Annotated in this window: 198 protein-coding genes, 4 tRNA genes, 3 pseudogenes and 1 riboswitch (2 of these 206 cut by a window edge); of the genes and pseudogenes, 128 read left to right on the top strand and 77 right to left on the bottom strand. The window is 71.9% G+C overall.

The window, feature by feature from the left end; translation table 11 throughout:
• On the bottom strand, positions 1-1,108 hold the 5' portion of the coding sequence (locus IPT68_RS15870) for a transposase domain-containing protein (protein WP_194074099.1). It extends 197 nt beyond the left edge of the window; 1,108 of the gene's 1,305 nt are visible here — the first part of the coding sequence; its start codon is at positions 1,106-1,108; its stop codon lies beyond the left edge, outside the window.
• 505 nt (positions 1,109-1,613) lie between these two features.
• Here IPT68_RS15870 and IPT68_RS15865 point away from each other — a divergent pair.
• The 3 genes from IPT68_RS15865 to IPT68_RS15855 all read left to right on the top strand — a co-directional run bounded on the left by IPT68_RS15865 (position 1,614) and on the right by IPT68_RS15855 (position 3,689).
• The gene (locus IPT68_RS15865) at positions 1,614-2,372 is read left to right on the top strand and encodes a hypothetical protein (RefSeq protein ID WP_189700187.1); all 759 of its coding nucleotides are present in this window, start codon (positions 1,614-1,616) and stop codon (positions 2,370-2,372) included.
• A 192-nt stretch (positions 2,373-2,564) separates the two neighbouring features.
• A complete protein-coding gene (locus IPT68_RS15860) occupies positions 2,565-2,960 on the top strand; it encodes a hypothetical protein (RefSeq protein WP_189700186.1) in 396 nt (131 codons plus the stop codon).
• Between the two features lie 510 nt (positions 2,961-3,470).
• On the top strand, positions 3,471-3,689 hold the full coding sequence (locus IPT68_RS15855; protein ID WP_228040491.1) for a hypothetical protein: 219 nt from the start codon (positions 3,471-3,473) through the stop codon (positions 3,687-3,689).
• 672 nt (positions 3,690-4,361) lie between these two features.
• On the opposite strand, the gene IPT68_RS15850 is transcribed toward IPT68_RS15855, so the two are convergent.
• Positions 4,362-4,901 (bottom strand): CGNR zinc finger domain-containing protein, encoded by a 540-nt coding sequence (locus tag IPT68_RS15850; RefSeq protein ID WP_189702453.1) that lies wholly within the window; start codon positions 4,899-4,901, stop codon positions 4,362-4,364.
• A 124-nt stretch (positions 4,902-5,025) separates the two neighbouring features.
• Here IPT68_RS15850 and IPT68_RS15845 point away from each other — a divergent pair.
• Together IPT68_RS15845 and IPT68_RS15840 are read left to right on the top strand one after the other, a co-directional pair.
• Positions 5,026-6,308: pseudogene (locus IPT68_RS15845) on the top strand (MFS transporter).
• A 201-nt stretch (positions 6,309-6,509) separates the two neighbouring features.
• A complete protein-coding gene (locus IPT68_RS15840; RefSeq protein WP_189701690.1) occupies positions 6,510-6,881 on the top strand; it encodes a hypothetical protein in 372 nt (123 codons plus the stop codon).
• A 185-nt stretch (positions 6,882-7,066) separates the two neighbouring features.
• Here IPT68_RS15840 and IPT68_RS15835 read toward each other — a convergent pair.
• From IPT68_RS15835 to IPT68_RS15825, 3 genes are all read right to left on the bottom strand, one after another.
• Positions 7,067-7,139 (bottom strand) — tRNA-Arg (locus IPT68_RS15835).
• Positions 7,140-7,391: 252 nt separating this feature from the next.
• The gene (locus IPT68_RS15830; protein WP_189701689.1) at positions 7,392-9,056 is read right to left on the bottom strand and encodes an IclR family transcriptional regulator domain-containing protein; all 1,665 of its coding nucleotides are present in this window, start codon (positions 9,054-9,056) and stop codon (positions 7,392-7,394) included.
• Between the two features lie 154 nt (positions 9,057-9,210).
• Positions 9,211-10,494 carry a M6 family metalloprotease domain-containing protein gene (locus tag IPT68_RS15825; protein WP_189701688.1) on the bottom strand — a complete coding sequence of 428 codons (1,284 nt, stop codon included), beginning with the start codon at positions 10,492-10,494 and terminating at the stop codon, positions 9,211-9,213.
• Positions 10,495-10,866: 372 nt separating this feature from the next.
• Here IPT68_RS15825 and IPT68_RS15820 point away from each other — a divergent pair, with 372 nt between their 5' ends.
• Both IPT68_RS15820 and IPT68_RS15815 read left to right on the top strand, forming a co-directional pair.
• Positions 10,867-11,511, top strand: a complete 645-nt coding sequence (locus IPT68_RS15820; protein WP_189701687.1) for a TetR/AcrR family transcriptional regulator — start codon at positions 10,867-10,869, stop codon at positions 11,509-11,511.
• Positions 11,512-11,750: 239 nt separating this feature from the next.
• A complete protein-coding gene (locus IPT68_RS15815; RefSeq protein ID WP_189701686.1) occupies positions 11,751-13,280 on the top strand; it encodes an MFS transporter in 1,530 nt (509 codons plus the stop codon).
• Between the two features lie 57 nt (positions 13,281-13,337).
• On the opposite strand, the gene IPT68_RS15810 is transcribed toward IPT68_RS15815, so the two are convergent.
• Entirely contained in the window at positions 13,338-13,865 is a 528-nt protein-coding gene (locus tag IPT68_RS15810; RefSeq protein ID WP_189701685.1) for a MarR family winged helix-turn-helix transcriptional regulator, read from the bottom strand.
• Between the two features lie 110 nt (positions 13,866-13,975).
• Between IPT68_RS15810 and IPT68_RS15805 the strand changes: the two genes are divergently transcribed.
• Positions 13,976-14,767 carry a dioxygenase family protein gene (locus tag IPT68_RS15805; protein ID WP_189701684.1) on the top strand — a complete coding sequence of 264 codons (792 nt, stop codon included), beginning with the start codon at positions 13,976-13,978 and terminating at the stop codon, positions 14,765-14,767.
• Positions 14,768-14,835: 68 nt separating this feature from the next.
• On the opposite strand, the gene IPT68_RS15800 is transcribed toward IPT68_RS15805, so the two are convergent.
• Entirely contained in the window at positions 14,836-15,354 is a 519-nt protein-coding gene (locus IPT68_RS15800; RefSeq protein WP_189701683.1) for a GNAT family N-acetyltransferase, read from the bottom strand.
• Positions 15,355-15,538: 184 nt separating this feature from the next.
• Between IPT68_RS15800 and IPT68_RS15795 the strand changes: the two genes are divergently transcribed.
• Positions 15,539-16,537 (top strand): sigma-70 family RNA polymerase sigma factor, encoded by a 999-nt coding sequence (locus IPT68_RS15795; protein ID WP_189701682.1) that lies wholly within the window; start codon positions 15,539-15,541, stop codon positions 16,535-16,537.
• Between the two features lie 436 nt (positions 16,538-16,973).
• The gene (locus IPT68_RS15790) at positions 16,974-17,669 is read left to right on the top strand and encodes a TetR/AcrR family transcriptional regulator (RefSeq protein WP_373300745.1); all 696 of its coding nucleotides are present in this window, start codon (positions 16,974-16,976) and stop codon (positions 17,667-17,669) included.
• Between the two features lie 511 nt (positions 17,670-18,180).
• On the opposite strand, the gene IPT68_RS15785 is transcribed toward IPT68_RS15790, so the two are convergent.
• Positions 18,181-19,143, bottom strand: a complete 963-nt coding sequence (locus IPT68_RS15785; RefSeq protein ID WP_189701681.1) for a helix-turn-helix transcriptional regulator — start codon at positions 19,141-19,143, stop codon at positions 18,181-18,183.
• Positions 19,144-19,205: 62 nt separating this feature from the next.
• Here IPT68_RS15785 and IPT68_RS15780 point away from each other — a divergent pair, with 62 nt between their 5' ends.
• Both IPT68_RS15780 and IPT68_RS15775 read left to right on the top strand, forming a co-directional pair.
• Positions 19,206-20,720, top strand: coding sequence for an MFS transporter (locus IPT68_RS15780; RefSeq protein WP_189701680.1), 1,515 nt, complete (start codon positions 19,206-19,208; stop codon positions 20,718-20,720).
• A gap of 450 nt (positions 20,721-21,170) precedes the next feature.
• Complete coding sequence (locus tag IPT68_RS15775) at positions 21,171-22,925, top strand: HEXXH motif domain-containing protein (protein ID WP_194074097.1); 1,755 nt, start codon at positions 21,171-21,173, stop codon at positions 22,923-22,925.
• A 30-nt stretch (positions 22,926-22,955) separates the two neighbouring features.
• Here the strand turns inward: IPT68_RS15775 and fxsT are convergent, their stop codons facing one another.
• From fxsT to IPT68_RS15755, 4 genes are all read right to left on the bottom strand, one after another.
• Positions 22,956-26,681, bottom strand: a complete 3,726-nt coding sequence (gene fxsT, locus IPT68_RS15770; RefSeq protein WP_228040489.1) for an FxSxx-COOH system tetratricopeptide repeat protein — start codon at positions 26,679-26,681, stop codon at positions 22,956-22,958.
• A gap of 152 nt (positions 26,682-26,833) precedes the next feature.
• Positions 26,834-27,778 (bottom strand): AAA family ATPase, encoded by a 945-nt coding sequence (locus IPT68_RS15765; protein ID WP_189701678.1) that lies wholly within the window; start codon positions 27,776-27,778, stop codon positions 26,834-26,836.
• A gap of 82 nt (positions 27,779-27,860) precedes the next feature.
• Positions 27,861-29,369 (bottom strand): VMAP-C domain-containing protein, encoded by a 1,509-nt coding sequence (locus tag IPT68_RS15760; RefSeq protein ID WP_189701677.1) that lies wholly within the window; start codon positions 29,367-29,369, stop codon positions 27,861-27,863.
• 11 nt (positions 29,370-29,380) lie between these two features.
• The gene (locus tag IPT68_RS15755) at positions 29,381-30,145 is read right to left on the bottom strand and encodes a toll/interleukin-1 receptor domain-containing protein (protein ID WP_189701676.1); all 765 of its coding nucleotides are present in this window, start codon (positions 30,143-30,145) and stop codon (positions 29,381-29,383) included.
• A gap of 282 nt (positions 30,146-30,427) precedes the next feature.
• On the opposite strand from IPT68_RS15755, the gene IPT68_RS15750 reads away from it, so the two are divergent.
• From IPT68_RS15750 to IPT68_RS15740, 3 genes are all read left to right on the top strand, one after another.
• Positions 30,428-31,189: a DeoR/GlpR family DNA-binding transcription regulator gene (locus IPT68_RS15750; RefSeq protein WP_189701675.1), complete on the top strand. Its 762-nt coding sequence runs from the start codon at positions 30,428-30,430 to the stop codon at positions 31,187-31,189.
• Positions 31,186-32,133: a 1-phosphofructokinase gene (pfkB, locus tag IPT68_RS15745; RefSeq protein WP_189701674.1), complete on the top strand. Its 948-nt coding sequence runs from the start codon at positions 31,186-31,188 to the stop codon at positions 32,131-32,133. Before IPT68_RS15750 ends, pfkB begins: the two co-directional genes overlap by 4 nt.
• Before the next feature lie 157 nt (positions 32,134-32,290).
• Positions 32,291-34,549 carry a PTS fructose transporter subunit IIABC gene (locus IPT68_RS15740; protein WP_189701673.1) on the top strand — a complete coding sequence of 753 codons (2,259 nt, stop codon included), beginning with the start codon at positions 32,291-32,293 and terminating at the stop codon, positions 34,547-34,549.
• A gap of 185 nt (positions 34,550-34,734) precedes the next feature.
• Here IPT68_RS15740 and IPT68_RS15735 read toward each other — a convergent pair whose 3' ends face one another.
• The 4 genes from IPT68_RS15735 to IPT68_RS15720 form a co-directional block, all read right to left on the bottom strand.
• Positions 34,735-35,481, bottom strand: a complete 747-nt coding sequence (locus IPT68_RS15735) for a DUF6227 family protein (protein WP_189701672.1) — start codon at positions 35,479-35,481, stop codon at positions 34,735-34,737.
• 199 nt (positions 35,482-35,680) lie between these two features.
• Complete coding sequence (locus IPT68_RS15730; protein ID WP_189701671.1) at positions 35,681-36,916, bottom strand: L,D-transpeptidase; 1,236 nt, start codon at positions 36,914-36,916, stop codon at positions 35,681-35,683.
• A 165-nt stretch (positions 36,917-37,081) separates the two neighbouring features.
• Complete coding sequence (locus IPT68_RS15725; RefSeq protein WP_189701670.1) at positions 37,082-38,122, bottom strand: P1 family peptidase; 1,041 nt, start codon at positions 38,120-38,122, stop codon at positions 37,082-37,084.
• Between the two features lie 94 nt (positions 38,123-38,216).
• Complete coding sequence (locus IPT68_RS15720) at positions 38,217-39,455, bottom strand: low temperature requirement protein A (protein ID WP_189701669.1); 1,239 nt, start codon at positions 39,453-39,455, stop codon at positions 38,217-38,219.
• 269 nt (positions 39,456-39,724) lie between these two features.
• Here IPT68_RS15720 and IPT68_RS15715 point away from each other — a divergent pair, with 269 nt between their 5' ends.
• Positions 39,725-39,937 (top strand): hypothetical protein, encoded by a 213-nt coding sequence (locus tag IPT68_RS15715; RefSeq protein ID WP_189701668.1) that lies wholly within the window; start codon positions 39,725-39,727, stop codon positions 39,935-39,937.
• Between the two features lie 13 nt (positions 39,938-39,950).
• On the opposite strand, the gene IPT68_RS15710 is transcribed toward IPT68_RS15715, so the two are convergent.
• The 6 genes from IPT68_RS15710 to IPT68_RS15685 form a co-directional block, all read right to left on the bottom strand.
• Positions 39,951-40,436 carry a large conductance mechanosensitive channel protein MscL gene (locus IPT68_RS15710; protein ID WP_189701667.1) on the bottom strand — a complete coding sequence of 162 codons (486 nt, stop codon included), beginning with the start codon at positions 40,434-40,436 and terminating at the stop codon, positions 39,951-39,953.
• A gap of 141 nt (positions 40,437-40,577) precedes the next feature.
• A complete protein-coding gene (locus tag IPT68_RS15705) occupies positions 40,578-41,174 on the bottom strand; it encodes a CpaB family protein (protein ID WP_373300744.1) in 597 nt (198 codons plus the stop codon).
• A gap of 264 nt (positions 41,175-41,438) precedes the next feature.
• Positions 41,439-42,272, bottom strand: coding sequence for an S-methyl-5'-thioadenosine phosphorylase (locus IPT68_RS15700; RefSeq protein WP_189701665.1), 834 nt, complete (start codon positions 42,270-42,272; stop codon positions 41,439-41,441).
• A 141-nt stretch (positions 42,273-42,413) separates the two neighbouring features.
• Positions 42,414-42,725, bottom strand: coding sequence for an FmdB family zinc ribbon protein (locus IPT68_RS15695; protein ID WP_189701664.1), 312 nt, complete (start codon positions 42,723-42,725; stop codon positions 42,414-42,416).
• Between the two features lie 67 nt (positions 42,726-42,792).
• The gene (locus tag IPT68_RS15690; protein WP_189701663.1) at positions 42,793-44,067 is read right to left on the bottom strand and encodes an MFS transporter; all 1,275 of its coding nucleotides are present in this window, start codon (positions 44,065-44,067) and stop codon (positions 42,793-42,795) included.
• 248 nt (positions 44,068-44,315) lie between these two features.
• Positions 44,316-45,812 (bottom strand): potassium/proton antiporter, encoded by a 1,497-nt coding sequence (locus IPT68_RS15685; protein ID WP_189701696.1) that lies wholly within the window; start codon positions 45,810-45,812, stop codon positions 44,316-44,318.
• A 199-nt stretch (positions 45,813-46,011) separates the two neighbouring features.
• Here IPT68_RS15685 and IPT68_RS15680 point away from each other — a divergent pair, with 199 nt between their 5' ends.
• Positions 46,012-48,816 (top strand): penicillin acylase family protein, encoded by a 2,805-nt coding sequence (locus IPT68_RS15680; protein ID WP_189701662.1) that lies wholly within the window; start codon positions 46,012-46,014, stop codon positions 48,814-48,816.
• Positions 48,817-48,875: 59 nt separating this feature from the next.
• On the opposite strand, the gene IPT68_RS15675 is transcribed toward IPT68_RS15680, so the two are convergent.
• On the bottom strand, positions 48,876-49,511 hold the full coding sequence (locus IPT68_RS15675; RefSeq protein ID WP_189701695.1) for a 5-formyltetrahydrofolate cyclo-ligase: 636 nt from the start codon (positions 49,509-49,511) through the stop codon (positions 48,876-48,878).
• A gap of 94 nt (positions 49,512-49,605) precedes the next feature.
• Here IPT68_RS15675 and galU point away from each other — a divergent pair, with 94 nt between their 5' ends.
• From galU to IPT68_RS15640, 7 genes are all read left to right on the top strand, one after another.
• Entirely contained in the window at positions 49,606-50,508 is a 903-nt protein-coding gene (gene galU / locus IPT68_RS15670) for a UTP--glucose-1-phosphate uridylyltransferase GalU (RefSeq protein WP_189701661.1), read from the top strand.
• A gap of 4 nt (positions 50,509-50,512) precedes the next feature.
• On the top strand, positions 50,513-51,835 hold the full coding sequence (glp, locus tag IPT68_RS15665) for a molybdotransferase-like divisome protein Glp (protein WP_189701660.1): 1,323 nt from the start codon (positions 50,513-50,515) through the stop codon (positions 51,833-51,835).
• An 83-nt stretch (positions 51,836-51,918) separates the two neighbouring features.
• On the top strand, positions 51,919-52,431 hold the full coding sequence (gene moaC, locus IPT68_RS15660) for a cyclic pyranopterin monophosphate synthase MoaC (protein ID WP_189701659.1): 513 nt from the start codon (positions 51,919-51,921) through the stop codon (positions 52,429-52,431).
• The gene (locus IPT68_RS15655; RefSeq protein WP_189701658.1) at positions 52,428-52,964 is read left to right on the top strand and encodes a MogA/MoaB family molybdenum cofactor biosynthesis protein; all 537 of its coding nucleotides are present in this window, start codon (positions 52,428-52,430) and stop codon (positions 52,962-52,964) included. The genes moaC and IPT68_RS15655 overlap by 4 nt, the downstream gene beginning before the upstream one ends.
• 26 nt (positions 52,965-52,990) lie before the next feature.
• Entirely contained in the window at positions 52,991-53,641 is a 651-nt protein-coding gene (locus IPT68_RS15650; RefSeq protein WP_228040487.1) for a GNAT family N-acetyltransferase, read from the top strand.
• A 172-nt stretch (positions 53,642-53,813) separates the two neighbouring features.
• On the top strand, positions 53,814-55,067 hold the full coding sequence (gene sepX, locus IPT68_RS15645; RefSeq protein WP_189701657.1) for a divisome protein SepX/GlpR: 1,254 nt from the start codon (positions 53,814-53,816) through the stop codon (positions 55,065-55,067).
• 70 nt (positions 55,068-55,137) lie between these two features.
• Positions 55,138-55,211, top strand: a tRNA-Ala gene (locus tag IPT68_RS15640).
• An 80-nt stretch (positions 55,212-55,291) separates the two neighbouring features.
• Here IPT68_RS15640 and IPT68_RS15635 read toward each other — a convergent pair.
• Positions 55,292-55,768: a GNAT family N-acetyltransferase gene (locus tag IPT68_RS15635; RefSeq protein ID WP_189701656.1), complete on the bottom strand. Its 477-nt coding sequence runs from the start codon at positions 55,766-55,768 to the stop codon at positions 55,292-55,294.
• 68 nt (positions 55,769-55,836) lie between these two features.
• On the opposite strand from IPT68_RS15635, the gene IPT68_RS15630 reads away from it, so the two are divergent.
• Positions 55,837-56,640 carry an exodeoxyribonuclease III gene (locus IPT68_RS15630; protein WP_189701655.1) on the top strand — a complete coding sequence of 268 codons (804 nt, stop codon included), beginning with the start codon at positions 55,837-55,839 and terminating at the stop codon, positions 56,638-56,640.
• 43 nt (positions 56,641-56,683) lie between these two features.
• Here IPT68_RS15630 and IPT68_RS15625 read toward each other — a convergent pair whose 3' ends face one another.
• The gene (locus tag IPT68_RS15625) at positions 56,684-57,328 is read right to left on the bottom strand and encodes a MerR family transcriptional regulator (RefSeq protein WP_189701654.1); all 645 of its coding nucleotides are present in this window, start codon (positions 57,326-57,328) and stop codon (positions 56,684-56,686) included.
• A gap of 140 nt (positions 57,329-57,468) precedes the next feature.
• Here IPT68_RS15625 and IPT68_RS15620 point away from each other — a divergent pair, with 140 nt between their 5' ends.
• The 4 genes from IPT68_RS15620 to IPT68_RS15605 all read left to right on the top strand — a co-directional run bounded on the left by IPT68_RS15620 (position 57,469) and on the right by IPT68_RS15605 (position 61,063).
• Positions 57,469-58,980 carry a flavin-containing monooxygenase gene (locus IPT68_RS15620; protein WP_189701653.1) on the top strand — a complete coding sequence of 504 codons (1,512 nt, stop codon included), beginning with the start codon at positions 57,469-57,471 and terminating at the stop codon, positions 58,978-58,980.
• Positions 58,977-59,903 carry an alpha/beta fold hydrolase gene (locus IPT68_RS15615; RefSeq protein ID WP_189701652.1) on the top strand — a complete coding sequence of 309 codons (927 nt, stop codon included), beginning with the start codon at positions 58,977-58,979 and terminating at the stop codon, positions 59,901-59,903. Before IPT68_RS15620 ends, IPT68_RS15615 begins: the two co-directional genes overlap by 4 nt.
• Positions 59,900-60,784 (top strand): SDR family oxidoreductase, encoded by an 885-nt coding sequence (locus IPT68_RS15610; RefSeq protein ID WP_189701651.1) that lies wholly within the window; start codon positions 59,900-59,902, stop codon positions 60,782-60,784. The genes IPT68_RS15615 and IPT68_RS15610 overlap by 4 nt, the downstream gene beginning before the upstream one ends.
• Before the next feature lie 81 nt (positions 60,785-60,865).
• Entirely contained in the window at positions 60,866-61,063 is a 198-nt protein-coding gene (locus IPT68_RS15605; protein WP_308438834.1) for a hypothetical protein, read from the top strand.
• Between the two features lie 82 nt (positions 61,064-61,145).
• Here IPT68_RS15605 and IPT68_RS15600 read toward each other — a convergent pair whose 3' ends face one another.
• On the bottom strand, positions 61,146-64,619 hold the full coding sequence (locus IPT68_RS15600) for a S41 family peptidase (protein WP_189701649.1): 3,474 nt from the start codon (positions 64,617-64,619) through the stop codon (positions 61,146-61,148).
• A 189-nt stretch (positions 64,620-64,808) separates the two neighbouring features.
• Here IPT68_RS15600 and IPT68_RS15595 point away from each other — a divergent pair, with 189 nt between their 5' ends.
• On the top strand, positions 64,809-65,408 hold the full coding sequence (locus IPT68_RS15595) for a TetR/AcrR family transcriptional regulator (protein WP_189701648.1): 600 nt from the start codon (positions 64,809-64,811) through the stop codon (positions 65,406-65,408).
• Positions 65,409-65,520: 112 nt separating this feature from the next.
• On the top strand, positions 65,521-67,725 hold the full coding sequence (locus IPT68_RS15590) for an MMPL family transporter (RefSeq protein ID WP_189701647.1): 2,205 nt from the start codon (positions 65,521-65,523) through the stop codon (positions 67,723-67,725).
• A 95-nt stretch (positions 67,726-67,820) separates the two neighbouring features.
• Here IPT68_RS15590 and IPT68_RS15585 read toward each other — a convergent pair whose 3' ends face one another.
• Complete coding sequence (locus IPT68_RS15585; protein ID WP_189701646.1) at positions 67,821-68,300, bottom strand: ATP-binding protein; 480 nt, start codon at positions 68,298-68,300, stop codon at positions 67,821-67,823.
• A 137-nt stretch (positions 68,301-68,437) separates the two neighbouring features.
• Here IPT68_RS15585 and IPT68_RS15580 point away from each other — a divergent pair, with 137 nt between their 5' ends.
• The 8 genes from IPT68_RS15580 (at position 68,438) to IPT68_RS15545 (ending at position 75,581) form a co-directional block, all read left to right on the top strand.
• Complete coding sequence (locus tag IPT68_RS15580) at positions 68,438-69,283, top strand: helix-turn-helix domain-containing protein (protein WP_189701645.1); 846 nt, start codon at positions 68,438-68,440, stop codon at positions 69,281-69,283.
• Positions 69,280-69,468: a DUF397 domain-containing protein gene (locus tag IPT68_RS15575; RefSeq protein ID WP_189701644.1), complete on the top strand. Its 189-nt coding sequence runs from the start codon at positions 69,280-69,282 to the stop codon at positions 69,466-69,468. Before IPT68_RS15580 ends, IPT68_RS15575 begins: the two co-directional genes overlap by 4 nt.
• A gap of 42 nt (positions 69,469-69,510) precedes the next feature.
• The gene (locus IPT68_RS15570) at positions 69,511-70,026 is read left to right on the top strand and encodes a YbaK/EbsC family protein (RefSeq protein ID WP_189701643.1); all 516 of its coding nucleotides are present in this window, start codon (positions 69,511-69,513) and stop codon (positions 70,024-70,026) included.
• A complete protein-coding gene (locus IPT68_RS15565; protein ID WP_189701642.1) occupies positions 70,023-70,862 on the top strand; it encodes an EamA family transporter in 840 nt (279 codons plus the stop codon). The genes IPT68_RS15570 and IPT68_RS15565 overlap by 4 nt, the downstream gene beginning before the upstream one ends.
• A gap of 991 nt (positions 70,863-71,853) precedes the next feature.
• The gene (locus IPT68_RS15560; RefSeq protein ID WP_189701641.1) at positions 71,854-72,132 is read left to right on the top strand and encodes a DUF1876 domain-containing protein; all 279 of its coding nucleotides are present in this window, start codon (positions 71,854-71,856) and stop codon (positions 72,130-72,132) included.
• Positions 72,133-72,541: 409 nt separating this feature from the next.
• Positions 72,542-73,741: an acyltransferase family protein gene (locus IPT68_RS15555; protein ID WP_228040485.1), complete on the top strand. Its 1,200-nt coding sequence runs from the start codon at positions 72,542-72,544 to the stop codon at positions 73,739-73,741.
• Between the two features lie 178 nt (positions 73,742-73,919).
• Positions 73,920-74,726, top strand: coding sequence for an SAM-dependent methyltransferase (locus tag IPT68_RS15550; RefSeq protein WP_189701640.1), 807 nt, complete (start codon positions 73,920-73,922; stop codon positions 74,724-74,726).
• 183 nt (positions 74,727-74,909) lie between these two features.
• Positions 74,910-75,581 (top strand): ScbR family autoregulator-binding transcription factor, encoded by a 672-nt coding sequence (locus IPT68_RS15545; RefSeq protein WP_189701639.1) that lies wholly within the window; start codon positions 74,910-74,912, stop codon positions 75,579-75,581.
• A gap of 209 nt (positions 75,582-75,790) precedes the next feature.
• Here IPT68_RS15545 and IPT68_RS15540 read toward each other — a convergent pair whose 3' ends face one another.
• The gene (locus tag IPT68_RS15540) at positions 75,791-76,471 is read right to left on the bottom strand and encodes a ScbR family autoregulator-binding transcription factor (RefSeq protein ID WP_228040483.1); all 681 of its coding nucleotides are present in this window, start codon (positions 76,469-76,471) and stop codon (positions 75,791-75,793) included.
• Positions 76,472-76,729: 258 nt separating this feature from the next.
• Between IPT68_RS15540 and IPT68_RS15535 the strand changes: the two genes are divergently transcribed.
• Positions 76,730-77,671, top strand: a complete 942-nt coding sequence (locus IPT68_RS15535; RefSeq protein ID WP_228040481.1) for a ScbA/BarX family gamma-butyrolactone biosynthesis protein — start codon at positions 76,730-76,732, stop codon at positions 77,669-77,671.
• 544 nt (positions 77,672-78,215) lie between these two features.
• On the opposite strand, the gene IPT68_RS15530 is transcribed toward IPT68_RS15535, so the two are convergent.
• A complete protein-coding gene (locus IPT68_RS15530) occupies positions 78,216-79,016 on the bottom strand; it encodes a response regulator transcription factor (protein ID WP_189701636.1) in 801 nt (266 codons plus the stop codon).
• Between the two features lie 482 nt (positions 79,017-79,498).
• Here IPT68_RS15530 and IPT68_RS15525 point away from each other — a divergent pair, with 482 nt between their 5' ends.
• The 31 genes and pseudogenes from IPT68_RS15525 to IPT68_RS15375 all read left to right on the top strand — a co-directional run bounded on the left by IPT68_RS15525 (position 79,499) and on the right by IPT68_RS15375 (position 111,170).
• The gene (locus tag IPT68_RS15525) at positions 79,499-80,017 is read left to right on the top strand and encodes a hypothetical protein (RefSeq protein WP_228040479.1); all 519 of its coding nucleotides are present in this window, start codon (positions 79,499-79,501) and stop codon (positions 80,015-80,017) included.
• Positions 80,014-80,205, top strand: coding sequence for a hypothetical protein (locus IPT68_RS15520; protein WP_189701699.1), 192 nt, complete (start codon positions 80,014-80,016; stop codon positions 80,203-80,205). The genes IPT68_RS15525 and IPT68_RS15520 overlap by 4 nt, the downstream gene beginning before the upstream one ends.
• 329 nt (positions 80,206-80,534) lie before the next feature.
• Positions 80,535-80,906 (top strand): dehydrogenase, encoded by a 372-nt coding sequence (locus tag IPT68_RS15515; protein WP_228040477.1) that lies wholly within the window; start codon positions 80,535-80,537, stop codon positions 80,904-80,906.
• Entirely contained in the window at positions 80,903-81,463 is a 561-nt protein-coding gene (locus IPT68_RS15510; protein WP_189701634.1) for a nuclear transport factor 2 family protein, read from the top strand. The genes IPT68_RS15515 and IPT68_RS15510 overlap by 4 nt, the downstream gene beginning before the upstream one ends.
• Positions 81,464-81,466: 3 nt before the next feature.
• Positions 81,467-81,958: an ester cyclase gene (locus IPT68_RS15505; protein ID WP_189701633.1), complete on the top strand. Its 492-nt coding sequence runs from the start codon at positions 81,467-81,469 to the stop codon at positions 81,956-81,958.
• 101 nt (positions 81,959-82,059) lie between these two features.
• Positions 82,060-82,464, top strand: coding sequence for a nitroreductase family deazaflavin-dependent oxidoreductase (locus IPT68_RS15500; RefSeq protein WP_189701632.1), 405 nt, complete (start codon positions 82,060-82,062; stop codon positions 82,462-82,464).
• Complete coding sequence (locus IPT68_RS15495; protein ID WP_189701631.1) at positions 82,461-83,051, top strand: NADPH-dependent FMN reductase; 591 nt, start codon at positions 82,461-82,463, stop codon at positions 83,049-83,051. Before IPT68_RS15500 ends, IPT68_RS15495 begins: the two co-directional genes overlap by 4 nt.
• A 102-nt stretch (positions 83,052-83,153) precedes the next feature.
• Positions 83,154-84,458, top strand: coding sequence for a cation:proton antiporter (locus IPT68_RS15490; protein WP_189701630.1), 1,305 nt, complete (start codon positions 83,154-83,156; stop codon positions 84,456-84,458).
• A gap of 174 nt (positions 84,459-84,632) precedes the next feature.
• On the top strand, positions 84,633-85,292 hold the full coding sequence (locus tag IPT68_RS15485; protein WP_189701629.1) for a hemerythrin domain-containing protein: 660 nt from the start codon (positions 84,633-84,635) through the stop codon (positions 85,290-85,292).
• 95 nt (positions 85,293-85,387) lie between these two features.
• The gene (locus IPT68_RS15480; RefSeq protein WP_189701628.1) at positions 85,388-86,860 is read left to right on the top strand and encodes an MFS transporter; all 1,473 of its coding nucleotides are present in this window, start codon (positions 85,388-85,390) and stop codon (positions 86,858-86,860) included.
• 87 nt (positions 86,861-86,947) lie between these two features.
• Positions 86,948-88,033 carry a methyltransferase gene (locus tag IPT68_RS15475; protein ID WP_228040475.1) on the top strand — a complete coding sequence of 362 codons (1,086 nt, stop codon included), beginning with the start codon at positions 86,948-86,950 and terminating at the stop codon, positions 88,031-88,033.
• Positions 88,034-88,138: 105 nt separating this feature from the next.
• Positions 88,139-89,101 carry a MarR family winged helix-turn-helix transcriptional regulator gene (locus tag IPT68_RS15470; RefSeq protein WP_189701627.1) on the top strand — a complete coding sequence of 321 codons (963 nt, stop codon included), beginning with the start codon at positions 88,139-88,141 and terminating at the stop codon, positions 89,099-89,101.
• A gap of 125 nt (positions 89,102-89,226) precedes the next feature.
• Positions 89,227-90,939, top strand: a complete 1,713-nt coding sequence (locus IPT68_RS15465; RefSeq protein WP_189701626.1) for an NAD(P)/FAD-dependent oxidoreductase — start codon at positions 89,227-89,229, stop codon at positions 90,937-90,939.
• 42 nt (positions 90,940-90,981) lie between these two features.
• The gene (locus IPT68_RS15460; RefSeq protein ID WP_189701625.1) at positions 90,982-91,557 is read left to right on the top strand and encodes a flavin reductase family protein; all 576 of its coding nucleotides are present in this window, start codon (positions 90,982-90,984) and stop codon (positions 91,555-91,557) included.
• 1 nt (position 91,558) lies between these two features.
• Positions 91,559-93,343, top strand: coding sequence for an acetyl/propionyl/methylcrotonyl-CoA carboxylase subunit alpha (locus IPT68_RS15455; protein ID WP_194074095.1), 1,785 nt, complete (start codon positions 91,559-91,561; stop codon positions 93,341-93,343).
• Between the two features lie 4 nt (positions 93,344-93,347).
• A complete protein-coding gene (locus tag IPT68_RS15450) occupies positions 93,348-94,307 on the top strand; it encodes a questin oxidase family protein (RefSeq protein WP_189700484.1) in 960 nt (319 codons plus the stop codon).
• Between the two features lie 88 nt (positions 94,308-94,395).
• Positions 94,396-95,865: an FAD-dependent monooxygenase gene (locus IPT68_RS15445; RefSeq protein WP_189700483.1), complete on the top strand. Its 1,470-nt coding sequence runs from the start codon at positions 94,396-94,398 to the stop codon at positions 95,863-95,865.
• A 343-nt stretch (positions 95,866-96,208) separates the two neighbouring features.
• Positions 96,209-96,538 carry a TcmI family type II polyketide cyclase gene (locus tag IPT68_RS15440; RefSeq protein ID WP_189700482.1) on the top strand — a complete coding sequence of 110 codons (330 nt, stop codon included), beginning with the start codon at positions 96,209-96,211 and terminating at the stop codon, positions 96,536-96,538.
• A complete protein-coding gene (locus tag IPT68_RS15435) occupies positions 96,535-97,806 on the top strand; it encodes a beta-ketoacyl-[acyl-carrier-protein] synthase family protein (protein ID WP_189700481.1) in 1,272 nt (423 codons plus the stop codon). The genes IPT68_RS15440 and IPT68_RS15435 overlap by 4 nt, the downstream gene beginning before the upstream one ends.
• Positions 97,803-99,023, top strand: coding sequence for a ketosynthase chain-length factor (locus IPT68_RS15430; protein ID WP_189700480.1), 1,221 nt, complete (start codon positions 97,803-97,805; stop codon positions 99,021-99,023). Before IPT68_RS15435 ends, IPT68_RS15430 begins: the two co-directional genes overlap by 4 nt.
• 617 nt (positions 99,024-99,640) lie before the next feature.
• Positions 99,641-99,913, top strand: a complete 273-nt coding sequence (locus IPT68_RS15425; protein WP_189700479.1) for an acyl carrier protein — start codon at positions 99,641-99,643, stop codon at positions 99,911-99,913.
• Between the two features lie 130 nt (positions 99,914-100,043).
• On the top strand, positions 100,044-100,829 hold the full coding sequence (fabG, locus tag IPT68_RS15420; RefSeq protein WP_189700478.1) for a 3-oxoacyl-ACP reductase FabG: 786 nt from the start codon (positions 100,044-100,046) through the stop codon (positions 100,827-100,829).
• Positions 100,830-100,869: 40 nt separating this feature from the next.
• Positions 100,870-101,814 (top strand): aromatase/cyclase, encoded by a 945-nt coding sequence (locus IPT68_RS15415; RefSeq protein ID WP_189700477.1) that lies wholly within the window; start codon positions 100,870-100,872, stop codon positions 101,812-101,814.
• A pseudogene (locus IPT68_RS15410) lies at positions 101,802-104,198 on the top strand (SDR family oxidoreductase); the annotation flags it as partial. The gene IPT68_RS15415 and the pseudogene IPT68_RS15410, both read left to right, overlap by 13 nt.
• Before the next feature lie 4 nt (positions 104,199-104,202).
• Positions 104,203-105,618, top strand: coding sequence for an MFS transporter (locus tag IPT68_RS15405; protein WP_189700475.1), 1,416 nt, complete (start codon positions 104,203-104,205; stop codon positions 105,616-105,618).
• Positions 105,619-105,682: 64 nt separating this feature from the next.
• On the top strand, positions 105,683-106,132 hold the full coding sequence (locus tag IPT68_RS15400) for an acyl carrier protein (protein ID WP_189700474.1): 450 nt from the start codon (positions 105,683-105,685) through the stop codon (positions 106,130-106,132).
• A complete protein-coding gene (locus IPT68_RS15395) occupies positions 106,129-106,938 on the top strand; it encodes a 4'-phosphopantetheinyl transferase family protein (protein ID WP_228040473.1) in 810 nt (269 codons plus the stop codon). The genes IPT68_RS15400 and IPT68_RS15395 overlap by 4 nt, the downstream gene beginning before the upstream one ends.
• 10 nt (positions 106,939-106,948) lie before the next feature.
• Positions 106,949-108,694 (top strand): acyl-CoA carboxylase subunit beta, encoded by a 1,746-nt coding sequence (locus tag IPT68_RS15390; RefSeq protein WP_228040472.1) that lies wholly within the window; start codon positions 106,949-106,951, stop codon positions 108,692-108,694.
• Positions 108,691-108,921, top strand: a complete 231-nt coding sequence (locus IPT68_RS15385; RefSeq protein WP_228040471.1) for an acyl-CoA carboxylase epsilon subunit — start codon at positions 108,691-108,693, stop codon at positions 108,919-108,921. Before IPT68_RS15390 ends, IPT68_RS15385 begins: the two co-directional genes overlap by 4 nt.
• Positions 108,922-109,091: 170 nt before the next feature.
• On the top strand, positions 109,092-110,054 hold the full coding sequence (locus tag IPT68_RS15380; RefSeq protein WP_189700472.1) for a nuclear transport factor 2 family protein: 963 nt from the start codon (positions 109,092-109,094) through the stop codon (positions 110,052-110,054).
• 150 nt (positions 110,055-110,204) lie between these two features.
• The gene (locus IPT68_RS15375; RefSeq protein ID WP_228040469.1) at positions 110,205-111,170 is read left to right on the top strand and encodes an NAD-dependent epimerase/dehydratase family protein; all 966 of its coding nucleotides are present in this window, start codon (positions 110,205-110,207) and stop codon (positions 111,168-111,170) included.
• 3 nt (positions 111,171-111,173) lie between these two features.
• On the opposite strand, the gene IPT68_RS15370 is transcribed toward IPT68_RS15375, so the two are convergent.
• The 5 genes from IPT68_RS15370 to IPT68_RS15350 form a co-directional block, all read right to left on the bottom strand.
• A complete protein-coding gene (locus IPT68_RS15370) occupies positions 111,174-112,337 on the bottom strand; it encodes a serine hydrolase domain-containing protein (RefSeq protein WP_189700471.1) in 1,164 nt (387 codons plus the stop codon).
• Between the two features lie 88 nt (positions 112,338-112,425).
• A complete protein-coding gene (locus IPT68_RS15365) occupies positions 112,426-112,872 on the bottom strand; it encodes an organic hydroperoxide resistance protein (protein WP_189700470.1) in 447 nt (148 codons plus the stop codon).
• A 117-nt stretch (positions 112,873-112,989) separates the two neighbouring features.
• Positions 112,990-113,751, bottom strand: a complete 762-nt coding sequence (locus IPT68_RS15360) for an energy-coupling factor ABC transporter ATP-binding protein (protein WP_189700469.1) — start codon at positions 113,749-113,751, stop codon at positions 112,990-112,992.
• Positions 113,739-114,500 carry a cobalt ECF transporter T component CbiQ gene (gene cbiQ, locus IPT68_RS15355; RefSeq protein ID WP_189700468.1) on the bottom strand — a complete coding sequence of 254 codons (762 nt, stop codon included), beginning with the start codon at positions 114,498-114,500 and terminating at the stop codon, positions 113,739-113,741. Before cbiQ ends, IPT68_RS15360 begins: the two co-directional genes overlap by 13 nt.
• A 1-nt stretch (position 114,501) precedes the next feature.
• A complete protein-coding gene (locus tag IPT68_RS15350) occupies positions 114,502-115,557 on the bottom strand; it encodes an energy-coupling factor ABC transporter permease (RefSeq protein ID WP_189700467.1) in 1,056 nt (351 codons plus the stop codon).
• Between the two features lie 168 nt (positions 115,558-115,725).
• Here IPT68_RS15350 and IPT68_RS15345 point away from each other — a divergent pair, with 168 nt between their 5' ends.
• Positions 115,726-116,085 carry an SsgA family sporulation/cell division regulator gene (locus IPT68_RS15345; RefSeq protein WP_189700466.1) on the top strand — a complete coding sequence of 120 codons (360 nt, stop codon included), beginning with the start codon at positions 115,726-115,728 and terminating at the stop codon, positions 116,083-116,085.
• Between the two features lie 33 nt (positions 116,086-116,118).
• Here IPT68_RS15345 and IPT68_RS15340 read toward each other — a convergent pair whose 3' ends face one another.
• A complete protein-coding gene (locus IPT68_RS15340) occupies positions 116,119-117,789 on the bottom strand; it encodes a penicillin-binding transpeptidase domain-containing protein (protein WP_189700465.1) in 1,671 nt (556 codons plus the stop codon).
• Between the two features lie 133 nt (positions 117,790-117,922).
• Complete coding sequence (locus tag IPT68_RS15335; RefSeq protein ID WP_189700464.1) at positions 117,923-119,554, bottom strand: penicillin-binding transpeptidase domain-containing protein; 1,632 nt, start codon at positions 119,552-119,554, stop codon at positions 117,923-117,925.
• Positions 119,555-119,778: 224 nt separating this feature from the next.
• Between IPT68_RS15335 and IPT68_RS15330 the strand changes: the two genes are divergently transcribed.
• Positions 119,779-120,147, top strand: a complete 369-nt coding sequence (locus IPT68_RS15330) for a hypothetical protein (protein WP_189700463.1) — start codon at positions 119,779-119,781, stop codon at positions 120,145-120,147.
• Positions 120,148-120,329: 182 nt separating this feature from the next.
• Here the strand turns inward: IPT68_RS15330 and IPT68_RS15325 are convergent, their stop codons facing one another.
• Positions 120,330-122,075: a dolichyl-phosphate-mannose--protein mannosyltransferase gene (locus IPT68_RS15325; RefSeq protein WP_189700462.1), complete on the bottom strand. Its 1,746-nt coding sequence runs from the start codon at positions 122,073-122,075 to the stop codon at positions 120,330-120,332.
• 62 nt (positions 122,076-122,137) lie between these two features.
• On the opposite strand from IPT68_RS15325, the gene rsmI reads away from it, so the two are divergent.
• The 10 genes from rsmI (at position 122,138) to IPT68_RS15275 (ending at position 134,575) form a co-directional block, all read left to right on the top strand.
• Complete coding sequence (gene rsmI / locus IPT68_RS15320) at positions 122,138-122,983, top strand: 16S rRNA (cytidine(1402)-2'-O)-methyltransferase (RefSeq protein ID WP_189700461.1); 846 nt, start codon at positions 122,138-122,140, stop codon at positions 122,981-122,983.
• Between the two features lie 163 nt (positions 122,984-123,146).
• The gene (locus IPT68_RS15315; protein ID WP_189700460.1) at positions 123,147-123,530 is read left to right on the top strand and encodes a hypothetical protein; all 384 of its coding nucleotides are present in this window, start codon (positions 123,147-123,149) and stop codon (positions 123,528-123,530) included.
• Between the two features lie 37 nt (positions 123,531-123,567).
• The gene (locus tag IPT68_RS15310; RefSeq protein ID WP_189700459.1) at positions 123,568-124,476 is read left to right on the top strand and encodes a TatD family hydrolase; all 909 of its coding nucleotides are present in this window, start codon (positions 123,568-123,570) and stop codon (positions 124,474-124,476) included.
• A 121-nt stretch (positions 124,477-124,597) separates the two neighbouring features.
• The gene (locus IPT68_RS15305) at positions 124,598-126,022 is read left to right on the top strand and encodes a resuscitation-promoting factor (RefSeq protein WP_189700458.1); all 1,425 of its coding nucleotides are present in this window, start codon (positions 124,598-124,600) and stop codon (positions 126,020-126,022) included.
• Between the two features lie 21 nt (positions 126,023-126,043).
• The gene (rsmA, locus tag IPT68_RS15300) at positions 126,044-126,943 is read left to right on the top strand and encodes a 16S rRNA (adenine(1518)-N(6)/adenine(1519)-N(6))-dimethyltransferase RsmA (protein WP_189700457.1); all 900 of its coding nucleotides are present in this window, start codon (positions 126,044-126,046) and stop codon (positions 126,941-126,943) included.
• A complete protein-coding gene (locus IPT68_RS15295) occupies positions 126,940-127,839 on the top strand; it encodes a 4-(cytidine 5'-diphospho)-2-C-methyl-D-erythritol kinase (RefSeq protein ID WP_189700456.1) in 900 nt (299 codons plus the stop codon). The genes rsmA and IPT68_RS15295 overlap by 4 nt, the downstream gene beginning before the upstream one ends.
• Positions 127,840-128,022: 183 nt before the next feature.
• Positions 128,023-129,828: an ABC-F family ATP-binding cassette domain-containing protein gene (locus IPT68_RS15290; protein ID WP_189700494.1), complete on the top strand. Its 1,806-nt coding sequence runs from the start codon at positions 128,023-128,025 to the stop codon at positions 129,826-129,828.
• A gap of 194 nt (positions 129,829-130,022) precedes the next feature.
• Positions 130,023-131,795 (top strand): outer membrane protein assembly factor BamB family protein, encoded by a 1,773-nt coding sequence (locus tag IPT68_RS15285; protein ID WP_189700455.1) that lies wholly within the window; start codon positions 130,023-130,025, stop codon positions 131,793-131,795.
• A 49-nt stretch (positions 131,796-131,844) separates the two neighbouring features.
• The gene (locus tag IPT68_RS15280; RefSeq protein ID WP_189700454.1) at positions 131,845-133,581 is read left to right on the top strand and encodes an outer membrane protein assembly factor BamB family protein; all 1,737 of its coding nucleotides are present in this window, start codon (positions 131,845-131,847) and stop codon (positions 133,579-133,581) included.
• Positions 133,582-133,885: 304 nt separating this feature from the next.
• On the top strand, positions 133,886-134,575 hold the full coding sequence (locus IPT68_RS15275) for a helix-turn-helix transcriptional regulator (protein WP_189700453.1): 690 nt from the start codon (positions 133,886-133,888) through the stop codon (positions 134,573-134,575).
• Positions 134,576-134,645: 70 nt separating this feature from the next.
• Here IPT68_RS15275 and IPT68_RS15270 read toward each other — a convergent pair whose 3' ends face one another.
• Both IPT68_RS15270 and IPT68_RS15265 read right to left on the bottom strand, forming a co-directional pair.
• Entirely contained in the window at positions 134,646-134,993 is a 348-nt protein-coding gene (locus IPT68_RS15270; protein WP_189700452.1) for a hypothetical protein, read from the bottom strand.
• Between the two features lie 21 nt (positions 134,994-135,014).
• Positions 135,015-136,694 (bottom strand): sodium:solute symporter family protein, encoded by a 1,680-nt coding sequence (locus IPT68_RS15265; RefSeq protein WP_189700451.1) that lies wholly within the window; start codon positions 136,692-136,694, stop codon positions 135,015-135,017.
• A 178-nt stretch (positions 136,695-136,872) separates the two neighbouring features.
• Between IPT68_RS15265 and galT the strand changes: the two genes are divergently transcribed.
• Genes galT through galK form a run of 3 tightly spaced genes read left to right on the top strand, consistent with a single transcriptional unit; the run spans position 136,873 to position 140,094 of the window.
• Positions 136,873-137,934 carry a galactose-1-phosphate uridylyltransferase gene (gene galT, locus IPT68_RS15260; RefSeq protein WP_189700450.1) on the top strand — a complete coding sequence of 354 codons (1,062 nt, stop codon included), beginning with the start codon at positions 136,873-136,875 and terminating at the stop codon, positions 137,932-137,934.
• Complete coding sequence (galE, locus tag IPT68_RS15255; protein ID WP_189700449.1) at positions 137,931-138,893, top strand: UDP-glucose 4-epimerase GalE; 963 nt, start codon at positions 137,931-137,933, stop codon at positions 138,891-138,893. The genes galT and galE overlap by 4 nt, the downstream gene beginning before the upstream one ends.
• A gap of 28 nt (positions 138,894-138,921) precedes the next feature.
• A complete protein-coding gene (gene galK, locus IPT68_RS15250) occupies positions 138,922-140,094 on the top strand; it encodes a galactokinase (RefSeq protein ID WP_189700448.1) in 1,173 nt (390 codons plus the stop codon).
• 241 nt (positions 140,095-140,335) lie between these two features.
• Here galK and IPT68_RS15245 read toward each other — a convergent pair whose 3' ends face one another.
• Complete coding sequence (locus IPT68_RS15245; protein WP_189700493.1) at positions 140,336-140,797, bottom strand: GNAT family N-acetyltransferase; 462 nt, start codon at positions 140,795-140,797, stop codon at positions 140,336-140,338.
• Positions 140,798-141,092: 295 nt separating this feature from the next.
• Here IPT68_RS15245 and IPT68_RS15240 point away from each other — a divergent pair, with 295 nt between their 5' ends.
• Positions 141,093-141,866, top strand: a complete 774-nt coding sequence (locus IPT68_RS15240; protein ID WP_189700447.1) for a response regulator transcription factor — start codon at positions 141,093-141,095, stop codon at positions 141,864-141,866.
• A 96-nt stretch (positions 141,867-141,962) separates the two neighbouring features.
• On the opposite strand, the gene tamR is transcribed toward IPT68_RS15240, so the two are convergent.
• The gene (gene tamR / locus IPT68_RS15235) at positions 141,963-142,460 is read right to left on the bottom strand and encodes a MarR family transcriptional regulator TamR (protein ID WP_189700446.1); all 498 of its coding nucleotides are present in this window, start codon (positions 142,458-142,460) and stop codon (positions 141,963-141,965) included.
• Between the two features lie 72 nt (positions 142,461-142,532).
• Between tamR and IPT68_RS15230 the strand changes: the two genes are divergently transcribed.
• On the top strand, positions 142,533-143,336 hold the full coding sequence (locus tag IPT68_RS15230) for a trans-aconitate 2-methyltransferase (protein ID WP_189700445.1): 804 nt from the start codon (positions 142,533-142,535) through the stop codon (positions 143,334-143,336).
• The gene (locus tag IPT68_RS15225) at positions 143,333-143,692 is read left to right on the top strand and encodes a VOC family protein (protein ID WP_189700444.1); all 360 of its coding nucleotides are present in this window, start codon (positions 143,333-143,335) and stop codon (positions 143,690-143,692) included. Before IPT68_RS15230 ends, IPT68_RS15225 begins: the two co-directional genes overlap by 4 nt.
• 80 nt (positions 143,693-143,772) lie before the next feature.
• Here the strand turns inward: IPT68_RS15225 and IPT68_RS15220 are convergent, their stop codons facing one another.
• Positions 143,773-144,447: a TetR/AcrR family transcriptional regulator gene (locus IPT68_RS15220; protein ID WP_189700443.1), complete on the bottom strand. Its 675-nt coding sequence runs from the start codon at positions 144,445-144,447 to the stop codon at positions 143,773-143,775.
• A complete protein-coding gene (locus IPT68_RS15215) occupies positions 144,444-145,463 on the bottom strand; it encodes an acyl-CoA desaturase (protein WP_189700442.1) in 1,020 nt (339 codons plus the stop codon). Before IPT68_RS15215 ends, IPT68_RS15220 begins: the two co-directional genes overlap by 4 nt.
• Positions 145,464-145,781: 318 nt before the next feature.
• Here IPT68_RS15215 and ppc point away from each other — a divergent pair, with 318 nt between their 5' ends.
• Complete coding sequence (gene ppc, locus IPT68_RS15210; RefSeq protein ID WP_189700441.1) at positions 145,782-148,514, top strand: phosphoenolpyruvate carboxylase; 2,733 nt, start codon at positions 145,782-145,784, stop codon at positions 148,512-148,514.
• 86 nt (positions 148,515-148,600) lie between these two features.
• Here ppc and IPT68_RS15205 read toward each other — a convergent pair whose 3' ends face one another.
• From IPT68_RS15205 to IPT68_RS15170, 8 genes are all read right to left on the bottom strand, one after another.
• The gene (locus IPT68_RS15205; protein WP_189700440.1) at positions 148,601-149,287 is read right to left on the bottom strand and encodes an LPXTG cell wall anchor domain-containing protein; all 687 of its coding nucleotides are present in this window, start codon (positions 149,285-149,287) and stop codon (positions 148,601-148,603) included.
• A gap of 137 nt (positions 149,288-149,424) precedes the next feature.
• Complete coding sequence (locus IPT68_RS15200) at positions 149,425-149,913, bottom strand: hypothetical protein (RefSeq protein WP_189700439.1); 489 nt, start codon at positions 149,911-149,913, stop codon at positions 149,425-149,427.
• Positions 149,914-149,967: 54 nt separating this feature from the next.
• Entirely contained in the window at positions 149,968-150,570 is a 603-nt protein-coding gene (pth, locus tag IPT68_RS15195; RefSeq protein WP_189700438.1) for an aminoacyl-tRNA hydrolase, read from the bottom strand.
• Positions 150,571-150,640: 70 nt separating this feature from the next.
• On the bottom strand, positions 150,641-151,249 hold the full coding sequence (locus tag IPT68_RS15190) for a 50S ribosomal protein L25/general stress protein Ctc (RefSeq protein ID WP_189700437.1): 609 nt from the start codon (positions 151,247-151,249) through the stop codon (positions 150,641-150,643).
• Positions 151,250-151,636: 387 nt separating this feature from the next.
• A complete protein-coding gene (locus IPT68_RS15185; protein WP_189700436.1) occupies positions 151,637-152,617 on the bottom strand; it encodes a ribose-phosphate diphosphokinase in 981 nt (326 codons plus the stop codon).
• A 134-nt stretch (positions 152,618-152,751) separates the two neighbouring features.
• Entirely contained in the window at positions 152,752-154,200 is a 1,449-nt protein-coding gene (gene glmU / locus IPT68_RS15180) for a bifunctional UDP-N-acetylglucosamine diphosphorylase/glucosamine-1-phosphate N-acetyltransferase GlmU (protein ID WP_189700435.1), read from the bottom strand.
• Between the two features lie 115 nt (positions 154,201-154,315).
• A tRNA-Gln gene (locus tag IPT68_RS15175) sits at positions 154,316-154,386 on the bottom strand.
• 6 nt (positions 154,387-154,392) lie between these two features.
• A complete protein-coding gene (locus tag IPT68_RS15170) occupies positions 154,393-155,268 on the bottom strand; it encodes a hypothetical protein (protein WP_189700434.1) in 876 nt (291 codons plus the stop codon).
• Between the two features lie 166 nt (positions 155,269-155,434).
• On the opposite strand from IPT68_RS15170, the gene IPT68_RS15165 reads away from it, so the two are divergent.
• On the top strand, positions 155,435-156,760 hold the full coding sequence (locus IPT68_RS15165) for a sensor histidine kinase (protein WP_189700433.1): 1,326 nt from the start codon (positions 155,435-155,437) through the stop codon (positions 156,758-156,760).
• A 107-nt stretch (positions 156,761-156,867) separates the two neighbouring features.
• On the opposite strand, the gene IPT68_RS15160 is transcribed toward IPT68_RS15165, so the two are convergent.
• Both IPT68_RS15160 and IPT68_RS15155 read right to left on the bottom strand, forming a co-directional pair.
• Positions 156,868-157,362 carry an SUKH-3 domain-containing protein gene (locus IPT68_RS15160; protein WP_189700432.1) on the bottom strand — a complete coding sequence of 165 codons (495 nt, stop codon included), beginning with the start codon at positions 157,360-157,362 and terminating at the stop codon, positions 156,868-156,870.
• Positions 157,363-157,499: 137 nt separating this feature from the next.
• Positions 157,500-158,015 (bottom strand): YwqJ-related putative deaminase, encoded by a 516-nt coding sequence (locus IPT68_RS15155; protein WP_189700431.1) that lies wholly within the window; start codon positions 158,013-158,015, stop codon positions 157,500-157,502.
• Positions 158,016-158,337: 322 nt separating this feature from the next.
• On the opposite strand from IPT68_RS15155, the gene IPT68_RS15150 reads away from it, so the two are divergent.
• The 3 genes from IPT68_RS15150 to IPT68_RS15140 all read left to right on the top strand — a co-directional run bounded on the left by IPT68_RS15150 (position 158,338) and on the right by IPT68_RS15140 (position 163,255).
• Complete coding sequence (locus IPT68_RS15150) at positions 158,338-159,366, top strand: SMI1/KNR4 family protein (protein ID WP_189700430.1); 1,029 nt, start codon at positions 158,338-158,340, stop codon at positions 159,364-159,366.
• 7 nt (positions 159,367-159,373) lie between these two features.
• Positions 159,374-162,133 (top strand): SUKH-4 family immunity protein, encoded by a 2,760-nt coding sequence (locus tag IPT68_RS15145; RefSeq protein ID WP_189700429.1) that lies wholly within the window; start codon positions 159,374-159,376, stop codon positions 162,131-162,133.
• Between the two features lie 231 nt (positions 162,134-162,364).
• The gene (locus IPT68_RS15140; RefSeq protein ID WP_189700428.1) at positions 162,365-163,255 is read left to right on the top strand and encodes a cellulose-binding protein; all 891 of its coding nucleotides are present in this window, start codon (positions 162,365-162,367) and stop codon (positions 163,253-163,255) included.
• A gap of 430 nt (positions 163,256-163,685) precedes the next feature.
• Here the strand turns inward: IPT68_RS15140 and IPT68_RS15135 are convergent, their stop codons facing one another.
• The 3 genes from IPT68_RS15135 to IPT68_RS15125 all read right to left on the bottom strand — a co-directional run bounded on the left by IPT68_RS15135 (position 163,686) and on the right by IPT68_RS15125 (position 167,559).
• Positions 163,686-165,266 (bottom strand): sodium/solute symporter, encoded by a 1,581-nt coding sequence (locus IPT68_RS15135; protein WP_189700492.1) that lies wholly within the window; start codon positions 165,264-165,266, stop codon positions 163,686-163,688.
• Positions 165,267-165,292: 26 nt separating this feature from the next.
• On the bottom strand, positions 165,293-165,856 hold the full coding sequence (locus IPT68_RS15130; protein ID WP_189700427.1) for a DUF485 domain-containing protein: 564 nt from the start codon (positions 165,854-165,856) through the stop codon (positions 165,293-165,295).
• 209 nt (positions 165,857-166,065) lie between these two features.
• A complete protein-coding gene (locus tag IPT68_RS15125) occupies positions 166,066-167,559 on the bottom strand; it encodes an MFS transporter (RefSeq protein ID WP_189700426.1) in 1,494 nt (497 codons plus the stop codon).
• A gap of 493 nt (positions 167,560-168,052) precedes the next feature.
• Between IPT68_RS15125 and IPT68_RS15120 the strand changes: the two genes are divergently transcribed.
• From IPT68_RS15120 to IPT68_RS15105, 4 genes are all read left to right on the top strand, one after another.
• Positions 168,053-168,841: an ABC transporter ATP-binding protein gene (locus IPT68_RS15120; protein ID WP_189700425.1), complete on the top strand. Its 789-nt coding sequence runs from the start codon at positions 168,053-168,055 to the stop codon at positions 168,839-168,841.
• Positions 168,838-171,417, top strand: a complete 2,580-nt coding sequence (locus IPT68_RS15115; RefSeq protein WP_189700424.1) for an ABC transporter permease — start codon at positions 168,838-168,840, stop codon at positions 171,415-171,417. The genes IPT68_RS15120 and IPT68_RS15115 overlap by 4 nt, the downstream gene beginning before the upstream one ends.
• 443 nt (positions 171,418-171,860) lie before the next feature.
• Positions 171,861-175,394 carry a transcription-repair coupling factor gene (mfd, locus tag IPT68_RS15110; RefSeq protein WP_189700423.1) on the top strand — a complete coding sequence of 1,178 codons (3,534 nt, stop codon included), beginning with the start codon at positions 171,861-171,863 and terminating at the stop codon, positions 175,392-175,394.
• Positions 175,395-175,488: 94 nt separating this feature from the next.
• A complete protein-coding gene (locus IPT68_RS15105; RefSeq protein ID WP_189700422.1) occupies positions 175,489-175,746 on the top strand; it encodes a hypothetical protein in 258 nt (85 codons plus the stop codon).
• A 45-nt stretch (positions 175,747-175,791) separates the two neighbouring features.
• Here the strand turns inward: IPT68_RS15105 and IPT68_RS15100 are convergent, their stop codons facing one another.
• Positions 175,792-175,974 (bottom strand): antitoxin, encoded by a 183-nt coding sequence (locus tag IPT68_RS15100; RefSeq protein WP_189700421.1) that lies wholly within the window; start codon positions 175,972-175,974, stop codon positions 175,792-175,794.
• Between the two features lie 176 nt (positions 175,975-176,150).
• Here IPT68_RS15100 and IPT68_RS15095 point away from each other — a divergent pair, with 176 nt between their 5' ends.
• The 4 genes and pseudogenes from IPT68_RS15095 (at position 176,151) to IPT68_RS15080 (ending at position 179,492) form a co-directional block, all read left to right on the top strand.
• Positions 176,151-176,726: an HNH endonuclease family protein gene (locus tag IPT68_RS15095; RefSeq protein ID WP_189700420.1), complete on the top strand. Its 576-nt coding sequence runs from the start codon at positions 176,151-176,153 to the stop codon at positions 176,724-176,726.
• 4 nt (positions 176,727-176,730) lie between these two features.
• Positions 176,731-177,510 (top strand): HNH endonuclease family protein, encoded by a 780-nt coding sequence (locus tag IPT68_RS15090; RefSeq protein ID WP_373300690.1) that lies wholly within the window; start codon positions 176,731-176,733, stop codon positions 177,508-177,510.
• Between the two features lie 38 nt (positions 177,511-177,548).
• Positions 177,549-178,025: pseudogene (locus tag IPT68_RS34990) on the top strand (NUDIX hydrolase); the annotation flags it as partial.
• Positions 178,026-178,748: 723 nt separating this feature from the next.
• Complete coding sequence (locus IPT68_RS15080; protein ID WP_189700418.1) at positions 178,749-179,492, top strand: N-acetyltransferase; 744 nt, start codon at positions 178,749-178,751, stop codon at positions 179,490-179,492.
• A 46-nt stretch (positions 179,493-179,538) separates the two neighbouring features.
• On the opposite strand, the gene IPT68_RS15075 is transcribed toward IPT68_RS15080, so the two are convergent.
• Both IPT68_RS15075 and IPT68_RS15070 read right to left on the bottom strand, forming a co-directional pair.
• Entirely contained in the window at positions 179,539-180,327 is a 789-nt protein-coding gene (locus tag IPT68_RS15075) for a hypothetical protein (RefSeq protein ID WP_189700417.1), read from the bottom strand.
• A gap of 282 nt (positions 180,328-180,609) precedes the next feature.
• Complete coding sequence (locus IPT68_RS15070; protein WP_189700416.1) at positions 180,610-181,293, bottom strand: hypothetical protein; 684 nt, start codon at positions 181,291-181,293, stop codon at positions 180,610-180,612.
• 193 nt (positions 181,294-181,486) lie between these two features.
• On the opposite strand from IPT68_RS15070, the gene IPT68_RS15065 reads away from it, so the two are divergent.
• The 12 genes from IPT68_RS15065 (at position 181,487) to IPT68_RS15010 (ending at position 196,762) form a co-directional block, all read left to right on the top strand.
• Positions 181,487-183,865, top strand: coding sequence for an N-6 DNA methylase (locus tag IPT68_RS15065; RefSeq protein WP_189700415.1), 2,379 nt, complete (start codon positions 181,487-181,489; stop codon positions 183,863-183,865).
• 274 nt (positions 183,866-184,139) lie between these two features.
• Positions 184,140-184,805, top strand: coding sequence for a hypothetical protein (locus IPT68_RS15060; RefSeq protein ID WP_189700414.1), 666 nt, complete (start codon positions 184,140-184,142; stop codon positions 184,803-184,805).
• A 65-nt stretch (positions 184,806-184,870) separates the two neighbouring features.
• Complete coding sequence (locus IPT68_RS15055) at positions 184,871-186,328, top strand: serine/threonine-protein kinase (protein ID WP_229818469.1); 1,458 nt, start codon at positions 184,871-184,873, stop codon at positions 186,326-186,328.
• Between the two features lie 143 nt (positions 186,329-186,471).
• Entirely contained in the window at positions 186,472-187,113 is a 642-nt protein-coding gene (locus IPT68_RS15050) for a SurA N-terminal domain-containing protein (RefSeq protein ID WP_189700412.1), read from the top strand.
• Positions 187,114-187,365: 252 nt separating this feature from the next.
• A complete protein-coding gene (locus IPT68_RS15045; protein ID WP_228040467.1) occupies positions 187,366-188,400 on the top strand; it encodes a nucleoside triphosphate pyrophosphohydrolase in 1,035 nt (344 codons plus the stop codon).
• A 333-nt stretch (positions 188,401-188,733) separates the two neighbouring features.
• Positions 188,734-190,092: a cytochrome P450 family protein gene (locus IPT68_RS15040; protein ID WP_189700410.1), complete on the top strand. Its 1,359-nt coding sequence runs from the start codon at positions 188,734-188,736 to the stop codon at positions 190,090-190,092.
• Between the two features lie 221 nt (positions 190,093-190,313).
• Positions 190,314-191,414 (top strand): LysM peptidoglycan-binding domain-containing protein, encoded by a 1,101-nt coding sequence (locus IPT68_RS15035; protein ID WP_189700490.1) that lies wholly within the window; start codon positions 190,314-190,316, stop codon positions 191,412-191,414.
• 228 nt (positions 191,415-191,642) lie between these two features.
• A riboswitch (cyclic di-AMP (ydaO/yuaA leader) is annotated at positions 191,643-191,822 on the top strand.
• Positions 191,823-191,826: 4 nt separating this feature from the next.
• Entirely contained in the window at positions 191,827-192,525 is a 699-nt protein-coding gene (locus IPT68_RS15030; RefSeq protein ID WP_189700409.1) for a LysM peptidoglycan-binding domain-containing protein, read from the top strand.
• Positions 192,526-193,276: 751 nt separating this feature from the next.
• Positions 193,277-194,557: a phosphopyruvate hydratase gene (gene eno / locus IPT68_RS15025; protein ID WP_189700408.1), complete on the top strand. Its 1,281-nt coding sequence runs from the start codon at positions 193,277-193,279 to the stop codon at positions 194,555-194,557.
• 162 nt (positions 194,558-194,719) lie between these two features.
• A complete protein-coding gene (locus tag IPT68_RS15020; RefSeq protein ID WP_189700407.1) occupies positions 194,720-195,196 on the top strand; it encodes an FtsB family cell division protein in 477 nt (158 codons plus the stop codon).
• An 85-nt stretch (positions 195,197-195,281) separates the two neighbouring features.
• Positions 195,282-195,815: a DUF501 domain-containing protein gene (locus IPT68_RS15015; RefSeq protein WP_189700406.1), complete on the top strand. Its 534-nt coding sequence runs from the start codon at positions 195,282-195,284 to the stop codon at positions 195,813-195,815.
• Entirely contained in the window at positions 195,812-196,762 is a 951-nt protein-coding gene (locus tag IPT68_RS15010) for a Ppx/GppA phosphatase family protein (protein ID WP_189700405.1), read from the top strand. The genes IPT68_RS15015 and IPT68_RS15010 overlap by 4 nt, the downstream gene beginning before the upstream one ends.
• 163 nt (positions 196,763-196,925) lie before the next feature.
• On the opposite strand, the gene IPT68_RS15005 is transcribed toward IPT68_RS15010, so the two are convergent.
• Positions 196,926-197,159 carry a hypothetical protein gene (locus IPT68_RS15005; RefSeq protein WP_189700404.1) on the bottom strand — a complete coding sequence of 78 codons (234 nt, stop codon included), beginning with the start codon at positions 197,157-197,159 and terminating at the stop codon, positions 196,926-196,928.
• 557 nt (positions 197,160-197,716) lie between these two features.
• On the opposite strand from IPT68_RS15005, the gene IPT68_RS15000 reads away from it, so the two are divergent.
• Complete coding sequence (locus tag IPT68_RS15000) at positions 197,717-199,099, top strand: NAD(P)/FAD-dependent oxidoreductase (RefSeq protein WP_189700403.1); 1,383 nt, start codon at positions 197,717-197,719, stop codon at positions 199,097-199,099.
• A 235-nt stretch (positions 199,100-199,334) separates the two neighbouring features.
• Entirely contained in the window at positions 199,335-200,630 is a 1,296-nt protein-coding gene (locus IPT68_RS14995; protein WP_194074093.1) for an SAM-dependent methyltransferase, read from the top strand.
• 61 nt (positions 200,631-200,691) lie between these two features.
• Here the strand turns inward: IPT68_RS14995 and IPT68_RS14990 are convergent, their stop codons facing one another.
• A complete protein-coding gene (locus IPT68_RS14990) occupies positions 200,692-203,220 on the bottom strand; it encodes an ABC transporter permease (RefSeq protein WP_189700402.1) in 2,529 nt (842 codons plus the stop codon).
• A gap of 239 nt (positions 203,221-203,459) precedes the next feature.
• Positions 203,460-204,230 (bottom strand): ABC transporter ATP-binding protein, encoded by a 771-nt coding sequence (locus tag IPT68_RS14985; RefSeq protein WP_189700401.1) that lies wholly within the window; start codon positions 204,228-204,230, stop codon positions 203,460-203,462.
• A gap of 405 nt (positions 204,231-204,635) precedes the next feature.
• On the opposite strand from IPT68_RS14985, the gene IPT68_RS14980 reads away from it, so the two are divergent.
• The 3 genes from IPT68_RS14980 (at position 204,636) to IPT68_RS14970 (ending at position 207,353) form a co-directional block, all read left to right on the top strand.
• Positions 204,636-204,719 (top strand) — tRNA-Leu (locus IPT68_RS14980).
• Positions 204,720-205,051: 332 nt separating this feature from the next.
• A complete protein-coding gene (locus IPT68_RS14975) occupies positions 205,052-206,227 on the top strand; it encodes a 4-hydroxybenzoate 3-monooxygenase (protein WP_189700400.1) in 1,176 nt (391 codons plus the stop codon).
• 226 nt (positions 206,228-206,453) lie between these two features.
• The gene (locus tag IPT68_RS14970; RefSeq protein ID WP_189700399.1) at positions 206,454-207,353 is read left to right on the top strand and encodes a Bax inhibitor-1/YccA family protein; all 900 of its coding nucleotides are present in this window, start codon (positions 206,454-206,456) and stop codon (positions 207,351-207,353) included.
• A 182-nt stretch (positions 207,354-207,535) separates the two neighbouring features.
• Here the strand turns inward: IPT68_RS14970 and IPT68_RS14965 are convergent, their stop codons facing one another.
• Complete coding sequence (locus IPT68_RS14965; RefSeq protein ID WP_129799881.1) at positions 207,536-207,763, bottom strand: DUF4287 domain-containing protein; 228 nt, start codon at positions 207,761-207,763, stop codon at positions 207,536-207,538.
• A 94-nt stretch (positions 207,764-207,857) separates the two neighbouring features.
• Between IPT68_RS14965 and IPT68_RS14960 the strand changes: the two genes are divergently transcribed.
• Positions 207,858-208,169 (top strand): hypothetical protein, encoded by a 312-nt coding sequence (locus IPT68_RS14960; protein WP_189700398.1) that lies wholly within the window; start codon positions 207,858-207,860, stop codon positions 208,167-208,169.
• A gap of 407 nt (positions 208,170-208,576) precedes the next feature.
• On the opposite strand, the gene IPT68_RS14955 is transcribed toward IPT68_RS14960, so the two are convergent.
• From IPT68_RS14955 to IPT68_RS14940, 4 genes are all read right to left on the bottom strand, one after another.
• Positions 208,577-209,356 (bottom strand): hypothetical protein, encoded by a 780-nt coding sequence (locus tag IPT68_RS14955; RefSeq protein WP_189700489.1) that lies wholly within the window; start codon positions 209,354-209,356, stop codon positions 208,577-208,579.
• Positions 209,357-209,644: 288 nt separating this feature from the next.
• Positions 209,645-210,865: an acetyl-CoA C-acetyltransferase gene (locus IPT68_RS14950; RefSeq protein ID WP_189700397.1), complete on the bottom strand. Its 1,221-nt coding sequence runs from the start codon at positions 210,863-210,865 to the stop codon at positions 209,645-209,647.
• 107 nt (positions 210,866-210,972) lie between these two features.
• Positions 210,973-211,173 carry a hypothetical protein gene (locus IPT68_RS14945; protein ID WP_189700396.1) on the bottom strand — a complete coding sequence of 67 codons (201 nt, stop codon included), beginning with the start codon at positions 211,171-211,173 and terminating at the stop codon, positions 210,973-210,975.
• 104 nt (positions 211,174-211,277) lie between these two features.
• Positions 211,278-212,309 carry an SGNH/GDSL hydrolase family protein gene (locus IPT68_RS14940; RefSeq protein WP_189700395.1) on the bottom strand — a complete coding sequence of 344 codons (1,032 nt, stop codon included), beginning with the start codon at positions 212,307-212,309 and terminating at the stop codon, positions 211,278-211,280.
• A 148-nt stretch (positions 212,310-212,457) separates the two neighbouring features.
• Between IPT68_RS14940 and IPT68_RS14935 the strand changes: the two genes are divergently transcribed.
• Positions 212,458-213,846: a cystathionine beta-synthase gene (locus IPT68_RS14935; protein ID WP_189700394.1), complete on the top strand. Its 1,389-nt coding sequence runs from the start codon at positions 212,458-212,460 to the stop codon at positions 213,844-213,846.
• A gap of 414 nt (positions 213,847-214,260) precedes the next feature.
• Here IPT68_RS14935 and IPT68_RS14930 read toward each other — a convergent pair whose 3' ends face one another.
• The 5 genes from IPT68_RS14930 to IPT68_RS14910 all read right to left on the bottom strand — a co-directional run bounded on the left by IPT68_RS14930 (position 214,261) and on the right by IPT68_RS14910 (position 218,050).
• Positions 214,261-214,689 (bottom strand): hypothetical protein, encoded by a 429-nt coding sequence (locus IPT68_RS14930; protein WP_189700488.1) that lies wholly within the window; start codon positions 214,687-214,689, stop codon positions 214,261-214,263.
• A 74-nt stretch (positions 214,690-214,763) separates the two neighbouring features.
• Positions 214,764-215,705: an ABC transporter substrate-binding protein gene (locus IPT68_RS14925; RefSeq protein WP_189700393.1), complete on the bottom strand. Its 942-nt coding sequence runs from the start codon at positions 215,703-215,705 to the stop codon at positions 214,764-214,766.
• 11 nt (positions 215,706-215,716) lie between these two features.
• A complete protein-coding gene (locus tag IPT68_RS14920; protein ID WP_189700392.1) occupies positions 215,717-216,379 on the bottom strand; it encodes an ABC transporter permease in 663 nt (220 codons plus the stop codon).
• Position 216,380: 1 nt separating this feature from the next.
• Entirely contained in the window at positions 216,381-217,022 is a 642-nt protein-coding gene (locus tag IPT68_RS14915; RefSeq protein WP_189700391.1) for an ABC transporter permease, read from the bottom strand.
• Complete coding sequence (locus IPT68_RS14910) at positions 217,019-218,050, bottom strand: ABC transporter ATP-binding protein (RefSeq protein WP_189700390.1); 1,032 nt, start codon at positions 218,048-218,050, stop codon at positions 217,019-217,021. Before IPT68_RS14910 ends, IPT68_RS14915 begins: the two co-directional genes overlap by 4 nt.
• A gap of 142 nt (positions 218,051-218,192) precedes the next feature.
• Here IPT68_RS14910 and IPT68_RS14905 point away from each other — a divergent pair, with 142 nt between their 5' ends.
• From IPT68_RS14905 to IPT68_RS14895, 3 genes are all read left to right on the top strand, one after another.
• Positions 218,193-219,701 (top strand): aromatic amino acid ammonia-lyase, encoded by a 1,509-nt coding sequence (locus IPT68_RS14905; RefSeq protein ID WP_189700487.1) that lies wholly within the window; start codon positions 218,193-218,195, stop codon positions 219,699-219,701.
• Complete coding sequence (locus IPT68_RS14900) at positions 219,698-220,558, top strand: MurR/RpiR family transcriptional regulator (protein ID WP_189700389.1); 861 nt, start codon at positions 219,698-219,700, stop codon at positions 220,556-220,558. The genes IPT68_RS14905 and IPT68_RS14900 overlap by 4 nt, the downstream gene beginning before the upstream one ends.
• A gap of 165 nt (positions 220,559-220,723) precedes the next feature.
• Entirely contained in the window at positions 220,724-221,311 is a 588-nt protein-coding gene (locus IPT68_RS14895; RefSeq protein WP_189700388.1) for a hypothetical protein, read from the top strand.
• Positions 221,312-221,319: 8 nt separating this feature from the next.
• On the opposite strand, the gene IPT68_RS14890 is transcribed toward IPT68_RS14895, so the two are convergent.
• The 5 genes from IPT68_RS14890 to IPT68_RS14870 form a co-directional block, all read right to left on the bottom strand.
• A complete protein-coding gene (locus IPT68_RS14890) occupies positions 221,320-221,694 on the bottom strand; it encodes a roadblock/LC7 domain-containing protein (protein WP_189700387.1) in 375 nt (124 codons plus the stop codon).
• Between the two features lie 16 nt (positions 221,695-221,710).
• A complete protein-coding gene (locus IPT68_RS14885; protein ID WP_189700386.1) occupies positions 221,711-222,196 on the bottom strand; it encodes a roadblock/LC7 domain-containing protein in 486 nt (161 codons plus the stop codon).
• A gap of 97 nt (positions 222,197-222,293) precedes the next feature.
• On the bottom strand, positions 222,294-223,334 hold the full coding sequence (locus IPT68_RS14880) for a transcriptional regulator (protein WP_189700385.1): 1,041 nt from the start codon (positions 223,332-223,334) through the stop codon (positions 222,294-222,296).
• Positions 223,331-223,741 (bottom strand): hypothetical protein, encoded by a 411-nt coding sequence (locus IPT68_RS14875; RefSeq protein WP_189700384.1) that lies wholly within the window; start codon positions 223,739-223,741, stop codon positions 223,331-223,333. The genes IPT68_RS14880 and IPT68_RS14875 overlap by 4 nt, the downstream gene beginning before the upstream one ends.
• A 147-nt stretch (positions 223,742-223,888) precedes the next feature.
• Positions 223,889-225,295 carry a type III PLP-dependent enzyme domain-containing protein gene (locus IPT68_RS14870; protein ID WP_189700383.1) on the bottom strand — a complete coding sequence of 469 codons (1,407 nt, stop codon included), beginning with the start codon at positions 225,293-225,295 and terminating at the stop codon, positions 223,889-223,891.
• A gap of 142 nt (positions 225,296-225,437) precedes the next feature.
• Here IPT68_RS14870 and hutU point away from each other — a divergent pair, with 142 nt between their 5' ends.
• From hutU to hutI, 4 genes are all read left to right on the top strand, one after another.
• Positions 225,438-227,102 carry a urocanate hydratase gene (hutU, locus tag IPT68_RS14865; RefSeq protein ID WP_189700382.1) on the top strand — a complete coding sequence of 555 codons (1,665 nt, stop codon included), beginning with the start codon at positions 225,438-225,440 and terminating at the stop codon, positions 227,100-227,102.
• Positions 227,103-227,185: 83 nt separating this feature from the next.
• Positions 227,186-228,388: an allantoate amidohydrolase gene (locus IPT68_RS14860; protein WP_189700486.1), complete on the top strand. Its 1,203-nt coding sequence runs from the start codon at positions 227,186-227,188 to the stop codon at positions 228,386-228,388.
• Positions 228,379-229,719: a formimidoylglutamate deiminase gene (locus IPT68_RS14855; RefSeq protein WP_373300700.1), complete on the top strand. Its 1,341-nt coding sequence runs from the start codon at positions 228,379-228,381 to the stop codon at positions 229,717-229,719. The genes IPT68_RS14860 and IPT68_RS14855 overlap by 10 nt, the downstream gene beginning before the upstream one ends.
• A gap of 32 nt (positions 229,720-229,751) precedes the next feature.
• Positions 229,752-230,686, top strand: partial view of an imidazolonepropionase gene (gene hutI / locus IPT68_RS14850; RefSeq protein ID WP_194074091.1) — the 5' portion only. Its footprint extends 280 nt past the window's final position; 935 of the gene's 1,215 nt are visible here — the first part of the coding sequence; it begins with the start codon at positions 229,752-229,754; its stop codon lies beyond the right edge, outside the window.

The raw sequence follows: 230,686 nt of genomic DNA, 5'->3' as shown, positions 1-230,686 counted from the left end.
ACCAGGTCACAGTGTGGCCGAGGCCGTGCTGCTGAACGAGGTGCGCCACGTGGTCGCGCTGCGGGGTGGACGGCTCCACCTGCTCACCGGCCGGACCGGCGAGCACGGCGCCCCACCGCCGTTCAGCCTGCACCACCTGATCCCCGATACCACCGAACGCGACGTGTTCGTCTGCGACCCGCCTGCCTGCCGTGACCAGGGCCGTGCTCGCCAGCCCGCGAGACCTATGAGTTCCATTGGGCAGGTACACGCCGAAAGATCGGCCCGGGCCTGAACGCGGGTTTCCTCCCTGGGGCCACAGGCCGTCGGTTCGCCGAGAGTCGGGACGAGCGCCGCCAAACGGCCGAAAGTGCGGCCGCAGCGTGGCCGGCGAGCTGCTAGACCGTGACAAGGAACGGGCTGTGTCGCACCTGAGTACGGCCTCCCCGGCGGGAACCCCGCACAGCCGAAGGACGCGAACACCGATGCCGACGGGACGCAGGCAGGGCGATGGCGACCACCGCAAGCGAGGGCCCGCCAGGACATCCCGCAAGCCAAGCCTGAATCCCCGGTCCAGCAGCACGACCATGCCCTGGCGCATCGAGCGCGTCAGACGACGTCCGAGGACCGGCTCGCCGGGCTTGCGGGGGCCGAAGACCGCGTCGATGACCGCGCGGGTGCCGCAGGCCACCAGGGCGATGAGCAGGACCTGCGGATAGCCGGAGGCGGCGGTGTACTGGTTGGCTCCCTCGCCCAGCCTGGCCCGCACGGCCGGGTCGTCGGCCACGTCCAGGTACGTGCCGTCGGCGGCGACCACCAGCAGCCCGGCCCAGCGGGCCCCGGCGGTGCGGACCGCCGACGCCGGGCCGCGCAGCAGGTCGAACAGGGCCCGCAGGGGACGCACCCCGAGCCGGCACCGGGCGTGCCACAGCCCGGTCGCGGTCACCGTCGGCAGGGGCAGCGCCCCAAGGGCGCCGGTCAGCTTGCGCCACACGGCCGGGTAGCCGCACTCCTCGAACAGCGCGGCGGCCAGCAGCAGGTAGACCACCACCCGGGCCGGCAGTTTCCGCAGCCGTTGCTCAGTGGTGCCGCAGCCGGCGAGGACGTCATCGACCATCTCGAACGGCACGATCTGCGTCAGCTCGCCCAGATGGCCCGGAGCGAAGATGTCTTCGGCTACCGCGATCTCACGGGTAATGCCAGACTGTCCGGACAGCGGAGCCTCCGGTCTTTGTGAACGGCTTGTCTTGGTCGACTGCCAGTTCTACCGGGGCTCCGCTTCTCGTATCCAGCGATCCCGCAGATCAGGGCCTATGGACACCGATCCAACAGTCATAACTTCATGGCCTTGGCCTTTTGGCTGGTGCCCCGGCAGGATCCGAACCTGCGACACCCGCTTAAGAGTTCGATCAGGGCCCCGTGTGCGCGCACGGGCGCCGCATACGGTTGTCGGCGGCCACCGCAGTCCGTGGCCGCTGATCTCAATGTGGGATGTCAGCGGAACAGTTCCGGCACTGGGCAGGCTTGCAACGGCTCTTCCGGTCGGTCGGCCCCGCCTCACCGGACATGCCGACCGGCACACATCCCCAGCGATCGACAGGTCGGCGAAAGTGTGCTTGCGGCAGTCTGCTTGGATGCCGGAGATGACGACGAGTTCTCCTGTTCCCCGCGCAGACGACGCCGATTCCGACCGCCTGAAGGCACTGCTGGAACGTGCTGCCACGGGCCGGGACAGTCAGGCCTGGAGCGACCTCTGGACGGAGCTGTACCACAACGGCTCTCTGGACGTCACCCATCCGCTGGTGCTGCACACGCTGGCCGACATGGCGGAGGCCGACAAAGCCGGCGTGGCGGCTTCGGCCCTCCACCTGGCCGGCGCCCTTCTCGTCCAGGCCGACCAGCGGTACGAGACCCGGTACCTGCGGCACCAGCACGCGCCGGAAGTCGCACGCCTCCTGGGCGCCGCAAACCGGTGGCGGCAGAACACCGCCGACCGGAACGACTACTGCTATCTGGTTGAGGCGGTCCTGAACCTGGAGGGCGACATCCACTGGGCAGAGGGCTTGGTCTGGGGCGTCGTCAGTGAGGAATACGAGCTCGAGTGCCCCGATCCCGACGGGTGCGCGTCGCTGTGGGTGATGATCGGAGAGCGAGGCTTCTTCAGCGCGGCGGAGGACTATGCCCTCTCCGACGACCACGTCGAGACCTTCCCTCTCCATCCGGCCGATCCTCGCGCCATGGAAGGTCTCGGCCGGCGCCTCTACGACCTTGCCCTGGCCGACGGCCATGAGGAAGTCGCGCGCGCCTTGACTTATGCCTTCGGTGAGGCGACCTGCCCGGAGTGTCAGCAGCGTTTCTCCGTCGTCGGGCAGGTCGTCGCCTCTTCCAGCTGAGAACCGCGTCGGGGTGGCGGGGTGTGAACCCACGACCTCTTCGTCCCGAAGCAACTTGGGCCAGGCCTCTGCCTTGTCCTCCCGCTCCGGCATTCACACCTGACGCCCGCTTGAGGATGCAGGCACTCTTCGTCAACATCCTGGCGCTCATCGTCAACGACTTCCTGGTCGGTCATCGGCAAGATCCTCGCTATGAAGACGACCAAGCGAATCGCCGTCATCGGCATGGCAACTGCTGGCCTCGCCGCCACCGCACTGGTTACGGCTCCCACCGCCTCGGCCACCTCATACAACGGGTGCGGATGGCCCCGCGTCTGCTTCTACATGACCGACAGCAACTGGTACAACGGCAGCCCCACAGCCGCGTACCAGGACGTCACAACCTCGTACCAGAACCTCGGCACCAGCAGCCGCGGCGCCAACTGGGTCTACAACAGCCGCAACGACGATCGGGCATACCTCCGTTACGTCTACGACAGCACCGGCGCAACCGGTTACAGGTGTCTTCCGCCGAATCACTACCAGCAATTCCCCTCGGGCTACACCGTGACCGGCATCAGGATCGACACCGCCTCCACCTGTCCCTGAGCCTGTCCGCACGTCCGGAGCCCGGATCCTTCTCACCCATCGTCTTGACACCGCGTGGCGCGAGTCACTGGGGTCGAATCCCACACCAGCCGCGCTTCCCGCGCACGCCACGCTCGGCCGGCACTCGCGAACGGCGCCCCCTCCGGCGGTGACTGCCGTCAATTGCTGCCGACAAAAGGCCCCGGACCGTGATGGTCCGGGGCCTTTTCCTGGTGCCCTCGGGCAGGATGCGAACCTGCGGCACCCGCTTCAGGAGTTCGATCGCTCCTCGGCGCTGGCGGGGAGTCACTCGGCTACGCCGGCCGTGCAGGACCGCCCAGGAGGGCAGGTGTCCGGGGTTGTTGATGTCACCTGTGGATGTCAGAACGGTGCAACCGCCCGCGTTCGCCGGCACGATGATCCTGTGGTTGACCTGGAGCGCATCAGAGCAGAGAGCGTGGCGTACTTCCGATCTCTTGATGAGGGGGCCACCCTGCGGCATCACTTTCGCCAGTCGACGAGGAGGGCGGCTTGTGGTACTTCGAGGCCGTACCCGACCGTGGTGAGTTGATCGCCATCAAGCAGGCCGAGCTGACTCCGGCCGGCCGACTCCACCGGTACAGCTGGGAGTACCTGGAGGACGAGCACGGGTTCCTGACGGACCAGGCGCTCCACCCCGAAGAGGACCCGCTGGAAGCCATCCCGGCCGAAGAGTTCCAGCGGGTGTGGACTCATGATGAGGATCTCTGAAAACGGCCAAGGACGCTCTTCCCTCCACTTCGTTGCAGCTTGAAGCGAGTGGGGAATCTGGGGAGCGAAGAGCACGTGCGAGGGCCCGGCGACCGAAGGTCGCCGGGCCCGGTTGATCAGTGACGGTCAGGCGAAGTCGTTGCCCGCGGTGCTCACGGAGTCCGCCGCAGGGAGGTGATTTCGGGAACCCTGCTGGCGATGGTGAGACGTGTAGCTTCCGGGGTGGCCAGCAGGGCGACGATGGTGACGGGCTGATCGCAGTGCGGGCAGTTCCGGACTGCGGTGGGGGTCAGGGCCTGCTCCTGCAGGGCGGAGCTGGCTGCGGCCGTCGGAGTCTGCCGGGGCTGCTGTTCGCCGAGTCGGATGGCCCGCTGTTCGTCGCGTTCCTGGTTGCGCTGTTTCTCCGCGTCGCGGCGGCAGTTGGGCGAGCAGTAGATCTGCCGCAGGCGGGGGTTGGTGGTGAAGATGCCCTGGCAGACGGGGCAGGTATGGGCCGCTGGCGGTGCGGGTGGGAGCCGGTGGGCTGCGGATTTGCAGCGGGGAGAACAGTCGATCTGCCGAGGGTGGGGAACGAACTCGCTCTGGTGTCGGCGTTCGCGTGAGAGTGCACAGCCCGGTACACGCGAATGTGCACCACGTGCCGTACTGCCCAGCGTTGCGGCTGGCTGACGGTCAGGTCGCCTGCCGCTTCCGGGACGCGTAGGACCGGGTCTTGTTACGGTTCCCGCACACCTTCATCGAGCACCAGCGGCGGCTGCGATTCTTCGATACGTCCCAGAAGGCCCAGCCGCAGGTGTGCTCCGCGCAGCGCTTGAGCCGCGCGGCATCCCCGGTCGTGACCAGCTCACTCCACGCGATCGCCAGCGCGGCCAGCGGCCTGCGCTGCGCGGACAGCCCCGCCGCAGGGGTCAAAAATCCACGCGAGGTGACCAGTACGGGATGTCCGGCCAGCACCCGGTCCGCCGCGGCAAGCAGTTCCGGGTCGGGGGTGTCGCCGACATGGCTGCCCAACTCCTCGCGGATGCCTGCCCGAAGGGCCACATAGCTGTCGTGGACGTCGGGGGGGATCTCTGCGGGCGCGTTGAGCAGGCCGCGGCCCGTCAGCCAGTTGGCCAGCCCGGCCGGGGTGGCGATCTCGTCGCTGGCCTCTTCCACGTCGACCGTGTTGGCGAACGCCTCCACCAGGACGGCTGCGGCCGGCGGCTCCAGCATTGCGGGTCACCTCCTGCAGGTTTCCGTCATTCTACCGGTCAAGCGTTTTACCGGTTGCGCGAATGCCGGGACGTGCACCACAGTGACCTAACCGGCTAAGACGTTAGACAGTTAGGGGATGAACATGGTCACGGCGGTGTCCCAGCGGGCTAAGACCGGCAAAAGCCTCGGCGCCCTGACGCGGGAGGGCTGTCCTCCAGCCGACCGCGGGCGGCGCAACACCGCGGTCCTGGTCGGCTTCACCGCCGCGACCAACCTCGCCGACGGCGTGATGAAGATGGCTCTGCCCCTGCTGGCCGCCCAGCTCACCGGCTCTCCCGCCCACGTCACCGCCGTCTCGCTGACCCTCACGCTGCCCTGGCTGCTCGTCGCCTTGCACATCGGCGTGCTCGTCGACCGTTTCGACCGGCGACGGCTGCTCTGGGGCGCAAACGGAATGCGGCTGGCGGCGATGGGCTGGCTCACCGTCTCCGCCGTGACCGGTGGCGTCACGCTCGGGCAGCTCCTCACCGCCGGGGCGGTCCTCGGTGTCGCCGATGTACTGGCCTCCACCTCCGCCTCCGCTCTGGTCCCAGCCGCGGTGCCGGCGGCCGGGCGAGAGCGCGCCAACGCCTGGATGGTGGGAGCCGAGACCGTGGGGCAGGAGTTCGCCGGGCCTTTCGTCGGAGGGCTGCTGCTGGCCGCCGGGACAGGCATCGCGCTGGGGCTGATAGGCGCCTCCTACGCGCTCGCCGCCCTCGCCCTGCTCCTGCTGGTGGGCCGCTTCCGGGCCGACGGGCCCGCTCCGGACGCGGCTGCAGTCTCGGTCAACAGCCGGATCGCCGAGGGGCTGCGCTTCCTCTGGCACGACGAGGTACTGCGCACGCTGGCACTGGTCGTCACCGTGCTCGCCGCCGTCTGGGGCGCCTGGCTGGCGCTCCTCCCTCTCTACGCCACGCAGGCCATGGAACTCGGACCGCAGCAGTACGGCCTTGTGCTCAGCGCCCTGGGGACCGGCGGACTGGCGGCGCAGCAGCGGTGACCTGGGTGAACCGGCTGCTCGGTGCCCGCTGGGCAATGTTCGCCGACCTGATCGGCACCACCGCGATGGTCGCGCTGCCCGCCCTGACCACCAGCATCTGGGCAGTGGCGGTGGGTGCCTTCCTCGGCGGCATGGGCGGCACGCTGTGGACGGTCAACGCCCGCACCATCACCCAGCGCAAGGTCCCCGACGAGATGCTCGGCCGCTACGGCGCGGCGGCCCGGCTCTTCAACTTCGGCGCCATGCCGCTGGGCGCGGCCCTGGGGGGCCTGCTGGCCGAACTGGGCGGCATCCGGCCGGCCTTCGCCGTGTTCGCGGTGGCCACCGCGGCCACGCCGGTGCTGTTCCTCAAGAACATCACCCGGTCGGCCGTGGAAGCCCGTTAGGAACCCGCCGTGGGAATCTTTGCGCGTTCTCCACGCGATGCCCAGGCAGGATGCACACGCCAGGCGGCGCGGGACCCGGATGGTGAGCGGCTTGACGCGGAGTGGGTCCGGTCCTGGCGGGAACAGGCCGACGCGGACCTGACGAAGCTGATGCAGTCCTTCCTCTCGACGCACGGCTTCCCGCCCGGCCACAACGCAGTGATGCTCGCAACCGACGACAGCCACCAGGCGACGGACGCGCTCGTGGACCTGACACCGATCCCCTCCGACCTGACCACGCTCTACTGGGTGATCAGCGAGGCTTCCCTGGCCGACGTCGACAACGGGTACTTCATCCACTCACCAGCAACGGTGGCGGAACACTTCCGCGAGTACGGCCCCGCTCCAATCGACGACGAATCGGTCGCACTGGTCTTCGCCAGCGACGGCGGGGGCCATCTGTTCGCGATCGGAGACAGCGGACAAGTCCGGAAGTCCACCACCGCCTCCTGGTTTGACGACTTCGAGGTCGCCGCGTCCAGCTTGCAGGAGTTCCTCGAACAGCTCGGCCGGCGGATCGCGAACCAGCCCTGATCACCGGCTGCGGCACCGTCCACGGAGACGATCTCGGTCTTCCGCAGCTGGGGAATCGTGAGCAGGTGTGGGGTGACCCCCGAGCAGCGGGTGGCCGTTTTCAAAGAGCGTCATCAGTCACGACCCCGGACACGCCGAAGGGCCAGCCTGGGAGGAAACGCCTCCTGAGCTGGCCCTTTGCTCTGTGCCCCCGGCAGGATTCGAACCTGCGACACCCGCTTTAGGAGAGCGGTGCTCTATCCCCTGAGCTACGAAGGCGTGGCTGGCCCTGAGGTGGATCAGGGTGCTCGGACCACAGGGTACCGGATCGGGGGTGAGCGGGGGTGCTCGCCGGGGTCGGGTGGTGGTGAGGGTGCGTGTCGAGGCGGTCCTTTCGGAGTGAGGGGGATGCGTGGGGTGCCTGGCGCGATGAGGGTGGCCGGGTGGCGGGGGCCCGCGGTGGCGCGTCAGTGCGGCGGAGTGGCCGGAGGCCCATCGTGGTGGCCGGGTAAGGGGTGGTTCGGGTGTGGGCTAGGTCAGGGGGACCTGGGTGAAGCGGGCCGAGACGTGCAGGTCCGCCTCGACGGCGTCGGCCGTTTCGCGGAGGGCCGGGACCAGGTCGACGCAGTTTTCGAGGGTGTGCCGGGAGGCGTGCATCGCGGTGTTGAGGGCGGCCACCGCGCGGCCCGAACGGTCGCGGACCGGGACCGCGAGCGAGCGCAGGCCCTCCTCCAGTTCCTCGTCGACCAGGGCGTAGCCCTGTGCCCGCACCTCGTCGAGCGTGCGGGCCAGCTCTCGTGGGTCGGTGATCGTACGGGGTGCCAGCGGGCGGAGCGGGCCGAGGGCGCGGTCGGCGGGCGGAAGGTCGGCCAGCAGGACGCGGCCCATGGACGTGGCGTATGCGGGCAGCCGGGTGCCCACGGTGATGTTCACGCTCATCACCCGGGCCGTCGCCACCCGCGCGGTGTACTGGATCTCGTTCCCGGCCGCCGTCAGCACCGCCAGGGACGTCGACTCGTGGATGCGCTCGGCGAGCGCGGCCAGGTGCGGGGCGGCGATGTGGGGGAGGGAGGCGCGGGACAGGGGCGGGTAGCCGAGGGAGAGGACCCTGGGCGTGAGGGTGAAGGTGCCGGGGCGGGGCTGGGTGATCAGCCCCAGGTGCTCGTAGGTGATCAGGGCCCGGCGTGCGGTGGCCCGGGCCAGGCCCGTCGCCCTTGCCACCTCCGTCAGGGTGAGTTCCGCCCGGCCCTTGCCGAAGGCGGTCAGCACGGTCAGGCCCCGGGCCAGTGACTCCACGAACTCCCGGCCCAGCTCCTGCTTCGACGCGCCCGTCCAGGTCGCCAGCCCTGACGGGGCCGGGGCGGGCTCCGGGCGGGGCGCCGTGCGCAGGTCCTCCTCCATCGTCGCCACCGCCGCGCGCAGCCGGGGCAGCAGCGTGTCGCGCAGCTCGGCCGCGGTGTGCCGGCTGGTGTGGCTGACGACGCTCGCCGCGCACGCGATCCGGCCGGTACGGGGGTCCCGTACCGGAACCGCCACCGCCACCAGCCCTGGCTCGATCAACTGGTCGTCCAGCGCCCACCCGTCCTGCCGGGCCCGGCTCGAGCGCCGTGCGAACTCCTCGGCGGACCGGGGGTGTTCGGCCGGGGGTACGGCGGGGAAGTCGCGATTCTCCGGGTTCGCCGCGCGGCGTGCCCGCCAGCGCTTCCAGTCCTGTGCCGTCCACTCCGTGGTGAACAGCGGGCCCGGCGCGGTGCGTTCGACGGGCAGCAGGTCGCCGATGCGGAAGCTCAGGGACATCGCGCGGCGCCGGGTGGCCTGGTGGATGAAGCGGATGCCGTCGTCGTCGGCGACCGCGAGGGACACCGACTCGTCCAGTTCGTCGGCGAGGGCGTCCGCGCGGGCGCCCAGCAGGGCGGGCAGGCGCAGGGCGTCCAGATAGGCGTTGCCGAGTTCCATCAGGCGGGGCGCGAGGACCGCGTCGCGGCCGTCCAGGCGGACGTACCCCATGTGCGCGAGGGTCGAGGTGATGCGGTCGACGGTGGAACGCGCGAGGCCGGTGGCGCGTTCCAGCGCGCTCAGGCTGAGCGTGCCGCCCGCCTCGGTCAGCTGCCGCAGCACGGCGATCCCGCGGATCAACGGCGTGACCGCCTCGTCCGGCACGGCCGGGGCGGCGGCCTCCTGCAGGGTGGGGTTCATCTTTTCTCCGGTACGGCGATCGCGGCAGGCCTACGGTAACCGCGGACCACCGGCCGGGTCCGGCCCACCTCGACCTCACCGTCCGTGCCGCCGGCGGTTCGCTCCGACTTCGTCTGCCTACGGCCCTGTCCACGCCCTCACCCCACCCGCCCCCCTACCGTCGCGTCACGCGCACCACGTGGTTCCCGTCCCCGTCCGTCCTCGTGACCGTGACCCGTATGCCGCGCAGTCGGTCCTCGAAGGACTGGCCAGGGGTGAAGGTGGCGTCCGAGAGTTCCGCGTGGACGTTGGGGCTCTGGGTGCAGCCGCCGCTGTCGCGGCGCGAGTCGTACACCCGCACCGGGCCGTGGCCGGTGTCCACGTCTGCGTCGACCTTGTAGATCAGCACGCCCGGCCGGCACACCGCCTCGTCGTTGCCGTCGCGGGTGCGCAGCTCCACCGCGTATCCGGTGCGCCGGTCCAGGGGGATGAAGACGAGCTTGGAGCCGCCGGTCCGGGCCAGCGGGGTCAGGGTGTGCTCGCTGGTGCCGGGTGCGGACGCGCAGTGCACCTGGGACGCGTCCAGCCAGCCCAGCTTCCACTTGTGCCAGCCGAGGAGGTCGTTGTTGGCGCCCCAGTCCTCGCTCATGATGTCCCAGTGCCCGACCGTGCCCCCGCCCTCCTGGGTGTAGAGGTCGGGCAGGCCGAAGACATGGCCGTTCTCGTGGGGGAGGACGCGGAAGCCGGTCCGGGCGTAGGTGCCGGAGCCGTCGTCCTGCTGGGAGTAGACGAACGAGGCGTTGGCGACGGGCACGCCGTCCGCCGTGGGCGCCTCGCCGTTGCCCGCGAACGTCACCGACAGGACGGTGTCCAACGCCGAGGGGCCCGCGTTCGGCGTCACCAGCACGTTCAGCATGTCGTACTCCCGGAAGTCGACCTCGGGGTCGGCCGCGGCCACGAGGTCCTGCACCAGCAGCCGGTAGCCGGGATCGAAGGGGGCCCCGCGTTCTATGCCGTACGCCTTGAAGGACTTCGGCATCCGCAGCCAGTCGGTGACGGGGGTCTGCGGACGGTAGTCCAGGCGGCCGTAGGAGCTGGTGCGGAACCATTCCTGGGTCTGCGGGAAGAACTCGTTGAAGCGGTCCAGAGCACGGCCCTTGCCGGGCGCGTCCGAGAAGTCGATCATCAGGGTGAGGGCGCGGACGGTGCCGGTGGAGCGGGAGTAGCCGTCGGGCGTGGGTATGCCCTCCGTCATCTGGACGTCCGCCTTGCCACTGATCATGCACGGTCCGTGCGTGGCGGACCGGGCCAGGGCGGTGACCGGCCCCGCCCCCGCCGGCGCTGAGCCCACCGTGTGGTGGCCCATGCCGGCCGAGGTGCTCACCGCGAGGGTCATGGCGGTCACGGCGCCGAGCGCGGCCGCGCGGCGCGGGCGTATCCGACGGCGGGACGGCTGCATGCATGGACCTTTCGCTCCAGGCAGCCACCGGTCACCGGCTGCACCCTCTCGATTCACCCTGAGCCGGGTGAGCTGCGGGCGCGCGTTGGAGCCGACCGATCGTGGGTTCGCGGTGAGTCAGCGCAGCTCAGCGAAGGTGTGGCCGAGACGGCAAGAAGGTGTGACGCGGGTCACAGGAATTCTTTCGGCGGAGGGGAAATAACCGGGGATCGATTCCCCGTTTAACCCGGCGTACGAGCGAAACGGGGGATCACTCCCCGGATCGCCCGGACGACCAGCACCAGCTGTCTCTCAGTAACTCAGCAGCACCAGTCGTACCTCAGCCACTCAGCAGCACCCAGCCAGTCGTCACCACACACCCAGGAGTACGCCGTGCAGACCGCGCCGCCCGTCACGCGCAAGGCGACCCGGCCGCGCGCCGACGCCCTGCGCAACCGGGAGCGGATCGTCACCGCCGCCCGCGAGATGTTCGTCGAGCACGGGCCGGACGTGCCGCTCGACGAGATCGCCCGCCGGGCCGGCGTCGGCAACGCCACGGTGTACCGCAACTTCCCGGACCGCGACGCCCTGGTCCGCGAGGTCGTCTGCTCGGTCATGGATCGTACGGCCCTGGCCGCCGAGCGGGCCCTCGCCGAGAACGGCGACGCCTTCGCCGCACTGGAACGCTTCGTGCACACCGCCGCCGACGAGCGGGTCAGCGCGCTGTGTCCGATGATCGCCAGCACCTTCGACGAGCACCACCCCGACCTGCTCGCCGCGCGCGGCCGGGTGGAGCGGCTGGTGGAGGAGGTCATGGCGCGCGCCAAGGCGGCCGGGCAGCTCCGTCCCGACGTGGGGGTCGGCGACCTGATGCTCGCCGCCGCCCAGCTCAGTCGGCCTCCGGCGGGTGCCGCGTGTCTCAGCGTCGACCGGTACGTGCACCGGCACCTGCAGTTGTTCCTGGACGGGTTGCGGGCACCGGCCCGCTCCCACCTGCCGGGCGCGACGGTGACCCTGGAGGACCTGCGCCAGGCCTGACTGAGACAACCGGTCGCAACCAGTAGTCGATCGGCCACCGACCGGCCACCGACCGGCCACCGGCCGACCGTCGACTGATCTTCACCTTCCCGACTCCCGCAATGTCCGCCCAGACGTTTCCACGCATTTCCGTTCTGTCCGTAGTTCAGCAGCTCTGCAATTTCTGTTGCGGTTCCTGAGCTCTTCCCTCTCGAAGTCCCGAAGTCCCGAAGTCCCGAAGTCCCGAAGTGGGTACCCCCATGTCAGAAACAGCCCTCAAGGCTCCCGGCGTCCCGGACACCAACCGCTGGAAAGCGCTCGTCTTCATCGCGCTCGCCCAGCTGATGGTCGTCCTCGACGCGACCATCGTGAACATCGCCCTGCCCTCGGCCCAGCAGGACCTGGGCATCTCGGACGGCAACCGGCAGTGGGTCGTCACGGCCTACGCGCTCGCCTTCGGCGGTCTGCTGCTGTTCGGCGGCCGGATAGCCGACCTGTGGGGCCGCAAGCGCACCTTCGTCCTCGGTCTGACCGGTTTCGCCCTCGCCTCCGCGCTGGGCGGCGCCGCCACCAACGAGGCGATGATGTTCGGCTCCCGCGCCCTCCAGGGCGTCTTCGGCGCCCTTCTCGCGCCCGCCGCGCTCTCCCTGCTCGCCGTGATGTTCACCGACGCGAAGGAGCGCGCCAAGGCGTTCGGCATCTACGGCGCCATCGCCGGTGGTGGCGGTGCCGTGGGTCTGATCCTCGGCGGTTTCCTCACCGAGTACCTGAACTGGCGCTGGACGTTCTTCGTCAACATCCCGTTCGCGGTGATCGCCGCGGCCGGCGCCTGGTTCGTCATCCGTGAGCCGGAGGGCGGCCGCAACCGCTCCCCGCTCGACATCCCCGGTGTCATCCTGTCCACGCTCGGCCTGGTCGCGCTGGTGTACGGCTTCACCCGCGCCGAGTCCGAGGGCTGGAGCGACGAGGTGACCATCACCATGTTCGTCGCGTCGGCCGTCCTGCTCGCCACGTTCGTGTTCGTCGAGTCGCGCGTCAAGGCGCCGCTGCTGCCGCTGCGCGTGCTCACCGAGCGCAACCGCGGTGGCGTCTACCTCTCGCTCGGCCTCGCGATCATCGCGATGTTCGGCCTGTTCCTCTTCCTGACCTACTACCTCCAGATCGTGAAGGGCTACTCGCCGGTCAAGACGGGCTTCGCGTTCCTGCCCATGATCGCGGGCATGATCACCGGCTCCACCCAGATCGGCACCCGCCTGATGACCCGGGTCGCCCCGCGCCTGCTGATGGGCCCCGGCTTCCTGGTGGCGGCGGTCGGCATGCTGCTGCTGACCCAGCTGGAGATCGGCTCCTCGTACGCCGCTCTGCTGCTGCCCGCGATGCTGCTGCTCGGCCTCGGCATGGGTACGGCGTTCATGCCGGCGATGTCGCTGTCCACGCAGGGCGTCGAGCCGCGGGACGCCGGTGTCGCCTCCGCGATGGTCAACACCTCGCAGCAGGTCGGCGGCGCGATCGGCACGGCCCTGCTGAACACCATCGCCGCCTCGGCGACCACCTCGTACATCGCCGACCACATCGGCTCGGCGGCCACCCGCTCGCAGCAGCAGCTCGTCCAGCTCCAGGGCCAGGTGCAGGGCTACACCAGCGCCATCTGGTTCGCCGTCGGCATCCTGGTCGTCGCCGCGGCGATCGCCGTGACCCTGATCAACGCCGGCCGCCCGGACATGGGCGCGGCCACCGGCGCGGGCGAGGGCGCCGAGGACGACATGCCGGTCCCGGTGGTCGCCCACTGACCGCCTGACGGCGACGGCGCCCGTCCCGTCGTACCGCTTCGGGCACTGTGCACGGACTCAGCGAAGCCAGGGCAGGTCCGCCCCGGCCTCGCTGGGCTGAAGTCCCTCGGCGACGATCCGCATGATCTCGCCGAGGGACTTCTGCTGTTCCGGGGTGAGCCGGTCGAACAGCGCCTGGCGCACGGCGGCCACATGACCCGGCGCCGAGCGCTTCAGCACGCGAACGCCCTCCTCCGTGAGCACCGCGAACTGGCCCCGCTTGTCGGAGGGGCAGTCCTCGCGGCGCACCCAGCCGTTCTTCTCCAGCCGGGCGACGGCGTGCGAGAGGCGGGAGCGGGTGATCTTCGCGTGCATCGCCAGCTCGGTCATCCGCAGCCGGCGGCCCGGGGACTCGGCGAGCGTGACCAGCAGGCCGTAGTAGACGTGCGGCATGCCGGCGTCCCGCTGGAGCTGGCGGTCGAGATGGTCCTCCAGGAGCGTGGTGGCCTCGATGTACGAGCGCCACACGCGCTGCTCCTCGTCGGTGAGCCACTTCGGCTCGTCGACGGACGCGGACGCGGGTACGGATGCGGATGCCGTCTTCATGCGATCCACTGTACGAGACACCTCCTTGAAAGTTAAACAAACAGGGCGTAGAGTCGGGCAGAGAACTTTAGAGTTAAAGCAACCGGGCCGTCCCGGAGGGAGCCGTCGCCATGTCCGCAGCCGCCCAGGAGCGCATGCCCGCCCTGTACCTCAGTCACGGTGCCCCGCCGCTGGCGGACGACCCGGTCTGGCCCGGACAGCTCGCCGCCTGGTCCGCCGGGCTGCCCCGTCCGCGGGCCGTGCTCGTCGTCTCCGCCCACTGGGAGGAGGCCCCGCTCGCCCTCGGCGCCACCCGTACCGTCCCCCTCGTCTACGACTTCTGGGGCTTCCCCGAGCGCTACTACCAGGTCCGGTACGAGGCCCCGGGCGCCCCCGAACTCGCCGAGTCCGTCCGCAAGTTGCTGCGTGCCCCCGGCATGCCCGTGCAGGACGTGCCGGACCGGGGACTGGACCACGGCGCGTATGTCCCGCTGGTCGAGATGTTCCCCGAGGCCGACATTCCCGTCCTGCAGGTCTCCATGCCGACGCTCGACCCGGTGCGGCTGATGGAGATCGGCCGGAAGCTGGCCCCCTTGCGCGACGAGGGCGTGCTCATCGTCGGCTCCGGGTTCTTCACCCACAACCTCGCCGCGTTGCGTCACCCCGGCGGGGGAGTGCCGGGCTGGTCCGCCGAGTTCGACGACTGGGGCCGTCAGGTGCTGGAGGCCGGGGACGTGGACGCGCTGCTCGACTTCACCCACGCCGCCCCGGCCGGGCAGCTGGCCCACCCGCGCACCGAGCACTTCGCCCCGCTGTTCGTGACCATGGGCGCGGCGGACGCCGTGGGGGAGCTCGGGGAACAGAAGTCCGTGATCGACGGGTTCTGGATGGGGCTGGCCAAGCGGTCGGTGCAGTTCGGCTGAGCCGCCCGCGGTCGGTGCAGTTCGGCTGAGCCGCCCCGGCCACAGGGCCCGCAGGCGGTCCCGTCGGTCTACAGCTCCTTCTCGTACCAGGCGACGTCCCAGTACCGCCCGAACTTCCGGCCGACCTCCCGGTACGTGCCGACGTACCGGAAGCCGAAACGCTCGTGCAGCCGCGTCGACGCCTCGTTCGGCTGCGCGATCCCCGCGTAGGCGCGGTGCAGGTCCTCGCCGGACAGGGCCTCGAAGAGGGCCCCGTACAGCAGCGTGCCGACACCGCGGCGGCCGGCGTCGGGGGCGACGTACACCGTCGTCTCCACGGAGGTGGAGTAGGCGGGCTTCACCCGGTAAGGGCTGGATGTGGCGTACCCCAGGATTTCCTGGGAGTCCGCGTCCGTGGCAACCATCAGCCGGTGCGGCCCGTCTTCCGGGTGGGAGAGCAGCCAGGGGCGGCGCTCCTTCGGAGTGAGGACCGCCGTGTCGAATGTGATGGGCGTCTCACGAACGTAGTGGTTGTAGAGGTCGGTGAGGGCCGCGAGATCATCCTCGACTCCCGGTCTGACCTGCACCTCTGTACGTCCTGACGGCATCGGCCCTCCTCACGTGGCCGGACAGGGTACTGCATGATCCGAAAAATCGAGGGGTGGGTTGGGAATTCTGTCCTGATTCCAGTCGTTGTTTCCATCGGATGCAGGGCACCCGAAGACTTACCCAAAGAGGGTGCTGAGCGTCCGAAGGACCACCCGCTGACCTCACCATCGCAAGGGAGCACGCATGGCAACCCGTGCCGTCGCCCGTCGTACGTCCGCCGCAGGCGAGACCGTCGACGCGACCAGCAGTGTCCGCGCCCATGGCGGCGAGATCGCGGACCGCGATCTGGTCGGTATGTACCTCGACGAGATAGCGCGGACGCCGCTCCTCGACGCCGCCAAGGAGGTCGAGCTGTCGCAGACCATCGAGGCGGGTGTGTTCGCGCGACAGGTCCTCGACGGGTACGAGGAGTCGAAGGCGGACGCCACCCGCGAGGAGCTGGAAGCGCTGGTCGCCGAGGGGGAGCGGGCCAAGGACGTCTTCATCCGCTCCAACCTCCGCCTGGTCGTCGCGGTCGCCCGTCGTTACCCGCGCAGCGGCCTGCCCCTGCTGGACCTGATCCAGGAGGGCAACGCCGGCCTGGTGCGCGCGGTCGAGAAGTTCGACTACCGCAAGGGCTTCAAGTTCTCCACGTACGCCACCTGGTGGATCCGTCAGGCGATCACCCGCTCCATAGCCGACCAGTCGCGCACCATCCGGCTGCCCGTCCACCTGGTGGAGGAGCTGGGCCGGATCCGCCGCGTGCAGCGCGAGTTCAACCGCGATCACGGCCGGGACCCGGAGCCCGTGGAGATCGCCGAGGAACTCGGCTCGACGCCGGAGCGCATCAGTGACGTCCTGGACTGGGCGCGCGACCCCGTCTCCCTGAACATGTCGGTGGACGACGAGGGCGAGACCCAGTTCGGCGACCTGCTGGAGGACACCTCGGCGGTCTCCCCCGAGCAGTCCGTGATGACCCTGCTGCGCAGCGAGGAGCTCGACGACCTCATCGGCCGCCTCGACCAGCGTACGGCGTCCATCATCAAGATGCGGTACGGCATCGAGGACGGCCGGGAGCGGACCCTCACCGAGGTCGGCAAGGAGCACGGCCTGACCCGGGAGCGCATCCGCCAGATCGAGAAGCACGCCCTGCTGGAACTGAAGAAGCTGGCACGTCAGACCGGCTTCGACGCGGCGGCGTGAGGCTCGGTCGAGGAGCCGCGGAGCGGTCGTCGCGGGGGCGTACGCCGGGGGGCGAAGGCCCGCGCGAACATGGCCGTGTAACGCCGCTTCAAAAGACGCGTCCCGGGAACAAGACTTCAGGGCGCGCGAGTTCGGGCCCGAGGAAGGCACCCCCGGGCACCGGCGGCGCCCACGTTCCCGGGCACGGCACCGTCCGCGACCCGTACCTGCCGCACGACACACCGAAAGCCACGTCCCGACGCACTCCCCCCGGCGCCGGGACCTCCCCGAGCCGGGCTTCGGCGCCTTCCCCCGGGCGCCGGGGCCCGGCTCTTTTTCGTCGCACGCGGCCTGTCGCCCGGCCGCGGACACGCCTGGAAGGCGGGGCACCCCGAACCTGAACCCCGGGGTGGCCCGCCGAATGGCAGATTGTGCCACATGGGCATAGCCTGCCGACGTGAGCAGCACCACCCCCGCCCAGCACCCCCGGCCTTCCTCGCCGTCGTCAGCGGCCTCTCCTTCGTCCCTGACCGAACGCCGCAAGGCGGAGACGCGCATGGAGATCGCCCGGGCGGCGGCGGGTCTGTTCGTACGGCACGGACTGCGCGCCACCCGCGCCGAGGACATCGCCCAGGCCGCGGGAATCGCGCCGCGCACCTTCTACCGCTACTTCGCCACCAAGGAGGAGGCCGTCGCGCCCCTCTACGCGGCCGGTGCCCACCGCTGGGTCGAAGCGGTCCGCCGGGCCCCGGCCGATCTGTCCGTTCCCCAGGCCCTGGAGCACGCGGTCACGCACATGCTGACGCCGGGGGCCGGCGTGTCCGCGGCGTCGTGGGAGTGGGTGCGGACGCTGATCCGGATGTCCGAGGCGAGCCCGGCCCTGCGGAAGGTGTGGGCCGAGGGGTGCCGGTCGTCCGAGGCCACGTTGGTGGAGGTGCTGGTGGAGCGGAGAGCCGGGGCGACGGAGGGTGACGACAACGTTGCCGAGGGCGGCTCCCCGGAGCTGCGGTTCACCGCCGCCGTCGCCAGTGCGGTCGTACGGGTGGCCGTCGAGTCCTGGGCGGCGGGAACCGCCCCGCCGACGGGCCCGGAGGGGCCTGCGGAACTCGCGCTGCGGAATCTGAGGGCGCTGCGGGGGTTTCACTGGCCGTGAGGGGAGCCGGCCCGGGGCCGGCGTCGCGGGTTCCGGTTGGCCGGCCTTGCCCGGCACCGGGTCGCAGCCTGCCGCTGTCTTCGGGGGCGTCCCGCTCGCGCCGGCTGAGCTTGCCCGCGGGCCAGGCGTTCTCCCCGCTTCTGCCTGGCTGATCAGCTTGCCCGCGCGGCTGAGGCGTCCTCCCGGCTCCCGTCCGGCCGGTCGAGCGCGGGTCTGAGTCCGCCGGGTGGCTGAGGCGTTCTCCCGGCTTCCGTCCGGCCGCGAGGGCGAGCCCGGGCCTCAGCCCGCCGCGCTCGTCCGGCCGGTCGAGCGCGGGTCTGAGTCCGCCGCGCGGCTGAGGCGTCCCCCCCCCGGCTCCCGTCCGGCCGGTCGAGCGCGGGTCTGAGTCCGCCGCGCGGCTGAGGCGTCCCCCCCCCGGCTCCCGTCCGGCCGGTCGAGCGCGGGTCTGAGTCCGCCGGGTGGCTGAGGCGTCCTCCCGGCTTCCGTCCGGCCGCGAGGGCGAGCCCGGGCCTCAGCCCGCCGCGCGGCTCAGGCGTCCTCCCAGGTCCCTCGCCCGGTCCGCGAGCGTCGGCGGCTCGTGTACCGAGAACTCGCACCCCACCATCGCCAGCCGCACCGCCACCCACTCCAGCGGGTCGGCCGTGCTGCCCCGCAGCCGGCACCGGCGGTCGTCGAGCGGCTCGGGCGCGCCCAGCCACCCTCGCAGCTGGGCCGCCACGACGTCGGCGGGCGCGTCGAAGGCGACGGCTACCTCGTACGTCTCCTGCCGGCGCCGGATCGACTGCCGCAGGTACTCCGCCGCGCTGCCCGTCGGCAACTCCCGGGGGGTGAACCGCGCGCCGGTCGCGAACGGCTCGCTCACCCGGTCGACACGGAACGTGCGCCAGTCCTCGCGCCCGAGGTCGTACGCGACGAGGTACCAGCGCCGCCCGGTGGACACCAGCCGGTACGGCTCGGTCAGGCGCCGCGACTCACTGCCGTCCCCGGCCCGGTACGCGAACCGCAGCCGCTCCCGGCCGGCCACCGTCGACGCCATCACGGTCAGCGTCTCGGGTGCGATGGTCGGCCCGTCGCCGCTGGTCAGCGCCGTGGTCGCGGTCTGGAGGGTCGCCACCCGGTGCCGTAGCCGGCTCGGCAGCACCTGCTCCAGCTTGGCCAGCGCCCGTACGGACGCCTCGTCCACGCCCTCCACCGCGTGCCCGGCGCCGGCGCGCAGGCCCACCGCGATCGCCACCGCCTCCTCGTCGTCGAGGACGAGCGGCGGCATCGCCTTGCCCGCGACGAGCCGGTAGCCGCCGTCCGCGCCCTTGGTCGCCTGCACGGGATAGCCCAGCTCACGCAGCCGGTCGATGTCGCGCCGCACCGTGCGCCGGGAGACCCCGAGCCGGTCGGCGAGCTCGCCGCCGGGCCATTCGCGGGGCGTCTGGAGGAGGGAGAGCAGCTGAAGGAGCCGAGCCGGAGTGTCCGTCGTCATGCGTTCGAGCATGCCGCAGCAATAGGACATGAACTGACCTAATGCGGTCCTAGCGTGCACGCATGACCTCCACCGAGACCTCTCCGTCCCCGGCCATACCGGACCGCCGTCGCTGGTTCGCGCTGGCTATCGTGATGACCGCCGCCTTCATGGACCTCGTCGACGTCACGATCGTGAACATCGCGATCCCGTCGATCCAGCGCGACGAGGGCGCCTCCTTCAGCCAGATCCAGTGGATCACCGCCGGTTACGCGCTCGCCTTCGCCGCGGGCCTGATCACCGGCGGCCGCCTCGGCGACATCCACGGCCGCAAGCGCGTCTTCCTCGTCGGCATCGGCGGATTCACGCTCGCGTCCGCGCTGTGCGGCCTCGCCGCGAACCCGGAGATGCTGGTGGCCTCCCGCATCCTGCAGGGCGCGATGGCGGCGCTGATGGTGCCGCAGGTCCTGGCGATCGTGCACGCGACCTTCCCGGCGCACGAACGCGGCAAGGTCTTCGGACTGTTCGGCGCGGTCGTCGGTCTCGGCGCGGTCTCCGGTCCGCTGCTCGGCGCCCTGCTGACCGAGTGGGACCTCTTCGGCCTCGCATGGCGCCCGATCTTCCTGATCAACCTCCCGGTCGGCGTCGCCGGCCTGATCCTGGGCCGCCGTTTCATCACCGAGTCCAGGGTGCCCTACGCCCTGAAGCTGGACCTCGTCGGCGTCGTCCTGGTGACGCTGGGTCTGCTCATGCTGCTGTACCCGCTGACCCGCGGCCGCGAGCTGGGCTGGCCGCTGTGGGGGTACGTCTCGATGGGCGGCGCGCTCGTCGTGTTCGCGGCGCTGGTGGCGTACGAGCGGCGCAAGGCGGCGCGTGACGGTTCCCCGCTGATCGAGCTGTCGCTGTTCAGGGTCAAGAGCTTCGCCGCGGGCATCGCCGTGCAGACGGTCTTCGGGATCGCGCTCGGCGTCTTCTTCCTGGTGTGGACGCTGTACATGCAGATGGGGCTGGGCTGGAGCGCGCTGCGGGCCGGCCTGACCGGGGTGCCGTTCTCGATCGCGGTGTCGGTGGCGGCCGGGGTGTCGGTGCAGAAGCTGGTGCCGCGCTTCGGGCGGGGCGTGCTGCAGGCGGGCGCGCTGGTGATGGCGGCGGGGCTGGCCCTCTACGTCGGGGAGTCCGAGCGGTACGGCCTCGGGATCGCCTCCTGGCAGATGGCGCTGCCGCTGGTCGTGACGGGCGCCGGCATGGGGCTGATCGTCGCCCCGCTGACCGACGCGATCCTCTCCGAGGTGCCGCGCGAGCACGCCGGTTCGGCGTCCGGGCTGATCAGCACCGTGCAGCAGATGGGCAACGCGCTCGGCCTCGGGCTGGTGTCCGTGGTGTTCTTCGGTGTGGTCGACGACCGTCTGGCGCAGTCCGGCCGGCCGGGACCGGCGTTCGTGGACGGCTTCCAGTACGCGGTGGGGTGGGTCGCCGCGGTGCTGGTGGTGATCTTCCTGCTGATGTTCGCGCTGCCGAGGCGGGCCGCGCAGCAGTTCGAAGGAGGCGGCGCGTCGGCTCACTCAGCGCCGGCCGACACCGAGCCGGCCCTGGTCTGACACGCGTGTCGAGGGCCCGCCGCCCGGGACGGGGCTGTGGGCCCGACCGAGCCGCTCCCGTCGCGGGGCTTTCCCTTGGTAGCGTGACGCCGCCGCGGGGCTTTCCCTTGTTAGCGTGACGCCGCCACGGGGCTTTCCCTTGATAGCGTGACGCCATGTCATCAGGCGGACACGACGACCAGCGTGCAGCGGCGGCCCTCGAGGCGGTGCGACCCTGGCTGCCCACGTTGTCGGGACTCTCGCTGACGGAGCTCGCGGCTCTCGATGACGCTGCCCTCGAGCCGTCCGCCGAGCGTCTGCGCCGCGGAGTCGACCGCCCCATCTCCACCATCGGGGGCAGTGACGGCAGTTAGGGCCGATACCGGTCATCCGCCACAGGTGCACCGCACGTAACCAACCTCGGAACGAGGAACCGCCGGCCCGATGCGCCTCCACCAACTCTCCGCCCCCGTGCTGCGAGCCTTGAACTCCGTCACCGAGGACGAACGCGCGGTGGCCTTCCTGTCGGATGCGGAGACGAGCCGGCGCCTGCTGCTGCTACGGATGATTCTGGGTGCCGGGACCGGGCACCCGGACGGCGACGCCCGGTTGGCCGAGTCCTGGCATCTGCTCGAAACCGCGGAGAAGACCGACCCGGCGGCGTTCCGCGCGGTGCTCCTCGACCCGCAGGTGGGTGTGTGGGCGGCGGCCTTGTTGCGCAGACTGTCCCGGACCGACTCCGGCAGCCGGGCGGGGGAGCCCCCCCTGCGGGTGGAACTGGGCTTCCTGGACCAGTTGGCGGCCGCGGTCCTCATCGTCGCGGGAGCCGACTTCGAGACCAGCGTGCCAGTGCGGGACGGACGGGTGTACCTGCCGGGCCTCGGCCGGGCGACCGTGGGCCGCGGCTGGAACGTCGCCCAGGTGCGCCGCCGTGACGGTGTCACTCGCATCGAGGCGGGCGGGACCGAAGTGCGGCTGCCCGCAAAGGCGGACACCGACGCGCCCGGCTGGGAGGGGCTGCGCACCCTGCGCGCCGAGCACGCGGGAGTCACTCTCGCGATCACGCTCGACGACCTGGGGCCCTACTCCCCGGTGGCCGCACTCCCGGTGGCCGACCGGCTCTCCGCGACCGGGTTCGCCGCCTGGCAGCGGTGGTTCACGAGCGCCTGGCGGATCCTCGTGGACGACCATCCCGCCGGCGCTCGGGCCCTGGCCACCGGTTTGCGGTCCGTGGTCCCGCTGCCGCGTGGCCAGCGGTTGCGCCCGCGGACGGCTTCGTCGAGTGAGGCATTCGGGTGCGTGGTGCTGTCCGAACCGGACGAGGACGAGGCGGTCCTGCCCGCTCAGCTCGGCGCGTCCGTCGTCCACGAGTTCCGTCACTCACTGTTGAACGGCCTGATCTTCCTCGCCCCGCTGTTCGAGGAGTGCGGTGAGCTCTTCCACGCTCCCTGGCGCGACGACCCACGCCCGCTCGGCGGACTCGTGCACGGCGCGTACGCGTTCTCAGGAGTCGCGCACTTCTGGCGTACACGCGGGACGGAGGGCCTCGCGGGGTTCGAGTTCGCGCTCTGGCGTGGTGCCGTGAGCGCCGCGCTGAAGACGCTGCACGACCACCCGGCGCTCACCCCCCTCGGGCACGCGCTGGTGCGAGCACTGCGGGAGCAGACGTCGGCCTGGCACGGCGAACCGGTCGGAACACGCGAACTGCGGCTTGCCCGCCTCGCCGCGCGGCACCACCGCGCCGCCTGGCGCGCCCACCACATGACCCCACCCCGGGAGCACGTGGCCGAGCTGATGGACGCCTGGTCCGCGGGGCGGCGATCCGACGCGGCGACGCGCCGGGAGCCGGTGCTGGGTCCCGACCCGCAGGCGTGCCGGCTCGACGTCGTGGCGCTGCTCGCGCGGCTCAGCCTCGTCGCACCCGGCGAGTTCGACGCCCTGCGTCGGCACGGGAACCCGGGGAGCCGGATCCCAGGGGCCGCTCCTGCCGAGGTCGCCCTGGTGGCCGGCGACCCACGGTCCGCCGTCGAGCTGTACACACGGGAGCTCACCGGCCTCACGGCCAGGCCCACCGCCTGGGCGGGGCTGGGACTGGCGCTGACCGATTGCGGTGAGCGTGCCGCGGGGGAGCTCCTGACGCACCGCCCCGAACTCGCCCTGGCCGTCAGCCGCTCGCTGCCCGCCCCGCCGGATCCGGTGGCGCTGGCCGCCTGGCTGGCAGGGTAGGACCGGCCGGCCGGAGGGGTGGGGAACCGGTCACAGCGGCATCGGATCGATGTCGCAGTCCACCCGCTGTTCCCCGTCGGCCACCTGGGCGACCACCGGATGGCTCTCGCCCAGCCTGCGGCGCAGTCGGTCGCAGGTGTCCGTGTGCAGGGCCTGTGCCTCCTCGACGCGGCCCACCGCGCGCAGGTCCATCGCCAGGTTCGCCGCGCCGGCGAGGGTGACGGGATGATCGGCGCCGAGCACCTCCCGGCACCGGGGCAGTGTCTCGGTGTCGAGATCGAGCGCGCGGGTCAGATCGCCCGCGGCGCAGTGATCCCCGGCGAGGTTGACGCGGCACCCCAGCGTCGACGGATGGTGCTCGCCGAGTGCCGCTGTGAACGCCTCCAGCGCCTCGCTGTTGATGTACTGCGCGTCGGCCGCGTTGCCGAGCAGCCGGTGGGTGATGGCAAGGCTCATGGCCGCGGAGAGGGCGTGCGGGTGGTACTTGCCGTAGGTGTCCTCGTACCGTCGGCAGATCCCGACGCCCAGCCGCAGGGCCTCCGCCAAATCGCCTCGGTGCCGCAGATTGGCGGTCAGTTCCAGGGTGGCGGCCATGGATTCGGGGTTCTGGTCGCCGTAGCGGCGCACCAGATCGGCCGCCGCCTGCTCGGCCGTGGCCGCGGCCTGCTCGTTCAGACCGGCCTTGCGCAGACCGACCGCGAGGTGGCGGCGGCAGGACATGGTGAACGGATTGCCGCCACCGAGCAGCGTCGTGGCCTGCTCGGTGATCTCCTGGTGGTACCTCAGCGCGGTGCGGTAGTCGCCGAGCCCGCGGATGTCGAGGATCACCCCGAGCCAGGTGCGCAGGGAGTCGACATGGTCCAGGCCGAACGTCTGGGTACGGTTGTGCCAGGTCTCCTGGTCCAACGTCAGAGCACGGTGGAAGTCGCCGACCAGCCGTAGGCTCACACCGAGGTTGTGGGCGGCCCGCAGGGTGTCCGGGTCCTCCGGGCCGATGAGCCGGCTGTACCTCTCGTGCACGGACTCGGACAGTTCGAGGGCTTCCGTGAAGGCGCCGCGCACCCGGTGGTCTATCGCGACGTTGCCGAGGGCGTCCAGAGTGTCCTGGTGATCGGGGCCCACCGACCTGCGGTAGGCCTCCAGCGTCGACGCGTTGAGTTCGGCGGCCTCCTTGTAGCGGCCCATGTTGAACAGCAGGAATCCCAGCCAGCGGGCCGCCGCCAGGGTCTGCAGGTGCTCCTCGCCCAGTCGGCGCGTCCAGGTCTCGTGGGCCGTGCGGGCGAGTTCGAGGCAGGAGTCGTAGTCGCCCCAGCGCTGCAGATAGATGATCTCGTTGATCACCAGTTGGCGCACCCAGTGCTCGTCGGACAGGACGGCTTCGGAGACGACCACGTGCGGATAGAGGGCGCCGTAGCGCTCCCAGCGCATCACGTCCTTGGGGTCGTTGGGGTCGCTCGCCGCCAGCAGCAGGTGGGCGCCGCGCCGCATGACGGTCCGGTCCTCCTCCGTCATCCGGAACTGCAGGGCGGTCTGCACCAGACGGTGCATCTGCAGCGAGTTGGTGCGGTGGTTGAACCGGGCCAGTGAGTAGCGCCCTATCTCGCGGATGACCTGTCCGAGCCGGATGGGGTCCTCCAGCGCGGCGTCGAGCTCCGGGGCGATGGAGCCACGCTGCATGCGCGCGAACAGGCCCCGCGAGATGGGCTCGGGGGCGCAGAAGGAGCACACCTGCAGCAGTTGGTAGGCGGCCGGACTTTTCGCCTCCAACTGGTCCAGGGAGATGTTCCAGGCCGCGATGACCGGATGCCGGGCGCCCAGGGGCGCGGTCCCGCGCAGCAGGTCGACGCGCTTCTCCTCGAGCAGCCGCAGGTACTCGTCCACCGGCATGCCGGTCTCGGCGTGCCAGGCCGCCGCCTGCTCGATGGCGAGCGGCAGGTCGCCGAGCGCCTCGGCGAGCCGGTCGGCGTCCTCGTCGCTGATCCCGGGCCCGCGCACCTGTAACAGCTGTTTGCTCTCCTCCCGCATGAAGACGTCGACTTCCAGCGGCCGCGCGATGGAGGCCCACTGAGGATTGCGGGAGGTGACGAGGACGTTGCCCGGTCCGCCGACCGGAAAGAAGGGCCGGACCGCTTCGGGGCTCTCGGCGTTGTCGAACACCAACAGCCAGTTGGCGTACGGCACTCCGATGCGCAGCGACTCCAGGACCGCGGCGACCGTCGAGGATGCGTCGGAGCCGGGCTGCAGGCCCAGCCGTGGGGCCAGTTCCACCAGTGACATGGAGATCTGGGCGGTGCGTTCGGCGGGTATCCACCAGATGACGTCGTACTCGGTCATCCGGCGGTAGAGGTATTCGACCGCCAGGAGGCTCTTTCCCACTCCGCCCATGCCGTGCAGCGCGTGGGGAAGCACGGCGGTGGCCTTCTCCAGCAGCAGTCGCTGGTGCAGCTCGTCGAGGAGCGCCTCCCGGCCGGTGAAGTTGGGGTTCCGGGGAGGTATGTTTCCCCAGACCGTGGGCGTGGGGTTCGCTCGTTCGCCGCCCACCGTGCTCGCCGGGGCCTGATGCGGCATCACCGGCCTCCTCTCCCCATGGGACATCGGGCTGTCGACGTCGTCGGACGCCCGGACGACGGTATGGCTGGGTGACGCGGGTGCGGTGGTGCTCTGTTGCTGGGTACGCAGCCTGTGATCCCGGAACTCCTCGACGGCCGCGTCCGTCTCCCTGGCCGGCCTCAGGAAGGGACCGGACAGGGCATGGAGCACGGCGCTCTCCGCCATGAGCCACGGCCCGGACTCCTCGTCGACGGGGGGAAGTTCGGGCATGGACGCTCCGTGCAGCAACCGGGGCAGTCGCCACAAGTGTTCCCCGTCGGCTCGCCTGCGATCCCCCACCAGCTCGACTACCCGGACCAGGTCGGTGCGCCGTCCGGCCGCCAGCAGCTCCTCGCGTACGCCGGTCGGGAAGTCGAAGGGGGCAGACGGGCCGTCCGCCGTCCGGATCACGTCGTGCACCAGTAGTTGGGCGAAGTCGGCGAGTGAACTGTCCGGAAGCAGACCGGCCTGGACCTGCCTGATCAGCGGTCCGCTGAGCGGGAGCACGGCGAGCATGGTGGCCAGCCGGAAGACGTTGGCCGGCGCCGCGGAACGAAAGCGCGCCACCAGCTCCGCGGCGTCCCCGGGCGGCGGGTCGGCCGGGGAGCCGGGGGGTGCCCACGCCCGGGGAAACATCACCGTGAGGGGCATCCAGGACGGTCGCGTTCCGCCCAGCAGGCCTGACCAGGCGTCCAGCCAGCGAGGCGCCAGCTCGAGCACCGGAATCGGTACGGCGGGGCCATTGCCGCGCGGCAGTCCGCCCGCGTCAGGGCCCAGCCCTCGCGCGCGCCACCGCAGCCGATGGCCGGCCGCCATGGGGGAGGGGGAACGCAGCAGCACCTGCCAGTGGCGCAGCCCCGTCGCGGGCCACACCGTGTGCGGCAGCAGGTGGATCAACGCCACCGGTCCGGCCTGACCCCACCGGCGCAGCATCGGTTCCACCCCGTGCGTGCGCCAGTGTGGCCCGGCCCCGTCGGTGAGGAGCAGTGTGAGTCGGCGGTCGGCGCCGCGCCGCGCCAGCGTGGCCGGGCCGGCGCCAGGGCCGTCCGGCAGCCGGTGGGTCGTGATCCGTCCGAACGTGCGGGACCGATGCAGCTCCGCGGCGAACGCCTGGACCGTCTCGTGCCAGATCTCCATGGTCGGCCCCGAGTCGGTCACCACCGCCACGTCGACGGCCCCTGTGACCCCCTTGCCCCGGCCAAGTCTGCGGCCGGTCCGTGCCACGGCGTCGGGTAGGCCGTCAGGAAGGGCGGCAGGGAACCGCCGCTCGCCACCTGGGTGCCCTTCTCCCGCGGACGACGCTGCCCGACGGCGCCGCGTCACGGTTCCTCCGCCGCGGTCCACTGCCACACGGTGTCGACGGCCTCCTGCCAGCTTCGCCCTTGAGCCGTGACGGCCTCCAGGGCTCCGCCGACGGCCAGGTGCAGAGCGTCCAGGAACCGTTCCACGAGGGATCCCTCGTCGCGGGCGGCCCGGTCGAGAAAAGCGTCGATCATGTCAGCGGCGGGCGCGCCGGGTCCGTCCGCCGGGAAGCGGGCCGCGGCGACGGCGCGGAGCAGCTCGGGCGAGGGCCGGGGCATCCGCAGGCCGACACAGCGACGTACGAGGGCGTACGGCAGGTCCCGGGCCCCCGAGGTCGTGATCACCACGACCGGAAAGGCGTGGCAGCGCACCACTGGGCCGGGCAGCGTGAGGGGGGTGGCCGGGTCGTCGTCCGCCGCCACCCGCATCTCACGGTCCGGCGGCGCACCGCGCAGGGAGAAGCCGCCGGCCGACAGCACCGAGCACAAGTCCTCCGGCAGCGCGATCTCCGCCTGGTCCAGGTGGTCGATCAGCAGCACCCGGGGTCTGCGGTGGGGCAGGAAGGCGGTGCCGAGCGGCCCGAGCCGGCCGTCACCGCCGTACAGCCCCTCCTGGAGGGTGCTCAGGCTGGTGATCTGCCAGCGCAGCACACGACCGAGGCCCAGTTCGCGGCTGATGCGGTACGCAAGCGACGACTTGCCGGTGCCGGGCTCGCCGCTGACGAGCAGCGGACGACGCAGACGCAGTGCCGCGTTGACCCGGTCCACCTCCTCCGGCACGGGTGGCAGCGGCCGCTCAGGGTCGCCGAGCAGGACGGAGGCGTCGAAGTCCTCGGACGGCGGAGCCGGCAGATCAGGACCGCCCCCGTACCTGCGCCATGCCGGTGGCTCGGGCCACTCCTCGCGGGTGCCGGGGCGGCCGGTGCCTCGGTAGATGTCCCACGGCTCGGTGCTCGCAGGCATGAAGCGTCCCCTCGGTCGTTGGTTCACGGATGCGGTGGGCGGACGGGGGCCCGGGGCGGTCGCGAAGGGGCGTGGGTCGTGGTCACCCCACCTCCGGATGCACGGGTTTCCGGTCGGGGTCGTCCCACAGGACCATGAGGTGCCGGCCCAGGTGCGTCGCGTCCCCGTCGTCGGCGTCGATGGCCGCCTGACGCCGGAACGCGGCGACCCTCGCGGGGAACCGCTGCAGCCCTTCGTCGAGCAGCGTGCTGAGCGCGGCCCGGAACTCCGCTGTGGAGTTGCCCGCGCCGTGCCAGATCACCACGGGCAGACCGCTGCGCAAGGCCGCCTGCAGCTCCCGCCGCCCGTCCTCCCGGTCACGCAGCGGCGGCTCGCTCAGCACCAGGGCCACGAGATGCTCGTTGTCGCTGAGCCTGGCCTCCAGGCCGCGCAGATGCCGGCCGTTGGTGCGGGGAACATTCATGAACACCGACTTGGACGCATGCTCGCCGACCCCCAACTGCTCCCAGCGGTGGCGCCAGAACCGGTGCCAGGCACTGTTCTGCAGCCTGTCAAGGCTGCGGACGACGATCGGGTAGTCCACCGTGAGCGGTACGTGCGGCACCTCACTGGTGTCTCTGGGCCACCAGTGCACGGGCAGGTTGAGCAACTCGAAGGGGAGGACGAACTCCAGCCACAGCTGCGCGGATCGGTCACCGCCGGTCCGCTCGATCTGCCGGATGATCGAGCCGACCGCAGGCTGCAATCCCTCCTCCGGCACCCTGACCGGTGCGTCGCCGTGCTCCCAGCCCAGGCCGCGCGCGTCGGACATGAAGGCGTGCGCCAGTGTGTAGAAGCCGCTCTCCAGCGGGTCGGGTGTGATGTGAATGGCCAGGTACTCCTGGTGGCGCCGGGCCGGGATCGGCGCCGGCAGGGGACGGGCCCGCTCCTGGTCCAGACGCACGGCCAGGTCGCACGTGCGGGCCCACTGCCTGTTGCGGGCCAGTACTTCGACGGCGGTGCGGGGATCCATGTGTGCCGTGCTCCGGTCGAGGTAGAGCATCCAGGGAGGCAGCCCGCCGGGGGCCGCGTTGTGGCCCGCCAGATGCAGGAAGTCGTGCCAGGGGGTCTCGGCGTGCGGTGGCGGCGCGGACAGCCTGGCGTCCGTGGCCGCCCGGACCAGCGCCACCCGCATCGCGGACGACACCGGCAACGTCCCGAGGGACTCGCAGAGGAACTGCCACGAGTCGGTGACCTCGGACAGCCCGGTGAGCGACTGCACGGCGGCCCATTCGTCGGCCAGCTGCCGCATGACCAGAGCCTCGGGGCAGTCCTGCTCCAGCATCGGCAGCGTGCGCGCCAGGCCCACCAGCCCGTCCTCCTGCGCCGCACAGAACCGGACCAGCTCCAGGAACTGCAGCTGTGCGGTGGTCTGCTCCCTCACCACCACCCGTCGGCCCACCGCCTCACCGACCAGCTCCACCAACAGCGCCCTGGCCTGACGGTCCTCAAGGGTGCGCATGGCCAGCAGCAGGGAAAGGGTGTCGGCACGGATCCGCTCGCGTATGGCCGACGCCGACCCGGCGCTCGCACCGCGGCTCCCAGTCGTCAACGCGGCCGCGCTCAGCCGGGGAACCGAGGAGGCGTGAGCGGCTCGGCCGGGGCGGTGCGGACACCCCCGATGCCGTCCAGCAGGCGTCTGCGAGCCTCCTCGGGGCCCGAGTCCACCAGGTCTATCCACACCGTTCCGGCCGGTGGGTCGTACCGCGTGAGCGGGGTCACCCTGACGGGTATCAGCCGGTGGGCCACGCCCAGCGAGCTTTCGTCCCGCGCTGTCGGCCGCTCCCGGCCCCCGCCCGGGGACGGCGTGTGAGCCGGGGACAGTACGGCGAGGATCCGATCGCACTCGCTCAGTCCCCTCTCCAGCGCGTCCCGCGCGATGCGGTCCGGCGAGGAAGCCCGCTCCTGGGCCAGCACGGTGAATCCGGCTGCCTCCAGGTGCCAGGAGATCCAGTTGGCCCAGTCGCGACCGACGGGGGAGTAGGAGAGGAGGAAATCCCGGCGTCGACCCGGGGGCGCGGCGTCGGGCAGCGCCGTCGCGGCCTGCTGATGCTCACCGCCCCGCAGGCTCGTCCACTCACGCACGAGGCGGGCGACGGTCGAGGCGGTGTGGCTGTCCCCCTCCAACAGGCGCACGGCGGACGACAGCGCCGACGGTCCACCCCGGGTGGCGAGGCAGTAGCGGACGATTTCCACCACCTGTACCTGGGCGGTGGGCTGTTCCCGCAGGACGGGGCGGCGCCCCAAGCCGTCGCCGATCAGTTCGACGAGAAGGGCTCGTGATCGCTGGTCGGCCACCAGGGGTGACCCGAGGAGCGCTTCGACCATGCGCGTCTGCAGATCGTGGTCCCACCGCGCGCGGCGCTTCCGGTCGTCCCTGTCCACAACACCCCCCCGAGAAGCTGTGTCCCGCTGTTCAGGATACGGACACCATGACAGTGCGTCAGGGGTTCGGCGGGCCCGGTGTGCGGGTTCGTGCAGGCAGAGGGCCGACAGACCACTGATGCCCGTTTGTGTCTGGCTGTGCCCGAGCGTGTTTACTTTATGGAAATGCGCGCGTAGTCTGCGAGGAGAAACCACACGTTCGGGCACAGTCGGAGGCGAGTGGGCATGTACGCACCGGAGCGGCAGCAGGAGATCCTCCGTATCGCCCGTGACGGCGGCCGGGTGGACGTGCTGTCGCTGGCCGAGGAGTTCCAGGTCACGGCCGAGACGATCCGCCGCGACCTGAAGGCCCTGGACCGGGCCGGTCTCGTCCGCCGGGTGCACGGCGGCGCCATCCCGGTCGGCCGCCTCGACTTCGAGCCGGACCTCGCCGAGCGCGAGTCCACGGCGGCCGACGAGAAGGACCGCATCGCCAAGGCGGCCCTCGCCGAGCTGCCCACCGAGGGCACGATGATCCTCGACGCCGGCACGACGGTGGCCCGGCTGGCCGCCGCCATCCCGCTGGAGGCCACGCTCACCGTCGTCACGCACAGCCTGCCCATCGCGGCCCGCCTCGCCGACCACCCGGGCATCCAGCTCCATCTCGTCGGGGGGCGCGTACGGCACCGCACGCGCGCCGCCGTGGACGCCTGGGCGCTGCGGGCCTACGGCGAGATCCGGGCGGACGTCCTCTTCGTGGCGGCCAACGGCTTCTCCGCCGACCACGGACTGACCACCCCCGACCTCGCCGAGGCCGCGGTCAAGCGCGCGGCGGTGGCCGCCGCCCGCCGCGTGGTGCTGCTCGCCGACTCCCTCAAGCACGGCCAGGAGCACTTCGCCCGCTTCGGCGATCTGAGCGACGTGGACCTGCTGATCACCGACAGCGGGCTGAGCCCCGACGACGCCGCCGCCATCGAGCGCGGCGGCACGGAAGTGGTACGCGCATGATCCTCACCGTCACCCCCAACCCGTCCCTCGACCGCACCTACGAGGTCCCCTCCCTGGAGCGCGGCGGGGTCATCCGCGCCGGCGGCGAGCGCATGGACCCCGGCGGCAAGGGCGTCAACGTCTCGCGCGCCGTCGCGGCCGCCGGCCGGCGCACGGTGGCCGTACTGCCTCTGGGAGGTGCGCCGGGGGCGCTCGTCGCCGACCTGCTCGACGCACAGGGCATCAAGGTCGCGCCGGTCCCGATCGCGGGCGCCACCCGTTCGAACATCGCGCTCGCGGAGGCGGACGGCGTCCTGACAAAGATCAACGCGCCGGGGCCGGAGCTGTCGGCCCAGGAGCAGGAGCTGCTCTTTCAGACGGTGCGCGCCGAGGCGCGGGACACCGACTGGATCGCGTGCTGCGGCAGCCTGCCGCGCGGGCTCGCCCCCTCCTGGTACGCCGAGCTGGTCGCGCGGGCGCACGCCGGGGGCGCAAGGATCGCGCTGGACACCTCGGGGCGTGCGCTGCTGGAGGCGTTGCGGGAGCGGCCCGACGTGGTGAAGCCCAACGCCGAGGAGCTCTCCGAGGCGGTCGGGCGGCCCCTGGCCACGGTGGGCGACGCGCTGAAGGCGGCCGAGGAGTTGCGCGAGCGGGGCGCACGCGCCGTGCTGGCGAGTCTGGGCGCCGACGGGCAGCTGCTCGTGGACAGCGCGGGCATCTGGTTCGGCACCGCGCGCGTGGACGTCGTGCGCTCCAACGTGGGCGCCGGTGACTCCTCCCTCGCCGGCTTCCTGATCGCCGGCGGCTACGGCCCCAAGGCCCTCGCCTCCGCCATCGCCCACGGCGCGGCCGCCGTCCGCCTGCCCGGCAGCGTGATGCCGACGCCGGACGACCTGGACCCGGCGGCGGTCACGGTCACCTCGGACGTGCCGGTCGACCGCGAGCTGAAGGAGCCGGTGTCATGAGCGGGCGTACGGCGCCACGTTCCGCATTTCCTGAATCGGCCGGTGCGCGGCGGGGCTCCCCGTTACTCGTCGCGGCTGCCACCACCCCCCACAGCACCCCCGTCCCCTTCCCCGCCCACCCCACCTCCCGGGCGATACGCGTGCTAAGGAGCCCGCGATGAGCGACATGATCACCGCGGACCTGGTCGATCTCGACCTGTCCGCCGACACCAAGGAAGCGGCGGCGCGGGCCCTCGCCGAGCGCATGGTGGCCCTGGGCCGGGTGACCGACCTGGAGGGTTTCCTCGCCGACGTGGCCGCCCGCGAGGCGCAGATGCCGACCGGCCTCGACGGCGGCATCGGCATCCCGCACTGCCGCAGCGAGCACGTCACCGAGCCGACGCTCGCCTTCGGGCGCAGCGCGGCCGGCATCGACTTCGGCGCGGCGGACGGCCCCGCCGACCTGGTCTTCCTGATCGCCGCGCCGGCCGGCGCCGACGACGCCCACCTGACGATCCTGTCGTCGCTGGCCCGGCATTTGATGAACGCCGAGTTCACCGACGCGCTCCGGGCGGTGGGGGACGCGGGGGCCGCGGCGGCGCTCATCCGCGGGGACGAGACTCCGGGGACGGTCGTCGCCGGTGAGGCGGGGGCGGCCGAGGCGGTCGGTGCCGCGGGTTCGGCGGGTGCCGCGGGCTCTGCAGGCTCCGTGGCGGCGTCGGGGGCGGCCTCCCCTGGCGTCGCCACGGGTGAAACCGGTGGTGGCGGTGGTGGCTCTGGCGGCACTGATGGTGTCTCGGCTTCTTCGGCGGCGCCGGACACTTCGGGCGCCTGGGCATCCGGCGAGGCCCCGGGATCCCCGGAAGCCTTCGAAGCCTCGGAGGTACGAGAGTCTGCCGAGGCGCCCGGCTCTTCCCAGGGCGCGCGTGGTGATGGTGCGCGCCCCTTCCGTGTCGTCGCCGTCACCTCCTGCCCCACCGGCATCGCTCACACCTACATGGCGGCCGAGTCCCTGGAGAACGCGGGCCGCGAGGCCGGTGTCGAGGTCGTCGTCGAGACGCAGGGCTCGGCCGGCTTCACCCGGCTCGACCCGGCGGTCATCGCCGCCGCGGACGGCGTGATCTTCGCCCACGACGTCGCCGTACGGGAGAAGGACCGCTTCGCCGGGAAGCCGACCGTCGACACGGGCGTGAAGGCGGCCATCAACCGGCCCGCCGAGCTGATCGCCGAGGTCCGGGGCAAGGCCGAGCGCGGCGAGGCCACCGCGGCCGCGAAGCCCGGCGGAACCCCCGTCGAACGCGCCGGTGAACCCGGCGAGGGCTACGGCACCAAGCTGCGCAAGTGGCTGATGTCCGGCGTGAGCTACATGGTCCCGTTCGTCGCCGCGGGCGGTCTGCTCATCGCCCTCGGCTTCGCGATCGGCGGCTACCAGATCAACGAGGCCAAGTCCGTCACCGAGCACTTCGACTGGGGCCAGATGGACAGCTGGGGCGCCCTGCTGTTCCAGATCGGCGCCGCGGCCTTCGGCTTCCTCGTCCCGGTCCTCGCCGGATACATCGCCTACGGCATGGCCGACCGTCCCGGCCTCGTGCCCGGCTTCGTCGGCGGCGCGATATCCGTGACGATCGGCGCGGGCTTCCTCGGCGGTCTGGTCGCCGGTCTGATCGCCGGCGGCGTCGTCCTCGGCATCCAGCGCGTCACCATCCCGGCCCCGCTGCGCGGCATCATGCCCGTGGTGGTGATCCCGCTGATCTCCTCCGCGGTCGTCGGCTTCCTGATGTTCGTGGTCATCGGCAAGCCCATCGCCGAGGCGCAGAACGCCCTCACCGACTGGCTGAACGGCCTGTCCGGCGCCAACGCCATCCTGCTGGGCGTGCTGCTCGGCCTGATGATGTGCTTCGACCTCGGCGGCCCGGTCAACAAGGTGGCCTACACCTTCGCCACCGCGGGCATCTCCGTCGCCGCGCCCAGCGACTCCGCGATGAAGATCATGGCCGCCGTGATGGCCGCCGGCATGGTCCCGCCGCTGGGCATGGCACTGGCGACCACCGTCCGCAGGAAGTTGTTCACCGACGCCGAGCGCGAGAACGGCAAGGCCGCCTGGGTCCTCGGCGCCTCCTTCATCTCCGAGGGCGCGATCCCCTTCGCCGCCGCCGACCCGCTGCGCGTCATCCCCGCGTCCATGGCGGGCGGCGCGGTCACCGGCGCCCTGACCATGGCATTCGGCTCGACCCTGCGCGCCCCGCACGGAGGCATCTGGGTCACCTTCCTGATCGGCAAGCCGCTGCTGTACCTGCTGGCCATCGCGGCCGGTACGGCGGTCACGGCGGGCCTGGTCATCCTCCTCAAGGGCCTGCGCACATCGGCCCCCGGGGCACAGGAGCCCGAGTCGGTGAGGGTGGCGACGGAGGCGAAGCAGCCGGTGGCGGCGGCCTGACCGGCCGCGGAACGGCAGTACGGTCCGGGACCGGTCGGGGTCCCGGACCGTACCGTGCGCGCATGGGCGGGGCGTGCCGTCTCGGCCCTCTCAGGACGACCGGCGCGGCTGTGCTGCACCCCTCGCGACACCCGGTGCGCTGCCCCGCACCCCTAGCGACAACCCACGCGGCTGCCCCGGACCCTTCAGGACAGGTGGGCCGCCCTGCGCTCCATCGCCTCCCGGGCCGCGTCCTCCGTCGTGTAGACCTCGCACATGTGCCGGCCGTCCGGTGTGGCCGTGTGCTCGACCTCCCACAGTGAGACCTCCTGCCCGTCGCACAGCAGGAACGCGTGCTCGTAGAGCGAGAAGCCCAGCGCGACACGGCCCGCGCGGCACGGCCGCCCGAAGGCCTGGGTGATCTGGTGGGCGCACGCCGTGGCGAGCAGCGAGGCCGTCTCCGCGCCCGGCCGGTCCCCGTTCTCCGCCCGGCGCAGCAGTCGGCGGGCGTGATCCGCCGAGTCGTCCGGAACGTACGTGTGCCGCGGCGTGAGGACCGACGGCAGCTCCACCGGCACCGGCAGTTCGAAGTCCGGCGCCTCCGGCGGCAGCGGGAGCCGGGCGCCCGCCGCGCGCAACTCCTCCGAGTCGACGTACACCTCGTGCTGCGGAGCCCCGCCCGGCGTGGTGTTGTGGACGAGTTCCCAGAGGGTGAGCGCCGAGCCGTCGGCGAGCAGCCAGGTGTGCCGGTGCGTCTCCTGGTGCAGGCCGGCGCTGTGGTGTGCGGAGTGCAGCGAACTGTCGTGCGCCAGCGCGCTGTCGAGCAGCCTTATGGTCTCGTCGGGCAGCTCGAACGAGTTCAGAGCGCGCCCGAGCAGTCGCGCGAGGTGCTCCTCCGGAGACTCGGGCGAATCGGGTGGTTCGTACGCTGCCGTCTCGTACGGAACGCTCAAGGTTTCTCCCGGCGTTGCTGCATGTCACCTTGTGGGTGCATACCGTAGCCCCTCGGTCGGACATCATGTCCGGGAACCGAGAAAACGTACGCCGGGAAAACGGCCGGGCCGCGCGAGAAGTTCCCAGGCGACCCGATGGTCCGTCAAAAATCGCTGGTCGGACGGCCGTCGTACGGATCTCTCTCCCGGCACGCCTCGGTCAGCCGGTGCTCCCCGAGCTCCCGGCCGTCCACTCGCTCCACGCCATGTTCCAGCCGTTGAGCCCGTTGTCCGGCGCCACCGTGGAGTCGGCGGAGTTCTTCACGATCACGACGTCCCCGACGAGGGAGTTGTCGTAGAACCACTTGGCCGGGGTGTCCCCCTGCCCGCCCTGCACGTCCTGCAGTCCGACGCAGCCGTGGCTGCTGCCGTAGCGGCCGAAGGGCGGATCGGCCCTCTTGTACCAGTAGTTGCCGTGGATGAACGTGCCGGACGTGGTCAGCCGCATCGCGTGCGGCACGTCGGGGATGTTGTACGCGTCGGCGAGGTCGACCGTGCGGCTGTCCATCCGCGTCTCCGCCAGCTTCTCGCTGATCACCATCCGCCCGTTGTACGTGGTGAACTCGGGGCTGCCCGCCGAGATCGGGATCGTCCGGACGGTCCGGCCGTCGCGCTCGACCGTCATCGTCTGCGTACCGGCGTCCACCGTGGAGACCTGCGAGCGGCCGATCGTGAAGGTGACCGTCTTCTTCTGCACCCCGTAGACGCCGTTCGCGCCCTCCACCCCGTCCAGGTCGATCTTCATCGTGACCTTGGAGCCGGCCTTCCAGTAGTCCTCGGGCCGGAAGTCGAGCCGCTGCGACCCGAACCAGTGCCCGACCACCTGCTGTCCGCTGCTCGACGTGACCGTGATGTGCGACTGCACGGCCTTCTTGTCGCTGATCGCCTTGTCGAACGTGAACGACACCGGCATGCCGACCCCGACCGTCGTCCCGTCGTCCGGCGTGTAGGTCCCGATGAAGCTGTCCTCGGGCGTGACGGTGGTGAACGTCGACTCGGCGGCGGTGGTCGTGCCGTTCGCGTCCTTCGCCCGCGCCGCTATCTCGTACTTCGTCCCCCGCTCCAGCTGCTCCTTCGGCTTCCAGCTCCGCCCGTCCGCGGAGACGGCGCCCGCCACGGCCTGCCCCGTCCCGGCCACCGTCATCCTCACCTCGGTCAGCTTCCCGCCGCTGACCTTCACACCGGTCGTGTTGATCGACGCGCCGGTCGAGCCGTCCCCGGCCGAGATGACGATCCGTGCCGCCGAGGTCCTCGCCCCGCCGCCGCTGCCGCGGCTTCCCTTGTCGTCGTTACCGGCCCGGGCGCTTCCCGTGCAGGCGGTCAGGGCCAACGCGCCGACCAGCAGGGCGGCGCAGGCCGCTGACGTGCGCCTCGTTGGTATGTCCGGCGTTGTCATGGGCTGCTCCCTGTTCGTGTGATGTGGGTGATCCGTTCCGGTGTGGGGAGAAAGAGGGAACCGGGCACCGGCCGGGTTCCCTCCGCTCGCCGGGAACGCCATCACGTGACAGAACCGCGACAATCACTGCGCTCGACGGAGCGGCGCCGGGGCGGCGCCGGGCTGTCAACTCCCGCCGTACAGCTCCGTGTAGGAGGGCCACCCCCCTCCCCCTCCCTCCCTGTTCCCCTCCACCGGTTCGGCCGCTCGTACCGCCCGCACGATCGCGCGGGTCACCACGTCCGCGCCGGCCGCCAGGATCTCGTTCAGCGCCAGCGGCTGCGTGGCGTCGAGCGCGCGTGCCCCGGTCGCCAGCGCGAAGACCGTGTCGCCGTCGTGCAGCAGATGCACCGGCCGCACCGCGCGCGCGATGCCGTCGTGCGCCGTCCCCGCCAGCTTCTGCGCCTGCGCCTTCGACAGGTCCGCGTCCGTCGCGACGACCGCGAGGGTGGTGTTCAGCGGAGGCGGCGCGTTCCTCGCCGCGCTCTCGGCGAGCCGCGTGCGCGCCGCCTCGTGCACGTGCGCATCCGGGTAGCTGACGCGCCCCTGGAACAACTCCCCGTACAGCACCCCCGTCTCCGGATCCGTCACCGACCCCGCGGCGTTGGCCACCACCAGCGCGGCCACCGTAATCCCCGAGTCGAGCACGACGCTCGCGGTGCCGACCCCGCCCTTCATCGGCCCGACCGTGGCCCCCGTACCGGCGCCGACGCAGCCCTCCCGCACCGGCGCGCCGATCCCGCTCGCCGCGGCCGCCTCGACAGCCGCCCGGCCGAGGGCCGCGTCCGGCCTGGCTCGGAAGTCGCCACCCCGGCCCAGGTCGAAGACGCACGCCGCGGGCACCACCGGCACGACGTGTGCCGGATCCGGCCCGACGCGCACCCCGCGCCGGCGCTCCTCCAACCAGGCCATCACACCGGACGCGGAGTCGAGTCCGTACGCGCTGCCCCCGGTCAGCACCACCGCCTCGGCCTTCTGCACCACGTTGCGTGGATCGAGGGCGTCGGTCTCCTTGGTGCCGGGGCCACCGCCGCGCACGTCCACCGCGGTGACGGCCCCGCCCTCGGGAGCGAGGACGACCGTCGTGCCGGTGAGCCAGCCGTCGCCGGTGCGCGTCGCGTGTCCCACCCGCAGGCCGGTCACATCCGTCAGAGCATCAACTGTCATGGGGACCAGTCTCCTGCCCCGCGGATCCTCACCCCGGCCCACGCTCCCGGAGTCAGGCGGCCGTTCCGCCCGCCCGTGCCTCACGCCCCTGGAGTCAGACGGCGGCCCCGCTCGCCCGTGCCTCATGTTCCTGGGCGGTCCGGCGTGCCGTCAGGGTCACCCCGGTCACCACCGCCAGCGCCGACACGACGCCGGCCGCGAGGACCGCCCAGTGGCCCAGGAAGGTGCAGCAGATCACCAGCAACGCCGCCGTCGGCAGGACGAGTTGGTCGGCGATGCCCACCTTGAAGTGACGCGCGTGCAGCGCCCACACCGTGAGCAGGAACAACGCCGTCGGCAGGGTCACCGCGGCGGACGCGGACAGCGTGGAGATGTGCGCCTTGCCGACCACCTGCTCGACCGTCACCTCCAGGCCCGCGCCGATCGCGGCCGCCGAGGAGAAGATCAGGTAGTGGCCGTAACCCCACACGAAGGACTCCCGGTTGGACCGCAGACGCCCGTGGATCGGCACCACGAAGTAGATCCACCAGGCGGAGAACACGATCAGTAGGCCACCCGCCGCGATGGGGAGCAGGTCGCCCCAGGCGGCGTTCTCGTCCGCGCCCGACTTCACGGCTACCGTGGCCGCGGCGATCGTCTCGCCGAGCACGATGATCGTGAACAGCCCGTACCGCTCGGCGATGTGATGCGGATGCCACGTGGTCGGCCGGTTCTTCTCCGCGTAGAGCGGCACGCACAGCTCGGCGACCACCATCACCAGATACACCCACAGGCGCGCGGGCCCGGGGAAGAGCACAAGACCCAGCCAGCCGATCTGACAGAGCAGCACACCGCCGACGTACCGCAGCGCCGTGGTGCGCTCCGCGCCCTCGGTCGCTCTCGCGGCCCGCAGCCACTGCACGGCCATCGCCAGCCGCATCACCACGTAGCCGAGGAAGACGAACAGGAAGTCGTTCTCCTCGAAGGCCTGCGGGATCCCGGCGGCGAGCACCAGGACGCCACCGATCTGCACCAGGGTGACCACGCGGTAGAGAACGTCGTCGTTGTCGTACGCCGAGGCGAACCAGGTGAAGTTCATCCACGCCCACCAGATGGCGAAGAACACCAGCGCGTAGTTCAGGATGCCCTCGGCGGCATGGGCCTCGGCGACGGCGTGCACCAGCTGGCGTCCCGCCTGTGCGACCGCCACCACGAAACACAGGTCGAAGAACAGCTCCAGCGGCGTGGCGACGCGGTGCGGCTCCTCGCGACCGCGGGCGGTGAGCCGGCGCACCGGCCTTCGTGAGGCCGGCGCGCTGGACGAGGCGGGCGACGGAGTCGAACGGGAGGTCATGATTCCAAGCACAGCAGATGCCGGCCGGAAAATCCCCGCAAGCGGGATCCAACCAGGGGTATCGACCTGCGGGCGCGGGCTTGTCCGGCGCGGGCTCGTCCGGCGCGGGTCCGTGGGGCGCGGGCCCGCCGTATGCCGGCTCGTCGCGCGCGGGCCCGCCGGTTGCGGGTTCCTCGGCTGCGGGCCGGCCGGGCGCCGCTCCGGCGCGGGCGGGCAGCGGCCCCGTGCGGTCCCGGTCCGCATCGGCACCCGCCCCGTACCCTGGGGGCATGAGCGCCTCCTCCACCCCCGACGAGCCCGGCGAGTCGCGCGAGCCACATGAGCCGCGTGAGCCCAAGGCCGCGCTGATCTTCGGCGACCCGCTGGACGAGCAGTCGTCGGACGACACGGACCGTGGGTGGGGCGAGCGACCGGGCGGCGGTGGCGGCGCCGCCGACGACCTGAGGCGTTTCCTCGACGAGAAGCCGCCCCACCACCTGTGAGCCGCCCGCTGGGCTACCGTTCGGCGTGGCCCGAGCCGCGTTGAGCGTTCTGCGCGAGCAGTGCGTCGCGGATCTCCTTGAGCACCTCCAGCTCGGTCACCTCGATGACCTCGCGCGTGCCCTCCCGCGCCTTGCGGCGGGCCTCCTGGCGGGCCAGGTACTTCGCCATCGGCAGCACCATCAGGAAGTAGACCACCGCCGCGGTGGTCACGAAGCTCAGCGTGGACCCCAGGACGGAGCCCCACAGGATCATCACCCCGCTGGTGACGGCCCCGTCCGCGCCCACCTCGCACGGTCCTTTGAGGCACGACGTGTAGCTGTCGAGGTTCTTCGTGCCGATCGCTCCGACCAGCGGGTTGATGACGCCTTTCACCACCGAGTTGACGATGTTGGTGAAGGCGGCGCCGATGACCACCGCGACTGCCAGATCGACGACGTTCCCGCGCATCAGGAAGGCCTTGAAGCCCTGCCAGACGCCCGGTTCCTTCTTCTCGCTCACCTCGTGGCCTCTCCTCATCACACCTGCATCCTGTGGAACAAACAGTTCCGCAACCTACGGCAGGGCGAGGCGCCCGTGTCCAGTTCGTTGGCTTCGGGGAGCCGCTCGAGAGCCAACCGCGCACCGCGCGCAAGACCCGGTTCAGCACAGCGTCACCGCCAGCCGGGCCGTGGCGCTCGCGCCCGCCAGACGCACCGCCGTGGCACGCGGAACCGACAGCACGACCAGCGCCCCGCTGTCGATCTCGCCGTCCAGCGGCTCGGGCACCTTGGTCACCAGCGCACCGCGCGCGACCACGTCGGCCGTACCGCCCGCCGCCGTCTCCCCGGCCGCGACGACGTCCACCCGGTCGCCGGGACGCAGCAGCCGAACCGTCGCCGCGTCGGCGATCCGCACGGGCGCGGACACCCGCTCCACGGCCCGGCGCTCCGGCGCCCGGTCCGCCACGGGATGCCCGCGGGCCCGGTCGCCCCGGTGAGCGTCGGCCGGTGCACGCGGGCCGGCGGCCACGAGCGCCGCGGCGGTGAGCGCGAGGCCGGCGGCCAGGGCCCGCCGCCGGTGTCGTACGAACCGACGCAGCGGATACCGTCCGCCGCGGACGCGAACGGGAGCGAAGTGCGGCACCTCGCACGTCGGCGGCGCGTCGGCGCCGAGCGGGAGCGGAGGGCAGGGCGCGGAGGGCGGAACAGCAGACCGAGAAGAGGACGGTTCGACGGGAGGACGGGAGGACGGACGCAAGGAAGGATCGAAGGACGGGCCGAGGGGCACGAGGACCACCACCTGTGACGACGGATCGGTTGCAGCCCACGATGAGGCTTCGCACCGCCGCCCGCCGGGGCTCGTGCACTACCGACGGGTTGTGGACAACTCCCTCACCCGAACGAGAAGTTCCACCTCCCCGCACCTCAACCCCGCACCCGTCCCCACACCTCGTCCCCGCATCTCATCACCACACTTCGCGCGCCCCTTCGCCCGCCCGCCCCTTCGCCCGCCGGCCCCTGGCTACGGCAACGCGAACCCCGGATTCATCCCGCCCAGCGCGTTCGCGCACAGGCAGTCCCGCTCCTCGGTCGCGGGCAGTGCCGCCACCGCGTCGAACAGCACGCCCCGCAGCCGTTCCATGTTCGCGGCGAACACCCGCAGCACCTCCTCGTGCGACACGCCCTCCCCGGTCTCGGCGCCCGCGTCCAGGTCGGTGACCAGGTTGAGGGAGGTGTAGCAGAGCTCCAGCTCCCGGGCGAGCGCCGCCTCGGGGTGGCCGGTCATGCCCACCACGGACCAGCCCAGCGCCTGGTGCCACAACGATTCGGCACGGGTCGAGAAGCGCGGCCCCTCGATCACGACGAGGGTTCCGCCGTCCACCGGCTCCCAGTTCCGCCCGCGGGCGGCCTTCAGGGCGGCCGACCGTCCGGTGGGGCAGTAGGGGTCGGCCAGCGACACGTGCACCACGTTCGGCACGGTGCCGTCGGGCAGCGGCAGCCCGTCGAAGTACGTCGCTACCCGGGACTTCGTGCGATCGACCAGCTGATCCGGGACGAGGAGCGTGCCCGGGCCGTACTCGGGGCGCAGTCCGCCCACCGCGCAGGGCCCGAGGACCTGGCGCACGCCGACTGACCGCAGCGCCCAGAGGTTGGCCCGGTAGTTGATCCGGTGCGGCGGGAGGTGGTGGCCGCGTCCGTGCCGGGGCAGGAACGCGACCCGCCGGCCGGCGACCTCGCCGAGGAAGAGGGAGTCGCTGGGCTGCCCGTACGGCGTGTCCACCTGGAGCTCGGTCACGTCGTCGAGAAACGAGTAGAAGCCTGAGCCGCCGATTACACCGATCTCTGCGTTCGCCATGACCAGCACAGTAGCCGCCGTCGCAGTGGCCGCAGGAGCCGGTGCGGAAAAGACCGAGGACCCCGCTGTCTCACGACGGCAGGGTCCCGACGACCGGTACCCGACCGGCTGCGCGCCGGCGGGGTGCGGTGAGTGCGTGTCTCAGGCGGCGGTGGTGCTGGACGACGTCCCGGTGCTCGACGCCTTCGAGTCCGAGGACGAGGACGAGGAGGAGGAGGACGAGGAGGAGGACGACGAGGTCGAGCTCGTGGACGCCGGCGAGCTGCTCGACGAGGAGCCGCGGCTGTCATTGCGGTAGAAACCGGAGCCCTTGAAGACAATGCCGACCGCGGAGAACACCTTCTTCAGGCGGCCCTGGCAGCTGGGGCACTCGGTCAGAGCGTCGTCGGTGAACTTCTGCACCGCCTCGAGGCCCTTGCCGCACTCGGTGCACTGGTACTGGTAGGTGGGCACTGTCTTCCTCCTGGCACTCTCACTCGATGAGTGCTAACGACGGTCCATAGTGACGTATTCCTCGGGATCAGTCCACTGCGACCGGCGCGCGGTGACCGACGCCACGTGCGACCGTCCGGCTCCGGGGCCGGACGGCCAGCCGCGACCTGAGCGCGACCAGGGTCGCCAGCGACAGCGCCGTGCCCCCGAGCGGAACCAGGAACCCGGCGCCGTCCCAGAGGCGGTCCTCCAGCTGTCCGGCGACCGTGACGGCAGCCGCCTGACCGAGGGCGACGGCGCCGGTCAGCCAGGTGAACGCCTCGGTGCGCGCCCCGGCGGGGACCAGGTTCTCGACCAGCGTGTAGCCGGTGATCAGGGTGGGCGCGATGCACATGCCGACGAGGAGCCCGAGCCCGGCGAGCAGCAGCACCGAGTGCGCGGCCCACAGGCCGGCCGCGGCCAGCGCGAGAGCGCCGTAGCCGACGACCAGGCGGCGCTGCGCGGCCGCCTTCCAGGCGATGGCGCCGCACGCGATGCCGGACAGCATGTTGCCCGCGGCGAAGGTCCCGTACAGGACGCCGTTGAGGCCCGGCTCGCCGATCGACTCGGTGAACGCGGCCAGCGAGACCTGCATGCCGCCGAAGACCGAACCGATGCCCAGGAACGCCACGGCCAGCACCCGCACCCCGGGGACGCTCAGCGCCGAGGCGTGCTCCACGCGCGCGTGCCCCCCGGTGGTGACCGCCGGCTGCGTGCTCTTCTGCGCGGCGAACAGCAGACCGCCGACCAGGGTCAGCGCCGCCTCGGTCACCAGGCCCGCCGCCGGGTCCACGGCGGTGCACAGGGCGGTGGCGAGCAACGGGCCGACGACGAAGGTCAGCTCGTCCGTGACGGACTCGAAGGCCGCGGCGGTGTTCATCAGGGGGGAGCCCTGCAGCCTGACGGCCCAGCGCGCGCGCACCATGGGGCCGATCTGCGGCACCGAGGCGCCCGTGGGGACGGCCGCCGCGAACAGTGCCCACAGGGGAGCGTCCGTCAGCGCCAGAGCCGTCAGGGTGAGGCCGGCGAGGGCGTGCACCAGGATGCCGGGGACGAGTACGGCCCGCTGCCCGAAGCGGTCCGCGAGACGGCCCGTCCAGGGCGCGAACAGCGCCATGGAGACGCCGGTGACGGCCGCGGCGGCGCCCGCGACGCCGTACGAGCCGGTGGTGTGCTGCACCAGCAGCACGATGGAGATCGTCAGCATCGCGAACGGCTGGCGTGCCGCGAAGCCGGGGAGCAGGAACGTCCAGGCGCCGCGCGTGCGCAGCAGCCGGCCGTATCCCGGGCGGGAGGTCTTCGACGAGGTGACCGTGGACGCCACGGCCCTTGCCTTTCTGCCGCCTGGTAGCGCGGCCCACTCGTGGTGGTCCGGGTGCCGAGAGCTGTCCTCTTGCGCGCACTGCGGTAGATACCGGGGCCCACTCGTCGAAGGGCGTCGCCGGCCGCCATACGGTCGCGCCAGCTCTGCGTCAGGCAGAGTTGGTTCGATCTGGGTGACGCCTGCAGCTTACAGGGGCGGGGTCCCGGCGAGCCTGTGAAAGGGAGCACGCTCGGAGCGCGGACCTGCGATTACGCCGATCCGCTCGTCCCCAGCCACCCGGCCAGCTTGCCGCCGCGGCCGACCGCCCGCAGCCGCCTCTCGGCCGCGTCCCGGACCGGGTCGGTGGCGACCACGAGCAGCTCGTCGCCCCGGCGCAGCACGGTCGTCGGCAGCGGCACGAACGACGTGCCCTCCCGGACCACGAGGGTCACCGCCGCCCCGGCCGGCAGCCGCAGCTCGTTGATCTCGACGCCGTGCATCCGCGACCCGGGCGGGATGCTGACGGACAGCAGATGCCCGCGCAGCTGCTCCAGGGGCGCCGACTCGATGCCCAGGTCGGCGGCCTCCGAGCCGTCGCCCAGGTGCAGGGTGCGGGCCAGCCAGGGCAGCGTCGGGCCCTGGACGAGGGTGTAGACGACGACCAGGACGAAGACGATGTTGAAGATGCCGCGGCTGCCGTCCACGCCGCTCACCATGGGAATCGTCGCCAGGATGATGGGCACGGCGCCGCGCAGCCCGGCCCAGGACATCAGCGTCTGCTCCTGCCACGGCACCCGGAACGGCAGCAGGCACAGCACGACGCTCACCGGGCGCGCCACCATGGTCAGCACCAGTCCGATGATCAGCGCGGGCACGATGTCGTCGCCCAGCTCGTGCGGGGTGACCAGCAGGCCGAGCAGGACGAACATGCCGATCTGGGCGATCCAGCCGAGCCCTTCGGCGAACCCGCGCGTGGCGGGCCAGTGCGGCAGGCGCGCGTTGCCCATCACCATCGCGGCGAGGTAGACGGCGAGGAAGCCGCTGCCGTGCGCCAGCGCGCCCGCGGCGTACGCGGCGACGGCGATCGCCATCACGGCGATCGGGTAGAGGCCGGAGGCGGGCAGGGCCACGTGCCGCAGTCCCCAGGAGCCCAGCCAGCCCACCGCGATGCCGAGCGCGGCTCCGATGGCGAGCTCCAGCAGTATCTGGCCGACCAGCACGTACCAGTGTTCGAACGGGCCGGCCGTGGAGAAGGAGACCACCAGGATCACCACGGGCGCGTCGTTGAAGCCGGACTCGGCCTCCAGCGTGCCCGTCACGCGCGGGGGCAGCGGGATCTTCCGCAGCACGGAGAAGACCGCCGCCGCGTCGGTGGAGGAGACGACCGCCCCGATGATGAGCGCCTGCCGCCACTCCAGCCCGACCAGGTAGTGCGCCGCCGACGCCGTGACCCCGACGCTCACCGCGACCCCGACCAGCGCCAGCGCGGTGGCGGCGGGCAGGGCGGGCTTGATCTCCTTCCACTTCGTGCCGAGACCGCCCTCGGCCAGGATCACGACCAGGGCGGCGTATCCGATGACCTGGGTCAGTTCGGCGTTGTCGAACTGGATGCCGCCGATCCCGTCCTGGCCCATGAGCATGCCGATGCCGAGGTAGACGAGCAGGCTGGGGAGCCCGCTGCGCGAGGAGATCCGTACCGCGGCCACGGCGACGAGCAGGACGAGCGAGCAGACGAGCAGGAGTTCGTTGAGGTCGTGGATACTCAGCGGCCGTTCCCTTTCCTGGTGCGCTTACTTCGTTACCTTACCTAACTCTTGACGATTCCTTGACGCTCGCCGGGGCAAGATCGAACGTCAGTCCGTGCTGGTTCCCCACTCCGCGTCAAGTCGCACCGGGCCCTGCGCCTATGGTTGCTCCAGCACTCCAGTACCGCCTGCCGCTCGCGTTAGGACAGCAAGGACAGCGATGCCCCCCAACACCACCGCCTCAACGGGTCAGCAGCCCGGCAAGTCCGGCAGGAAAAAGGGGCGCAAAGCCCGACTGATCGTGCTCGTGCTGGTGCTGGCCATCATCGGCGGCATCGCCTATGGCGCGTACTGGTCCATCAGCACGGTGCGCGCCTCCTTCCCGCAGACCAAGGGCTCGATCACGCTCGAGGGCCTCACCGCGCCCGTCGACGTGAAGCGGGACGGCTACGGCGTCCCGCAGATCTACGCCTCCTCCGACGAGGACCTGTTCATGGCGCAGGGCTACGTCCAGGCGCAGGACCGGTTCTACGAGATGGACGTCCGGCGGCACATGACATCCGGCCGCCTGTCGGAGATGTTCGGCAAGGGACAGATCGAGAACGACGAGTTCCTGCGCACGCTGGGCTGGCAGCGGACCGCGCAGAAGGAGTACGACACCGAGCTGTCCGCCGCGACGAAGAAGTACCTCCAGGCCTACGCCAAGGGAGTCAACGCCTACCTGGCGGGCAAGGACGCCGAGGACATCTCCCTGGAGTACGTGGCGCTCGGCTTCAGCAACGACTACAAGCCCGAGAAGTGGACCCCGGTCGACTCGGTGGCGTGGCTGAAGGCGATGGCGTGGGACCTGCGCGGCAACATGCAGGACGAGATCGACCGCGCCCTGATGACCAGCCGCCTCGGCCCGAAGCAGATCGCCGACCTGTACCCCCGCTACCCGTACGCCCGGAACCAGATCGTCGTCCAGCAGGGCCAGTACGACGACATCACCGGGACGTTCGGCGGTGAGGGCACGAGCGGCACCTCCACCGACGGCGCCTCTCCGGACGGCACCGGCGGCACCTCCACGGACGGCACGGGGGCGTCCACGGGCTCCTCGACGGACCCGTCGTCCTCCACCGAATCCTCCGCGCTCCAGAGCCAGCTCACGGGCCTCTACGACGAGCTGGAGGACCTGCCCGAGGCCGTCGGCGTGAACGGCAACGGCATCGGCTCCAACTCGTGGGTCGTGGGCGGCGCGCACACCATCACCGGCAAGCCGCTGCTCGCCAATGACCCCCACCTGTCGGCCTCGCTGCCCTCCGTCTGGTACCAGATGGGCCTGCACTGCCGCACGGTCTCCGACAAGTGCCAGTACGACGTCTCGGGCTACACCTTCGCGGGCATGCCCGGTGTGATAATCGGCCACAACCAGGACATTTCCTGGGGCATGACCAACTCCGGCGTCGACGTCACCGACCTGTACCTGGAGAAGCTCACCGGCGACGGCTACCTCTACGACGGCAAGGTCAAGCCGTTCACCACGTACGAGGAGACCATCAAGGTCGCCGGCGGCACGTCCAAGAAGATCGTGGTCCGGGAGACCAACAACGGCCCCCTGCTGTCCGACCGCGACGACTCGCTCGTCAAGGTCGGCAAGAAGGCCACCGTCGACACCGCCGCCCCCGACCGCGGCGACGGCTACGGCATCGCCCTGCGCTGGACCGCGCTGGAGCCCGGCACCACCATGGAGGCCGTCTTCGCGATGAACAAGGCGGCCGACTGGGACGACTTCCGCGCCGCGGCGGCCCTGTTCGACGTGCCCTCGCAGAACCTCGTCTACGCCGACACCGAGAACCACATCGGCTACACGCTGCCCGGAAAGATCCCCACGCGCGCCAAGGGCCACGACGGCTCCGTCCCGGCGCCGGGCTGGGATTCCGACTACCGCTGGACCGGTTACGTCGAGCAGGACGAGCTGCCCTACGAGTACGACCCGCAGCGCGGCTACATCGTCACCGCCAACCAGGCCGTCGTCGGCAAGGACTACCCGTACGCGCTGACCACGGACTGGGGCTACGGCGCCCGCAGCCAGCGGATCGCCGACCTGATCGAGTCGAAGATCAAGGGCGACGGCAAGATCTCCACCGAGGACATGCGGCAGATGCAGATGGACAGCAGCAGCGAGATCGCCAAGCTGCTCGTCCCGCAGCTGCTGAAGATCGACGTCGACGACAAGGACGTGCGCGACGCGCAGAAGCTCCTGGAGGGCTGGGACTACACCCAGGACGCCGACTCGGCGGCGGCGGCCTACTTCAACTCGGTCTGGCGCAACGTCCTCAAGCTCGCCTTCGGCAACAAGCTGCCCAAGGAGCTGCGCGTCAAGGGCCAGTGCCTGTGGGTCGAGCCGGTCGACACCACCGGCCCGGTGGACGACGACCGGCGGGTGCGCGAGTGCGGCGAGCGTGACGCCGACCAGGCCCAGCCGGACGGCGGCGACCGCTGGTTCGAGGTCGTGCGCACCCTGATGGACCACGAGAACAGCGACTGGTGGACGACCGGCAAGTCGGGCACCCGACCCGCCGCCGACAGCCGCGACGAGCTGCTCGAGCGCGCCATGATCGACGCGCGCTGGGAGCTGACCGCCAAGCTCGGCAAGGACATCGACACCTGGAGCTGGGGCCGGCTGCACCGCCTGTTCCTGAAGAACCAGACCCTCGGCACCAATGGTCCCGGCTTCCTCCAGTACGCGCTCAACCGTGGCCCGTGGGAGCTCGGCGGTGGCGAGGCGACGGTCAACGCGACCGGCTGGAACGCCGCCGGCGGCTACGGCGTCGTCTGGGTGCCGTCGATGCGGATGGTGGTCAACCTCGAAGACTTCGACAAGTCGAAGTGGATCAACCTCAGCGGCGCCTCCGGGCACGCCTACAGTTCCCACTACACCGACCAGACCTCCAAGTGGGCCAAGGGCGAGCTGCTGGACTGGCCGTTCGGCAAGGAGTCGGTGGACGAGAGCACGAGCGACACCCTCGTGCTGAAGCCGTGACCCGCTGACGGCGACCGGATCGCAGGGGCCCTCCACGCGCGCGTGGAGGGCCCTTGCGTTCACCTCCCCGGTTCCTGGGGCCGGCGGAACCGGCGCACGCCCGACGGGGTCACCACGGCGTGCACCGGCCGGTCGTGCGGCTCCGCGGGCACGCGCGCGACGACCTCCGCGTCGTACAGCAGCACCACCAGCGCGGGACGGGCACCGGCGCGCTCCAGACGCGCCAGCACGCGGTCGTAGGACCCTCCGCCGCGCCCCAGCCGCATCCCGCGCGCGTCGACCGCCAGGCCCGGCAGCAGCACGGCGTCGGCGCCGGTCACCGCGTCCGGGCCGAGCCGCTCGCCGGCGGGTTCCAAGAGGGCCGTCCGGCCCCCGTGTTGCACCTGCACGAGGGAGTCCGCCCCGGCGTACACGCCCCAGTCGAGGTCGTTGTCCGGCAGGAGCGCCGGAAGCAGGACCCGCACCCCCCGCGCGCGCAGCGCGTCCAGCAGCGCGAGCGTGCCGGGCTCGCTGCCCACGGAGACGTACGCCGCCACCGTGCGCGCGTGCGTCAGTTCACCGAGTTCGAGCGCGTGTTCGGTCAGTGCGGCCCCGGCCGCCTCCACGTCATCTTCGGGCAACCTGTTCCTCATCGCGAGGAGTTCTCGGCGCAATGTGCGCTTGTCAGGCTCGTCCGTGCGTCCGAGGTGACCCATCCGTCGCTCCCGTACCGTGATCAAAGTGCTCATATGAGCATGAACTAACCGGAGCAGCGGATTCCCCGCAAAGGCACCGGATATGGTTGCGGACATGACTCAGGCGCAACCACGGATCAGCAAGGCTGTCATTCCCGCAGCAGGCCTCGGCACCCGGTTCCTGCCGGCCACCAAGGCCACTCCCAAGGAGATGCTGCCGGTCGTGGACAAGCCCGCGATCCAGTACGTGGTCGAGGAGGCCGTCTCGGCCGGTCTCGACGACGTCCTCATGATCACGGGCCGCAACAAGCGCCCCCTCGAGGACCACTTCGACCGCAACTACGAGCTCGAGTCGGCTCTGGAGAAGAAGGGCGACGCCGAGCGGCTCGCCAAGGTCCAGGAGTCGAGCGACCTCGCGACCATGCACTACGTGCGCCAGGGCGACCCCAGGGGACTGGGCCACGCCGTGCTGTGCGCGGCCCCCCACGTCGGCGACGAGCCCTTCGCGGTCCTCCTCGGCGACGACCTCATCGACCCGCGCGACCCGCTTTTGAAGCGCATGATCGAGGTCCAGGAGCAGCACGGCGGCAGCGTGATCGCGCTCATGGAGGTGGCGCCCGAGCAGATCCACCTCTACGGCTGCGCCGCCGTCGAGGCCACCGAGGACGGCGACGTGGTCAAGGTGAGCGACCTGGTCGAGAAGCCGGAGGCGGCCGACGCCCCGTCCAACTACGCCATCATCGGCCGCTACGTCCTCGACCCGCGCATCTTCGACATACTGCGCAAGACCGAGCCCGGCCGCGGCGGCGAGATCCAGATCACCGACGCCCTGCAGCAGCTCGCCGCCGACGAGAAGGCCGGCGGCCCCGTGCACGGTGTCGTCTTCAAGGGCCGCCGTTATGACACCGGCGACCGTGGCGACTACCTGCGTGCCATTGTCAGACTCGCGTGCGAACGTGAAGACCTGGGCCCGGAGTTCCGGACCTGGCTTCGCAGTTACGTCACCGAGGAGATGTAGCCACTTGAGCACCGCCGCGCCCCGCGCCACCGGCCAGGACCACCTGTGGTCGGTGGACGAACACCTGGAGGACATCCTCGAGACCGTCCGCCCTCTCGAACCCATCGAGCTGCAACTGCTCGACGCCCAGGGCTGCGTCCTGGTCGACGACGTCATGGTGCCGGTGTCCCTGCCGCCCTTCGACAACAGCTCCATGGACGGGTACGCGGTGCGGGTCGCGGACGTCGCGGGCGCGAGTGAGGAGTTCCCGGCGGTCCTGGAGGTCGTCGGGGACGTCGCGGCGGGCCAGGCCGAGCCGCTGAGCGTGGGGCCCGGCCAGGCGGCCCGCATCATGACCGGCGCCCCGTTGCCGCCCGGCGCCGAGACGGTGGTCCCCGTGGAGTGGACCGACGGCGGCCTCGGCGAGGGCCCGGTCACCGGGATGCGGGCCCGCAGCCTGGGCCCCGAGGGTGCCTCGGGCCAGGTGCGCGTGCACCGGCCGGCCGAGGCACGCGCGCACGTGCGCGCCAGGGGCAGCGACGTCAAGGCCGGTGCCCGCGCCCTCGAGGCCGGCACCGTCCTCGGCCCGCCGCAGATCGCGCTGCTCGCCGCGATCGGCCGCGGCACGGTCCGCGTGCGCCCGCGCCCGCGGGTGGTGGTGCTGTCCACCGGCAGCGAACTGGTCCAGCCCGGCGAGGAACTGGGCAGCGGCCAGATCTTCGACTCCAACAGCTTCGCCCTCACCGCGGCCGCCCGCGACGCCGGTGCCATCGCCTACCGGGTGGGCGCGGTCGCCGACGACGCCGAGACCCTGCGCACCACCATCGAGGACCAGCTCGTGCGCGCCGACCTGATGGTCACCACGGGCGGTGTGAGCGTCGGGGCGTACGACGTCGTCAAGGAGGCCCTGTCGCACGTGGGCGACGAGGACGAGCCGGGCAGCGGCATCGAGTTCCGCCGGCTCGCCATGCAGCCCGGCAAGCCCCAGGGGTTCGGCTCCATCGGCCCCGACCACACCCCTCTGCTGGCCCTGCCCGGCAACCCGGTGTCGTCGTACGTCTCCTTCGAACTGTTCGTCCGTCCCGCGATCCGCACCCTCATGGGTCTCGCGGACGTGCACCGCCCCCGGACCCGGGCGACCCTGACGACGAAGGAGCCGCTGACCTCCCCCAAGGGACGCAGGCAGTTCCTGCGCGGCGCGTACGCCGACGGACGGGTGACGCCGGTCGGCGGGGCCGGGTCCCACCTCGTCGCCGCCCTCGCGCACGCCGACGCGCTGATCGTCGTCCCCGAGGACACGGAGTCCGTCGAACCCGGCGCCGAGGTCGAGGTGGTCCTGCTCGGCTGAGGTCCCCGGGTTGGGGGTACCGTGTCGCGCACAACAGGCCCGTGCGCCGCACCGCGACGGGCCCGGACCGGGAGCGCCACACCATGACCGTGCCTTCCCGGGGGCAGACCCCCGGACCCCTTGCGCAGGACCGACTGACGCACCTCGACGACGCGGGCGCCGCCCGCATGGTCGACGTGTCCGGCAAGGAGGTCACCGCCCGCACCGCCCGCGCGAGCGGACGCGTCCTGGTCTCGCCCCGCGTGATCGAGCTGCTGCGCGGCGCGGGGGTCCCCAAGGGCGACGCCCTCGCCACGGCGCGGATCGCGGGGATCATGGGCGCCAAACGGACGCCGGACCTGATCCCGCTGTGCCACCCGTTGTCGGTCTCGGGTGTGACACTGGATCTGTCGGTCGCGGACGACGCCGTGGAGATCGTGGCCACCGTGAAGACGACGGACCGCACGGGCGTCGAGATGGAGGCGCTCACCGCGGTCTCCGTCGCCGCGCTCACCGTGATCGACATGGTCAAGGCGGTCGACAAGGGAGCAGTCATCACGGACGTGCGGGTGGAGGAGAAGACGGGCGGCAAGTCGGGCGACTGGAGCCGGGCATGACTCTCGACGCGGCGCTCGGCGGCGCGCTGCTCGCGCCGTACAGCGCGCTGGTGATCACCGCCTCGAACCGGGCGGCGGCCGGGGTCTACGAGGACAGGGGCGGCCCGCTGGTCGTGGACGGCCTGAAGGGCTTCGGGTTCGCCGTCGACGGGCCGCAGGTCGTGCCGGACGGGGAGCCCGTCCAGGCCGCGCTGCGGGCGGGCGTGGAGGCCGGGTACGACGTGATCGTCACCACCGGCGGCACCGGCGTCTCACCCACCGACCGCACTCCCGAGGCCACCCGCGCGGTGCTCGACCGCGAGGTGCCCGGCATCGCGGAGGCCATCCGCGCGTACGGCCGGGACAAGGTGCCCACCGCCGTGCTCTCACGGGGTCTGGCCGGAGTGGCGGGCGGCAGTCTGATCGTCAACCTGCCCGGCTCGACCGGCGGCGTACGCGACGGACTGGCCGTGCTGGAACCCCTGCTGATCCACGCCGTCGACCAGATCCGCGGCGGTGACCATCCCAGACCGGGCCGTGGGGGTGCGAGCTGAACAGCGCATTCTGGCCCGTCGAACTGGTGGAGGGCGAGGTCGTCCTCCGGCCGATAAAGCTGCGTGACCAGCGGGCCTGGCGTGAGGTGAACCGCCGCAACCGCGACTGGCTGCGCCCCTGGGAGGCGACGATCCCGCCGCCCGCGCCCGGCGGTCCGATCGCGCACCGGCCGACGTACCGCCAGATGGTCCGCCATCTGCGGTCCGAGGCGAACGCGGGCCGGATGCTGCCGTTCGTCATCGAGTACCAGGGGCGCCTGGTGGGGCAGTTGACCGTCGCCGGGATCACCTGGGGCTCGATGTGCTCGGGCCACGTCGGCTACTGGGTGGACGAGGCGGTGGCCGGCCGGGGCGTGATGCCGACGGCCGTGGCCCTGGCCGCCGACCACTGTTTCCGGACCGTCGGCCTCCACCGCATCGAGGTCTGCATTCGCCCCGAGAACGGGCCCAGCCGCCGCGTGGTGGAGAAACTCGGATTCCGCGAGGAGGGCCTCAGGCCCCGTTATCTGCACATCGACGGCGCCTGGCGCGATCATCTCGTCTTCGCGCTCACGGCGGAGGAAGTCCCCGAGGGGCTGATGGCCCGCTGGCGCAGAACGCGGGAACGGAGCGCTCCGGGGAACGCGCAGGACATGCCGCAGAACGGCCGGGGAATCCCGCGCAACCTCAAGAATTGAATAAGTGTTCGAAATTGACCGGATCGTGACCGATCGGGGGCGCTGAATTCGCGGGCGCGTCAGCCTGCTGATCGCATCGGTCGCAAAAAAAGCTCGAAATATCAGCCAGATCGTGCGACACACCGGCTCAATTGGCAGATGGCCTCACGCAAACCCCTCTACCGTGTGAGGCGTGAGCAGCAGCGGCCTCATCTACGCAGTCATTGTCGGGGCCTGGGCCGCCTACTTGGTGCCGATGTGGCTCCGTAGGCAGGACGAGCTGAACGAGGCCCGTCCGACGGAACGCTTCAGCACAGCCATCCGGTTGTTGTCCGGACGGGCGGGCATGGAGCGCCGGTACGCCAAGGACCTGCAGGCGCGCTCCGCCGACGAGGGGGAGCCCGGCCACGAGGACCCGGACGCCGTCACCGACTCGGTGGACGTCCGGGCCTTCGCCGTGTCTCCGACACGTCCCCGGGCGGACGGCGTCATGGCGGCGGCCTCGGGAGCCGGGCCGGCGTCCGAGGCCCGCGTGCCGGGCGCCGCGTCCGCCCGGGACGACGCGCCCACGCCCGCGCCCTCGCGCAAGCCGGTCCCCCCGGCCCGTCGCGCCCCCGACGCGGAGGCGGCCGCAGCGCGCGCCCGGCGCTCGAAGGTGCTCGCGCGCCGGAGGCGCACCACGATCATGCTCTTCCTCGCCTTCACGCTCGGCGCGATCGTCGCCGCCGTCGGCGGGCTCGCGTTCCTCTGGGCGCCCGGGGTGCCCGCGGTGCTGCTCAGCGGGTACATCGTGTATCTGCGGGCGCAGGAGCGCCGCCGGTTCGCCTACCAGATGGACCGGCGCCGGGCCGAGGCGGCGGCGCTGCGGCTGCGGGAGCGGGCGCGGCAGCCGCGCCGGCACGCGGTGGCCGAGGCGACGGCCGACGAACCGGAGGAAGGACCCGAGCCGGAGACCGACCCCGGGCTGGCGGCGCTGGCCGCGGACCGGCGCGCGCTGGTGGAGCAGACCGATCACGCCGAGTGGGTCGATCAGCAGCGGGAGCGGCAGCGGCGGCCCGGACGAGGCGAGAGCTGGGAGCCCGTGCCGGTGCCGCTGCCGACCTATGTGACGGCGCCGGTCGCGCCGCGGGCGACGCCGGACGTCGATCTCGGCGCGCTGGACGCCTGGAGCTCGGCCCGGTCGGGTCCGGTGGCCCCGGAGCAGGAGGCGGTCGCCGTCGCGCACGAGCAGGTCTCCGGCGCGCCCGCCGTGCCCTCGTCCGAGGCGCAGGCGGGGGAGAGCGGTGGGACGCGGGAGACGGACGGCGCGGCGGACAGGGCGGACGGCGAGGGGCGCGGGGACGCGCGGCGCCGGGCGGCTTCGGCGCGGCGGGCGCGCGAGCGCGGGCGTACGCCGCTGTTCGACCAGTACGAGGACGGGGACCGGCCGCGGGCGGCCAACGAGTAGCCGCCCCGGTCCCGGCGGGAACGGATTTCCAAGCACGCCGATCGGGGTGCTAAAGTTTCACTCGTTGCAAGGGCCTGTGGCGCAGTCCGGTAGCGCACCTCGTTCGCATCGAGGGGGCCAGGGGTTCAAATCCCCTCAGGTCCACGCAGCATAGAGCCCCGCCGGGATTCCGGCGGGGCTCTGTGGCGTTCGGGGCCAGGTGACTGGCCCTCAAGTGGCTCCCGTCACAGGGCCTTCGCGTAGCAGCGGCTGGCCTCGTGGAAGCGGTAGTAGCCGAACTTGGCGCAGGGCTCGTAGCCGCTGGACGTGTAGAGCGCGATGGCCTCCGGCTGCTCGGTGCCGGTTTCCAGGACCATGCGGACGCGGCCGGCGGCGCGGGCGTCGTCCTCCAGGGCGGTGAGCATGCGCCGGGCGAGGCCGCGGCCGCGCAGCTCCCTGATCACGTACATCCGCTTGAGTTCCGCGTCGCCGTCCTCGTTGCCCTCGTCGTTCTTGTCCTGGCTGCGCCAGCCGCCGGTGGCGACGGGTCGGTCGGACTCGTCGTAGGCGATCAGGTACACGCCGTTCGGCGGGCGGAAGTCCGACGGGTCGAGGACGGTGGCGTCGCCGCCGTCGCCGTAGCGCTCGTGGTACTCGGCCTGGACCTCGTCGTTGAGCTTCACGGCGTCGGGGTGGTCGAAGGGGACGCGGCGCAAATCCATGCCGAGGATCGTACACCTGTGCGAAGTTGGAATCCTGACTCCGTCCAGTGTGCCGGTAGGGTGCCCCGGTGCTCACTGTGACCTCTGTGAATGTGAACGGGCTGCGGGCCGCCGCGAAGAAGGGCTTCGTGGAGTGGCTCGCCGGGACGCAAGCCGATGTGCTTTGCCTGCAGGAGGTGCGCGCCGAGCCGCAGCAGCTGCCCGAGCACGTGCGGGCGCCGGAGGGCTGGCACGTGGTGCACGCGCCCGCGAACGCCAAGGGGCGTGCGGGCGTCTCCCTCTACACCCGGCGTGAGCCGGACGCGGTCCGGGTCGGGTTCGGGTCCGCCGAGTTCGACGGCGGCGGGCGGTACGTCGAGGCCGACCTGCCCGGTGTGACGGTCGCCTCCCTCTATCTCCCGTCCGGCGAGGTCGGCACCGAGCGGCAGGAGGAGAAGGCCCGCTTCATGGGAGAGTTCCTCGCCCACCTCAAGGGGCTGCGGGAGCGGGCCGCCGCCGACGGGCGCGAGGTGGTGGTCTGCGGCGACTGGAACATCGCCCATCAGCAGGCCGACCTGAAGAACTGGCGCGGCAACACCAAGAACTCCGGCTTCCTGCCGGAGGAGCGGGAGTGGCTGACGACTGTGTTCGACCCGCAGGCGGGCGGCTACGTCGACGTCGTGCGCGCCCTGCACCCGGACGTCGAGGGGCCGTACACCTGGTGGTCGTACCGGGGGCGGGCCTTCGACAACGACAGCGGATGGCGCATCGACTACCAGGTCGCCACTCCCGGGCTCGCGGAGCGGGCGGTCAAGGCGTACGTGGAGCGCGCCGCCACCCATGGCGAGCGGTGGTCGGACCACGCGCCGGTGACGGTGGTCTACGACCGCTGAGGCCCCGCACCCACGGCCCGTGAGTCACCCCCGGCCCGACACGCTAAGGCGTCGCGCGCATCCTGCGGTCCAGGGCCAGGGACAGTTCCGCCTCCACCACGCTGCGGGCGAGGGGGCGCAGGCGGGGCAGGTCCTGCTCCGTGGCGTGGCGCAGGACCAGGTCGGCGAAGAGGCCGGCGAGGGCGTCGGCGTGCGAGCGGACCTCCTTGCCCGCCCGGAGCACCTCCGCGAGCGGGATGCCCTCCCGCACCAGCGCCGACGACACGTCGAGCAGCCGGCGGCTGATGTGGACTATCTCGTCGCCGTCGGTGCCGAGGTAGCCCAGTTCCATGGCGGCCGCCAGGTTCTCCGGGGTGACCTCGCCCTCGAAGCGGGCGGCGAGCTCCTCGGGGGTGAGGCGGACCGGTTCCTCCTCGGTCGGGGTGTCGGCGCCGATCAGGTCGGCGACGTCCCGGCCGTGGTCGAAGGCCTCGGCCAGTTCCGCGATGCCGTTCAGGGTGTGGCCGCGCTCCAGCAGGGCGCTGATGGTGCGCAGCCGAGCCAGATGGTGGTCGTCGTACCAGGCGATCCGGCCCTCGCGGCGAGGTGGCGGGAGCAGCTTGCGTTCGCGGTAGAAGCGCAGGGTGCGCACTGTGATGCCGGCCAGCCGGGCCAGTTCCTCCATGCGGTACTCACGCTTCTCCGTCACGTCCGCACCTTAAGTCGTACCGCCGGTAACTTTCCTCGTGCCGACCCCTACCCCTCAGTACGCCGCTCCTCTAGTCTCCCGATTGCGCCAGTGTTCACTGGCGTGGTCGTGGAGTCGCGAACGGCATGGAGGGCGTCGGTATGGCCGAGCACGAGCATGTACGGGTGGCGGTGGTCGGGTCGGGATTCGGTGGGCTCGGGGCGGCCGTGCGGCTGCGCCGCGAGGGGATCACCGACTTCGTCGTCCTGGAACGGGCCGGCAGTGTCGGCGGCACCTGGCGGGACAACAGTTACCCGGGGTGCGCGTGCGACGTACCGTCCCATCTCTACTCGTTCTCCTTCGCGCCCAACCCCGACTGGCCGCGCACCTTTTCCGGCCAGGAGCACATCCGCGCCTACCTGGAGCGCGTCACGGACGTCTTCCGGCTGCGCCCGCACATCCGCTTCGACTCGGAGGTGAAGCGGATGACCTGGGACGCCGCCGAGCTGAGGTGGGAGCTCGAGACCGCCTCCGGCACGCTCACCGCCGACCTCGTCGTCTCCGCCACCGGGCCGCTGTCCGACCCGAGGATCCCCGACATCCCGGGGCTCGACACCTTCCCCGGCAAGGTGTTCCACTCGGCCCGCTGGGACCACGACTACGACCTGCGCGGCCAGCGGGTCGCCATGGTCGGCACGGGCGCGTCCGCCATCCAGATCGTGCCCGCCGTCCAGCCCGAGGTCGCCCGGCTGACCCTCTTCCAGCGCACCCCGCCCTGGGTGATGCCCCGCGTCGACCGCGCCATCGGCGGCGCCGAACGCCGGCTGCACCGCGCGCTGCCGCTGACGACCCGGCTGCGCCGCGGACTGCTCTGGGGCATCCGGGAGTTGCAGGTCCAGGCCTTCACCAAGCACCCGGGCGAGCTGGGTTTCGTCGAGCAGCTGGCCAAGCGCAACATGGCCCGCGCCATCAAGGACCCGGCCCTGCGCGCCAAGCTCACCCCCGACTACCGCATCGGCTGCAAGCGGATCCTGCTGTCGAGCGAGTACTACCCGGCGCTCGCCCGGCCCAACGTGGAGGTGGTCGCGAGCGGGCTCGGCGAGATCCGCGGCTCCACGCTCGTCGCCGCCGACGGCACCGAGGCCGAGGTCGACGCGATCATCTTCGGCACCGGCTTCCACGTCACGGACATGCCGATCGCCGAGCGGGTCGTCGGGGCGGACGGCCGGACGCTCGCGGAGGTCTGGAAGGGCGGCATGGAGGCCCTGCGCGGCGCCAGTGCCGCCGGGTTCCCGAACTTCATGACGGTCATCGGGCCGAACACCGGCCTCGGCAACTCCTCCATGATCCTGATGATCGAGTCCCAGCTGAACTACCTGGCCGACTACGTCCGGCAGCTGGAGGTGCTCGGCGGGCGGGTCGCCCTCGACGCGCGGCCCTCCGCCGTCCGCGCCTGGAACGACAAGGTGCAGCAGCGGATGAGGCGCACGGTGTGGAACACCGGTGGCTGCACCAGCTGGTACCTGGACGCCAGCGGACGCAACTCGACCATCTGGCCCGGCACGACGGGGGAGTTCCGGCGCGCCACGCGGCGGGTGGACCTCACCGAGTACGAGGTGCTGCGCCCGTCCGCCGCACCGGCCGCCGCGGAGGCCGAGGAGGCCGGCGTATGAGCCGCCCGCGGCACGTCGCCTCAGGCCCCTACGCCCCGCCCGTCCCCGCCCGCGAACTGACCGTCACCTCCGCCGACGGCGCCCGCCTGCACGTCGAGGTGCACGGCCCCGACCGCGCGCCCGCCGTCGTCCTGGTCCACGGCTGGACCTGCTCCACCGCCTTCTGGGCCGCGCAGATCCGCGCCCTGGCCGCCGACCACCGTGTCATCGCCTACGACCAGCGCGGCCACGGACGCAGCCCGGCGAGCCGCCTGTGCAGTACGCAGACCCTCGCCGACGACCTGGACGCCGTCCTCGCCGCCACGCTCGCGCCCGCGGAGCGGGCGGTGATCGCCGGACACTCCATGGGCGGCATGACGGTGATGGCGGCGGCCGGACGGGAACGGTTCCGCGCGCACGCGGCGGCCGTCCTGCTGTGCAGCACGGGCAGTTCACGGCTGGTCGCCGAGTCGACCGTCGTGCCGCTGCGCGCCGGAACGCTGCGGACGTGGCTGACTCGGCACGTCCTCGGCTCCCGCGCGCCCCTCGGGCCGGTCACGCCCCTGGCGCGCAGGATCCTCAAGTACGCCACCATGGGCGCCGGTTCCGCCCCGCACATGGTGGAGGCGTGCGCGCGGATCGTGCACGCCTGCCCGCGCACCGTGCGGCACACCTGGTCGCAGGTGCTGCACCTGCTCGACCTCGACCACGGCGTACGGCAGTTGGACGTGCCCACGGCGGTCCTCGTCGGCACGCACGACCGGCTCACGCCCCCGGTGCACGCCCGAGCCCTGGTCGCTGCGCTGCCGCGGTGCGTCGGGATCAGCGAGCTGCCCGGGCTCGGACACATGACACCGGTGGAGGCTCCCGAGCAGGTCACCGGGAAGATACGCGAACTCGTCACCACGTACGCGCCGGAGGAACCGGTCAAGGAGGGCGCATGAGCAGGGTCAGCCTGGAGGGACAGGTCGCGGTCGTCACCGGGGCCGCGCGGGGCGTCGGGGAGTTGCTCGCCCGCAAGCTGTCGGCGCGCGGCGTGAAGGTGGCGCTGGTCGGCCTGGAGCCGGACGAGCTCAAGCAGGTCTCGCAGCGGCTGCACAGCGAGAGCGAGCACTGGTACGCCGACGTCACCGACCACGCGGCCATGACGAAGGTGGCTCAGGAGGTCAAGGCGCGCTTCGGCAAGGTCGACATCGTCGTCGCCAACGCGGGCGTCGCGGCCGGCGGGCCCTTCGCGGACTCCGACGCGGAGGCCTGGCGGCGGGTCATCGAGGTCAACCTCATCGGATCCGCGGTGACCGCCCGTGCCTTCCTGCCGGTGCTCACCGAGAGCCGGGGCTATCTGCTCCAGGTCGCCTCCCTCGCCGCGATCACGCCGGCGCCGATGATGACCGCGTACTGCGCGTCCAAGTCGGGCGTGGAGGCGTACGCGCACAGCCTGCGCGCCGAGGTCGGCCACCAGGGCGTCAAGGTGGGCGTCGCGTACCTGTCCTGGACCGACACCGACATGGTGCGCGGGGCCGACCAGGACGACGTCATGCGGGAGTTGAGGCAGCGGCTGCCGTGGCCGGCCAACAAGACGTACCCGCTGGGGCCGGCCGTGGACCGGATCGTGGCCGGGATCGAGCGTCGGTCGAGCCACGTCTACGGGCAGTGGTGGCTGCGCGGAATGCAGGGCGTGCGCGGCTATGTCCCCGCGCTCATCGGGGCCGTGGGGCAACGCGAGATGCGGCGGTTCGCGCCCCGGTTGCAAGGGATGCGGACGGGCCTGGTGGGCGCGGGCGGCGCGGCCGACGAACAGGCCCGTGCTACGCAGCGTAGTTGATCGACATGCGCAGCGTGTTCGTGCGTGCAAATCTGGTCGAGGCCCCATCCCTTACCCACAACGGGAGTGAATCTCATGGGCATGAAGGACCAGTTCCAGGACAAGGCCGAGCAGCTGCGCCAGCAGGCCAAGGAGCGCATCGGTCAGGAGCGGGACGAGCGGCGCGAGCGCCCCTCCGACCCCATGCGCGAGCCGCGTGAGCGTGGCCGCCGCGACCAGGAGTCCGACCGGGAGCGGCAGGAGGCCGAGGACCGGTTCGCCGAGGACTACGACGCCTGACCGGCGTGTAGTCGGCTTCGCCCCCTGACGCAGGGCGCCCTTCTCGAAAGGGCGCCCTGTGTTCACGTCTGCGTACGTCTCGTCACGGTCGTGGCGGGAGCTTCGGCCTCGACCGGTCCGGGACGTGGCTGTGGTCCGGAGGCGTCGCGGGCGGCTCGGTCTCCAGGAGGTTCAGTGCCAGTCGCACCGCGTCGTCCAGCTGCGCGTAGCGGCCCTCCGCCCAGTCGAGGGGGGTGCGCAGGGCCTCCACGTCGGGGGAGACGCCGTGGTTCTCGACGGACCAGCCGTACGCGTCGAACCAGGCCGCGTTCATCGGCACGGTGATGACCGTTCCGTCGCCCAGGCGGTGGCGGCCGGTCATGCCGACGACGCCGCCCCAGGTGCGCTGCCCGACCACGGGGCCCAGTTCGAGCAGTTTGAAGGCGGCCGTGATCATGTCGCCGTCGGAGGACGTGGCCTCGTCCGCCAGTGCCACCACCGGGCCGCGCGGCGCGTTCGAGGCGTACGACACCGGCTGGGCGTTGCGCGTGAGGTCCCAGCCCAGGATCGTGCGGGTGAGCTTCTCGACGACCAGTTCGCTGATGTGGCCGCCCGCGTTGCCGCGCACGTCCACGATCAGCGCGGGCCGGGACACCTCCTTGCGCAGGTCGCGGTTGAACTGGGCCCAGCCCGAGCCGCCCATGTCGGGGATGTGCAGATAGCCGCAGCGGCCTCCGCTCAAGTCCCGCACCACCGCCCGGCGTTTGGCCACCCAGTCCTGGTAGCGCAGCGGACGCTCGTCGACGAGCGGGACGACGGCGACCCGCCGGGAACGCCCTTCCCCTTCGGCCGCTGTGAACGTCAGCTCCACCGTCGTCCCGCCCGCGCCCGCGAGAAGGGGGTAGGGGCCGGTCACCGGGTCGACCGGGCGGCCGTCCACGTGGGTCAGGACCGCGCCCTCGCGGATGCCGGAACCGGCCAGCGGCGAGCGTGCCTTGGAGTCGGAGGAGTCGCCCGGCAGGATGCGCCGCACCGTCCAGCCGCCGTCCCGGCAGGCGAAGTTGGCGCCGAGCAGACCCTGGCGGCGCTGGTAGTGGGGCGGGCCCTCGTTGCGGCGGGCGGCGCTGACGTACGCGTGGGAGGTGCCCAGTTCGCCCAGCACCTCGCGGAGCAGGTCGGCGAACTCGTCCGGCGAGGCGACCCGGTCGACCAGCGGCCGGTACTGGTCGAGCACCGCGTCCCAGTCGATGCCGCACATCCCCGGCTCCCAGAAGTAGGCGCGGATCAGCCGGCCCGCCTCCTCGTACGCCTGCCGCCACTCGGCGCCCGGATCGACCTCGTGCATGATGCGGCGTACGTCGATCCAGGTCGTCGTGTCGCTGTCGCCCACCTCGCTGGACGGCACCGCGCGCAGGTCGCCCTCGTCGACCACGACGAGGCGGGTGCCGTCGCCGCTGACGGTGAACCAGTCGAGGTGCCCGACGAGTTCGGACTTCTTGGCCTTGGTGATGTTGAAGTACTCCAGCGTGGGGCGGCCGCTGGTGTCGTCCGGGTTGACGAACGTCTCGCCGAGCGCGCCGGAGATCGGCCAGCGCAGCCAGACCAGTCCGCAGCCCGCGACCGGGTGCAGCCCCGAATACTTGGACGCCGCGACCGGGAAGGGCGTGACCCGGCTCTCCAGGCCCTCGACCTCGACCGTCACCGCCCCGCCCTCCTCGGCGCCTGCCTCGTCCTCGACCGGGTCCAGGCCCCCGGCGGCGGGGCGCCCGTCCGGGCTCAACGCGAAGGGGGACGGGGTGGCCGACGACAGCGGGACCAGGTACGGGCGGCAGCCGAGCGGGAAGGAGAGGTCGCCGGTGTGCACGTCGTACACGGGGTCGAAGCCGCGCCAGGAGAGGAAGGCGAGGTAGCGGCCGTCGCGGGTGAAGACCGGGTTCTCGTCCTCGAAGCGGCCGTCGGTGACGTCGACGATGAAGCGGTCCTTGATCCGGGCCAGTTTGATCTGGCGCAGGGACCGGCCGATGCCCGGGTGCGACCAGGTCAGCCAGGAGCCGTCCGGCGAGAAGGCGAGGTCCCGCACCGGCCCGTTGATCGACCGGATCAGCTCGGTCACCACGCCACCCGGCTCCGCCGCGCCCGCCTCACCGGCTGTGACGCCTGTGACGCCGCCGGCCGCGCCGGCCGTGACGCCGCTCGCCTCACCGGCCGTGACGTCGGTCGCCGCGCCGGCCGTGACGCCGCTCGCCGCGCCGGCCGTGACGCCGCTCGCCTCACCGGCCGTGACGTCGGTCGCCTCACCGGCCGTGACGTCGGTCGCCGCGCCGGCCGTGGCGCCGCTCGCCTCGTCGGCCGTGACGTCGGAGGTCTCGTCGGACGCGTCGATCAACAGCAGCCGTCCGTCGTGGGCGGCGACGGCGAGTCGCTCGCCCTCCGGGTCCGACACCATCTCCAGCACCCGGCCGAGCCGCCCCTGGGCCAGCCGCCGCGGTGGGCGGTCACCGGTGGCGCGCGGCAGGTAGGCGATCTCGATGGCGTCCTCGCCCTCCGCGTCCGTCACATAGGCGACCTGGCCGCCCGAGCCGAGCATCTCCGGGAGCCGGACCCGTACGCCCGGCGTGTCGGTGATGGTGCGGGCGGGGCCGTCGCGGTGCGTGAGCCAGTAGAGGCTGCCGCGCACGACGACGGCGCTGGCGCGTCCCGTCTCGTCGACCGAGATGCCGTCCACGTGGTGCGCGGCGGGCACCTGGTAGGGACGACGACCCGCGCGCGCCCCGCTCAGGCGCACGTCGAGCCGGCGGGGCGCCGAGTCCGCGACGAGGTCCTCGACGATCCACAGGTCCCCGGCGCACTGGTACACCACGCGCGTGCCGTCGCTGGAGGCGTGCCGGGCGTAGAAGGCGTCGTGGTCGGTGTGCCGGCGCAGGTCGGAGCCGTCGTACGCGCACGAGTAGAGGTTGCCGACGCCCTCGTGGTCGGAGAGGAACGCGATCCGGCCGGCCACGAACATCGGAGAGTGCAGATGGCCCTCGAGGTCGGCGAGCAGGCGCTGTCCGTGCAGCCACAGGCGGCCCATGGCGCCGCCCCGGTAGCGCTTCCAAGAAGCCGGTTCATGGGGCGGGGTGCCGGTGAGGAGGAGGGTGCGGCGCTCGCCGTCGATGTCCGCGACCTGGATGTCCGCGACCGGTCCCCAGGGCAGTTTGCGGCCCGGGTCGCCGTCCGTGGAGACCTTGTAGGCCCACGTGTAGTGGGAGAACGGCTCCCCGTGCGAGGCGACCGCGAGGATGTCGCCGTCCGGGGTCCAGCCGCACACCTGGGAGTCCGAGCTGCCCCAGTAGGTGAGCCGGCGGCCGGAGCCGCCCTCCACCGCGACCAGGTGCAGCTCCGGGTCCAGGCTGCGCCAGCTCGTGTAGGCGATCCGGCGGCCGTCGGGGGAGAAGCGCGGGTGGCCGACCTTGGTGCGGTCGACAGTGAGCCGCCAGGCGCGGCCCGGGCCGTCGAGGGGGGCGAGCCAGAGGTCGTCCTCGGCGACGAAGCACAGCAGGTCACCGCTGAGGTGGGGCAGGCGCAGATACGTCACGTTCCCATGCTTCGCCTGCGGGACGGACCGGAGCAAGTCGTGCCAAACCTGACATCGATCGGCGTGCCGGGAGGCGCGTGAGGCAGACACGTACGAAACGGTTTCGTTTCTCAAAGGCCTGCGCTACATTCGTCGTGTACGAGACCGTGTCGTACGGGAAACCGTCACCGGGCAGGAAGGGTGAGCAGCATGGCTGAGGTCGCAACGGCGCGTCGCAGTCGGATCACACCCGAGCGTGAGGCCGAGCTGTACGAGGCCGTGCTCGAACTGCTCCGGGAAGTCGGCTACGACGCCCTCACCATGGACGCCGTCGCCGCCCGTACCAAGTCCAGCAAGGCGACGCTCTACCGCCAGTGGGGCGGCAAGGCCGAGCTGGCGGCCAAGGCGATCCGGCACAACAAGCGGGGCGGCATCGCCGACGTCGACACCGGGTCGCTGCGGGGCGACTTCCACGCCCTGATGGCCCACGAGGACGACTGCGTCATGGAGCAGAACGCCGCGCTGATGCGCGGGCTGGCCATGGCGGCGCACACCAATCCGGACCTGCTGCGGGCGTTGCGAGAACAGCTGCTGGAGCCGGAGACGCTGGAGTTCCGCAAACTGATCCAGCGGGCGGTCGACCGGGGCGAGGTCCGGGCGGACAACCCCGCGCTGAAGTACGTCGTGCACATGCTGATCGGCGCGTTCGCCACCCGTGCGCTGATCGACGACCTGCCGCCGACGAAGGCCTTCCTCACCTCGTACATCGACGCCGTGGTCCTCCCCGCCCTCGGCGCACCCTCCGCCTGAGCACTCTCTCAGCCAGTACCAGCACCTTCAGCACCTGACGCGAACCGCTCACGTCGTCGGGCCGATCTCCCCTGCCCTGAACACCCCACGACCTGACCGGGAGTACGCCCTCGTGGCCACGTTCCTCTACAAACTCGGCCGGCTCGCCTTCCGGCGACGCCACTTCGTTGCCCTGATGTGGGTGGCGCTGTTGACCCTCGCCGGTGTCGGCGCGGCCGGCGCGCCCGCGCCCGGCACCACGTCCTTCTCGATCCCCGGCACCGAGGCCCAGAAGGCCTTCGATCTGTTGGAGGAACGATTCCCCGGTATGAGCGCCGACGGAGCGACCGCCCGGGTCGTCTTCAAGGCGCCGGCCGGCGAGAAGATGACCGACGCCGCGAACAAGTCGACCGTCCAGAAGACCGTCCGGGAGCTGTCCGACGGCTCCGAGGTCGCCTCCGTCGCCGACCCGTACGCCGCCAAGGCCGTCAGCCGGGACGGCACGATCGCGTACGCGCGGGTCAGGTACGAGGTCTCCGGCATGGAACTGGCGGACACGTCGCGGCAGGCCCTTCAGGCGGCCGCGCAGGACGCGCGGGACACCGGGCTGACCGTGGAGGTCGGCGGTGACGCGCTGCAGACCACGCCCCACACCGGGACCACGGAGATCATCGGCATCGCGGTCGCCGCGGTGGTCCTCGTCATCACCTTCGGCTCGCTGCTCGCGGCCGGACTGCCGCTGCTGACGGCGCTCATCGGTGTCGGCATCGGCGTCGCGTCGATCACGGCCCTGGCGAGCACGCTGGATCTGGGCTCGACGACCTCGACGCTGGCCACCATGATCGGCCTCGCGGTCGGCATCGACTACGCGCTGTTCATCGTCTCCCGCTACCGGGCCGAGCTGGCCGAGGGCCGGGAGCGCGAGGAGGCGGCCGGCCGGGCGGTCGGCACGGCGGGCTCGGCGGTGGTCTTCGCCGGTCTCACGGTCGTGATCGCGCTGGTCGGTCTGTCGGTCGTCAACATCCCGATGCTGACGAAGATGGGCGTCGCGGCGGCGGGCACGGTGGCGATCGCGGTGCTGATCGCGCTGACGATGATTCCCGCGCTGCTCGGCTACGCGGGCCGGAGGGTGCGCCCGGCGGGCGAGAAGAGCAAGCTGCTGGGCGGGACGCGCGCCGCGCGGCGGGGGCGCCCGAACATGGGCACGCGCTGGGCGAGCTTCGTCGTGCGCCGTCCGGTCGCCGTCCTGCTGCTGGGCGTCCTCGGCCTCGGCGCCGCGGCCGTGCCGGCGGCCTCGCTCGAACTGGGCCTGCCCGACGACGGTTCCCAGCCGACGTCCACGACGCAGCGCCGGGCGTACGACCTGCTGTCCGAGGGCTTCGGCCCCGGTTTCAACGGTCCGCTGATGGTCGTCGTCGACGCCGAGCGCAGTGAGGACCCGCAGGCCGCCTTCGGTGACGTGGCCGACGAGATCCAGGGCCTGGAGAACGTGGTGACGGTGACCCCGCCGGCGCCCAACGAGGCCGGCGACACGGCGACGATCACCGTGATCCCCGACGCCAAGCCGTCGTCGGTGACGACGGAGGACCTGGTGCACTCCATCCGCGACACGGGCGCGCGGGCCGCGGCCGACACGGACGCGGAGGTACTGGTCACCGGCTCGACGGCGATGAACATCGACGTGTCGCAGAAGCTGAACGACGCGCTGATCCCGTACCTGGTCCTGGTGGTGGGCCTGGCGTTCCTGCTCCTCATCGTGGTCTTCCGCTCGATCCTGGTCCCGCTGAAGGCGGCGCTCGGCTTCCTGCTGAGCGTGATGGCGGCGCTGGGCGCGGTGGTCGCGGTCTTCCAGTGGGGCCGGCTGTCGGGGCTGCTGGGGGTCGAGGAGACCGGGCCGGTCATGTCGATGATGCCGATCTTCATGGTCGGCGTGGTCTTCGGCCTGGCGATGGACTACGAGGTGTTCCTCGTGACGCGGATGCGGGAGGCGTACGTCCACGGCGAGAAGCCCGGCCAGGCCGTGGTGACCGGCTTCCGGCACGGGGCGCGCGTGGTGACCGCCGCCGCGGTGATCATGATGGCGGTCTTCGCGGGCTTCATCGGCTCCAGCGAGTCCATGGTCAAGATGATCGGCTTCGGCCTGGCCGTCGCGGTGTTCTTCGACGCCTTCGTCGTCCGCATGGCGATCGTGCCCGCGGTCCTGGCGCTGCTCGGCGAGAAGGCCTGGTGGCTGCCGAAGTGGCTGGACCGGGCGCTGCCCAACGTGGACGTCGAGGGCGAGGGGCTGCGTTCCGCCGCGGACCGCGGCGACGAGGACCGGGATCTGGTCCGCGCCTGACGCGGCCGACGGCTCCCTGGGAGCGGACCGGTGGGGGCACCGTGGGGACGGCGCAGGCCCTCACCGGTCCTCCTTCTGCGGGGAAGACATCCGCGTCACAGCCCTCGGCCGCGGAGGGCGGCCGTTGCCACGCCGGGTGTCCGATTCCACCGGCCCACGGTCACCTCTGCCCAGACGGTCTTCCGCGGGTGCGGGCCCGGCGTCACGCCCCAGCGGTCCGCGAGCGCGTCGACGAGGAGGAGGCCGCGGCCGGAGTCGGCGCACGGGGCGGGTCGGGCCGGTTGGGGGAGCCGGTCAACTCTCGTGTCCGTGACCTCGATGCGGAGGGTGTCGGCGACGACGTAGAGCGTCAGGCGGAAGTCGCGGCCGGGGACCCGGCCGTGGGTCGCGGCGTTGGCGGCCAGCTCGGCGAGGACGTGCTCCGCCGGGTGCAACGGCAGTCCCCACGCCCGGAGTTGTTCCGTCCCGAGGAGGCGGGCGAGGCGGGCGCCGCGCGGGGTGGGGGACAGCAGCACGGTGAAGTTGCGGACGGGGCACGTGGGGTGGTTTTCAGGGGCAGCGATCTCGCGGTTCATGTCACCGAGCGTGGCGGAAGCTGCTTCCGTGGATCAGTGACAACGCCTGTGCGTACGGTGACTGTCCTGGCTCTGTCCTGCGCTGTCCCGGCTGTCTCGGGGGTTGTACGGGTACGGAAGCGCGGTGGAGGTGGGGCATGGACGAGGCCGTCGACGAGGCGGGTTGGGACGTCGAACCGGGCGACGAGATCGAGCCGGTGGTGCAGGCGGTGGGGCGCCTGGTCAAGATCTGCCGGGAGGCGGCGGGCCTGCGGGCGTCCGAGCTGGGCGAGACCATGGGGTACGGGGAGGACATGGTCCGCAAGATCGAACGCGGGGTGCGGATTCCCCGCCCGGAGTTCCTCGAGCGGGCCGACCGGTTACTGAACGCGCAGGGGCATCTCAGGGCGTTCATGGAGGACATGCGGAGGGCTCGGTATCCGCAGAAGGTGCGGCGGCTCGCGGAGATGGAGTCGCGGGCGGCGGAGATGCTGCTGTACAGCAACCACAACATCCACGGCCTGCTGCAGACGCCCGAATACGCCAAGGCGCTGTTCGAGACGTCCCTCCCGGCGCTCCCGCCCGACCAGGTGGAGCGAGAGACCGCCGCTCGCATGGCGCGCAAGTCCATCTTCGAGCGGCACCCTGCCCCGGTGCTCAGTTTTGTCCAGGAACAGGTGACGCTCGAACGCCCGATCGGGGGCAAGATGGTGTTGCGCCGACAACTCGAGCGCCTACTGGAGGTAGGGCAGTTGCGACACGTCTCGCTCCAAGTCATGCCGACCGACCGCGAGGATCATGCGGGGATGCTGGGCCTGATCGAGGTGCTGAAGTTCACCGACGGCACAGCGATCGGGCGCTCCGACGGCGCGTTCAACGGTCGCCCGGTATCAAACCCCAGGGATCTCCGAGTACTTGAGATGCGCTATGGGATGATCCGGGCGCAGGCTCTCACACCGAGAGAGTCGCTGGCCTTTGTCGAGCATGCGCTGGGGAGACTATGAGCACGCCGCAACTGCACTGGTGCAAGAGCAGCTACAGCAGCAGCAGTGAGCCCGGCGACTGCGTCGAGGTCGCCGCGACCTCCGCCACCGTCCACGTCCGCGACTCCAAGACCCCCGACGCCGCCCACCTCACCGTCACACCCACGGCCTGGGCGCGTTTCCTGACGCACCTCCCGGGCCGATAACCCGGTCGCATGTGCCGTACACCGGCCGCTAGCGTGCCGCCCATGACCACTTCGGACGCGGAGAACGCAAGCGCCTCGGCGGCCCACCCCCGTTTCGCCGCCGCCCTCGACGCCGTCGGGCTCGGTGCCCTGCACGGGCGGATCCGCCGGTTCCCGGAGGCCACCCGTACGGCCGCCGAGGCCGCCGCCGCCATCGGGTGCGAGCTCAGTCAGATCTGCAAGTCGCTCGTTTTCGCCGCCGATGGGGTGCCGGTGCTGGTGCTCATGGACGGGGCCTCCCGCGTCGACGTGGAGCTGGTGCGCCAGGAACTCGGGGTCGGCAAGGTGACGCGGTCCCGTGCCGACGTCGTACGGGAGAGGACCGGGTACGCCATCGGCGGGGTGCCGCCGTTCGGGCATGTGACCAGGACGCGGGTGCTCGCCGACCGTTCGCTGCTCGACCACGACGTGGTGTGGGCGGCGGCCGGGACGCCGTACACCGTCTTCCCGATGGCGCCCGAGGACCTGATCGCGCACGCCGGCGGCACCCTGGTGGACGTCCGCGAGCGCACCGCGTGACCCCTGGGGTCACCGCGGCAGTCCTGCTCGCCGCCGTGGCGCACGCGGGCTGGAACGCCATCGCCCACCGCATCACCGACAAGCTCGTCGGCTTCGCGCTCATATCGGGTGGTGGCCTGGTCATCGGGCTCGCGCTGCTGCCGTTCGTCGCCGTGCCGGCGGCGCGGGCCTGGCCGTATCTGCTGCTGTCGGCCGCGGTGCACATCGCGTACTACTCGCTGCTGATGAGGGCTTTCCGGCTGGGGGACTTCGGACAGGCCTATCCGATCGCGCGGGGCAGCGCGCCGCTCGTCGTCACCGTTCTCGCCGCCGTCTTCGCCCACGAGGTGCCCGACGGGTGGGTCGTGGCCGGAATCGCGCTGAGCTGCGCGGGACTGACCGGCGCCGCGTTGTGGGGGCTGCGCGGGCGGCGGCCCCACTGGCCGGCGATCGGGGCGGCGCTGGCGACGGGACTGTCCATCGCCGTGTACACGGTGGTGGACGGACTGGGCGTGCGGGCTTCGGGGTCGGCGCTCGGGTACGTGGCGTGGCTGATGGCCGTCCAGGGGGCGGTGATACCGGCGTACGCGGTGTGCGTCTGGCGCACGGAGACCGTCGCGCGCCTGCGGCCGTTCGTCGCGTCGGGGCTGTTGGGCGCCGTGATGTCCGTGGGCGCGTACGGACTGATCCTGTGGGCGCAGACCCGCGCCGAGCTCGCGCCCGTCGCGGCCCTGCGGGAGTCGTCGGTCATCGTGGGCGCGGCGATCGGCGCCGTGGTGTTCAAGGAGCGTTTCGGGATGGCGCGGATCGCCGCCGCGGGGCTGCTGTTGGTGGGGATCGGTCTCATGCTGGGGTGAACGGCACCGTCCGCCCCCGCCTCATGCCGCCTGATCAGGCCGTCAGCTGCCCCACGTCCGTGGACGCCGAAGCCGTCCAGGATGCGCCGCGCCGTCGCCGGGTCGCCCGGCGCGCCGCCCGCCGAGATGTCCCCGGCGGCCGGCAGCAGGTGTGCCCCGCGCTGCCTTGCCGCCGCCACCACCGCCCGGCTCATGATCTCCGGGTACGGGGCCCGGCCGGGCGTCCGGGAGACGCCGTGCAGCAGGGGGATTCCGGCCACGAGGCCCGCCGTCGTCTCGCCCAGGTGCAGGTCGTTGCAGAGGGCGATCGAGAGGAGGTGGCGGCCTGGTGGGGGCTGGGGGGTGGTGAAGGAGTAAGGGCCCGCGGGGGTGTCCAGGCCGTGCGGTGAGGTGCCCACCGCGTTGCCGCCCACCAGGTGCAGGGGGGTCGCAGTGGCGGGGACGCCCCGGGAACGGGTCCTGGTAGCAGTACGTCCGGCCGGGCTCCAGGCCGGTCGGCTCGACCTGGTGGTGAGCGGTCGGGCGGTCCTCTCCGGCGACCCGGTCCAGGCGGGCCGGGTGGGTGCCGTAGCGCACCTCGCCCTCCGTGATCGCCGGGATCACCTGGCCGTACCCGTCGTCGGTGCCGGGCACCCCGGTGAACCAGGTGATCACGGCGTGGTCCTCGGCCGGCGTGACCAGTTCCAGCTGGACGGCTGCGACGGGGCCGGAGTGCCGGGTGCGCAGGCCGTGCAGGACGACGGGGCGACGAGGGCGGCGGAGCGCAATGGGGAGCCGGGAGGGCCGAGCGGGCGGCTTGGGAAGCGGTCGGGCAACAGCGCATGCCGCCTTCGTGCCCCACGGCAGTGAACGGCGGCCGTGGGCGCGGCGGCGTACCCGAGTCCGTAACGGGACAACAGCGACGGGAACGCGACAAGTCGGGCACTCAGGGAGCACCCTGGAAGCATCCCGGAGACAGTGATCCTGGCCACAGGATCCGGAGGTGATCATCATGACGCACACCGTCGTGGGTTGGCATGTCGAGCTCGAATTCCAGGAGGACGACGACACCCACACGAAGGCAGCGGCGCTCGTGCGCCTGCCCGACGGGACCGAGGTGAGGGCCCACGGACACGCCAGCCGGCACCACACCGACCCTAATCAGCCGCGGGTCGGCGAGGAGATCGCCGGTGCGAGGGCGTTGAACGAACTCGCCATGCGTCTGCTGACCAAGGCGCACGACGAGATCGACTCGGCGTCGGGGCGCACGTCCCACCCGATCCACGTCTGACGGGCATCCCGCCGATCCCGTCCGACCGGCGTCCCGCGCGGCCGAACCGCCAGGCGCGTGGCGGCACCCGGAGCGGGTTGACTTCCGCGAAGGGGGGCTGTCACGCTCTTGGCGGCGGTTGATCTGTGCCTCCGAGCGCCTCCCGGTTCCTTTGGACAGGCCGGAGCGTCCCGCCGACGGATCGGTCGCCTTTCTTCCCGTACTGATCCACTGCGATCCACTCGATCCACTCCTTTCTGAACCGCTGATCGACCTCCTTTCCGATCAGTCTTCTCTCTGATCAGTCTCCTTTTTCCGTTCCGCCCATGCCGTCGACACCGCGCGGCAGGCCCTCCGGCCTGCCGCGCGGTGTTTTTCCGTGCCGCGACAAGCGGTGCCGAGTCGTTCGTGCCGCGCGAAGGAGAGATCCGTGACCATCCCCACCCACCGACCCCAGGAGGCGGTGCCCGCCCGGTCCGGGCGGGCACCGTCGTACGCCGGGCTGCCGTCGCTGACGGGACTCCGGTTCTACGCGGCGACGGCCGTGTTCCTGTACCACGTCACCAGCCCCCAACTCAGCCCCCTCAGCGGGCAGACCGCGCACGACGCGGCCCGGCTGTTCGGCATCGCGGGCGGCCTGGGGGTGTCGTTCTTCTTCATCCTCAGCGGCTTCATCCTGACCTGGTCCGCCCGCCCCGCGGACACGTCCGGCCTGTTCATGCGCCGCCGCCTGGTCAAGCTGTACCCCAACCACCTGGTCACCTTCGTGGTCTCGCTGCTGGTCTTCGCCGGCGCGACCACCACCGCCTGGCAGCACTGGCTGCCCAACCTGCTGCTGGTGCAGACCTGGTCCTGGGACCCGGCGGTGTCCTTCAGCGTCAACGCCCCGAGCTGGTCCCTCGGCTGCGAGCTGCTGTTCTACCTGTGCTTCCCGCTGCTGCACCGCGCGGTGAAGGCGATCTCCCCGGCGCGGCTGTGGGCGTGGGCGGTCGGCTTCGCGGCCGCCGTCGTCGCCGTACCGGCGTTCGCGTACGCGGTCCTGCCCGGGGAGGTGCGCATCCCCGGCTGGCAGGTCAGCGAGGTGCAGAACTGGTTCGTCTACCAGCTGCCGCCGGTGCGGATGCTGGAGTTCGTGCTCGGCATGCTGCTCGCCCGGATCGTGCTGACCGACCGGTGGGTGGGCGTGCGGCTGTGGCAGGCGGTGCTGCTGTGCGTCGCCGCGTACGCCGTGGCGCTCGAAGTGCCGTACCTGTACGCCCTCTCCGCGGTGTGGGTGCTTCCGCTCGGCCTGCTCGTCCCGGCCGCCGCGGTCGCCGACGTGCGCGGGCGGCGCTCGCCCTTCCGGGGACGGGTGATGAAGTGGCTCGGTGAGGTGTCCTTCGCGTTCTACCTGCTCCAGGCCACCGTGCTGATCGGCGGCACCAAGTACCTCGCCGGGCACGCCCCGTACGGCGTCGCCGAGGCGGTCGGGCTGTGCCTGCTCGCCTGGGTCGTCACCACGGTGCTCGCGTACCTGCTGTACGCGCTGGTCGAGCGGCCGGCGATGAAGCACCTCAGCCGGCCGCGCCGGAAGAACGCGGGGACGGAGCCGGGGGCGGGCGCCACTGAACGGACGGTCAGCGTCCGTTGACAGCGCACGCGTGCACATGTCACGCTTTTTCGCGGAACCCTTTTGCCCTGGAACGGCACGAGAAAGGCGATATCCACCGGTAGTAGCCGGTTCGGATGTCGCCTTTTTGTTTGCCCCGCTCCGTGCCGGCCGGCCGTGCGAGGGCTCCGACCCGACCCCTCACCAAGGATGTGTGGACATGCCCGAGAACAAGACCCCCGACCAGATCCCGCACGCCGCCCGCATCATGGACTACTTCCTGGGAGGCTCCGAGAACCTCCCGGTGGACCGTGCCGCGGCGGACGGCATCGTGAAGCTGCTGCCCGGCGGCCCGCTGGGGGCGCGCGCCAACCGGCGCTTCCTCAACCGGGCGGTGCGCACCGCCACCCGGCGGGGCATCGGCCAGTTCCTGGACATCGGCAGCGGCATCCCGGCCGCCGCGGCCACGCACGAGGTCGCGCCCGAGGCCAAGGTCGTCTACGTCGACAACGACCCGGTCGTCGGCGACATCGCCCGCCGCATCCTGGGCGAGACCTCGGACGGCCGCACGGCGTACGTCGACGCCGACTTCCGCGACCCCGAGGCGGTGCTGTCGGCGCCCGCGACCAAGGAACTGCTGGACTTCTCCCGGCCGGTGGCGGTGCTGTTCGGCGCCCTGCTGCACTTCGTCCTCGACGCCGACGACCCGTACGGCACCGTCGAGCGTTACAAGGACGCGCTGGCCCCCGGCAGCCTCGTCATCCTCACCCACTCCAGCCCCGACTACGTCTCGGCGCCGGTGCGGGCCGCGGTCGACGAGTTGTACACGAACCTGCGGGTCGACCTCGCCTCCCGCTCTCGCGCGGAGATCACGCGGTTCGTCGACACGGAGGGCTGGACCGTGCTGGAACCCGGCGTGGTGTCCGTCAACGAGTGGGAGACGCCGCAGGAGCGGGCCTCCGACGCGGACTACCAGACCAACCGGGAGGACACGGCCGGTTTCGCCGCCGTCGCCGTGAAGAACTGACCGCCCGGGCGTGGCCGGCCCGCCCTCCCCGCGGGCCGGCCCGCCGCGGGCTCCGCTCGGAGAAGTGTGAGGATGTGGAATCTTTTTGTTCATCTGACACTGGGCTTGCTTTCCCCTGCCGTGCCGGGGCGTATGAAGGACCCATGCAGGAGGTGTAACTGGGTTGCTTCGAGGAGCGGTCGGATGGCAGGCAAACAAAAACGCTCGGAGCGGACCGTCGAGCGGTTGGTGATCGCCGCCGCCGAGCAGTTCGCGCGGCACGGCTACGTGCGCGCCACACTCGCCGACATCAGCCGCCACGCCGGGGTGACCAAGGGGGCGCTGTTCTTCCACTTCTCCACCAAGGAGGAGGTCGCCATGGCCGTGCAGGACCGCGGCCGGGAGGCCATGGAGCGCGCGGTCCTCCAACTGGAGGCGGCCGGTGGGACGCATCTGCAGCTCGTGGTCGATCTGACCTACGTGCTCGGGCGGTTGCTGCGCGAGGACGTGTTCGTGCGCGCGTCGGTGCGGATCGCGCGCGAGCGGGAACCGGGGGACGCCGGTGACATCGTGACCGGCCGTGGCGTACCCGGCGACGACGACACCCCCGACTTCTACGGGCAGTGGCTGGGCCGGCTGGGCGGTCTGCTCGACGAGGCGCGGCGCGCCGGTGAACTCGGCTGCTCCGTGGCGGAGTCGTCCGTCCGCACGCCGGTGGCCGCGGCCGTGTCCGGGCTGGAGACGCTGACCTGGCTCGGCGTACCGGCGGACGAGTGCGAGACCTGGCTCGCCGACCTGTGGGAACTGACCCTGCCCGCGCTGGCGTCGAAGGACGGGCTGCGGACGGTACGGACCACGGCCCCGTCCGTGCCGTGAGGCGCCGGACCGCTCGAAGCTGACCCACCGTCACATTGCCGCCGAGCGGGGTGTCCTGGGCCGTGAGCACCACGGTGTCCCGCCCGCACGGCGCGGACGCCTCGCCCCCGGGCCCCTACCGCAGTGACACCGTTGTCGGCCCGCCCCGCGGAACACCCGGTCAGCCGTCGCCGGCAGGAGCCCGCACCGTCCTGGCCCACACCTCCCGGTCAGTCGGTCTGTTTCCTCGGCTTGCCGTCTCCGAGCGGCGGCAGTCCCAGCTCGGCACGGCACTTGGGGGAGCCGGCCGGTTCGAACGCGGCGAGCCGGTCCGGCGGGACGATGCCCGGGAGCAGGTAGCGGAACATGTCCGTGACCCGCTCGTGCAGGTCGTCGCGGCCGGTACGGACGTACGAGGTGAGCTGCAGACCGGTGAACGAGCCGCACACGAAGGTCGCCAGCTCGGTGACGTTGATCTCCGGGAACAGGTCGCCGCGGCCCTGGGCGGGTGCCAGGCAGTCCCGCACGATGCTGATCCACGAGTTGTACGGCGCGGGGTCGGGGTCGACGAACGAACCGAACTCCACCACCAGCCTTATCCCGGCGCGCAGCCGGACGTCGGTACGCAGCCCGTGCGCCAGCCGGTGCCCCATGTCGACCACCGTCTGCACCCCGGGCATCAACTCCCCGGCGATCAGGTCGGTGGACTGGAACTGCTCGTCCACCAGCGCTCGGGCAAGGGCCTCCTTGGAGGCGAAGTGAAAGTAGAGCGCACCCTTCGTGACGCCCGCCTGTTGTGCGACATCGCTCAGGCTCGTGCTGCCGAAACCGGTCGCGTCGAAGGCTGCCGCTGCCCCGTCGAGGATCGCCTGCCGGGTGATCTCGGCACGTTCCTGCCTGACCCTGGCCACTCGCCTACCTCCTGTCCTTCGGTGCGCCGGCGGCGGTCGCCCACCCCCGCCGGCCCCACCGCGAGTCTCTTGGCGAAAGACTGCCATGTCCCTGAGAAAAAAAACCAGTCAGCTAGTACGCTACCGGCAGCGGCGTTGCCATGCACGACGGCGGCCCATGTAAGCCCTGTCCTGTTCCGCTCGCGGAAGGCCGCGTTCCTTTCGCGCCTCAGGAGGCACACGATGAGTGCACTTGTGCAAGCCGACCGACTGGAATTTGTGACTCTCGAAAACGGGGAGGTCGACCTCTTCGAGCGCACGGTGCCGCGCTGGCTGGTGCACCGCGCGGCGGTCTCGGAGGTTCTCATCACGGGAGTCCGGCCCCACAGACGGGACGTGTACCGGGTGGGTGCCCAGTGGGCGCGCGGTCACAGCTACTACGGCCCGATCGGGGGGCGCTGGCACGACCCGATGCTGCTCGGAGAATCGATACGTCAGGCCGGGCTGCTCCTGGCCCACCAGGCGCTCGGCATCCCGCAGGGCCAGGCGTTCCTCACCAAGAGCACGTCGTTCGAGATCACCGAGGAGGGGGCCCGCCTGGCCGGGGCGCCGGCCAACGTGGTGCTCGAAGTGACGCTCAAGGACATCCGCTGCCGGCGGGAGCACGTCGCGTCCTTCGCCTGCGACGTCCTCGCCCACCGGGACGGCACGCTCATCGGCCACGGGTACGCAGCCACCGACTGCGTCGCCCCGGCGGTGTACCGCAGGCTGCGCGGGGAGCGGGCCGAGACCCGTCCGGCGGGCACGCCGGCCCCGGCGGTGGCGCCGGAACTGGTGGGCCGCACCCGGGAGTTCGACGTCGTGCTGGGCGTGCCGGGCGGGGAGGCCGGCAACGACCAGGGCGTGCACCTGCTGCGCGTCGACGCCACTCACCCGGTGCTGTTCGACCACCCGGTGGACCATGTGCCGGGCATGCTCGTCATGGAGGCCGCCCGGCAGGCGGCGCTGGCCCGCCTCGGGCTGCCGCACGGCCTGTTGGTCGGGTGCGACGCCTCGTTCCACCGGTACGTCGAACTGGACCTGCCCTGCGTGGTGTCGGCCTCCGAGCCGACGGTGGGCGAACTGGGCCGGCGCAGCCTGACCGTGGAGTTCCATCAGGGCGGCTCCGTGGCCGGCGTCTGCACGGTCACGGTCCTGGACACCGAGGCGCCGGACGCCTGAGCGACGGCGACCGTGCCCCCTTTCCGCGGAGGCGGTGAGGGGGCACTGCCATGTGTGTCGGGGCGGTGTCCGCCGGGGCGTGCGGGTGCCGTGGGGGCGTTGGAGGGCGATCGCCGTGACGCCGGGGGCGATCGGGGGTTCGAGGGCCGTGGCGCTGGGGGAGGTTGGGGGTTCGAGCGCCGTGGTGCCGGGACGTTCGCGGGGTTTGGCTGCCGTGTCGTAGGGGCGCCGTGGGCTCCACTGCCGTGCTGCCCGGGGAGTCGTGAGGTTCGACCACCGTGCTGCGGAGAGGCGTCCGCCGGACAGGGCCCCGTGCCGGGCGGCGTTGGCGTACGGACCCTGCCGTGCACGGCGGTGTCCCCGTGCCGCGCGCGGCGTCACCGGGGCCGCCGGGGGCTGATCCGCGCTGGTCCGCGGAGAGCGGTCGTGACGGTAGGGGCCCGTGCGGAGCCTCAGCGTTGCGGGGGACGGTGGTGGCCGGCGGAGCCCCCGCGCCTCGGCGGTCCGCGGCGAACCGTCGCGCCGGAGAAGCCCGCGCGCAGCCTCAGCCGCCCGTTCGCTCCGCCGTCTGCCGCACCGGCGTCAGTGCCTTCGGTGGCACCACCAGGCGGTAGCCGATGCCGCGCACCGTCTCGATCCACTCGCGGTTGCCCAACTTGCCGCGCAGGGAGCCGACGTGGACGTCGAGCGTGCGGGTGGAGCCGAACCAGTTCTCGTCCCAGACCTGGGCCATGATGTCCTGCCGCCGGTGCACCGTGCCGGGCTCCTCCATGAGCAGCGCCAGCAGGTCGAACTCCCGCCGGGTGACCGGGATCCTCTCGCCGTGCAGGGCGACCGTGCGGGTGCGCAGGTCGAGGTCCAGCGGACCGGCGCTGAGGGTGTCACGGGGCGCCGGTACGGCGGACTCGGCGGACGCGGCGGACGTGCCGGCGGGCACGCCCCGGTCCCGGGTCGCCGGCTCCGTGCGGTGCGCCTCGTGCCAGGGGCAGTTGCCGGTACGCCGGAACAGCGCCTGGATGCGGGCGATCAGTTCGTAGGAGCCCACCGGCTTGTACGCGAACGCGTCCGCGCCCATGTGGAACGCCATCACCCGGTCCAGTTCCTCGGCCCGGTCGCTCATCGCGAGGATCGGCACGCACGACCTCTCCCGGATGCGCCGGCACACCTCGTGCCCGGCCAGGTCCGGCAGGCTCAGTTCGAGCAGGACGAGCGAGACGTCGTCCAGCAGGTCCAGCGCGTCGGCCCCGGTCGCGGCCCGCTGCGGCACGAAGCCGTGCACGGTCAGGGCCTGCGCGAGCGATTCGGCCACGCCGTCATCGTCATCGACGATCAGAACGGTCCTCATCGGTGTCTCCCAGCGCCGTGGCCCGCCCGCGCCGGAGTGGTCCGCCGCGGGTCTGAAGGGGTCTAAAAAAACTGGTCGAACGGTATCTTCTGCTATGTTTATCAAAAGGCTCGGTCAGTGTTCAAGCCTTGCCGGGGGCTGCCGGCCCCGCCCCGACCGCGGAACCCACCCCTCCGGGGCCGCTGTTGGGCGGAACGGTGAACTCCGCCCCCTGCGCGTGGTGCGTTCAGGCCATCTCACACTGCCCTGACGGTCCGTTCACACAACTGCAGATGCTTGCCGAAACCCTGAACGGACCTGCGTTGAAGCGCGTCGGGGCGGCCGCGAGCATGGAGGAAGTCTCAGGAGAACCCAGAGATTCGGGGGATCGGATGCACGAGGTTCGGCAACTCGCCGACGATCACAGGAGCAGGGACTGCGTTCCCCTGTGCGGTCGGATCTGCGCCAAGTGCGTGGGCCGGCTGCACCGGGAGTTACGTACCTTGCTCGAACTCTACGAAGAGAGCGACCAGGCCCTCACCCCGGCCCCGCCGCGGCTGCGCGAGCGGGTCAGCGGCAGCCGGAGCACCGTGGGCATCGTGCTGGACGACAGCGCGGTGGCGCTGCGCGCTCAGGTCACTGACGTACTCGCCCAGTGGGCGCGGCTCGTGGTGGACGAGCGGCGGGACCGGGCTCCCCGGCCCCGCGAGCCCCGGGTGGACAGCCTGGTGCGGTTTCTGCAGAAGCAGCTGCCGTGGCTGGCCGGTCACCCCGCGGCCGTCGACTTCGACGAGGAGGTCGCCGAACTGCTCACCGCCTTCGGCAAGCTGTTCGGTCCGGGGCGGGTGCGCAGGTTCCCGCTCGGCTCCTGCCTGGAGCCGGGGTGCGACGGGACGCTGCACGGGGTGATGTCCGCGGGCGGCGGCCGGGTTCCCAGCCATGTCGCCTGCGACGCCGGGCACGCGCTGCCACCGCACCAGTGGATGCGCGTGGCGGACCGGCTGGAGGGTGAGGTCGCGTGACGGAGCAGGAGAACCGGAGGCGGCGGAGGGTCCCGACGGAACTGGCCGCCCTCGCGATGGGGGTGTCCGAGGCCACCATCCGCAAGTGGGCGAGCCGCCGGAAGATCACCCGGTACGGCGGCCCGCAGCGGGCGGAGTACGACCTGGACGAACTGTTCCGGGTGGCCCGACGCGACGAATTCCAGTAATTCCCGATCTTCGGCAACGGCGCCGTGGAATAGGGCTTCGCAATTACCGACCGGATCATTGAGGACCATCACCAGGAAAAACGCGGATCCGTGCGGGGATCCCGTTGAGCAGCTCCCACGGCCACCCCCCCAGGCCGTGGGAGCTGCTTCTTTCCCGTTCACCGGTGATTCACCAAGTTGCTGCGGAAAGGCTGGAGTTGACGAAGCTCGGGCCAAGGTGTCACACTCTTTCCGGCGGCTTCATGCCCTGATTCGAAATCCGTGTCCACGTCGGTGTTCCCGACCTGGATGCGGATTTTTTGTTTCCCCGACTAGAGGAAGTGTGGTCGATGCCTGTATCTACCTGGACGCCCGTCGGTCGCTGGACGGGTACGGTCACGCACGACGGCGAGGTGGACGACTACACGGTCACCTTCGAGCCGGACGGTTCGCTCTCGGTCACGACGAAGAAGAGCACCGGAACCGGCTCCTGGACCGTCACCGGCGACACCGAGCTGGAGTTCTCGCTGCGCGAGGACTTCAACCTCGACGTCACCCAGATCAGCCCCAACGGCCACCGCGCCGCCTACATCCGGATCGACATCACCGCACGCCACGACGGTGACACGCTCACCGGTGAGGGCAAGGCCGTCGTGCACGGTCCGGACGACGTCGTCATCTACGGCACGGACGCCACGACCGAAGCGCGCCGGGTGTCATGACCCGGCCGCAGGCGGCGGATCCGGCCGCCCTGGCCGCCGAGGTCGCCCGGCTGGCCGACCTCGCCGAGCTGCAGAAGCTCGCCGGCCGCTACCTGGCCAGCCTCGACGAGGGCGACTTCGGCGAGGCCTGGGCCAAGTCCCTGTTCACCGAGGACATCGAGATGACCTTCCCGGTGGGCAGCCACCGGGGCATCACCGGTGTCGGCGATTTCACCACCGAGATCATGGCGCGCTGGGGCCGGACGCACCACCACGGCTCCGACAGCTCGGTCGACCTCGACGGCGACCGGGCGGAGCTCGGCTGGAGCCTGATCGCGTCCCACGTGCACCACGGCTCGCCCGTGCCGCCGGACCCCTCCGAGTACTTCCAGCTCGGCGGCCGGTTCACCGGCAGGGCCCGGCGTACGCCGGACGGCTGGCGCTTCGACCGGCTGCGGCTGCGCATCGTGTGGACCACGGGAGCCGTGCCCAGGGGCGTGACCCAGGTCGACCGCACGACGCTCGACACGCGCGGGAACACCCCCGCGACCGCATCAGCAGTGACGAAGGAGAACTGACGCATGCCCACCACGCTCACCGCCGAGCAGCAGCGGGAAGTCATCGAGAAGGTCTTCCACGAGGGCCTGGACCTCGGCGACCTCTCGGCTGCCGACCGCTACCTGACCGCGGACTTCCGCAATCACGGCAGCCACGACGACTCCATGCGCGGTCCGGAGGCGTTCAAGCACACCATCAAGATCCAGCAGTCCGCCTTCAGCGACATCCGCTACGAGATCCTCGACTTCATCTCGATGGGCGACAAGGCCGCGATCCGCTGGGTGATGCACGGCAAGCACACCGGCCCGTTCATCGGCATCCCGCCGACCGGCCTGCAGGTGCAGCACCAGGCGATCATCTGGTTCCGCTTCGAGGGCGACCGGATCGCCGAGCGCTGGGGCATCGTCGACAACTTCAGCCTGGAGCGCTTCCTGAAGTCCGGCGGCAAGCCCGTCGGCCCGCTGACCCCGGCCGGCGCGAACGGCGGCCCCGGCGCGGGCAAGCCCGCCGCCTGACCCCCACGCCCGGATCCGGGACGGGCGCCGGCCGTCGACGAACGGACCGGCGCCCGCCCGGCGTTCGGCGGCGACCGACAGACCAGAGGGAGGGAAGATCCGTGCCGATCGACAGAAAAGTGGCCCGCTTCAACCGGAAGTTCGCCAACCACCTGGTGGGCCCACTGTTCAGCCGGCTGCCCGGGTTCGGGAAGGTGCACCACCGCGGCCGCAAGTCGGGGCGCGAGTTCGCCACGCCGGTGAAGCTGTTCCGGCGCGGCGAGGACATCGTCATCACACTGCCGTACGGACCCGGCTCCGACTGGGTCAAGAACGTGCTGGCGGCGGGCGGTTGCGAGATCACCACCCGGGGCCGGCGCATCCAGGTCGCCAACCCGGTCGTCTTCACCGACGACGGCACCACGAAGATGCCGGCCCTCACCCGCCGCATCCTGTCCCGGGTCGACGCCCAGGAGTTCCTGGCGCTGACGCCGGTGACCGCGCCGAGTTCGGCGGGACGGCGATGAGCACGCCCGGACTGGTGACCCGCCCGGTGCGGGTCACGCTGCTCGTCGGCTCGGCCCGGGACGGACGGCTCGCGCCGGACGTCGCGGGCTGGTTCGCGCGGACGGCCTCGCGCCGCGACGACCTGGTGCTGGACGTCGTCGACGTGGCCGAGCACCTGCTGCCCGCGAGCCTCGCCGAGGACGACCCGACGGCGGCGGCGCTGCGCCCCCGGCTGACCGGGGCCGAGGCGTACGTCGTGGTCGTACCGGAGTACAACCGCAGCGTCCCCGGCCCGCTGAAGACCCTCATCGACAGCTTCCAGCCCGAGTGGCAGGCCAAGCCGGTCGGCTTCGTCGGCTACGGGCTGGGCACGGCCGGCGGGGTGCGCGCGATCGAGCATCTGCGGCAGATCTTCGCCGAGTTCCACTGCGTGGGGATGAAGGACGTCGTCACCTTCCCCAGGATCCTCGAGCACTACGACGCCGAGGGCCGCTTCCCCGCCGATCCCGAGGGCGCGGAGTCCGCGGCCAAGCTCATGCTCGACCAGCTGCTGTGGTGGGCCCGCGCGCTGCGGGAGGCGAAGGCGGCACGGCCGTACGGCTCCTGAGGCAGCGCCGGCCGAGCGGCGAGGCGCCCCGCGTCGCCGTACCACCACCCCTCCAGGACATCCGCGCGCTTCCCCCTACCCACCCCCCAGGAGAGACGTGTGATGGCAGCTGTCCCCGATCCCCTTCCCGATCTGTTGGTCGCCCTCCCGGCGGTGATCCTCGCGTGCCGGGCCGGTGCCCAGCTCCTCGGGCGGCTCGGTCAGCCGCCGGTGGTCGGCGAGATCGTCGTCGGCATCCTGTTCGGCCCGTCGCTGCTCGGCTGGCTCTGGCCCGAGGCACAGGCGTGGCTCTTCCCGCAGTCCGTCCTGCCGTACATCGGCGTACTGGGCAACGTCGGGCTGCTCGCGTTCATGTTCCTCGTGGGCCTCGAACTCGACCTGAAGTCGCTGCGCGGGCACAGCAGAACGGCGGTCGTGGTCTCCCAGGCCAGCATCGCCGTCCCCCTGCTGCTCGGCACCCTGCTCGCGTTCGGCATGTACGGCGACTTCGCCCCCGAGGACACCGAGAAGGCGGCGTTCGTGCTGTTCATCGCCGTGTCGATGAGCATCACCGCGTTCCCCGTGCTGGCCCGCATCCTCACCGACCGCGGCCTGTACCGCACCCCGGTCGGCGCGCTCGCCATGGCCTGCGCGGCCGTCGACGACGTCACCGCGTGGTGCCTGCTGGCGGCCGTGGTGGCGGTGGCGAACAGCGGCGCCCCGATGGAGGCGGTCACGACGGCCCTGCTGGCCGTGGCCTTCACGCTGGTCATGTTCTCCGTCGTGCGCCCGCTGCTGCGCCGGTGGGCCGCGCGCGCCGACCGCCGCAGCGGTGACGCCGTGGTGCTGGTGGTGCTGTTCAGCGGGCTGTGCCTGGGCGCGTACGCCACCGACCGGATCGGTGTGCACGCGCTGTTCGGCGCGTTCCTGTTCGGCGTGGTCACCCCGCGCGGCAGCCGGCGGATCGAGGCGACCGCGGCCCGGGTGCACGCCTTCACCGTGCCCGTGCTGCTGCCGCTGTTCTTCGTCAGCACCGGCCTGAAGACGGACGTCTCGCTGCTCGCGGGGGAGTCGGCGCAGTGGCTGTGGGCCGGCGCCGTGCTCGCCGTGGCGGTGCTCGGCAAGTGGGGCGGCGGCTCGGTCGCGGCCCGGCTGTCGGGCCAGGGATGGCGGGACGCGTTGTCGGTCGGCGCGCTGATGAACTGCCGCGGCCTGACCGAACTGGTCGTGCTCAACATCGGCCTCGGCCTCGGGGTCATCGGACCCGACCTGTTCACGATCCTGGTGCTCATGGCCCTGCTCACCACGGCCATGACGGCACCCGCGCTGAACCTGATCCGCCGGGGCGTGGACGATCCCCGGCCCGTGGACACCACAACCGGCCAAGGTTCCGAGGAACCCGCCCTGGAGTCCGCAGGGACCCGCTGACCAGCGCTTTCTCATCGGCGTCTGCAATGAGCAGTTCATGCCACCCCATCGCTTGGACGGCTGATGGTTGGCTGATTGCTAGTTGGGTCATTGATAGATAAGCAAGTTGACGATACTCTCGCACTACGCCGACGCAGTACGGCACACGGCAGTGAGGCACTGAGGGAGACAGTGATGAGCCAGGAGTTCAAGAACCACGACATGACGATGATGTTCGCGATCCACGACGCCCTCCGGCGCGAGCTGGAGCGGATCGCGCGGATCACGGCGCGGGTCGACGAGGACCCCCGTCACGTCCTGAGCACCGCGGTCGGCTGGGAGCTGTTCAAGAAGTTCCTGACCATCCACCACACGTCGGAGGACGTGACGGTGTGGCCGGTGATGCAGAAGGCCCTGGCCGACAAGCCGGACGAGCTGGCCCTGCTGGACGCCATGGAGGCCGAGCACGCGGTGATCGACCCGCTGCTGGCCGACATCGACGCGGCCCTCGCCGACCGGGACTCCGGTCCGGAGCGCCTGGGCGGCCTGACCGACCAGCTGTACACCAGCCTCAGCGGCCACCTCGACCACGAGGAGCGGGACGCGCTGATCCTGATGGACATCACGATGACCAAGGACGAGTGGGCCGCCTTCAGCACCGAGCAGCGCACCCGCGTCGGCGACGACTCCCGCTACTACCTGCCCTGGCTGCTCGACGACATGGACGCCGTCAAGCTCGCCGGAATCCTGCACAAGATGCCCGAGCAGCTGAAGAACGCCTACGAGACCGAGTGGCGCGCCGCCTACGAGGCGCTGGACATCTGGGGCACCAAGGCCCGCTCCGCCGCCCGCTGACACAGGGCTTCCACGCCCGTGGGCGCTTCCGCTTTCCCGCATCCCGGGCCCCCGTCGCAACCCCCCCCTCACCCCAGAGACATCGGAGAGAGCTCATGTCGCTGCAAGACCGCACCCAGGCCGTCCCCAGGGCCGCGGCACCGCCGCAGAAGGACGGCAAGCTCGGCCTCGCGCTGCTGGTGATCGCCGCAGCGCAGCTGATGCTCGTCCTGGACAACACGATCGTGGCGGTGGCGCTGCCGAGCATGCAGAGCGCCCTCGGCCTCAGCGAGGCCGGCCTCGGCTGGGTCGTCACCGCCTACGCCCTGGCCTTCGGCGGACTGCTGCTGGCCGGTGGCCGCGCCGGTGACCTGTTCGGCCGTCGGCTGGTGTTCCGGATCGGCCTGATCATCTTCACCGCCGCCTCCCTGCTGGGCGGTCTGGCCACCACCGGCGAACTGCTGATCACCGCCCGGCTGCTGCAGGGTCTGGGCGCCGCCATCGCCGCGCCGACCGCGCTGTCCCTGCTGGCCACTACCTTCCCGGCGGGCCCGGCCCGCAACAAGGCGCTCGGTGTGTACGGCGCGATGGGCGGCCTCGGCTCGGTGGTCGGCCTGCTGCTCGGTGGGGCGCTGACCGAGTACCTGAACTGGCGCTGGGTCATGTTCGTCAACATCCCGATCGCCCTCGCCGTCCTGATCGGCACCGGTGTCCTCGTCGAGGGCGGCCGTGAGCGCGGCAAGGTCGACGTGCCGGGTGCCTTCACCGCCACCTTCGGCTTCGGCGCCCTGGTCTACGGCATCACGCGCGCCGGTGAGGAGGGCCTCGACGACACCAACACGCTGATCTCCCTCGGTGTCGCGCTGGTCCTGCTGATCACCTTCGTGGCCATCCAGCGCACCGCGCAGGCGCCGATGATCCCCGGCGGCGTGCTGGCCGACAAGGGCCGCGTGGGCGCCAACCTGGTGATGTTCCTGGTCGGCGCCGGCATGCTCGCCACCTTCTACTTCCTGACCCTCTACATGCAGGTCGTCAAGGGCTACGACCCGATGGTCACCGGCGTCGCCTACCTGCCGTACGCGGTGGGCATGCTGCTCGCGGCCGGCGGCCTCGGCCCGCAGCTGCTGGCTCGGCTGTCCGAGCGCACGGTGATCTCCGTCGGTCTGACCGTCGGCATCCTGGGCATGGTCTGGTTCAGCCTGCTGGCGCCGGGCCAGAACCCCTGGGTCGCGCTGCTGCCCGCACAGCTGGTCTCCGGCCTCGGCCTCGGCATGGTGTTCGTGGCCGTCACCATCATCAGCGTCCGCGGGGTCGCGCCGCAGGAGACCGGTGCCGCGTCCGGCCTGGTCAACACCGCCCAGCAGATCGGTGGGGCGATCGGCCTCGCGGCGCTGGCCGCGGCGGCGACCGTGATCACGCAGAACGAGTCCGAGCCCACCTCGTCCGACGCACTGACCACCGGCTACTCGTACGGCTTCCTGCTCGGTGGCGGTCTCTACCTGCTGGCCCTGCTGACGGCGCTGATCACCGCGCCGAAGTCGGCGCCCCAGCCGCAGCAGGACGGGGCTCAGCCCCCCGTGGCGCTGTGACGCACTCCGGCGGCCCCGCCCCTTCCCCCGCGGCGGGGCCGCCGGTTCCCCCCCCACACGCACCCAAGCCCGGAAAGAGGCGCCGAGATGCCCCACCTCTCGCGGAACGCACAGGCCGAGCAGACGAACGAGGGAGCGGAGATCCTCATGTCGAACAGCGATCCGGAGAACCGTTCCCTCGCGGTGTGGGAGCTCGCCGACCTCGTGACGCCCATGGCCGTGCGCGTCGCCGCCACCTACCGGGTCGCCGACCACATCGCCGCCGGCCGCGTCACCGCCGATGACATCGCCCGGGCCGAGCAACTGAACGCCGGAGCGCTGGAGCGGGTCCTGCGGCATCTCGTCACCGTCGGCGTCCTCACCCCGGGCGGCGGGACGTACGGGCTGACCGGCCTCGGGGAGCAATTGCGCAGCGACCACCCCGACGGCCAGCACCGGCTCGTCGACCTCGACGGAGCTCTGGGCCGCGGTGACCTCAGCCTCGTCGAACTGGCCCATGTGGTGCGCACCGGTGAACCCGCGTACCCCGTCCGCTACGGCATGCCCTACTGGGAGGACCTGGCCGCCGACCGGGCGCTGGCCGCGTCCTTCGACGCGATCATGGCCGACAACCTGGCCCGGGACGTGCCCTCGATCGCCGCCGCGTACGACTGGTCCGCACTGGGCCACGTCTACGACCTCGGCGGCGGCAGCGGCGTCCTGCTCGGCGGGCTGCTCACGGCCCATCCGGCACTGCGCGGCACGGTCGTCGACCTCAAGGCCACCGCCGCCCGCGCGGAAGACCACTTCCGGGCGCTCGGCCTTCAGGACCGGGCCGAGGTCGTCGACGGCAGCTTCTTCGACGAACTGCCCGCCGGTGGCGGCGGCTACATCCTCTCCTCCGTCCTGCACAACTGGTCCGACGAGGACGCCCTGCGCATCCTGGGCCGCTGCGCCGACGCCGTCGCGGACGGCGGCCGGATCCTGGTCGTCGAGGAGACCGGCGAGAACCCCGAGACGGCGATGGACCTGAGGATGCTCGCCTACTTCGCCGGAGTGGAACGCGGTGTCGAGGACCTCGCCCGCCTCGCCACCCGGGCGGGCCTCAGGCTCACCGGTGTCTTCCGGGCCGGCGGCCAGGCGGCCCGCGTCCGGTCGGTGCTGGAGCTGGTCCGGGAGGCCGACGCCCACTGAGGATTCCAGACCGCGGTCCACCCGAGGGGACGGCGGGTGGACCGCACCTATACTCGGGCAGGAGGTGCTGTTGTGCGGCGTGCACGCGAAGAGGTCCGGGAACCCGTGAGCCCGGTGGATCCGACGACTCCCCTCACCAGGGCCGAGGAGACCGCCGAGGTCCCGGGAGTGCTCCCGGAGTCGCTCACGGACTACGTCAGCTACCTCCTGCGCCGGGTCCACGCGCAGTTCTCCTCGACCCCCGACGGCACCGACACCGACTCCCGGGACTTCCTCGTCCTCGACGCCCTCACCGGCCAGGACTGGGCGTCCCAGCTCGACCTGGCCGAGCGTCTGGGCATCAACCGCACGATCATGGTGCAGGTCATCGACCGCCTGGAGGCCCGCGGCGAGGTCCGGCGCACCCGCAACCCCGACAACCGGCGCCAGTACGTGCTCTCCCTGACCGACCGGGGCCGTGACGCCCTCGGGGCCATGCGCCGGGCCGTGGCCGAGCGGGACGCGGGCCTGACCGCCGTCCTCACCCCCCAGGAGATCGCCCGGCTCGACGAGCTGCTCACCCGGCTGCTGCCCGAGTCGGCGCAGCCGCTGGTGCAGGGCACCGAGTACCTGGTGGCGCAGGTCCACTTCCGGCTGCGCCGGCACGGCGACGACAAGCTCGCCGGCACGGGGCTGCGCGTCCGCCACTACGGTCCCCTGTCCGCGCTCGTCGCCTCCGGCCCGTGTTCCCAGCAGCAGCTCGCGGAGCACCTCGCGATCACCGGGCCTGCCGTGTCCCAGCTCGTGGACGAACTCGTCGAGCAGGGGCTCGTACGCCGCGGCCGGGACCCGCACGACCGGCGCCGGTACGCGCTCGAGGTGACCGACGAGGGCCGGGAGAAACTCGTCGTCGTCACCGCGGCCGTACAGGAACTCGCCGACGACGTGGCCGCATTGCTCGGTCCCGGCGGCGAGGAGGAACTGCGGACACTGCTGCTGAAACTTCTGCAACCGGCCTCTGATTCCGGCGAGCATTCCGGAAGCGGCCTTTCCGAAAACGCCAAGTCCGCTGTTCCGGCCAGGGGTTGACCCTCTGGCCAAAACCTGTCACGCTTAATTCAGCGGTTACCTCACACCTTTTTCACGGCTCTTCATTCTTCGAATGGAGGGCCTTTTTTCATGCGGTATTCCGCCACCGGAGAAGGAGACAGCTCATGGTCACGAAGATGACCGAAGGCGCGACGGAATCGGCACACATACCCGAGGAGATGACGTTCGACGTCATCATCCTGGGGTCGGGCCTGGCCGGCTCCGTGACCGGCGCGATCCTGGCCAAGCACGGTGCGCGGGTTCTGCTGGTCGACGCGGCCGCCCACCCGCGCTTCGCCGTCGGCGAGTCCATGACCCCGCAGCTCGTGGAGTGGATCCACATCCTCTCCGAGCGGCACGACATCCCCGAGCTGAAGAGCCTGGCCAGCGTCCAGGCCTCCACCCGCGACATCGGCCCGACCTTCGGCACCAAGGCGCACTTCGGCTTCATCAAGCACGAGGTGGGCCAGGAGCCCGACCCGCGGGCGGCCACCCAGCTGGCGCTGCCGAAGATCTTCCACCAGAACAGCCACATGCACCGCCAGGACAGCGACTCGTTCATGTTCCACGTGGCGATCACGTACGGGTGCACGCCCCGGCAGAACTGGCGTGCGAGCGAGGTGGACTTCGACGACGACGGCGTGACCGTCACCGGCAAGAGCGCCGCCCCCGGCGCCCAGCCCGAGCAGTACCGGGCGAAGTACCTGGTCGACGCCTCCGGTTTCCGCTCGCCGCTCGCCGACAAGTTCGACCTGCGGGAGAAGCCGGCCCGCTTCAAGCACCACAGCCGTTCGATGTTCACGCACTACGTCGGCGTCAAGCGGTTCGACGACGTCAGCGGCCACCCCAAGGACCTGCGCCCGCCGGCCGACTGGCACACCGGCACCCTGCACCACATGATCGAGCGCGGCTGGTTCTGGATCATCCCGTTCGACAACCACGACAAGTCCCGCAACCCGCTGTGCAGCGTCGGCCTGACCGTCGACGAGCGCACCTACCCCAAGCCCAAGGACCTCACCCCGGAGCAGGAGTTCCAGCTCTGGCTCGACAAGTACCCGGCGGTCAAGCGCCAGTTCGACGGCGCGACGCGGGTGCGCGAGTGGGTCTCCACCGACCGGCTCCAGTACTCCTCGAAGCAGACCATCGGCGACCGCTGGTGCCTGATGTCGCACGCGGCCGGGTTCATCGACGCGCTGTACTCGCGCGGGCTGTCCAACACCTTCGAGGTGGTGGACGCGCTGACCTCCCGGCTGGTGGTGGCCCTGAAGGACGGCGACTTCTCCGCCGAGCGCTTCGAGTACGTCGAGCGGCTGGAGCAGGGACTGCTCCAGTACAACGACGAGCTGGTCAACAGCTCCTTCATCGCCTTCTCGCACTTCCGCCTGTGGAACGCGGTGTTCCGGGTGTGGGGCTCCTTCATCACTCCGGGCACCATGCGCCTGACCCGGGCCCGCCTGGCCCACGCCCGCGACGGCCGCAAGGAGCACTTCGAGGAGCTGGAGCAGGTCCCGTACCCGGGTCTGTGGTGGCCGCAGTCCGACTCCTTCAAGCGGATCCTGGAGACCACCGCGGAGGCCTGCGAGAAGTACGAGGCGGGCGCGCTCACCGGTGACGAGGCCGCCGACATCATCTTCGCGACCCTGCGCGACTCGCCCATCGTGAACCCGGTCTTCGGCTGGAAGGACGAGAAGCAGCGCTTCATCTACCCGTCGGTGCCGACGATGGCCCGCTTCCTGTTCTGGGCGTCGGTGCAGGCCCCGTCGGAGATGAACAGCGTCGGCCGGGAGTTCCTGCTCGGCATCGTCAAGGCCGGCTCCAAGGTTCGCAAGCTCCTCTGACCCGCGCGGCACACCCACGACACCCCCATGAAAGGGATGAGCATGTCCGCAGCAGCGCGGTCGCTGACCCGCACCCCTGAGCGACAGCCCATCGAGCCGTTGAGCCTGCGCCGCGTGTGCGGCTTGTTCACGACCGGCGTCACGGTGGTCTCCACCGGGCCGAGCGGCCGAGCCGAGGGCACCACCGTCAACTCCTTCACCTCGGTCTCGCTGGAACCCCCGCTCGTGCTGTTCTGCCTGCACAAGCGGTCCCGGCTGCACGGCCTGCTCCAGGAGAGCGGCGGCTTCACCGTGAACTTCCTGTCCGGGCGGCAGCAGCCGCTGGCCCGTCACTTCGCCGGCAAGCGGCCCGACGCGTTCGCGGACGTCCCGCACCACTTCACCGCGGACGGACTGCCGGCGCTCAGCGAGGCCCTGGCCTACATCGCCTGCACCACCGTCGACGTGCACGCGGCCGGCGACCACGACATCGTCATCGGCGAAGTGGTGGAGCTGGGCGTCCCCGGACACGGCCAGGACCCGCTGATCTTCTTCGACGGATCGCTGGGCCCGCTGCAGACCGCGGCCGGCCGGTTCAGCCAGGCCGGCGAGCCCTCGGCACCGGCCCGGGTGTCCTGACATGCGCCGGGTGCTCATCGCCAACCGTGGCGAAATCGCTGTCCGCGTGGCCCGGGCCTGCCGGGACGCCGGGATCGCGAGCGTGGCCGTCTACGCCGACCCGGACCGGGACGCTCTGCATGTCCGCGCCGCGGATGAGGCGTTCGCCCTGGGTGGTGACACCCCCGCGACCAGCTACCTCGACATCGAGAAGGTCTTGAAGGCCGCCCGTGAGTCGGGGGCGGACGCCGTCCATCCGGGCTACGGGTTCCTGTCGGAGAACGCGGAGTTCGCGCAGGCGGTCCTGGACGCGGGGCTGATCTGGATCGGGCCGCCGCCGCAGGCGATCCGTGACCTCGGTGACAAGGTGGCGGCGCGGCACATCGCCCAGCGTGCGGGCGCCCCGCTCGTCGCCGGTACGCCCGATCCGGTGAGCGGCGCGCAGGAGGTCGTGGCCTTCGCCGAGGAGCACGGGCTGCCGATCGCCATCAAGGCCGCCTTCGGCGGTGGCGGACGCGGTCTGAAGGTCGCCCGGACGCTGGAGGAGGTGCCCGAGCTGTACGACTCCGCGGTCCGCGAGGCCGTGGCCGCGTTCGGGCGCGGGGAGTGCTTCGTCGAGCGCTACCTGGACAGGCCCCGGCACGTGGAGACGCAGTGCCTGGCCGACCAGCACGGCAACGTCGTGGTGGTGTCCACGCGGGACTGCTCGTTGCAGCGGCGTCACCAGAAGCTGGTGGAGGAGGCGCCGGCGCCGTTTCTGTCGCAGGCGCAGCGGGACGAGCTGTACGCGGCGTCGAAGGCCATCCTGAAGGAGGCCGGGTACGTCGGTGCGGGCACGGTGGAGTTCCTCGTCGGCCTCGACGGCACGATCTCCTTCCTGGAGGTCAACACCCGTCTGCAGGTGGAGCACCCGGTCACCGAGGAGGTCGCCGGGATCGACCTGGTGCGGGAGATGTTCCGCATCGCCGACGGCGAGGAGCTCGGCTACGGCGACCCGGAGCTGCGCGGTCACTCGTTCGAGTTCCGTATCAACGGCGAGGACCCGGGGCGCAACTTCCTGCCCGCGCCGGGGACGGTGACGCTGTTCGCGCCGCCGTCGGGTCCGGGCGTCCGCCTGGACGCGGGTGTGGAGTCGGGCAGTGTGATCGGCCCGGCGTGGGACTCGCTGCTCGCGAAGCTGATCGTCACCGGCCGTACCCGCAAGGAGGCCCTGCAGCGGGCCGCGCGGGCGCTTGAGGAGTTCCAGGTCGAGGGCATGGCCACGGCCATCCCGTTCCACCGCGCGGTCGTCAGGGACCCGGCCTTCGCCCCCGAGCTGACCGGCTCCACCGACCCGTTCACGGTCCACACCCGCTGGATCGAGACCGAGTTCGTCAACGAGATCAAGCCCTTCACCGCCACCAGTGACCTGGAGGCCGAGGACGAGCCGGGCCGCGAGACCGTCGTCGTGGAGGTCGGCGGCAAGCGCCTGGAGGTGACCCTGCCCGCGTCGCTCGGGCGGCTGCCGGAGCGGCAGCCGATCCTCGTCGGGGCCGGCGCCGCCAGGCCGCGGCGCCGCAGCTCGGGCGGCGGCGCGGGCGCCGGCGTCTCCGGCGACACGCTCACCTCCCCGATGCAGGGGACCGTCGTCAAGGTCGCCGTGGAGGAGGGGCAGCGGGTCGAGCAGGGCGAGCTGGTCGTCGTCCTGGAGGCGATGAAGATGGAGCAGCCGCTCACCGCGCACAAGTCCGGCACCGTCACGGGGCTGGCCACCACGGCGGGGCAGGCCCTGTCCTCCGGTGCCGCCGTCTGCGACATCAAGGACTGATCACGTGGCACTCACCTACACCGACGCCGTGAGCGAGGCACTCCAGCGTCTGCGCGCAGTGGGCTTCGAACACGGCGGGTCCTTCGTCAACCACGCGCCGATGGCCGCGGAGGCACTGGCGCACATGGGATACGCCGACGAGGTGCCCGGCTGGGTCGACCACAACCTGCGCAACCGGGAGTACCACGACGTCCCCCGGCGCCGCTGGGACATCGACCCGGCCGACGAGGCGGACTGGCGTGGCGCGCTCGGGAACTTCTCCCGCGTCGCCGACTGGACCACGCTGTTCGAGCGGGAGCTGACCGGGGCGCCCTGGACCGAGGTGCTGGCCCGCTGGTGGCCCCGGCTGCTGCCCGGCATGTCGGGGATGCTGACGCACGGAGTGATCCGCACCGCGCACGCGGTGCGGGCCGTCGCCGCCGCGGGCGAGGAGAACACGCTCCAACTCGCCGAACTCGCCCAGGGACTCGGCTACTGGGCCGCGCGGCACTCCACCGGCGGCGTCACCGCGGACGGGGCGGCGGGAGACGTCCTGCCGGAGGGGGACGACGGACGCGAGCCGGTCGTCCGGGCGCTGGACGACCTGGTCGCGCAGTACTCCGGGATCTACGCCACCGTCGCCCAGCGGCACCCGATCCCGCTGATCCACGCGGTCACCGGGCCGGCCGCCGTACGGCTCGTCGTCGAGCACCTGCCCGACGAGCAGCGGCTGCCGTCGTACCGGGTCGCCCGGGCCGTCAGCCGCAGGATGCTCGACTGGTTCCACGCCACACCCCGGCCTGCGGCACCGCTGCCCGAGGCGCCGGGCGTGGCCGAGGTGTTCGCCCGGGCCGCCGAGATCGGCGACGAGCACACCATCAAGCTCGCGGAGGTCGCGGTCCGGCACGAGGCGATCGCGCCCGACCCGCGGCACGCCGCCGCCGCCCACGTGGCGAACGAGGGCATCGGCCGCTTCTACCGCTGACCCACCGCCTGCCGATCCCCGACCGTTTCCGAACTCTTGCTGACCCGTTCCTTCCCCGCCCGGAGGGCGGGTTGTCCCGAGGAGTGTCATGGACGCACAAGTCATCGTCGTGGGCGCCGGACCGGCCGGGATGATGCTCGCCGGCGAGCTGCGGCTCGCGGGCGTCGACGTCATCGTGCTGGAGAAACTGGCCAAGCGCACCGGGGAGTCGCGCGGCCTCGGCTTCACCGCCCGCACCATGGAGATCTTCGACCAGCGCGGACTGCTGCCCCGGTTCGGCGACATCGAGGTCAGCAACGTGGGCCACTTCGGTGGCCTGCCGGTCGACTTCGGCGTGCTGGACGGGGCGCACCAGGCCGCCAAGACCATTCCGCAGTCGGTCACCGAGACCGTCCTGGAGGAGTGGTCCACCCAGCTCGGCGCGGACATCCGGCGCCGGCACGAGGTGCTGTCCGTCAAGGAGAAGGAGGACAGCGTCGAGGTGGAGGTGCGCGGGCCCGACGGCGTGCACCGGCTGCGCGCCGAGTACCTGGTCGGCTGCGACGGCGGCCGGTCCACCATCCGCAAGGCCGTCGGCTTCGACTTCCCCGGCACGGCGGCCACGCTGGAGATGTTCCTCGCCGACGTCAAGGGCATCCGGCTGGAGCCCCGGATGATCGGCGAGACCCTGCCCGGCGGCATGGTGATGGTCGGTCCGCTGCCCGGCGGGATCACCCGCCTGATCGTGTGCGAGCGGGGCACCCCGCCGCAGCGCCGGGAGCAGCCGCCGACATGGGAGGAGGTGGCCGCGGCCTGGCAGCGACTGACCGGCGACGACATCTCGCACGCCGAGCCGGTGTGGGTGTCGTCGTTCGGCGACGCGACCCGGCAGGTCACCGAGTACCGCAAAGGACGGGTGTTCCTCGCGGGCGACTCCGCGCACATCCACCTGCCGGCCGGCGGCCAGGGCATGAACACCAGCATCCAGGACTCCGTCAACCTGGGCTGGAAGCTCGGCGCGGTGGTGCGCGGTCGGGCGCCGGAGGCCCTGCTCGACACCTACCACGCCGAGCGGCACCCGGTCGGCGAGCGGCTGCTGATGAACACCCGGGCGCAGGGACTGCTGTTCCTGTCCGGGCCCGAGGTGCAGCCGCTGCGTGACGTGCTGTCCGAGCTGATCCGCTACCCGGAGGTCAGCCGGCACTTCGCCGCGATGGTGTCCGGCCTGGAGATCCGCTACGACCTCGACGGCGGGCCCCACCCGCTGCTCGGCCGCCGGCTGCCCGACGTCAGGCTGACCGGGCACCGGCTGGTCTCCTCCAGCACCGAGGCGCTGCACGCGGGCCGGGGTGTGCTGCTGGACCTGACGGACAACGAGCGGCTGCGCGACCGCGCCTGGGACTGGCAGGACCGCGTCGACATCGTCACGGCCACGCCCGTCCTGCCCGACGGCAGCTCCCTCACCGGCACCACGGCCGTCCTGGTCCGCCCCGACGGCTACGTGGCCTGGGCGGCCCCGGGCAGCCACGCGGACCTCCCGATGGCCCTGGAGCGCTGGTTCGGCCCGGCCCGCGCCTGACGCCCCGACCGCCGCCCGGGCCCGGCCCGCGGTCGGGGCCTCGGCCCGCCGGCCCGGCCCGCGTCCGAGACCTCGGCCACCGCCGGGTTCGGCCCGCGTCCGATGCCCTGGCCGCCGTCCCCGGCCGCAGGACCGACCTGCTTCTCGGGCCTCGGCCACCGGTCGGGCCCGGCCCGATTCCGAGGTCCTGGCCGACGGACCGCCCGTGTGGCCCCGGTCGGCAGCCCCCGGCTTCTCGTCCCGGCCCGGCGCGCCGCCCCGCGCGCCGGGCCCTCGTGTGCCGGCGCCCGCACGCCGTCGTCCGCCCCGCCACCCCTCCGACGTACCGCTGAATGGAGAGATCATGCACAGCACCTTGATCGTCGCCCGGATGGACCCCGGTCACAGCCACGAGGTGGCCCGGCTGTTCAAGGAGTTCGACACCACCGAGATGCCGCATCTGATGGGCACCCGGCGCCGTCAGCTCTTCGCCTACCGCGGCCTGTACTTCCACCTCCAGGACTTCGACACCGACAACGGCGGCGAGCTGATCGAGGCGGCCAAGACCGACCCCCGCTTCGTGCAGATCAGCGAGGACCTCAAGCCGTTCATCGAGGCCTACGACCCGGCGACCTGGCGGTCCCCCGCCGACGCGGTCGCCACGCGCTTCTACGACTGGGAGGGCCGGGCGTGAGCGCCAGGCGAGTGGTCATCACCGGGGTCGGTGTCACGGCCCCCGGTGGTGTCGGCACCAAGAATTTCTGGAACCTGCTCAGCGAGGGACGCACCGCCACCCGCGGCATCACCTTCTTCGACCCCTCCTCCTTCCGCTCCCGCGTCGCCGCGGAGATCGACTTCGACCCGGAGGAGCACGGGCTGAGCCCGCAGGAGATCCGCCGCATGGACCGCGCGGCCCAGCTCGCCGTGGTCACCGCCCGGGAGGCGCTCGCCGACAGCGGCCTGGACCTGACCGGCGCGGACCCGCACCGGGTCGGCGTCACCATCGGCAGCGCGGTCGGCGCCACCATGGGCCTCGACCAGGAGTACCGCGTCGTCAGCGACGGCGGCCGGCTGGACCTGGTCGACCACACCTACGCCGTCCCGCACCTCTACAACTACCTGGTGCCCAGCTCCTTCGCGGCCGAGGTGGCGTGGGCGGTGGGCGCCGAGGGCCCCGCCACCGTGGTCTCCACCGGCTGCACCTCCGGACTTGACTCGGTCGGCCACGCCGCCGAACTGATCCGGGAGGGCTCGGCCTGCGCGGTGGTGGCGGGCGCGACCGACGCCCCCATCTCCCCGATCACCCTGGCCTGCTTCGACGCCATTAAGGCCACCACCCCGCGCAACGACGACCCCGAGCACGCCTCGCGCCCCTTCGACGGGACCCGCAACGGCTTCGTGCTCGGCGAGGGTTCCGCGGTGTTCGTCCTGGAGGAGCTCGAAGGGGCGCTGAAGCGGGGCGCGCACATCTACGCCGAGATCGCCGGCTACGCCTCGCGCTGCAACGCCTTCCACATGACCGGGCTGCGCCCGGACGGCGTGGAGATGGCCGAGGCCATCACGGTCGCGCTGGACGAGGCCCGGCTGAACCCCGAGGACATCGACTACGTCAACGCCCACGGCTCGGGCACCAAGCAGAACGACCGGCACGAGACGGCCGCGTTCAAGAAGAGCCTGGGCGAGCACGCCTACCGGACCCCGGTGTCCTCCATCAAGTCGATGGTCGGGCACTCGCTCGGCGCGATCGGCTCGATCGAGATCGCCGCCTCGGTCCTCGCCATGGAGCACAACGTCGTGCCCCCGACGGCCAACCTGCACACCCCCGACCCGGAGTGCGACCTGGACTACGTGCCCCTGACGGCCCGTGAGCACCGCACCGACGCGGTGCTGACCGTCGGCAGCGGCTTCGGGGGCTTCCAGAGCGCCATGGTGCTCGCCCGACCGGAGAGGAGCGCGGCATGAGCACGGCCGCGACGCGCACCGTCGTCACGGGGATCGGCGTCGCCGCCCCCAACGGCCTCGGCACCACGGACTACTGGGCGGCGACCCGCTCGGGCAAGAGCGGCATCGGCCGCGTCACCCGCTTCGACCCCACCGGTTACCCGGCCAAGCTCGCCGGACAGGTGCCCGGCTTCCACGCCGCCGACCACCTGCCCAGCCGGCTGCTCGCGCAGACCGACCACATGACGCGCCTCGCCCTGGTCGCCACCGACTGGGCGCTGGCCGACGCGGGCGTCAGCCCCGCCGAGCTGCCCGCGTACGACATGGGCGTGGTCACCGCCAGCTCCTCCGGCGGCTTCGAGTTCGGCCAGGGCGAGCTGCAGAAGCTGTGGAGCCAAGGCAGCCAGTACGTCTCGGCGTACCAGTCCTTCGCCTGGTTCTACGCCGTCAACAGCGGCCAGATCTCGATCCGCAACGGCATGAAGGGCCCGAGCGGGGTGCTGGTGTCCGACCAGGCGGGCGGGCTGGACGCGCTCGCCCACGCCCGGCGGCAGATCCGCAAGGGCACCCAGCTGATCGTCTCCGGGTCGATCGACGCCTCGATCTGCCCGTGGGGCTGGGTCGCCCAGCTGGCGAGCGGGCGGCTGTCGCAGGGGGAGGAGCCCGACCGGGCCTACCTGCCCTTCGACGCGGCCGCCGCCGGGCACGTGCCCGGTGAGGGCGGCGCCATCCTGATCCTGGAGTCCGCCGAGGCCGCCGCACGGCGCGGGGTCCGGGTGTACGGAGAGATCGCCGGCCATGGGGCCACCTTCGACCCCGCGCCCGGCGTCGGCCGGCCGCCCGGCCTGCGCAAGGCGATCGAACTCGCCCTCGCCGACGCGGGCGTGGACGCCGGTGACGTGGACGTCGTCTTCGCCGACGGGGCGGCGGTGCCCGAGCTGGACCGGATCGAGGCGGACGCGCTGAACGAGGTGTTCGGGCCGCACGGGGTCATGGTCACCGCCCCCAAGACGATGACCGGGCGCCTGTACTCCGGTGCCGCCCCGCTCGACGTGGCGACGGCCCTGCTTGCCATCCGCGACGGTGTCGTGCCGCCCACCACCAACGTGCGCGCCGACGCCTCCTACGACCTGGACCTGGTCACCGGCGAGGCGCGGGCCACCGAGGTCCGCACCGCGCTGGTCCTGGCCCGCGGCCACGCCGGCTTCAACGCGGCCACGGTCGTCACGGCCGCGTAGCGCCGTCCGGCGGTTCCCCCAGCACGGTCCGGCGGAGCCGACCGTCACGGCAGATCCGCCGCGGGCGCCGGAAACCGCACCCCGCGCTCGCCGCGCGGGGCGCGTGTCCACAGCACCTCAGAGCACGTCTTGCGTGCGCCGCGGGCGCGTCCGTGGCGCGTCCCGAGCCGCGCCCGTGGCGTCCGGCGTTCGCCGCGCGGGCCCGGCCGTGGTGTTTCGAGGCGTGTCCCGCGTTCGTCGCGTGGGCGCGCTCGGTGGCGTTTCGAGGCGTGTCCGGCGTTTGCCGTGTGGGCGTGCCCGTGGTGTTTCGAGGCGTGTCCCGCGTTCGTCGTGTGGGCGTGCCCGTGGTGTTTCGAGGCGTGTCCCGCGTTCGTCGTGTGGGCGTGCCCGTGGTGTTTCGAGGCGTGTCCCGCGTTTCGCCGCGTGGGCCCGCCCGCGGCGTCCCGGGACGCCGGCGTTCGTCGCGGCCCGCCCGCGGAGCCCCGTGCTCGCCGTGCAGGGCTCCCGCCCCCCCCCGAGCGCGCCCGCGTGTCCGGTCCGGTCGTCTCTCCCACGCACCGGGCCGGGCCGCGGGCGTCCGTCCCTTCCCCGTACGACCCAGACGAGAGGAACCACCCGTGCCCACCCAGTCCTTCACCCTCGACGACCTCAAGCGCATCCTCCTGGAGTCCGCCGGGGCCGACGAGAACGTCGACCTGGACGGCGACATCCTCGACACCGACTTCGAGGAGCTCAGCTACGAGTCGCTGGCCATCCTGGAGACCTGCGGCCGCATCGAGCGCGACTACGGCATCTCCCTCGACGACGGCGTGGTCACCGAGGCGAAGACGCCGCGGGCCCTGCTGGAGATCGTCAACGCCCAGCTGGCGGAGTCGGCACAGGCCGCCTGAGCCGCGCGCCCCGCGGCCGTACCCCCTCACCCTCACCCCCACCGTGCGCCGGTGCCCGTCCCCGAGCGGGGCACCGGCGCACGCCCCCAAGACACGCACGCCCACACCCGCCCACAAGGGAGCAGCAGACATGTCCGACAAGCACGAGCGGGTCGCCCTCGTCTCCGGGGCCACCAGTGGAATCGGCCTCGCGGTGGCGCGGCTGCTGGCCCAGCAGGGCCACCGGGTCTTCCTCGGCTCCCGTGACGCCGACAACGTCGCCCGGACCGTCAAGGAGCTGACCGCCGAGGGCCTCGACGTCGACGGCGCCACCCTCGACGTGCGCTCGGCGCTGTCCATCGGGAACTTCGTGCAGGCCGCCGTGGACCGCTTCGGCACCGTCGACGTCCTGGTCAACAACGCCGGCCGGTCCGGTGGCGGCGTCACCGCCGACATCGACGACGAGCTCTGGTACGACGTCGTCGAGACCAACCTCAACAGCGTCTTCCGGCTCACCCGCGCGGTCCTCACCACCGGCGGCATGCGCGACAAGAGCCGCGGCCGGATCATCAACATCGCCTCCACGGCCGGCAAGCAGGGCGTGGTCCTCGGCGCCCCCTACTCCGCCTCCAAGCACGGCGTGGTCGGCTTCACCAAGGCCCTCGGCAACGAGCTCGCCCCCACCGGCATCACCGTCAACGCGGTCTGCCCCGGTTACGTCGAGACGCCCATGGCGCAGCGGGTGCGCGCCGGTTACGCGGCGGCGTACGACACCACCGAGGACGCCATCATGGAGAAGTTCACGGCGAAGATCCCGCTCGGCCGTTACTCCACGCCCGAGGAGGTCGCCGGGCTGGTCGGCTACCTCGCCTCCGACACCGCCGCCTCCATCACGGCACAGGCCCTCAACGTCTGCGGCGGCCTCGGCAACTTCTGATCCGCCCGCCGCCCGCCCGTACCCCCCGAGGAGTTCACGCATGTCCGCATCCGAGCTGCGGGAAGTCGAGCACGAGATCACGATCTCGGCCCCGGCCGCCGCCGTCTACCGGCTGATCGCCGACGTGGCGAACTGGCCGCGGATCTTCCCCCCGACCATCTACGTCGACCACCTGGAGCGCTCCGGCGACGAGGAGCTGATCCGGATCTGGGCCACCGCCAACGGCGAGCCCAAGAACTGGACCTCGCGCCGCGTCCTGGACCCCGAGGGCCTGCGCATCACCTTCCGCCAGCAGGTCTCCACCCCGCCGGTCGCCTCCATGGGCGGCACCTGGATCATCGAGCCGCAGGACGCGGCGACCTCGCGCGTGCGGCTGCTGCACGACTACACGGCCGTCGACGACGACCCCGCGAGCCTGAAGTGGATCGACGAGGCCGTGGACCGCAACTCCCGCTCGGAACTCGCGTCCCTGAAGACCAACGTCGAACGCGCCACCGCCTCGGAGGAGCTGACGTTCTCCTTCGAGGACACCGTCGAGGTCGAGGGGTCCGCCAAGGACTGCTACGACTTCGTCAACGAGGCCGGTCTGTGGTCCGAGCGGCTGCCGCACGTGGCGACCGTCCGGCTCACCGAGGACGCCCCGGGCCTGCAGACCCTGGAGATGGACACCCGCGCCAAGGACGGCTCCACGCACACCACCAAGTCGTACCGGGTGTGCCTGGAGGGCCGGAAGATCGCCTACAAGCAGACCACGCTGCCGGCCCTGATGAACCTGCACACCGGCTACTGGACGTTCACCGACACCGACACCGGCTGCACCGCCTCCTCGCAGCACACGGTCGTGCTGCGCCCGGAGAACATCGAGAAGATCCTCGGGCCCGAGGCGGGCGTCGCCGAGGCCCGGGAGTACGTGCGCTCGGCGCTGAGCACCAACAGCCGCGCCACCCTGGGCCACGCCAAGGCGTACGCCGAGGCGAGGCGCTGACCATGGCCGGCGCCGACGCCGCCGTCACGGACGTCGTCGTGGTCGGCGCCGGACCCGTCGGGCTGATGCTCGCCGGGGAACTGCGCCTCGGCGGCGCCGACGTGACCGTACTGGAGCGGCTGGACGCCCCGACGACGGAGTCGCGGGCCTCCACCCTGCACGCGCGGACCATGGAGATCCTCGCCCAGCGCGGGCTGCTCGGCGGGCCGGACGGCTTCGGCGACCCGCTGCCGCCGCACGAGCCGCGCGGCCACTTCGGCGGGCTGCCGCTGGACCTGATCCTGCCCAGCCCTTACCCCGGGCAGTGGAAGGTGCCGCAGGTGCGCACCGAGGAACTCCTCGGCGCCCGGGCGGCCCGCCTCGGCGCGCGCGTCCTGCGCGGTCACGAGGTCACCGCGCTGAGCCGGCACCGGGACCACGTGACGGTGACGGCCCGGCACGCCGGGCGGGCGGTGACGTTCACCGCGCGCTACGTCGTCGGCTGCGACGGCGAGCGGTCGGCGGTCCGGCGGCTCGCGGGCGTCGGCTTCCCCGGCAACGACGCCGAGCGGGAGCTGATCCGCGCCGACGTCGACGGCATCGAGATCCGCAACCGGCGCTTCGAGCGGCTGCCGAAGGGGCTCGCCATCGCCGCCCGGCGCGGGGACGGTGTCACCCGCGTGATGGTGCACCGGTTCGGTGCCCCGCCGCGCGCCGGCGAGGCCCGCTTCGCCGACATCGTCACCGCCTGGCGGGAAGTCACCGGCGAGGACATCTCCCACGGCAGCCCGCTGTGGGTCAACTCCTTCGGCGACGCCTCCCGGCAGGCCGAGCGCTACCGCTCCGGGCGCGTGCTGCTCGCCGGCGACGCCGCCCACCAGCAGATGCCGATCGGCGGCCAGGCCCTCAACCTCGGCCTCCAGGACGCCGTCAACCTCGGCTGGAAACTGGCGGCGACCGTCCGCGGGCGCGCCCCCGAGGGCCTCCTCGACACGTACCACGAGGAACGGCACGCGGTCGGCCGCCGGGTCCTGTCCCACATCCGCGCCCAGGCGCGGCTGCTGCTGGGCGGGCCCGAGGTGGAGGCGCTGCGCTCGGTGGTCGGCGAGCTGACGTCGTACGAGCGGGTGCGGGCGCACCTGGCCGGGACGATCAGCGGCCTGGACGTGCGGTACGCGCCGGCGGGGGACCCGCTCGCACCGGCGCGGGCCGGCGCCGGCGCGCCCGGGCCCGTCGGGGCGCGGCTGCCCGACGCGGAGTTGACGTGGATCGCGGGCCCGGCGGGAGCCGTCGCCGGGCGCGCGGCGCCCCGCACCACCCTGGACCTGCTGCGGGACGCGCGCGGCGTGCTGCTGGTGCTGACCGGCGACGAGCGCGCGCGGACCGCCTTCGCCGAGGTCGCGCGCCCGTGGACCGGTGCCGTCGACACCGTGACCGCGCGCCCCGCCGACGCGGACGCACTGGCCGACGCGGCCGCCCTCCTCGTACGCCCCGACGGACACGTCGCCTGGGCCGGTGACACCCCGGACGGCCTCGAAGCGGCGCTCGCCCGCTGGTTCACGCCCGGCGCGCCCGCCGCGCCCACCCCCCGCAAGCCCCGCATCCCGCACCCCACCGGACAACACGACGTCAGGAGAAGGAAGATGGGCAACCTGACCGGCAGGACGGCGCTCGTCACGGGCGCCAGCCGAGGCATGGGCCGGGCCACCGCCGAGCGGCTGGCCCGCGACGGCGCGCTGGTCGCCGTGCACTACGGCACCAACGAGGCCGCGGCGGGTGAGGTCGTCGCCGGGATCGAGAAGGACGGCGGCAGGGCGTTCGCCGTCAAGGCCGAACTCGGCACCCCCGGCGACGTGCACGAGCTGTTCCTCGCCCTGGAGGAGGGCCTGAAGGAGCGCACCGGTTCCACCGAGCTGAACATCCTCGTCAACAACGCCGGTGTGATGGGCGGCGTGAAGCCCGAGGACACCACGCCGGACATGTTCGACCGGATCTTCGCCGTCAACGCCAAGGCGCCGTTCTTCATCATCCAGCGCGCCCTGGCGAACATGCCCGACGGCGGGCGCATCGTGAACATCTCCTCGGGGCTGACCCGGTTCGCCAACCCCGACGAGATCGCCTACGCGATGAGCAAGGGCGCCATCGAGCAGCTCGCGTTGCACTACGCCAAGGCGCTCGGCCCGCGCGGCATCACCGTGAACAGCGTCGCGCCGGGCATCACCCGCAACGGCAACCCGCTGTTCGACATCCCCGAGGCCGTCGAGGCGATGGCGGCGCTGTCCACCTTCAACCGGGTCGGCGAACCGCAGGACGTCGCCGACGTCGTCGCCTTCCTCGTCTCCGACGATGCCCGCTGGGTCAGCGGCTCCTTCGTCGACGCGAGCGGCGGCACTTTGCTGGGGTGACGCCATGACCAGGACGCACCCCGCGCCCGAGGTCGGCACCGGGGACGGGCGGTGGAGCCCGCGGCTGTGGGGGCTCCTGCTCGTGCTCGCCGGCAACATGCTCATCGACGCGCTCGAGGTGTCCGTGGCGGTCGTGGCGCTGCCCTCGATCGGCACGGACCTCGGGCTGGCGCCGACCGGCGCGCACTGGGCGATGACCGGCTTCGCCGTCGGCTTCGGCGGCCTGCTGCTGTTCGGCGCCCGCGTGGTGAGCCTGCTGGGGCGCCGCCGGGTCTACCTGGCGGCGCTGCTCGCCTTCGCCGCCGCCTCCGCCCTGAGCGCGCTCGCCCAGGAGCCGGCGCTGCTCGTCGCGACCCGTCTGGTCAAGGGCTTCTGCGCGGCCCTGACCGCCCCCACCGGCCTCGCCATCATCGCCACCGCCTTCCCGCAGGGCCCGGCCCGCGACCGGGCGGTGTCCGTCTACGCCCTGTTCGGCGCGGGCGGGTTCACCGCCGGGCTGCTGCTGTCCGGCTGGCTCACCGAGTTCAGCTGGCGGCTGTCCTTCGCGTTCCCCGCCCCGGTCGTGCTCATCCTCTTCGTCCTCGGCCTGAGGCTGATCCCGGACGAGGCGACCACCGAGGCGCGCACCGCCCCACGCCGCTACGACGTCACCGGCGCCGCCACCTTCACGGCGGCGCTGCTGGCCCTGGTGTACGGCATCGGCGCCGTACCCGCGCACGGCTGGACCGCCCCCCGCGCCGCCGGGCCGCTCGCCGCGGCCGTGCTGCTGCTGGTGGCCTTCGCGGTCGTCGAACGCCGCACGCCCGACCCCCTCGTCAAACCCCTGCACGACGCCACGCTGATCCGTTCGGCGCTCGGCGCGGCCTGCCTCAACGGCTCCTATCTGGGGCTGCTGTTCGTGCTGACGTACCAGATGCAGATGGTCGCCGGCTGGTCGCCGCAGAAGGCCGCGCTGGCCCTCGTGCCGGCCGCCGCCCCACCCGCGATCACCGCGCTCGCCTCCGGCCGGCTGGTCGCCCGCTTCGGCGCGCCGCGGCTGATCGCGGCCGGGGCCGCCTGCGCGTTCGCCGGTTACCTGCTCCAACTCGGTCCGGCCCGGCCACTGGACCACCCCGCCCGGCTGCTGCCGACGCTGCTGCTGGTCGGGGCCGCGTTCGTGCTGTCCTTCGCGGCGCTGAACATGCAGGCGACCGCACGGCTGAACCCGGCCGACCGCGGCGCGGGCAGCGGCCTGTACCAGACGGCCGTCCAGCTCGCCGCGGCGATCGCCGTCGCGTCCGTCGCCGCGCTGCTCGCCGCCGCGGTGCCCGGCGCCACCGGTGCCGAGGCCGTCGCGGCCGGCCGGCCGGCGCTGGTCCTCGTGGCCGCGCTCGGCGGTCTCGGACTGCTGGTCGCCCTCACCGGCCTCCGGCGCCGCTGAGGGCCGTCGCGCGGCACCGGCCCGACCCTCCCCTCCACCCACCCACTCCCAACGGGGCACGCCCATGGACCGGACAACGAAGACCTGGGTCTTCGACGACCTCGACGATCTCGACGACCTCGACTACGAGTTCGAGCAGGACTTCGTCGTCGAGGTGGACCCCCCGAACCCCGCCCACCTGGCCGCCTGCGACGAGGCCGAGCGGGTCCGGCTGATCGACGCGTACGTACGGGCCGAACTCGCCCGTGTGCTGCGGGTGCCGCCGGACACCCTCGACACCGAGGGCCGCCCGATGAACAGCCTCGGCATCGGGTCCATCAACGGCCTCGAACTCCAGCGCCGGATGGAGGCGGCCCTCCGTCTCGACGTCAACCTCAACATGCTGCTGCGCGCCAACAGCGCCGCCGAACTCATCGAGTGCCTGTCCGGGCAGCTCGGCCCCGGCGACAGTCCGCACAAGCGCGGCGGGCAGGGCGCCCGCCCGGTCTCGTACGACGGGCCGGGCACGACGTGATCCCGGAGCTGGTGGTCCGCGAGGGACCCGAGACCGCGAGGACGCGGCTGCCGGTTCCGGGGCAGCTCGACGTGTGGCTGGTGCGCCGGCCCAAGCTGGAGGCGGCGGCCGAGCTGCTGGACCTCACCGAGCTGGACGACGCGGAACGCCGGCGCACCGCCTCCTTCGTCCGCCCCACCGACGGCATCACCTACGCGTCCGCGCACGTCGCGCTGCGCCGGCTGCTCGGCGCCTACCTGGGGCTGGAGCCGCGTGCGGTGCCGTTCGTGCGGGAGCCCTGCCCGGGCTGCGGCAAGCCGCACGGCCGGCCCGCCGTCGCTCACCCCGATCCGCCGCTGCACTTCTCCCTGGCGCACAGTCACGGCCTGGCCGTCGTCGCCGTCGCCGCCACCGTGATCGGCGCCGACGTGGAACGGCTGCCGAGGGACGAGACCGTCGAGGTGTGCGCCCCGGCACTGCACCCGGGGGAGCAGGCCGAGCTGGCGGGCCTGCCCGTCGAGGAGCGGCGCGCGCTCTTCGGGCGGATGTGGACCCGCAAGGAGGCCTACCTCAAGGCACTGGGCACCGGCCTGTCCCGGGACCCGGCCCAGGACTACCTGGGGGCCGACCGGCGCCGCCGCCCGCCCGGGTGGACGCTGCTGGACCTGCCGTCCGGGCCCCGCCACAACGCCGCCGTCGCGGTGCTGGGCGGTCCCCCGGAGCGGGTCACCGTGCGCTGGGTGCCGCCGACCGCGCTGTACGCCGGCGGGACGGTGGACCTGGACGCCGACGGCATGACCACGCAGGAACCTGACTGGGGAGCGTGAGACCCACCACATGACGACCGACCAGAAGTCAGACCACAAGTCGGACCAGAAGTCCGACCACACGTCCGACCACACGTCCGACCAGCAGTCCGGCCGGACATCCGGCCCCGGGCCCGACCGGAAGCCGGCCGGCCAGCAGCAGGCCCTCGCCACCGAGGCCCCCGCCGCCGAACGGCCGAGTCTGCACGACCGCGAGCACCGCGGTCAGTGGAGCGCCGCGGAACGGCTGGAGGAACTGAGCCTGATCAAGCAGGCCGCCCGGCACGGCGATCCGCTGGCCACCGAGCGGCAGCACGCGAAGGGCAAGCTCACCGCCCACGAGCGGATCGAACTCCTGCTGGACGAGGGGTCCTTCACCGAGGTCGAGATGTTGCGCCGGCACCGGGCCACCGGCTTCGGGCTGGAGAAGAAACGTCCCTACACCGACGGGGTGATCACCGGCTGGGGCACCGTCCACGGCCGCACGGTCTTCGTCTACGCGCACGACTTCCGCATCTTCGGCGGCGCCCTCGGCGAGGCCCACGCCCAGAAGATCCACAAGATCATGGACATGGCCATGGCGGCCGGCGCGCCGCTGGTGTCGCTCAACGACGGCGCGGGCGCCCGCATCCAGGAGGGCGTCAGCGCGCTTGCCGGCTACGGCGGCATCTTCCAGCGCAACACCAAGGCGTCCGGCGTCATCCCGCAGATCAGCGTGATGCTCGGCCCGTGCGCGGGCGGCGCCGCCTACAGCCCCGCCCTGACCGACTTCGTCTTCATGGTCCGCGACATCGCCCAGATGTTCATCACCGGACCCGACGTGGTCAAGGCCGTCACCGGCGAGGAGATCAGCCAGAACGACCTCGGCGGCGCCGACGTCCACGCGACCGCCTCCGGGGTCGCGCACTTCGCGTACGACGACGTCCGGGCGTGCATGGAGGACGTGCGCCACCTGCTCTCGCTGCTGCCGTCCAACAATCGCGAGCTGCCGCCCAGGGTGCCGAGCGGCGACCCGGCCGACCGGCGCACCGACCGGCTGCTGGACGTCGTGCCCGAGGACCCGAGCCGGGTGTACGACATCCGGGCCGTGATCGAGGAGATCACCGACGACGGCGACTATTTCGAGGTCCACCCCGGCTGGGCGACCAACGTGGTGTGCGCGCTGTCCCGGCTGGACGGCGAGGTCGTCGGCATCGTCGCCAACCAGCCGGCCTCCTTCGCCGGAGTCCTCGACATCGACGCCAGCGAGAAGGCGGCCCGGTTCGTGCAGTTCTGCGACGCCTTCAACATCCCGCTGATCACCCTGATCGACGTACCGGGCTTCCTGCCGGGCGTCGACCAGGAGCACAACGGGATCATCCGGCGCGGCGCCAAGTTGCTGTACGCGTACTGCAACGCCACGGTGCCGCGGATCTCGCTGGTGCTGCGCAAGGCGTACGGCGGGGCGTACATCGTGATGGACTCCCGCTCCATCGGCACCGACCTGGCGCTGGCCTGGCCGTCCAACGAGATCGCGGTGATGGGCGCGGAGGGCGCCGCGAACGTCATCTTCCGCCGGGAGATCGCCGCCTCCGACGACCCCGACGCCACCCGCGCCCAGAAGATCAAGGAGTACCAGGCGGAGCTGATGCACCCCTACTACGCCGCCGAACGCGGCCTGATCGACGACGTGATCGACCCCCGCGACACCCGGGGAGCCCTCGTCCGCGCCCTGTCGATGCTGCGCAGCAAGCAGGCCGACCTGCCGTGCCGCAAGCACGGCAACCCGCCGCAGTGAGCACGCGGGACGCGCTGGTCATCAAGGTGGTGAAGGGCACCGCGACACCGGCGGAACTCGCGGCCCTGACCAGCGTGCTGCTCTCCCGCGCCGCCGCCCTCGCGGCCGTCGGCCCCGGCCTGCAGGACCGGGCCCCCACCCCCACGGCGACCTGGCGCCGCCCGGAACGCGTCCCGGCGCACCGCGACCCACGGGGGTGGCGCGCCTCGGGCAGCCGCGCGGCGTAGGCGCTCCGCCGGAGATGCCGCGGGGCCGTGCCGGTCGTCCGCGGCGCCGTCGTGACGAATCGCGCCCACCCGGCGCAGCCGCGCACCGGCACGGCCCCGCGCCCCTTCGGGGGCGCGGCCGAACCGGAAGCGGACCCGGCCCGATCCTTCGTGAAACGGAGCTTCTTCCCATGACCTCCCTGTCCTCCCCGCACCACGAACAGAGCGACTCCCTGCCCCCGACGCGGGCCGAACTCGACGCCGTTCGGGACCGCCTGCGCGAACTGGCCGACCGGGCCGAGATCGCCGAGCTCATCGACCGGTACGTCACCCTGCTCGACGCCCAGGACGCCCACGGCTACGACGACTCCTGGCCCCGCACGGTCTTCACCGACGACTGCCGGCTGGAGTTCCCGGTCGGCGAGGTGCGCGGCCTGGACACCGCCGCCGCCTTCCACTTCGACCGCAAGTCACGCTTCGCCCGCACCCACCACCTCGCCTCCAACTACGGCATCACGCTGGACGGCGACACGGCCCGCGTCCGGGTCCACCTCTTCGCCTCGCACGTCCACCACGACGACGGCCCCGACCCCGGCGGACGCTTCGACATCGGCGGCTACAGCGAGGGCGAGGCCGTGCGCACCCCGGACGGCTGGCGGATCAGCCGCTGGCGCTTCCAGCTGGTGTGGTCCGACGGCGCGGGACCGCGTCCGGGCCCCGCCCCCGCCAGTCTGCGCAGCTCCCAGCCCCGCCCGCGCGCCCACCACCCGACCGCCGCCCCCGCACCCCGAAAGGACGACACCGTGTCAGTGACCCCGGCCGCCGCCCTGGACCTCGGCGCCCTGCGCACCGCCACCGGCGACACCCGGCTGCGCGCCATCGAGGCGTTCGTCTGCCGCACCCTGGAGACGTACCTCGACGTGCCGCCCGCCCACCGCATCCACCGCACCCGCCCGCTCTACGCCCAGGGCATCGACTCCCTCACCGCACTGGCCTTCCAGCGGAAGCTGGAGAACGCCCTGCGCATCCCGGTCCCCACCCACCACCTGCTGCGCGAGCAGTCGGTCAGCGAACTCGCCGCCACGCTCGACGACCTGCTCACCGAGGCGGACCGGACCGAGCGCCGCCGGGAGGCCGCGACGGCGTCCGTGTAGGCGGCAGCGCCGCCACGACGGGGGCGGCGCGGCCCGCCCCTGCGGTCCCGGCCGCCTCCGAGGCCCCTTGCCGCCCGGGCCGTCGGTGTAGAAGGGTGACGCCACGGCACGTCCTCGTCACCGACCCATCCCCCTGGCGGAAGGCCGCACTTGAGCCCCGAACGCATCCTGGTGACCGGCGGCACCGGTTTCATCGGCTCGCATGTCGTCCCCCTCCTGCGGACCGCGTCCCGCATGCCCGACGGCCCCGCCCTGCGCCTGCTCACCCACCGCCGCCCCGGCCCCGACGCCACCGGCGGCGACCTGCAGACCGTGCACGGCGACCTCGCCGACCCGGCTTCGCTGCACGGCGCCTGCGACGGCGTCACCACCGTCCTGCACCTCGCCGCCCGCATCGGCGGCACCCCCGAGGAGTGCCGGACCGTCAACGAGCAGGGCACCCGTGCCCTGCTCGCCGAGGCGGCCCGGGCGGGCGTCCGCCGGATCGTGCAGCTCGGCACCGCCGCCGTCTACGGCGACGGACCGCACCGCGGCGAGCGGGAGGGCCGGATCGCCGAGGCGCCGGTGTCGCCGACCAGCGAGACCCGCCTCGCCGGCGAACGGCTGGTCCTGGCCGCCGGCGGCACCGTCGTACGCCCCTATCTCGTCTACGGCGAGGGCGACACCTGGGTCGTGCCCGGCCTGGTCCAGCTGCTGCGCCGTCTGCCGCACTGGGTGGACGGCGCCGACGCGCGCCTGTCCCTGATCTCGGCGCCCGTCCTCGCCCGTGCCCTGGCCGAACTGGCCCTCGCGCCGCACGGGCCGGCGTCCGCCGCGGGCCGCGTCCTGCACGCCGCGCACCCCGAGCCCGTGACCCTGCGGGACGTCGTCACGACCGTCTGCGGCGCCCTGGGTCTTCCCCTGCCCACCGGAGAGATCACCCTCCAGGAGGCCCTGCGCCGGCTCGACGCCCACGGCCCCGGCGCCCGGCGGCCGCTGGCCCTGGTGGCCGTGGACCGCTGGTACGACAGCAGCGCCCTGTGGTCCCTGCTGACCACGGGCCCGGGAGCCCCCTTCACCGCGGCGTTCGAGGAGTGCGCCCCCTGGTACCGCCGGACCCTGGCCGACGCGCGGTAGCCCTCAGGCCTCGACGACACCCCGCAGCGCCCGTACCAGCGCCTGCGCCCGCGGGTCCGCCGTCACGCTCTTGCGGAAGCCGTTGGTGACGTAGCCGAAGGCGATGCCCGAGTCGGGGTCCGCGAACCCCAGCGCGCCGCCGCGCCCGGGGTGGCCGAAGGACGTGGGGGAGAGCAGCGGGGACGCGCTGCCGTGCAGCATGTAGCCGAGCCCGAAGCGGGTGCCCACGACGAGCACCCGGTCCGGCCCGGCCGCTTCCTCGGCGCGCGCCAGCTCCACGGTCTCCGGCGTGAACAGCCGTACGCCGCCGTCCACCTCACCGATCAGCGAGGCGTAGAAACGGGCCAGTCCGTCCGCCGTCGCGATGCCGTTGGAGGCGGGCAGGGCGGCAGCCCGGTAGGCGGGGTCGTTCTCGTCCGGCGCCGGGGATATCGCGCCGAAGGCGCGCCGGGTCAGGGAGCCGGGATCGGCGTACGCGTCGGCGACCGCCCGCTTGGGCCGCGTCCTCAGCCCGCCCGCCTGCTCCGGGGCCGCCACCTTCCCGACCCGCCCCACGCGCGCCGTCACACCGTCCGGGAGCCCGAGCCACACATCGGCGCCGACCGGCCCGGCGATCTCGTCGGCGATCCACTGCCCGATCGGACGCCCGGTGACCCGCCGCACCACCTCCCCGACCAGCCAGCTGTACGTCTGCGCGTGGTACCCGTGCGCGCTCCCCGGTTCCCACACGGGCGCCTGCGCGGCCACGGCCGCGGCGCCGAGGTCCGGGTCGGCGGCCTCGGCCGGGGTCAGCGGCCGGTCCAGCACCGGCACCCCGGCCCGGTGCGCGAGCAGATGCCGTACGAGGGTGCGCTCCTTGCCCGCGGCCTTGTACTCCGGCCACAGCTCGCCGACCGGAGCGTCCAGGTCCAGCTCGCCCCGCTGGCGCAGCAGCAGGAGCACGGCGGCGGCGACGCCCTTCGTCGCCGAGCGCACGACCTGCGCGGTGCCGCGCTCCCAGGGCGCCGTGCCGTCGACGTCCTTCGTGCCGCCCCACAGGTCGACGACCTTGCGCCCGTCCCGGTAGACGGTCACGGCGGCGCCCCGGTCACCCAGCGCCTCGAAGTTCCGTGCGAACGCTGCCCCGACCGGCTCGAAGCCCTCGGCCACTGTGCCGTTCACGTCCACGTCCGAACTCCGTTCACTTCACTCGCCTGCGACAGTGCGTGCAACGCCCACGGCCGACCTGCGATTCCTCGGTCGCGCCCCGTCGGCGTCAGCCCAGCAGAATCGTGACGTCGATGTTGCCGCGGGTGGCGTTGGAGTAGGGGCACACCTCGTGGGCCTCGTCCACCAGCCGGGCCGCGACGTCCGGGTCGAGGACCGGCAGCGACACGCTCAGGGCGACGGCGAGACCGTAGCCGCGCTGCTTGTTGGGGCCGATGCCGACCTTCGCGGCGACGGTGGACCCGGCCAGGTCGTAGCCGGACCGGTTGCCGACCAGGATCAGGGCGTTGTGGAAGCAGGTGCTGTAGCCGGCGGCGAACAGCTGCTCCGGGTTGGTGCCGTTGCCGTCTCCGCCCAGCTCCGGCGGCATCGCCACCTTCAGCTCGATCTGCCCGTCCTGGCTGGTGACATAGCCCTCCCGGCCGCCGTGCGAGGTGGCCTCGGCGACGTACATGATCTTCTTCGGGCGGGTGTCGGCGGCGGTGCCGTCGGTCAAGGGTGGCCTCCCCTGGAAACATGAACGCGCAACTAGAGCGAGCACAAGGTACTGGCCGGTAGCCGGGCTGCTGTTGCTAGGGGGTGGCAACCGGGGGTAACACGGAGGGGCCCCGCGTCACGCGCCCGTCGCGACGGAGCGCGGGTCGAAACCGAACGGCAGCTCCAGACGGTGGGCGCGCATCAGCGCCTCGTCGGAGAGCAGGGCGCCGGTATGCCCGTCCGCCGCGATCACGCCCTCGCTCAGGACCAGTGCGCGCGGGCACAGTTCGAGGGCGTACGGCAGGTCGTGCGTGACCATGAGCACGGTCACGTCCAGCGAGCGCAGGATGTCGGCGAGTTCGCGCCGCGAGGCGGGGTCGAGGTTGGAGGACGGCTCGTCCAGGACGAGGATCTCCGGCTCCATGGCGAGCACGGTCGCCACGGCGACCCGGCGCCGCTGCCCGAAGGACAGGTGGTGCGGCGGGCGGTCCGTGAAGGCGGCCATCCCGACCTGCTCCAGCGCCCGCTCCACGCGCGCCTCCAGCTCCGCCCCCTTGAGCCCGGCCGCCGCCGGTCCGAAGGCCACGTCCTCGCGGACGGTCGGCATGAACAACTGGTCGTCGGGGTCCTGGAAGACGATCCCGACCTTCCGCCGGACCACGGCCATGTTCGCGCGGTCCACGGGCAGCCCGGCGACCCGCACCGAGCCCGTGCCGCCGCCGAGGATGCCGTTGAGGTGCAGCACCAGCGTCGTCTTGCCGGCGCCGTTCGGCCCGAGCAGCGCGACCCGCTCGCCGCGCTCGATGCGGAAGTCCACGCCGAACAGGGCCTGGTGCCCGTCGGGGTAGGCGAAGGCGAGGCCGGAGACCTCCAGGGAAGCTTCAGTCACAGCACCCATCCCAGCAGACAGACGACCAGGGCGGCACACGGCAGGGTGAGGGCGTACGACCACTGCGCCCGGGACGCGGTCGCCTCGTCGATCACCGGCATGACGCCGGCGTACCCCCGGCTGACCATCGCCAGGTGCACCCGTTCCCCGCGCTCGTAGGAGCGGATGAACAGCGCGCCCGCCGACTTGGCGAGCACGGCCCAGTGCCGCGGGCCGCGCGCCTCGAAGCCGCGCGACTCCCGCGCGATGCGCATCCGCCGCATCTCGTCGGTGATCACGTCGCCGTACCGGATCATGAACGACGCGATCTGCACCAGCAGCGGCGGCAGCTTCAGCCGCTGCAGGCCGAGCAGCAGTTCCCGCAGTTCGGTCGTGGCGGCCAGCAGGACGGACGCGGCGACGCCCAGGGTGCCCTTGGCGAGCACGTTCCAGGCGCCCCACAGTCCGCTGACGCTCAGCGACATGCCCAGCACCTCGACGCGCTCGCCCTCCGCCACGAACGGCAGCAGCACGGCGAACGCGACGAACGGCACCTCGATCAGCAGCCGTTTGAGCAGGAAGCCCGTAGGCACCCGGGCGAGCGCGGCGACCACGCCCAGCAGGACGGCGTACACCCCGAACGCCCACATCGCCTCGCGCGGCGTGGACACCACGACGACCACGAAGGCGAACGTCGCGGCGAGCTTGGTGTGCGGCGGCAGGGCGTGCACGGGCGACGAGCCGTGCCGGTAGAGCTTGTGGGCGTGCCCGGCGCCCATGTCAGACGCCCGTGGGGGTCGGCGACACGTCGGCCGCCTCGTCCGTACGCCGCCTGCGCACCGCCCAGAAGACGGCGCTGCCGGCGGCGACCGTGACGCCGACACCGATCACGCCGGCGAGGCCGCCGGAGAGACGGGCGTCGTCGAGGTCCTTGACGCCGTAGTCGGCGAGCGGGGAGTCGGCGGTGTGGTGTTCCTCGGCGGACGCGGCGAAGCCCTTGTCCTCGGCGACCTTCTCCAGCCCGTCGGGGCTCGCGGAGGCGTAGAAGCTGACGAACCCGGCGAGCACGAGGGAGGTGACGAGTCCGCTGATCCACAGCGTGCGGCGGGAGGTCCGGGCGGCGGGCGCGGGCGCCCCGGCGGCGGGGACGTCGACGAGTTCGCCGCCGACCCGCAGCTTCAGCGGCCGGCGCAGGTCCCGGGAGCCGTGGACGAGGTCCGGCCGTACCGCGACGACGGCGCCGACGGTCAGCGCGGTGATCACGGCTTCGCCGATGCCGATGAGCAGGTGCACGCCGACCATGGCGGTGGCCACCTTGCCGATGGCCACGTCGGTGGTGCCGCCGACCGCGTAGAACGCGGTGAAGGCGAGGGCGGCGGCCGGCACCGAGACCAGCGCGGCGACGAAGGAGGCGGCGGTGACCGTCCGCCGGGTGCGCGGCAGCACCTTCACCAGGCCGCGGAAGACGACGTAGGCGACGCCGACGCCGACGATCGACATGTCCGTGATGTTCACGCCGAGCGCGGTCAGGCCGCCGTCCGCGAAGAGGACGCCCTGCATCAGCAGGACGACGGATATGCACAGGGCGCCCGTGAAGGGCCCCACGAGTATCGCGGCGAGGGCGCCGCCGAGCAGATGGCCGCTGGTTCCGGCCGCGACGGGGAAGTTCAGCATCTGCACGGCGAAGATGAAGGCCGCCACCAGTCCGGCCAGCGGCGCGGTCCGCTCGTCCAGCTCCCGGCGCGCGCCGCGCAGGCTCACGGCGATGGCGCCGGCGGCGACGACTCCGGCCACGGCGGACGTCGGGGCGTTGATGAATCCGTCGGGTACATGCACGGTTAGATGATGAGGCTTAATGCAAACGTTTTGCAAGAGCGACCTCTTGCTCGCTGTGAAGCTGAGATAAGTCGCTCCGGCAGGCGTAATCCCGAAAATATGGGACATTGGAGGGGGAAGCGGATGCACGGTTTCCGCGATCGTCACGCACCGTAAGGGGTCGTTCCGATGTCCGTGGTCGAACAGTACGCGCGAGCCCACATCGTCACGGACAGCGACGTCCAGGTGCTCGACGAGCTGGGAGCGATCCCGGTCGTCCTGCGCTACGACCCCGACCATGATCCGCGTGCGGTCCGGATATCCCTGCCCGGCCCGCACGAGTGGACCTTCGCCCGGGAGCTCCTCGAACGGGGCCTGCGCGCCCCGGCCGGCTCCGGCGACGTCCGGGTCTGGCCGCTGGGGCGGGTGCAGGCCGTGGTCGAGTTCCACTCCCCGCAGGGCACCGCGGTCGTCCAGTTCGACACCAAGGCGCTCCTTCGCTTCCTGCGGCGCACCTACATGGCCGCCGCCACCCCCGTGAGCCGCTGAGACCGGAAGCGGTCCCGAGTCCTCCGGAAGCGGTCAGCCGCCCTGCTTCAGCAGCGCCGCCACGATCGGTCCGGCCGTCTCCCCGCCGTGTCCGGCCGCCTGCACCACACCGGCGGCGGCGAGATCGCCCCGGAACGCGGTGAACCAGCCGTTGGGCTTCTTCTGACCGTCGACCTCCGCGGAGCCGGTCTTCGCGCCGACGTCGCCCGAGACCCCCGCCATCGCCTCCGCCGCCGTGCCGTACGCCGCCGTGTACGCCATCAGCTCGCGCAGCTTCGCCAGCGTGTCCGCGGACATCGTGCGCGAGGCCTTGGCGAGCGTGCGGTCGTCCACCGACGGCGCGACCAGGTAGGGCTGGTGGAAGACGCCCGCCTTCACGGTCGCCGAGACCGACGCCATGTTCAGCGGGTTCATCCGCACCCCGCCCTGTCCGATGAGCGAGGCCGCCATCGGGGCGGCCGACTGCACCGGCACGGCACCGTCGAAGGTCGGCACGCCGACCGACCAGTTGTTCAGCGACAGACCGAACACCTGCTGGGCCTGCTTGGTCAGGTCGTCGTCGTCCAGCTCGGGCGCCTGGCTGATGAACGCCGTGTTGCAGGACCGCGCGAAACTCGCGGTGAACGTGCCGCCCTTGATCTCGAACTTGTCGTCGTTCTGGAACTTCCAGCCGCCGTACGAGAAGTACTTGGGGCACGGATGCGCCTTCTCCGGCGAGGCGAGCCCCTTCTCGATGAGCAGGGACGACGTGATGACCTTCATCGTCGAACCGGGCGCGAGCGAACCCTGGAACGCGGTGTTGAAGTTCGGGTTGCCGTTCGCGACCGCCAGGATCTCGCCCGTCGAGGGCCGCAGGACGACCACCGAGGCCCGCGCGCGTGAGGCGACCTGTTGCTCCGCGGCGGCCTGCAGGGTCGCGCTGAGCGTCGTCTTCACCTCGCCCGGCGTGCCCTCGCTCAGCTCCAGGACCGTCTTGTCGGACAGCTTCTGCTTCTGGGAGGCCTTGCCCCGGACCACCCGCAGCTCGACGCCGGCCTTGCCGCCCGCCGTCTTGCCGTACTTCTCGCGCAGCCCGTCCAGCACCGGCCCGAGCGACGCGTACTTCTCGGTGGTCAGTTCCTCGCCGTCCCGGTCCAGCGCCGTGACCGGCGGCGTACCCGCCTCGCCGGTCACGAACCGGTCGCCCGCGCGCAGGTCGGGGTGGAGCACCGACGGCTGCCAGCCGACCAGCGGCGCGCCGTCCGCGGCCCGCCGCACGACCGTCAGCGAACTGCGGTAGCTCAGCGGCTTGCTGACGCCCTGGTACGACACCGTGCCCTTCACCGTGAACGGCACGGTGTCGCCCGTGCGCGTGCCCGGGGTGAGCGAGAGGCCCTCGATGTGCGCGTCCTTGGCGTACGCGGCCAGCAGCGCCTTCGCCGCCGCGGCGTCGTCGGTGGCGGCCGCCGCGCCGGTCACCTCCCCCTGCTGCCAGGCCGTGAGGAACGCCTGGGCCGCGGTGGTGACCTCCTTCGCCGACAGCGGGCCGGTCCGCGCCTTCTCCCGCTCGGCGGCCGTGATGGACGTGCCGTCCTCGGCCGCCGCCCCGCCGCCGAACAGCGCGTAGGCACCGATCCCGGCGCCGCCCACGACCACGGCGATCACCCCGCCGATGACGGCGGGCCTCGTCTTCCGTCGCTCGGCGACGCGCCTTCTCTTGCCCACTTCTTCCCGATCCTCCGCGCGATTCCGGGCCCGCCCCCGCGCTCGGCGCGGCCCTTACGGCCGTACCGGCCTCGTGGTCCTCACAGTCCCCAACGACGGCACCACCCTAGAGTCCCCGTCTGTGCGGGTGACGTCAGCCACCCGCACGCAGCACGGCCGCCACGATCGGACCCGCCGCCTCGCCGCCCCGTCCGCCCTGCTGGGCCATGGCCGCCGCGGCGATGTCGTCGCGGTAGCCAGTGAACCAGCTGTCCGCCTTGGCGTTGCCGTCGACCTCCGCCGAGCCGGTCTTCGCGCCGATGCTGCCGGACAGTCCGGACATCACGGAGGCGGCGGTGCCGCTGGTGGCGGTGCGGTTCATCATGGCGCGCAGCTGGCCGACGGTGTTCCCGGACAGCCCCCGCGCCGTGGCCAGTTCGCGTCCGTCCAGGTCCTGCGGCACGATCACCGGCTGCCGGAAGGCGCCCGTCGTCGCGGTCGCCGTGACCGACGCCATGTTCAGCGGGCTCATCTGCACCTGCCCCTGCCCGATCAGGTTGGCGGCCGTGTCCGGGCCGCCGGAGGCGGGCACCGAGCCGTCGAACGAGGGGACGCCGACCTTCCAGTCGTTCCGGCCGATCCCGAACCGGTCCTGCGCCTCCCGGGTCAGGGAGTCCACCTTCACCTCGTCCGCGAACTTGATGAAGGCCGTGTTGCAGGAGCGCGCGAAGCTCTCGGAGAGGGTGGCGTTCTCGTTCGGCCTCATGCCGGCGAGGTTGTGGAAGGTCTGGCTCTCCGAGACCGCCTCGTCGGGGCAGGGCGCGGGCCCGTCCATGCTGGTGAGCCCGTTGTCGATGAACGTCGCCGCGCTGATGATCTTCATCGTGGAACCGGGCGCCACCTGTCCGAGGAACGCCGCGTTCCAGCCGTCCGCGCGGTGGTTGGCGACGGCCAGGATCTCGCCGGTGCTCGGCTTGACGGCGACGACGGAGGACTGCTCGTACCGGGCGACCGCCTTCTCGGCGGCTTCCTGCGCGGTCGCGCTCAGCGTCGTGCGCAGTCGGCCCGGTTCGCCCTTCGAGAGGGTGAGCAGCGTGGTGTCGGCGGCCCCGGTCGCGGTGTGCCGGACGGCGAGTTCGACGCCCGGCGTGCCGCCGGCCTTGTCGCCGTAGCGGGCGCGCAGTTCGTCCAGGATCGGGCCGAGGGAGGGGTACTTCTCCTTCGACAGCACGGTGCCGTCGCGGTCCACCGCCTCGATCTGCGGGTTCGCCGCCTCCTCGGTGACAAGGATGTCACCGTCCTTCAGACTCGGGTGCACCACGGACGGCTCCCAGTCGACCAGCGCCCGCCCGGTGCTCTCGCCGCGCACCACGGTGAGCCGGCTGTCGTACGCCAGCGGCTTGGACTTCCCGCCGTACGACACCGTCGCCTTCACGGTGAACGGCACGGTGCGGCCCTGTGCCTTTGCTGGTGTGATGCGCACGTCGGTGAGATGCGCGTCCTGCCCGAAGGACGCCAGCACGGGCTCGGCCTCGTCGGCGAAGTTCGTGTACGACGCCGCCTCGGTGCCCCGGCCCCTCTGCCAGGCCGCGAAGAACTGACGGGTCGTCTCCTCGACCTCCGCGCTGCTCGGCGGTCCGGTCCTGACCGGCTCGGGCTCGCCCGCGGCCGCTGTCCCCCCGTCACCGCTGAGCGCGGAGACGAAGTTGAAGGCGCCGTACCCGGCGCCGCCCACCATCACCGCGAACACACTGCCGACGACAGCAGCCTTGACCCCCTTGCGCATGACGCGCCCCCTCCCCCTGCACAGTCCCCCGCACTCTAGGCGGGAGCTGTGTCGGGAGGGGCGAGTGTTTTTCAGATCGTTAGACCTGGGACACGTGCGTTCGATTGGACACCCAAGTGGGGGAGGAGTACCAAGGAAACGAGGGCTCTGCACCTTTTCTCACGTTTTCCTTCTGGTGCTCAACTCGGGCCTTCCTCTGCACTCGTGCCCGCAAGGAGGCCGGCATGCGCACACGAAGGATCATGGTCTCGCTCGTGGCTCCCCTCGCCTTCGCAACCGCTTTCGCGCTCCCGTCGGCAGCGGCTCCGCAGGCCTCCGCCCTCGGCACGGCAGCCGTGGCGGCACCGGCGTCCGTCGACGCCCTCGCTCCCACCTCGGCCCGCGACTACCGCCGCGGCTACAACGACGGATCCCGGCGCGGCTGGCACGACGGGGCCCGGGACGGCCGCAAGTGCGACTACCGCGACAACTACCGCCCCTGGACCGACCGCGGCAACCGCGACTACCGGGCCGGCTACCGCACCGGCTACCGGCACGCCTACGAGGCCGCGTTCGACCGCACGTCCTGGCGCTGCGACGACTACCGGCGCTGACGCCCGCCGGCACGGAAGCCAGGGGGCACCGGTGCCACGCGGCGCCAGTGCCGCGACAGGCAACGTTCACCCCGTCGCGACGCCCGGCACGCCCTCCCGCCGCACCGGCCTCCGGCCGGGGGGACCCCCGGAGCACGCACCGGACGCCGCTCCTTGCCGGGCACACGTTGCCTGCCGCGGCACTAGACCCAGGTGTCCAGCCACATCCGCGAGCGCCAGTCGTCGATGGGCAGGGTCTGGCCGGTGTAGACGGGCCAGAAGTAGACGAAGTTCCAGGCGATGAGCAGGACGAGCACGCCCGCTCCCGTCGCGCCCGCGACCCGGCGGGTCTCGGTGGAGCCGGGTGGGCCGACCAGGGCGCCGATCAGCATCGCGACCGCCAGGCAGAGGAACGGCACGAAGACCACGGCGTAGAAGAAGAAGATCGTGCGCTCCTGGTAGAAGAACCACGGCAGATAGCCCGCCACGATCCCGCAGGCGATCGCGCCCGCCCGCCAGTCGCGGCGGAAGAACCACCGCCACAGCACGTACAGCAGCGCGAAGCAGGCCACCCACCACAGCATCGGCGTGCCCAGCGCCAGCACCTCGCGCGCGCACTTCTCGCCCGCGTCCGCCGGGCAGCCGTCCGCGCCGGGAGCGGGGGACTCGTAGAAGTAGGACACCGGGCGGCCGACGACGAGCCAGCTCCACGGGTTGGACTCGTAGGTGTGCGGCGAGGACAGGCCGACGTGGAACTCGTACACCTGCGTCTCGTAGTGCCACAGGCTGCGCCACCACTCCGGGAACAGCCACGACCAGCCGCTGTCCTTGCCGTCGGTCGCCGCCCAGTTGCGGTAGTAGCCGCCCGTGCCGTCGGTGGCGGACAGGATCCAGCCGGTCCAGGACGCGAAGTAGGTGACGACGGCGACCGGGACCGTCGACAGGAACGCCCAGCCCAGGTCGTGCCGGATCACCGCCTTGTACGGGTGCCGGGCGCCCGCGACCTTGCGGGCGCCGACGTCCCACAGCACCGCCATCACGCAGAACGCCGCGAGGATGTACAGGCCGTTCCACTTGGTGCCGATGGCCAGGCCCAGCATCAGGCCCGCCGCGATCCGCCACGGCCGCAGGCCGATGCGGGTGTGCTCCGCCGTGTGCGCGTGCGGGCGGACCCGGCCCCCGGCGTCCGCGGGCAGCGCGGCGGCCAGTTTCGCCCGCGCCCGGTCCCGGTCCACGAGCAGGCAGCCGAACGCAGCCAGCACGAAGAACATCAGCACGCCGTCGAGCAGCGCGGTGCGGCTCATCACGAAGTGCAGCCCGTCCACCGCCATCAACGCGCCCGCGAGACAGCCGAGGAACGTGGAGCGGAACAGACGGCGGCCGATCCGGCACAGGAGCAGCACCGACAGCGTGCCCAGCAGCGCCGTCATGAACCGCCAGCCGAACGGGTCGAACCCGAACATCAGCTCGCCCAGTCCGATGACGTACTTGCCGACCGGCGGGTGCACGACGTACGCCGCGTCGGTCGGAATGGGCACGTCGCCGTTCTGGGACAGGATGAGGTCGTTGACGTTCTTGTCCCAGTTGACCTCGAACCCGCGGTGGACGAGCGCCCACGCGTCCTTGGCGTAGTACGTCTCGTCGAATATCACCGCCTTCGGGCTGCCCAGGTTCCAGAACCGCAGGACACCCGCGAACAGCGTCACCAGCAGCGGCCCGCCCCAGCCCGACCAGCGGGTGATCCGCTCGGCCAGGGGGTGCCCGATGCCGAACGCCGCCCACAGCCGCGGGCTCGGCTCGGCGTACGGCGGCACGAGCCGGTCCCGGACGTCGCTGCGGGGTCCGGCCGGCGCGTATCCGAAACGGCGCAGCCGCTGCTGCCATGAGGGTCGCCGCTCGTGAGAGGCCTGGTCCTGCCGGGTGTCCGTGGAGGACGCGGTACTGGTCACCGCGCCATCGTAGGGAACCCTTCTGTGGGAGTCCCGTGGACCGCCCCTGCGAGGATGGAAACGTGACAGGAACCCTTGTTTTGGCAGGCACCCCCATCGGCGACATCGCGGACGCGCCGCCCAGGCTCTCCGAGGAACTGGCGCGGGCGGACGTGGTCGCCGCCGAGGACACGCGGCGGCTGCGACGGCTGACCCAGGCCCTGGGGGTCACGCCGCGGGGGCGGGTCGTGTCGTACTTCGAGGGCAACGAGGCGGCGCGCACCCCCGAGCTGGTCGAGGAGCTGGTGGGCGGCGCCCGGGTACTGCTCGTCACCGATGCCGGGATGCCCTCGGTGTCGGACCCCGGGTACCGGCTGGTGGCGGCGGCCGTGGAACGGGACGTCCGGGTCACCGCGGTGCCCGGGCCCTCCGCCGTGCTGACCGCTCTCGCGCTGTCCGGGCTGCCGGTGGACCGGTTCTGCTTCGAGGGGTTCCTGCCGCGCAAGGCGGGGGAGCGGCTGACGCGGCTGCGGGAGGTGGCCGGGGAGCGGCGGACGCTGGTCTACTTCGAGGCCCCGCACCGGCTCGACGACACGCTCGCGGCGATGGCCGAGGTGTTCGGTGCGCAGCGGCGGGCGGCCGTGTGCCGGGAGCTGACCAAGACGTACGAGGAGGTGCGGCGGGGGACGCTCGGGGAGCTGGCCGGGTGGGCCGCCGAGGGGGTGCGGGGGGAGATCACCGTCGTGGTCGAGGGAGCGCCCGAGGCGGGGCCGGAGGAGATCGGCGACGAGGAGCTCGTGCGGCGGGTGCGGGTGCGCGAGGAGGCCGGGGAGCGGCGCAAGGAGGCGATCGCGGCGGTGGCCGTGGAGGCGGGAGTGCCGAAGCGGGTGGTCTTCGACGCCGTGGTCGCCGCGAAACGCGCGGTGTGAGGTACGGGTTCACCCCATACGCCGGTAAAGCGGGCGGGGCGTTTCGGCAAGGAAGCGCCAAGTCCCGTCCAATACTGGGCAGATGCCGTGCTTTCGCTTCTCTCCGGCAGTCCACTGGTTGACGGAACACACCCCGTTCCTCCAGCGGACCTCAGGAGCCGGCATGAGCGAGTTCACCGGGAACACCGGCCGTCGTGACGGGGCGACCGCCGTCGTCCACGAGTCCTACTCCTTCGCGTGCATGCGCTGCGGCCACGGGTGGGAGCAGTCGTACGAGATCGAGCACCACGTCGACGGCGCGGGCCACGAGTTCGTGCTGCACGTGGCGGACGGGCGGGTCGTGCCGTCGCCGCTGAGCCGGCCGGCGTGCGCCCACTGCGGCGGCCACATCGTGCGGATCATGCGGCCCGGCCGGGTGTCGTCGGCGCGCGACGCGGCGCGGCGGCCCGAGCGGCGTCCGCCCGCTCCGGTGCCGACGGTCCCCCCGGCGCGGCACCACTGGCAGCTGTCCGATCTGCTGCACCCGTTCCAGCGCAAGGCCGGCTGAGCCGACCGCGGGCGTGCCCCTCTCGTACGATCGGGGCATGCCCACCGCCGACAAGAACGCCGCACCGCCCCTGCCGCCGCCCCTGGCCGTACCGGTCGCCGACTCGCACACCCACCTCGACATGCAGTCCGGCACGGTGGAGGAGGGCCTCGCCAAGGCCGCGTCGGTCGGCGTCACCACGGTCGTGCAGGTCGGCTGCGACGTGAACGGCTCCCGATGGGCGGCCGAGACGGCGGCGGCGTACCGAAACGTGCACGCGGCCGTCGCCCTGCACCCCAACGAGGCGCCGCGCATCGTGCACGGCACACCTCTCTCCGGGGGGCAAGCCCCCCAGGCCCCCCGCGACGGCCGGTCCCGGCAGGGAGCCCGCGAGCCCGGCGGGGACGCGGCGCTGGAGGAGGCACTCGCCGAGATCGAGCGGCTGGCCGCGCTGCCCCAGGTGAAGGCGGTCGGCGAGACGGGGCTGGACTACTTCCGCACCGGCCCCGAGGGCAAGGCGGCGCAGGAGCGGTCGTTCCGCGCGCACATCGAGATCGCCAAGCGGCACGGCAAGGCCCTCGTCATCCACGACCGCGACGCCCACGCGGACGTGCTGCGCATCCTGAAGGAGGAGGGCGCGCCGGAGCGGACGGTGTTCCACTGCTACTCCGGGGACGCCGACATGGCCGAGGTGTGCGCCCGCGCCGGGTACTTCATGTCCTTCGCCGGCAACGTCACCTTCAAGAACGCCCAGAACCTGCGGGACGCGCTGGCCGTGGCCCCGGCGGAGCTGGTCCTGGTGGAGACCGACGCGCCGTTCCTGACGCCCGCGCCCTACCGCGGACGGCCGAACGCCCCCTACCTCGTGCCGGTCACCGTGCGTGCGATGGCCGCCGTGCGCGGCATCGACGAGGACGCGATGGCCACTGCCCTCGGCGCGAACACGGCGCGCGCCTTCGGTTACTGAGAGAACAACACGCCCACGCTCCGTAGTCGCGTCGCCTTGGAGAGTGACGGCCGCTCCGCTAGGTTCTGGGGGCCCGATCCGGACCCCTCTGGACCCCTCCGGCCCCCTGGAGCGTGTCGGCGTGAGCAACTCCCCGTTCGAGACGTACGGGACCGACCAGCCGTACGAGACCCTCGAGGCATTCGAGCCGTACGAGCCGTCGCCGGCGCACGGCGAGTTCGACGTGCACAGTGCGCCGACGCTTCCCTACGGCGCCACGTACGCCGCTTACGCGGCCCGGGCCGCGTACGACGCGCAGGGTGACACCCGCGGCGACACCTACCGGCCCGCCTACGAGACGACCGAGCCCCTGCTTCCCCGGCAGAGCGCGCCGGAGGACTCCGAGACGGTCGCGCGCCCCCGAGTGGACCGGCGGGCCGCCCGCCGGCGCAGGGGCCGGTACGCCGACCGGCCGGACGTCTCCGTGCGCCGACTGCTGCCCCGGGCGCTGGTCGTCGCCTTCCTCGCCGGGGGCACCACCGCCTTCGTCGCCGAGGACAAGGCCGTCGACCTGAACGTCGACGGCGAGCCGCGCCGCCTGCACACCTTCGCCGACGACGTCGGCGAGCTGCTCGCCGAGGAGGGCGTCGAGCTCGGCGCGCACGACGTGGTCGAACCCGCGCCGGGCACCGAGCTGGGCGACGACGACGAGATCGCCGTGCACTACGGCCGTCCCCTGCGGCTCACCCTCGACGGACGCCGGCACCAGGTGTGGACGACCGCGCGGACGGTGGAGGGCGCGCTGCGGGAGCTCGGGGTCCGGGCCGAGGGCGCGTACCTGTCGGCCGCGCGCTCCCAGCGCATCGGGCGGACCGGTCTCGCCCTCGACGTGCGCACCGAGCGGTCCGTCACCGTCATGGCCGACGGCCGGGCCCGCACCGTGCGCACCAACGCCGCCACCGTCGGCGAGGCCGTCGCGCAGGCCGGCATCACCCTGCGCGGCCAGGACACCACCTCCGTCCCCCAGCACAGCTTCCCGCGCGACGGCCAGACGGTCACTGTGCTGCGGATCACCGGCGGCAGGGAGACCCGCGAGGAGGAGATCCCGTTCGAGGTGCGGCGGATCGAGGACCCGACGGTGTTCAAGGGCACCGAGGTGGTCGAGCGGGCCGGACAGCCGGGGCTGCGCCGGATCACGTACGCCCTGCGGACCGTCAACGGGGTCCGGCAGAAGCCGCGGCGGATCATGACCGAGCTGGTGCGCGAGCCGACCGCGCGCATCGTGAAGGTCGGCACGAGACCGCTGCCGTCCTCGGTCCGGGGCGCCGACCACCTGGACTGGCAGGGCCTCGCCGCGTGCGAGTCCGGCGGCCGCCCCGACGCCGTCGACCCCTCCGGCACGTACGGCGGCCTCTACCAGTTCGACACCGGCACCTGGCACAGCCTCGGCGGCACCGGCCGCCCCCAGGACGCCCCGGCGGCGGAACAGACGTACCGGGCGAAGAAGCTGTACATCCGGCGCGGGGCCGGACCCTGGCCGCACTGCGGGGCGCGGTTGCACCACTGAGCCACGGATAGGCTTGTCGCCGTGAGCAGCCCCACCCCCGACGCCCTCCTGGGCCCCGCCGACGTCCGTGAGCTGGCCCAGGCCCTCGGCGTACGGCCCACCAAGCAGCGCGGTCAGAACTTCGTCATCGACGCCAACACGGTCCGCCGTATCGTCCGCACCGCGCAGGTCCGGCCCGACGACGTGGTCGTGGAGATCGGACCGGGACTCGGGTCGCTCACGCTGGCGCTGCTGGAGGTCGCCGACCGGGTCACCGCCGTCGAGATCGACGACGTGCTGGCCGCCGCGCTGCCGGCCACCATCGCGGCGCGCATGCCCGAGCGCGCCGACCGGTTCGCGCTGGTGCACTCCGACGCGATGCACGTCGCCGAGCTGCCCGGCCCCGCCCCCACCGCGCTGGTGGCGAACCTGCCGTACAACGTGGCCGTCCCCGTCCTGCTGCACATGCTCGACACCTTCCCCAGCATCGAGCGCACCCTCGTGATGGTGCAGTCGGAGGTCGCCGACCGGCTGGCGGCGGCCCCCGGTTCGAAGGTGTACGGCGTGCCGTCGGTGAAGGCCAACTGGTTCGCCGAGGTCAAGCGGGCCGGCGCCATCGGCCGCAACGTCTTCTGGCCCGCGCCGAACGTCGACAGCGGGCTCGTCTCGCTCACCCGGCGCACCGAGCCGATTCGGACCACCGCCTCGCAGCGCGAGGTGTTCGCCGTCATCGACGCGGCGTTCGCCCAGCGCCGCAAGACCCTGCGGGCCGCGCTCGCCGGGTGGGCCGGTTCCGCGGCCGCCGCCGAGGAGGCGCTCGTCGCCGCGGGTATCTCCCCGCAGGCGCGCGGAGAGGCCCTGACGGTCGAGGAGTTCGCGCGGATCGCGGAGGCCGCGCCGACGCGGGCGGCGGCCCCCGCACCTTCCAAGGAGCACAAGTGAGCGTGACGGTACGCGTCCCCGCCAAGGTCAACGTCCAGCTCGCGGTCGGCGCCGCCCGCCCCGACGGCTACCACGACCTGGCCAACGTCTTCCTGGCGGTCGGGCTGTACGACGAGGTCACGGTCACCGAGGCCGACGCGCTGCGCGTCACCTGCGCCGGGCCGGACGCCCACCAGGTCCCGCTGGACCGTACGAACCTCGCCGCGCGCGCGGCCGTCGCCCTCGCCGAGCGACACGGCCGCAGCCCCGACGTCCACCTCCACATCGCCAAGGACATCCCCGTCGCGGGCGGCATGGCGGGCGGCAGCGCCGACGGCGCGGGCGCGCTCCTCGCCTGTGACGCGCTGTGGGGGACCGGCGCGTCCCGCGACGAGCTCCTCGACATCTGCGCGGAGTTGGGCAGCGACGTGCCGTTCAGCCTGGTCGGCGGGGCGGCGCTCGGCACCGGGCGCGGCGAGAAGCTGACCCCGCTGGAGGTCGGCGGCACCTTCCACTGGGTGTTCGCGATGGCGGACGGGGGGCTGTCGACCCCGGCGGTGTTCCGCGAGTTCGACCGGCTCGGCGAGGGGACCGACATCCCCGAGCCCGTCGCCTCGCCGGATCTCCTCGACGCCCTCGCCAAGGGCGACCCCGAGGCGCTCGCCGCCGCCGTCTCCAACGACCTCCAGCCGGCCGCCCTCTCCCTCTTCCCCGCGCTCGCCGACACCCTCGCGGCGGGCCGCGCCGCCGGCGCCCTCACCGCCCTGGTCTCGGGCTCGGGCCCGACCACCGCGTTCCTGGTCCGCGACGCGGAGTCCGCGGCGAAGGTGGCGGCGGAGCTGCGCGCGTCCGGGACGTGCCGGACGGTGCGCACGGCGTCCGGGCCGGCGCCGGGCGCGACGGTGCTCGGCGGCTGACACCCGGGCCGATCGTCTTCGGCCGATCGCCACGAGGGGTCGGCGCACTCTGGTGCCGCTGGGACGGGACGGCCGTCGGGCCGATCAAGGCGAGCGCCCGCACCCCTCGTGACCTGGCCGGACCGGTCACCTTCCGGCGACCGTTAGGCTGGGAGGCTGACCGTCCCCGTGAGCAGGAGCGAAATGGCCGTCAACCTGGTCAATGTCGAGAACGTCAGCAAGGTGTACGGCACCCGTACCCTGCTCGACGGCATCTCCCTCGGCGTCTCCGAAGGGGACCGCATCGGCGTCGTGGGCCGCAACGGCGACGGCAAGACCACGCTCATCCGGATGCTGGCCCGCCTGGAGGAGGCCGACACCGGCCGCGTCACCCACTCCGGCGGCCTGCGCCTGGGCGTCCTGACCCAGCACGACTCCCTCGACCCCGAGGCCACCGTCCGCCATGAGGTCATCGGCGACATGGCCGACCACGAGTGGGCGGGCAACGCCAAGGTCCGCGACGTGCTCACCGGCCTGTTCGGCGGGCTCGACCTGCCCGGCTTCCCCAAGGGCCTGGACACCGTCATCGGCCCTCTCTCCGGCGGCGAGCGGCGCCGGATCGCGCTCGCCAAGCTGCTCATCGACGAACAGGACCTGATCGTCCTCGACGAGCCCACCAACCACCTCGACGTCGAGGGCATCTCCTGGCTCGCGACGCACCTGCGCGAGCGCCGCTCCGCGCTGGTCTGCGTCACCCACGACCGCTGGTTCCTCGACCAGGTCTGCACCCGCATGTGGGACGTGCAGCGCGGAGTGGTCCACGAGTACGAGGGCGGCTACTCCGACTACGTCTTCGCCCGCGCCGAACGCGAACGCATCGCCGCGACCGAGGAGGCCAAGCGGCAGAACCTGGTCCGCAAGGAGCTGGCCTGGCTGCGCCGCGGCGCCCCCGCCCGCACGTCGAAGCCGCGCTTCCGCGTCGAGGCCGCCAACGAGCTGATCAAGGACGTGCCGCCGCCCCGGGACAGCTCCGAGCTGATGAAGTTCGCCTCCTCGCGGCTCGGCAAGACCGTCTTCGACCTGGAGAACATCACCGTCCAGGCCGGCCCCAAGGTGCTCCTGAAGCACGTGACCTGGCAGCTCGGCCCCGGCGACCGCATCGGCCTCGTCGGCGTCAACGGCGCCGGCAAGACCTCCCTGCTGCGCGCCATGGCCGAGGCGGCACGCACCCAGGGCGAGGTCCAGCCGACGGGCGGGCGGATCGCCGTCGGCAGGACGGTCAAGCTCGCCTACCTCTCCCAGGAGGTCGCCGAGCTGGACCCGGACTGGCGGGTCCTGGAGGCCGTCCAGCGGGTGCGCGAGCGCGTCGACCTCGGCAAGGGGCGCGAGATGACCGCGGGACAGCTGTGCGAGACGTTCGGCTTCAGCAAGGAGAAGCAGTGGACGCCGGTGGGGGACCTGTCCGGCGGTGAGCGGCGCCGGCTCCAGCTGCTGCGGCTGCTGATGGACGAGCCGAACGTCCTCTTCCTCGACGAGCCGACCAACGACCTCGACATCGAGACGCTGACCCAGCTGGAGGACGTCCTCGACGGCTGGCCCGGCTCGATGATCGTGATCTCCCACGACCGGTTCTTCGTCGAGCGCACCACGGACCGGGTGTTCGCCCTGCTCGGCGACGGCACGCTGCGGATGCTGCCGCGCGGGATCGACGAGTACCTGGAGCGGCGCCGGAAGATGGAGGAGGCGGCGGCCGCCGCGTCCCCGGTGGCCGCCGTCAAGCCCGCCGCCGAGAAGAGCGCGGCCGACCAGCGGGCCGCCAAGAAGGAACTCCAGAGGATCGAGCGGCAGTTGGACCGGATCTCCGAGAAGGAGACCACGCTGCACGCCCGAATCGCCGACAACGCCACCGACTTCGCCAAGGTCGCCGAACTCGACGCCGAGCTGCGGCAGTTGGCCGGGGAGCGGGAGGAACTGGAGATGCGGTGGCTGGAGCTGGCCGAGGACGCGTGAACCCCGTGAAGGGGGCGTGAAGGAGCGTAACGAGGGCATCACGGGCCGGTCCTCCCTTGGGAACAGGGGCGGACGCGGCCCGACTTGCTGTCGGCGCCGGGTGATACAAAGGGCCGTCTGAGAAGTATGGGTGTGGCGCGAACACGGCGCGTCGACTGCCGCGGCGCCACATCGGTCACAAGGGGGAACCAGAGATGACTCAGCCGCCCAGTCAGCCGCCGCAGGGCGGCTTCGGTGCACCGCAGGACCCGCGGCAGGCGGGCGGTTTCGGCCCGCCGCAGGACCCGCAGCAGGGCACGCCCCCTCCGCCGGCACAGCCGCCCCAGCCTCCGGCGCAGCCCCCGCAGGGCCCGCCGCAGCCGGGTTACGGCTCTCCGCAGACGCCCGGCCCGTACGGGCAGCCCCCGCAGCCGGGGCCCTACGGCACGCCGGGCCCGTACGCCCAGCCGCAGCCGCCGGGTCCGTACGGCCAGCAGCCCGGTTACGGCTACCCGCAGCCGCAGTACCCCGGCGCCCCGGGCACGCCGCCCGGCTCCGGCTCGCGCAACCCCTTCCGGGGCAGGCCCGCCCTGGCCGTCGGCGCCGCGGTGGCCGCGCTGCTGCTGATCGGCGGCGCCGTCTACGCCGTCACCAGCGGTGGCGACGACAAGAAGCCGGTCGCCGAGCAGAGCGACGACCCCAGGCCCTCCGCGTCCGACGCGCCGGTCAACCCCGGCGACGGCAGCGGCGACGGCGGCGCCGACCCCGACAACCTCAACGAGGGCCGCAAGGCGGGCGAGGCGAGGGTGCTCTGGTACAAGGAGGCGCCCGACGCCCCCGGTTCCGGCGCCGACGCCCCCGGCATGTGGATCACCGACAAGACGGCGGTGAAGGCGGCGTACAAGGAGCTCGTCGCCTACGACGTCGGCGACGGCAACCCCACCTGGGACCCGATCACGTTCCCGCAGGAGATCTGCGCGGCCACCCCGCAGAAGACGGCCGACGACAAGATCGTCGTCGCGTACATGAGCGGCTCCAGCGACCGCGCCGAGTGCAACCAGCTCCAGCTGGTCGACCTCGCCACCGGTGAGAAGGGCTGGACCGGCGAGGTCGAGGACGGCGCGCTGTTCGACAGCACGCTCAGCATCGAACTGACCCTGGCCGGCAACACCCTGATGGTGGGTCGCTCGCAGTCCGGCACGGCGTACGACGTCACCACCGGCAAGAAGCTGTTCGACAAGAAGAAGTACGGCGACGCCTGCTTCCCGAGCGCCTTCGCGGGAGGCAGCCGGCTGATCTCCGTCGCCTCCTGCGGCGCGGCCACCGACAACGAGCACGACGAGATCCAGGAGCTCGACCCGAGGACCGGCAAGGTCAAGTGGACCCAGGCCTTCGACAAGGGCTGGCGCGTCATGCGCACCTACTCGGTCGACCCGCTGGTGGTCTACAGCACCAACGAGGACAAGGACGCCTGGAACATCTCCGCGCTGGACGCCAAGGGCGGCTTCCGCTCCCAGGTCAAGGTCGACGAGAGCTTCGCGCCCGAGTGCGGCTGGGCCGTCCTCCAGCGCGACCTCACCGGCTGCGAGGGCGTCGCCGCCGACGCGAACACCCTCTACCTGCCCACCGAGGCCACCGGCGGCGCCAACGAGGTCGTCGCGATCGACCTCGCCACCGGCAAGGAGAAGTGGCGGGTGAAGTCCCCGGCGGAGGAGTCGATGCTGCCGCTGCAGGTCGAGGGCGGCAAGCTCATCGCCTACGTCCAGCCGTCGTACGACGCGGGCGGCCGGATCGTCACCGTTCCGACGACCGGCGGCAGCCATCGGCCGACGACGCTGCTGCAGAACCCCGCCGGCGCGGGGGAGGTCGAGGGCAGCTTCTACTCGCGGGACATCGCCTGGGCGGACGGCCGCTTCTACATCTCCACCACCCGGCTGTCCGGCCAGGACGAGGCCAAGGAGAAGCTGATGCTCGCCTACGGCAAGTGACGCCCCCCGCCGACTCGTTCCGCCCCCGTCTCCCCGAGGTGCCCACGTCATGACCCAGCCGCCGTCTCCGCCGCCCCACCAGCCCTCGCCGGGGGGCGGGTCCCCCCAGGACCAGCCGCCGCAGCAGCCGCCCGCCTTCGGCGCACCGCAGCCGCCGGCCGCGCCGCCGACCCAGCCGCAGCCCGGGTACGGCTACCCGCAGCCGCCCCAGGCCCAGCCGCAGCCCGGGTACGGCCACCCCGGCGCGCCGCAGCCGAATCCGTACGCCCAGCCCGGCTACGGCTACCCGCAGGCCGCCACCGTGCCGCTGCACCCGCAGGCCGGACAGCCGGGGCGGACGGCCGGCGGTCGGCGGCAGCTCAACGCCCAGGTGGCCATCGTCGTGGCCGCCGTCGTGGCGATCGCGCTGATCATCGGTGGCGGCGTCTGGTACTCGCAGTCGTCCGCCGAGGGCGGCAAGGACGACACTGCCAACTCCACGGGGGGCGACGACGGCAAGGGCGGTGCCGACGACTCCGCCAAGGGCACCGAGAAGGTGCCGGCCGACCCGAACTCCAAGGTGCTGTTCCAGATCCCGGCGCCCGAGGTCGCCAAGGACGACTCCGTGGTCGTCTCCGGCTCCTGGCTCACCGACAAGGTGTACGCCAAGACCGGTGTCGCCGAGATCGTCGGCTACGACCGGGACAAGGGCACCGAGCTGTGGACGATTCCGCTGCCCGGCCCGGTGTGCGAGACCACCCGGCACACGACCGCCGACGGCATGACGGCCGTCGTGTTCCAGCCCAAGATGCCCGCCAAGAACTCCTCCGAGGGATGCAGCCAGGTCGCGGCGATCGACCTGAACGCGGGCAAGAAGCTGTGGACCGAGACCGCCACCTCCGGTGACCAGCCGATCAACTTCGACAACGTCACCGTCAGCGCGAGCACGGTCGCCGTGGGCAGCACGAGCGGCGGCGCCGCGTTCGACATCGCCAGCGGCAAGGCCCTGTGGACGCCGAAGCCCGCGGACACCTGCTACGACGCCGGGTACGGCGGTGGCGCGAAGCTGGTCGCGGTGCGCAAGTGCGGGCAGTACGAGGCACGGGAGCTGCACATCCAGACCATCGACCCGAAGTCCGGGAAGGTGATCTCGGAGTACAAGATGGCCAAGGGCATCGAGTACGCCAGTGTCGTGTCGACCGATCCGCTGGTGGTGGCGGCCGACGTGGGCGACTCGGCCGGGGACGGCAGCGGTATCTCGGACTTCTTCTCCGTCGACAGCAAGACCGGCAAGCTGCGGGCGCGGATCTCGGCGCCGGGCGACTCCTACGCCGCCGAGTGCGACGGCATCTCGCGGATCGAGGACTGCACCGGGCTGGCGGTCGGCGGCGACCGGCTGTACGTGCCGACCGAGGAGCGCGACACCTCCGGCGACTTCGGCCGGACCAACTCGGTCGTCGTGTTCGACCTGGCGAGCGGCAAGCAGACCGGGCAGCGGGCGGACGCCGGGGACGGGTACACGATGACGCCGCTGCGGATGGACGGCGGCAACGTGATCGCGTACAAGAGCGGGCCCTACGACAAGGGCGGGCAGATCGTCAGCATCGACGGCGGCTCCTTCGAGCAGGTGAAGCTGATGGAGAACCCCGGGACCGAGTCGGTGCGCGACGTGGAGTCGGGGATGGCGCCGGGGTACGGCGAAGTCCTCTACTCGCAGGGGCGGTTGTACATGTCCGAGGTGTACGCCAGCGGTTCGGACGCGGGCGGGGACGCCTACCTCGCCATCGCGTTCGGGGTGAATGGCTGAGGCTCCCTCGACGTTCGGGCGCGGCCCCGTCCCCGTTCGGGGGCGGGGCCGCGCCGTAGGCGTGCCCTTACCGCGCAACACCCTGGAATGAGCGGAATTCGGCGATCTGGGGCACTTCTCACGAGTAGGGGCAGCGCAACGTCGAACAAGCGTGTAGCTTCCGGGGGCATGACGGACGTCGATGCCGGGGGGCTGTCGTCCGGGGGGCGGTACTTGGTTGGTTCTGTGTGTGTTCCGGGTCTGTCGGTGGGGACCTTTGGGCATCCATAGTGGGCGTCCATTGGGGGGACTGGGGGGTTGCTCGATGGGAGTGCGGCTCATGGTGGTCGACGACCACCGATTGCTCGCCGAGGCGTTGGCCTCCGCGCTGAAACTGCGGGGGCACCGGGTGCTGGCCGCGGCGGCGCCGGCCGCGGGGGCGGCGGAGCTGGTGATCGCGCGGGCGCCGGAGGTGTGTCTGTGGGGGACGGCCACACCGGCCGAGGCGGGCGCGTTCGATCCGGTGACGCGGATCAAGCGGGAGCGGGGGCAGGTGGCGGTGCTGGTGCTGGGCCCGGTGCCCAGTCCCCGGGGCATCGCGGCGGCGTTCGCGGCGGGGGCGTCCGGCTATGTGCGCCACGACGAGCGGATCGAGGGCGTGGAGCGGGCGATCATGAAGGCGCGGTCGGGGGAGGCGGCGGTGGCGCCGCAGCTGCTGCAGGGGGCGTTCAGCGAGCTGCTGAATCCCGCGGCCCAGCCCGACGACGAGGGCCAGCGGCTGCTGCAGATGCTGACGCCGAGGGAGGTGGAGGTGCTGGTGCGGGTGGCGGAGGGCGAGGACACGCGGCTCATCGCGGCGGGCATGGGCATCGCCCCGTCCACCGCGCGGACGCATGTGCAGCGGGTGCTGATGAAGCTGGGGGTGGGCTCGCGGCTGGAGGCGGCGGCCCTGGCCGCGCGGACGGGGCTGCTGGAGCGCGCGGGGCCGTTGCCCCGTCACGGCGGCGAGGGCTGAACGTCCGGCGACCCCTGACCACCGCCACGCCGCCTCCCGTGCGGGCGGGGCGGTGGACAGGGGGCCGGCGCTACTCCCGGAGGTCGTCCTCGACGGTGATCGGCGGGGGCGGCGGAGCCGTCGGGCGCAGTTTCAGCCAGGCCAGGAAGAACAGGCCCAGCAGGAGCATGCCCAGGCCGGTCCAGAGGTTGATGTTGACGCCCTCGGCCTTGTCGATCGCCGCCTGGTCGTCCGTGAGGCCCACGATCGTGACGATGACGCCGTAGACGACGAACAGGCCACCGATGATGCGCCGGATGTCGAACAGGCGGGCGGCCGTCGCGGACTTGTTCTCCAGCTCGGTGACCTCCCGCAGGACGTCACGCTCGGAGTAGTCGTGGTGCTGGGAGCGCTCGGGGTGCTCGGGGTGCTCTGACATGGTCTCTCCATCCTCCCGCGGTCAGAACGAGAACGGGATGTAGCACAGGGCGGCCAGGACCACGGCGCCCCAGCCGAGCAGCGCCGGCCTGCGATACCAGGCGTCGTCGCCCTCCGCGGGCGGCTCCGCCATGCCGGGCGAGCGGGTGCCGTAGACGAGGCCCTGGAGTTCCGCCTCGGGCTTGGGGGCGGTGAAGAGGGAGACGGCCACCATGACCACCGCGCCGGCCACGAAGCCGGCGATCGCGGAGACGAAGTTGGCGCCCTGGTCGGAGGGGATGTCGATGACGCCCTGCTTGTAGATGACGAAGTAGTTCACCATCGCGGCCGTGGTGCCCGCGAGCAGGCCCCAGAAGCCCGACTTCATCGACGCCCGCTTCCAGAACATGCCGATGATGAAGACCACGAACATCGGGACGTTGAAGAAGGAGAACAGCGTCTGCAGGTACGCCATGATGTTCGAGAAGGACGCCGCCAGGAACGCCGTGCCGATCGAGGCCAGGACGCCGATCGCCGTGATGATGCGGCCGAAGCCCACGTAGTAGCTGTCGTCCCGGTCCCGGACCACGTACCGCGCCCAGATGTCGTTCGTGAACACGGTGTTGAAGGACGACACGTTGGCCGCCATGCCGGCCATGAAGGCCGCCAGCAGACCGGTCACCGCGATGCCGAGGACGCCGTTGGGGAGCAGGTCCTGCATCAGGTAGGGGATGGCGTCGTTGTACTGGTAGCCCGACTCCGGTGTGCCGAACCGGGGGATCAGCGCGGCGGCGACCAGGCCCGGGATCATCACCAGGAAGACGATGAAGATCTTCGGGTAGGCCGCGATCAGCGGGGTGCGCTGGGCGGCGGAGAGGTTCTTGGCGGACAGCGCGCGCTGGACCTCGGCGAAGTTCGTCGTCCAGTAGCCGAAGGACAGCACGAAACCCAGGCCGAGGACGATCGTGAGCCAGTTCGCGCCCAGCGGGTTCGGATCGCCGATGCCGGTGCCGCCCCAGGCCGTCACGAAGTCGTCGCCGCGGTCGGCGGTGAGGGTGTCGGTCAGTCCGTCCCAGCCGCCGACCTTCTTCAGGCCCAGCACGGTGATCGGGATGAGGGCGGCGAGGATCACGAAGAACTGCAGGACCTCGTTGTAGATCGCCGAGGAGAGGCCGCCGAGGGTGATGTAGGCGAGGACGAAGAAGCCGGCCACGACGATCGCCACCCACTGCGGCCAGCCCAGCAGCGCCTCCACGACGATCGCCAGCGCGTAGAGGTTCACACCGGCGATCAGGATGGCGGCGAAGGCGAACAGGATCGAGCTCAGCAGGTGCGCCGCCCTGTCGAAGCGCAGGAGCAGGAACTCCGGCACCGAGCGGACCTTGGAGCCGTAGTAGAAGGGCATCATCACCAGGCCGAGGAAGACCATGGCCGGGATGGCGCCGATCCAGTACCAGTGGGTCGTGTAGACGCCGTACTGCGCACTGTTGGCGGCCATGCCGAGGATCTCGGTGGCGCCCAGGTTGGCGGCGATGAACGCGAGGCCCGTGACCCAGGCGGGCAGGGAGCGGCCGGAGAGGAAGAAGTCGAGGCTGGTCCTGACCGACCGGCGGGCGGCGAAGCCGATGCCGAGGACGACGACGAAGTAGATGCCGAGGATCGTGTAGTCGAGCCAGTTGGTGGGGAGCCGTAGCTCGGCGGACAGATATGTGGGGGTTTGCATACGCACTCGCTTCATTGCGTGAACTGATCCGGAGCGGAACCTCTGCCTGCGCGTTCGTTCATTGAACACGTCTGATGTCGAGCTGTGATTGATTGCGATGTTGACTGTCGTGGTGAGTTGTGTTTTGGTGTGTTGAGTTCTGTTGAATGATTTGGCTGGCCCGAATGGGGAGTCCGCGGTGAAGAAGACCTCGACCCGTCTGGCGGACGGTCGTGAGCTGATCTACTACGACCTGCAGGACGACTCCGTGCGGGACGCGGTCGACCGCCGTCCGCTGGAGCGGACCGTGACGACCTCCGAGATCCGCGACGACGTGCTGCTGGGCGACTCGGTCGCCATCGCCTCGCACCGCCAGGGCCGGACCTACCACCCGCCGGCCGACGAGTGCCCGCTGTGCCCGTCGGAGGGCGAACGCCTGAGCGAGATCCCGGACTCGTCGTACGACGTGGTGGTCTTCGAGAACCGTTTCCCCTCGCTGGCCGGTGACTCCGGCCGCTGCGAGGTCGTCTGCTTCACCTCCGACCACAACGCCTCCTTCGCGGACCTGAGCGAGGAGCAGGCGCGGCTGGTCCTGGAGGCGTGGACCGACCGTACGTCGGAGCTGTCCCATCTGCCCTCCGTCGAGCAGGTCTTCTGTTTCGAGAACCGGGGTGCCGAGATCGGTGTGACCCTGGGTCACCCGCACGGGCAGATCTACGCCTACCCCTTCACCACCCCCCGCACCGCACTGATGCTCCGGTCCCTCGCGGCCCACACGGAGGCCACGGGCGGCGAGAACCTCTTCGACGCCGTCGTGGAGCGCGAACTCGCCGACGAGCGGGTCGTCCTTGAGGGTGAACACTGGGTGGCCTTCGTGCCGTACGCCGCGCACTGGCCGTACGAGGTCCACCTGTACCCGCGTCGCCGGGTGCCCGACCTGCTCGCGCTCGACGAGGGGGCGCGCTCGGAGTTCCCCCAGGTGTATCTGGAACTCTTGAGGCGCTTCGACCGGATCTTCGGCGAGGGTGAGCCTCCGACGCCGTACATCGCCGCCTGGCACCAGGCGCCGTTCGGCCGGCTGGACGAGTTCGAGGGCGTCAGCCGTGACGACTTCGCACTCCACCTGGAGCTTTTCACCATTCGCCGAACTTCCGGCAAGCTGAAGTTTCTCGCGGGTTCCGAGTCCGGCATGAGCGTCTTCATCAACGACGTGCCGCCGGAGCACGCGGCCGAGCGACTGCGAGAGGTAGCTAGTTCATGAGCGGGAAGTACCTGGTCACCGGTGGTGCGGGATACGTGGGTAGCGTGGTCGCCCAGCACCTGCTGGAGGCAGGCCACGAGGTCGTCGTCCTCGACAACCTGTCCACCGGCTTCCGCGAGGGCGTGCCCTCCGGTGCTTCCTTCGTCGAGGGCGACATCCGCGACGCCGCCAAGTGGCTGGACTCCTCGTTCGACGCGGTGCTCCACTTCGCCGCCTCCTCCCAGGTCGGAGAGTCCGTCGTACGGCCGGAGAAGTACTGGGACAACAACGTCGGCGGAACCATGGCCCTGCTCGCCGCCATGCGGGCGGCCGGGGTGCGCAAGCTGGTCTTCTCCTCCACCGCGGCCACCTACGGCGAGCCCGAGCAGGTACCGATCCTCGAGTCCGCGCCGACCGCGCCGACCAACCCCTACGGCGCGTCCAAGCTCGCCGTCGACCACATGATCACCGGTGAGGCGACGGCCCACGGGCTGGGCGCGGTGTCGCTGCGCTACTTCAACGTGGCGGGCGCCTACGGCGAGTTCGGCGAGCGGCACGACCCCGAGTCGCACCTCATCCCGCTGGTCCTGCAGGTGGCCCAGGGCCGGCGCGACGCGATCTCCGTCTACGGCGACGACTACCCGACGCCGGACGGCACCTGCATCCGTGACTACATCCATGTCGCGGACCTCGCGGAGGCGCACCTGCTGGCGCTCGAGGCCGCCGTCCCCGGCGAGCACCTGATCTGCAACCTCGGCAACGGCAACGGCTTCTCCGTCCGCGAGGTCGTCGAGACGGTCCGGCAGGTGACCGGCCACCCGATTCCCGAGGTGGTGGCCCCGCGCCGGGGCGGCGACCCGGCGGTGCTGGTGGCGTCGGCGCGCACGGCCCGCGAGCGGCTCGGCTGGAACCCGTCGCGCGCGGACCTCGCCGGGATCGTCGCGGACGCCTGGGAGTTCGCGCAGCGGCGCGGCAAGTAGAGACGTACGGAAGGTCAGGGGTCAGGGCATGAGCGAGGCCAGTGAGACGGTCGCCGGGGCCGTCGCCGAGCGGTTCAGGGAGCTGTACGGGGCCGATCCGCAGGGCGTGTGGGCCGCGCCCGGGCGGGTCAACCTCATCGGCGAGCACACCGACTACAACGACGGCTTCGTGATGCCGTTCGCGCTGCCGCACACCACGGTCGCGGCGGTGTCCCGCCGCGACGACGGCGTGCTGCGGCTGCACTCGGCGGACGTCGGCGGCGACGTCGTGGAGCTCGGCGTGGACGCGCTGGAGCCCGAGTCGGACCAGGGCTGGACGGCGTACCCCTCGGGTGTCGTCTGGGCCCTCGTCCAGGCCGGGCACCCGGTCACCGGCGCCGACATCCACCTGACCTCGACCGTCCCGACGGGCGCGGGCCTGTCGTCGTCGGCGGCGCTGGAGGTCGTGGTCGCGCTGGCCCTCAACGACCTGTACGACCTCGGCCTGAAGGGCTGGCAGCTGGCCCGGCTGTGCCAGCGCGGCGAGAACGTCTACGTCGGGGCCCCGGTCGGCATCATGGACCAGACCGCCTCCGCCTGCTGCGCCGCCGGCCACGCCCTGTTCCTCGACACCCGCGACCTGGCCCAGCGCCAGATCCCCTTCGACCTCGCGGCCGAGGGCCTGCGCCTGCTGGTCGTCGACACCCAGGTCAAGCACGAGCACAGCACCGGCGAGTACGGCAAGCGCCGCGCCGGCTGCGAGAAGGGCGCGGCCCTGCTGGGCGTCGACGCCCTGCGCGACATCCCGTACGCCGAGCTGGACGCGGCGCTCGGCCGCCTCGGCGACGACGAGGAGGTCCGCCGGCTGGTCAGGCACGTGGTCACGGAGGACGAGCGCGTCGAACGCGTCGTGTCGCTGCTGGAGTCCGGCGAGACCCGGGCGATCGGCCCGGTCCTCACCGAGGGCCACGCGTCCCTGCGCGACGACTTCCGCGTCTCCTGCCCGGAGCTGGACCTGGTCGTCGACAGCGCCCTGTCGGCCGGTGCGCTGGGCGCCCGGATGACGGGCGGCGGCTTCGGCGGCTCGGCGATCGTGCTCGCGGAGGTGGCGGACGTCGACACCGTCACCAAGGCGGTGGAGGAGGCGTTCGCGACGGCGGGTTTCACGCCGCCCCGGGTCTTCGAGGCGGTGCCTTCGGCGGGGGCACGCCGGGTGCGGTAGGGCGGCAGGCTGGGGCATTGCCGTCGGCTGTCCGCGTCTGTCGGCGTCTGTCGGCGGCTGTCTGCCGTTCGTTGGCTGGCGGCTGGCGGCTGGCGGCTGGCGGCTGGCGGCTGCCATTCGGCCGTTGGCGTCTGTTGCCTGGTGGCTGCGTCGGCCGTTTGCAGTCGGCGTCGGCGTCGGCGTCGGCGTCGGCGTCTGCCGTCGGGGTGTGCCGGCGGCCGTCCGCCGGCGGCGGGTGCCGTCAGGGGTTGCCGAGGCGCTTCGTCAGGGTGAACTCCGTGACGCCGGGCGGGTAGTCGGGGATCGCGCACACCACCTCGTAGCCCTGCTTGCGGTAGAAGCCGGGCGCCTGGAAGTCCCAGGTCTCCAGGCGGGCGGCGGAGCAGCGCCGCTTGTCGCGGGCGATCCGCTCCGCCTCGGCCAGCAGGCGGGAGCCCAGGCCGCTGCCGCGGTGGCGTTCGTCGACCCACAGGTACGTCACGTGCAGCCAGGTCGCCCAGGTGTGCCCGACCAGGCCGCCGGCCAGGCCGCCCGCGGCGTCCAACGCCCAGACGTGCAGGGGCGCTTCGCGGCCGGCCCGGGTTTCGCGCAGGGCGCGCAGGACGGGGGATGCTGCCGTATTGGCGTCGCGGAGCCGGGAACGGAGAAGATCGCGCCGGGCCCTGTCGACTTCTGTCTCAATACGAAACATGCGGCTCACCATAAACGCGCTGGACAGCCAGTTCTGCAAATCGCCTTCCGCTCCTGCCCCCCGCCCGTACTCTGATGAAAGCACCGGTGGGGGCCGGTGCTGTTCAGGGGGCGAGACAAGTCGGGTACGACGCCCGAAGTGGGGGTAGCAGTTCCTGCACGGCGGCGGCCGTGCGGCTGCGGCGGCCCCGTCCTGGGGAACGGCGGAAACCCAACCCGGGAACGCTTCGGGCGTCGTACCCGCACCGGTCACCGGCTCCCGTCCATGGACGTCCCCTGCTCTGTGAGAGCTCGGGGAAGGGGGTTTCGTGGTTCGTGTCCGAGTCCTGGTCGTCGACGACCACCGCATCTTCGCCGAGTCCCTCGCCGCGGCGCTCGCCGCCGAGCCCGACGTCGACGTCTCCGCGGCCGGCAGCGGTCCCGCCGCGCTGCGCAGCCTGGAGCGCGCGGCCGCCGAGGGCCGCCGCTTCGACGTGCTGCTCGTCGACGCCGACCTGGGGGGCAACGTCCCCGGGATACGGCCCGCCGTGCCGGTACGGGAGGGCGGTGTGGACGGGGTCGTGGACGGCATCTCCCTCGTCGCCGGGGTCCGTACCGCGCAGCCCGGCGTACGGGTCGTCGTCCTCGCTGAGAAGGACGATTCCCGGCGTGCCGCGCTGGCCCTCCAGGCCGGGGCGAGCGGCTGGGTCGCCAAGGACTGTTCGCTGTCCCGGCTGCTCACCGTCATCCGGGGCGTCCTGCGCGACGAGACGCATCTGCCGCCCGCCCTGCTCACCGGCGTCCTGCGCGAGCTGACCGCCGCGCGCAGGCACCGCACCGAGAGCGAACGGCTGGTGGAGTCCCTCACCCCGCGCGAGCGGGAGGTGCTGCGGTGCATGGTCGCCGGCCTGGGCCGCAAGGCCGTCGCCGAGCGCCTGTACCTCTCCCCGCACACGGTGCGCACCCACATGCAGAACGTCCTCGGCAAACTGGGCGTCCACTCGACCCTCGCCGCGGTCGCGCTGGCCCGGCGGGCCGGCGTGGGGCCGGTCGACCTCGGTCCCGCCGGGCGGGTCACGGCGGAGGAGAGCAACAGCGCCTGAGCGGGCAGCCCCCCGAAGGGGGCGCGGGGAACTGCGCGACCAGCCCCACCGGCCCGCGGACGACGTACGGCCGAGCGTTGTGCGCCCGCGGAACGCCTAGCCGGGGATGTTGTCGAACGGGGCGGTCAACTGGCGCAGCAGGGCCGCCAGTTCGGCGCGCTGGGCGCGGGACAGTTCCGAGAGGATCGCGCGTTCCTGGTCCAGCAGGCCCGCCAGTGCCTGGTCCGCGCGGTCCCGGCCCTCGTCGGTGAGCCGGACCAGCACACCGCGCCGGTCGCTGGGGTCGGGCAGCCGCTCCACCAGGCCCTTCTTCGCCAGGCGGTCGATACGGTTCGTCATCGTGCCCGACGTGACCAGGGTCTGGGTCAGCAGCTGTCCCGGCGAGAGCTGGTACGGCGTTCCCGCGCGGCGCAGCGCCGTCAGGACGTCGAACTCCCAGGGCTCCAGGCTGTGCTCGGAGAAGGCCAGCCGACGTGCGCGGTCCAGGTGCCGGGCCAGCCGGCTCACCCGGCTGAGCACCTCGAGCGGTTCCACGTCGAGGTCCGGGCGCTCCCGGCGCCACGCTGCGACCAGCCGATCGACCTCGTCCTCCATGGCGATCAGTGTAGTGGTTGTGTCGACGTGAAGTCTCTTGACGTCGAGATACTTGAGGGTCAAGCTGGAGGCATGGCCGACCCCACCTGGGACCCCACCCAGTACCTGCGGCACGCGGGACACCGCGCCCGCCCCTTCGCCGACCTCCTCGCCCGGATCCCCGACCTCCCCGGCGACCCGCCGCGCATCGCCGACCTCGGCTGCGGCCCCGGCAACCTCACCGCGCTGCTCGCCGCCCGCTGGCCCACCGCCCACGTCACCGGCTACGACAACTCCCCGGAGATGCTCCAGCGGGCCCGCGCCGAGCACGCGGACGCCGACCGCCTCACCTTCGCCCACGCCGACGTGCGCACCTGGGAGCCCGGTGAGCCGTACGACCTGATCTTCAGCAACGCCACGCTCCAGTGGGTCCCCGGTCACGCGGACCGCTTCGCCGACTGGATCGCCGGGCTGGTGCCCCGCGGCACTTTCGCCTTCCAGGTCCCCGGCAACTTCGACGCCCCCAGCCACCGCCTGATGCGGGAGCTGGCCGCGTCCCCGCGCTGGCGGGACCGCCTGGCGGACACCCTGCGCCACGACGAGGCCGTCCTCACCCCCGAGGCCTACCTTGAACGCCTCACCGGCCTCGGCTGCGCGGCCGACGTCTGGGAGACCACGTACATCCATCTCCTGACGGGCGAGGACCCGGTCCTCGACTGGGTGAAGGGCACCGGCCTGCGCCCCGTCCTCACGGCCCTCGCCGACGACCCGGAGGCCGCGCAGGCCTTCGAGGACGAGTACCGAGCCGCCCTCCGCGAGGCCTATCCGACAGGCGACCACGGCACGCCGTTCCCCTTCCGGCGCGTCTTCGCCGTCGCCCGCCGGGAGACCTGGTGATCACCGCCGTGGACCACGTCCAGCTCGCCGCCCCACCCGACTGCGAGGACCGGCTGCGCGCCTACTACGTGGGCGTCCTCGGCATGACCGAGATCCCCAAGCCACCGGCGCTCGCCGCACGCGGCGGCTGCTGGTTCCGGGCGGGGGCCGTACAGCTGCACCTCGGCATGGAGCCCGACTTCCGCCCCGCCCGCAAGGCCCACCCGGGCCTGCGGATCACCGACATCGACTCGTACGCCGCCCGCCTGACGGCCCACGGCGCCACCGTCACCTGGGACGACGACCTCCCGGGCCACCGCCGCTTCTACTCGTACGACCCGGTCGGCAACCGCCTGGAGTTCCTCGAACCGCTCTGAGCCACGTCCCGAAGGGGCGCGGGGAACAGCGCGACCCGCCACGACGGCGCCGCAGAGGAGTACGACCCGATGCGGAGCGCTCAGCTCTTGCGATGCCCGATCAACCGCGGCTTCGGCTCCAGCCCGTCCAGGCCGTGCCAGGCCAGGTTCACCAGGTGCGCCGCCACCTCGGCCTTCTTGGGCCGGCGGACCTCCAGCCACCACTGCCCGGTCAGCGCGACCATGCCCACCAGGGCCTGGGCGTACAGGGGGGCGAGCTTGGGGTCGAAGCCGCGGCTCTTGAACTCGCGGCCCAGGATGTCCTCCACCTGGGTGGCGATGTCCGAGATCAGCGAGGCGAAGGAGCCCGTGGACTGGGGGATGGGGGAGTCACGGACCAGGATGCGGAACCCGTCCGTGTACTCCTCGATGTAGTCGAGCAGCGCGAACGCCGCCTGCTCGCACAGCTCGCGCGGGTGTCCCGCCGTCAGGGAGCTGGTCACCATGTCCAGCAGGCGGCGCATCTCACGGTCCACCACGACCGCGTACAGCCCCTCCTTGCCGCCGAAGTGCTCGTACACCACCGGCTTGGACACCCCTGCCTTCGCCGCGATCTCCTCCACCGACGTGCCCTCGAAGCCCTTCGCGGCGAAGAGGGTGCGACCGATCTCCAGCAGCTGCTGGCGACGCTCCGCACCGGTCATACGGGTACGGCGGGTGCGCCGCGGCTTGTCGTTGCTGGAGGTGCTGGAGTCGGTCGCCACGGCGTCAATCATGCCGCCTCGGCGGTCTCCTTCCCTCGTCGGACGCCGCCTTCCCCGGTCTGACGGCGGGAATCGATACGCGAGCGTGACGGCCAGCGCACGTCGTACGCCCACCCGGCGAGCTCGAACCAGCGGATCAGCCGCGCGGAGGAGTCGATCTGCCCGCGCTCCACGCCGTGCCGCGCCGACGTCGGGTCGGCGTGGTGCAGGTTGTGCCAGGACTCACCGCAGGACAGCACCGCCAGCCACCACACGTTGCCCGACCGGTCCCGCGACTTGAACGGCCGCTTGCCCACCGCGTGGCAGATCGAGTTGATCGACCAGGTCACGTGGTGCAGCAGCGCCACCCGGACGAGCGACCCCCAGAAGAACCCGGTGAACGCGCCCCACCAGGACATCGTCACCAGACCGCCGATCAGCGCCGGCAGCGCCAGCGACAGCACCGTCCAGACGATGAACTGCCGGGAGATCGCCCGCAGCGTCGGGTCCTTGATCAGGTCCGGCGCGTACTTCTCCTGCGGGGTGCGCTCCTCGTCGAACATCCAGCCGATGTGCGCCCACCACAGGCCCTTCATCAGGGCCGGGACGGTCTCGCCGTACCGCCAGGGGGAGTGCGGGTCGCCCTCGGCGTCGGAGAACCGGTGGTGCTTGCGATGGTCGGCCACCCAGCGCACCAGGGGGCCCTCGACCGCCATCGACCCGGCGATCGCCAGCGCGATCTTCAGGGGCCGCTTGGCCTTGAACGAACTGTGGGTGAAGTGGCGGTGGAAACCGATCGTGATGCCGTGGCAGCCGAGGAAGTAGAAGAAGACCAGCAGACCCAGGTCCAGCCAGCTCACCCCCCAGCCCCACGCCAGCGGCACGGCCGCGATCAGGGCGAGGAACGGGACGACGATGAAGAGCAGGAGCGCGACCTGCTCGAGAGAACCCTTCCGGTCGCCGCCGAGCGTGGCGGTCGGCAGAGGTGCGGTGGAGGTCTGGGAGGTCGACTTCGGGGCGTCGTCGATCACATCGGAGCTCGTGGTCATGGGTGCGTCCCCTGGGGGGTCGTGGGTTGAGACAGGTGCCGGTGGGTAGCGACAACCGGGAACGACTCGGCCGAGCCCTCCCTACGGTTCCGTAACCTACGGCGTCGTAAGTATGGCAGCGCGTCGCCCGGCGGCAAGAGCCCGTGAGCCTGCGCGTCCCGGCCGACACCTATCCTGGAGTCGGTCGGACAGCGCGGTCCGCTCTGATTCCTTCCCCGGAAGTCCGGCCCGTAATGCGGCACACCGCCGTGCGACGGTCGCCGGGTTCCCTCCCAGACGAGCTTCAGACGAGCTTCAACACTGCAAGGAGCCGCACCTGTGAGCAGTGCCGACGACCAGACCACGACGACCAGCACTGAGCTGCGCGCCGACATCCGCCGGCTGGGCGACCTACTCGGAGAGACGCTCGTCCGCCAGGAGGGCCCTGAGCTGCTGGAACTCGTCGAGAAGGTGCGCCGCCTCACCCGCGAGGACGGCGAGGCCGCCGCCGAGCTGCTGCGTGGCACCGAACTGGAGACCGCGGCCAAGCTGGTCCGCGCCTTCTCCACCTACTTCCACCTGGCCAACGTCACCGAGCAGGTGCACCGGGGCCGGGAGCTGCGTGCCCGGCGGGCCGCCGAGGGCGGACTGCTGTCCCGTACCGCCGACCGGCTGAAGGACGCCGATCCGGAGCACCTGAGGCAGACCGTCCGCCACCTCAATGTTCGTCCGGTGTTCACGGCCCACCCCACGGAGGCCGCCCGCCGTTCGGTCCTCAACAAGCTCCGGCGCATCGCCAAGCTCCTGGAGACCCCGGTCCTCGACTCCGACCGCCGCCGCCACGACACCCGGCTGGCCGAGAACATCGACCTCGTCTGGCAGACCGACGAGCTGCGCGTCGTCCGCCCCGAACCGGCCGACGAGGCCCGCAACGCGATCTACTACCTCGACGAGCTGCACGCCGGCGCCGTCGGCGACGTCCTGGAGGACCTGACGGCGGAACTGGAGCGCGTCGGCGTCAAGCTCCCCGACGACACCCGCCCCGTCACCTTCGGCACCTGGATCGGCGGCGACCGCGACGGCAACCCCAACGTGACCCCCGAGGTCACCTGGGAGGTGCTGATCCTCCAGCACGAGCACGGCATCAACGACGCCCTGGAGATGATCGACGAACTCCGCGGCTTCCTGTCGAACTCCATCCGCTACACCGGAGCCACCGAGGAGCTCCTGGAGTCCCTCCGGGCCGACCTGGAACGCCTGCCCGAGATCAGCCCCCGCTACAAGCGGCTGAACGCGGAAGAGCCCTACCGCCTCAAGGCCACCTGCATCCGGCAGAAGCTGGAGAACACCAAGCAGCGCCTCGCCAAGGGCACCCCGCACCAGGCCGGCCGCGACTACCTCGGCACCGGCGAGCTGCTCCACGACCTCAAGCTGATCCAGAGCTCCCTGCGCGAGCACCGCGGCGGCCTGTTCGCCGACGGCCGCCTGGACCGCACCATCCGCACGCTGGCCGCCTTCGGCCTCCAGCTCGCCACCATGGACGTACGCGAACACGCGGACGCCCACCACCACGCCCTCGGGCAGCTGTTCGACCGGCTCGGCGAGGAGTCCTGGCGGTACGCCGACATGCCGCGCGACTACCGCACGAAGCTCCTCGCCAAGGAACTCCGCTCGCGCCGCCCGCTCGCCCCGACCCCCGCCCCCGTCGACGCGGCCGGCGCCAAGACCCTCGGCGTCTTCGAGACGGTCAAGCGGGCCCTGGAGGTCTTCGGGCCCGAGGTCATCGAGTCGTACATCATCTCGATGTGCCAGGGCGCCGACGACGTCTTCGCCGCCGCCGTCCTCGCCCGCGAGGCGGGCCTGATCGACCTGCACGCCGGCTGGGCGAAGATCGGCATCGTGCCGCTGCTGGAGACCACCGACGAGCTCAAGGCCGCCGACACCATCCTGGAGGACATGCTCTCCGACCCGTCCTACCGGCGTCTCGTCGCGCTCCGGGGCGACGTCCAGGAGGTCATGCTCGGCTACTCCGACTCCTCCAAGTTCGGCGGCATCACCACGTCCCAGTGGGAGATCCACCGCGCGCAGCGGCGGCTGCGCGACGTCGCCCACCGCTACGGCGTACGGCTGCGGTTGTTCCACGGCCGCGGCGGCACCGTCGGCCGCGGCGGCGGCCCCACCCACGACGCGATCCTCGCCCAGCCCTGGGGAACCCTGGAGGGCGAGATCAAGGTGACCGAGCAGGGCGAGGTCATCTCCGACAAGTACCTGATCCCGTCCCTGGCCCGGGAGAACCTGGAGCTGACCGTCGCGGCGACCCTCCAGGCCTCCGCCCTGCACACCGCGCCCCGCCAGTCCGTGGAGGCCCTCGCCCGCTGGGACGCCGCCATGGACGTGGTGAGCGACGCGGCGCACGCGGCGTACCGCAGGCTGGTGGAGGACCCGGACCTGCCGGCGTACTTCTTCGCCTCCACCCCCGTCGACCAGCTCGCCGACCTGCACCTGGGTTCGAGGCCTTCGAGGAGGCCCGACTCCGGTGCCGGCCTCGACGGACTGCGGGCCATCCCGTGGGTGTTCGGCTGGACCCAGTCCCGGCAGATCGTCCCCGGCTGGTTCGGCGTCGGCTCCGGCCTCAAGGCGCTGCGCGAGGCGGGCCTGGACACCGTGCTCGACGAGATGTACGGGCAGTGGCACTTCTTCCGCAACTTCGTCTCCAACGTCGAGATGACGCTGGCCAAGACCGACCTGCGGATCGCCGGCCACTACGTCGACACCCTCGTGCCGGACGAGCTGAAGCACGTCTTCGACACCATCCGCGCCGAGCACGCCCTCACCGTCGCCGAGATCCTCCGGGTCACCGGCGAGGACGAACTCCTCGACGCCCAGCCGGTGCTGAAGCAGACCTTCACCATCCGCGACGCCTACCTGGACCCGATCTCCTACCTCCAGGTCGCCCTCCTCAAGCGGCAGCGCGACGCCGCGGCGGCGGGCACCGAGCCGGACCCGCTGCTCGCGCGGGCCCTGTTGCTGACCGTCAACGGCGTGGCCGCGGGTCTGCGCAACACCGGCTGACGGCCCCCGGACACGACGGTGCCCCCGCGCTGTGCACCAGCACGGGGGCATCGCCGTTGTTCGAGCCGCTGCCTGCCCTGCGGCCGTCAGTCCTGGGCGGCCCTGCGACGCCGGAAGACCAGGTAACCGCCCGTGGCGAGCAGCGCGGCGGCGGCGCCGGACAGCAGGCCGACGGGCGCGCCGTTGCCGGTCTCCGCGAGGTCGCCCTCGCCGCTGCCGCCCTGCGCGGACGGGGACGAGGACGCGGCGGGAGCGGCACCCTCCTGCGACGCGCCCGGGGACGCGGCCGGAGCCTCGGTGGCGCCGGCCGTCTGCGACGGCGTGCCGGACGGCGTCGTACCGGTCTCCTCGCCCTCCTCGGAGTCCTCGCAGTCCGTCCAGAACACCTTGTGCTTGGCCGAGCCGTGCTCGCCGTCGAAGTTCCAGAACAGCTTGTAGTGCCCGTCGGGCAACGACAGGTCCGCCGTACGGCCGTGGCCTTCGCCGTCCAGGGCGATGGCGCCGGACTTCACCGTCTCGCCCTTGGTCGCGGCGGTCGGGGCCCAGGCCTCGATGTGCCAGTCCACCTGCTGGCCGCCGTCGAAACCGAAGGCGTCCAGGTAGAAGGTGCAGACGTGCGGCTCGTTCTTGCGGAGCTCCTCGCCGGTGGTGGCGTCGTGGATCTTGACGGTGCCGTTGTCGCCGGGGGCGGTGGCGTGTGCGGCGGCTGGGGAGACCAGCAGGGCAGCCGCGGCGACGGCGGACAGTGCGCCGGCGCGAGTGAGGGTTCGCATGAGGTTGTCCATCTTCGGGATACGAAAGGGGAAGATGTGGAGGGGGCGGTCCATCATTCTGCCAGTCCCGGCAACGGAACAAGCACGAACAGGCAACGCACAGGCTCTCCACGGATGCGGGGAGCGACGATACGACGTCAGAGAGCCGCGAACGCCGCCGTGACGAGGGCGACCCCGGCCCCCGCCATGACCCACGCGGCCCGCGTCCGCCGCAGCCCGCCCGCGATCACCACCGACGCGAGCAGCAGCGCCCCGCCCAGCGGCACCCAGGAGTAGAGCACCCCCGCAGGACCCGAACGGACGACCTCCCTGCCGCCCGGCTTCACCACAACGGTGTACGTCTGCCCCTCACGCACCGCCGCGGAGTTCTCGATCACCACCCGCGCACGGGCCTGCGACCCCGCGGAGACCGGCGTGTACGGACCCGCGCACGTGTCGTCCCCGCAGCCGGTCACCCTGATCGTCCCGCTCTCCCGCCCCTTGGTGAGCATCACGTACTGGGCGGAACTCCAGGACGCCCACACCCCCGCGACGAGGATCAGCGCCGCGACGAGTCCCATCGCCGCGAGCCGCCCGAACCGCAGCGCGGTGGACGCGCCCTGTCTGGAGACGACGGCAGAAGGCATGGCCGCGATCCTTGGCCATGCCTGCACGGCCAGTCAACCGAGGTGGGGGACAAGTCAGGAGTTGTACGAACTCTGCGCCCGCTCCAGCCCCTCGGCCAGCAGACACTCCACCGCGTCCGCCGCCCGGTCCACGAAGTAGTCCAGCTCCTTGCGCTCCGCGGACGCGAAGTCCTTCAGCACGTAGTCGGCGACCTGCATACGCCCCGGAGGCCGCCCGATCCCGAACCGCAGCCGGTGGTAGTCCCGGCCCATCGCCTTCGTCATCGACTTCAGCCCGTTGTGCCCGTTGTCCCCACCACCGAGCTTCAGGCGCAGCGTGCCGTAGTCGATGTCCAACTCGTCATGGATCGCGACGATCTGCGCGACCGGCACCTTGTAGAAGTCACGCAGCGCGTTCACCGGGCCGCCGGAGAGGTTCATGTACGACATCGGCTTCGCCAGGACCACCCGGCGGCTCGCCGGCCCCGGCGGACCGATCCGGCCCTCGACGACCTGCGCCTGCGCCTTGCCCGCCCGCTTGAACCTGCCCCCGATGCGCTCCGCGAGCAGATCGGCCACCATGAAACCCACGTTGTGCCGGTTCATCGCGTACTCGGGCCCGGGATTGCCCAGCCCCACGATCAGCCAGGGGGCGCCCGCGTCGGTCGTCACGTCCATGTCTCCTTGATACGCGCCAGCCGCTGCCCCCACAGGGAACAGCGGCTGACGTCAACGACAAAGGTGAGGATCAGGCCTCGGCGGAAGCCTCTTCGGCACCGGCCTCGCCGGCCGCCTCGCCCTCCGGGGCCTCCTCGGCCTGCGCGGCCAGCACCTGGAGCACCACCGCGTCCTCCTCCACGGCCAGGGTGACGCCGTTCGGCAGCTTCACGTCCTTGGCGTGGACCGAGGCACCGGCCTCCAGACCCTCCACGGACACGGTGAAGTTCTCCGGGATGTGGGTGGCCTCGGCCTCGACCGGCAGCGCGTTCAGCACGTGCTCCAGCAGGTTGCCGCCCGGCGCCAGCTCGCCCTCGGCGACGACCGGAACCTCGACGGTGACCTTCTCGCCCCGCTTGACCAGCAGCAGGTCGACGTGCTCCAGGAAGCCCTTCAGCGGGTCACGCTGCACGGACTTCGGGATCGCCAGCTCGTTGGACTCGCCGTCGATGTCCAGCGCGATCAGGACGTTCGGCGTACGCAGCGCCAGCAGCAGGTCGTGACCCGGGAAGGTCAGGTGCAGCGGGTCGGAACCGTGGCCGTACAGGACACCCGGAACCTTGTTGTCGCGGCGGATACGGCGGGCGGCACCCTTGCCGAACTCCTTGCGCGTCTCGGCGGTGAGCTTCACCTCGGACATGTTGATCACTCCTCGTGAACATCAGGAACGGACGTGGTCACCCGGCCACGAACGGCCTGCTACGAAGAGCGCGTCGATAACGGACCGCCGTACCCCGTCCCAGAACGGACCACGGCCTCCCTCGCCGAGCAACTGCAACAGAATACTCGGGTGGGGAGGCCGTGGAGAAATCGACCTTGAGCGCCCTCCGGGCGCGGACGACCAACCGTGCGCGCTAGTGCCGCGACAGGCAACGTTCACCCCGTCGCGACGCCCGGCACGCCCTCTCGCCGCACCGGTCGGAAGCCCAAGTACATCCCGTACGAGGGCTTCCGGCCGGCACGCCGAGAGCACGCACCGGACGCCGCTCCTTGCCGGGCAAACGTTGCCTGCCGCGGCACCAGCGGCTCACTGCTCGTCGAACAGGCTCGTCACCGAACCGTCCTCGAACACCTCACGCACCGCGCGCGCGATCGTCGGCGCGATCGACAGCACCGTGATCTTGTCCATGTCCCCGGCCAGCTCACCCGGCGTCGGCAGCGTGTTCGTGAACACGAACTCGCTCACCCGCGAGTTCTTCAGCCGGTCCGCCGCCGGACCCGACAGCACACCGTGCGTCGCCGTCACGATCACGTCCTCCGCCCCGTGCGCGAACAGCGCGTCGGCGGCGGCACAAATGGTCCCACCCGTGTCGATCATGTCGTCGACCAGGACACACACCCGGCCCTTGACCTCACCCACGACCTCGTGGACCGTCACCTGGTTCGCGACGTCCTTGTCCCGCCGCTTGTGCACGATCGCCAGCGGCGCGCCCAGCCGGTCGCACCAGCGGTCGGCGACCCGCACCCGGCCGGCGTCCGGCGAGACGACCGTCAGCTTCTCGCGGTCCACCTTCTTGCCCACGTAGTCCGCCAGCAGCGGCAGCGCGAACAGGTGGTCCACCGGGCCGTCGAAGAAGCCCTGGATCTGGTCCGTGTGCAGGTCCACGGTCAGGATCCGGTCCGCACCGGCCGTCTTCATCATGTCCGCGATCAGACGCGCCGAAATCGGTTCACGACCCCGGTGCTTCTTGTCCTGCCGCGCGTAACCGTAGAAGGGCACGATGACCGTGATGGAACGCGCCGACGCCCGCTTCAGAGCGTCGATCATGATCAGCTGCTCCATGATCCACTTGTTGATCGGAGCCGTGTGGCTCTGGATCAGGAAGCAGTCCGCACCACGCGCCGACTCCTGATACCGCACATAGATCTCGCCGTTCGCGAAGTCGAAGGCCTTGGTCGGGACGACCCCGACACCCAGCTGGTGGGCGACCTCCTCGGCAAGCTCGGGGTGGGCGCGGCCGGAGAAGAACATCAACTTCTTCTCGCCGGTCGTCTTGATCCCGGTCACAGCACTGTCTCCTCAGAGGTGTCTCAGCTGGATGTCGACACGACGTCCGAACTGGCCGAAAGACGTCGTCTCAGCTGGTGGGGTGCGGGTGTGCACTTATCACGGTACGCCGTCCCAGACGCACCTGTTTCCGGTCAGCCTTCGCCTTCCGGCTCCCGGGACGCCGCCTCGGCCGCCTTCGCGGCCGCGCTCCCCGGACGCTTCCGAGCCACCCAACCCTCGATATTCCGCTGCTGACCACGGGCCACGGCCAGCGAACCGGGCGGCACATCCTTCGTGATCACGGACCCGGCGGCCGTGTAGGCGCCGTCCCCGATCGTGACAGGCGCCACAAACATGTTGTCCGAACCCGTTTTGCAGTGCGACCCGACGGTCGTGTGGTGCTTCTTCTCCCCGTCGTAGTTCACGAAGACACTCGCCGCACCGATGTTCGAGTAGTCACCGATGGTCGCGTCACCGACATACGACAGGTGCGGCACCTTCGTGCCCTCCCCGATCGAGGCGTTCTTCGTCTCGACGTACGTCCCGATCTTGCCCTTCCGCCCCAGACGCGTCCCCGGACGCAGATACGCGTACGGCCCCACCGTCGCCTCCGGCCCGACCTCCGCCCCGTCGGACACCGTGTTGTCCACCCGCGCACCCGCACCCACCCGGGTGTCCCTCAGCCGGCAGTTCGGACCGACCTCCGACCCCCCGCCGAGATGCGTCGAACCCTGCAACAGCGTGTTCGGATGCACGACGACGTCCTGCTCGAACGTCACCGACACATCGACCCACGTCGAAGCGGGGTCGACCACGGTCACACCCGCCAGCATCGCTTCGGTCAGCAGCCGGTCGTTCAGGATCCGGCGCGCCTCGGCGAGCTGCACACGGTTGTTGATCCCGGCGATCTCACGGTGGTCACCGGCCACCGAAGCACCGACACGATGCCCGGCCGCACGGAGAATCCCGAGCACGTCCGTCAGATACTCCTCGCCCTGACTGTTGTCCGTACGGACCTTCCCCAGAGCCTCCGCCAGCAGCCGCCCGTCGAACGCGAACACCCCCGAGTTGATCTCCCGGATCGCGCGCTGCTCCTCACTGGCGTCCTTGTGCTCGACGATCGCCGTCACCGCACCCGAGGCCGGGTCCCGCACGATCCGCCCGTACCCGGTCGCGTCCGGCACCTCGGCGGTCAGCACGGTCACGGCGTTGCCGTCCTCCGAGTGCGTCCGGGCCAGGTCGCGCAGCGTCTCACCGGTCAGCAGGGGCGTGTCGCCGCACACCACGACCACGGTCCCGTCGACACCGCCGCCCAGCTCCTCCAGGCCCATGCGCACGGCGTGACCCGTGCCGTTCTGCTGCGCCTGGACGGCGGTGCGCACCTCGGGGGCGACCTCGGCGAGATGAGCGGTGACCTGCTCCCGGGCGTGCCCGACGACCACGACGAGATGCTCCGGCTTCAACTCATCGGCGGCGGCGAGCACATGGCCCACCAGGGAACGGCCGCAGATCTCGTGCAGGACCTTGGGTGTGGCCGACTTCATACGGGTGCCCTCACCCGCTGCGAGTACGACGACGGCTGCCGGGCGAATGGCGCTCACAGGATGCCCTTCGGCTGTGGACGGGGTGTGGACAACCGCAGGATACCGGGGTGGGTGTGGGGGCAGATGAGAGCGGGCCCTGACAGAGTTGTCAGGGCCCGAATTGGGTGCCGTGCTCCCGGGGGAGGACTCGAACCCCCATGATCAGAACCAAAATCTGACGTCTTGCCCTTAGACGACCCGGGATTGCCGCTATGTCCGATTCCGCAGATCGGGTGCGGTGGCAGCCCCTACTATGCCGTACCACCAGCCTTCGATGCGACGGTACAAGTCGGCTCCGTCCCTTACGTCCACTCGGAGGCACCCGTGGTAGTCGCCCCCGGTGTTCTTTCGGTTGGTGCGGGGGTTGTGCTTCTTGAGTCTCGTCTTCAGGAGTTCGGTGGGCTCAATTCCCACATGGCTCGCCCAGAACGCCTCGGCGGCCGTCACGTCGGCCGTCTCGTGGATGTGCACCGCGAATCCCAGGTTCGCGGGGTCCACGTGGAGCAAGCGCAACCAGGCCAGGAAGACCGTGATCATGTCCGGGTCGCTGTTCACGAAGGTGATGCGCTCTCGTCGGCTGTACGGCTTGCTCTTCGCTCCCTCGGCCCAGTAGAGCCCGACGCCGACCAGAAAGAGTTCGCGGTCGGTCAATTGATCGATCTCCGCCATGGCCAGCTGCCTGGTGCGCCGGCGTTCCTCCTCGCGCAGGCGCATCTTGGCTTCCCAGCCGCGCTTCGCGATGGCCGAGGCCTCCGCGCGGGTTCGCCTCGGTCGCTCCGGCCTCGGCAGATCCCGCACCCACAGTGAGATCGAACTCCTCGAGCACCCCAGCTCCGCCTCGATCCGGTCGTAGGTCCAGCCCTGGAGGCGCAGTTCGCGTGCCTTGGCGCGCAGGTCGTCCTTCGCTCGGGGACGTTTCGTCCAGGCCGGGGGAGGTTCGCCCTTCACCAGCTGGTTGAGGACGTCGTTGTTGTAGATCTTCAGCTCGTCGCGGATCTGCCGGAGGCTGAGTCCTGCCCGCCGCAGGGCCACCGCCCGCTCCCGGAGCCCCTCGAAGTCCGCGTACTTGCCAGGTGAATGTGCCATATGGATACCGTCCGGACGGAATGAGTGGTTCCGGAGGTGAACGGCCGTGGTTCAGCAGTTCGAGGGTTTCCGGGCGGTTTCGTCGCTGTTCGGCTACGCAGTGTGGTGTGGCCAAGTCGTCGAAACTCGCCGGAAAAGCGAAGGCCACCGCCCGTAGGCTGGAGGCATGACCACGACGGGGGAAGAGCGCGCCGAGGCCCTGACCGGGCCGTGGTGGTGGGCCAGATGGCGCAGTGCGGTGCTCGACGGGACGCTCGCGCTGCTGTCCGCGATCGAGTGCGGCGTCGAGGGGGTGCCGTTCGCGCGGGACGCCGGGCTTCCGGTGGCGGTGGGGGTGGTCTTCGGTGTCCTCGCCGGTTCGACGCTGCTGTTGCGCCGGATGTGGCCGATCGCCGTCGTCCTGGTGTCGATCGCGATCTCCCCGGCGCAGATGGGTTTCCTGCTGACCGTCGTCGGCCTGTACACCCTCGCCGCCTCGGAGCTGCCGCGCCGGATCATCGCGGCGCTGGCGGGGATGTCGCTGGTGGGCACGCTGGTGGTGACGTTCGTACGGGCGCAGCAGGACATGACGCGCGGGGAGGTCGGCGTCGGGGAGTGGTTCGTCCCGTTCATCTCCATCACCGCTTCGCTCGGCGTGACCGCGCCTCCGTTGCTGCTCGGGCTGTATGTGGGTGCTCGGCGCCGACTGATGGAGAGCCTTCGGGAGCGGGCGGACAGCCTGGAGCGGGAGCTCCAGTTGCTCGCGGAGCGTGCGGAGGAGCGGGCCGAGTGGGCCCGTAACGAGGAGCGGACGCGGATCGCGCGGGAGATGCACGACGTCGTCGCGCACCGGGTGAGCCTGATGGTGGTGCACGCCGCGGCGTTGCAGGCCGTGGCGCGCAAGGATCCCGAGAAGGCCGTGCGGAACGCGGCGCTGGTCGGGGACATGGGGCGGCAGGCGTTGACCGAGTTGCGGGAGATGCTGGGGGTGCTGCGCAGCGGGGACGACGATCGCGCGGGGCGGGGTGAGCAGGCGTCGGTGCCGTTGGCGGCGGTGGGGGCGGCCGCGGCGGCGGCGGCTTCGCGGGCGGTTGTGGACGAGGAGGGCGCGGTGGAGGGGCCGTGCCTGTCCGAGCTGGACGAGTTGATCGGGCAGTCGGCCGCCGCGGGGATGGTGGTCCAGTTGTCGGTCGAGGGGGAGGCGCGGGCGTACGCGCCGGCGGTGGAGCAGACGGCGTACCGCGTGGTGCAGGAGGCGCTGACCAACGTCCACAAGCATGCGGCGGGGGCGAAGACGCATGTGCGGTTGGCGCATCGGCTGTCGGAGATCGCGATGCAGGTGGAGAACGAGCCGCCGCCGGAGGTGTCCTTCGCGTCGTCGGCCCGGTTGCCTTCGGGGGGCAACGGGCTGGTCGGGATGCGGGAGCGGGTCGTCGGGCTGGGCGGGGTGTTCGTGTCCGGGCCGACGGACGCGGGGGGTTTTCGGGTGTCGGCGGTGATTCCGGCGTCGTAGGCCCGGTCGGTGGGTGCGGTCGGTGACTTGTGCGGGGTTCGGCTGCCGGGTGTGTCCGGTGCCCTTGGCCGGTGTACGGCCGGGGGCGGTGGTCGAGGGGCGGTGGGTCAGCCGGCGGTCAGGCGTACTGGTTCCCTGCCGGAGACCAGGCCGGCGAGGGCCCTGTCGATGTCGGGGCCGAGGTACCAGTCGCCGGTGTGGTCGAGGGCGTACACGCGGCCTTCGCTGTCGATGGCGAGGAGTGCCTGGGTGTCGGGTTCGACGCCGAGGGGGCTGACCTCGGTGTCGAGGGCGCGGCCGAGGTCGCCGAGGGTGCGGGCCATGTGGAGGCCGTGCAGCGGGTCGATGTGGAGGCTCGCGGGGGCGATCTGGCGGCCGGGGCCGGCCGGGGTGATGTGCAGGCCGCCGAACTCGGCCCACGCCTCGACCGCGGCGGGGAAGACGGCGTGCCGGTGGCCGGCGGGTGAGATGTGGTCGCGCAGGGCGTCGGCCCAGATCTCGGCCTGTTTGATGTCCCAGCGTCCGGGCTGCCAGCCGGCGGCGCGCAGGGCGGCGTCGACGGGGACGGCGAAGCGGGTGGTCGAGGTGCGGTCGGTGTGCATCTGCCCTTCGTTCGTCGTGCGTGTGTGCGTACCCGTGCAGAGGTACGTCTCGCGTCTGTCGTGTGTTCGCGTTTGTCGTGTGTGTCGTGTGTTCGCGCCGCGGGGGTTGTTCGCGTCGTGGAGTTTTCCTGTGGCGGTCAGTCCTCGGCTGTCGCGGGGTCGACGACGCGGACGCCGAAGTGCGCGCTGAGGGCGGTGCAGGCGCGGCACGGGGCGGCGAAGCTGCCGTGCAGGGGGTCACCGTCCTCGCGGATGCGGCGGGTGGTGAGTTTGGCCTGCTTGAGGGCCTTGCGCGCCTCGCCGTTGGTCATGGGCTTGCGGGCCGCGCGTTTGCTGCGGGCGGCGTCGGCGGCTGCGATGTGCCGGGAGATGAGGATGGCTTCGGCGCAGCGGCCGGTGAAGCGGTCGCGTTGTGCGCTGGTGAGGGTGTCGAGGAAGTCCTGGACGAGGTGGTGCAGCGCCGGAGGCTGGTCGCCGCGGGCGGCGGTGCCGGTGAGGGTGGCGCCGCGGACGGAGAGGGCGGCGGCGACCGTCGGCAGTATGCCGTCGCGGCGGTGGCGGAGGGTGGGCGCGGGGCGGGTCTCGGTGGCGCTCCAGCCGACACGCGGGTCGCCGGACGTACCGGGGTGTGGTCCTGTTTGCGTCGCGTTCATGATCGTATTTCCCCTCCCGTGCATCCCCCCCCTGGACGACACAGAGTGCCAAATGCCGTGGCCGGTGTGGAAGCTGGGGCGCCGCGACACGCCCGGGACCGGGCAGGCCGTCACGGTGAGGTGACGGCTGGTCACCGTGGGCGGAGCGGGTGTTTCCGGTGCTGTGACGTGTGCCGGTGACCGGTTTCGTCGTACCGCATAGGCTGTCGGCACCATGAGGCGCGGTCAACGCGTTGGAGACAGTCGATACGGGGCGTAGCGGGCCAAGGGGTTACCGGAGTTCGCTACGGGCCGTACCAGAGTGCCGCAGGGGGCAACCGCCATGACGACAGGTCGGCTCGGGCTGGGGGCACCTCCCGGCCGCCAGGCCGGGGGACAAGCCGCGCCGCCGAACGCGGCCTACGCCGGGCAGGTCGTGCACTTCCCGGATCCGGTCCGGGCGGCCCGTCACCCAAGAGGGGTACGGGTCGACGAGCGCGGCTACCCCGACTTCTCGCCCTACGCGCGTGCGGCCGCCGACATCGCCGAACCGCCGGCGGGTTTCGGTGTCGACGAGTTGCGGCTGACGGACTACGTGTCGGCGAACGCGGCGCTGTCGGCGTCCGGGCACGAGCTGTGGGACACGGTGGCGCCGGTGGCCACCCCGCACGGGTGGACGTGGCACCACGTGGCGGGCACGCGGCGGCTGGAGTTGGTGCCGGTCGAGGTCAAGGCCTTGCTGCGGCACCACGGTGGGATCGCCACGGCCGCGGTGGACCAGGCGAAGCGGGGGACGAGGCCGCTGCAGGAGACGCGGCCGGCGCATGTCGGGTTGCCGAAGTCGGGGCTGGCGGTGACGGAGGCGCAGGTGCAGGGGGTCGAGGAGGACCTCGGGTACCGGCTGCCGGGTGCGTACCGCTCGTTCCTGAAGGCGGCCGGTGGCTGTGCGCCTGTCGGGACCGCGCTGGACGCGGAGTTGGGGCTGCTCATCGACCAGCCGTTCTTCACGGTGCGCGACGAGGCGGCGGTCAACGACCTGGTGTACGTGAACAAGTGCCTGCGTGACCATCTCACCAAGGACTACCTGGGAGTCGCCTTCGTGCAGGGCGGTCTGGTGGCGGTGAAGGTGAAGGGTGAGCGGATCGGTTCGGTGTGGTTCTGCGCCTACGACGACGTGCGGGACGTCGATCCGTCGTGGGCGCCGGCGGAGCGGGTGGAGCGACTGCTGCTGCCGTGCGGGGAGGACTTCGACGTCTTCCTGTCGCGGTTGGCGGGGTCGCCGCCCGAGCTGGAGACGGTGGCGAACCTGATGGTGGACGGCGGTTTCGCGCGGGCGGTCGACGTCTCGTCCTCGGTGTCCGCGGGGGAGTGAGCTGACGATGGTGACGTTCGCGCAGGCGCAGGAGCGCGCGGAAGAGTGGATCAACGGGGATGTGCCGTCGTACCAGCACCGTGAGGTGCGGGTGCGGGAGTTCGAGCTCGGGTTCGTCGTGTGGGCCGAGGACCGCGCGGACGGGCCGCGTTCGGACGGCGGCGCGCAGCGGCTGGTGATCGCACGGGACAGCGGGGAGGCCACGTTGTGGCCGTCGCTGCCGGTGGGGGAGGTCGTTCGACGGTACGAGGAGGAGTACGGGCGTCCGGAGGCGGTTCCCGAGCAGGTGTCCGCGCCCGCGGAGCGGGTGGATCTGAACCAGACGTCGTTCTTGCTGAGTCCGCCGGAGTGGTTGCAGGAAGCGGCCGACAGGTTGGGGATTTCGGACCGGCGTGGTGGGGGGTCGGCGGCCGGGGGTGGCGGTACCGGGGCTGTTGCTGCTTCTGGCTCTGACTCTGCTTCTGGTGCTGGTGTCGGTGGTTCGGGTGATTGGCCTGCTGCTGCCGGGAGTGGTGTCGGTGGCGGGTCCGGCGCGTCCGGGGCACCGGGTGCGCCCGCGGGGGCGACTCCGTGGGCCGGGACGGACACCAACGCGGACGCGGGTGAGGACCGTTCCGTGCCCCTGCCCGCGACGGTGTTCGCCCCGCCGTTGAGCGAGGCCGACGAGGAGGAGTCGCGGGTGGCGCCTCCCGAGGCGCAGACGGCGTTGATGTCGGGGGGCAGCCGGCTGCCGCCCACGGCGATCGCGCCGGTGGTCGACCAGGCCGGTGCGCCGGGCGCGGGTGCCGTGCCGGGAGGCGCGTCGACGGGCGGCACGCCTGCGCAGGCGCCGCTCGCGCCGACGTACGGCTATCCGCAGGGGGTGGGTGGTCCGGGCGGCGAGGCGGCTCCGGGGACGCCGACGCCTCCGGCGGGTGCGGCGACGCCTCCGTCTGGTGCGGGTATGGCGACGCCTCCGCCGGGGCCGGGTACGCCGCCGCCGGGTGTGCCTGGTGCGCCTGGTGCGCCTGGTGTGCCGCAGCCCTCGGCCGTGCCCCAGCCGCCTGCCGCGCCCCAGCCGCCGGCTGGTCCGGGGCGGCCGCTCGCTCCGAACGCCGGGGACATCGCCGACGCCGCTACGAGCAAGGCGGCGCCTCCGCCGCGTCGTGCGCACGGTGGGGACGCGACGCCGCCCCCGCCACCGGGCGCTCCGGGCACGCCGGGTGCGCGCCCGGGGAGCACGCCTCCGCCGCCCGGCACGCCGGGTGCGCCGGGATCGCAGGGTGCGTCGGCGGGGGCTTACGTGCCCACGCAGCTCGTGTCGGCCCTCGGGCCCGACGGTCCCGGGGGGCCCGAGGGCGGTCCGGGCGTGCCGCAGGCGCCGGGTGCCCCGACTCCGCCCGGGCCTCCAACCCCGCCGGGGACTCCCGGCGGGCCGGGTACGCCTCCCGGCGGCGTCCACCATGCCGCCACGATGTTGGCCGACCCTGGGCAGACGGGGCCGGGCCGGCGCGCACCGCAGCCACCGGGCGCGCCGGGTGCCCAGGGCTCCGCAGGGGGCGCGCATGGCGCCGTACACCACGCGGAGACGATGCTGGCCGGGCCGCCCGTGGGCGCCCCCGGGACGCCTCCGCCGCCGCAGGCTCCCGGCGCTCCGGGTGCCCCCGGTACGCCTCCGGGCGTGCCGCACCCGATGCCTCACGCGCCGGGCGCCGTCCAGCCGCATCCCGGTCCTTTGGCGCCCGGCCCGCAGTCGGTGCCGGGGCAGCCGGTTCCCGGTCAGCCCCCGGCGTACGGCTACCCGCAGCAGGTTCAGCCGACCGTCGGCCCGGGCTACCAGGCCGTACTGCGCTACCGTGCGCAGGACGGCTCCGAGCAGCAGCTGATCCGGCGTTCGGCGCCGGGAACGCCGCACCCGGAGTGGCAGATCTTCCATGAGCTGCGGGCCATGAACGTGCCGCCGGACCAGGTGCTGGAGCTGCACACCGAGTTGGAGTCGTGCGAGCTGCCGGGGGCCTACTGCGCGCGGATGATCCGCGAGCAGTGGCCGCAGGCGCGGATCACGAGCATCGCGCCGTACGGCACGGACCACGCGAGCCGCCAGCAGGGGATGGGGCAACTGCTCGTTCATCAGGGCGAGTTGCATCAGGTGGCGGACGGTCCCGCGCGGCCCGCGCCGGTGCGGGCGCCATTGCCTCCGGTGCAGCCGGCGCCGCCGCTTCCGCCGGAGGGTGTGGCGCAGGAGCTGGCGGGGGCGTTCGGGCCGGGCGTGTTCCGGTTCGAGCAGGCGGCGGTGTCCCGGCAGGGCGTGCCGCCGGTCGTGGCGCACACCCTGGTGGTGGCCGGACTGCCGCTGGACATGGGGCCGTTCTTCTGGGCGCAGGCCCAGCCGGGGCGGCCGGTGCCGACGCTTGCCGAGCTGGCGCAGGAGCGGGGGGTGCAGCCGGCGTCGGACGCGGGGTCGTACCTCGTCATGGGCAGCGACTTCGGCAAGGCGATCTGTGTGCAGTACGGCACGGCGCACATCGTGGCCGTCCCGGTGGAGGCCGGGCCGGGTGGTGCGCCGGTGCCGCCGCAGTTCGTGAACACCGGGCTGCCGGAGTTCGTGCGCTGCCTGGCGCTGCTGGGCCGGATGTGGCGTCTGCGGTTCGGCCTGAACCAGGAGCAGGCGGGCCGCTGGACCGTCGACTTCCAGGCGCAATTGGCCTCGCTCGACCCGGCGGCGCTGGGTTCTCCGGAGAGCTGGTGGTCGGTGCTGCTGGAGCAGATGTGGGACGGACTGCTGTGACCCGTACGTCGTGATGACGCGGTGTCGGTCTGATGCGGTGTCGGTCTGACGTGCTGTCGCTCTGACGCGCCGGCATTGGCGGCGGGAGGGGTCGGGTTCGGTCGGTTGGCCGGGCCCGGCCCCTCTGCTGTCCGGAAGTCCCGAATGCGCATGCGGAGTGTCGGTTTATGACCATTTCTGCGCGATACATCAAACTATGCGCTAAATCGACGTCGCTCGAGGGGTTCCGGCATGAGCAGCGCATCCGTGTCGTCGCATGGCTTCGTGACAGTCCGGGGGCGCGGTTACCGCCCCGAACAGGTCGATGCGTATGCCGAGGCGTTGTCCGAGGACCGTGACGCCGCCTGGGAACGAGCCGCCCGCCTCACCGTCCTCGCCAGGGAGATGGAGGAGGAGGTCGAGGAACTGCGGGAGGTGGTGGCCGACCTTCCGCCGCAGACGTACGAGGCGCTCGGGGAGGGCGCGGGGCGCCTCTTCCAGTTGGCGCGGGAGGAAGCCGCGGCGGTACGGGAGCGCGCGCGGCGCGAGGCGCACCAGGGGCTCTCGCAGGCCGAGGCGTACGCCGACAGCGTGCGCCGGAAGGCGCAGGAGGAGGCGGACGCGCTCCTGTCGGAGGCCGACGAACGCGCCCGTCACCGGCTGCTCGCGGCGCGCGCCGAGGCGGACGAGATCCGCGTCACTGCCCGGCGCGAGGTGAAGGAGGGCCGCGCGGAGGTGCTTTCCGCCCTGCGCGAGGTACGGCAGCGCACCGCCGCCATGCTGGCCGACCTGGAGAAGGAGCACGCCGAGCGCTGGGCCGCGGCGGAACGCGAGGCCGTGGAGGGCGCGGCCGCCCTGGAGGCGCTGATCGCCGAACGTGCGGCGCGCGCGGAGGCAGCGCTGGCCGAGGCGCAGCGGGACCTCGCGGACGTCGAGCAGTCCGTCGGAGGCCTGCAGGAGCAGGCGCGTGCGCGTGCCGCCGAGGTGCTGGCGGAGGCACGGAAGCGGGCGGAGCACATCGCGCGCGAGACGGAACGGGTGCTGCGCGAGCACGGCGAGCGCCGGCAGGACGTACAGGCGCACATGGACCACGTACGCAGCAGCCTGGCGGCCCTGACGGGCGGGCGGGCACCGGCGGAGTAGAACCCACGGCGCCTGACGGGACCCGAGGAGCCTGGTGAAGCCGACGGCGCACGGTGAACCCCGTAGGTGCCTCCCGGCCTCGACGGCGCCTGGCGGACCCCGAGGTGCTTCGTGAAACCGGCGGTGCCCGGTAGGTGCCTCGTGAAACCGGCGGTGCCCGGCGGGTGCCGTTGTCCTGCGGCCGGCCGGCAGGGTCCACGAACGATTGTCCGGGCGTCGGGTGTCGGGTGTCGGCGCCCGGTCGTCCAAGTGCCGACGGAGGCCGCGGCGCCCCGGCTCCCGCGGTCACCCGCGCGAGGTCCCCTGCCGCCCGCCGGCCGGGAAACGGGCTCGGGCCGGTCCGCATCCGACCTCCGCCCCAGCCCGCGCCGGGTCGCCCCGCTCCGACCCGGCCCGCCGGGGCCCAGCCCCGGCCTCACCCGCGTCCGCCTCACTCCTTCCTCCGCACCGCCCCCGCCAGGATCCACCCCTCCACGGCCTCGTACTGGCGCCGCTGTTCCTCCGCCTTGCGTCGGCCGGACACCATCGTCCCCAGCCATCCGCAGGCGAAGCCCATGGGGATGGACACCAGGCCCGTCGTCGTGAACGGGAAGTACGTGAAGTCGGCCTCGGGGTAGGCGGAGACGGGTGAACCGGAGACCAGGTTGGTGCCCGGCATCAGGATCAGGACCGCGAGGGAGCCGCCGATGAGGGTGCTCAGCAGGCCCGTTCGGGTGTAGCGGCGCCAGAACAGGCCGTAGACCAGGGCGGGCGCGACGGCCGAGGCGCCGAGGCAGAAGGACAGGGTCACCAGGGGTTGCAGGCTCCGGTGCTGGACCATCGTGGCCAGCAGGATCGTCGGGATGCCGACCACGACGGCGGAAAGGCGGGCCAGCGTCATCTCGCGGCGGGCGGACAGATCCTGGACGCGGCCGGCGAAGACGTCGTGGGCGAGGGAGTTGGCGCAGGCGAGGATCATGCCCCCGACCGAGGCGAGGACCGTCAGGAAGACCGCCGTCGTGACCGCCGTGAACAGGAACGTCTCGCCGGTCGTGATCTCCGGCCCGAGTGCCGCCTGGGAGCCGAGCAGGTAGGCGGAGTTGCCCTGCGGGTCCGCGCCGGCGATGGCCTCGCGGCCGATCAGCGCGGTCGCACCGATGCCGACGACCGTGATGATCAGCACGAAGACGGCCACGCTGGACACCGCCCAGGACATCGACCGGCGCACCTGGCGGGCGCTGGACGCGGTGTACATGCGCATGGTGACGTGCGGCAGGCAGGCGGCGCCGAGCACCACGCACAACTCGGCGGTGATCATGTCGAGCCGAGGGAACGGCCCGCCCTCGAACTGCAACCCGGAGTTGAGGTACGCGGCCCCCACCCCGCTGTGCTCCGCTGCTGTGTTGAACAGCGCGACGGGATCCCAGTCGAACTTGCTCAGCACGAGCAGGGCGACGACCGCGCCCGATCCGAGCAGCATGACCATCTTCAGGATCTGGATGAGTGCGGTCCCCTTCATCCCCCCGATCGCGGCGTAACTGATCATCAGGGCGCCCAGTCCGACGATGCAGCCCGTCTCCACCGCCGTCCCGGAGATTCCCAGCAGGAACGCCATCAGCTGTCCGGTGCCCGCGAGCTGGACCAGCATCAGCGGCAGCAGCGCGGCCAGCGTCACCACGCACGCGGTCACCCGCACACACCGCCCCGGCATACGGCGTGCGAAGGCGTCTCCCATCGTGAAACGGCCCGCGTTGCGCAGGGGTTCCGCCAGCAGGAACATCAGCAGCATCAGTGACAGCGCCGTGCTGAGCGCCAGCACGATCCCGTCGTGGCCGTACAGCGCGATCACCCCGCCCGTGCCCAGCACGGTCGCCGCGGAGATGTAGTCGCCCGCGATCGCCAGGCCGTTGCGCATCGGGGACAGGGAGCTGTAGCCGGTGTAGAACTCGTCGAGGTCGTCGCGGTCCGGGCCGGTCATCACGCACAGCAGCAGCGTGATCGTGGCGACGACGGTGAACGCGACCAGCGACATCGTCTCGGCCGACTCGTCGAACCCGGTCACCGCGCGGCCCCCCGCTTGGCGTCCAGCGCGGCATGCCGGCGGATCTGGGCGGCGAGCGGATCGACCCGCACGCGCGCGGTGTGCTCGTACAGCACTATCGCCATCCAGGTGACCGGCAGTTGCGCCAGCGCGAGCAGCAGTCCGGCCGGCAGTCCACCGGCCGCCTCGGCCGTCATCAATCCCGGCGTGAACGCCGACAGCACCAGGAACAGCGTGAAGTACCCGAGCGCGGTGAGCGTCGCCACGCGCCGCTGCCAGCGGTAGGCGCTGCGCAGGACGCGCAGGTCGCTGTGGTGCCCGAGCGGTGCGTGGACCGGTGTACGCCGCGGGGCGTGCCCGGGCTGCGCCTCCGGCTGCCAGGGGTAGGTGGGGTACGTCGCCGACGCCGAGGGGGCACCGGGGGAGGGCGGCGCGAAGAAGGGGTCGGACGGCGGGAAGTAGGGGCTGGACGGTGGCCGGGAAGCGGGCGGGACGTCGGGGGAGGGCGACGCGAAGTAGGGGTCGTACGGCGGTGGGCCGGACGGATGTCGTCGGTACGGCGGGAACGGGTCGTGGGACATCCCGTGCTCCTTGCGTGGCTCGGGTCCGTGGCGGCGGACCGCAGGGAGGTGGGGGGCGGGCCACGCACGCTACTCGGCGGGCCTGGGGCGCGCGAGGTTTTCGCCAAACTGAGCGGTCGGTATGCGCTTACTTCGGCGACCTGTCGATGACCTGCGGTGTTACCCGCGTTAACTCCGACTTTTGAGGGCCCGTCAGCCTGCTCGGCGCGTCAGTGGTCGTCGATGACCGGGAAGCGGCGCGGCGCCAGCACCAGCAGCACCAGGAAGGCGAGGGCGGCCGCGCAGGCCGCGCCCAGGTAGACGGCGTGGACCGCCTCCGCGACGGCCCGCCTGGTCGTCCCTGACGCCGCGCCCGTGTCGAGGCCGTGGGCGACGGCGTCGAGGTCCGCGCTGCCGAGGCGGCCGGCGAGGACGCCGTTGGCGACGGCGCCGAAGACCGACGCGCCGACGGTCTGGCCGATCTGGCGGCAGAAGAGGATGGAGGCCGTGGCCGTGCCGCGTTCCGACCAGCCGACGGTGGACTGGACGCCGACGACGAGGGGGAGCTGGAAGAGGCCCAGGGCGGCGCCCAGCAGGAGCATCAGCAGCGTCGGCTGCCAGGCCGCGCCCGGGTACGGCAACAGGGGGAAGGCCAGCAGGATCAGGGTGGCCGCGCCGATGCCGAGCACGGCCGTGTTGCGAAAGCCGATCCGGCGGTAGACGTGCTGGCTGCACGCCGCCGAGACCGGCCAGCTCAGCGTCCACACGGAGAGCACGAATCCGGCGGCGACCGGGCCGAGGCCGAGGACGGACTGGGCGTACGTCGGCAGGAAGACCGCCGGGGCGACCATGAGCAGCCCCAGCGCGCCCAGCGCGAGGTTGACCGCGGCGATCGTACGGCGGCGCCAGACCCAGCCCGGGATGATCGGTTCGGCCGCCCGGCGTTCGATCACCACGAGCAGCGCGACGAGCGCGAGTCCCGTACCCAGCAGGGCGATCGACGGCGCCGACAGCCACGGCCACGCCACCCCGCCCTGCACCAGTGCGGTCAGCAGGACCCCGCCGCAGGCGAACACGGTGAGCGCGCCCGACCAGTCCACGCGCGCGCGTGCGGCCTTTTCCCGTCGCGGCTCGTGCAGGTGGCGCACGATCAGCCACAGGGCCAGTCCGCCGACCGGCAGGTTGACCAGGAAGATCCAGCGCCAGTCGGCGTACGCGGCCAGCACCCCGCCGACCGCCGGCCCGGCGACCGCCGAGACCGCCCACACCGTGGACAGCCTGGCCTGGATCTTCGGGCGTTCCTCCAGCGGGTACAGATCGGCGGCGAGCGTCTGGACCGTGCCCTGCAGGGCGCCGCCGCCCAGGCCCTGCACGACGCGGAAGGCGATCAGCGCCCACATGTCCCAGGCCAGGGCGCACAGCAGGGAGCCGAGGAGGAACACGGACGCGCCCGCCATGAGGACGGGTTTGCGGCCGAAGGTGTCGGAGAGCTTGCCGTAGAGGGGGAGGGTGACGGTGACGGCGAGCAGATAGCCGGAGAAGAGCCAGGAGAAGACGGAGAAGCCGCCCAGGTCGCCGACGATCTGCGGGACGGCCGTGGAGACGACGGTCGAGTCGAGCGCCGCCAGCGCCATGGCGAGCATGAGCGCCGCCACGACCGCTCCCCGCTTGCCGGTCGCGGCGCCTCGTGCGGTGCCGCGCACGGCGGGTTGGGTGCTGCCCACGCGAGATCCCTTCCCCTTGCACCTATCTGCCGTCCGACAGCTTCCCACTTGACCCTCACGCGACGGGAGGGTGCAACCTGGGTGGGCCGCGCGAGGGACCGACCCTGAGACGGGCTCCGCCTGAAGGGGGACTGCCCCTAGGGGGATCTCCGTACTGCGGCTCGGGGAGGGTTCGTCCCGGCGGAGGACGAGGGGCGCTCAGGCCGTCCTTAACCTGGCTTTACGTCGCTGGGGGCGTCGCCGGGAGGGTTGTCGAGGGCGGTGCGCCGCACCGTCGGGGGCGGCACTCCGCACCCTCGGGGGTGGGGTTTTCCTCAGGAGAAGAGGGGGCCGTGCACCATCGAGCGGCACCCCCTCCTGCCGCGAGACTCATCGACGTACCACCGCGACGTACCACTGCGACGCGCTACCGCGACGAACCACTGCACACGACTCCGTACGAGACGGTACGAGTCCTGACGAGTCAACTGCTGACCGACATAGGAGACATACGGTGACATCGGCTGTAACCATTCCCAGGCACGGGGGTACTGGAGAGCGTACGGCCGTCGCCGCGCGGGCGCGGCAGGTCGTCAAGGCGTACGGGGCCGGGGAGACCCGCGTCGTCGCCCTCGACCATGTCGACGTGGACATCGCCCGCGGTCAGTTCACCGCCATCATGGGCCCGTCGGGGTCGGGCAAGTCCACCCTGATGCACTGCCTGGCCGGGCTCGACACCGTCACGAGCGGACAGATCTACCTCGACGAGACGGAGATCACCGGTCTGAAGGACAAGAAGCTGACGCAGTTGCGCCGGGACCGGATCGGGTTCATCTTCCAGGCGTTCAACCTGCTGCCGACGCTGAACGCGATGGAGAACATCACGCTGCCCATGGACATCGCCGGCCGCAAGCCCGACAAGGAGTGGCTCGACCGGGTCGTGGACACCGTCGGGCTCGCCGGGCGGCTCAAGCACCGGCCGACGCAGCTCTCCGGCGGACAGCAGCAGCGGGTCGCCGTGGCGCGGGCGCTGGCCGCGCGGCCGGAGATCATCTTCGGGGACGAGCCGACCGGGAACCTCGACTCGCGCGCGGGCGCCGAGGTGCTCGGCTTCCTGCGCCAGTCCGTGGACGAGCTGGGGCAGACCATCGTGATGGTCACGCACGACCCGGTGGCCGCTTCGTACGCCGACCGGGTGCTGTATCTCGCCGACGGCCGGATCGTCGACGAGATGTACCGGCCGACCGCCGACACCGTCCTGGACCGCATGAAGGACTTCGACGCCCGGGGGCGTACGTCATGACCGTGCTGAAGACCTCCATGCGCAACTTCCTCGCACACAAGGGGCGGATGGCCCTGTCGGCCGTCGCCGTGCTGCTGTCGGTCGCCTTCGTGTGCGGCACCCTGGTGTTCACCGACACGATGAACACCACCTTCGACAAGCTGTTCGCGGCCACCGCCTCGGACGTCACGGTCAGCGCCAAGGGCTCCTCGGACACCGGCGAGACCACCGCGGACAACGGCAAGCCGCCGGTCATGCCGGCCTCCGTCGTCGACGAGATCGGCACGGCGGACGGCGTCAAGTCGGCGGAGGGGACCGTCTTCTCGACGTCGGTGACCGTCATCGACGCGGACAAGGACAGCCTCTCGCCGACCAGCGGCGGGCCGACGATCGTCGGCAACTGGAACTCCAACGAAGCCCGCACCATGAAGATCAGCTCCGGTTCGGCGCCCAAGAGTGCCGACCAGGTGATGGTCGACGCGGACACCGCCGACAAGCACGGCCTGGAGCTGGGCGACGAGATCGGCATCATCACCGCCGTCGGCACGCACCGCGCGAACGTCTCCGGCATCGCCGACTTCACCGTCACCAACCCCGGCGCCGCGATCTTCTACCTCGACACGGAGACCGCCCAGCGGACCCTGGTCGGCGAGACCGGCGTGTACACCAACGTCAACGTCACCGCCGCTCCCGGCGTCAGCGACGCCCAGCTGAAGAAGAACGTCACCACCGCGCTCGACGGCGGCTACAAGGTGCAGACGGCCAAGGAGGTCGCCGACGCCAACGCCGAGGACGTCCAGGCGTTCATGGGCGTCATCAAGTACGCGATGCTCGGCTTCGCCGGAATCGCCTTCCTCGTCGGCGTCTTTTTGATCATCAACACCTTCTCCATGCTGGTCGCCCAGCGCACCCGCGAGATCGGCCTGATGCGGGCCATCGGATCGAGCCGCAGGCAGGTCAACCGCTCGGTGCTGATCGAGGCGCTGCTGCTCGGCGTCGTCGGCTCCGTGCTGGGCGTCGGCGCGGGCGTCGGGCTCGCCGTGGGTCTGATGAAGCTCATGGGCGCCATGGGCATGAACCTTTCGACGGACGACCTGACGGTCGTCTGGACCACCCCGGTGGTCGGCCTCGTGCTGGGCGTCGTCGTCACGGTCCTGGCCGCCTACCTCCCGGCCCGCCGCGCCGGCAAGGTCTCCCCGATGGCCGCGCTGCGCGACGCGGGCGCCCCCGCCGACGCCAGGGCGGGTGCCGTCCGGGCCGTGGCCGGCGTGCTGCTGACGGGCGCCGGCGGGCTCGCGCTGTATCTCGCCACGGCCGCCGACACGGCCGGTGACGGCGCGCTGTGGCTGGGCGCGGGCGTGGTGCTGTCGCTGATCGGTTTCGTCGTCGTCGGCCCGCTGCTGGCGGGCGCGGTGGTCCGGGTGCTCGGCGCGATCGTGCTGCGGATGTTCGGCCCCGTCGGCCGGATGGCCGAGCGCAACGCGCTGCGCAACCCGCGCCGCACGGGTGCCACGGGAGCCGCGCTGATGATCGGGCTGGCGCTGGTGGCCTGCCTGTCGGTGGTCGGCTCCTCGATGGTCGCCTCGGCGACGGAGGAACTCGACAAGAGCGTCGGTACGGACTTCATCGTGCAGTCCGACACCGGGCAGCTGATCACGCCCCAGGCCGTCGAGGCCGTGAAGGCCGCCGACGGCGTCGACCGCGTCACCGAGTACAAGTGGACCAAGGCCGACTTCACGACCCCTGACGGCAAGACGTCGAAGGACACCGCCATCACGGCCGCCGACCCGACGTACGCGCAGGACCTGCGGGTCGAGACCGTCGCGGGCGACCTCGCCGACGCCTACCGGCCCGACTCGATGTCCGTCCACGAGGAGTACGCCAAGGACCACGGCATCGAGCTCGGCTCCAAGATCGCCGTCGACTTCCGGGACGGCTCCACGGCGCAGCTCACGGTCCGGGCGATCACCAGCAGCGAGGCGGTGATCGACCAGGGGGCGATGTACACGTCGATCGACACCCTCGCCACGTACGTCCCCGCGGAGAGGATGCCGCTCGACATGCTGCTCTTCGCCTCGGCGCAGGACGGCGAGGAGGCGGCCGCGTACGCGGCGCTGAAGACGGCGCTGGACGACTACCCGCAGTACAGCGTCCGGGACCAGACCGACTACAAGGAGGCCCTGAAGGACCAGATCGGGCAGCTGCTGAACATGATCTACGGCCTGCTCGCTCTCGCGATCATCGTCGCGATCCTGGGCGTCGTGAACACGCTCGCCCTGTCGGTGGTCGAGCGGACCCGGGAGATCGGCCTGATGCGGGCGATCGGACTCTCGCGCCGGCAACTGCGCCGGATGATCCGCCTGGAGTCGGTAGTGATCGCCCTCTTCGGTGCCCTGCTGGGCCTGGGGCTGGGCATGGGCTGGGGTGCCACGGCACAGCAGCTGCTCGCCCTGGAAGGGCTGAACGTGCTGGAGATCCCGTGGCCGACCATCGGCGCGGTGTTCGTCGGCTCGGCCTTCGTGGGCCTGTTCGCCGCCCTGATACCGGCCTTCCGGGCCGGCCGCATGAACGTCCTCAACGCCATCGCCACCGAGTAGCCACCGCACACGGGGGTGCGGGGGAGGGCCCGGCGTCGAGGAGTCCGGCAGGACTCTCCGGCGCCGGGCCTTGCCATGGGGAGGCCGAGTCCATGGGGAGGCCGAGGGCGACTCTGCGGTGCCGGGTCGCGCAGGGCGGCTCCGCGCGCCGGCTCTCGCCATGGCCGGCGTTCGGCCGAGTTCCCGGTGGACCGCCTCTCGACGTGCTGGAACGCGGGCGGCCAGGGGTGGGCGGACAGGCGGGTCCTCGGCCGCCGGCCCGGCCCTTCCCGGACCGGCGTCTTCACTCCCCCGGGTGACTTCCCCGGCGGCGACGTACTCTGGAGACCCCCGGCCCGCCCCGCGTGTCGGGTGATTCGCGTTGCCCACACCTGCCACCAGCCGGCCCCTGTCAACAACCCCTGTCAGTCATCAGCCCTCGTCATCCCGGACGGAAAGCCCCCATGAGCCTGCACGGTCTGCTCGACGCCGTCGTCAAGGACGCCGCACTCGCGGAAGCGATCAAGGCGGCCTCGGACGGCAACCGGATGCACGTCGATCTGGTCGGCCCCCAGGCGGCCCGCCCCTTCGCCGTCGCCGCGCTGGCCCGCGAGAGCGGCCGCCCGGTGCTGGCGGTCACGGCGACCGGACGCGAGGCCGAGGACCTGACCGCGGCCCTGCGCTCGCTGCTGCCCGCGGAGGGCGTCGTGGAGTACCCCGCGTGGGAGACGCTCCCGCACGAGCGGCTGAGCCCTCGCAGCGACACCGTCGGCCGCCGTCTCGCCGTGCTGCGCAGGCTGGCCCACCCGCGCCCCGACGACCCCGAGACCGGCCCGGTCTCCGTTGTCGTGGCACCCGTGCGGTCCGTGCTCCAACCGCAGGTCAAGGGCCTGGGCGACCTGGAGCCGGTCGCGCTGAGGACCGGGCAGACCGCCGACCTGAACCGGATCGTCGACGCCCTCGCCGCCGCCGCGTACGCCCGCGTGGAGCTGGTCGAGAAGCGGGGCGAGTTCGCCGTGCGCGGCGGCATCCTCGACGTCTTCCCGCCCACCGAGGAACACCCCCTGCGCATCGAGTTCTGGGGCGACGACGTCGAGGAGATCCGCTACTTCAAGGTCGCCGACCAGCGCTCCCTCGAAGTCGCCGAGCACGGGCTGTGGGCCCCGCCCTGCCGTGAGCTGCTGCTCACCGACGACGTACGCGCACGCGCGCGTGCCCTCGCCGAGGACCACCCCGAGCTGGGCGAGCTGCTCGGCAAGATCGCCGAGGGCATCGCCGTCGAGGGCATGGAGTCACTCGCCCCGGTCCTCGTCGACGACATGGAGCTGCTGCTCGACGTGCTGCCGAAGGGCGCCATGGCCGTCGTGTGCGACCCGGAGCGGGTACGCACGCGTGCCGCCGACCTCGTGGCGACCTCGCAGGAGTTCCTGCAGGCCTCCTGGGCGGCCACCGCCGGCGGCGGCGAGGCGCCCATCGACGTCGGCGCGGCCTCCCTGTGGTCCATCGCGGACGTCCGCGACCGGGCGCGCGAGCTGGACATGATGTGGTGGTCCGTCTCACCGTTCGCCGCGGACGCGGACCTGGACGCGGACACGCTCAAGCTAGGCATGCACGCCCCGGAGAGCTACCGCGGCGACACCGCCAAGGCACTCGCCGACACCAAGGGATGGCTCGCCGACGGCTGGCGCACGGTCTTCGTCACCGAGGGCCACGGCCCGGCCGCCCGCACCGTCGAGGTGCTCGGCGGCGAGGGCGTCGCGGCCCGGCTGGACGCCGACCTGGGCGAGATCTCCCCGTCCGTGGTGCACGTGGCGTGCGGCTCGATCGACCACGGCTTCGTCGACCCGGCCCTCAGGCTCGCCGTCCTCACCGAGACCGACCTCTCCGGCCAGAAGGCGGCCGGCCGCGACGGCGCGCGCATGCCCGCCCGCCGCCGCAAGACCATCGACCCGCTCACCCTGGAGGCGGGCGACTACATCGTCCACGAGCAGCACGGCGTGGGCCGCTACATCGAGATGGTGCAGCGCACCGTGCAGGGCGCGACCCGCGAGTACCTGGTCGTGGAGTACGCCCCCGCCAAGCGCGGCCAGCCCGGCGACCGCCTCTACATCCCCACCGACCAGCTGGAGCAGATCACCAAGTACGTCGGCGGCGAGGCGCCCACGCTGCACCGCCTGGGCGGGGCCGACTGGACCAAGACCAAGGCACGCGCGAAGAAGGCCGTCAAGGAGATCGCCGCCGATCTGATCAAGCTGTACAGCGCGCGCATGGCGGCGCCCGGGCACGCCTTCGGCACCGACACCCCCTGGCAGCGCGAGCTGGAGGACGCCTTCCCGTACGCGGAGACGCCCGACCAGCTGACGACCATCGCCGAGGTCAAGGACGACATGGAGAAGACGGTCCCGATGGACCGCCTGATCTGCGGCGACGTCGGCTACGGCAAGACCGAGATCGCGGTGAGGGCCGCCTTCAAGGCCGTACAGGACGGCAAGCAGGTGGCGGTCCTGGTGCCGACCACGCTGCTGGTGCAGCAGCACTTCGGGACGTTCAGCGAGCGGTACGCACAGTTCCCGGTGAGCGTGAAGGCGCTGTCCCGGTTCCAGACGGACACCGAGGCCAAGGCGGTCCTGGAAGGGCTGCGCGAAGGCTCGGTGGACGTCGTCATCGGCACGCACCGCCTGTTCTCCTCGGAGACGAAGTTCAAGGACCTGGGACTGGTCGTCGTCGACGAGGAACAGCGGTTCGGCGTCGAGCACAAGGAGCAGCTGAAGAAGCTGCGTGCCAACGTCGACGTCCTGACGATGTCCGCCACCCCGATCCCGCGCACCCTGGAGATGGCGGTCACCGGAATCCGCGAGATGTCGACGATCACCACGCCGCCCGAGGAGCGCCACCCGGTGCTGACCTTCGTCGGCCCCTACGAGGAGAGGCAGATCGGCGCGGCCATCCGCCGCGAACTGCTGCGCGAGGGCCAGGTCTTCTACATCCACAACCGCGTCGAGTCCATCGACCGCGCCGCCGCCCGGCTGCGCGACATCGTCCCCGAGGCGCGGATCGCCACCGCGCACGGACAGATGTCGGAGACGGCGCTGGAGCAGGTCGTCGTCGACTTCTGGGAGAAGAAGTTCGACGTGCTGGTGTCGACGACGATCGTCGAGTCCGGCATCGACATCTCCAACGCCAACACGCTCATCGTCGAACGCGGCGACACCTTCGGCCTGTCGCAGCTGCACCAGCTGCGCGGCCGTGTCGGCCGCGGCCGGGAGCGCGGGTACGCGTACTTCCTGTACCCGCCGGAGAAGCCGCTGACCGAGACCGCCCACGAGCGGCTCGCCACCATCGCCCAGCACACCGAGATGGGCGCGGGCATGTACGTCGCCATGAAGGACCTGGAGATCCGCGGCGCCGGAAACCTCCTCGGCGGCGAGCAGTCCGGCCACATCGCGGGCGTCGGATTCGACCTGTACGTCCGCATGGTCGGTGAGGCCGTCGCGGACTACCGGCGGCAACTGGAGACCGGCGAGATCGAGGAGGAGGCGCCGCTCGAGGTCAAGATCGAGCTGCCGGTCGACGCGCACGTCCCGCACGACTACGCGCCGGGCGAGCGGCTGCGCCTGCAGGCCTACCGTGCGATCGCCTCCGCCAACTCCGAGGAGGACATCAAGGCCGTACGGGAGGAACTCGTCGACCGGTACGGCAAGCTGCCCGAGCCGGTGGAGAACCTGCTGCTGGTGGCCGGGCTGCGCATGCTCGCGCGGGCGTGCGGCGTGGGCGAGATCGTGCTCCAGGGGAACAACATCCGCTTCGCGCCAGTGGAGTTGCGCGAATCGCAGGAACTGCGGGTCAAGCGGTTGTACCCGGGGACGGTCATCAAGCCGGCGGTGCACCAGGTGCTGGTGCCGCGCCCGAAGACGGCGAAGGTGGGCGGGAAGCCGCTGGTCGGGCGGGAGTTGCTCGGGTGGGTCGGGGAGTTCCTGGCGTCGATCCTGGGCTCGTAGGCGCGCGTTGTTCGGACGGGCGGGGCGGACGGGCGGGCGGGCGAACGGGTCCCCGCGGCCGGCCACGGAGGAGGGCCGAGCCCTGCGGCGGCAGGTGGAACACCACACCGACCAACTGGCGTCCGCCCCTTGGAACCTCCTCGGCCCCGAGGCCACGGCCCGCCTCGCCGAACTGCTCGGCGACTACTGGGTCACGGTCATCGCATCCGGCCTGCTGCCGTCGGAGACGACAGCAGGCGATCGGGAACGTCTGAGGAAAGGTCTGAGGACCAGGACCCCGGCCAAGGCATCCGGTCGTCGCCCGGGTGTCGTTGTCGTCACCCGGGTGCGCGTCGGGCGCCCGGACATGTGAAGCCGTCCGCGCATGGTGGGCGCCGCGGACGGCTCGGGTCTGTGGCTACGGCTGTTGAGGCCTGTCGCGGTCCATGCCGAGCCGGCCCTCGATGTTCTGCTGGGCGGTGTCGACCTGTTCCTCGTACTTGTTGCCCGTCCGCTCGTTGGCCTTCTTCTCCGCGGTGTCGGACACTTTCCGGGCCTTGTCCTGCCCCGCCTTGTTCTTGAACCTGTCGAAGATGCCCATCGAGAGCTCCTTCCGGAGGTGACTCCCCACCGACGATACGCCGGAGATGCGAGGTATGCCGCATGAGGACCACTATGGTCTGGACCTCCCGGCCGCTACCGTGGCACCCGGCAACCCCCGCCTGCCAGGGGGTGGAACGCGGGCCGAACGAGCAGGGCAAGGGGGCGGGGCGCACCGTGACGCGTCTGAGAGGCGGGGTGGCGGCCACCGCCGTGGCTGCGGCCTTGTTCGCCGCGGCGGGCTGCACGGAGCAGACCACCGGCACCGGCGGGCAGAAGGGACCGGCCGGCGGCGGGGCGGCCCTCACGGCCGCGGAGTCACTGCCGCTCAAGGGGCCTGCACCGAAAACCGGTTACGACCGTGACCGCTTCGGCTCACCCTGGGCGGACACCGACTCCATCGACTGTGGCACCCGCGACCACATATGCAAACGGGACCTCGCCGACGTCGAGTTCAGCGACGGCAACTGCACGGTGGCTTCCGGGACGCTCGACCCCGACCCGTACACCGGCAAGGACGTCACCTTCACGGGGGGCCGCAGCCCGGTGGACATCGACCACGTGATCGCGCTCTCCGACGCCTGGCAGAAGGGCGCCCAGCAAGGGGACCCCGGCAAGCGCATGGCCGACGCCAACGACCTCATGTTGGCGGCGTCCGTGTCTGATGCTGATGTGTCTCAGAGGCAGAGTGTCGGTGTCGAGCAGTCGTGCCTCATGCGGACGTGTTCCGAGCTGAGGTGGGAGAAAGGATGAGGAAGTGACGGGACACGCGATCCGGGCCGCTCGTGTCGGGGCCACCGGCTGTGTCGTGCTGGCGCTCGGCGCGGTACTGGCCGGTTGCAAGGGAAGCGATCTCTCCAGCGGGAGCGGATCGCCGGGCGGCGGTTCGTCGGCGTCGGACGTGCACGGGACCAGCCCGCTGGCGGATCCGGACGGCACGAAGCCGGGCCTGGCGGCGATCTCCTCCGAGAAGGACAAGGCGTCGGCGCGTGACTTGATCTCCAAGCTGGCCACCAAGGGGCGGGGACCGAAGACCGGGTACGAACGGGACAAGTTCGGCTATGCGTGGATGGACACGGTGGATGGGGTGCCGCTGGCGAGGAACGGTTGTGACACCCGGAACGACTTGCTGAAACTTCATGGACAGGACGTCGAGTTCCGTAAGGGTTCCGACTGCGTGGTGGTGTCGATGGACCTGCACGATCCGTACACCGGCAAGGACATCGCCTGGAAGAAGGCCAAGGCCACCGAGGTACAGATAGACCACGTGGTGCCGTTGTCGTACGCCTGGCAGATGGGTGCCTCGCGTTGGAGCAGGGAGAAGAGGCAGCAGCTGGCCAACGACGTGCTGAACCTTCTGCCGGTCTCGGGCTCCACGAACTCCGCCAAGGGCGACTCGGGGCCGGCGTCCTGGCTGCCGCCCAGCAAGGCCATTCGGTGCTCGTACTCGGTGCGGTTCGCGCAGGTGGCACTCAAGTACCAACTGCCCGTCACGGGGGCGGACAAGAACATGATGCTGCAGCAGTGCCGCGCTTGAGGCCATTGCTGTCGAAGCGGTGTGGAACGGTGCGCGCTGTGGGTGAACTCGTGGAGCAGGTCGACGATCAGGACCGGGTGCTCAGAGTTGTCGAGCGAGGCGAGGCGGTGCGACATGGGTGGCTGCACCGCGTCGCGACGACTGTCTGCCGTCGTCCTGACGGGCGCATCCTGGTACATCGACGGCCGCACACTGCGCCCCGCTTTCCGGGGCAGTACAACTGGCTCGTGGGCGGAGCCGTGGACGTCGGCGAGTCCTACGAGGATGCGGCAGCACGCGAACTCGTTGAGGAACTGGGCGTCAGAGCGTCACCGAAGTTCGCCTTCAAGTACCTGTGCCGTGGGGCCATCAGTCCCTACTGGCTGGGGCTCCACGAAGCAGTGCTCACGGAAGAGCTCGTTGTGGACGCGTCGGAGATCGCATGGCACGAGTGGCTCACGCTCGAGGAGTTCCATGAGGCCAGACAACGCTGGAGCTTCGTGGCGGACGGGCTCGATGCGTGGCACCGTTACCTTGAGGCGCGTGATCTCCTGCCTGAGTTCGTCGGACTCCGGACGCCTGGCCTTGGGAGAGCTGAGAATCCCCTTGATGACAGCGGCGACGGGAGAGCGGTAGTACGAGGCTCGGGAGACGCCGGCCTCGGCGCAAATGTCCACCGCCGAGGTCTGGCCGTCGGTGATCTCGGGTCGGCCAAGCATGAGCTGCTCGAAGACACGCATGATCTTGCGGTCGATGTCGGTCAGGCCGGGATTCTCCCGGGCCAGTCGGACGAAGGCCGTGTGGACGGCTGGAAGGGTCTCGTCCGTCGAGTCGGTCATCGTCGGGTGTCCTCATGTCGATCTCCGCGATCAAGCGGGTGAGCGTGGCCAGGTGTCCGGTGATGGCGAGCTGCTGGAGACGCGGAAGCCCGGTGGCCTTGCCGGGTTCGGCCTGCGCCGTGTCACGGGCACGCTCCAGGCGGGGCACGTGGACCGCGGAGCGCCGTGAGTTGGGGCAACGCATGCACATGTCGAGCGCCGCGGCCGTTCCACGGCAGAACGCTCAGTCTGTCCGCGGACAGGAACGATCCATGGGCCGCGGACTGACCGACGCGCACTGACCGACGCGGACCGACTGACGCGGACCGACTGACGCGAACTGGCTGAGGGAGACGGCGGACCGACCATGAGCGGGCGGCGACGTACGGGCGAGAGAAAAATCCGTACCGCCGGGCCAGGGCATCCGCTTAGCGTGGCCCCATGGAGCTGAAGATATCGAGCCTTGCCGAGCGGCCCGACATGGTCGACCAGGTGCTCGATATGGCGGACAGCTGGCCTGAGTTCATCCTGCATGACCCCGTGGGCAACGCCCATTACTCCCGGATCGCCGCCGAACTGCCGCAGTACGTGCAGTTCGCCCAGGACGAGCACGGTGAGGTGGTCGCGCACGCGCACAGCGTTCCCTTGGCGCTCGACGCCGACGGTCGCCGCGAACTGCCCGCCCGCGGCTGGGACCAAGTGCTCGTGTGGGCGTTCTCCGACCTGCGCCGCGGGGTCCGCCCCGACACGGTCAGCGCCATCTCGGTCGTCGTCGCCCCGCACGCCCAGGGCCTCGGTCTGTCCGGAGTGATGCTCGCCGCGATGCGGGACAACGCCGGCGCCCTCGGCTTCCGCGAGGTCGTCGCCCCCGTCCGCCCCAGCGCCAAGCATCTCGAACCCCGCACCCCCATGGACGAGTACGCCCGCCGAGTACGCCCCGACGGGCTCCCGCACGACCCCTGGCTGCGCGTCCACGCGCGAGCCGGTGCCACGCTCCACTCCGTGGCACCGGCGTCCATGACGGTGGCCGCACTGCTCGAGGACTGGCGCCGCTGGACCGGGCTGCCCTTCGACACGTCGGGTGACATCGAGGTACCCGGGGCGCTGGTGCCGGTGCGGTGCGAGCCGCGGCACGGGTACGCGGTATATGTCGAGCCCAACGTGTGGATGCGGCACACTCTGTGAGCTCGGCCGCGTTCCGTGCGCGCGATCCGGGACGGGGTAGCGTGACTCAGCCCAGCTCGTCGAGGTCCAGGACCTCGCCGGAAGGCTTCTGCGCCGGAACCGGCTCGTCGAAGTCGCTGAACACGAGGGTGCCCCGCTCGCCGGCGGACGAACTGTCGAGGCGCAGCAGGTACGGCTTGCCCTCGGTGGCGACGTACACCGTGTAACGGTCCTTGCCGTCCTTCTCCCGCAGGGTGATCGCCGGGCTGCCGTCGACGGTGGTGGTCTTTCCGCGGGTCGCGTCGGAGTTCACGTCCTCGGCTCCGCCGAGCATCGTGTCCAGGTCGCAGAAGCTCGCGATGTCCATGGCGTCCTCGCCCGTGGCGGACGTCTTCGTCCACTTCCCGGCCAGCATGTCCACGACCGCGTCGACCTCCGCCTCCGCCTCGCCCTTGCTCTGGGCGCGCAGAAACGCCTCGTCGTACCGCATGTAGATGGTGTCGCCCGTCTTGATCAGATCCGCCTTGCCCTCGTCCATGCTCATGGTGCCGGCGCACTCGTTCCGCTTGTTCATGGCCATGTCGATGTGGATCGTGCCGCCGGTCTCTTCGTCGGGGACGTCGCCGGTCACGCGCAGCGACGAGGCGGCGGTCGTGGCGTCGAGGGCCTTGTCGGCGATCTCGCCGCCGGTCAGTCCGGCGAACGGTTCCCCGGCGGCGCCCGACGCCCCGGAACCGTTGGCGCCGGCGGAAGCGCTCGGCTTGCTGTCCGCCGCGTCCTGACCGGGCAGGCAGGCGGTGAGGCCGACGGTGGCGCCGACGGCGATGCAGATGGCGACAAGGGTGGTACGGCGCATGGCAGTTCCTCGTGGTGATGAGCGAGCGCGTGGTGAGACGCGTCTTGGGTGGATGGTGCGGAGAGGTGGGGGGTGCGGAGAGGTGGGGGGTGCGGAGAGGTGGGGGGTGCGGAGGGGTGGGGGTGCAAGGACGCGGAGCACGGGCGGAGACGGTCGTGCGCGGCGTGGGTACGGAGTGCGCGCGGACAGGGCCGGGCGCGGGTGCGCTGTCGGGCGCGCGGTTGCAGGCTGGGGCGTGCGGCGTCTGATCGGGGCGCGCCCCGCGCTCCTGGCCGGCCAGGCTCAGCCGGTCCGCTTCCAGTCCTGGCAGCCGGACGTCTTGAAGTACGCGTCCGAGGCACTGATCGTGACGACGGCCGAGCCCGTCACGTTGTTGTTGGCGGTGATCGAGTCGATCGTGTGCCCGGCGTCCTTGGCGCGCTCCCAGTAGCACATGTCGTCGGTGTTGCCGGTGGACCTGTAGGTGCCGGGCGCGATGTCGACGCCCACCGCGAACATGCCGCCGTCGCCGGCCATCTCGGTCGCGGGCGATGCCTTCTCCTTGGGGGCGACGGCCTCCCAGTCCGAGCAGCCGCTCGACCTGAAGATCTTGTCGTTCGCCGTGACGGTGACGTAGCCGGTGCCGCTGACGTTGTCGTTGGCCAGCAGCGAGTCCATCTCGCCCGAGGCGTCCTTGGCGCGCTCCCAGTAGCACATGCCGGTGGTGTTGCCGGTGCTGCGATACGTGCCCGGCTTGATGTCGGTGCCGACCAGGAAGTCGCCGTCCCCTGTGAACCCGCCCCCTTTTCCGGCCACCTTCACGGCCCCCCGGCCGTGCTCTTCGGCGGCCTCGCGCCCCGCGGACGCCGAAGAGTCGGCCTTCGCGTCGCCGGAGGCACTGCTGTCGTCACCCGAGTTCGCCGACATGGCGCCGATGACGACGGCCCCCACGATGACGCCGAGCGAGATCTTCCCCGTCATGCCCATGGCTGTCCCCTCCCCGATGCGTGATGACTGCCTCCGATGCGGCACTTCATCCGTTCGCGAGGTCAATAACAGCAGAGCCTGTGAACCGAGTCAACATGATGTGCAGGGTCGCATCGATTCACGCCGTGAACGCGTCGATGTTGGGCCGGGCCCGCTATGCTCGGCCACCACACCGGACGAGGGGAGCCAGGCGGTGCAGGACAACGCGACAGAAGTGACCGCCGCCGGAATCGCCCGGCTCGCCGGCGTCGGTCGGGCCGCGGTGAGCAACTGGCGGCGTCGTCACGCCGACTTCCCCAAGCCGGTCGGCGGCACCGAGACGAGCCCGTCCTTCGCCCTCGCCGAAGTCGAGGCCTGGCTCCGTCACCAGGGGAAACTCGCAGAAGTCCCGCTGCGGGAGAGGGTCTGGCAGCAACTCGTCGGCCACCCCGACGGCCCCGTCGTCGCGCTCACGCACGCCGGCTGCCTCCTGCTGCTCATCCATGACCGGCCGACGGTGTGGCTGGAGGTGAGCGCCGGTTCCGACGAGCGGCTGGCGGCGATGCTGCCGGGGGCGCTGGAGCAGGTGATCGTGCCCCGGTTCGGAGGGCGGCGTGTTCACGGCCGCGCCGATGGGCGGCCCGCTGTGAACCCCGGACCCTCTCTGAACCCCGGTCCCTCTGTGAACGCCGGTCCCTCTGTGAACCCCGGTCCCTCTGTGAACCGCGGTCCCTCTGTGAACACCGCGCCGACCGTTCACGCGGCGCCCGGTCGCGCCCCACAGGCAGGTGTGAACGCCCCACTCGATGTGAACTCCGCAGCCGACGCGAATGATGCCCGGCCCGCCGTGAACAGCCGGCCCGCCGTGAACAGCCGAGCCGCCGTGAACACCGAAGCCGGCACCAACACCCAACCTGGCGTACACAACCAACCCCCTTTGAACCGCCCGCTCCCCCCACACCCCACCCCCGCCGTTCACACCCCCGACGGCCCCACCCTCCTCCCCTCCGCCCCCCTCCTCCGCGGCACTGCCGAACTCGCCGCCGAGCTGGGCGCCCGCCAGACCTTCGAGTTCCTGCTCGGCCGGCACCTCGACGCCAACCCCCGCCAGTACACGCTCACCCCCACCGACCTCGCCCGCCTCATGGCCGACCTCGCCGGCCCGGCCCGCACCGTCTTGGACCCCGCCTGCGGCACGGGCGCCCTGCTGCGCTCCGTCGCCGCCGCCCCCGACCAGGAGCTGTACGCCCAGGACAGCGCCCCCGAACTCGCCGCGCTCACCGCGCTCCGGCTCGCCCTGCACGGCAGGGCCGCGGTCCGCGGTGCCGTGGGCGACACCCTGCGCGCCGACGCCTACCCCGGGCTGCGTGCCGACGCCGTCCTGTGCCATCCGCCGTTCAACGAGCGCAACTGGGGGCATGACGAACTGGCGTACGACGCCCGGTGGGAGTACGGCTTCCCCGCGCGTACCGAGTCGGAGCTGGCCTGGGTGCAGCATGCGCTCGCGCGGCTGAAGGACGGCGGTACCGCCGTGCTGCTCATGCCGCCCGCCGCCGCGTCCCGTCGGTCCGGCCGCCGGATCCGCGCCGATCTGCTGCGGCGCGGTGCCCTGCGCGCCGTGATCGCCCTGCCGGTCGGGGCGGCGCCGCCGTACAACATCCCCCTCCACCTCTGGGTGCTGCGCAGGCCGGAGAGGGCGCCCGCGCAGCCGGAGGTGTTGCTCGCCGACGCCGGGCAGTTCGCCACCGAGGGGCGCGGCGGGCCGGACTGGCGGGCCGTCCGGGACGCCGTACTGGACGTCTGGCAGGACTTCGACCGGGCGGGCACGCTCACGGAGCGGCCGGGACTGGCGCGTGCCGTGCCGGTCATCGAACTCCTCGACGACGACGTCGACCTGGCCCCGGCCCGGCACCTCCCGCCGCCCACCGCGGCCGACGGTGCCGAAGAGCTCACGGCGGTGCGGGAACGCCTCGGCGACACCCTCCGGCTGGCCGCCGACCTCACCCCGCCGCCCGCGCACACCGCACGGCCCGTGCGCTGGCCGCTCACCACCGTCGGTGAACTCGCGCGCGGGGGCGCGCTGGTGATGCGTACCGGCGGAAACGGTGGGCACGCGCGCGTGCCCGTGCTCACCGACCACGACGTCCTCGCCGGAACCGCACCCTCCGGAACGCTGCCCGAGAGCGACGAGGAGGCCGTGCTGACCGAGGCGGGGGACGTCGTCGTGCCGGTGCTCGGCGGCGGCGCGGTGGCGCGCGTCATCGACGAGACGACGCGGGGCGCCGCCCTGGGGCGCAACCTCGTCCTGCTGCGCCCCGACCCCACGGCGCTGGACGCGTGGTTCCTCGCCGGCTTCCTGCGCGGCACCGCCAACAACCGCCAGGCCAGCAGTTACGCCTCCACCGCCACCCGTCTCGACGTACGCCGCCTTCAGCTGCCCCGGCTCCCGCTGGACGAACAGCGGCGCTACGGCGCCCGCTTCCGCGCCCTCGACGAGTTCGAGCGGGCGCTCAGGCAGGTGAGCCGTCTCGGGGAGCAACTCGCCCGCGGCATGTACGACGGCCTGACGGACGGCACGGTCGCCCCCGAGTAGTCACCCCTCCACACGCGGATCTCACGATCACGCGCTCCCGCGCTCCCGCCGACCAGCGCGCCCGCGCGCCCCGCCGAACCCGCGCACCGCTCACTTCGCTGCCCTGCCCCACCACACCGCACGAGTCGTACGAAGTGATCAGTGTGACAACGGTTCGGTACAACCCGGGACCGGTTGTCGGTGTCGACCGATACGCTCGAAGCGACCATCACAGGAGCGGCGTTGCCCGACACCGGTCCGCCCCGTACGCGCACTTCAGGGACCAGGAGCAGTCATGCATGGCCACGGCTACCCGCAGCCGGTGAAGCAGCCGCCCCCGACGGCGTGGCTGGTGCTCGTGCGTGTGCTGTTCGTGGTGATCGCCCTCCTCAGCCTCGGGTTCCTGACCTGGGCGATGCTGCTGCGCCTGGCCATCGTCACGCGCAAGTCGCTGGACTGGGGGCTGTTCGTGGCCGTGCTGGCGATCGACATCCTCGCCATCGTGCTGCTCGGCACCGAGCCCGGCGACGAGATCCACACGGTGGGCGGCTGGACCGGCCTCGCGCTGCTGCTGGGCACGCTGGTGGGAGCGATCGCGTACTACCTCGCCGCGGAGGTGCGCCACTTCCACCTGCTCCGTCACGGCGGAGGGTACGCACCGAGTCCGGCCCAGGCCTACGGCTACCCGCAGCCGCAGCCGCAGCCGCAGCCGCAGCCGCCGACGCCGTACACCACCGGTACGGCCCTGCCGCAGCCCCCGCTCCCGCACAACGCGCCCGGCCCGCACACCCCGCCCCCGACACTCCGGCCCACCACCGCGCACCCCCCGATATCCACCCCGCCCCCGCAGTGCCCGGCGCCCGCGCGCATCGACCAGGTGCGGGCCGAACTGGACGAACTCAGCGACTACCTCCGTAAACAGGGCGGTCAGCAGGGCGGCGAAGAAGAGGGCGGAAGGTGACCGGGACGACAGGACGTGTCGTCGCCGGCCGCTACGAACTGGCCACGCTCATCGGGCAGGGCGGGATGGGCCAGGTCTGGACGGCGTACGACCAGCGACTCGACCGGCGCGTGGCGGTGAAGCTGCTGCGCCCCGACAAGGTGGCCGGGCAGGAGGCCGACGAACTGCGCCGGCGGTTCGTGCGCGAGTGCCGGGTGACCGCGCAGGTCGACCACCCCGGGCTCGTCACCGTGCACGACGCGGGCAGTGAGGGCGAGGAGCTGTTCCTCGTCATGCAGTACGTCGACGGCGCCGACCTGTCCGACCATCTCGCCGAGCACGACCCGTACCCGTGGCGGTGGGCGGTGGCGGTCGCCGCGCAACTGTGCGCGGTGCTGAGCGCGGTGCACGCCGTGCCGATCGTGCACCGCGACCTCAAGCCGCGCAACGTCATGGTCAAGCAGGACGGCACGGTCACCGTCCTCGACCTCGGCGTGGCCTCGGTGATGGACACCGACACCACGCGCCTGACGCACACCGGTTCGCCGATCGGCTCGCCCGCGTACATGGCGCCCGAGCAGGCGATGGGCGGCGCGGTCGGGCCCTACACGGACCTGTACGCGCTCGGCGTGCTGCTGCACGAACTCCTCAGCGGCGAAGTCCCCTTCGCGGGCTCCACGGCGCTCGGGGTGCTGCACCGGCACCTGTACGAGCCACCGCTGCCCGTCCGCCGCATCCGCCCCGAGGTCCCCGAGGAGCTCGAGGCCCTGGTCCTGCGGCTCCTTGCCAAGGACCCGCAGCACCGGCCGGGCTCCGCGCAGGAGGTGTACGAGGACCTGGCGCTGCTGCTGCCCGCGCGCGGGATGCCCAGCGGTGCACCCCTCGACCCCACGCGCCCCTTCCTGCGCCCGCACGCCCCCTGGCCGGACCGCGCCCGGACGCCCGCGCCCCAGCCCGCCCCCGTGGCCCCGGTCACCGAGAAACCGGACGTCGCGCGCGCCGTCGACGAGGTCAAGCGGCTGCTGGGCGAGGGCCGCATCACCCAGGCCGTCGACATCCTGGGCGCGATCCTGCCGACCGCGGCCGAACAGCACGGCGAGAACTCACCGGTCGTGCGGACGCTGCGCAAGCAGTACGCCGCCACGCTGATGGACGACGGCCAGTACCGCCGCGCACTGCCCGAGCTGCGCCGTCTCGCCGACGAACGCGCCGCCGAGGCCGGCCAGGCCGACCCGCAGTCCCTGCGGTTCCGCTACGAGGCCGCCCAGTGCCTCGAACAGCTCGGCGAACCGGCGGCGGCGCTGGCGGCGTACCGGGCGCTGTTGCCGTACTACGAGAACCAGTACGTCTCCGGCGGCCCCGAACTCGCGCACGACGTCCGCCGCCGCATGGGCCACCTCCTGCTGGCCCTCGGCGACCGCGCCGCCGCGCACGACACGCTGGTGCGGCTGTTGCACGACGTCGAACGGCTGAACGGGCCGGGCCATCCGCTGGCGGTGGAGGTGCGGCGGACGCTGCAGTGGCTGGGACAGGTGCGCGGGTAGTCCCCCCGCGGCCGGGTGGCGCGCCGGTGCCCGAAGTCCTGGTGAATCGTTGGTCGAATGGGTTGGCCAAAGCTGGACTGCTGCCTACCATCGATCATCGCAAGACTTTGTGCACCGTCGCACAAGCTCCTCGGGAGGTTTCCTTGCACCGCCGTCGCCGCACCGCGCTCCTCCTGTCCGCCGCGATCGCCGCGGCGCCCGCCCTGACCGCCTGCGGAAACGAAGCGCACCCGGGCGCGGCGGCCGTCGTCGGCGGCCAGCGGATCACCGTGGCTCAACTGGAGACCCGGGTCAACGAGGTGCGCGAGGCGCAGCGGGCGGCGGTGGGCGACGAGGCGCAGTACGCGCAGGTGGTCGCCAAGACCGGCACGCTGACCCGTGACACCCTGCACGGCATGGTCCTCGACCGGGTGCTCCACCGCGCCGCCGAGGACGCCGGCATCTCCGTCAGCCGCAAGGAGGTCCAGGAGATGCGCGACGGGCTGCAGGAGCAGGTCGGCGGGGCGAAGGCGCTGGAGACGACCTGGTTGCAGCAGTACGGCGTGGCTCCGCAGCGCCTGGAGGAGAACCTCCGCCTCCAGCTGGAGGCCCAGAAGCTCGCCGCGAAGCTCGGCACGGACACCAGCCAGCCGGCCTTCTGGAAGGCCCTCTCCGACGCGTCCGCGAAGCTGAACGTCGACCTCAACCCGCGCTACGGCAGCTGGGACGTCCAGAAGAGCAGCCGCGTGGACGCCAAGACGCCGTGGGTGCGGGAGATCACGGGGCAGGGGCAGCAGACGGCGTAGCGGCGTGGTGGGCGCCGCGGCGGAGTCGTGGCCCGGCCGCACGGCTCACCCGTAGCCACAGTCCAGCCGTGACCCGGTCGGCGCCGCAGCAGTCCAGCCCCAGTCACAGTCCAGCCGTATCCCTGTCGGCGCCGCAGCAGTCCAGCGGCAGCGGCGCCCCGCTGCGGCACTCGCTCGGCGTTCATCCGATGATCACAAGCCCGCCTGTGGACAACTCGCGGGCTTGTCGGCCGCGTGGGTTACGTTCGGATCGTGAACGCAACCAGCTTCGACAGCGCCTCCGAGGCCGGTCATGGCAGGGCCACGCACCCCGAGACCGGCGCCGGCGCCCCCGATCCCGGCCGTATCGTCCTGCTCACCACCAGCCACCGCGTCGCCCCCGGCCTGCTCTCCTGGCCCGCGTGGCAGGCGCTGCACGCCGCCGACCGCGTGCTGTGCGCGGACGGGGCGCACCCGCAGCTGCCGTATCTGCGGGAAGCGGGGATACCGGTCGAGGAGGCGTCCCCGGCCGCCGAGGAGCTGATCGACGAGTGCACCGGGGGGCGGACCGTGGTCGTCGTCGCCACCGGCGAGGGCGAGCCTGCCCTGACGGACGGCCTGGCACGCCTCGCCGGCAGCGGACGGTTGCGGATGCCGGAGCTGGAGCTGCTCCCGGCCTCCTACGACCTGCCCGGCGCCCGCCTCCTCGACCTCGTCCAGGTCATGGACCGCATCCGCGCCGAATGCCCCTGGTCGTCCCGCCAGACCCACCAGGGCCTGGCGAAGTACGGCATCGAGGAGGCGTACGAACTCGTCGAGGCGATCGAGGACGGCGACCGTGACGAACTCCGCGAGGAACTGGGCGACGTCCTGCTCCAGGTCGTCTTCCACGCCCGGATAGCCGAGGAGGACCCGGACGCCCCGTTCTCCATCGACGACGTCGCCGCCACCATCGTCGCCAAGCTCATCCACCGCCACCCGCACGTCTTCGGCGAGGAGACCGCCTCCACCCCCGAGGAGGTCAAGGAACACTGGCTGCGCACCAAGGCCCAGGAGAAGCGGCGGACCTCGGTGACCGAGGGCATCCCGCTGCACCAGCCCGGCCTGGCCCTCGCGGCGAAGCTGGCGTCCCGGGTACGCACCGCGGGGCTGGACGTGCCGCCCCCGCCCGGCGAGGGCATCGGGTACGAGCTGCTGACGCTGGCGATACGCGCCGAGGCGGAGGGCGTGGACCCGGAGGCGGCACTGCGTGCGGCGGCCCGCGCCTATCGGGACGCCGTACGGGCTGCGGAGGAGGTCGGCGCGTAGCACCGTGCGGCACCGGAGCCGTAGCGGGCGGGCGCGAGGCCTGAGCGTCGCCGCGGGCCAGGGGCTGGCCGACCCAGGCATGCGCTCCCTCCGGCGAGCGAAGGCCTGTCGGGCACGGTCGCACTGCTCGCCCGGCAGCTGATGCTAGTCCTCGACGGGGCGAGCGCCCGGTCCGGGGCGCGGGTGGAGGCGCTGGACGACGGTTTGGCGACGGCCGATCGCCGCGCTGCCGGAGGCGGTCGACGTCCGGTAGCGCGAGGCGGCGGACAGGGGCCCGCCCGCCGCCCGGAAACCCCTCGGCGGGCAGCCCGTGGCTGCGGATACCGTCAAGGGGTGACCGACCAGCAGTACCCCGACACGCCCGCGCCGGCTGCCACGCCTGCGCCAACACCGGCGCCCGAACTCTTCACCTGGGAGTTCGCGACCGACCCGTACCCCGCCTACGCCTGGCTCCGCGAACACGCCCCCGTGCGCAGGACGAGGCTGCCCAGCGGGGTGGAGGCCTGGCTGGTCACCCGTTACGCCGATGCCAAGCAGGCCCTCGCCGACCAGCGGCTGTCGAAGAATCCCGCGCACCACGACGAGCCCGCGCACGCCAAGGGCAAGACGGGCATCCCGGGTGAGCGCAAGGCCGAGTTGATGACGCATCTGCTCAACATCGACCCGCCGGACCACACTCGGCTGCGCAGGCTCGTCTCGAAGGCGTTCACCCCGCGCCGCGTCGCCGAGTTCGCGCCGCGCGTGCAGGAGCTCACCGACGACCTCATCGACCGGTTCGCCCGCACCGGCTCCGCCGATCTCATCCACGAGTTCGCCTTCCCGCTGCCCATCTACGCCATCTGCGACATGCTCGGCGTCCCGCGCGAGGACCAGGACGACTTCAGGGACTGGGCCGGCATGATGATCCGGCACGGAAGCCAGGCAGCCGGCGGCCGAAGCACGTCGTCCGCCGAGGGCGGCGGGAAGCGGACGGGCAGCCCTCGGGGCGGCGTCGCGCGGTCGGTGAAAATGATGCGCGGTTACCTCTCCGAGCTGATCCACCGCAAGCGCGAGTCCCTCCCCGCCGAACCCGGCCCCGGCGAGGACCTCATCTCCGGCCTGATCCGCGCCTCCGACCACGGGGAGCACCTCACCGAGAAAGAGGCCGCGGCCATGGCCTTCATCCTGCTGTTCGCCGGGTTCGAGACCACCGTCAACCTCATCGGCAACGGCACTTACGCGCTGCTCACCCACCCCGGCCAGCGCAGCCGCCTCCAGCAGTCCCTCGCCCGCGGCGAACGCGCCCTGCTGGAGACCGGCGTCGAGGAACTCCTGCGCTACGACGGCCCCGTGGAACTCGCCACCTGGCGGTTCGCCACGCAGCCGCTCACCATCGGCGGACAGGACATCGCACCCGGCGACCCCGTCCTCGTCGTGCTCGCCGCCGCCGACCGGGACCCGGAGCGGTTCGCGGACCCGGACACCCTCGACCTCGCCCGCCGCGACAACCAGCACCTGGGCTACGGCCACGGCATCCACTACTGCCTCGGCGCGCCCCTCGCCCGGCTGGAGGGCCAGACCGCGCTGGCCACCCTTCTCACCCGCCTCCCGGACCTGAGACTCGCGGTGGATCCGGCGGAACTGCGCTGGCGTGGCGGGCTCATCATGCGGGGTCTGCGAACACTGCCGGTGGAGTTCACGCCCGTTCCGTAGCCGGGCGGTACAAGCGGGCGGTACAGGCCGGAGGTACCATCCGACGGTCAAGAGGGCGGCACCAGCGCGAACGTGACACGCGTTCAACTCTGTGATGTTCACGTGATCTGTGCGGCATTAACTTGTGACAAGTGATCGACTGCCGATACGTTCACGCCATCAGCGTGACGGCTGTCATCGGCCGCCGCGCTGGTCCCTGTTGTCTTGCGAAAGGTCCCCGCATGCTTTCCGGGAACGGTCGTCACCGTCGCCCCCGCCAGGCGCCCGCCCTTGTCGTCGCGGCCGGGGTGACCGGCTCCGCCATCGCCATCCCCCTTCTCGGCGCCACCGGCGCGAGCGCGGCCAGCGGGACGACCTGGGACCGGGTCGCCGAGTGCGAGACCGGCGGCTCCTGGAGCGCCGACACGGGCAACGGGTACTACGGCGGGCTGCAACTCTCCCAGGACGACTGGGAGAAGTACGGCGGCCTCACCTACGCGGCGAGAGCGGACCAGGCCAGCCGTTCGCAGCAGATCGCCGTGGCCGAGAAGGTCCTCGCGGACCAGGGTGTCGGCGCGTGGGCGACCTGCGGTCCGCTCGTGGGGCTCGACACCGACTCCGAGGCGGCTGTGGTCGACACGGGCGTGGCCGGTGACGCGTCGAGTACGCCGGTGGGTACGATATCGGGCGGTTCGGGAAGTCTGTCCAACTCGCTTGGCTTGTCCCATTCATCCGGTGGCGCCCGCTCCGGCGACATCGACGGCGCGTCGGGCCGCTCCAGCGGTTCGAACGGCTCGAATGGATCCAACAAGTCCAATAGGCCCACGGATTCCGCCACATCCACTGATTCCGGCGAATCCGCCAAATCCACCCCTTCCGCCGGCTCCATCACCTCCAGGCCTTCCCACTCCATCCCCTCCTCCGGTTCCGCCGAATCGCCCGGGGCGGGTCAATCGCCGACGGAATCGGGCAAATCCCCGAAAAGCTCGCCGTCTTCAGGGCTGTCGTGGAGCACGCCGAACAGGTCCAGCCTCACCGACACGGGCTCCCTCGGCACCGGCAAGCACCGCGGGAGCAGTGCGAACGAGGAGCCGGCCGGCGGCCGGGGCGCCGAATCGACCGGGCGGCACGCCTCGCGTGACGGTGCCACCCCCCGTGCGGCCGCCGGCGGTTCGTACACGGTCCAGGAGGGCGACAGTCTCTCGGGGATCGCCGACTCCCTTGGCGTGCACGGCGGATGGTCCGCGCTCTACGCCGGGAACAAGGACTCCCTCGGCACCGACCCCGACCTCATCCGGCCCGGTCAGACGCTGGAGGTAAGGGGCGAAACGGGCGGAAAGTAGACCAGAGGGCGAGCCGGAGGGCGGCTCGGAAACGGCCCGGGAGCAGCGGGAGTTCACGTCACACTTCGAGCCGAATGTCCGGTTTGGCGAAAGTGTGGGATGAGTCTCAGAAGCCCTGATCGTCTTTGAAATTCCGCCGATCGCCTGTCTACGGTCATGACCGCTCGCCAATGCGAGCCCCGGCAGCCGTAACGCCGAATCCTGCCAGCGGCCGCCCGGGAACAGTCGTCGCGTCAAGCGCCGTAGGCAGGAGCGGGGGACCCAAGGTAAGTGCCGGGTCCGGCAGTTGAGGAGACTCAGCGCCGGAACCGGCTCGGGGTGAAGCCGCGCCTCCCACGGAGGTGTGGCCGGGCAACTCAACCGGCCCGAACCCGACAGCTCACCTCGCAGGCGTCGGTGAGGGGACCCAACCATGCTGTTTTCCGGCAAGGGCAAGCACCGTCGTCCGTCCAAGACCGTTCGCGCCATCGCCGCCGTCGGCGTCACCGGCGCCGCCGCCGTCGCCGCGCCGCTGATGGCGGCCGGCAGCGCCTCCGCCGCGACCGCCGCCGAGTGGGACGCCGTCGCCCAGTGCGAGTCCGGCGGCAACTGGTCCATCAACACCGGTAACGGCTACTACGGCGGTCTGCAGTTCTCCGCCTCGACGTGGGCCGCGTACGGCGGTACCCAGTACGCCGCCACGGCCGACCAGGCCTCCAAGGAGCAGCAGATCCAGATCGCCGAGAAGGTGCTCGCGGGTCAGGGCAAGGGCGCCTGGCCGGTCTGCGGCACGGGCCTGTCGAACGCCACCTACACCGGCGGCGGCTCCACCGACAGCGGCTCCTCGCAGAGCACCGAGCAGAGCGCCGAGACCAGCACGCGTGCGACCGAGCAGCAGTCGGCCTCCCGTTCGCAGGAGCGCCCGGCCGCCAAGGAGACGGTCACCACGCCGACCGGTCAGAAGGTCGAGAAGGGCGACGGCGAGTACAAGGTCGTCGAGGGCGACACCCTCAGCACCATCGCCGCCGAGCACGACGTCGAGGGCGGCTGGGAGAAGCTGTTCCAGCTGAACAAGGACATCGTCGACGACGCCGACCTCATCTTCCCGGGTCAGCAGCTGCACCTGAAGTAAGAGGGGTTTCGCAGCAGACCCACAGCGCCCTCACATGAGGGGCCGCCATGCTGGAGGCCCCGAGAGGCTCCCGTGAGGGCTACCCCCCGTCCCCACGGGTCCCCCGCCCCGGTGCGTGTTCCCCCGCACGCGCCGGGGCGGGGCTTTTCGCGTCACCGGCTCACTCGTCCGCTACGCGCCCGCTCAGGTCTCCGTCGAAGCCTGCTGTCGTCGCCGAGGCCCTTCGCCGCCACCTGACGTCTCCCGTCGAAGCCTCTGCCGTCACCGATGCCTCTGCGCCCGTTGGCGGCCTCTGTCGCCACCGGCGCGTCTTGCGCCCGTCGGCGTCCTCTGCCGTCAATCGGCGCCTCTTGCGCCCACCGGCGTCATCCGCCGGAGCCCGCTGCCCCCGCCCGACGCCCTCCGCGCCCCCACCGGCGTCTCCTGCCGACGCCTCCTCCTCCACCGACGCCCTCCGCCGCCACCGGCATCTCCCGCCGCCACATGCGCCTCCCGCCGACGCCCCACCCCGTCGCCGCCGCGGTCGACGCCCCCACCGTCGGCGCCCCTCACCACCGACGCCCGCCCTCCCCATCACCTCTTCGTGCCGCCCACTTGTGACCCCGTCTTTGTTCCGTTCGGAAACAATTTACTCTCGGTTCCGTCCATGAGGTGGGCGACCGGCTGGCCGATCGCACGGAGCCGGTTAGGCTCGTCTCGCAGAGCCGCTGCGGTCCTGCTAAACCGCGTCACATCCACGAAGGAGATGCTCGTGCCGTCCATCGACGTCGTCGTAGCCCGGGAAATCCTGGACTCCCGAGGCAACCCCACGGTCGAGGTCGAGGTCGGCCTCGACGACGGCAGCACGGGTCGTGCCGCCGTTCCGTCCGGCGCTTCCACCGGCGCCTTCGAGGCCATCGAGCTCCGCGACGGCGACCCCAACCGCTACCTCGGCAAGGGCGTCGAGAAGGCCGTCCTCGCCGTCATCGAGCAGATCGGCCCTGAGCTGGTCGGCTACGACGCCACCGAGCAGCGCCTGATCGACCAGGCGATGTTCGACCTGGACGCCACCGACAACAAGGGCTCCCTCGGCGCCAACGCCATCCTCGGCGTCTCGCTCGCCGTCGCCCACGCCGCCTCCGAGGCCAGCGACCTGCCGCTGTTCCGCTACCTGGGCGGCCCGAACGCGCACCTGCTGCCGGTGCCGATGATGAACATCCTGAACGGCGGCTCGCACGCCGACTCCAACGTGGACATCCAGGAGTTCATGATCGCCCCGATCGGCGCGGAGTCCTTCTCCGAGGCGCTGCGCTGGGGCGCCGAGGTCTACCACACCCTGAAGAAGGTCCTGAAGAACAAGGGCCTGTCCACCGGCCTCGGCGACGAGGGCGGCTTCGCCCCCAACCTCGGCTCCAACCGCGAGGCCCTCGACCTCATCCTCGAGGCCATCAAGGAGGCCGGCTACGCCCCCGGCGAGCAGATCGCCCTCGCCCTCGACGTGGCCGCGTCCGAGTTCTACAAGGACGGCTCCTACGTCTTCGAGGGCAAGGAGCGCTCGGCCGCCGAGATGACCGAGTACTACGCCGAGCTGGTCGCGGCGTACCCGCTGGTCTCCATCGAGGACCCGCTGTTCGAGGACGACTGGGAGGGCTGGAAGACCATCACCGCCAAGCTCGGTGACAAGGTCCAGCTCGTCGGCGACGACCTGTTCGTCACCAACCCGGAGCGTCTGGCCCGGGGCATCGAGGAGGGCGCGGGCAACGCGCTGCTCGTCAAGGTCAACCAGATCGGCTCGCTGACCGAGACCCTGGACGCCGTGGAGCTGGCCCAGCGCAACGGCTTCAAGTGCATGATGTCCCACCGCTCCGGCGAGACCGAGGACGTCACCATCGCCGACCTCGCCGTCGCCACCAACTGCGGCCAGATCAAGACCGGCGCCCCGGCCCGCTCCGAGCGCGTCGCCAAGTACAACCAGCTGCTGCGCATCGAGGAGATCCTCGACGACGCCGCGGTGTACGCCGGCCGCAGCGCCTTCCCGCGCTTCAAGGGCTGAGCGCCTTCGAGGGCTGAACTCCTGCGAAGGGCCAAAGCGCCTTCGACGGCCGAGTGACGCCCTCGTAGGAAGCGTCGTACGTACGTCCCCGCACCCGGTCCCGTACCGTGTGCGGGGACGTACGCGCGTGTGCACACGCAGGCATGGGGAGGCGAGAGCCAGATGGCCGTGAAGGAACGCGACCGTTTCTCCACCGCGACCAGGATCCGGCTGCTCGGTGAGCAGACCGCGGCGCGCGTCTACCGCTCGCAGACCCGCCGCCAGGCCCGCCGCTCCCGGCTCACCGGCCGCGCGGCCCTGCTCGCCCTCGTCGTCTGCTCACTGGTCGTCGCGCTCGCCTACCCGATAAGGCAGTACGTCGCCCAGCGCGCCGAGATCACCGACCTCCAGCGGCAGAAGGAGCAGGCCCGGGAGCGGGTCGAGGAACTGCGCGACCTCAAGGCGCGTTGGCAGGACGACGCGTACGCGGAGCAGCAGATCCGTGAGCGGCTGCACTACGTGATGCCGGGGGAGACCGGTTACGTCGTGATCGACCCGGACGCGGCCAGGCAGTCCCGCGCCGACCAGGGCGCGGCCGACCGCCCCTGGTACGCGAACGTCTGGGACGGGGTCGACAAGTCGGACGCCGCCGACGGCTGACCCGGACGCCCCGCACGCGCGTACCGGACGTCCCCTCCGTGCACGCACCGGACGTCCCCTTCAGATACGTACAGAGAGACAGGTCATGGAAACGCCCCCGCCGCCCACCCCGCGCACCGAGCCCACCGACGCGGACGTCGAGGCCTTCAAGCAGCAGCTCGGGCGGCCCCCGCGCGGTCTGCGCGCGATCGCGCACCGGTGCCCGTGCGGGCAGCCGGACGTCGTGGAGACGGCCCCGCGGCTGCCCGACGGCACGCCCTTCCCGACGCTGTACTACCTGACGTGCCCGCGGGCCTCGTCGGCCATCGGCACCCTGGAGGCCGAGGGCGTGATGAAGGAGATGACGGCCCGGCTGGAGACCGACCCGGAGCTTGCCGCCGCCTACCGCGCCGCGCACGAGGACTACGTCCGGCGCCGGGACGAGATCGAGGAGCTGAAGGGCTTCCCGAGCGCGGGCGGCATGCCGGACCGGGTGAAGTGCCTGCACGTGCTCGTGGCGCACAGCCTGGCCGCCGGACCGGGTGTGAACCCGCTCGGCGACGAGGCCCTGGCCCTGCTGCCGGAGTGGTGGCGCAAGGGCGCGTGCGTGACCGTGGCGAACGAGGAGGACGACCAGTGACCCGCGTGGCCGCCATCGACTGCGGTACGAACTCCATCCGGCTCCTCGTGGCCGACGCCGACCCCGCGACGGGCGAACTGGTCGACCTGGACCGCCGGATGACCATCGTGCGGCTCGGCCAGGGCGTCGACCGCACCGGGCGCCTGGCCCCCGAGGCGCTGGAGCGGACCTTCGCGGCCTGCCGTGAGTACGCCGCGATCATCGAGCGGCACGGTGCGGAACGGGTCCGCTTCGTCGCCACATCCGCCTCCCGGGACGCCGAGAACCGCGACGACTTCGTGCGCGGGGTCGTGGACATCCTCGGTGTCGAGCCCGAGGTCATCACCGGGGACGAGGAGGCCGAGCTCTCCTTCACCGGCGCGACGAAGGAGCTGACGGGGCGGACGGATCTGCACCGGCCCTACCTCGTGGTGGACATCGGCGGCGGTTCGACCGAGTTCGTCGTCGGTGAGGACCACGTCCACGCGGCGCGCTCGGTGGACGTCGGCTGCGTCCGGATGACCGAACGGCACCTGGTCAGCGGCGGGACGGTGTCCGACCCGCCGACGGAGCGGCAGATCGCGGCGATGCGGGCCGACATCGAGGCCGCCCTCGACCTGGCCGAGGAGAAGGTCCCGCTGCGCGAGGCGCGCACCCTGGTCGGCCTGGCCGGCTCGGTCACGACGGTGTCGGCGATCGCGCAGGACCTGCCCGAGTACGACTCCGCCGCGATCCACCACTCGCGCATCTCCTACGACCGGGTCCGGGAGATCACCGACTGGCTGCTGCACTCCACCCACGCCGAGCGCGCGGCCGTGCCGTCCATGCACCCCGGGCGCGTCGACGTGATCGCCGCCGGGGCCCTCGTACTCCTGTCGATCATGGAGCGGATCGGCGCCGAGGAGGTCGTCGTGAGCGAGCACGACATCCTCGACGGGATCGCTTGGAGTTGCGCCTCCACCGAGTGACCTTGGTGCGCGATCCTCGACGGCATCGCGTTCGCCGCCGCGGCGAGCGGGTGACGGAGCGGAAGCGGAGGAACGCGGCCCGACCCGCCGTGAACACGGAACGGCCCCGATCTCTCGCGGTGAGGAACCGGGGCCGTTCGTCCTGGCCCGCGCGGGCCGTCCGTCAGTTGCAGAGGAGGACGATGACGCCGCTGCACTCCTCGTCGCCGCCTCCGTAACTGCTGTGAGCCGGGCTCGACTGGACGGCCGTGGCCTGCGTGGTGACGTGGTGAACGGGCGTGACCGCGGCAGCGGATGCGGCCGTCACCACTCCCACGCCAAGGGCGATGCCCAGGGCAGCGCCGACCGAGACTATTCGCGAGGTGGCCCGCTGGAGGGCCTTCCGTGAGGTGATCATGCCTGCACGCTATGCACGCTTCTGCCGGATTTCGCGCGGAGTGTGGCTACCGGGTGACGGGGCGCGCGGCCGGTCCCCGGGGCGCCGTCCCCGGGGTGGTCCGGGTCTCGTCAGCCACCGATCGCCGGCTGTCGGCTGAGCAGGTCGGCCGACGTTTGAGCGTCACCGGAGAGGGTTCCTGACCCCTCGCCCCGTCCCTCCGGGCGCCCGCTCGAGAAAGTTCGTGAAGTTCTTCACAAGGAATTCGGTCCCGTGACGGTGAGGACGGCGGCCGGTTGGTCGGTCGGAGGGGCGAGCGGGTCTTTGAACGTGTTCATATGGGTGCCGTGCGGAGCAGGTGAAGGCCCTCACCGAAGGGTGTTCCCGTCGGCGCACAGAGGCTTTTTCGGGGCAGAGGGGCAGCTCACGCGGCATTGACAACGGGTCGTATCGCCCCGCGGTTCCCGGAAGTGACCATGACGTGGGTCACGCGGGCCGGGGAGTGTAGCACAGGGCCTGGAAAAGCTTGTGAAGGGGCGCACGAGCGTCCCCCCCGAGGCGGGTGGATACTCGATGGCATGAGCACCACGGAGCGTCCCAGGATCCTCGTAGTAGGCGGTGGGTACGTAGGCCTGTACGCGGCTCGGCGCATCCTGAAGAAGATGCGCTACGGCGAGGCGACCGTCACGGTCGTCGACCCGCGGTCGTACATGACCTACCAGCCCTTCCTCCCCGAAACCGCCGCCGGCAACATCTCCCCGCGCCACGTCGTCGTCCCGCTGCGACGCGTGCTGCCCAAGGCGGAGGTCCTCACCGGCCGGGTCACCACCATCGACCAGGACCGCAAGGTCGCCACCATCGCCCCGCTGGTCGGCGAGGCGTACGAGCTGCCCTTCGACTACCTCGTCGTCGCGCTCGGCGCGGTCTCCCGCACCTTCCCGATCCCCGGCCTCGCCGAGCAGGGCATCGGCATGAAGGGCATCGAGGAGGCCATCGGCCTGCGCAACCACGTCCTCGAGCAGCTCGACAAGGCCGACTCCACGACCGACGAGGAGATCCGCCGCAAGGCGCTCACCTTCGTCTTCATCGGCGGCGGCTTCGCCGGTGCGGAGACCATCGGTGAGGTCGAGGACATGGCCCGGGACGCGGCCAAGTACTACAAGAACGTGTCCCGTGAGGACATGCGGTTCATCCTCGTCGACGCCGCCGACAAGATCCTTCCCGAGGTCGGGCCCAAGCTCGGCACGTACGGCAAGGAGCACCTGGAGAGCCGGGGCGTGGAGGTCTACCTCTCCACCTCCATGGACTCCTGCGTCGACGGCCACGTGGTGCTGAAGAACGGCCTCGAGGTCGACGCCAACACGATCGTCTGGACGGCGGGCGTCAAGCCGAACCCGGCGCTGTCCCGTTACGGCCTCCCGCTCGGCCCCCGCGGTCACATCGACTGCGAGCCGACGCTCCAGGTCAAGGGCACGGACTACATCTGGGCCGCGGGCGACAACGCCCAGGTGCCCGACCTCGCCGCCCGCAAGGCCGGCGTGGAGAACGCCTGGTGCCCGCCGAACGCCCAGCACGCGCTGCGCCAGGCCAAGGTGCTCGGCGACAACGTGGTGTCCGGGATGCGGGGCTTCCCGCAGAAGGACTACAGCCACGCCAACAAGGGCGCGGTGGCGGGCCTCGGCCTGCACAAGGGCGTGGCGATGATCGTCATGGGCAAGATGAAGATCAAGCTCAAGGGCCGTCTCGCCTGGTACATGCACCGTGGCTACCACGGGATGGCGATGCCGACCTTCAACCGCAAGATCCGCGTCTTCGCCGACTGGACGCTCGGCATGTTCCTCAAGCGCGAGGTCGTCGCGCTCGGCGCGCTGGAGTCCCCGCGCGAGGAGTTCTACGAGGCGGCCAAGCCCGCGCCGGTCGCCGCCGCGAGCAGGACCGAGGAGAAGGCGAAGGCCTCCTGACGGTCGCCGCCCGCTGAGCCAACCGAGGGACCTCCCGCCATCCGTGGTGCGGGAGGTCCTTCGGCGTTCCCGCGCGCGGTCGGCCGTCGGCGGGCCGAGCCGGTCGTCCAGGGCCGGCCGGTCGTCCAGGGGTGGGCCGAGTGGGTTTTGCTCAGACATGACGCGAACAGGGGACTGCGGTCCGGCCCCGCAGGTGTTTACGTGGTGGGGGATCACCGTCACGGAGGTGTGCGCCATGGCTGACGCCGCGTCGCGGCTGAAGGGCCTGCTCGAGCAGGTGCTGGGAACTCCCGTCCCGGTGCGTATCCGCGCCTGGGACGGTTCGCAGGCGGGTCCGCCGGGTGCGCCGGTGCTCGTCGTGCGCAACCGGCGCGCCCTGCGCCGGCTGTTGTGGAAGCCGGGTGAACTGGGCCTCGCCCGCGCCTGGGTGGCCGGGGACGTCGATGTCGAGGGAGACCTCTACACCGCCCTCGGTCTGCTCTCCGGCCTGATCTGGGAGCGTGACGAGGACGCCCGTGGCCTCGGCGAGGCCCTGCGGGACCCCGAGGTACGCGCCGCCGTCCGGGGCCTGGTGCGGCTGGCCGGGCCCTCGCTGCCGCCCGCCCCGCCCCGCGAGGAGATGCGCAGAGCCCGCCGGCAACTGCACACCAAGCGCAGCGACCGACGCGCCATCAGCCACCACTACGACGTCGGCAACGACTTCTACGAGATCGTCCTCGGCCCGTCCATGGTGTACTCCTGCGCCTACTGGTCCGGCCCGGACAGCACCCTCGAGACCGCCCAGCACGACAAACTGGAACTCGTCTGCCGCAAGCTCGGCCTGACCCCCGGTCAGCGCCTGCTGGACGTCGGCTGCGGCTGGGGCTCCATGGCCATCCACGCCGCCCGCGAGCACGGCGTGAGCGTCGTCGGCATCACGCTCTCCCAGGAGCAGGCCGCGTACGCCCGCAAGCGCGTCGCGGACCAGGGCCTGACCGACCGGGTGGAGATCCGGGTGCAGGACTACCGGGACGTCACCGACGGGCCGTACGACGCGATCTCGTCCATCGGGATGGCCGAGCACGTCGGCGCGGAGCGCTACCTGGAGTACGCCCAGGACCTGCACCGGCTGCTCCGGCCGGGCGGACGGCTGCTGAACCACCAGATCGCGCGGCGGCCGCAGCGCGACGAGTCCACCTACCAGGTGGACGACTTCATCGACGCCTACGTCTTCCCGGACGGTGAACTCGCCCCCGTCGGCAGCACCGTCACCCAGCTCGAGCGCGCCGGCTTCGAGGTGCGCGACGTGGAGTCGATCCGCGAGCACTACGCCCTCACCCTGCGCCGCTGGGTCGCCGGCCTGGAGGCCGACTGGGCCCGCGCCGTCCGGCTGACCAGCCCCGGCCGCGCCCGCGTCTGGCGGCTGTACATGGCCGCCTCGGCGCTGTCCTTCGAGCGCAACCGCATCGGCGTCAACCAGGTCCTGGCCGTGCGGACCCCCGACTCCGGTGCCTCCGGAATGCCGCTGCGCTCACGCACCTGGAACACCTGAGCGACCGAGGGCCCCGCCTCCGGGAGGAGGCGGGGCCCTGAGCCGCTTGCGCCGTCGGTGTCTACTCCGACGTGATCGCCGCGAGCGTGTTCAGGCGCGCCGCCCGGCGGGCCGGCCACAGCGCCGCGAGCACGCCCACCGTCGCCGCCAGCAGCAGGAAGAGCGCCAACCGGGCCCACGGCAGGACCAGCTCGTACGTCGCCATCCTGGAGCCCAGCAGCTCGCCCGCCGCCCAACCGAAGAACACGCCAAGGCCGACGCCCAGCACCCCGCCGAACAGGGAGATCACCAGGGACTCCAGGCGGACCATGCGTTTGACGCTCCCGCGGTCCAGGCCGATCGCGCGCAGCATGCCGATCTCCTGCGAGCGTTCGAAGACCGACATCGCCAGGGTGTTGATGACACCGAGGACGGCCACGATCACCGCCATGGCCAGCAGGCCGTAGAGCATGTTCAGAACCAGCGTGAACGACTGCGCGATCTCGTTGGAGATGTCCTGCTTGTCCTGCACCTTGATCGCCGGGTTGGAGCCGAGGGCCTTCTCCAGCCTGTCCTTCGCCGCCTCGGAGGCCCCGTCGGCCGTCTTCACCATGACCTGCATGTCGGCCGGGCCGGTCTGGTGCGGGGCGAGGGTGGCGGTGTCCAGCATGATGCCGCGGATCATCTCGTTGCCCTGGTACACCCCGGTGACCGTCAGCCGCTGCTTCTCGCCGTCCTCATAGGCGACGGTGAAGCCCGACCCGGCCTTCCAGCCGTGGTCCTCGGCGGTGACGTCGTCCACGACGACGTCCGTGCCGCCCACCGTGAAGGAGCCGTCGACGAGCTCCAGTTCGGTCAGCTCGCCGATGGCGGAGCCGGTGACGCCGGTCAGGTACTCGGTCTCGCCGCCGATCCGGGAGGGCGCGTTGCGCAGCGGGCTGGTGGCGGTGACCCCGTCCACCCGCCGGAGCTTCTCGGCCACGTCCGGGGAGAGCGGGTGGTAGTTCGCCATGGAGACCACGTAGTCGGCCTCGATCGCCGCCGACGCCATCTTGTCGATCGACTTCTGCAGGCTGCTCGCCATCACCGTCATGCCGGTGATCAGCGTGAGGCCGATCATCAGCGCCGACGCGGTGGCGGCGGTGCGGCGCGGGTTGCGCACCGAGTTCTGCCGGGCGAGCTTGCCGGAGACGCCGAACACGCGCAGCACGGGCGTCGCGGCGGCGATCAGCGGCCGGGACAGCAGCGGCGTCAGGATGAACACGCCGATGATCAGCAGCACCGCGCCGAAGCCCATGGGGGCCTGCCCGTCCGTGCCGCCCATCGTCGTCGCCACGAGGACCACCGCGACGCCGGCCGCCGAGAACAGCGCGCCCAGCGTGTTGCGCAGCACCAGCGACTTGGTCGTCGCCTTGGCGTGCAGGCTGCTCATCGCCGCCACCGGCGGGATCTTCGCCGCGCGGCGGCCCGGGAGCCACGCCGCCAGCACCGTCACCAGGATGCCGACGGCGAGGGCCGCGGCCACCGTGCCCGGCGTGATCACGAGCGGGCCGTCCGGCACGGGAGCGTCGAGGCTGCCCATCAGGGAGCGCAGCCCGATGCCGATGCCGACGCCGGCGACCAGACCGACCACCGCGGCGATCGTGCCGACCACGACGGCCTCGATCAGCACGGACCGGGTCACCTGCCTGCGGGAGGCGCCGACCGCCCGCAGCAGCGCCAGTTCCCGGGTGCGCTGGGCGACGAGCATGGTGAAGGTGTTGGCGATGATGAACGTGCCGACGAACAGCGAGATGCCGGCGAACACCAGCAGGCCCTGCTTCAGCCCGCTCATGGAGGAGGCGATCACCTCGGCCTGGTCGTCGGCGAGCCGCCTGCCGGTCGTGGTCTCCACGGAGCCCTTCGGCAGTGCCTTGTCCAGCTGGGCCTTGAGTGCCGCCTGGGTGACGCCGGCCTTCGCCTTGACGTCGATCTCGTCGTAGGTGCCCGCCTTGCCGAACAGTGCCTGCGCGGTCGCCGTGTCGAACAGGGCCAGGCTGCCGCCGGCCGCGACGTTGCCGTCGTCGGTGGTGAAGACGCCGGTGATCTCGGGGGTGAGGACCGGGCCGTTCACCGACAGCCGCACGGTGTCGCCGACCTCGTAGCCGGTGCGCCGCGCGGTCTCGGCGTCGATGAGGATCTCGCCCTCGCCCTTCGGGGCGCGGCCGTCGACCAGCGGGTACCGGGGGTCCTTCGTGCCCCAGTAGTTGGCGCCCCGGGTGCCGAAGCCGTCGCCGACCAGCTTGCCGTCCTTGCCGGCGACGGCGGTGAAGCCCTGCACGACGCCGATCGCGGAGGCCGCGCCGGGCACCTGGGCGCTGCGGTCGAGCAGGGCGTCGGTCAGGTCGTGCCGCTTGCCGACCCGGTCGCCCTCGGCGTCCTGGAACTTCGGCGTGACAGCGACGTCGACCTGGTCGAAGCCCTTGGCGGCCTTGCTCTGGTAGGCCTCGGAGATGGTGTTGGTGAAGACCAGCGTCCCCGACACGAACGCCACGCCGAGCATCACGGCGAGCACGGTCATCAGGAGCCGGGCCTTGTGCGCGAGTACGTTGCGCAAGGCGGTGCGGAACATGGAAGTGTCAGTCCTGGGTGTGTGGGTGAGGGGGCGTCAGCTCGTGCGGCCCTCGGGCGTCGGCCCGTGCGGTCCTTGGCCGCCGGTCCTTGGCGTCGGCTCGTGCGGTGCTTGGACGCCGGTCCTCGGCGTCGGCTCGTGCGGTGCTTGGGCGCCGGTCCTTGGCGTCGGCTCGTGCGGTGCTTGGGCGCCGGACCTCGGCGTCAGCTCGTGCGGTGCTTGGGCGCCGGTCCTCGGCGTCAGCTCGTGCGGTGCTTGGCGTCGAACTGCTTCATGCGGTCGAGGACCGAGTCCGCGGTCGGCCCGTACACCTCGTCCACGATCCGGCCGTCGGCGAGGAAGACGACCCGGTCGGCGTACGCCGCCGCCACGGGGTCGTGGGTCACCATGACCACCGTCTGGCCCAGCTCGCGCACGGAGTTGCGCAGGAAGCCCAGGACCTCGGCGCCGGAGCGGGAGTCGAGGTTCCCGGTGGGCTCGTCGCCGAAGACGATCTCGGGGCGGGAGGCCAGGGCGCGGGCGACGGCGACGCGCTGCTGCTGGCCGCCGGAGAGCTGGGACGGGCGGTGGCTGAGCCGGCTGGACAGGCCCACCATCTGGATCACGGTGTCCAGCCACTGCTTGTCCGGTTTCCGCCCGGCGATGTCCATCGGAAGGGTGATGTTCTCCAGGGCGGTCAACGTGGGCAGCAGGTTGTAGGCCTGGAAGATGAAGCCGATCTTGTCGCGGCGCAACCGGGTCAGCTGCTTGTCCTTCAGGGCGCCCAGCTCGGTGTCGCCGATGCGCACCGAACCGGAGGAGAAGGTGTCCAGGCCGGCGACGCAGTGCATCAGCGTGGACTTGCCGGAGCCGGACGGGCCCATGATCGCGGTGAACTCGGCCTGCCGGAAGTCGACGGAGACCCGGTCCAGGGCGACCACCTGGGTCTCGCCCTGTCCGTAGATCTTCGACAGATCCGTGGCGCGCGCGGCCACGGCGGTGGTCCGGCCGGCGACGGGTGTGGTGGTCACGGGGTGGCGCTCCTGTCGGGACGACGGGTGGTTCTCGGGACCGCTCCATCGTCCCGACCGCACACCGCCGTGTAGTCAGCCCCTGCTCGGGTTCCGAAGGGCGACTTCGGTCGGACCGCGGGCCGCCGTGTCATACCTGGGGATGACAGCTACCCCTGAGCGCCGTGGCCGGGGCGCGCCCTGTCGAGAACGGGTGGAGCACCCTGGTCCGGGCGGTGAAATTCCGTCATTCCGCATGCACGGCGCATCGGCGCACGCAAGGCTATTGGCAAGTGCGGATGGCGCGTTCCGTGTACTGATGCACCCTCAGACATCAATAAAATAAGACAACATCGCTCCGTCCTTCCGCTGTTCGGGGGATGCGTCCCGCTAGGCTCGGGGCGCTCGGTACGGAGCCCACGGCCTGCCCGGATGGTGGAATGCAGACACGGCGAGCTTAAACCTCGCTGCCCCTTCGCGGGCGTGCCGGTTCGAGTCCGGCTCCGGGCACCTCTACGTCCACGACAGCCTCACCGCCGCGGCGGCCGGTCCGTCACGCATGGGCGCGGTGGGTGCGGGATCTCCTTGGTTGGCGAGGTCCCGATGTCGACGGGCGGGGCAGGGCGGCCCCAATGGGCGTGCCCCGCAACGTGTTGGTGCGGATCGATGCGCGATCGGCGTCCCCGCCTGGCGGAAGGCCGGCCGGTGACGACGCGTCACGGCCCCCGGCGTCGGTCGCCGTCGCCGACCCGTTGACAGCGGGCGTTGTCGGCCGGAGACTCTGGTGGCAATGGGTGAATAGAAGTTCACGTTGCGAACACACGTGCCAGGGGGGACGACCGATGCGCACCACCGTCGGCATCATCGGAGCCGGTCCGGCCGGACTGCTGCTCGCGCGGCTCCTGCACAACGCCGGGATCGACTCGGTCGTCCTGGAGAGCCGGGACCGCGCCTACGTCGAACAGCGGCAACGGGCCGGGATCCTCGAGCAGGGGACGGTGGACGTGCTGCGGGCGGCCGGGGCCGGCGCGCGGATGGACCGGGAGGGCCTGCGGCACGACGGTATCGAGCTGCGGTTCGCCGACCAGCGCCATCGCGTCGACTTCCCCGAACTCACCGGCGGCAGGTCCGTGATGGTCTACGCCCAGACCGAGGTCTGCAAGGACCTCATCGCCCTGCAGCTGAAGGAGGGCGGACCGCTGCTGTTCGAGGCGGAGGCGCTGGCCGTGGAGGACGCGGACACCGAGCGCCCGCGCGTCCGGTTCCGGCACGAGGGGACCGAGGGCGTCCTGGAGTGCGACTACGTCGTCGGATGCGACGGCTTCTGGGGCGTCGCCCGCAAGGCGGTGCCGGCCTCGCTGTCCCGTGTCTTCGAACGGACGTATCCGTTCGGGTGGCTCGGCATCCTGGCCGACGTACCACCCTCGCACGACGAGCTGGTCTATGCCCGGCACGACCGCGGCTTCGCCCTGCTGTCCATGCGCTCGACGTCCGTGTCCCGCCTCTACCTGCAGGTGCCGGACGGCACGGACGCCGACGAGTGGGACGACGAGGCCGTCTGGGCGGAGCTGGACCGCCGGTTCGAGACCGCGGACGGATGGCGGCTGCGGCGCGGGCCCATCACCCAGAAGTCGGTCACGCCGATGAGGTCCTTCGTGCACGAGCCGATGCGGCACGGGCGGCTCTTCCTCGCCGGTGACGCCGCGCACATCGTGCCGCCGACTGGGGCCAAGGGCCTCAACCTGGCCGTCGGGGACGTCGTGACCTTCGCCCGGGCCCTGGTGCACCGGAAGGAGACGGGGTCGGCCGAGCTGCTCGACGCCTACTCGGAGACCTGCCTGCGCCGCGTCTGGCAGGCCGAGCGGTTCTCGTACGACATGACGACCCTCCTGCACCGGGCCCCCGACGCCACTCCCTTCGACGACCGGCTCCAGCTCGCCCGGCTGTCACGGATCGCGACCTCGCGGGCGGCGGAGACCGACCTCGCCGAGGCGTACACCGGGTTCCCCCTGCACTGACGGCCCGCACGGGGCCCGACCCGGCCGGAACGCCTGATCACCGGCCGGTTCCGGCCGTGTACCGAGTTCGTCAGGAATGACGCCCTCCGTCGGCGGGAATCAGGCGCGCGGCTAGCGTGTTGCGCAGCACGAGGGGGGAAAGATCCTCCCCAAGCACTAGGGTCATTCCTTTGCCTGTCTATTACTCTTGAGCCAAGGCTACGCAGGGTGGCCATGGAGGAGTGAAATGAGGAGCAGCAACCCGGTCTTCTCGCGACGGGGGTTCAGCCGCGACAACGGCTACGCGGGCTTCAACACCGCGCCGCAGGCCGGGGGCGCCGCTGTAGGCACCCAGGGCAGCCCGTACGCGCAGCCCGGTGCCGGTAACCCGTACGCCCAGAACCCGTACGCCCAGAACCCCTACGCGCAGCAGGACGTCCAGCAGGGCGCCCCGCCGCAGGCTCCGGCCGGCACGGGCCGGATGACGATGGACGACGTCGTCATGCGCTCGGCGATGACGCTCGGCACGGTCGTCGTCGGCGCCGTCCTCGCCTGGGCGCTGCTGCCGGTGTCGTCCAGCAGCTACGGCCTCGCGATCGGCGCCGCGCTCATCGCCTTCGTCCTGGCGATGGTCCAGTCGTTCAAGCGCAAGGCCTCGCCCGCGCTGATCCTGTCCTACGCCGCGTTCGAGGGTGTCTTCCTCGGCGTCTTCAGCGAGCTGTTCAACAGCCGCTGGTCCGGCGCGCCCTTCCAGGCGGTGCTCGGCACGATGGCGGTCTCGGGCGCCACGCTGCTCATCTACAAGGCCGGCTGGATCCGTGTCACGGCGCGCTACGCCCGGATCGGCATGGCGATCGCCATCGCGTTCCTCCTGGTCACGGCGGTCAACCTGCTGCTCGTCGCCTTCGGTGTCGCCGAGGACGGCGGACTGCGGAGCATGGGTCCGCTCGGTGCGATCGTCGGCATCATCGCGATCGTGCTCGGCGCGTTCTTCCTGACCCTCGACTTCAAGCAGATCGAGGACGGCATCGCCTACGGTGCGCCGCGCGAGGAGTCCTGGCTGGCCGCGTTCGGCCTGACCATGACGCTGGTGTGGATCTACATCGAGATGCTGCGGCTGGTCGCCATCTTCAGCGGCGACGACTGAGCGGCGCCGCGGCTGAACGCCGAAGCGTGAAGGGGCCCCGGGTTTCTCCCGGGGCCCCTTCGTCTGTCTTCGGCTGACTCTGCTGTTCCTGCTTTCTGCGCTGTCGCCGTCTGTGGCTACGTCTCGGTCTGGTTCGTGTCCGGTGTCTGTTACGGGTCCGGTTCTCTGCCGGCGGTGCGCGCTCAGAGCAGTTTGCGCGCGGCCCTCCTCAGGTCGTACTCGTGGATGATCGCCTTGGCGTGGCCGTACGCGAGGTTGTGCTCGTGACGCAGCCAGCTGACCTTCTCCTCGAAGCGGAGAGCGGGGCCTTCTTCGACGGTGCGCAGCCAGTCGGCGACTTCACGACCGGTGCAGTGGGGGATTCGGGCGAGCAGATTGCGATGGGTCTCCTCGGAGAAGACTTGGGACATCGGCGCCTCCGGACGCAATCGGGTGTAAGCCGGTCCTTCAGGTCACCGTGCCTGAGCGTTCGTCTGTTGGCAACAGTGCGGGTAGCCTGCCGGCGTGGTTGATACGACGCGTCTGGTCCAAGCGGTTGATCAATTTGCGGATCGGTTGAGGGCGGCGCCGCAGAGCCGACTGCAGCGCGGGGCTGCCGCAGAGGCGTTGGCGCTGGCCAGGGAGCTGGCGCGGTGGACGCAGTCGGTGGAGGAGCCGGGCAGTGAGCCTCGCCGGATGCCGGATGCAGGGATGTTCGCCGCGGCCGATCAGATCAGCGTCGCGGGGCGGGATCTGGCCGTCGTGTTGACGAGCGAGGCCGAGGTCGAGGAAGCCGTGCGGGTGGTGTGGGAGGCGCAGAAGCGGGCGGGGGTCTGACCGACCGGGGCGGATGCGGGCGGTGGGTGGCCCTCGCGCGGAACTGAGTCCGTGTGCGGGACGCGACGTCGCTCTGTCCGGCGTCCGCGCGTCGGTGTCGGTTCGGAGTGTCGCCGTTGGGGTGGGGCGTCATCGTCGGGCTGGCGCGTCGGTGTCGGTTCGGAGTGTCGCCGTTGGGGTGGGGCGTCATCGTCGGGCTGGCGCGTCGGTGTCGGTTCGGAGTGTCGCCGTTGGGGTGGGGCGTCACGGTCGGGCTGGCGCGTCGGTGTCGGTCCGGAGTGTCGCCGTTGGGGTGGGGCGTCACGGTCGGGCTGGCGCGTCGGTGTCGGTCCGGAGTGTCGCCGTTGGCCTGGAGCGTCACCGTCGGTCTGGAGCGTCACCGTCGGCCCCGAAGCGTCACCGTTCCACTAGAACGACGCGATGACCCTGTCCGCCAGGATGTAGACCGTCTCCTCGCCGTAGGTGAACGTCAGCGTGTACGCGCCCGAGATGCCCGAGCCGCCCAGGAGGACCGGGGTCTCGCCGGAGCGGAGCGCGGTGGCGAGGCGCTCGGCGGTCTCGCGGTGGCCGGGGGTCATGCACAGGGTCGTACCGTCGGCGAAGACGTAGACGTCCAGGGTGCCCAGGGGGCCCGGGCGCACGTCGGTCAGTTCGATCCGGGACGTGGCCAGTTCCTCCAGGATCGACACCGTGCGCTCATGGTCGTTCGCCACGGGTGCCGGGGTGGGCGTGAAGTCGGGGTGCGAGGGGTGGCGGCGACGGGCGGCGGCCAGTTCGGGGGAGTCGCCCGCGAGCTCCTCGGGCTCGGTGCTGGGCTCCGTCACCGGCTCCAGCGGCTCGAGGCCCGCGAAATCGGCCTGCCGCGGCAGGAACAGGTCGTTGTCGGCCAGGTTCAGCAGGGAGGGCGCGTCGGAGACGTCACGCGCCTCCTGCGCGGCCCAGAAGGCCCGCGCCTCGGCCAGCTCCCGCTCCCGCTCCTCCGCCAGCGCCTCGGCCACGGCGGCGCGTATCTCCTCGGTGTCGGCCGCGGTGCGGGCGGCGGGCAGCAGGCGGCGGGCGGCGGCGCGGCCCTCGGCGAGCTCGGCGCGCAGGGCCGCGACCTGGCGGCGCAGCTGCACGAGTGTGCGCAGGACGGCTACGCCCACGGCGCCCGTGGCGGCCGTGGTGACCAGCAAGGCGATCGGCATGGCGCTCACTGACGTACTCCCGGTTCAAGGTCGACCCCCGACTTCCTACATCAGCTTGATGGGTGAACTAACCAGCTGTCAGTGCGTAACGTCACGAAACGGACAGGTCTTTGTGTCGGATGTTTATGCTGAAACTGCCCTGACCTGCGGTGACTCCGTGGCGAGCGAGATAGGTCACATCCTGGGGGAGATTGGGTCACAAAACGGCCCAGAACCCTGGTCGTTCCGGGGTCCTGGGCCAAGGGATGACGGCCGGTGGCGCGCCGGTCACCCAGAGGTTCCGTTCGGTCAGCTGAGGCGCTCGATGACCATGGCCATGCCCTGGCCGCCGCCGACACACATCGTCTCCAGGCCGAACTGCTTGTCGTGCCACTGCAGCGAGTTGATGAGCGTGCCGGTGATCCGGGCGCCGGTCATGCCGAAGGGGTGGCCGACGGCGATGGCGCCACCGTTGACGTTGAGCTTCTCCAGCGGGATGTCCAGGTCCCGGTAGGAGGGGATCACCTGGGCGGCGAACGCCTCGTTGATCTCGACCAGGTCGATGTCACCGATGGTCAGGCCGGCGCGGGCCAGGGCCTGCCGGGAGGCCTCGACGGGGCCGTAGCCCATGATTTCGGGGGACAGGCCGGAGACGCCGGTGGAAACGATTCGGGCGAGCGGGGTCAGGCCGAGCTCGCGGGCCTTGGTGTCCGACATGATGACCAGCGCGGCGGCGCCGTCGTTCAGGGGGCAGCAGTTGCCGGCGGTCACCAGGCCGTCGGGGCGGAAGACCGGCTTCAGGCCCGCGACGCCCTCCATGGTGACGCCGGGGCGCGGGCCGTCGTCCTTGCTGACGACCGTGCCGTCGGGGAGCGTCACCGGGGTGATCTCGCGCTCCCAGAAGCCGTTCTTGATGGCTTCCTCGGCGAGGTTCTGCGAGCGGACGCCGAACTCGTCCATCTCCTCGCGGGTCACGCCCCACTGCCGGGCGAGGTTCTCGGCGGTCTGGCCCATCGCGATGTACGGGTCGGGGACCAGGCCGTCCTCGCGCGGGTCGTGCCAGGTCGAGCCCTCGCTCGCGGCGACGGCCGCCGTGCGGGCCTCGGCGTCGGCGAAGAGCGGGTTGTGCGTGTCGGGCAGGCTGTCGGAGTTGCCCTTGGTGAAGCGGGAGACCATCTCGACGCCGGCCGAGATGAAGACGTCGCCCTCGCCGGCCTTGATGGCGTGCAGGGCCATGCGGGAGGTCTGCAGGGAGGACGAGCAGTACCGGGTGATCGTGCAGCCGGGCAGGTGGTCCATGCCCATCTGCACGGCGACGATCCGGCCCAGGTTGTTGCCCTGCTCCCCGCCGGGCAGACCGCAGCCGAGCATCAGGTCGTCGATGTCCTTCGGGTCCAGCTCGGGGACCTTGGCGAGAGCGGCCTGGATGATCGTGGCGGTGAGGTCGTCGGGGCGCAGGTCCTTGAGGGAGCCCTTGAAGGCGCGGCCGATGGGGGAGCGGGCGGCAGAGACGATCACGGCTTCGGGCATCACGGCTCCAGACGACGTGGGAAGGGTGCAGGGGGGAAGTTACCCGTACGTAGGCTGCCGGTCACCGGCATCCTCGTGTGATGCGGACCTCTTTTCCAAGCGCTTGCTTAGCGTATCGACGCTTCCGTCGTCGTCTGCTGGGCGGGCAGCGGGGCGAACAGCCACTTCACCGGCGGCCGGGTCAGCGGCTGGGCCGGCCTGCGGGCGAACCGCGACCGGAAACCGGCCGCGAGCAGCACCCCGCCCACCACCGGGCCGGCCAGTTCCAGCCGGGTGTCGGCCCGCCCGGTCAGGCCCGTCCCCCGCAAGGCAGGATCACCGGCGGATGCAGCAGGGAGAGGGTGAACCCGCCCGCGCCCAGCGGAGAGATCGGCGGAAGCCGCCGCTTCACCGTACGCGCGCCGCGGGCCCGTCAGGGCTGTGACGGCTCCGTCGGGGCCACCTCCGGCTCCGGCTCCTGGACCCGCCGCCGGCGTCGGCGCTTCAGCAGCGCCCACGGTCCGCGCACGCCCGTCGGCAGCGCCGCCGTGACCTCCGTGCCCGCCTCGGAGGCGGCCTCGGCGGCGGCGCGGGCCACGGGGAGGAAGCCCTCGCGGCGGGAGGCGTCCGGGCGCTCCTCCTCGGGCCACAGGCCCAGCGCCGCGCAGACCGTGGGCAGCACGGCCATCGCGGCGGTGGCGTAGCCCTCGGCGGAGGGGTGGTAGTTGTCGGGTCCGAACAGCTCGCGCGGGTTCGCGGCGAACTCGGGGCCCAGCAGGTCGCCCAGCGACACGGTGCGGCCGCCCTGCTCGACGACACCGATCGTCTGGGCGGCCGCCAGTTGGCGGGAGGCCCGTCTGGCCAGCCAGCGCAGCGGCTGCTGGACCGGCTCGATCGTGCCCAGGTCCGGGCAGGTGCCGACCACGACTTCCGCGCCGGCCGTGCGCAGCCGTCGCACCGCCGCCGCGAGGTGCCGTACGGAGCGGGTGGGCGGGACGCGGTTGGTGACGTCGTTCGCGCCGATCATGATCACGCAGACGTCGGGGATCCGGGCATGGTCCGCCAGGACCAGCGTCACCTGGCGGTCCAGGTCGTCGGACATGGCGCCGGGGAGGGCGACGTTGCGCAGGTCGACGGGGCGTTCCGCGACCGCCGCGAGGCCCGAGGCGAGCAGCGCGCCCGGGGTCTGGCCCGCCCGGTGGACGCCCTGGCCGGCGGCGGTGGAGTCACCGAGCAGGATGAGCCGCAGCGGCGGGGCGCCCGGGGTGTCGTACGCACGTCCGTACCGCCCGTTCGCGTTCGGCACGTACGGCGTGGAACCGTTGCCCACCTGGCGCCGGGCCAGCTGCACCTCGGCCAGCACCAGGCCGACGACCGCGGCACCGGCCAGGCCGATGCCGCCACCGCCGTACGCCGCACCGGCTGCCATGCGCCGGGCCACTCTCGCCCTCGACATCCTGGTCATGCGTCGCCGACACCTCCTCGCACCCGTACATCCACTCCTTGCCCCGAAGCGAGCCCCCGCCAATCTCAACGGCGCGTGAACGCCGGTGGCAGGCCCTAGGCTGGCGGCATCACCCCGACCACTACTTCTGCGGCATCCGGAGACAACGGTGCAGTTCCACGACTCGATGATCAGTCTCGTCGGCAACACCCCGCTGGTGAGGCTCAACAACGTGACCGAAGGCATCCGGGCGACCGTCCTGGCCAAGGTCGAGTACTTCAACCCCGGCGGTTCCGTGAAGGACCGCATCGCGCTGCGCATGATCGAGGCGGCGGAGGAGAGCGGCGCGCTCAAGCCCGGCGGCACGATCGTGGAGCCGACCAGCGGCAACACGGGGGTGGGGCTGGCGATCGTGGCGCAGCAGAAGGGGTACAAGTGCATCTTCGTGTGCCCGGACAAGGTGTCCACGGACAAGATCAACGTGCTGCGGGCGTACGGCGCCGAGGTCGTGGTCTGCCCGACGGCCGTCGCACCCGAGCACCCGGACTCGTACTACAACGTCTCCGACCGGCTGGTGCGTGAGACGCCGGGCGCCTGGAAGCCCGACCAGTACTCCAACCCGAACAACCCGCTGTCCCACTACCACTCGACCGGCCCCGAGCTGTGGGAGCAGACGGAGGGGAGGATCACCCACTTCGTGGCCGGCGTCGGCACCGGCGGCACCATCTCCGGGACCGGGCGGTACCTCAAGGAGGCCAGCGACGGCCGGGTCAAGGTCGTCGGCGCCGACCCCGAGGGCTCCGTGTACTCGGGCGGGTCCGGGCGGCCGTACCTCGTCGAGGGCGTCGGTGAGGACTTCTGGCCGACGGCGTACGACCGCACCGTCGCCGACGAGATCGTCGCCGTGTCCGACAAGGACTCCTTCCAGATGACCCGGCGCCTCGCCAAGGAGGAGGGCCTGCTGGTCGGCGGCTCGTGCGGCATGGCCGTGGTCGCCGCGCTGCGGGTCGCCGAGCGGCTCGGCCCCGACGACGTCGTGGTCGTCCTGTTGCCGGACAGCGGGCGCGGCTACCTGAGCAAGATCTTCAACGACGAGTGGATGGCCGACTACGGCTTCCTGGAGGACGCCGGCCCGAGCGCCCGCGTCGGCGACGTGCTGAGCGACAAGGAGGGCGGCGCCATGCCGTCCCTGGTCCACATGCACCCGGACGAGACGGTCGGTCAGGCCATCGAGGTGCTGCGCGAGTACGGCGTCTCGCAGATGCCGATCGTCAAGCCGGGCGCCGGTCACCCGGACGTGATGGCGGCCGAGGTCGTGGGCTCGGTCGTCGAACGGGAACTGCTGGACGCGCTGTTCACCAAGAGCGCCTCCCTCGACGACCCGCTGGAGAAGCACATGTCGGCGCCGCTGCCGCAGGTCGGCTCCGGCGAGCCGGTCGGGGACCTGATGTCCGTGCTCGGTTCGGCGGACGCGGCGATCGTCCTCGTGGAGGGCAAGCCGACCGGTGTGGTCAGCCGGCAGGACCTGCTGGCCTTCCTGGCCAAGACCGCGAAGTAGCGGCGAACCTGCGGTGAACGGGCCGTGCGGGCGGCCGACGTGCGGTGGCCGGCACGAGTGTTGGTCTTCTCGGAAGTGGTACGAGCGCGTCACGTCCGCGCAGCACCCGCTTAACACGGGTCCGGCACATTGGTGGGTGTCGGCAGGGCGGGAGCGGCTCCCCGCCCGGGCCGGCCCGTAAGGCGCCAAGGAACCTCCGGAGCGGCTCCCGGACCTCCACGGACGCCACGGACGCGCAAGCCCGGCCTGACCCGGCCCGCGTCCCTCGCGGGGACCGCCGTCGTCCCGCCCCCCGGCAACGGGGGTGCGGCGGTCCCCGCGCACATCTTCTCCGCGCGGGGTCTTCTCGACGGTCCCGCCGCCCTCGCGGTCGGTCCTCCCGGCGTCTCGCCGGGGTGTCGCGCGTCCCCGGGCTCAGTCCTCCCAGTCGCTGTCCTGTGCCGATGTGCGGCGTCGTCCGCCGAAGAGGTTCGGGTTGAGGCGGGCCGCCTGGAAGGCGTTGACGCCGACGATGCCGGCCCAGGCGACGAGCAGGCCGGGCAGGTCGGCCACGCCGCCGCCGATCGCGGACAGCGGCACCGCCAGCACCAGCGAGACGATGCCGAAGCCGAAGCGCTCGCCCCAGGAGTCCGTCGGCCTCGGTGACCGCGAGTCCCGGGCCGCCACCATCTGCTGCTCGGCCAGCTGGCGCCGCACCCGGCGCTCCACGGCCCCGTCGATGCGCTGCTCGACCTTCTCCAGGAACGAGTCGACCAGCGCGGAGTCGTACTCCTCGCCCAGTTCCCTGCGGGCCTGCAGGGTGGCGTCGAGTTCCTTCTTCAGCTCGGTGTCCCGCGCGTCCATTCCGCTCATGCGCTTCACGGTAGGGAGCGCGGACACCGGCCGCACTGGGGTTAGCCCCCCTGTCGTCGGCGGGGTCAGCCGGTGGCCGTCAGGCCCTTGCGGGCGGCGTAGTCGTCGGCCACGTCCTGGGGGTCCTTCTTGTCCTTGTCGACCAGGCGGTTGAGCTCGGTGAGGTCGGCCGTGGTGAGGACGTTGCCGAGTTCGGCGAGCGCCTTGCGGACCGTGGCGTCGGCCTTGCGGTCGGCGATGAGGGGGACGACGTGCTGGCCGGGTATCAGGTTCTTGGGGTCGGTCAGGACCACCCAGCCGTTCTCCTTGATGTCGGTGTCGGTGGTGAAGAGGTTGGCCACGTCGACGTCGCCCTTCTTCAGGGCGCCCTTGACCAGCGGTCCGGAGGAGTCGAGCGACTTGAACTCCTTGAACTCGACGCCGTAGACGTCCTTGAGGCCGACGACGCCGACCTGGCGCTTCTTCACCTCCGGTGCCGCGCCGATGACCAGCTTGCGGTTCTGCTTCCTCAGGTCGGCCAGGGAGGCCAGTCCGTACTTCTCGGCCGTCTCCCGGGTCACCGCGAAGGCGTCGGAGTCCTCCGCCATGCCGTACGGCAGCACCTGGAGCCCGGCCGGGAGGGCCATCGTGAGGGCGTTCTGCATCTCGCCCTCCTCGGTCGCCGTCGCCTTGGGATCGACGTAGTGCAGGAGAGCGCCCTGGTACTCGGGCAGCAGGTCGATGTCGCCGCCGCGCAGGGCGGGGACGAGGATCTCGCGGGTGCCCAGGTTGGGGCGCACGGTGACCTTGACGCCTGCCGCGGTGAGCACCGCCGCGTACAGGAATCCCAGCACCTGGTTCTCGGTGAAGTTGGCGGTGCCGATGGTCAGGCCGCCCTTGCTGGAGCCGCCTCCCGAGCCCGCGGCGCCGCCCTCGCCTTCGAGGGAGGTGATGCCGCTGGAGCAGGCGGAGAGGACGGTGACGGAGCCTGCTGCGAACAGGCCGCCGAGGAGCGTACGACGGTTCATGTCAGGGGTCCCTAAGCGGTGCGGTGTCGGAAGAGGGCGCGCTGGAGGGCGGACAGGGCGAGGTCGAGGGCGACGGCGACCAGGGCGACCAGCACCGCGCCCCCGAGCACCTGCACGAGGTCGCGCTGGGCCAGGCCGTCGAAGACGTACCGGCCGAGGCCGCCGAAGGAGACGTACGCGGCGATGGTCGCCGTGGCCACTACCTGGATCAGGGCCAGGCGCAGGCCGGTCATGATCAGGGGGAGGGCCAGCGGCAGCTCGACCTGGAGCAGCACCTGGTGGCCGCGCATGCCCTGGCCGCGGGCGGCGTCGCGGACGTCCGGATCCACCGCCCTCATTCCGGCGTAGGTGTTGGTGACGATCGCCGGGACCGCGAGGGCGACCAGGGCGACGTAGACCGGCCACATGGACAGGCCGCTGGCCAGGAAGACCAGCACGACCAGGCCGACGGTGGGCAGGGCGCGGCCGAAGGACGCCAGGTTGATGGCGAGGAAGGCGCCCCGGCCGGTGTGGCCGATGAGCAGGCCCAGCGGGAGGCCGATCGCGGCGGCGACGAGGGTGGCCAGGAGCGAGTACTGGAGGTGCTCGGCGAGGCGGTGGGCGATGCCGTCCGGGCCGGACCACTGCTCGCCGCTGGTCAGCCAGGAGCCGAGGTCGGTGAAGAGTTCGTACATCTCAGGCTCGCCGCCTCGTCCATGGGGTGAGTACGTACTGGACGGCGACCAGCAGCGCGTCCGCGACCACCGCGAGCAGCAGCGTGAGGGCCACGCCGGCGATCACGGGGGTCGGGAAGTTGCGCTGGAAGCCGTCGGTGAAGAGCTGGCCGAGGCCGCCGTCGCCGATGTAGGTGGCGACCGACACCAGGGAGATGGACATGACCGTGGCGATGCGGACGCCCGCCATGATCACGGGCAGGGCCAGCGGGAGCTCGACCGTGAGGAGGGTGCGCAACGGACGGGTGCCCATCGCCCGCGCCGCCTCCTTGGTCTTGGTCGGGACCGAGTCCAGGCCCTCGACCGTGTTCCGGAGCAGGACGACCAGGGTGTAGATCGTCAGGCCGATGACGGTGGTGGTGCGGGTGAGGCCGCTGACCGGGAGCAGCAGCACGAAGACCGCGATCGAGGGGATGGTGAACAGCACGTTCGACATGCCGAGCAGAAAGCCGCGCAGGGGCCGGATCCGGTGGGCCACGACGGCCAGCGGAAGTGAGATCAGCAGGCCGAACAGGACCGCCGAGAGGGCCGCCTGGAGGTGGGAGACGGTCAGGGCGGTGAGGTCGTCGGTGTGGTCGGACATCCACGACCAGTCGATGCTCATGCGGCCAGCACCTCGCCTTGGGCCCGGTTCGCGTGCTCGTGGATGTCGTCGCGGGACGTGACGCCGGTGAGGACGCCGTCCGCGTCGACGCGGGCGACGAGGCCGGTGGGGGAGGCGACCGACTCGTTGAGCGCGGACAGCAGGGAGTCGCCGTCCTTGAGCGGCCGTACGGGGATCGTGGTGTCGTCCGCGGCCCAGTGCAGCGGCCTGCGTGCCTCGTCGAGGGCGAGGGTCCAGACGCCGCCCTCCGGTGCCGGGCCCTGCGGGACGGCCGCGAGGGTCCTGAGCGAGAGCAGTTTCAGGCCGCGCTCGGCGCCGAGGAAGTCCGCCACGAAGTCGTCGGCGGGGCGGGCGAGGATCTCGGCGGGCGGGGCGCACTGCACGAGGTGGCCGCCGGTTCGGAAGATCGCGATCCGGTCGCCCAGGCGGACGGCCTCGTCGATGTCGTGGGTGACGAAGACGATGGTCTTGTTCAACTCCTTCTGCAGGCGCAGCAGTTCCTGCTGGAGCTGGTTGCGGACCACCGGGTCGACCGCGCCGAACGGCTCGTCCATGAGCAGCACCGGCGGGTCCGCGGCGAGCGCGCGGGCGACGCCGACACGCTGCTGCTGGCCGCCGGAGAGCTGGTGGGGGTAGCGGCGGCCGGTCTCGGCGGGCAGGCCGACGGTCTGAAGCAGCTCGGCCGCCTTCGCACGGGCCTTGCGCCGGCCCCAGCCGAGCAGCAGCGGGACGGTGGCGATGTTGTCCAGCACGGTGCGGTGCGGGAACAGGCCCGACTGCTGGATGACGTATCCGATGGAGCGGCGCAGTTCGGCCGCGTCCTGCTGCTGGACGTCCTTGCCGCCGACCCGGATGGTGCCGGAGGTCGGTTCGACCATCCGGTTGATCATCCTCAAGGTGGTTGTCTTGCCACAACCGGAGGATCCGACGAGGACGGTCACGCCGCCTTCCGGCATGCGGAGGGTGAGGTCGTGGACTGCGGTGGTGCCGTTGGCGAAGCGCTTGTGGACCGCGTCGAACTGGATCATGAGATGTCCCTTGCCCGGCCTGTATAACGTCATGCAGAGTTCTTGGTGTCTGAATAGGTTGTCAATGCTCCGGCGTTAATCCGTGGTGACGGGTGACCGGCAGGCAAGAACCGATGTCCGGGTTGAGGAGGGTTTGCGCATGATGTCGTCTCGCATTGTGGACGCCCCGGAGGATGCGTTGACCGCCCTCGTGGTGCTGGACGGACGCGGGACGGGCGTCACCGACGTCGTCCGGCTCGCCGACGGGGCCGCGCGGCCGGTGCCGGGGACCGAGGCCATGAAGCGCGCGGAGGAGTCCTGGAACGCCGCCCGCATGATCGCCGCGACCGGACGCGTGTACGGCCGCTCCACCGGGGTCGGCGCCAACCGGAACGAGAATGTTCCCACCGAGGCTGCCGCCGCGCACGGGCTGCGGCTGCTGCGCAGTCACGCCGGCGCGATCGGCGAGGAACTGCCCGCGCGGCAGGTGCGGGCGATGCTCGCCGTCCGGGCCAACCAGCTGCTGGCGGGCGGCGCCGGGCTCAGACCGTCCGTCGTCACCGCGCTGTGCGAGGCGCTGGAGACCGGCGCGCACCCGGTGGTGAACGAGTTCGGCTCGGTCGGCACCGGCGACATCGCCGCACTCGCCCAGGTGGGGCTGGCGCTGGCGGGAGAGCACCCCTGGCGGGGAGCGGGTGCGCCCGAGGCGCAGCCGCTGGACAACAACGACGCGCTGGCGCTGATCAGCAGCAACGCCCTCACCCTCGGCCAGTCCGCGCTTGCCCTGCACGAACTGCGCGGCCTGCTCGCCGCCACCCAGGTCGTCGCCGCCCTGTCCCTGCTGGCCGTCGACGGCTCCCACGAGGCGTACGCCGCCCCCGTGCACGCCGCCCGACCGCACCGGGGCACCGCCGACGTCGCCCGCCGGATGCGCCGGCTGATCGGCGCCGCCGACCGGCCGCACCCCCCGCTCGGCCGGATCCAGGACCCGTACGGCTTCCGCTGCCTGCCCCAGATCCACGGCCCCGCGCAGGACGCCGCCGACGCCCTGGAGGACGTCCTCACCGTCGAGATCAACGCGGCCGCCGAGAACCCGCTGATCTCCCCGGAGGACATGGCCGCCTACCACCACGGCGGCTTCTACCAGGCCCAGCTCGCGCTCGCCCTGGACCACTTCCGGCTGGCCATAACGCAGGTGGCCCGCCTGTCGACGTCCCGGCTGTCGACGCTGAACGAGCCCGCCTACACCCGCCTGCGCCCGTTCCTCGCCGACCACGAGCCCGCCTCGTCCGGCGTGATGATCCTGGAGTACGCCGCCGGCGCCGCCCTCGGTGATCTGCGGGCCTTCTCGGCGCCCGCGTCGCTCGGTCACGCTGTACTCTCCCGGGGCGTCGAGGAACAGGCCAGTTTCGCCTCGCTCGCCGCACGCCAGACGCTGCGCGCGTGCGGCGCGTACCGTCTCGTCGTCGGCTGCGAACTCGTCGCCGCGGTCCGGGCGTTGCGCCAGCGCGACCTGCGCCCCGAGCCGGACCTGCCGGCGGGCCGGGCACTGGAGCTCGCCGAGTCGGTGCTGGACGCGGACCCGGCCGACCGCCCGCTGACCCGCGACGTGACGGCGGCGGCCGAACTGCTCGACCGGTTCACGGACATCTGGAGGGGGAGCACGTCATGAGCGGTGACACGAACACGGGTGTGCCGGACAGCCCTGCCGCACGGCTGCAGGCGCTGTTCGAGGGGCACCGGCTCACGCCGACCCAGCGGCGCATCGCGCACAGCATGGTGCGGCGGGCCGCCGACGTGCCGTTCCTGTCCAGCGTCGAGCTGGCCCAACTCGCCGGGGTCAGCCAGCCGTCCGTCACCCGCTTCGCGGTCGCCCTCGGCTTCGACGGCTACCCCGCCCTGCGCAGGTACCTGCGCGAGGTCGCACCCGCCGAGCAGTCCGCCGGCACGGCGTCGTACAACGAGTACCAGCAGGCCGTCGAGGCCGAGATCGAGAACCTGAGGCACCTCGCCGACCTGCTCGCCGATCCCCGGCCGGTACAGGAGGCCGGGCGGCTGCTGGCCGCCTCGCGCCCGCTGCCGGTGCTGGGCCTGAGGGCGGCGGCCTCCCAGGCGTACGGCTTCGCGTACTTCGCCGCCAAGGTCCATCCGGACGTACGGCTGCTCAACGAGGGCGGCACGATGATCCACGACCGGATCGACGCGGCCGTGCGCGCGGGCGCCTCGGCGCTGCTGTGCTTCGCCCTGCCCCGGCATCCGCGCGAGGTCGTGGACACGCTGGCGTACGCGCGGGAGGCCGGGCTGACGGTGGTGACCGTCGCCGACTCGGCCTTCGCGCCGGTCGCCAAGGTGTCCGACCTGCTGCTGCCCGCCGCCGTCGGCACCGGGCTCGCCTTCGACACCGCGTGCGCGCCGATGCTGCTGGGGCGGGTGCTGCTGGAGGCGATGTGCGACGACCTGCCGGACGCCCAGGCGCGGCTGGAGGAGTTCGACACGCGCGCGGCGGCACGGGGGCTGTTCGTGGAGTGACCGGGCGGCCCGCGCCTTCTCAGACTCGTCTCACCTTGCCTCGCTAGCGTGCGTGTTCTAGAACCTGACGCAACCAGACCCTGAGGTTCCCCTCAGGAGTCCGGGGGTTGTGACGCTTCGAAGACGTGACACGCGAGACGTGAGACGCGAGACGGGAGGCTGAACGTGACGCGCGGAGGACAGGGGCTGGCTCGGGTGGCCTGCGTCGTACGGGCCGGGGCCGCACCGCTGTGGTGGCTGGGTGTGTGCGCGGCCGGCATCGGCGTGCTGCTGCCGGGACTGACGGGGCGCCGGATCGGCGTCATGGCCGGGGCCGTGCTGTTCATCGTGGCGGCGGCCCTGGTGGCGTACGCACGCCGCGGACGGTACGCCGCCCTCGCCCGCGGCGCGGCCCGCGCCGCCAGGCACGACGTGCTCCAGGACCGCGCGGTGACCGTGCGCAACTGGCGGCGCGGGCACGGCTGGTGGCTGCTGCTCGCCTTCCTCGCGGCCCTGGGCAGCTCCTACGCCGTGCCCGCCGCGGGCGGCATGCTGCTCGCCGGGTGCGGTGCCGGGCTGTGGCTGAAGGCGGCCTGGCTCGGGCGGCGCGAGCGGGCCGGGGAGGCGCTGCTGTGGGTACGCGTCGACTGGCTCGGCCGGGGCGCGGGCCGCCCGGCCGGCAAGGCGGTCAAGGCGTACCGCAGCACGGGCGTCGCGGCGGGCGACGCGGCACCGGGTGGTGGCTCGCGTCGCCGCACCGCCGCGCTGGTCTGAGGCGCGCGTCAGACCTCGAGTTCCTCCTCGATGCGCCGCAGCTGATGGCGGGCCATCGCGAGGTTGGCGCGTTTGGCGTCGAGGGCCAGGTAGAGGAACAGCCCGTTGCCGCTGCGGCCGCTGAGCAGGCGGATCAGGTGGTACTGGTCCGTCAGCGTGATCAGGATGTCCTCGATCTGGCCCTTGAGCCCCAAGTGCTCCATCGTGCGCATCTTGGCGCGTACCACGTCGGTGTTGCCGGCGGCGGCGACGTTGAGGTCGAAGCTCTTGCTGCCGCCCAGCGTGCCGAGGGCCATGCCGGTGGTGTAGTCGACGAGGGCTACTCCGGTGGCGCCCTCGATCGAGGCGAGTGCTTCCTTGAGGGCGGTCTCGGTGTTGGCCATGGTGGTTGGGTTCCTCTCAGTTTTCCGTGGTGGTGGATGTGTTCGTGGGGGTGCGGGGAGTCCGGCGGACGGGCTTGGAGCGGGTCGTGGGGGCCGTCTCGGGCCGCGTGGGGGGCTCGGGTGGGGCCGGTGGCAGGTTGTCGACCAGCTCACCGATGCGGGCGCCGGTGCGGCGGCCCTCCAGGTGCAGGCGGCCGACGTTCACGCGGTCCTCGGCGAGCAGCGTCAGTACGGCGGTCTGGCCCGCGGCGTACGTCGCCACGTAGCCGCTGACGCCGCGGACCAGCAGTTCGCGCAGGTCACCCCGGCCGGTCGCGTCTGTGACCCGTACCGCGACGCCGAGTGCGGCGGCGGTGAGGGCGGCGAGGCCGTCCGGCTCGACGCCGGGGGTGTCGTGGGCGATGACCAGGCCGTCCACGCTGGCGGCGAGGGCGCCGGTCAGTTGGGGGACGCGGGCTCTCAGCCGGTGGAGTTCGTCGAGGATCGGGGGTTCCACCGCCATCAGGGCTCTCCTCTCGGCGGGCGGTCGAGGCGGTTGGCGCGGCGTCGCTCGGCGCGGCGTCGGCTGTCGCGGTGCGGGCTGCGGCGGTTGCTGCCGCTCAAAGGGCCTCCAGCGCATCCCTGACCCTCTTCAGCAGTGCGATGTCGGGGTGTTCGGCGGGGTCGGGCCATGTGGGGGCGGGGGTATCGAGGTGCCCGGGGTGTCCCGGAGCGGCGTGCCCCGGGGGCTCGGGAGCGCTGGGGTCGTCGGCGCGCGCGTGGCCGGTGCGGGGGGCGGCGTGCGCCGGGCCGGTGCGGGTGGTGGCACCGGCGCTCCCGGGGTCGGTGGGGGCGGTGTGCCCGGGGGAGGGGTGGCCGGGTGCGGTGAGGACGCCCTGGTCCGGTAACGGGTGCTCGGTCCGGGGGCCGCCTGTGCCCGGCAGGGGCGGGCGGGGCGCGATCAGGCCGGCCGCCGCCAGGCGGCGTATCGACACCAGGGTGTGGAAGGCCGGTCTGCCCAGGTCGCGGGCGATGTCCGTGGCGGTGCGCACGCCGTCCACCAGGGCCAGTACCGCGCTCTGCCGGAGCGGGACCGCCGGGGCGGCGGCGGTGTCCACGCGTTCCAGCGGTGCGCTGTCGGTCGCCGGGTCCGGCCAGATGCGGTGCAGCAGGGCGCGGCGGCGGAGCGTCTCCTGCTCGACGGCGCCGACCGCGACCGGGTGCACGGAACCGAGCCAGTGCGTGGTGCCGTACCGGAAGCGGCCCGGGGTGCTGCTGGGCGCGAGCGCGAAGTACGCGGCGTCGTACAGCGCGCTCAGATGGCACAACTCCAGCGCGCCGGGCGCGAGTCGGCCGCCGTCGAGGAGGAGGCGGTCGGCAGTGTCCGGCTCGCCGGCCCGGTCGAGGGCGTCCTGCCAGTCCCGCGCGTCGAGGGTGCCGTGGGCCGTGAGGAGCACGTCGAGGCCGGGCGCGAGAGGGCTCTCGGCGTGCACCACCCGGCCCTCGGCGAGGTACAGGGTGCCCGTCGCGCGGACCAGGACACCGGTGGCGCGCTCTGCGGCGAGGCGGGTGAGCATCGGGGAGACGCCGCCGGTACGGGGCCGGGCGGCCTTGTCTCTCACCGGCAGTCTGGGTGGTGGGGTGGTGCTGACCATGGTCATCCCAGCACCAGCCGCCCGGCCATCTCGCCCAGGCGGATGCGGGCCAGTGCGAGGTTGCCGTCCGCCCGGGCCAGCCACAGGTGCAGGAAGACGCTGCTGTCGAACGACGTCCGCACGAACCGCAGGACGTGATAACTGTCCCGGTTGCTGAGGATCAGGTCCTCGACGGGCGGGTCGGCGGGTTCCTCCCCGTCCTCGCCGTCACCGCCGCCGACCGGGGCGAACGCCCGCTGCTCGGCGGCCAGCCGGGCCAGTTCCGCGGCCTCGGCCGCCGCCGCCTCGTGGTCGCCGCCCGGGGGCTCGCCGACGGTGCCCAGGGCCAGCCCGCTCGTCCAGTCGACCAGTGCGGCCCCTCGTGCTCCGGGCAGCCGCATGGCCTCCAGTAGGCACTCGTCGATTCCGGGCACCCTAGACTCCCCTCCTGCCGGGGTTCGGCTGAGTGACCCAGAGACTACGCAACGTGTGTGCGACAGGTGAGCGTTCTGGCATTTTCCGGTGGAACATGCGACGAGTGACTAGTGTGGGTCAACTGGCGTCGTTTCCGGAGGAGTTGATCACTCCCGCGCGGGTGCAGGAAGCTCGGCGAGCGTGCCCGCGTGCGCCCCGCCCGACTCGGCCACGATCTCGTCGAGCGTCTGCGGCGTACGGACGGTCGCGAAGGCCACGCCGCCCGCGCCGTCCGGGACGAAACCGTAGATGCCCGGTCGGGCCAGGGAGTTGTACGCGTAGTGGTGGGCGAAGTAGTACGCCCCCGTGTCCAGCGCCGCCGCGTAGTCCCCCTGCTCCAGCAGCGGCAACTCGCGCCCCTCGGCCAGCAGGTCGCCCGCGAAGCACGCGGGTCCCGCGACGTCCTGCACCACCGCCGGCCCCTCCTTCGGCCGCCCCTTGGCGTCGTACGCGGCGATCCGCAGTGGCCACGATCCCGGCGCGTACACCGTCCGCGTCGCCACCTGCACGCCCGCGTGCGTCACCGCCACCGGCCGGCCGCCCGCGCTCTTGGCGTACTCCACCCGCGCCACCACCGTGCCGTGCTTGGCCAGCAGTGACCGCCCGAACTCGGTGACCAGCCCGTAGCGCCCGTCGAACAGCCCCGGCACCGCCCCCTTCAGCATCCGCGCGTACTGCGTGTACGTCGGCGTCGTCGCCTCCGAGGCGAAGTTCACCGGCAGCCCGCCGCCGATGTCGATCGTGTCGACCTGCGGCCGCCCGATCCGCCGGTTGATCTCCTCCGCCAGCGCGTACGCCGCCGCCACGCCCTCGGTCATCCTCGACAGCGGGATGCCCTGCGACCCGGTGTGCGCGTGCAGCCGCGTCAGCCAGGGGCGCTCGGCGTACGCCCGTATCACCCACTCGCGCGCCCCTTCGTCCCGCAGCGCCACCCCGAACTTCGAGGTCGCCGTGGCGGTGGACAGCGCCTCGATGGAACCGCCGCCGACCTGCGGGTTCACCCGGATGCCGAGGGGGGAGCGGCTGGGGGCGGACCGCATCAGGGCGTCGATGCGCTCCAGCTCCTGCGGGTTGTCCGCGTTCACGGCGATGCCCAGCGCCAGCGCCTCGCGCAGCTCCGCCGGTGTCTTCGCGGGCGAGTCCAGCACCGTCCGCTCCGGCGCCACCCCGGCCGCCCGGGCCAGGGCCAGCTCCCCCGGGCTCGCCACCTCCGCGCCGATGCCCTCGTCGCGCAGCAGCCGCAGCACCGGGACCAGCGGGGCCGCCTTCACCGCGAACGCGTGCAGCACGGGCGTGCCGGGTGCCACCACCGCGTCGAACGCCGCGCGCAGCTCCGCCGCCGACTCCCTGATGCCGGTGACGTCGAGCAGCCCGGCGAGGGGGACGTCCCGGCTCAGCAGCCCCTGCTCGACGGCAGCCCGGACCGCCTCGTCGCGCCGCGCCGACCTCTCGCCGCCGCCCGCCCCGCCTTCATGAACGTCGTGCACGTCGTCCCCGTCCTGTCGATGCCTCATGCATCCAGCCAAACACCCGCGGCGTCGCGCCGTCCGGGGACCCCCCGCTATTGACTAGCTCTATTCAGAAGGCCAGGATGTGAATAGACGCAGCAACATTCCGCAGGGAGCTCCGCGAGAGCAGTCACCAGGGAGGCAGACCATGTCAGGACCCCGCCCCGTACGAGCGCCGCGCGGTACGCAGCCGAGCGCCCTGGGCTGGCAGCAGGAGGCTGCCCTGCGGATGCTGCAGAACAACCTCGACCCCGAGGTCGCCGAACACCCCGACAAGCTCGTCGTCTACGGCGGCACCGGCAAGGCGGCGCGGGACTGGCGGTCCTTCGACGCGATGGTGCGCACCCTGAAGACGCTGAAGCAGGACGAGACGATGCTCGTCCAGTCCGGCCGCCCGGTCGGCGTCATGCAGACCCACGAGTGGGCGCCGCGCGTCCTCATCGCCAACTCCAACCTGGTCGGCGACTGGGCCAACTGGGAGGAGTTCCGCCGCCTGGAGGCCCTCGGCCTGACCATGTACGGGCAGATGACCGCCGGTTCCTGGATCTACATCGGCACCCAGGGCATCCTCCAGGGCACCTACGAGACCTTCGCCGCCGTCGCCGCGAAGAAGTTCGGCGGCACGCTCGCCGGGACCATCACCCTCACGGCCGGACTCGGCGGGATGGGCGGCGCCCAGCCGCTCGCCGTGACGATGAACGACGGCGTGGCGATCTGCGTCGACTGCGACCCGCGCGCCATCGAGCGGCGCATCGAGCACCGCTACCTCGACGTGAAGGCCGACTCCCTCGACCACGCCCTCCAGCTCGCCACCGAGGCCCGAGACGCGCGCCGCCCGCTGTCCATCGGCGTCCTCGGCAACGCGGCGGAGCTGGTGCCGCAACTGCTGGCCATGGGTGCGCCGATCGACATCGTCACCGACCAGACCTCGGCGCACGACCCGCTGGCGTACCTGCCGCTCGGGGTCGCCTTCGACGAGATGGCGTCCTACGCGGCGAAGGACCCGGCGGGCTTCACCACGCGGGCCCGCGAGTCGATGGCCCGGCACGTCGAGGCGATGGTGGGCTTCATGGACGCCGGCGCCGAGGTGTTCGACTACGGCAACTCCATCCGCGGCGAGGCGCAGCTCGCCGGGTACGACCGGGCGTTCGCCTTCCCGGGCTTCGTCCCCGCCTACATCCGCCCGCTGTTCTGCGAGGGCAAGGGCCCCTTCCGTTGGGCCGCCCTGTCCGGGGATCCCGCCGACATCGCCAAGACGGACAAGGCCATCCTCGACCTGTTCCCCGAGAACGAGTCCCTGGCCCGCTGGATCCGCCTGGCCGGGGAGCGGGTGCACTTCCAGGGACTGCCCGCCCGGATCTGCTGGCTCGGCTACGGCGAGCGGGACAAGGCGGGCGAGCGGTTCAACGACATGGTCGCGAGCGGGGAGCTGGCCGCACCGATCGTCATCGGGCGCGACCACCTCGACTGCGGCTCCGTGGCCTCCCCCTACCGGGAGACCGAGGCCATGCTCGACGGCTCCGACGCGATCGCCGACTGGCCGCTGCTGAACGCCATGGTGAACGTGGCGTCGGGCGCCTCCTGGGTGTCCCTGCACCACGGCGGCGGCGTCGGCATGGGACGGTCCATGCACGCCGGCCAGGTGACGGTGGCCGACGGCACGGCGCTGGCCGGCGAGAAGATCCGGCGGGTGCTGACCAACGACCCCGGGATGGGCGTCATCCGGCACGTGGACGCGGGCTACGACATCGCCGAGTCGGTGGCGTCGCAGCGGGGCGTGCGGGTGCCGATGCGTGAGGGTGACCAGGCGTGACCCGGGACGGGAACGGTCCGGGCGACGCGTACGCCGCGCCGCCCGCGGCCGCCGCCGCCCCGGGTGGCGCCTCGTTCCACGCGATGTGGCGCGAACTGCTCCCCATCGGCCGGCACCCCGGCACCCGCGGCTACCGCCGCTTCGCCTGGACCGGGGCCGACCGTGAGTGCCGTGACTGGTTCCGGGCGCAGGCCGAGGCGCGCGGGCTGGTCCACGAGCTGGACCGGAACGGCAACCAGTGGGCCTGGCTCGGCGATCCCGCCCGGGGGGACGCCGTCGTCACCGGGTCGCATCTCGACTCCGTGCCCGACGGCGGGGCCTTCGACGGTCCCCTCGGGGTCGTGTCGTCGTTCGCCGCGCTGGACGAACTGCGCAACCGCGGCGTGCGGTTCGGCAAACCCCTCGGCATCGTCAACTTCGGCGACGAGGAGGGCGCCCGCTTCGGGCTCGCCTGCGTCGGGTCGCGGCTCGCCGCCGGGCAGCTCACCGTCGAGCAGGCGCACCGCCTGACCGACGCCGAGGGCATCACCCTGCCGCGGGCCATGGAGGCCGCCGGACACGACCCCGACGCCATCGGACCCGACCCCGAACGGCTGGCCCGCATCGGCGCCTTCGTCGAGCTGCACGTCGAACAGGGCCGCGCCCTGGACCTGTCCGGCGACCGGGTCGGCGTCGCCAGCGCCATCTGGCCGCACGGGCGGTGGCGGTTCGACTTCCGGGGCGAGGCCAACCACGCCGGCACCACCCGGCTCGTGGACCGGCGCGACCCCATGCTGCCGTACGCCGGGACCGTCCTCGCCGCCCGCCGCGCGGCCGAACTCGGTGAGGCCGTCGCCACGTTCGGCAAGGTCGCCGTCGAACCCAACGGCGTCAACGCCGTCCCCTCCCTGGTGCGCGGCTGGATCGACTCCCGTGCCGCCGACCAGCAAACCCTCGACACCGTCGTCACCGAGATCCAGCGGGCGGCCCGCGAGCACGCCGACGCCCACGGCGTCGACCTCGACGTCGTACGGGAGTCCTTCACGCCGGTCGTCGAGTTCGACCACGCCCTGCGCGACGAACTCGCCCGCATCCTGGGCAAGGACACCGACCTCACGGTCCCGGTCCTCGGCACCGGCGCCGGACACGACGCCGGGATCCTGGCCGGGACGATCCCGACCGCCATGCTGTTCGTGCGCAACCCCACCGGCGTCTCGCACTCCCCGGCCGAGTTCGCGGCCGAGGACGACTGCGTGGCCGGGGTCAGCGCACTCGCCGACGTACTGGAAGGGCTGGCCTGCGCGTGACACGGACGTACTGGCTGGAACACGCCTGGCTCGGCAATCACGTCGAGCCGGGAGTCGCCGTCGACACCGAGGACGGCCGGATCACCGCCGTCCACCAGGGCGTCGGCAGTCCGCCCCCCGGCGCCGAGATCCTCCGCGGCCTCACCCTCCCCGGCCTCGCCAACGCCCACAGCCACGCCTTCCACCGCGCCCTGCGTGGCACCGTGCAGGTCGGCTCGGGCACCTTCTGGACGTGGCGCGAGGTCATGTACGCCACCGCCGACCGGCTCACCCCGGACACCTACCACGCGCTGGCGAGGGCGGCCTACGCCGAGATGGCCCTCGCCGGCATCACGGCCGTCGGCGAGTTCCACTACGTCCACCACGCGTCCGGCGGCACCCCCTACGCCGACCCCAACGCCATGGGCGAGGCGCTGGTCGCGGCAGCCGCCGAAGCCGGGATCCGCATCACCCTCCTCGACACCTGCTACCTCTCCTCCGGCTTCGGACAGCCGCCCAACGCCCACCAGCTCCGCTTCTCCGACCGGACGGCCGAGCACTGGGCCGAACGCTGTTCAGTTCTCAAGGAACGGGATCACGCACGGATCGGGGCGGCGATCCACTCCGTACGGGCCGTGCCCGCCGACCAGTTGGCGACCGTGGCGCGCTGGGCCGAGGAGCGGCGGGCCCCGCTGCACGTGCACCTGTCCGAGCAGACCGCCGAGAACGACGCCTGCCGGGAGGCGCACGGCCGCACCCCCACCCGGCTCCTCGCCGACCACGGCGTCCTCGGCCCCCGCACCACCGGCGTCCACAACACGCACCTGACCGACGACGACATCGCCCTGATCGGCCGCAGCGGCACCGGCACCTGCATGTGTCCGACGACGGAGCGGGACCTCGCGGACGGCATCGGGCCGGCCGCGGCGCTCCAGCGAGCGGGTTCCCCCCTCTCCCTCGGCTCCGACAGCCATGCCGTCGTCGACCTGCTCGAAGAGGCCCGCGCGATGGAGCTGAACGAGCGGCTGCGCACCCGCACCCGCGGCCACTGGACGGCCGCCGCCCTGCTGCGGGCCGCCACGGCGGACGGGCATGCCGCGCTCGGCTGGCCCGACGCGGGCACCCTGGAGCCCGGCGGGCTCGCCGACTTCACGACGATCGCGCTCGACTCGGTCAGAACGGCGGGGCCGCTGCCCGGGCTGGGCGCCGAGACGGCCGTATTCGCCGCGACGGCAGCGGACGTCCGCCATACGGTCGTCGGCGGGCGGCACGTCGTGCGCGACGGGGCGCACACCCTGGTACCCGATGTGCCGCGGGCACTCGCGCAGGCCGTCGACGCCCTGCGTGCCTGACGACCGCCGACCCGAACCCCCATGAGGACGCCATGAGCAGCACCACCAGCGCCACACCCGCCGGCGCCACCCACGGCACGACCACCGTCGTCACCAACATCGCCACGCTGGTCACCAACGACCCCTCCCTCGGTGACGGATCCCCCCTGGGCCTGATCCACGACGCGGCCGTCGTCATCGACGGCGACCGCGTCGCGTGGACCGGTGAATCAAGCAAAGCACCCGCCACTGACAACCGGGTCGACGCCGGCGGCCGCGCGGTGATCCCGGGGTTCGTCGACTCCCACTCCCACCTGGTGTTCGCGGGCGACCGCACGGAGGAGTTCAACGCCCGTATGTCCGGCCGGGCGTACAGCGCGGGCGGCATCCGGACCACGGTCGCCGCCACCCGCGCCGCGACGGACGCCGAGCTCGAGGCCACCCTGACCCGCTACCTCGCCGAGGCCCTCCGCCAGGGCACCACGACCCTGGAGACCAAGTCGGGCTACGGCCTCACCGTCGAGGACGAGTCCCGGGCCCTGCGCATCGCCGCCGCCCACACCGACGAGGTCACCTACCTGGGCGCCCACATCGTCCCCCCCGATCACGCCGAGGACCCGGCGGCGTACGTCGCCCTGGTCACCGGCGAGATGCTCGACGCCTGCGCGCCGTACGCCCGCTGGATCGACGTCTTCTGCGAGAAGGGCGCGTTCGACGGCGACCAGGCCCGCGCCATCCTCACCGCGGGCAGGGCCAGGGGCCTGCACCCGCGCGTCCACGCCAACCAGCTGACGTACGGCCCCGGCGTCCAGCTCGCCGTCGAGCTGGACGCCGCCTCCGCCGACCACTGCACCCACCTCACCGACCAGGACGTCGACGCGCTGGCCAACAGCTCCACCGTGGCCACCCTGCTTCCCGGCGCCGAGTTCTCCACGCGCGCCGAGTGGCCCGACGCGCGGCGGCTGCTGGACGCGGGCGTCACGGTGGC

The sequence above is a fragment of the Streptomyces chromofuscus genome (assembly GCF_015160875.1).
Lineage (GTDB): Bacteria > Actinomycetota > Actinomycetes > Streptomycetales > Streptomycetaceae > Streptomyces > Streptomyces chromofuscus.
Note: the sequence above shows the minus strand (reverse complement) of the source record. Positions and strands in the feature narration are given on the sequence as shown.

Bases quoted from the DNA above. Each gene is read 5' to 3' on its own strand.
- IPT68_RS15055 (WP_229818469.1), top strand. From the start codon at position 184,871: ATGGGCCAGGTCTGGACGGCGTACGACCAGCGACTCGACCGGCGCGTG.
- IPT68_RS15475 (WP_228040475.1), top strand. From the start codon at position 86,948: ATGCCCCACCTCTCGCGGAACGCACAGGCCGAGCAGACGAACGAGGGA.
- IPT68_RS15390 (WP_228040472.1), top strand. From the start codon at position 106,949: ATGACGACCGACCAGAAGTCAGACCACAAGTCGGACCAGAAGTCCGAC.
- IPT68_RS15865 (WP_189700187.1), top strand. From the start codon at position 1,614: ATGCCGGAGATGACGACGAGTTCTCCTGTTCCCCGCGCAGACGACGCC.
- IPT68_RS15020 (WP_189700407.1), top strand. From the start codon at position 194,720: ATGGCCGTGAAGGAACGCGACCGTTTCTCCACCGCGACCAGGATCCGG.
- IPT68_RS15290 (WP_189700494.1), top strand. From the start codon at position 128,023: ATGGCCGTCAACCTGGTCAATGTCGAGAACGTCAGCAAGGTGTACGGC.
- IPT68_RS15725 (WP_189701670.1), bottom strand. From the start codon at position 38,122: ATGACAGTTGATGCTCTGACGGATGTGACCGGCCTGCGGGTGGGACAC.
- IPT68_RS15070 (WP_189700416.1), bottom strand. From the start codon at position 181,293: ATGGGCATGACGGGGAAGATCTCGCTCGGCGTCATCGTGGGGGCCGTC.
- IPT68_RS15840 (WP_189701690.1), top strand. From the start codon at position 6,510: ATGCTCGCAACCGACGACAGCCACCAGGCGACGGACGCGCTCGTGGAC.
- IPT68_RS15275 (WP_189700453.1), top strand. From the start codon at position 133,886: ATGGGAGTGCGGCTCATGGTGGTCGACGACCACCGATTGCTCGCCGAG.
- IPT68_RS15220 (WP_189700443.1), bottom strand. From the start codon at position 144,447: ATGATTGACGCCGTGGCGACCGACTCCAGCACCTCCAGCAACGACAAG.
- IPT68_RS15030 (WP_189700409.1), top strand. From the start codon at position 191,827: ATGCTGTTTTCCGGCAAGGGCAAGCACCGTCGTCCGTCCAAGACCGTT.
- galK (WP_189700448.1), top strand. From the start codon at position 138,922: ATGAGCGAGGCCAGTGAGACGGTCGCCGGGGCCGTCGCCGAGCGGTTC.
- IPT68_RS15430 (WP_189700480.1), top strand. From the start codon at position 97,803: ATGAGCACGGCCGCGACGCGCACCGTCGTCACGGGGATCGGCGTCGCC.
- pfkB (WP_189701674.1), top strand. From the start codon at position 31,186: ATGATCCTCACCGTCACCCCCAACCCGTCCCTCGACCGCACCTACGAG.
- IPT68_RS15335 (WP_189700464.1), bottom strand. From the start codon at position 119,554: ATGCGCAAGGGGGTCAAGGCTGCTGTCGTCGGCAGTGTGTTCGCGGTG.
- IPT68_RS15825 (WP_189701688.1), bottom strand. From the start codon at position 10,494: ATGCAGCCGTCCCGCCGTCGGATACGCCCGCGCCGCGCGGCCGCGCTC.
- IPT68_RS15655 (WP_189701658.1), top strand. From the start codon at position 52,428: ATGACTCTCGACGCGGCGCTCGGCGGCGCGCTGCTCGCGCCGTACAGC.
- IPT68_RS15765 (WP_189701678.1), bottom strand. From the start codon at position 27,778: ATGCCTGCGAGCACCGAGCCGTGGGACATCTACCGAGGCACCGGCCGC.
- IPT68_RS15455 (WP_194074095.1), top strand. From the start codon at position 91,559: ATGCGCCGGGTGCTCATCGCCAACCGTGGCGAAATCGCTGTCCGCGTG.
- IPT68_RS14970 (WP_189700399.1), top strand. From the start codon at position 206,454: ATGAGGAGCAGCAACCCGGTCTTCTCGCGACGGGGGTTCAGCCGCGAC.
- IPT68_RS15445 (WP_189700483.1), top strand. From the start codon at position 94,396: ATGGACGCACAAGTCATCGTCGTGGGCGCCGGACCGGCCGGGATGATG.
- IPT68_RS14965 (WP_129799881.1), bottom strand. From the start codon at position 207,763: ATGTCCCAAGTCTTCTCCGAGGAGACCCATCGCAATCTGCTCGCCCGA.
- IPT68_RS14975 (WP_189700400.1), top strand. From the start codon at position 205,052: ATGCGCACCACCGTCGGCATCATCGGAGCCGGTCCGGCCGGACTGCTG.
- IPT68_RS15510 (WP_189701634.1), top strand. From the start codon at position 80,903: ATGACCCGGCCGCAGGCGGCGGATCCGGCCGCCCTGGCCGCCGAGGTC.
- IPT68_RS15815 (WP_189701686.1), top strand. From the start codon at position 11,751: ATGTCAGAAACAGCCCTCAAGGCTCCCGGCGTCCCGGACACCAACCGC.
- IPT68_RS15380 (WP_189700472.1), top strand. From the start codon at position 109,092: ATGACCTCCCTGTCCTCCCCGCACCACGAACAGAGCGACTCCCTGCCC.
- IPT68_RS14885 (WP_189700386.1), bottom strand. From the start codon at position 222,196: ATGGCGGTGGAACCCCCGATCCTCGACGAACTCCACCGGCTGAGAGCC.
- IPT68_RS15515 (WP_228040477.1), top strand. From the start codon at position 80,535: ATGCCTGTATCTACCTGGACGCCCGTCGGTCGCTGGACGGGTACGGTC.
- IPT68_RS15345 (WP_189700466.1), top strand. From the start codon at position 115,726: ATGTCCGTGGTCGAACAGTACGCGCGAGCCCACATCGTCACGGACAGC.
- IPT68_RS15005 (WP_189700404.1), bottom strand. From the start codon at position 197,159: ATGATCACCTCACGGAAGGCCCTCCAGCGGGCCACCTCGCGAATAGTC.
- IPT68_RS14920 (WP_189700392.1), bottom strand. From the start codon at position 216,379: ATGTACGAACTCTTCACCGACCTCGGCTCCTGGCTGACCAGCGGCGAG.
- IPT68_RS14910 (WP_189700390.1), bottom strand. From the start codon at position 218,050: ATGATCCAGTTCGACGCGGTCCACAAGCGCTTCGCCAACGGCACCACC.
- IPT68_RS15635 (WP_189701656.1), bottom strand. From the start codon at position 55,768: ATGGATTTGCGCCGCGTCCCCTTCGACCACCCCGACGCCGTGAAGCTC.
- IPT68_RS15160 (WP_189700432.1), bottom strand. From the start codon at position 157,362: ATGCACACCGACCGCACCTCGACCACCCGCTTCGCCGTCCCCGTCGAC.
- IPT68_RS14955 (WP_189700489.1), bottom strand. From the start codon at position 209,356: ATGCCGATCGCCTTGCTGGTCACCACGGCCGCCACGGGCGCCGTGGGC.
- IPT68_RS14915 (WP_189700391.1), bottom strand. From the start codon at position 217,022: ATGAGCATCGACTGGTCGTGGATGTCCGACCACACCGACGACCTCACC.
- IPT68_RS14990 (WP_189700402.1), bottom strand. From the start codon at position 203,220: ATGTTCCGCACCGCCTTGCGCAACGTACTCGCGCACAAGGCCCGGCTC.
- galU (WP_189701661.1), top strand. From the start codon at position 49,606: ATGACTCAGGCGCAACCACGGATCAGCAAGGCTGTCATTCCCGCAGCA.
- IPT68_RS15780 (WP_189701680.1), top strand. From the start codon at position 19,206: ATGACCTCCACCGAGACCTCTCCGTCCCCGGCCATACCGGACCGCCGT.
- IPT68_RS15215 (WP_189700442.1), bottom strand. From the start codon at position 145,463: ATGACCACGAGCTCCGATGTGATCGACGACGCCCCGAAGTCGACCTCC.
- IPT68_RS15750 (WP_189701675.1), top strand. From the start codon at position 30,428: ATGTACGCACCGGAGCGGCAGCAGGAGATCCTCCGTATCGCCCGTGAC.
- IPT68_RS15270 (WP_189700452.1), bottom strand. From the start codon at position 134,993: ATGTCAGAGCACCCCGAGCACCCCGAGCGCTCCCAGCACCACGACTAC.
- tamR (WP_189700446.1), bottom strand. From the start codon at position 142,460: ATGGAGGACGAGGTCGATCGGCTGGTCGCAGCGTGGCGCCGGGAGCGC.
- IPT68_RS15190 (WP_189700437.1), bottom strand. From the start codon at position 151,249: ATGTCCGAGGTGAAGCTCACCGCCGAGACGCGCAAGGAGTTCGGCAAG.
- IPT68_RS15080 (WP_189700418.1), top strand. From the start codon at position 178,749: ATGGAGCTGAAGATATCGAGCCTTGCCGAGCGGCCCGACATGGTCGAC.
- IPT68_RS15485 (WP_189701629.1), top strand. From the start codon at position 84,633: ATGAGCCAGGAGTTCAAGAACCACGACATGACGATGATGTTCGCGATC.
- IPT68_RS15795 (WP_189701682.1), top strand. From the start codon at position 15,539: ATGGCAACCCGTGCCGTCGCCCGTCGTACGTCCGCCGCAGGCGAGACC.
- IPT68_RS15330 (WP_189700463.1), top strand. From the start codon at position 119,779: ATGCGCACACGAAGGATCATGGTCTCGCTCGTGGCTCCCCTCGCCTTC.
- IPT68_RS15595 (WP_189701648.1), top strand. From the start codon at position 64,809: ATGGCTGAGGTCGCAACGGCGCGTCGCAGTCGGATCACACCCGAGCGT.
- IPT68_RS15155 (WP_189700431.1), bottom strand. From the start codon at position 158,015: ATGAACGCGACGCAAACAGGACCACACCCCGGTACGTCCGGCGACCCG.
- IPT68_RS14925 (WP_189700393.1), bottom strand. From the start codon at position 215,705: ATGAACCGTCGTACGCTCCTCGGCGGCCTGTTCGCAGCAGGCTCCGTC.
- IPT68_RS15230 (WP_189700445.1), top strand. From the start codon at position 142,533: ATGGCCGACCCCACCTGGGACCCCACCCAGTACCTGCGGCACGCGGGA.
- IPT68_RS15805 (WP_189701684.1), top strand. From the start codon at position 13,976: ATGTCCGCAGCCGCCCAGGAGCGCATGCCCGCCCTGTACCTCAGTCAC.
- IPT68_RS14995 (WP_194074093.1), top strand. From the start codon at position 199,335: ATGGCTGACGCCGCGTCGCGGCTGAAGGGCCTGCTCGAGCAGGTGCTG.
- IPT68_RS15145 (WP_189700429.1), top strand. From the start codon at position 159,374: ATGGTGACGTTCGCGCAGGCGCAGGAGCGCGCGGAAGAGTGGATCAAC.
- IPT68_RS14950 (WP_189700397.1), bottom strand. From the start codon at position 210,865: ATGCCCGAAGCCGTGATCGTCTCTGCCGCCCGCTCCCCCATCGGCCGC.
- IPT68_RS15400 (WP_189700474.1), top strand. From the start codon at position 105,683: ATGGACCGGACAACGAAGACCTGGGTCTTCGACGACCTCGACGATCTC.
- IPT68_RS15460 (WP_189701625.1), top strand. From the start codon at position 90,982: ATGTCCGCAGCAGCGCGGTCGCTGACCCGCACCCCTGAGCGACAGCCC.
- IPT68_RS15545 (WP_189701639.1), top strand. From the start codon at position 74,910: ATGGCAGGCAAACAAAAACGCTCGGAGCGGACCGTCGAGCGGTTGGTG.
- IPT68_RS15570 (WP_189701643.1), top strand. From the start codon at position 69,511: ATGACCACTTCGGACGCGGAGAACGCAAGCGCCTCGGCGGCCCACCCC.
- IPT68_RS15530 (WP_189701636.1), bottom strand. From the start codon at position 79,016: ATGAGGACCGTTCTGATCGTCGATGACGATGACGGCGTGGCCGAATCG.
- IPT68_RS15115 (WP_189700424.1), top strand. From the start codon at position 168,838: ATGACCGTGCTGAAGACCTCCATGCGCAACTTCCTCGCACACAAGGGG.
- hutU (WP_189700382.1), top strand. From the start codon at position 225,438: ATGTCAGGACCCCGCCCCGTACGAGCGCCGCGCGGTACGCAGCCGAGC.
- IPT68_RS15490 (WP_189701630.1), top strand. From the start codon at position 83,154: ATGGCAGCTGTCCCCGATCCCCTTCCCGATCTGTTGGTCGCCCTCCCG.
- IPT68_RS15605 (WP_308438834.1), top strand. From the start codon at position 60,866: ATGAAGGACCAGTTCCAGGACAAGGCCGAGCAGCTGCGCCAGCAGGCC.
- IPT68_RS15440 (WP_189700482.1), top strand. From the start codon at position 96,209: ATGCACAGCACCTTGATCGTCGCCCGGATGGACCCCGGTCACAGCCAC.
- IPT68_RS15135 (WP_189700492.1), bottom strand. From the start codon at position 165,266: ATGTCGCTGGTCGCGTTCACCGTCGTCGCCACGATCACGCTGCTGCTG.
- IPT68_RS15150 (WP_189700430.1), top strand. From the start codon at position 158,338: ATGACGACAGGTCGGCTCGGGCTGGGGGCACCTCCCGGCCGCCAGGCC.
- IPT68_RS15130 (WP_189700427.1), bottom strand. From the start codon at position 165,856: ATGTCCCACGACCCGTTCCCGCCGTACCGACGACATCCGTCCGGCCCA.
- IPT68_RS15755 (WP_189701676.1), bottom strand. From the start codon at position 30,145: ATGGTCGAAGCGCTCCTCGGGTCACCCCTGGTGGCCGACCAGCGATCA.
- IPT68_RS15800 (WP_189701683.1), bottom strand. From the start codon at position 15,354: ATGCCGTCAGGACGTACAGAGGTGCAGGTCAGACCGGGAGTCGAGGAT.
- IPT68_RS15585 (WP_189701646.1), bottom strand. From the start codon at position 68,300: ATGAACCGCGAGATCGCTGCCCCTGAAAACCACCCCACGTGCCCCGTC.
- IPT68_RS14890 (WP_189700387.1), bottom strand. From the start codon at position 221,694: ATGGCCAACACCGAGACCGCCCTCAAGGAAGCACTCGCCTCGATCGAG.
- IPT68_RS15495 (WP_189701631.1), top strand. From the start codon at position 82,461: ATGAGCACGCCCGGACTGGTGACCCGCCCGGTGCGGGTCACGCTGCTC.
- IPT68_RS14880 (WP_189700385.1), bottom strand. From the start codon at position 223,334: ATGACCATGGTCAGCACCACCCCACCACCCAGACTGCCGGTGAGAGAC.
- IPT68_RS15360 (WP_189700469.1), bottom strand. From the start codon at position 113,751: ATGGGTGCTGTGACTGAAGCTTCCCTGGAGGTCTCCGGCCTCGCCTTC.
- cbiQ (WP_189700468.1), bottom strand. From the start codon at position 114,500: ATGGGCGCCGGGCACGCCCACAAGCTCTACCGGCACGGCTCGTCGCCC.
- IPT68_RS15620 (WP_189701653.1), top strand. From the start codon at position 57,469: ATGGCCGAGCACGAGCATGTACGGGTGGCGGTGGTCGGGTCGGGATTC.
- IPT68_RS14860 (WP_189700486.1), top strand. From the start codon at position 227,186: ATGTGGCGCGAACTGCTCCCCATCGGCCGGCACCCCGGCACCCGCGGC.
- IPT68_RS15715 (WP_189701668.1), top strand. From the start codon at position 39,725: ATGAGCGCCTCCTCCACCCCCGACGAGCCCGGCGAGTCGCGCGAGCCA.
- IPT68_RS15170 (WP_189700434.1), bottom strand. From the start codon at position 155,268: ATGGCACATTCACCTGGCAAGTACGCGGACTTCGAGGGGCTCCGGGAG.
- IPT68_RS15415 (WP_189700477.1), top strand. From the start codon at position 100,870: ATGTCCGCATCCGAGCTGCGGGAAGTCGAGCACGAGATCACGATCTCG.
- IPT68_RS15405 (WP_189700475.1), top strand. From the start codon at position 104,203: ATGACCAGGACGCACCCCGCGCCCGAGGTCGGCACCGGGGACGGGCGG.
- IPT68_RS15850 (WP_189702453.1), bottom strand. From the start codon at position 4,901: ATGCTGGAGCCGCCGGCCGCAGCCGTCCTGGTGGAGGCGTTCGCCAAC.
- IPT68_RS14940 (WP_189700395.1), bottom strand. From the start codon at position 212,309: ATGACCAGGATGTCGAGGGCGAGAGTGGCCCGGCGCATGGCAGCCGGT.
- IPT68_RS15060 (WP_189700414.1), top strand. From the start codon at position 184,140: ATGCATGGCCACGGCTACCCGCAGCCGGTGAAGCAGCCGCCCCCGACG.
- IPT68_RS15505 (WP_189701633.1), top strand. From the start codon at position 81,467: ATGCCCACCACGCTCACCGCCGAGCAGCAGCGGGAAGTCATCGAGAAG.
- IPT68_RS14900 (WP_189700389.1), top strand. From the start codon at position 219,698: ATGAGCGGTGACACGAACACGGGTGTGCCGGACAGCCCTGCCGCACGG.
- IPT68_RS15575 (WP_189701644.1), top strand. From the start codon at position 69,280: ATGAGCACGCCGCAACTGCACTGGTGCAAGAGCAGCTACAGCAGCAGC.
- mfd (WP_189700423.1), top strand. From the start codon at position 171,861: ATGAGCCTGCACGGTCTGCTCGACGCCGTCGTCAAGGACGCCGCACTC.
- IPT68_RS15000 (WP_189700403.1), top strand. From the start codon at position 197,717: ATGAGCACCACGGAGCGTCCCAGGATCCTCGTAGTAGGCGGTGGGTAC.
- IPT68_RS15035 (WP_189700490.1), top strand. From the start codon at position 190,314: ATGCTTTCCGGGAACGGTCGTCACCGTCGCCCCCGCCAGGCGCCCGCC.
- IPT68_RS15785 (WP_189701681.1), bottom strand. From the start codon at position 19,143: ATGACGACGGACACTCCGGCTCGGCTCCTTCAGCTGCTCTCCCTCCTC.
- galE (WP_189700449.1), top strand. From the start codon at position 137,931: ATGAGCGGGAAGTACCTGGTCACCGGTGGTGCGGGATACGTGGGTAGC.
- IPT68_RS15165 (WP_189700433.1), top strand. From the start codon at position 155,435: ATGACCACGACGGGGGAAGAGCGCGCCGAGGCCCTGACCGGGCCGTGG.
- IPT68_RS15285 (WP_189700455.1), top strand. From the start codon at position 130,023: ATGACTCAGCCGCCCAGTCAGCCGCCGCAGGGCGGCTTCGGTGCACCG.
- IPT68_RS15205 (WP_189700440.1), bottom strand. From the start codon at position 149,287: ATGCGAACCCTCACTCGCGCCGGCGCACTGTCCGCCGTCGCCGCGGCT.
- IPT68_RS15465 (WP_189701626.1), top strand. From the start codon at position 89,227: ATGGTCACGAAGATGACCGAAGGCGCGACGGAATCGGCACACATACCC.
- IPT68_RS15265 (WP_189700451.1), bottom strand. From the start codon at position 136,694: ATGCAAACCCCCACATATCTGTCCGCCGAGCTACGGCTCCCCACCAAC.
- IPT68_RS15675 (WP_189701695.1), bottom strand. From the start codon at position 49,511: ATGGGTCACCTCGGACGCACGGACGAGCCTGACAAGCGCACATTGCGC.
- IPT68_RS15280 (WP_189700454.1), top strand. From the start codon at position 131,845: ATGACCCAGCCGCCGTCTCCGCCGCCCCACCAGCCCTCGCCGGGGGGC.
- IPT68_RS15315 (WP_189700460.1), top strand. From the start codon at position 123,147: ATGAGCGAGTTCACCGGGAACACCGGCCGTCGTGACGGGGCGACCGCC.
- IPT68_RS15310 (WP_189700459.1), top strand. From the start codon at position 123,568: ATGCCCACCGCCGACAAGAACGCCGCACCGCCCCTGCCGCCGCCCCTG.
- IPT68_RS15680 (WP_189701662.1), top strand. From the start codon at position 46,012: ATGCCCCCCAACACCACCGCCTCAACGGGTCAGCAGCCCGGCAAGTCC.
- IPT68_RS15860 (WP_189700186.1), top strand. From the start codon at position 2,565: ATGAAGACGACCAAGCGAATCGCCGTCATCGGCATGGCAACTGCTGGC.
- moaC (WP_189701659.1), top strand. From the start codon at position 51,919: ATGACCGTGCCTTCCCGGGGGCAGACCCCCGGACCCCTTGCGCAGGAC.
- IPT68_RS15580 (WP_189701645.1), top strand. From the start codon at position 68,438: ATGGACGAGGCCGTCGACGAGGCGGGTTGGGACGTCGAACCGGGCGAC.
- IPT68_RS15075 (WP_189700417.1), bottom strand. From the start codon at position 180,327: ATGCGCCGTACCACCCTTGTCGCCATCTGCATCGCCGTCGGCGCCACC.
- IPT68_RS15720 (WP_189701669.1), bottom strand. From the start codon at position 39,455: ATGACCTCCCGTTCGACTCCGTCGCCCGCCTCGTCCAGCGCGCCGGCC.
- IPT68_RS15615 (WP_189701652.1), top strand. From the start codon at position 58,977: ATGAGCCGCCCGCGGCACGTCGCCTCAGGCCCCTACGCCCCGCCCGTC.
- IPT68_RS15700 (WP_189701665.1), bottom strand. From the start codon at position 42,272: ATGGCGAACGCAGAGATCGGTGTAATCGGCGGCTCAGGCTTCTACTCG.
- IPT68_RS15480 (WP_189701628.1), top strand. From the start codon at position 85,388: ATGTCGCTGCAAGACCGCACCCAGGCCGTCCCCAGGGCCGCGGCACCG.
- pth (WP_189700438.1), bottom strand. From the start codon at position 150,570: ATGGACGTGACGACCGACGCGGGCGCCCCCTGGCTGATCGTGGGGCTG.
- IPT68_RS15610 (WP_189701651.1), top strand. From the start codon at position 59,900: ATGAGCAGGGTCAGCCTGGAGGGACAGGTCGCGGTCGTCACCGGGGCC.
- IPT68_RS15200 (WP_189700439.1), bottom strand. From the start codon at position 149,913: ATGCCTTCTGCCGTCGTCTCCAGACAGGGCGCGTCCACCGCGCTGCGG.
- IPT68_RS15245 (WP_189700493.1), bottom strand. From the start codon at position 140,797: ATGGTGAGCCGCATGTTTCGTATTGAGACAGAAGTCGACAGGGCCCGG.
- IPT68_RS15810 (WP_189701685.1), bottom strand. From the start codon at position 13,865: ATGAAGACGGCATCCGCATCCGTACCCGCGTCCGCGTCCGTCGACGAG.
- IPT68_RS15015 (WP_189700406.1), top strand. From the start codon at position 195,282: ATGGAAACGCCCCCGCCGCCCACCCCGCGCACCGAGCCCACCGACGCG.
- IPT68_RS15730 (WP_189701671.1), bottom strand. From the start codon at position 36,916: ATGACAACGCCGGACATACCAACGAGGCGCACGTCAGCGGCCTGCGCC.
- IPT68_RS14870 (WP_189700383.1), bottom strand. From the start codon at position 225,295: ATGAGGCATCGACAGGACGGGGACGACGTGCACGACGTTCATGAAGGC.
- IPT68_RS14930 (WP_189700488.1), bottom strand. From the start codon at position 214,689: ATGGACGCGCGGGACACCGAGCTGAAGAAGGAACTCGACGCCACCCTG.
- IPT68_RS15100 (WP_189700421.1), bottom strand. From the start codon at position 175,974: ATGGGCATCTTCGACAGGTTCAAGAACAAGGCGGGGCAGGACAAGGCC.
- IPT68_RS15560 (WP_189701641.1), top strand. From the start codon at position 71,854: ATGACGCACACCGTCGTGGGTTGGCATGTCGAGCTCGAATTCCAGGAG.
- IPT68_RS14905 (WP_189700487.1), top strand. From the start codon at position 218,193: ATGTCGTCTCGCATTGTGGACGCCCCGGAGGATGCGTTGACCGCCCTC.
- fabG (WP_189700478.1), top strand. From the start codon at position 100,044: ATGTCCGACAAGCACGAGCGGGTCGCCCTCGTCTCCGGGGCCACCAGT.
- IPT68_RS15140 (WP_189700428.1), top strand. From the start codon at position 162,365: ATGAGCAGCGCATCCGTGTCGTCGCATGGCTTCGTGACAGTCCGGGGG.
- IPT68_RS15830 (WP_189701689.1), bottom strand. From the start codon at position 9,056: ATGAACCCCACCCTGCAGGAGGCCGCCGCCCCGGCCGTGCCGGACGAG.
- IPT68_RS15550 (WP_189701640.1), top strand. From the start codon at position 73,920: ATGCCCGAGAACAAGACCCCCGACCAGATCCCGCACGCCGCCCGCATC.
- IPT68_RS15740 (WP_189701673.1), top strand. From the start codon at position 32,291: ATGAGCGACATGATCACCGCGGACCTGGTCGATCTCGACCTGTCCGCC.